This is a genomic window from Ensifer sp. ENS02 (assembly GCF_014851885.1).
Lineage (GTDB): Bacteria > Pseudomonadota > Alphaproteobacteria > Rhizobiales > Rhizobiaceae > Ensifer > Ensifer adhaerens.
Window position 1 is genome coordinate 114,587 of sequence record NZ_JACVAO010000011.1, and the last position, 165,352, is coordinate 279,938.

Annotated in this window: 144 protein-coding genes, 1 tRNA gene and 5 pseudogenes (1 of these 150 only partly in view); 89 read left to right on the top strand and 61 right to left on the bottom strand. The window is 61.3% G+C overall.

Annotation, left to right across the window (positions count from 1 at the left end):
• Positions 1-476 carry the end of an NAD(P)(+) transhydrogenase (Re/Si-specific) subunit beta gene (locus IB262_RS23555; protein ID WP_034796222.1) on the top strand. It extends 958 nt beyond the left edge of the window, so the window shows 476 of its 1,434 coding nt (coding positions 959-1,434); its start codon lies beyond the left edge, outside the window; it ends in the stop codon at positions 474-476.
• A 92-nt stretch (positions 477-568) separates the two neighbouring features.
• Here IB262_RS23555 and IB262_RS23560 read toward each other — a convergent pair whose 3' ends face one another.
• The 3 genes from IB262_RS23560 to IB262_RS23570 all read right to left on the bottom strand — a co-directional run bounded on the left by IB262_RS23560 (position 569) and on the right by IB262_RS23570 (position 2,985).
• Entirely contained in the window at positions 569-1,018 is a 450-nt protein-coding gene (locus IB262_RS23560) for a DUF2269 family protein (protein WP_110819266.1), read from the bottom strand.
• Positions 1,019-1,295: 277 nt separating this feature from the next.
• Positions 1,296-1,919 (bottom strand): TetR/AcrR family transcriptional regulator, encoded by a 624-nt coding sequence (locus tag IB262_RS23565; protein ID WP_089046196.1) that lies wholly within the window; start codon positions 1,917-1,919, stop codon positions 1,296-1,298.
• 31 nt (positions 1,920-1,950) lie between these two features.
• Positions 1,951-2,985, bottom strand: a complete 1,035-nt coding sequence (locus IB262_RS23570; protein ID WP_113506063.1) for an AraC family transcriptional regulator — start codon at positions 2,983-2,985, stop codon at positions 1,951-1,953.
• 161 nt (positions 2,986-3,146) lie between these two features.
• On the opposite strand from IB262_RS23570, the gene IB262_RS23575 reads away from it, so the two are divergent.
• The 6 genes from IB262_RS23575 to IB262_RS23600 all read left to right on the top strand — a co-directional run bounded on the left by IB262_RS23575 (position 3,147) and on the right by IB262_RS23600 (position 9,571).
• Complete coding sequence (locus IB262_RS23575; protein WP_060518038.1) at positions 3,147-4,013, top strand: sugar phosphate isomerase/epimerase; 867 nt, start codon at positions 3,147-3,149, stop codon at positions 4,011-4,013.
• Between the two features lie 7 nt (positions 4,014-4,020).
• Positions 4,021-4,869, top strand: coding sequence for a sugar phosphate isomerase/epimerase family protein (locus IB262_RS23580; RefSeq protein WP_060518036.1), 849 nt, complete (start codon positions 4,021-4,023; stop codon positions 4,867-4,869).
• A complete protein-coding gene (locus IB262_RS23585; protein WP_192357736.1) occupies positions 4,866-6,380 on the top strand; it encodes a sugar ABC transporter ATP-binding protein in 1,515 nt (504 codons plus the stop codon). Before IB262_RS23580 ends, IB262_RS23585 begins: the two co-directional genes overlap by 4 nt.
• The gene (locus IB262_RS23590) at positions 6,377-7,357 is read left to right on the top strand and encodes an ABC transporter permease (protein WP_090298716.1); all 981 of its coding nucleotides are present in this window, start codon (positions 6,377-6,379) and stop codon (positions 7,355-7,357) included. Before IB262_RS23585 ends, IB262_RS23590 begins: the two co-directional genes overlap by 4 nt.
• Positions 7,354-8,355 (top strand): ABC transporter permease, encoded by a 1,002-nt coding sequence (locus IB262_RS23595; protein ID WP_192493871.1) that lies wholly within the window; start codon positions 7,354-7,356, stop codon positions 8,353-8,355. Before IB262_RS23590 ends, IB262_RS23595 begins: the two co-directional genes overlap by 4 nt.
• A 91-nt stretch (positions 8,356-8,446) precedes the next feature.
• Positions 8,447-9,571 (top strand): substrate-binding domain-containing protein, encoded by a 1,125-nt coding sequence (locus IB262_RS23600; protein ID WP_192493872.1) that lies wholly within the window; start codon positions 8,447-8,449, stop codon positions 9,569-9,571.
• A 113-nt stretch (positions 9,572-9,684) separates the two neighbouring features.
• Here IB262_RS23600 and pcaF read toward each other — a convergent pair whose 3' ends face one another.
• The 11 genes from pcaF to IB262_RS23655 form a co-directional block, all read right to left on the bottom strand.
• A complete protein-coding gene (gene pcaF / locus IB262_RS23605; protein ID WP_192493873.1) occupies positions 9,685-10,887 on the bottom strand; it encodes a 3-oxoadipyl-CoA thiolase in 1,203 nt (400 codons plus the stop codon).
• Between the two features lie 5 nt (positions 10,888-10,892).
• Entirely contained in the window at positions 10,893-12,863 is a 1,971-nt protein-coding gene (locus IB262_RS23610; protein ID WP_192493874.1) for a 3-hydroxyacyl-CoA dehydrogenase NAD-binding domain-containing protein, read from the bottom strand.
• A gap of 11 nt (positions 12,864-12,874) precedes the next feature.
• Entirely contained in the window at positions 12,875-13,270 is a 396-nt protein-coding gene (locus IB262_RS23615; RefSeq protein WP_060603478.1) for a RidA family protein, read from the bottom strand.
• Complete coding sequence (locus IB262_RS23620; RefSeq protein ID WP_060603483.1) at positions 13,248-13,676, bottom strand: thioesterase family protein; 429 nt, start codon at positions 13,674-13,676, stop codon at positions 13,248-13,250. Before IB262_RS23620 ends, IB262_RS23615 begins: the two co-directional genes overlap by 23 nt.
• A gap of 11 nt (positions 13,677-13,687) precedes the next feature.
• The gene (locus IB262_RS23625; RefSeq protein ID WP_192493875.1) at positions 13,688-14,875 is read right to left on the bottom strand and encodes an acyl-CoA dehydrogenase; all 1,188 of its coding nucleotides are present in this window, start codon (positions 14,873-14,875) and stop codon (positions 13,688-13,690) included.
• Positions 14,876-14,890: 15 nt separating this feature from the next.
• Positions 14,891-16,087, bottom strand: coding sequence for an acyl-CoA dehydrogenase family protein (locus IB262_RS23630; RefSeq protein ID WP_192493876.1), 1,197 nt, complete (start codon positions 16,085-16,087; stop codon positions 14,891-14,893).
• A gap of 2 nt (positions 16,088-16,089) precedes the next feature.
• Positions 16,090-16,932 carry an enoyl-CoA hydratase family protein gene (locus IB262_RS23635; protein ID WP_134887115.1) on the bottom strand — a complete coding sequence of 281 codons (843 nt, stop codon included), beginning with the start codon at positions 16,930-16,932 and terminating at the stop codon, positions 16,090-16,092.
• Between the two features lie 2 nt (positions 16,933-16,934).
• Complete coding sequence (locus IB262_RS23640; protein ID WP_034796262.1) at positions 16,935-17,708, bottom strand: SDR family NAD(P)-dependent oxidoreductase; 774 nt, start codon at positions 17,706-17,708, stop codon at positions 16,935-16,937.
• Entirely contained in the window at positions 17,705-20,026 is a 2,322-nt protein-coding gene (locus IB262_RS23645) for a bifunctional salicylyl-CoA 5-hydroxylase/oxidoreductase (RefSeq protein ID WP_192442888.1), read from the bottom strand. Before IB262_RS23645 ends, IB262_RS23640 begins: the two co-directional genes overlap by 4 nt.
• Before the next feature lie 231 nt (positions 20,027-20,257).
• Positions 20,258-20,782, bottom strand: coding sequence for a MarR family transcriptional regulator (locus IB262_RS23650; protein WP_226020898.1), 525 nt, complete (start codon positions 20,780-20,782; stop codon positions 20,258-20,260).
• A gap of 100 nt (positions 20,783-20,882) precedes the next feature.
• Entirely contained in the window at positions 20,883-21,656 is a 774-nt protein-coding gene (locus IB262_RS23655; protein ID WP_060603491.1) for a GntR family transcriptional regulator, read from the bottom strand.
• Between the two features lie 161 nt (positions 21,657-21,817).
• Between IB262_RS23655 and IB262_RS23660 the strand changes: the two genes are divergently transcribed.
• From IB262_RS23660 to IB262_RS23680, 5 genes are all read left to right on the top strand, one after another.
• Positions 21,818-22,807, top strand: a complete 990-nt coding sequence (locus IB262_RS23660; protein WP_110819261.1) for an ABC transporter substrate-binding protein — start codon at positions 21,818-21,820, stop codon at positions 22,805-22,807.
• Positions 22,808-22,873: 66 nt separating this feature from the next.
• The gene (locus tag IB262_RS23665; protein ID WP_034796269.1) at positions 22,874-23,653 is read left to right on the top strand and encodes an ABC transporter ATP-binding protein; all 780 of its coding nucleotides are present in this window, start codon (positions 22,874-22,876) and stop codon (positions 23,651-23,653) included.
• 5 nt (positions 23,654-23,658) lie between these two features.
• Positions 23,659-24,582: an ABC transporter permease gene (locus tag IB262_RS23670; protein WP_034796270.1), complete on the top strand. Its 924-nt coding sequence runs from the start codon at positions 23,659-23,661 to the stop codon at positions 24,580-24,582.
• 15 nt (positions 24,583-24,597) lie between these two features.
• On the top strand, positions 24,598-25,845 hold the full coding sequence (gene kynU / locus IB262_RS23675) for a kynureninase (protein WP_060603524.1): 1,248 nt from the start codon (positions 24,598-24,600) through the stop codon (positions 25,843-25,845).
• A 141-nt stretch (positions 25,846-25,986) separates the two neighbouring features.
• A complete protein-coding gene (locus IB262_RS23680; RefSeq protein WP_060518011.1) occupies positions 25,987-26,955 on the top strand; it encodes a pyridoxal-phosphate dependent enzyme in 969 nt (322 codons plus the stop codon).
• 8 nt (positions 26,956-26,963) lie between these two features.
• On the opposite strand, the gene IB262_RS23685 is transcribed toward IB262_RS23680, so the two are convergent.
• The 7 genes from IB262_RS23685 to IB262_RS23715 form a co-directional block, all read right to left on the bottom strand.
• On the bottom strand, positions 26,964-27,650 hold the full coding sequence (locus tag IB262_RS23685; protein WP_060603494.1) for an ABC transporter ATP-binding protein: 687 nt from the start codon (positions 27,648-27,650) through the stop codon (positions 26,964-26,966).
• Positions 27,647-28,396, bottom strand: a complete 750-nt coding sequence (locus IB262_RS23690; protein ID WP_060580769.1) for an ABC transporter ATP-binding protein — start codon at positions 28,394-28,396, stop codon at positions 27,647-27,649. Before IB262_RS23690 ends, IB262_RS23685 begins: the two co-directional genes overlap by 4 nt.
• On the bottom strand, positions 28,389-29,360 hold the full coding sequence (locus IB262_RS23695) for a branched-chain amino acid ABC transporter permease (protein ID WP_034796282.1): 972 nt from the start codon (positions 29,358-29,360) through the stop codon (positions 28,389-28,391). The genes IB262_RS23690 and IB262_RS23695 overlap by 8 nt, the downstream gene beginning before the upstream one ends.
• 7 nt (positions 29,361-29,367) lie before the next feature.
• Entirely contained in the window at positions 29,368-30,288 is a 921-nt protein-coding gene (locus IB262_RS23700; RefSeq protein WP_034796285.1) for a branched-chain amino acid ABC transporter permease, read from the bottom strand.
• A gap of 95 nt (positions 30,289-30,383) precedes the next feature.
• The gene (locus IB262_RS23705) at positions 30,384-31,523 is read right to left on the bottom strand and encodes an ABC transporter substrate-binding protein (protein ID WP_060518003.1); all 1,140 of its coding nucleotides are present in this window, start codon (positions 31,521-31,523) and stop codon (positions 30,384-30,386) included.
• A 42-nt stretch (positions 31,524-31,565) separates the two neighbouring features.
• Positions 31,566-32,402, bottom strand: a complete 837-nt coding sequence (gene kynA / locus IB262_RS23710; protein WP_060580767.1) for a tryptophan 2,3-dioxygenase — start codon at positions 32,400-32,402, stop codon at positions 31,566-31,568.
• 4 nt (positions 32,403-32,406) lie between these two features.
• Positions 32,407-34,026, bottom strand: coding sequence for a benzoate-CoA ligase family protein (locus IB262_RS23715; protein WP_060603501.1), 1,620 nt, complete (start codon positions 34,024-34,026; stop codon positions 32,407-32,409).
• A 328-nt stretch (positions 34,027-34,354) separates the two neighbouring features.
• Here IB262_RS23715 and IB262_RS23720 point away from each other — a divergent pair, with 328 nt between their 5' ends.
• The 3 genes from IB262_RS23720 (at position 34,355) to IB262_RS23735 (ending at position 36,904) form a co-directional block, all read left to right on the top strand.
• Positions 34,355-35,188 carry an alpha/beta hydrolase gene (locus IB262_RS23720; protein ID WP_192493877.1) on the top strand — a complete coding sequence of 278 codons (834 nt, stop codon included), beginning with the start codon at positions 34,355-34,357 and terminating at the stop codon, positions 35,186-35,188.
• A 138-nt stretch (positions 35,189-35,326) separates the two neighbouring features.
• Positions 35,327-35,779, top strand: a complete 453-nt coding sequence (locus IB262_RS23725) for a DUF2721 domain-containing protein (RefSeq protein WP_060603530.1) — start codon at positions 35,327-35,329, stop codon at positions 35,777-35,779.
• 699 nt (positions 35,780-36,478) lie between these two features.
• Positions 36,479-36,904 carry a DUF4168 domain-containing protein gene (locus tag IB262_RS23735; RefSeq protein WP_060517995.1) on the top strand — a complete coding sequence of 142 codons (426 nt, stop codon included), beginning with the start codon at positions 36,479-36,481 and terminating at the stop codon, positions 36,902-36,904.
• Between the two features lie 361 nt (positions 36,905-37,265).
• Here the strand turns inward: IB262_RS23735 and gcvA are convergent, their stop codons facing one another.
• Positions 37,266-38,198, bottom strand: a complete 933-nt coding sequence (gene gcvA / locus IB262_RS23740) for a transcriptional regulator GcvA (protein ID WP_192493878.1) — start codon at positions 38,196-38,198, stop codon at positions 37,266-37,268.
• 171 nt (positions 38,199-38,369) lie between these two features.
• Between gcvA and IB262_RS23745 the strand changes: the two genes are divergently transcribed.
• The 4 genes from IB262_RS23745 (at position 38,370) to IB262_RS23760 (ending at position 43,459) form a co-directional block, all read left to right on the top strand.
• Positions 38,370-39,779, top strand: coding sequence for an amidase (locus tag IB262_RS23745; RefSeq protein ID WP_192493879.1), 1,410 nt, complete (start codon positions 38,370-38,372; stop codon positions 39,777-39,779).
• Between the two features lie 15 nt (positions 39,780-39,794).
• On the top strand, positions 39,795-41,042 hold the full coding sequence (locus IB262_RS23750) for an MFS transporter (protein WP_192493880.1): 1,248 nt from the start codon (positions 39,795-39,797) through the stop codon (positions 41,040-41,042).
• 516 nt (positions 41,043-41,558) lie between these two features.
• On the top strand, positions 41,559-42,350 hold the full coding sequence (locus tag IB262_RS23755; RefSeq protein ID WP_162727338.1) for a phosphotransferase: 792 nt from the start codon (positions 41,559-41,561) through the stop codon (positions 42,348-42,350).
• Positions 42,351-42,568: 218 nt separating this feature from the next.
• The gene (locus IB262_RS23760; protein ID WP_112985040.1) at positions 42,569-43,459 is read left to right on the top strand and encodes a hypothetical protein; all 891 of its coding nucleotides are present in this window, start codon (positions 42,569-42,571) and stop codon (positions 43,457-43,459) included.
• A gap of 23 nt (positions 43,460-43,482) precedes the next feature.
• Here the strand turns inward: IB262_RS23760 and IB262_RS23765 are convergent, their stop codons facing one another.
• Entirely contained in the window at positions 43,483-44,817 is a 1,335-nt protein-coding gene (locus tag IB262_RS23765) for a sorbosone dehydrogenase family protein (protein ID WP_112985041.1), read from the bottom strand.
• 169 nt (positions 44,818-44,986) lie between these two features.
• Between IB262_RS23765 and IB262_RS23770 the strand changes: the two are divergent.
• Positions 44,987-46,273 (top strand): annotated as a pseudogene (locus IB262_RS23770) (DUF763 domain-containing protein); the annotation flags it as partial.
• A gap of 82 nt (positions 46,274-46,355) precedes the next feature.
• Here the strand turns inward: IB262_RS23770 and IB262_RS23775 are convergent.
• The 7 genes from IB262_RS23775 to IB262_RS23805 all read right to left on the bottom strand — a co-directional run bounded on the left by IB262_RS23775 (position 46,356) and on the right by IB262_RS23805 (position 54,665).
• Complete coding sequence (locus IB262_RS23775) at positions 46,356-46,853, bottom strand: hypothetical protein (RefSeq protein ID WP_034796517.1); 498 nt, start codon at positions 46,851-46,853, stop codon at positions 46,356-46,358.
• A gap of 159 nt (positions 46,854-47,012) precedes the next feature.
• Positions 47,013-47,261: a hypothetical protein gene (locus IB262_RS23780; RefSeq protein WP_060603704.1), complete on the bottom strand. Its 249-nt coding sequence runs from the start codon at positions 47,259-47,261 to the stop codon at positions 47,013-47,015.
• A gap of 129 nt (positions 47,262-47,390) precedes the next feature.
• Positions 47,391-48,437, bottom strand: a complete 1,047-nt coding sequence (locus IB262_RS23785; protein WP_060603707.1) for a glutathione synthetase — start codon at positions 48,435-48,437, stop codon at positions 47,391-47,393.
• A gap of 396 nt (positions 48,438-48,833) precedes the next feature.
• Positions 48,834-50,633, bottom strand: coding sequence for an NAD(P)/FAD-dependent oxidoreductase (locus IB262_RS23790; RefSeq protein WP_029742885.1), 1,800 nt, complete (start codon positions 50,631-50,633; stop codon positions 48,834-48,836).
• Positions 50,634-50,700: 67 nt separating this feature from the next.
• On the bottom strand, positions 50,701-51,774 hold the full coding sequence (locus tag IB262_RS23795; RefSeq protein ID WP_113136017.1) for a 2,3-butanediol dehydrogenase: 1,074 nt from the start codon (positions 51,772-51,774) through the stop codon (positions 50,701-50,703).
• 163 nt (positions 51,775-51,937) lie between these two features.
• Complete coding sequence (locus tag IB262_RS23800; RefSeq protein ID WP_192493881.1) at positions 51,938-53,806, bottom strand: sigma-54-dependent Fis family transcriptional regulator; 1,869 nt, start codon at positions 53,804-53,806, stop codon at positions 51,938-51,940.
• A gap of 193 nt (positions 53,807-53,999) precedes the next feature.
• Positions 54,000-54,665, bottom strand: a complete 666-nt coding sequence (locus tag IB262_RS23805) for a TetR/AcrR family transcriptional regulator (RefSeq protein ID WP_029742882.1) — start codon at positions 54,663-54,665, stop codon at positions 54,000-54,002.
• A gap of 278 nt (positions 54,666-54,943) precedes the next feature.
• On the opposite strand from IB262_RS23805, the gene IB262_RS23810 reads away from it, so the two are divergent.
• The 5 genes from IB262_RS23810 (at position 54,944) to IB262_RS23830 (ending at position 60,749) form a co-directional block, all read left to right on the top strand.
• The gene (locus tag IB262_RS23810; protein WP_089045124.1) at positions 54,944-55,507 is read left to right on the top strand and encodes a TRAP transporter small permease; all 564 of its coding nucleotides are present in this window, start codon (positions 54,944-54,946) and stop codon (positions 55,505-55,507) included.
• Positions 55,508-55,517: 10 nt separating this feature from the next.
• Positions 55,518-56,798 (top strand): TRAP transporter large permease subunit, encoded by a 1,281-nt coding sequence (locus tag IB262_RS23815; protein WP_192493882.1) that lies wholly within the window; start codon positions 55,518-55,520, stop codon positions 56,796-56,798.
• 63 nt (positions 56,799-56,861) lie between these two features.
• On the top strand, positions 56,862-57,878 hold the full coding sequence (locus IB262_RS23820) for a TRAP transporter substrate-binding protein (RefSeq protein WP_060517977.1): 1,017 nt from the start codon (positions 56,862-56,864) through the stop codon (positions 57,876-57,878).
• A gap of 91 nt (positions 57,879-57,969) precedes the next feature.
• On the top strand, positions 57,970-58,830 hold the full coding sequence (locus IB262_RS23825; RefSeq protein WP_192372051.1) for a shikimate dehydrogenase: 861 nt from the start codon (positions 57,970-57,972) through the stop codon (positions 58,828-58,830).
• 29 nt (positions 58,831-58,859) lie between these two features.
• The gene (locus IB262_RS23830) at positions 58,860-60,749 is read left to right on the top strand and encodes a sugar phosphate isomerase/epimerase and 4-hydroxyphenylpyruvate domain-containing protein (RefSeq protein WP_192493883.1); all 1,890 of its coding nucleotides are present in this window, start codon (positions 58,860-58,862) and stop codon (positions 60,747-60,749) included.
• 332 nt (positions 60,750-61,081) lie between these two features.
• Here IB262_RS23830 and IB262_RS23835 read toward each other — a convergent pair whose 3' ends face one another.
• The 3 genes from IB262_RS23835 to IB262_RS23845 form a co-directional block, all read right to left on the bottom strand.
• Positions 61,082-62,155 (bottom strand): porin, encoded by a 1,074-nt coding sequence (locus IB262_RS23835; protein ID WP_112772006.1) that lies wholly within the window; start codon positions 62,153-62,155, stop codon positions 61,082-61,084.
• Between the two features lie 149 nt (positions 62,156-62,304).
• Positions 62,305-64,041 carry a hypothetical protein gene (locus IB262_RS23840; protein WP_089045147.1) on the bottom strand — a complete coding sequence of 579 codons (1,737 nt, stop codon included), beginning with the start codon at positions 64,039-64,041 and terminating at the stop codon, positions 62,305-62,307.
• Positions 64,042-64,276: 235 nt separating this feature from the next.
• Complete coding sequence (locus IB262_RS23845) at positions 64,277-65,062, bottom strand: GntR family transcriptional regulator (RefSeq protein ID WP_192493884.1); 786 nt, start codon at positions 65,060-65,062, stop codon at positions 64,277-64,279.
• Between the two features lie 165 nt (positions 65,063-65,227).
• Between IB262_RS23845 and IB262_RS23850 the strand changes: the two genes are divergently transcribed.
• The 5 genes from IB262_RS23850 to IB262_RS23870 all read left to right on the top strand — a co-directional run bounded on the left by IB262_RS23850 (position 65,228) and on the right by IB262_RS23870 (position 70,949).
• Positions 65,228-66,214: an ABC transporter substrate-binding protein gene (locus IB262_RS23850; protein ID WP_112772009.1), complete on the top strand. Its 987-nt coding sequence runs from the start codon at positions 65,228-65,230 to the stop codon at positions 66,212-66,214.
• 139 nt (positions 66,215-66,353) lie between these two features.
• Positions 66,354-67,133 (top strand): ABC transporter ATP-binding protein, encoded by a 780-nt coding sequence (locus tag IB262_RS23855; RefSeq protein WP_034796481.1) that lies wholly within the window; start codon positions 66,354-66,356, stop codon positions 67,131-67,133.
• Positions 67,134-67,140: 7 nt separating this feature from the next.
• Positions 67,141-68,064: an ABC transporter permease gene (locus IB262_RS23860; protein WP_060517968.1), complete on the top strand. Its 924-nt coding sequence runs from the start codon at positions 67,141-67,143 to the stop codon at positions 68,062-68,064.
• A gap of 12 nt (positions 68,065-68,076) precedes the next feature.
• Positions 68,077-69,318, top strand: a complete 1,242-nt coding sequence (gene kynU, locus IB262_RS23865; protein ID WP_192493885.1) for a kynureninase — start codon at positions 68,077-68,079, stop codon at positions 69,316-69,318.
• A 200-nt stretch (positions 69,319-69,518) separates the two neighbouring features.
• On the top strand, positions 69,519-70,949 hold the full coding sequence (locus IB262_RS23870; RefSeq protein ID WP_192493886.1) for an NAD-dependent succinate-semialdehyde dehydrogenase: 1,431 nt from the start codon (positions 69,519-69,521) through the stop codon (positions 70,947-70,949).
• A gap of 76 nt (positions 70,950-71,025) precedes the next feature.
• Here the strand turns inward: IB262_RS23870 and IB262_RS23875 are convergent, their stop codons facing one another.
• Positions 71,026-71,931 (bottom strand): LysR family transcriptional regulator, encoded by a 906-nt coding sequence (locus tag IB262_RS23875; RefSeq protein ID WP_060580828.1) that lies wholly within the window; start codon positions 71,929-71,931, stop codon positions 71,026-71,028.
• Positions 71,932-72,072: 141 nt separating this feature from the next.
• On the opposite strand from IB262_RS23875, the gene IB262_RS23880 reads away from it, so the two are divergent.
• From IB262_RS23880 to IB262_RS23905, 6 genes are all read left to right on the top strand, one after another.
• Complete coding sequence (locus IB262_RS23880; protein ID WP_192493887.1) at positions 72,073-73,029, top strand: dihydrodipicolinate synthase family protein; 957 nt, start codon at positions 72,073-72,075, stop codon at positions 73,027-73,029.
• 21 nt (positions 73,030-73,050) lie between these two features.
• Complete coding sequence (locus IB262_RS23885) at positions 73,051-73,593, top strand: 3-hydroxyanthranilate 3,4-dioxygenase (RefSeq protein WP_060530138.1); 543 nt, start codon at positions 73,051-73,053, stop codon at positions 73,591-73,593.
• A 29-nt stretch (positions 73,594-73,622) separates the two neighbouring features.
• Positions 73,623-74,429: an aspartate dehydrogenase gene (locus IB262_RS23890; protein WP_192493888.1), complete on the top strand. Its 807-nt coding sequence runs from the start codon at positions 73,623-73,625 to the stop codon at positions 74,427-74,429.
• 787 nt (positions 74,430-75,216) lie between these two features.
• Complete coding sequence (locus tag IB262_RS23895; protein WP_167550733.1) at positions 75,217-75,393, top strand: hypothetical protein; 177 nt, start codon at positions 75,217-75,219, stop codon at positions 75,391-75,393.
• 102 nt (positions 75,394-75,495) lie between these two features.
• Positions 75,496-77,403, top strand: a complete 1,908-nt coding sequence (locus tag IB262_RS23900) for a diguanylate cyclase (RefSeq protein WP_246713260.1) — start codon at positions 75,496-75,498, stop codon at positions 77,401-77,403.
• Between the two features lie 397 nt (positions 77,404-77,800).
• Positions 77,801-78,103, top strand: coding sequence for an alkylphosphonate utilization protein (locus IB262_RS23905; protein WP_034796466.1), 303 nt, complete (start codon positions 77,801-77,803; stop codon positions 78,101-78,103).
• Between the two features lie 353 nt (positions 78,104-78,456).
• On the opposite strand, the gene IB262_RS36010 is transcribed toward IB262_RS23905, so the two are convergent.
• Genes IB262_RS36010 through mtnK form a run of 5 tightly spaced genes read right to left on the bottom strand, consistent with a single transcriptional unit; the run spans position 78,457 to position 83,881 of the window.
• Entirely contained in the window at positions 78,457-79,575 is a 1,119-nt protein-coding gene (locus IB262_RS36010; RefSeq protein ID WP_192493889.1) for a RuBisCO large subunit C-terminal-like domain-containing protein, read from the bottom strand.
• Positions 79,575-80,576, bottom strand: a complete 1,002-nt coding sequence (locus IB262_RS23915; protein WP_090298606.1) for a transketolase C-terminal domain-containing protein — start codon at positions 80,574-80,576, stop codon at positions 79,575-79,577. Before IB262_RS23915 ends, IB262_RS36010 begins: the two co-directional genes overlap by 1 nt.
• 2 nt (positions 80,577-80,578) lie before the next feature.
• Positions 80,579-81,514 (bottom strand): transketolase, encoded by a 936-nt coding sequence (locus IB262_RS23920; RefSeq protein ID WP_192493890.1) that lies wholly within the window; start codon positions 81,512-81,514, stop codon positions 80,579-80,581.
• Positions 81,515-81,518: 4 nt separating this feature from the next.
• Positions 81,519-82,613: an S-methyl-5-thioribose-1-phosphate isomerase gene (gene mtnA / locus IB262_RS23925; RefSeq protein ID WP_192493891.1), complete on the bottom strand. Its 1,095-nt coding sequence runs from the start codon at positions 82,611-82,613 to the stop codon at positions 81,519-81,521.
• Positions 82,610-83,881: an S-methyl-5-thioribose kinase gene (gene mtnK, locus IB262_RS23930; protein ID WP_192493892.1), complete on the bottom strand. Its 1,272-nt coding sequence runs from the start codon at positions 83,879-83,881 to the stop codon at positions 82,610-82,612. The genes mtnA and mtnK overlap by 4 nt, the downstream gene beginning before the upstream one ends.
• Before the next feature lie 147 nt (positions 83,882-84,028).
• Between mtnK and IB262_RS23935 the strand changes: the two genes are divergently transcribed.
• Genes IB262_RS23935 through IB262_RS23945 form a run of 3 tightly spaced genes read left to right on the top strand, consistent with a single transcriptional unit; the run spans position 84,029 to position 87,687 of the window.
• Positions 84,029-85,546 carry a sugar ABC transporter ATP-binding protein gene (locus IB262_RS23935; RefSeq protein WP_060517943.1) on the top strand — a complete coding sequence of 506 codons (1,518 nt, stop codon included), beginning with the start codon at positions 84,029-84,031 and terminating at the stop codon, positions 85,544-85,546.
• Positions 85,543-86,592 (top strand): ABC transporter permease, encoded by a 1,050-nt coding sequence (locus tag IB262_RS23940; protein ID WP_051659349.1) that lies wholly within the window; start codon positions 85,543-85,545, stop codon positions 86,590-86,592. The genes IB262_RS23935 and IB262_RS23940 overlap by 4 nt, the downstream gene beginning before the upstream one ends.
• Before the next feature lie 51 nt (positions 86,593-86,643).
• The gene (locus tag IB262_RS23945; protein WP_060517939.1) at positions 86,644-87,687 is read left to right on the top strand and encodes a substrate-binding domain-containing protein; all 1,044 of its coding nucleotides are present in this window, start codon (positions 86,644-86,646) and stop codon (positions 87,685-87,687) included.
• A 57-nt stretch (positions 87,688-87,744) separates the two neighbouring features.
• Here IB262_RS23945 and IB262_RS23950 read toward each other — a convergent pair whose 3' ends face one another.
• From IB262_RS23950 to IB262_RS23960, 3 genes are all read right to left on the bottom strand, one after another.
• Positions 87,745-87,969, bottom strand: a complete 225-nt coding sequence (locus tag IB262_RS23950) for a hypothetical protein (protein WP_034796449.1) — start codon at positions 87,967-87,969, stop codon at positions 87,745-87,747.
• Between the two features lie 70 nt (positions 87,970-88,039).
• The gene (locus IB262_RS23955; protein ID WP_192493893.1) at positions 88,040-90,094 is read right to left on the bottom strand and encodes a bifunctional aldolase/short-chain dehydrogenase; all 2,055 of its coding nucleotides are present in this window, start codon (positions 90,092-90,094) and stop codon (positions 88,040-88,042) included.
• A 57-nt stretch (positions 90,095-90,151) separates the two neighbouring features.
• Entirely contained in the window at positions 90,152-91,132 is a 981-nt protein-coding gene (locus IB262_RS23960; protein WP_034796445.1) for a sugar-binding transcriptional regulator, read from the bottom strand.
• A 298-nt stretch (positions 91,133-91,430) separates the two neighbouring features.
• On the opposite strand from IB262_RS23960, the gene IB262_RS23965 reads away from it, so the two are divergent.
• The 3 genes from IB262_RS23965 to IB262_RS23975 are packed head-to-tail and all read left to right on the top strand — an operon-like array spanning position 91,431 to position 94,283.
• Positions 91,431-91,982 (top strand): MaoC family dehydratase, encoded by a 552-nt coding sequence (locus IB262_RS23965; protein ID WP_034796442.1) that lies wholly within the window; start codon positions 91,431-91,433, stop codon positions 91,980-91,982.
• A gap of 7 nt (positions 91,983-91,989) precedes the next feature.
• Entirely contained in the window at positions 91,990-93,150 is a 1,161-nt protein-coding gene (locus IB262_RS23970) for a CaiB/BaiF CoA-transferase family protein (protein ID WP_060603754.1), read from the top strand.
• Positions 93,147-94,283, top strand: a complete 1,137-nt coding sequence (locus IB262_RS23975) for an ABC transporter substrate-binding protein (RefSeq protein ID WP_192493894.1) — start codon at positions 93,147-93,149, stop codon at positions 94,281-94,283. The genes IB262_RS23970 and IB262_RS23975 overlap by 4 nt, the downstream gene beginning before the upstream one ends.
• A 54-nt stretch (positions 94,284-94,337) precedes the next feature.
• On the opposite strand, the gene IB262_RS23980 is transcribed toward IB262_RS23975, so the two are convergent.
• Both IB262_RS23980 and IB262_RS23985 read right to left on the bottom strand, forming a co-directional pair.
• Positions 94,338-95,174, bottom strand: coding sequence for an amidohydrolase (locus IB262_RS23980; RefSeq protein ID WP_060643830.1), 837 nt, complete (start codon positions 95,172-95,174; stop codon positions 94,338-94,340).
• A gap of 76 nt (positions 95,175-95,250) precedes the next feature.
• Positions 95,251-96,039, bottom strand: a complete 789-nt coding sequence (locus IB262_RS23985) for an IclR family transcriptional regulator (protein WP_034796531.1) — start codon at positions 96,037-96,039, stop codon at positions 95,251-95,253.
• 164 nt (positions 96,040-96,203) lie between these two features.
• Here IB262_RS23985 and IB262_RS23990 point away from each other — a divergent pair, with 164 nt between their 5' ends.
• The 12 genes from IB262_RS23990 to IB262_RS24045 all read left to right on the top strand — a co-directional run bounded on the left by IB262_RS23990 (position 96,204) and on the right by IB262_RS24045 (position 106,833).
• On the top strand, positions 96,204-97,523 hold the full coding sequence (locus IB262_RS23990) for an extracellular solute-binding protein (protein WP_192442934.1): 1,320 nt from the start codon (positions 96,204-96,206) through the stop codon (positions 97,521-97,523).
• An 81-nt stretch (positions 97,524-97,604) separates the two neighbouring features.
• Positions 97,605-98,501: a sugar ABC transporter permease gene (locus IB262_RS23995; RefSeq protein ID WP_034796432.1), complete on the top strand. Its 897-nt coding sequence runs from the start codon at positions 97,605-97,607 to the stop codon at positions 98,499-98,501.
• Positions 98,501-99,367, top strand: coding sequence for a carbohydrate ABC transporter permease (locus IB262_RS24000; protein WP_034796430.1), 867 nt, complete (start codon positions 98,501-98,503; stop codon positions 99,365-99,367). The genes IB262_RS23995 and IB262_RS24000 overlap by 1 nt, the downstream gene beginning before the upstream one ends.
• 6 nt (positions 99,368-99,373) lie before the next feature.
• The gene (ugpC, locus tag IB262_RS24005; protein WP_192493895.1) at positions 99,374-100,471 is read left to right on the top strand and encodes a sn-glycerol-3-phosphate ABC transporter ATP-binding protein UgpC; all 1,098 of its coding nucleotides are present in this window, start codon (positions 99,374-99,376) and stop codon (positions 100,469-100,471) included.
• A gap of 1 nt (position 100,472) precedes the next feature.
• Positions 100,473-101,585 carry a mandelate racemase/muconate lactonizing enzyme family protein gene (locus IB262_RS24010; protein ID WP_192493896.1) on the top strand — a complete coding sequence of 371 codons (1,113 nt, stop codon included), beginning with the start codon at positions 100,473-100,475 and terminating at the stop codon, positions 101,583-101,585.
• A 15-nt stretch (positions 101,586-101,600) separates the two neighbouring features.
• A complete protein-coding gene (locus tag IB262_RS24015; RefSeq protein WP_089045106.1) occupies positions 101,601-101,951 on the top strand; it encodes an L-rhamnose mutarotase in 351 nt (116 codons plus the stop codon).
• On the top strand, positions 101,944-103,023 hold the full coding sequence (locus tag IB262_RS24020; protein ID WP_192493897.1) for a Gfo/Idh/MocA family oxidoreductase: 1,080 nt from the start codon (positions 101,944-101,946) through the stop codon (positions 103,021-103,023). The genes IB262_RS24015 and IB262_RS24020 overlap by 8 nt, the downstream gene beginning before the upstream one ends.
• A 1-nt stretch (position 103,024) precedes the next feature.
• Positions 103,025-103,471 carry a MaoC/PaaZ C-terminal domain-containing protein gene (locus tag IB262_RS24025; protein ID WP_060517920.1) on the top strand — a complete coding sequence of 149 codons (447 nt, stop codon included), beginning with the start codon at positions 103,025-103,027 and terminating at the stop codon, positions 103,469-103,471.
• A gap of 10 nt (positions 103,472-103,481) precedes the next feature.
• On the top strand, positions 103,482-104,216 hold the full coding sequence (locus tag IB262_RS24030; protein WP_192493898.1) for an SDR family oxidoreductase: 735 nt from the start codon (positions 103,482-103,484) through the stop codon (positions 104,214-104,216).
• A 25-nt stretch (positions 104,217-104,241) separates the two neighbouring features.
• Entirely contained in the window at positions 104,242-105,087 is an 846-nt protein-coding gene (locus IB262_RS24035; RefSeq protein WP_034796416.1) for a fumarylacetoacetate hydrolase family protein, read from the top strand.
• Between the two features lie 19 nt (positions 105,088-105,106).
• The gene (locus IB262_RS24040; RefSeq protein WP_192493899.1) at positions 105,107-106,384 is read left to right on the top strand and encodes an L-fuconate dehydratase; all 1,278 of its coding nucleotides are present in this window, start codon (positions 105,107-105,109) and stop codon (positions 106,382-106,384) included.
• A 200-nt stretch (positions 106,385-106,584) separates the two neighbouring features.
• A complete protein-coding gene (locus IB262_RS24045) occupies positions 106,585-106,833 on the top strand; it encodes a WGR domain-containing protein (protein WP_060580826.1) in 249 nt (82 codons plus the stop codon).
• Positions 106,834-106,852: 19 nt separating this feature from the next.
• On the opposite strand, the gene IB262_RS24050 is transcribed toward IB262_RS24045, so the two are convergent.
• The 3 genes from IB262_RS24050 to IB262_RS24060 form a co-directional block, all read right to left on the bottom strand.
• Positions 106,853-107,359 carry an NUDIX hydrolase gene (locus tag IB262_RS24050; protein WP_060580712.1) on the bottom strand — a complete coding sequence of 169 codons (507 nt, stop codon included), beginning with the start codon at positions 107,357-107,359 and terminating at the stop codon, positions 106,853-106,855.
• Between the two features lie 93 nt (positions 107,360-107,452).
• Positions 107,453-109,036: a Na+/H+ antiporter gene (locus IB262_RS24055; RefSeq protein ID WP_192493900.1), complete on the bottom strand. Its 1,584-nt coding sequence runs from the start codon at positions 109,034-109,036 to the stop codon at positions 107,453-107,455.
• A 641-nt stretch (positions 109,037-109,677) separates the two neighbouring features.
• Positions 109,678-110,991, bottom strand: coding sequence for an MFS transporter (locus IB262_RS24060; protein WP_192493901.1), 1,314 nt, complete (start codon positions 110,989-110,991; stop codon positions 109,678-109,680).
• Positions 110,992-111,193: 202 nt separating this feature from the next.
• On the opposite strand from IB262_RS24060, the gene IB262_RS24065 reads away from it, so the two are divergent.
• From IB262_RS24065 to IB262_RS24085, 5 genes are read left to right on the top strand one after another with little or no spacing between them, the layout of a single operon-like run.
• Complete coding sequence (locus IB262_RS24065; RefSeq protein WP_060603777.1) at positions 111,194-112,033, top strand: inositol monophosphatase; 840 nt, start codon at positions 111,194-111,196, stop codon at positions 112,031-112,033.
• A gap of 56 nt (positions 112,034-112,089) precedes the next feature.
• Positions 112,090-112,710, top strand: coding sequence for a dual specificity protein phosphatase (locus IB262_RS24070; protein WP_192493902.1), 621 nt, complete (start codon positions 112,090-112,092; stop codon positions 112,708-112,710).
• On the top strand, positions 112,703-114,403 hold the full coding sequence (locus IB262_RS24075) for a metallophosphoesterase (RefSeq protein ID WP_192493903.1): 1,701 nt from the start codon (positions 112,703-112,705) through the stop codon (positions 114,401-114,403). The genes IB262_RS24070 and IB262_RS24075 overlap by 8 nt, the downstream gene beginning before the upstream one ends.
• Positions 114,404-114,405: 2 nt before the next feature.
• Positions 114,406-114,696 carry a MurR/RpiR family transcriptional regulator gene (locus IB262_RS24080; protein WP_049810991.1) on the top strand — a complete coding sequence of 97 codons (291 nt, stop codon included), beginning with the start codon at positions 114,406-114,408 and terminating at the stop codon, positions 114,694-114,696.
• Between the two features lie 20 nt (positions 114,697-114,716).
• Positions 114,717-116,363, top strand: a complete 1,647-nt coding sequence (locus IB262_RS24085; RefSeq protein WP_113294631.1) for a Na/Pi cotransporter family protein — start codon at positions 114,717-114,719, stop codon at positions 116,361-116,363.
• Positions 116,364-116,373: 10 nt separating this feature from the next.
• Here the strand turns inward: IB262_RS24085 and IB262_RS24090 are convergent, their stop codons facing one another.
• Entirely contained in the window at positions 116,374-117,363 is a 990-nt protein-coding gene (locus tag IB262_RS24090; protein ID WP_060517897.1) for a LacI family DNA-binding transcriptional regulator, read from the bottom strand.
• A gap of 586 nt (positions 117,364-117,949) precedes the next feature.
• Here IB262_RS24090 and IB262_RS24095 point away from each other — a divergent pair.
• From IB262_RS24095 to IB262_RS24130, 8 genes are all read left to right on the top strand, one after another.
• A complete protein-coding gene (locus tag IB262_RS24095; protein ID WP_192493904.1) occupies positions 117,950-119,800 on the top strand; it encodes an iron ABC transporter permease in 1,851 nt (616 codons plus the stop codon).
• The gene (locus tag IB262_RS24100) at positions 119,800-120,933 is read left to right on the top strand and encodes an ABC transporter ATP-binding protein (RefSeq protein WP_192493905.1); all 1,134 of its coding nucleotides are present in this window, start codon (positions 119,800-119,802) and stop codon (positions 120,931-120,933) included. The genes IB262_RS24095 and IB262_RS24100 overlap by 1 nt, the downstream gene beginning before the upstream one ends.
• A gap of 54 nt (positions 120,934-120,987) precedes the next feature.
• Positions 120,988-122,124, top strand: coding sequence for an ABC transporter substrate-binding protein (locus tag IB262_RS24105; protein ID WP_113136035.1), 1,137 nt, complete (start codon positions 120,988-120,990; stop codon positions 122,122-122,124).
• A gap of 41 nt (positions 122,125-122,165) precedes the next feature.
• Positions 122,166-123,293, top strand: a complete 1,128-nt coding sequence (locus IB262_RS24110; RefSeq protein ID WP_162733060.1) for an ABC transporter substrate-binding protein — start codon at positions 122,166-122,168, stop codon at positions 123,291-123,293.
• Positions 123,294-123,361: 68 nt separating this feature from the next.
• Positions 123,362-124,255: an inositol monophosphatase family protein gene (locus IB262_RS24115; protein ID WP_060580706.1), complete on the top strand. Its 894-nt coding sequence runs from the start codon at positions 123,362-123,364 to the stop codon at positions 124,253-124,255.
• A gap of 17 nt (positions 124,256-124,272) precedes the next feature.
• A complete protein-coding gene (locus tag IB262_RS24120; protein ID WP_060580825.1) occupies positions 124,273-124,905 on the top strand; it encodes a dual specificity protein phosphatase in 633 nt (210 codons plus the stop codon).
• Between the two features lie 856 nt (positions 124,906-125,761).
• Positions 125,762-127,039 carry a pilus assembly protein TadG-related protein gene (locus IB262_RS24125; protein ID WP_192493906.1) on the top strand — a complete coding sequence of 426 codons (1,278 nt, stop codon included), beginning with the start codon at positions 125,762-125,764 and terminating at the stop codon, positions 127,037-127,039.
• A gap of 151 nt (positions 127,040-127,190) precedes the next feature.
• Complete coding sequence (locus IB262_RS24130; RefSeq protein ID WP_034796525.1) at positions 127,191-127,811, top strand: pentapeptide repeat-containing protein; 621 nt, start codon at positions 127,191-127,193, stop codon at positions 127,809-127,811.
• A 28-nt stretch (positions 127,812-127,839) separates the two neighbouring features.
• Here IB262_RS24130 and IB262_RS24135 read toward each other — a convergent pair.
• The 3 genes and pseudogenes from IB262_RS24135 to IB262_RS24145 all read right to left on the bottom strand — a co-directional run.
• Positions 127,840-127,920 (bottom strand): annotated as a pseudogene (locus IB262_RS24135) (transcriptional regulator); the annotation flags it as partial.
• 246 nt (positions 127,921-128,166) lie between these two features.
• Positions 128,167-129,132 carry a magnesium and cobalt transport protein CorA gene (locus IB262_RS24140; protein WP_060580704.1) on the bottom strand — a complete coding sequence of 322 codons (966 nt, stop codon included), beginning with the start codon at positions 129,130-129,132 and terminating at the stop codon, positions 128,167-128,169.
• Between the two features lie 51 nt (positions 129,133-129,183).
• Entirely contained in the window at positions 129,184-131,082 is a 1,899-nt protein-coding gene (locus IB262_RS24145) for a potassium transporter Kup (RefSeq protein ID WP_034796384.1), read from the bottom strand.
• A 415-nt stretch (positions 131,083-131,497) separates the two neighbouring features.
• Here IB262_RS24145 and IB262_RS24150 point away from each other — a divergent pair, with 415 nt between their 5' ends.
• The 12 genes and pseudogenes from IB262_RS24150 to IB262_RS24205 all read left to right on the top strand — a co-directional run bounded on the left by IB262_RS24150 (position 131,498) and on the right by IB262_RS24205 (position 143,725).
• On the top strand, positions 131,498-133,276 hold the full coding sequence (locus tag IB262_RS24150) for a hypothetical protein (RefSeq protein ID WP_112975592.1): 1,779 nt from the start codon (positions 131,498-131,500) through the stop codon (positions 133,274-133,276).
• Between the two features lie 298 nt (positions 133,277-133,574).
• On the top strand, positions 133,575-134,918 hold the full coding sequence (locus IB262_RS24155) for a hypothetical protein (RefSeq protein WP_192493919.1): 1,344 nt from the start codon (positions 133,575-133,577) through the stop codon (positions 134,916-134,918).
• Between the two features lie 454 nt (positions 134,919-135,372).
• Positions 135,373-135,510, top strand: a complete 138-nt coding sequence (locus IB262_RS24160) for a hypothetical protein (protein WP_167550732.1) — start codon at positions 135,373-135,375, stop codon at positions 135,508-135,510.
• 548 nt (positions 135,511-136,058) lie between these two features.
• Complete coding sequence (locus IB262_RS24165; RefSeq protein ID WP_051659347.1) at positions 136,059-136,628, top strand: helix-turn-helix transcriptional regulator; 570 nt, start codon at positions 136,059-136,061, stop codon at positions 136,626-136,628.
• Positions 136,629-136,787: 159 nt separating this feature from the next.
• A complete protein-coding gene (locus tag IB262_RS24170) occupies positions 136,788-137,984 on the top strand; it encodes an MFS transporter (protein ID WP_192493907.1) in 1,197 nt (398 codons plus the stop codon).
• A gap of 95 nt (positions 137,985-138,079) precedes the next feature.
• Entirely contained in the window at positions 138,080-138,643 is a 564-nt protein-coding gene (locus tag IB262_RS36015; protein WP_246802700.1) for a hypothetical protein, read from the top strand.
• A gap of 111 nt (positions 138,644-138,754) precedes the next feature.
• Positions 138,755-139,327 carry an NADPH-dependent FMN reductase gene (locus IB262_RS24180; RefSeq protein ID WP_112975595.1) on the top strand — a complete coding sequence of 191 codons (573 nt, stop codon included), beginning with the start codon at positions 138,755-138,757 and terminating at the stop codon, positions 139,325-139,327.
• A 332-nt stretch (positions 139,328-139,659) separates the two neighbouring features.
• A complete protein-coding gene (locus IB262_RS24185; RefSeq protein ID WP_192357783.1) occupies positions 139,660-140,025 on the top strand; it encodes a helix-turn-helix domain-containing protein in 366 nt (121 codons plus the stop codon).
• Positions 140,025-140,369, top strand: coding sequence for an IS30 family transposase (locus IB262_RS24190; RefSeq protein ID WP_192493908.1), 345 nt, complete (start codon positions 140,025-140,027; stop codon positions 140,367-140,369). Before IB262_RS24185 ends, IB262_RS24190 begins: the two co-directional genes overlap by 1 nt.
• Before the next feature lie 26 nt (positions 140,370-140,395).
• Positions 140,396-140,996: pseudogene (locus IB262_RS24195) on the top strand (IS30 family transposase); the annotation flags it as partial.
• Between the two features lie 859 nt (positions 140,997-141,855).
• Entirely contained in the window at positions 141,856-142,077 is a 222-nt protein-coding gene (locus IB262_RS24200; RefSeq protein ID WP_112977284.1) for a hypothetical protein, read from the top strand.
• Between the two features lie 1,572 nt (positions 142,078-143,649).
• Positions 143,650-143,725 (top strand) — tRNA-Ile (locus IB262_RS24205).
• A gap of 545 nt (positions 143,726-144,270) precedes the next feature.
• Here the strand turns inward: IB262_RS24205 and IB262_RS24210 are convergent.
• A pseudogene (locus IB262_RS24210) lies at positions 144,271-144,384 on the bottom strand (IS3 family transposase); the annotation flags it as partial.
• A gap of 245 nt (positions 144,385-144,629) precedes the next feature.
• Here IB262_RS24210 and IB262_RS24215 point away from each other — a divergent pair.
• Both IB262_RS24215 and IB262_RS24220 read left to right on the top strand, forming a co-directional pair.
• Positions 144,630-145,505, top strand: a complete 876-nt coding sequence (locus IB262_RS24215) for a polysaccharide pyruvyl transferase family protein (protein ID WP_112977287.1) — start codon at positions 144,630-144,632, stop codon at positions 145,503-145,505.
• A gap of 14 nt (positions 145,506-145,519) precedes the next feature.
• A complete protein-coding gene (locus tag IB262_RS24220; protein ID WP_112977288.1) occupies positions 145,520-146,326 on the top strand; it encodes a glycosyltransferase family 25 protein in 807 nt (268 codons plus the stop codon).
• Between the two features lie 293 nt (positions 146,327-146,619).
• On the opposite strand, the gene IB262_RS24225 is transcribed toward IB262_RS24220, so the two are convergent.
• Both IB262_RS24225 and IB262_RS24230 read right to left on the bottom strand, forming a co-directional pair.
• Entirely contained in the window at positions 146,620-147,684 is a 1,065-nt protein-coding gene (locus IB262_RS24225; protein ID WP_112977289.1) for a glycosyltransferase family 2 protein, read from the bottom strand.
• A 389-nt stretch (positions 147,685-148,073) separates the two neighbouring features.
• A pseudogene (locus tag IB262_RS24230) lies at positions 148,074-148,677 on the bottom strand (hypothetical protein).
• Between IB262_RS24230 and IB262_RS24235 the strand changes: the two are divergent.
• Positions 148,640-149,422: an IS30 family transposase gene (locus tag IB262_RS24235; RefSeq protein WP_162728922.1), complete on the top strand. Its 783-nt coding sequence runs from the start codon at positions 148,640-148,642 to the stop codon at positions 149,420-149,422. The pseudogene IB262_RS24230 and the gene IB262_RS24235 overlap by 38 nt on opposite strands.
• Before the next feature lie 326 nt (positions 149,423-149,748).
• Here the strand turns inward: IB262_RS24235 and IB262_RS24240 are convergent, their stop codons facing one another.
• Positions 149,749-150,420, bottom strand: coding sequence for an FkbM family methyltransferase (locus IB262_RS24240; protein WP_112977290.1), 672 nt, complete (start codon positions 150,418-150,420; stop codon positions 149,749-149,751).
• 235 nt (positions 150,421-150,655) lie between these two features.
• On the bottom strand, positions 150,656-151,750 hold the full coding sequence (locus IB262_RS24245) for a LacI family DNA-binding transcriptional regulator (protein WP_162728923.1): 1,095 nt from the start codon (positions 151,748-151,750) through the stop codon (positions 150,656-150,658).
• Positions 151,751-152,024: 274 nt separating this feature from the next.
• On the opposite strand from IB262_RS24245, the gene IB262_RS24250 reads away from it, so the two are divergent.
• From IB262_RS24250 to IB262_RS24270, 5 genes are all read left to right on the top strand, one after another.
• Complete coding sequence (locus tag IB262_RS24250; protein WP_034803383.1) at positions 152,025-153,005, top strand: ABC transporter substrate-binding protein; 981 nt, start codon at positions 152,025-152,027, stop codon at positions 153,003-153,005.
• 148 nt (positions 153,006-153,153) lie between these two features.
• On the top strand, positions 153,154-154,656 hold the full coding sequence (locus tag IB262_RS24255; protein ID WP_192493909.1) for a sugar ABC transporter ATP-binding protein: 1,503 nt from the start codon (positions 153,154-153,156) through the stop codon (positions 154,654-154,656).
• A gap of 1 nt (position 154,657) precedes the next feature.
• On the top strand, positions 154,658-155,668 hold the full coding sequence (locus IB262_RS24260; protein ID WP_034803379.1) for an ABC transporter permease: 1,011 nt from the start codon (positions 154,658-154,660) through the stop codon (positions 155,666-155,668).
• A gap of 11 nt (positions 155,669-155,679) precedes the next feature.
• Positions 155,680-156,663 (top strand): ABC transporter permease, encoded by a 984-nt coding sequence (locus IB262_RS24265; protein WP_192493910.1) that lies wholly within the window; start codon positions 155,680-155,682, stop codon positions 156,661-156,663.
• Between the two features lie 521 nt (positions 156,664-157,184).
• Positions 157,185-157,835 carry a glutathione S-transferase family protein gene (locus IB262_RS24270; RefSeq protein ID WP_060529877.1) on the top strand — a complete coding sequence of 217 codons (651 nt, stop codon included), beginning with the start codon at positions 157,185-157,187 and terminating at the stop codon, positions 157,833-157,835.
• A 26-nt stretch (positions 157,836-157,861) separates the two neighbouring features.
• Here IB262_RS24270 and IB262_RS24275 read toward each other — a convergent pair whose 3' ends face one another.
• The 5 genes from IB262_RS24275 to IB262_RS35730 all read right to left on the bottom strand — a co-directional run bounded on the left by IB262_RS24275 (position 157,862) and on the right by IB262_RS35730 (position 163,631).
• Positions 157,862-161,014, bottom strand: a complete 3,153-nt coding sequence (locus IB262_RS24275; RefSeq protein WP_192493911.1) for an efflux RND transporter permease subunit — start codon at positions 161,012-161,014, stop codon at positions 157,862-157,864.
• Between the two features lie 28 nt (positions 161,015-161,042).
• On the bottom strand, positions 161,043-162,215 hold the full coding sequence (locus IB262_RS24280) for an efflux RND transporter periplasmic adaptor subunit (RefSeq protein ID WP_192493912.1): 1,173 nt from the start codon (positions 162,213-162,215) through the stop codon (positions 161,043-161,045).
• A gap of 186 nt (positions 162,216-162,401) precedes the next feature.
• Complete coding sequence (locus IB262_RS24285; RefSeq protein ID WP_090302489.1) at positions 162,402-162,875, bottom strand: SRPBCC family protein; 474 nt, start codon at positions 162,873-162,875, stop codon at positions 162,402-162,404.
• Positions 162,868-163,383 carry an SgcJ/EcaC family oxidoreductase gene (locus tag IB262_RS24290; protein ID WP_060580694.1) on the bottom strand — a complete coding sequence of 172 codons (516 nt, stop codon included), beginning with the start codon at positions 163,381-163,383 and terminating at the stop codon, positions 162,868-162,870. The genes IB262_RS24285 and IB262_RS24290 overlap by 8 nt, the downstream gene beginning before the upstream one ends.
• Positions 163,383-163,631, bottom strand: a complete 249-nt coding sequence (locus tag IB262_RS35730) for a hypothetical protein (protein WP_060529873.1) — start codon at positions 163,629-163,631, stop codon at positions 163,383-163,385. Before IB262_RS35730 ends, IB262_RS24290 begins: the two co-directional genes overlap by 1 nt.
• 95 nt (positions 163,632-163,726) lie before the next feature.
• On the opposite strand from IB262_RS35730, the gene IB262_RS24295 reads away from it, so the two are divergent.
• The gene (locus tag IB262_RS24295) at positions 163,727-164,665 is read left to right on the top strand and encodes a LysR family transcriptional regulator (protein WP_060521191.1); all 939 of its coding nucleotides are present in this window, start codon (positions 163,727-163,729) and stop codon (positions 164,663-164,665) included.
• 226 nt (positions 164,666-164,891) lie between these two features.
• On the top strand, positions 164,892-165,352 hold a 461-nt coding region (locus IB262_RS24300), incomplete at its 3' end, for an aldehyde dehydrogenase family protein (protein WP_192439607.1).

The following is a 165,352-nucleotide window of genomic DNA, read 5'->3' on the forward strand; positions in this document are numbered from 1 at the left end:
CCGACAGCGTCATCATCGTGCCGGGCTACGGCATGGCGGTGGCGCAGGCGCAGCAATCGGTCTCCGAGCTCACCCGCAAGCTGCGGGCGGCCGGCAAGAACGTGCGCTTTGCCATTCATCCGGTCGCCGGCCGTTTGCCGGGCCACATGAACGTGCTTTTGGCCGAAGCGAAGGTTCCCTACGACATCGTGCTCGAGATGGACGAGATCAACGAAGACTTCCACGAAACCGATGTCGTCATCGTCATCGGCTCGAACGACATCGTCAATCCGGCCGCCCAGGAGGATCCGAACTCACCGATCGCCGGCATGCCGGTGCTCGAAGTCTGGAAGGCCAAACAGGTGTTCGTCTCCAAGCGTGGCCAGGGAACCGGTTACTCCGGCATCGAGAACCCGCTGTTCTACAAGGACAACACCCGCATGTTCTACGGCGACGCCAAGAAGAGCATCGACCAGCTGCTGCCCGCGCTGGCGTGATGACGCCCTGAAAAGACAACTCATCGCTCCGCATATAGGGGCGGTGAGTTCAACTCCGTTGATGAGCGACCGATGCGTCCGATGGCGTCGCCCTAGGCGCCGAGTAGGTCGGGTTTGACGACCATCAGAGCTATTATCAGAGCAAAAAGCGAGATCGATGCCAGGCGGCCGCCCAAAGCGCGCTTGTTTCTAAGAAGCGTTCGGACTTCCATTTTGTCGATCGTGCCTTCAAGGGCTGGATGCACCTGTGCCTCCCATGGCCGCACGACCCTGCTTTCGACAATCATCAAGGCGGCGATCAGGGTGAATGACATCAGTAGCCAGGGTGTCGATAGCGGCCACCCACCCAAAACGATGAGGCCAATGCCTCCGGCAATCCCTATGCCGGTGAGCAGACCTGCAATCCTGTTTGCGGTCAGGGCCAACTTTGCAGCCCCGATTTGCCCTCGCCCGGCAGAAATGAAAAGGAGCTCCCTTGCTGCAAACAGCAGAAATGCCGTGCCCATGGCCGCGGCATGAATCATCACGACGTGTGCGTACATCTCTTGTTACCTTGGTATGGAGCTTCGAGAAGCGGTCGCTCGACCGCTCGTGCTGCATTTGATTTCGACACGAGGTTGGCTGTCGGACTGGCCGCGTGCAGCCCTAATTGTGAGCGATCACTCGCAAAAATCTACTCGCGTTCGAGAAGCTGTCTCTGCGAGCGCTCCCGGTTCATATTCCCCCGGTAGTTCGCGCAGTTGGACGCCGGCGTTCACGGAGCGACATCAAGTCGCCAAGACCCAGCTCGCATCTTGGATGTCTGCTACCTGAAGGACGTTACTTCAGGTAGCGCGTGATCAGCGTCGTCACTTCGTTGATGAAGGCGTCGACGTTCCCATCGTTTAGCTTCTCTGGACTGTCGACCACCGCGCCGTGCGTCAGCGCCTCCGTGCAGCTGACGCAAATGTAAGCGGCCAGATCCAGATCCATCGGCCGCAGTTCTGCCTTGTGCAATTCGAGATAAGCCCTGATCAACCCGTAGAACTCTCTGTCAAAACCGTCGATCGTACCGATCCGCCCTGCACGTGGCGTTTCCTCGACCAACACCCGATGAAGGTCCGGGTTCACACGATGAGCATCGATCATCGTCTTGACCAGTTCGCGCACGGCACTGTCGAGCGGCAGCGTCGCCACTTTGGCCAGCGTACCCCGCAAGACATCCACCATCTCGCTCTTGTGGCGTTCGATGACGGCAACGACGAGCGCTTCCTTGCCCGGAAAATACTGATAGAGAGAGCCGATGCTGACGCCGGCCTCTTCGGCAATCCGGTTTGTGTTGGCGCGTTCAAATCCTTCTTTGATCAATGCACGCGCAGTCGCTTCGACCAAGGCCTCGATCATCGCTCGCCAGCGTTGCTGCGAAGCGACCTTTCGTGGCGTCAGGAGAGCTTTCTTGTCCATTCGGCTTTGATCCGGTCGCGGCGGCCCACTTTCAGTTGGCGATCAATAGCGACTGACGCGGCGTTTCCATTGGCGAAAACCCGAAGCGCTTCTTGTAACAGGTGGCAAAGTATTGGCTCGATGAGAAGCCGCAATCAAAGGCGATGTTGGTGACCGATTGCGCGCCGCTTTCAAGAAGCAGCCGTGCGGCGTTGAGTCGGAGCGTCTGGAGGTAGCGGACAGGCGTCATGTTGGTCAGCACCTGGCAATGCTGCGAAAATTGCGTGCGGGAAAGATTGCACTCCGCCGCCATGTTCTCGAGCGTCCAGTCCTCGTCGAGCGCATGACGCAGCCGCTTCAGGAAGATCTCGACCGTGCGCTTCGAGCTTGCAAGAGCAAGATCGAGAACCGGTGCCTGGCTTTCCAGCATCTGGCGGAATTGCAGCAGCATCATCGAAATCAAGAGGCGCAGGTGCGCCTCTCCACCGTCGATATCGCCGCCTGCCACCACCTCGTGGATGTCGAGGAAGGTGCGGGTAACTTCGCGGGAGGCGTTGTAGGAAATCTGTTCGTTCTTCGACAGAAGTTCGCTCAGGCGCTTTCGGTCGCGCTCGGGCCAGCCGATCCAGTCGGGCCACAGCCAGGTTTCGTGTGGTCGGCGCACGCCCATATCCATGAGCACCCAGATTATGTGGCTGGCACCGACATTGGGATCGCCGAGCGCGTGCAACTGCCAGGGCCGCACGACGAACATCTGGCCTTCATTGATCGTCGTCCTGCGGCCATCCATGGTGATCGTCAATGAGCCGCGCGCCAGATAGGCGATCTTGACCCCCTCGTTGCAATGTTCGCGCAGGCCCCAGTCCTGCGGGGTCGTCGCATCCCATCCGCCGACGGAACAGACCTGCGGCAGCGCCGCGCCGAGGTCGATGCCGGGATAGCCGCGTCGCGTCCAGGCATTGAGCGACACCTGGCCCGCAAGCGAGGCCTTCATCAGGTCCTGGCAATTGCCGGCATAGAGCAGGGCGCCCGGCTCGCGGAAGACCGCGGGCCGATTGACCGCCCGTTCGTTGCTGCTCTTCGTCATCCCGCTCCCCCGCTGATGTATAAAATTTACCAGTCGTCTATTTCGAACGCAGGCAGCGATTTATTGCGCAATGCTTGGACATCATCAAGCGGCATTTTGGAGGCGCTGGTGATTTGCCATTGAAACTCAATGGCATGGGGGAAATTGGGAGGATTTTGCCGGTGCGGATAGGCTTCCACACGGACGCGTTCAACTCGGCCTACTGGTCGTTTGAAAAATGCCTGGAATGGGCAAGCGACAACGATTTGCACTTCATCGAGTGTGGTCTGATCGACGGCGTGAGCTGGATCCACGGACTGGGCTATCAACCGCATGTCGCGCTCTACGAGGACCCGGTCCTCTTGCGTCGCAAGATGGAGCGTTACGGCGTGCGCTTTTCCCAGGTCGATGCGGCCTATCCGCTGTCTGGCGAGGACGGACCGCTCAGAGGTGTGCCCTATGTGCTGAAGTCGATTGCCTGGGCCGCGCAGGCCGGCAGTCCCTGCGTCGACACGACCGACGGGCTCCACATGCCGCCCGGACTTACCGAAGAAGACTCGATGGCGCTGATGAAGCGCAGCTACGAAAAGATCGTCGAAGTCGCTGAAGCGCACGAGATCGTCGTCAACATCGAGCCTCATGGTCATTTCACGACGCGTCCGGAATTCATGGAGCGCATGCTCGCCTTCGCAGACAGCAAGTGGCTGCGCATGAACATGGACACCGGCAACACCTTCATCGCCGGCCAGGAACCGCCGCAGTTTCTGTCGCGGTTCATCGACAGGGTGTCTCATGTCCATCTTAAGGACGTGTCACCGTCGCTGGCAGCGGCTGCCCGTGGCGGACAGACCGGGATCGCGGTCAGCCATTGTGCGCTCGGCGATGGCGTCAATGCCGAGAATATCAAGACCTGTCTCGCCATGCTTCGCGACCACGGCTACGACGGCGTACTCAGCCTCGAATGCGAAGGCGCCGCCGGCCCGATGATCGAAACGTCACTGGCCTGGATCCGCGCGACGTGTCGCGATCTCGGCATTTCGCTGAAGTGAGCGCGTCATGAAGCTTGGTATCAATCTCCTTTGCCTGACCGATTTCGTCGAGGAGAGGCATCTCGACAATATCGGCCGGTTGCGCGATCTCGGCTATGATGGCGTCGAAGTGCCGGTTCTGTCGGGCAAGGTCAGTCACTACGAACGCCTGGGCCGCGAACTGGACGGGCTCGGCCTTGGCCGATCCACCACATCGATCGTGCCAACGCCTGAGGCAAACCCCGTCAGTTGCGATGCCGAAGTGCGGGCGCGCGGGCTTTCCCATCTCGACTGGGCGCTGGATTGCGCAATAGCGCTTGGTGCTGAAAGCATGGGCGGGCCGTTTCATGCCCCGATCGGCTTCTTTACCGGCAGGGGCGCCAGCGAAGACGAGTTGAAGTATGGGGCAGACGCGCACCATGCGCTGGCGGAGCGGGCGGCGGCCAACGGCATGCATTTGAGCCTCGAGCCGCTCAATCGCTTCGAGACTTATTTTCTCAACACGATGGAGCAGGCGCGTGCCTATGTGGATCGCGTGGCGCATCCTGCCTTCAAGATCATGTACGACACGTTCCATGCCAATGTGGAGGAGCGTCGGCCGGAGGCGGCGATCCGCCTGATTGGCCAGGATATCGGGGTCTTCCATGTCTCCGAGAACGATCGTGGCATTCCCGGGCGGGGGCATATCGAATTTGGCGCGATGTTCACGGTGTTGAAGGAGATCGGCTATGACGGTTGGCTGACGCTTGAGGCATTCGGCGCCGGGCTGCCGGCGATCGCGACGGCGACCCGCGTCTGGCGGCCGCTGTTTCCCGACTTCGATACGCTCTTTTCCGAGAGCGCGACATTCATCCGCAAGACATGGGCTGCTGCATGAACACGAAACACCCCGCTATCGAGATGCGCGGCATCGCCAAGAGTTTCCCCGGTGTCAAGGCGTTGAAAAACGTCAGCTTCTCCGCGCATTGCGGTGAGGTCCATGCGCTGGCGGGAGAAAACGGTGCCGGCAAGTCGACGCTGATGAAGATCCTCTCCGGCATCTATCGGCCGGACGCAGGCGCGGTTGTCGTAAACGGTGAGGAACGGCATTTCACGCATCCGCTTGCGGCGATCCGCGCGGGCATTGCCGTCATCTATCAGGAATTCTCCCTGCTGCCCGAGCGAACCGTCGCACAGAACATCTTCCTCGGCCGCGAGCCGACGCGCCGGGGTCTGATCGACCACAGGGCGATGAACGACGAAGCGCGGCGCGTGCTTGCGCTCTTCGGCTCGGCGCACCGGATCGAGCCGAGCACCGTTGTCGCTGACCTCGACGTCGCCAGCCAGCAACTGGTGGAGATCGCCAAGGCGGTGTCGCTGGAGGCAAAGGTGATCGTGATGGACGAGCCGACGGCAGCGCTGAACGAGGCCGAATGCGAGGTGCTCTACGGTCTCGTCGACACCTTGAAGAAAAGCGGTGTGGCGATCGTCTACATCACCCACCGCATGCCCGAAATCACGCGGCTGGCCGATCGTGTTACCGTGCTCAAGGATGGCGAGGTGGCGGTTCGCTTCGACCATGTGCCTGAGCCCGAGGCGATCGTACGAGCCATGGTGGGCCGCGACCTTGGCGATTTCTATGCGGAACCGGCAGCACCGCAGGAGATCGGCGGCGTCGTGCTCTCAGTCCGCAACGCCGGCAACGAACGGCTGAAAAATGTGTCCTTCGAACTGCGCGCAGGCGAGATCGTCGGTTTTTCGGGCTTGCAAGGGGCAGGGCGCGTCGCGCTCGCGCAGGCGATATTCGGCCTTTCTCCCTTCACCAAGGGTGAGATCACCCTTTCCGGCAAGCCGGCGCGGTTCACCAGTCCGCGCGAGGCGATCCGCGCCGGGGTCGGGTTGCTGCCGGGCGATCGCAAGGCCGAAGCGCTGGTGTTGATGCAATCGGTCGTCGACAACGGCATGCTTACGTCTCGCGCACTCTCCGGCCTTTCCGGCAATGCCAATGCGACGCCTTTCGTTTCGGCGGAAGCGATGGAAAAGCTGCTGCGCGAACTCGACGTGCGCGCCGGCAGCTTTGCCCAGGACATCAAGGCGCTGTCGGGCGGCAACCAGCAGAAAGCCATCGTTGCGCGCTGGCTGGCGCTGGCGCCTCGGCTGTTGATCTTCATCGAGCCGACACGCGGCATCGACGTCAATGCCAAGGCCGGGATCTACCACCTGATGCGCGATCTCGCGCGCAAGGGCACGGCCATCATGATGGTCTCGTCCGATCTCCCGGAGGTTCTCGGCGTATCCGACCGCATCCTTGTGATGCGGAACGGCGAACTCGTCGCGGCGTTTTCGCGCGGGGCCTCTGAAGCCGATGTGATGTTGGCGGCAACTGGCGAGGAGGCGGTGGCAGCATGAACAAGGCAACTCTCATCCGGCGTCCGGCCTGGCGCATGGAACACTACGCGCCGGCGCTTCTGCTCGGTCTGGCCGTCCTGATCTATGCGGCGATTGCGCTCAGCCTCGGCCTGACACGCTTCCTGACACCGGAGGCGACCGTCTCCATCCTTAACCGGTCCATCGCGCTCGGCATCACCGCCGTTGGACAGACCTTCACCATCCTCGTCGGCTCGATCGACCTGTCGGTGGCCCATCTCATCTCGGCCTCGGCCGTGGTGTCCTCTGCGATCATGAACGGCGACCCTGCGATGATGGTGCCGGCCGTTGCTGCGGTGCTTGTCATGGGGACGGTTGTCGGAACGCTCAACGGGCTCCTGATCACCCGCCTCGATGTCAACCCGCTTATCGCGACGCTCGGCATGGCGCTGATCATTCAGGGCTGTCTTGCCTCCTTTCATGGCCGGTTCGGCGGCTCGGTACCGGATGCGTTCCAGTATTTCGCCTATGGCGAGGTGCTCGGGCTGCCGGTCAGCCTGGTCGTTCTGGCGCTGCTGGTCCTTGGCGCATGGATCGTCCTGCGCTTCACGCGCTTTGGCTCCAACATCTACTCTGTTGGAGGCAACCGCGACACGGCGCGCGCGGCCGGCATCAACACGACGCGGGTCGTCATGGCGAGCCATATCATCTGCAGCCTTTGCGCGGCGCTCGCCGGCCTCTATTTGGCCAGCCGCCTGAAATCCGGTTCGCCCTGGATCGGCACGGAGGGCGCCTATGATCTGGAATCGATCGCCGTCGTCGTCATCGGCGGCACAATCCTCTCCGGCGGCAAGGGTGGGATCTGGGGCACTGTTGCCGGCGTGATCATTTTCTCGCTGATCGATTCCATCTTCAATCTCGCCGGCATTGACGCCTTCGCCAAGCAGGTAATGCGCGGCATCATCATCGTCGCCGCCGTCGCCTTTTACGCAGTCCGTTCAAAGAGGATAGTGGCATGATCCAGGAAACCGTCGGCTCCGCAAAGACGCGCGGCGTGGCAAGCATTGGGCGGCTGCCGAAGATCAATCCCGTCTTCTTCGTGCTGGCAGCCCTTCTCGTCGCCATCACGTTTTCGAACCCGAACTTCATCGAGCCCACGGGCTACATGAATTTCCTGAAGCGAGCCGCTCCTCTTGCAATCCTTGCGGCCGGCCAAATCTACGTCATCGTCTCCGGCGGCTTTGACCTTTCGGCTGGCTCGCTCATCACGCTGACGGTCGTCGGCTCGTCGATGCTGCTCGACAACAGTGCCGATGCGACCTGGTGGGTGATTGCGGTCATGTATGCGTTGGGGTTCGCCGTCGGCGTGGTGAACGGCCTGGTCGTTTCCTATCTGCGGGTGCCGTCATTGATCGCCACGCTCGGCATGATGATCACGCTCAATGGTGCTGCCTTCATGTGGTCGAGCGGATCACCGCGCGGCTACCTGCCGGAGACGTTCCGCTTCTTCGGGCGCGCCAGCCTTCAGGGCATTCCATTGATCCAGTTCCTGCCGGTGGCATTGCTGGTGCTGTTGGTCGTCGGCTTCATCTTGTTCTGGCTCATGCATCGCACCAATCTCGGGCGCATGCTGCATGCGCTCGGCGACAATCCGCGCGCGGCGCAGATGTCGGGTGTGCCGATCGAGAGGGTGCGCATCATCGCCTTTGTCGCCTCGTCGCTGAGCGCGGTGACGGCTGGCATCCTGCTCGGTGGATTTGCGGGCGTATCAACCGATGTCGGCGTCGGCTACGAGCTGCAGGCGATCACCGCCTGCGTGATCGGCGGAGCGCAGCTTCTCGGCGGCCGCGGCTCCGTGCCCGCCTCGATTGCAGGCGCGCTGACGCTGACCGCCATCTTCACGCTGCTCAACTTCATCGGACTGCCGAAGCCGACGCGCGATGTCGTCCAGGGCTTGATCCTGATCGCCGCAGTCGTGCTTGCAACCTACCGGCGCAACCGCGCCGGCGGGACCTGATTTCGAGGGTCAGAGCGGTTGCGGGCGCTTTCCGCATTCCGCTCCAGGCCATCGGGAGGAACTGAAAAATCATGATCAATGGGAGTGAGACATGAAAAAATTGCTGACCGCCGCACTTTCGGCTGCGCTCGTCGCCGGCACGGCGCATAGCCAACGGCTGAACTTCGACGATACTGCCGAGTTCGACAGACAGCGGACGCTGCTGACGGCCAAGGCCAATGGTCCGGAAGGGGAGCCTTGGGAGCAGTACTACGGCGACCAGATGGCCGACACCGCAAAGCACAAGAAGCCAGGTCCCTACACGATCTGCTTTTCGAACGCCGGCGTGAACAATGCCTGGCGGGTAACCGGCTGGACGAACATGCAGGCCGAAGTAAAGCTCCATCCGGAAATCAAGGAGCTCATTCACGTCGATGCCGAAGGGTCCGACGACAAGCAGATCGCTGACATCGACGACCTCATCAACGGCGGCAAATGTTCCGCCCTCATTGTCTCGCCGAATACGACGGCAGCCCTGACGCCTGCAGTCGAGAAGGCTTGTGCGAAGCTTCCGGTGATCGTCTTTGACCGCGGCGTCAACACCAAATGCCCGGTCACCTTCATCCATCCGGTGGGTGGTTACGGCTTCGGTATCCAGGCAGGCGAGTTCGTGGCGGCCACGGCACCCGCGGGCGCCGACGTCCTGATGCTGCGCATCGTACCGGGTGTCGATGTGCTCGAGACCCGCGCGTCCGCAGCCAAGCGCATTTTCAAGGAGACAGGGCTGAACGTCATCGGCGAGGAATTCACCGAGGGCGACAATGCCAAGACCAAGTCGATCGTCGAAGACTACCTGCAACGCGGCAAAATCGACGCGATCTGGATGGACGCTGGTGCCACAGCAGTTGCAGCCCTCGAAGCCTTCGAGGATGCGGGCCTGCCGCCCCCGATCATTACCGGCGAGGACCAGCAGGACTTCCTGGTCAAGTGGAAGTCGGAAGGCTTTAAGGCGATAGCCCCGACCTATCCGACCTACCAATGGCGCACGCCAATCATCGCGGCAGTGAAGGTGCTGCAGGGCGAGGCAGTGCCGGGTCCGGAATGGGTAATGCCGCAGCCGGCGATCACGGCAGAAACGCTCGATCAATATGTCGACGCCAAGATGCCCCCGCTGCATCACGCCATGTGCGGCTGCGAGAAGCTGCCGGACTATCCCGCCGCCTGGGGTGGAAAATAAGCTTGAAGACCGAGCCGCTTGCGGCTCGGTCTCAGTCCCATCAGCTGAGTAGCAAGCCCAGCTTTCTCATCGTCTTGAGCGGCCTTCGGCTGACGGCACGAAGCGTGCAGCCGCTACGGCCGTGTCAACAGCATCGAGATGCCCTGTCCGACGCCGATGCACATGGTGGCGATCGCACGCTTGGCACCCTGCGCTTCGAGCTCCAACGCGGCGGTCAACGCCAGGCGTGCACCGGACATGCCGAGCGGATGGCCGAGCGCGATGGCGCCGCCGTTCGGATTGACACGGGGCGCATCGTCGGCAAGCCCCAGTTGCCGCATGCAGGCGAGCGCCTGCGCTGCAAAGGCCTCGTTCAACTCGACGACATCGATGTCGCCGATGCCGAGACCAAAACGTTCCAGGAGCTTGTGCGTGGAAAAGACCGGTCCGATGCCCATGATGCGTGGGGCAACACCGGCCGTTGCCATGCCGTCGACGCGGGCCAAGGGCTGAAGTCCGTAGCGCTCGACCGCGCCGGCTGAGGCGAGAATGAGCGCGGCCGCGCCGTCGTTGACGCCCGATGCGTTGCCCGCGGTTACCGTGCCATTGGCGCGGAACGGCGTCGGCAGGCTCGCAAGCTTTTCGAGCGTCGTCTCGCGCGGATGTTCGTCGTGTTCGACGTGGGTCGTCTCGCCCTTGCGTCCCTTGATCGCGTAGGCGGCGATCTCGCGGGCGAGACGCCCGCTCTTTTGCGCAACTGCCGCGCGCGCCTGGCTGCGCAGTGCAAAGGCGTCCTGATCTTTGCGGGAGATGGAAAATTCGGCGGCGACGTTTTCGGCGGTCTCCGGCATCGAGTCGATGCCGTATCGGTCTTTCATGGCCGTGTTGATGAAGCGCCAGCCGATCGTCGTGTCGTGGATCTCGGTGCTGCGCTGGAACGGGCTTTCGGCCTTCGGCATGACGAAGGGCGCACGCGACATGCTTTCGACGCCGCCGGCGACCACGATTTCGGCCTCTCCCAGCCGGATCGCGCGAGCGGCATAACCGACCGCGTCCAGACCGGAACCGCACAGCCGGTTGATCGTCGTTCCGGCGACCGTCTCCGGTAGCCCGGCGAGCAAGGCGGCCATGCGGGCGACGTTGCGATTGTCCTCACCCGCCTGGTTGGCGCAGCCAAGTACGACCTCGTCGATCGCTTCGGCCGGAATGGATGCTACGCGCGCCAGCGCCTCGCGGATGACATGGGCCGCAAGATCGTCCGGGCGGGCGCTCGAGAGTGCTCCGCCGTAGCGGCCGATGGGGGTTCGCACGCCGCCGACGATGTAGGCTTCAGCCATGAGATTTATCCTTTGCTTTGCCCGGCTGCAAACATCGGCCCTCCCTTGTGCGCGGGAAATCCGTAGCCGTTGATCATCACGAGATCGATGTCGCCGGGACGCGCGGCGATGCCTTCGGCGAGCAGCGCCTTGCCTTCGTCGCACATGGCGTTCAGAAGCCGGTTCATGATCTCATCGGATTTAAAGGCGCGCGGCGTGATGCGCTTGGCTGCCCGCGCCGTTTCGATCATCGCCGTGACGTCGGGATCAACGGTGCGCTCACCATCGGGATAGGCGTACCAGCCGCGGCCACTCTTGCGGCCGAGACGGCCGGCCTCGCAGAGCCTGTCGGCGATTTCGACATAGCGTGCGGCAGGATCGCGTGTTGCCGCCTGTCGCTTGCGTCGTGCCCAGGCAATCTCCAGTCCGGCCATGTCGTTGACGGCGAAGATGCCCATCCGAAAGCCATAGGCCTCGAGCGCGGCGTCGATCTCCTGCGGCAGTGCCCCATCTTCCAGCATGAACTCCGCCTCGCGGCGATAGGCCGAGAAAATGCGGTTGCCGATGAAGCCTTCGGTGACCCCGGTTACGACCGGCAGCTTGCCGAGGCGTTTGACGAAGGCAAGCGCCGTCGCCAGGACGTCCGGCGCGGTCTTGGCGCAATCAACGACTTCGACGAGCCGCATCACGTTGGCGGGCGAAAAGAAATGCAGGCCCACCACCCGTGATGGATCGACCGTCGCCGCCGCGATCGCATCGGGGTCGAGATAACTGGTGTTGGTCGCGAGGATGGCGCCCGGTGCGACTATGTCGTCAAGCTTCTGAAACAACTCCGTCTTGACCTGGAGGTCGTCGAACACCGCTTCGATGACGAGGTCAGCTTTCGCGAGCTCAACGGCTTCTGCGGTGGTCTGCAGCCGCGCGAGGCATTCGTCGCGTCCGTCAGCAGTCAATCGTCCAGCCCGCACGGTCTTGCCGAGCGTCTCGGCAATGCGTGCCCGTCCGCCGGCTGCGGCTTCTTCCGTCTGCTCGAAGGCGACCACGCGGTAGCCGGAGGTCAAGGCGGAGACCGCGATGCCGGACCCCATCAGCCCGGTGCCCACGACACCGACGATCGCGATCGGCCGAGGCGAAACCTTGTCGAGCCCTTCGACCTTGCCGGCGGCGCGCTCCGCAAAAAACACATGCCTGAGGGCCGCTGACTCGACCGAATCCCGCAGACGCCGGAAAGTCGCGCGTTCCTCAGCCAGTCCTTGCTTCAGGTCGAGTTCACCGGCTGCCTTAACGAGGCGGATTGCCTCGGCGGGGGCAGCCTGGCCGCGGGCCTTTGCCAGAACCTTCGCTTCCACCGCGCCGACGGCTTTGGCGTGCGCAGGCGGGACGGCGATCATGCCGGTCCGACGGAGCGGCTTGCCAGCTTGCTCTTGAACGAAAGCCAGAGCGACAGCGACAGGATCGGCGGCAATGCTGTCGGCAAGCCCAAGCGCCACAGCTTCGGCGGCCTTCACGGCACGACCGGTTCCGATGAGATCGATCGCCATGACCGTGCCGATCAGGCGTGGCAAGCGCTGCGTACCGCCAGCACCCGGGACGAGCCCGAGCTTTACCTCGGGCAGGCCGAACGACACCTTCTCGCCGGCAATCCGGCCGTGGCAGGCAAGCGCCACCTCGCAGCCGCCGCCAAGGGCGGCGCCGTTGACGGCTGCGGCAACCGGCTTGTCGAAGGTCTCGATGCGCTCGATCACTTCGGGAAGCAGCGGGTCGACCGGCGGCTTGCCAAACTCCCTGATATCCGCGCCGCCGATGAAGGTATTGCCGGCGCCGGTGATGACGAGACCCGCAATCGTCGACCGTTCGGCAACATGGTCAAGCGCCACCATCAGGCCGGAACGGACATGCGCGGAGAGCGCGTTGACGGGCGCGTTGTCGATGGTAACGAGGAGAACGCCACCTTCAAGTCGGGCGGAAACGCTTTCGGAAAATCGGATCTCGGTCATGCTGCCAAACCTCAATCGGGGACGACGGCCGTTGCCTGGATCTCGATCTTGGCGCGGTCTTCGACGAGCGAGACGACCTGCATCGCAGCCATGGCCGGGAAATGCCGGCCGATGATGTCGCGATAGGCCTGACCGATGCCGCGCAGATTGCCGACATATTCCTGCTTGTCGGTGAAGTACCAGGTCATGGTGGTGATGTGCTGCGGTTCGGCGCCGCCGGCCGCAAGCACGGCGACCACGTTCTTCAGCGTCTGGCGCACCTGCTCGACGAAATCGTCGGTCTCGAACTCGGACCGCGCGTTCCAGCCGATTTGGCCGCCGATGAAGACGGTGCGGCCTTTGGCCGAGACGCCGTTGGCATAGCCGATGGGCTTAGCCCAGCCTTCAGGTTGCAGGATGGTGTGCATCGGTCGTCTCCAGATGTTGTGTCAGCGCGGCGCGGATATCGTCCGGCCAGGCACAAGAAGCGTGATTGTCGAGCGAGGTGGCAACGACCCGCTGTTTTGCTGTCCAGAGCACGGTGCCTCTCTCCGAGACCGTGTGCTCCATGTCGAGCGACGAGCGGCCAATGCCGCGCACCGCCAGCGCGAAATCCAGATCGTCGCCCTGGAAGCCCGGTCGAGAGAAGGTGAGATCGAGGCGCACCGTCGGCACGCCGATCCGCCGCTCGTCGTTCATGGCTTTCCAGGGAAAGCCGAGCGAGGCGAAGAAGTCCTCCGTCACCCCGACAAGAATATTGAGATAGGACGGGAAGTAGGCGATCCCCGAGGGGTCGCAGTCTCCGAACCGCAGTGGTCTCGTGGTCCTGAACATCGATGCCGACCTCAGTTCGCAAAGGCGGCAATGCCGGTGATGGCACGGCCGAGGATCAGCGCATGGATGTCGTGCGTACCCTCATAGGTGTTGACCACTTCCAGATTGACGAGGTGGCGGGCCACCGGAAATTCGTCCGAAATGCCGTTGCCGCCGAGCATGTCGCGCGCAGTTCTGGCGATTTCCAACGCTTTTCCGCAGGAGTTGCGCTTGAGGATCGAGGTCAGTTCGACCGGCGGATTGCCTTCATCCTTCATGCGCCCGAGGCGCAGGCAGCCCTGCAGGCCAAGGGCGATTTCGGTTGCCATGTCCGCGAGCTTCTTCTGGATCAGCTGGTTGGCGGCAAGCGGCCGGCCGAACTGCTTGCGGTCGATCACGTATTGCCGCGCCGTGTCATAGCAGGACTCGGCTGCACCAAGGGCGCCCCAGGCGATGCCGAAGCGCGCGGAGTTGAGGCAGGTGAAGGGGCCCTTCAGTCCTGTCACCTCGGGCAGCATGTTTTCGTCCGGCACGAAGACCTCGTCCATGACGATCTGGCCGGTGATCGATGCCCTTAAGCCCACCTTGCCGTGGATCGCCGGCGCGCTGAGACCCTTCCACCCCTTTTCGAGGATGAAGCCGCGGATGGTGCCATCTGACGTCTTTGCCCAGACGACGAACACGTCGGCTATCGGCGCATTGGAGATCCATGTCTTTGAACCGGACAGCAGATAGCCGCCATCGACCTTGGCGGCCTTGGTGATCATCGATCCGGGATCAGAACCGTGGTCTGGCTCGGTCAGGCCAAAGCAGCCGATCTTGGTGCCGGCAATCAGTCCTGGCAGGTATTTGCGCTTCTGCGCTTCACTGCCGAAGGTATGGATCGGCACGATGACGAGCGAAGACTGCACGCTCATCATCGAGCGGTAGCCGCTGTCGATGCGTTCGACCTCACGGGCGATCAGGCCGTAGGAAACGTAGTTGAGGCCGGCGCCCCCGTATTCCTCCGACACCATCGGACCGAGCAGGCCGAGTTCGCCCATCTCGGCAAAGATCGACGGATCGGTTTTCTCGTGGCGGAATGCCTCCTGGACGCGCGGAGCCAGACGGTCTTCGGCATAGCGCGCAGCGGTCTGGCGCACCATGCGTTCTTCTTCGCTCAACTGCTGATCCAGGTTGAACGGGTCCTGCCAGTCGAATGACGCCTTCGAACCATGCATGTTCGACACCCCTTGTTATCGTCCCGTGCCCTTCATCAGCTCGCGGCCGATGATGAGCTTTTGAACCTCGGTCGCGCCCTCGTAGATTCTGAGCGCGCGGATCTCGCGATAGAGCCGCTCGGTGATCTCGCCGACGCGCACGCCGCGGCCGCCAAAGAGCTGCAGCGCCTGGTCGATGACCCATTGCGCGTTCTCGGTCGCGGTCATCTTGGCCATCGCCGCTTCGCGCGTCGTTGGTCGTTTCTGCACGTCGCGTTGCCACGCCGTGCGGCCGATCAGGAGTGCTGCCGCGTCGATAGCGGTCGCCATCTCGCCAAGTGTGCTTTGCGCCGTCGGCAGATCGCCAAGGGTCGCGCCGAACATCCTGCGGCTCTTCGCGTGGGCCACCGCCTCGTCAAGCGCGCGCCGGGCAAATCCGATCGCGGCGGCTGCCACGGACGGGCGGAAAATGTCGAGGGTGCGCATGGCGATCTTGAAGCCTTCGCCAGACGCGCCCAGAAGTTGCGACGCCGGGATGCGGCAATTGTCGAAACGAAGGCGGGCGAGCGGATGCGGCGCAATCGTCTCGATGCGCTCGGGGATGGTAAAGCCCGGCGTATCGGCGAAGACCACGAAGGCGGAAATGCCGCGCGTACCCGGCGCCTCGCCTGTGCGGGCAAAGACGGTATAGACGTCGGCGATGCCGCCGTTCGAGATCCAGGTCTTTTCACCGTCGAGTACGAAATGATCGCCATCCCGGCGCGCAGCGCACGCCATCGCCGCGACATCCGAGCCGGCCTCGGGTTCGGAAAGCGCAAAGGCGGAGATCCATTCGCCGCGGGCGACCTTGGACAGGACGGCGTGTTTCAACGCCTCGGAGCCGGACAGGCTGATCGCACCCGTCCCGAGGCCCTGCATGGCGAAGGCAAAGTCGGCAAGCCCGTCTGTGTAGGCGAGCGTTTCGCGGATGAGGCAGAGCGACCGGCTGTCGATCTCGTCGCTAGCACCGCCGAACGCCTTTGGCACGCAATGGCGAAGCACGCCTGCAGTACCGAGTGCCGCGACCAGCTGCTTGCAGGCGGCATCGACATCAGCGTGATCGATCTCGCCGAGGCCGCCACGAGCCACGAAGGCGTCGAGTTCCGCAGCGAGCGCACGGTGACTGTCATCGTAGAACGGCCAGTCGAGATGATCGCGGGAAGGTGGGCGCAAGGTCGTGCCATGGGAACTCATGCTCAGTTCCCCTTGAATTCAGGCTTCGCCTTGGCGGCAAAGGCCTCGAAGGCGCGGCGGAAGTCGCCGGTCGCCATGCAGATCGCTTGCGCCTGGGCTTCCGATTCGATCAGTTGGTCGATACCCATCGCCCATTCCTGGTCGAGCATCTTCTTGGTCATCGCATGGGCAAACCAGGGGCCGTCGGCGATACTGCGTGCAAATTTCTGGGCTTCGGCAAGCAGCGACGGACGCTCATGCAGAGCATTGTAGAAGCCCCAGGCGTGGCCTTCCGACGCGGTCATGACGCGGCCGGTGAAGAGCAGGTCGGCGGCGCGGCCCTGGCCGATGATGCGGGGAAGAATGCCGCAGGCGCCCATGTCGGCGCCGGCCAGCCCGACGCGGGTAAAGAGAAAGGCCGTCTTCGCCTCGAGCGTTGCCACACGGAAGTCCGAGGCCATGGCCAGAATGGCACCGGCGCCGGCGCAGATGCCGTCGACGGCTGCTATGACCGGCTGCGGGCAGGCGCGGATCTGGCGGACCAGTTCGCCGGTCATGCGGGTAAAATCCAGCAGATCGGGCATCGGCATACGCGTCAGCGGCTCGATGATCTCGAACACGTCGCCACCGGATGAAAAGTTGTCACCGGCGCCGGCCAGCACGACCGCGCGCACGTCGCTGGCGCGGGCAAGCGAGCGGAAAAGATCGCAAAGTTCCTCGTAGCTTTCGAAGGTCAGCGGGTTCTTCTTTTCCGGACGATTGAGGGTGATCGTGGCGACGCGTCCGTCAGCATCCGTTTCGAACAGGAAGTGCTTGGCCTTGTGGTCTTTGAAGGCGCGCTTCTTGGCCTGCATCGGGTTTGTCATCTCTATCCTCCAAGAACTTCGCCGCCGGCGACAGCGATCGCCTGACCAGTGATTGCCGTCGCCTTTTCCGAGACGAGCCACGAGACCGTGTGGGCGACTTCTTCCGGCGTCACCAGGCGTCCCTGCGGGTTGGAGCGAGCAAGGCTGGCGCGCGCTTCCTCGCGCGAACGGCCGGTCTTTTCGCTGATCGTATCGAGCGCGCCGTCGATCAGCGGCGTGTCGGTGAAGCCGGGGCAGACGGCATTGACGGTGACGTCGGTGCGCGCAAGCTCAAGCGCCAGTGCCCTCGTCAAGCCGATGACGCCGTGCTTCGACGCGCAATAGGCCGAAACATAAGCATAGCCGGTCAGGCCCGCGGTGCTCGCAACGTTGACGATCCGGCCGTTGCCGGCCCGCCGCACGGAGGCAAGCGCTGCCTGCGTCACCAGATAGACGCCGGTGAGGTTGATGGAAAGCACCCGCTGCCAAAGCGCGAAGTCGGTCTTTTCGAACGGCGCCGAGGGCGCTTCGCCGGCGCAGTTGACGAGAACGGCAATCTCTCCGGCTTCAGCGATCGCAGCCGTGATACCTTGCTCGACGGCCTGCGGGTTGGTCACATCGAAGCCGTCACGGACAAAGGCCTGTCCGCCGGCAGCAAGGATGTCGCCCCGTACCGCTTCAAGCGGTGCTGCGCGCCGACCGGCGAGGCTGACGATGTGGCCGTCGGCGGCGAGCCTAAGGGCAATCGCCTTGCCGATACCGCTGCCGGCGCCTGTGACGAGGGCGTGCCTTGTCATGGCTTGCCTGCCGTCGTTGCGGCGCGCGCCAGGTTGTTCACGTACTGGGCCCGAGCCGAATGGTACTGTTTCGGCCAGGGCTCGCCGTCATAGCCAATCTTTGCCGCCTCGTGCATCACGAAGGACGGATCGGCCAGATGCGGGCGGGCAATCGCGCAGAGATCGGCTCGACCGGCTGCGATGATCGAATTGGCGTGGTCGGCCTCGGAAATCGCCCCGACCGCAATGGTCGGAACCTGGATCTCGTTGCGGATCTTATCGGAAAATGGCGTCTGGAACAGGCGACCATAGACCGGTTTTTCTTCTTTCACCACCTGGCCGGACGAGCAGTCGATCATGTCGGCGCCCGCCTCCTTGAACAGGCGGGCGAAAATTGCCGCGTCCTCGGGCGTGTTGCCGCCCTCGTGCCAGTCATGGGTCGAGAGGCGAACCGACATCGGCCGGTCCTCGGGCCAGACTTTACGCACTGCGTGGAACACTTCGAGCGGGAAGCGGGCGCGGGCGGCGTGATCGCCGCCATAGTCGTCGGTGCGCAGATTGGTAAGCGGCGACAGGAAGCTCGACAGCAGGTAGCCGTGCGCGACGTGCAGTTCGAGGATATCGAAACCGAGGTCACGGGCCCGTTCGGTGGCCCGCACGAAATCGGTGACGACCCGGTCCATATCCTCCCGCGTCATTTCGCGCGGCATGTCCGAATGCTTGAGGTAGGGCAGGGCGGACGCGGAGATGAGTGGCCAGCCGCCTTCGGCCAAGGGCTGATCGATCCCCTCCCAGGCGACCTTTGTCGCGCCCTTGCGGCCGGCATGGCCGAGCTGGATGCCGATCTTGGCGGGGGTCTGCTGGTGTACGAAATCGACGATGCGCTTGAAGGCCTGGGCCTGCTCGTCGCTCCAGAGCCCCAGACATCCGGGCGTGATGCGGGCATCGGCCGACACACAGGTCATTTCCGGGAAGACGAGCGCCGCACCGCCCATGGCGCGCGCGCCGAGATGAACGAGATGAAAATCGTTCGGCACGCCGTCGGCTGCCGAATACATCGCCATCGGCGAAACCACGATGCGGTTCTTCAGCGTCAGGCCGCGGAGCTTGAACGGCGTAAACATCGGCGGCGGAACCGCCCCGTTCGCCGCCGGCGCCACACCGGCGCGTTCGGCAAACCAGCGCTCGAAGCCTTCGAGCCAGTCCTTGTCGCGCAGGCGAAGGTTCTCGTGGCTGATGCGCTGCGAGCGGGTCAGCATCGAATACATGAACTGTTCGGGCTCCAGCGTGTCGGCATAGCGCGTGCCGACCACTTCGAACCATTCCATCGCATTGCGGGCCGCATTCTGGATGCGGGCGACATCGACGCGGCGCACCTCTTCGTAAGCCGACAGCACGGCGGGAATGTTTGCCTTGTCGTGGCCCAGAATATCGAACTGGCGGGTGAGCTCGATCGCGTCATCGATCGCAAGCTTGGTGCCCGAGCCGATGGCGAAATGGGCCGTGTGGGCACTGTCGCCCATCAACACGACATGGCTGTGGCCGTTGAAATGGCTCCACTTTTCGCAGATCAGCCGGCCGAAGTTCAGCCAGGCGGAGCCGCGCAAGTGCCGCGCATTGGTCATCAGCTTGTGGCCGTCGAGCGTGCCTTCAAAGAGCTTTTCGCAGAACGCGATCGACTGGTCCTGGTCCATCTGGTCGAGGCCATGGGCGCGGAAGACGTCGTCGGTGGTCTCAACGATGAAGGTCGAGGTGTTCTCGTCGAAGCGGTAGATATGCGCCTGGAACCAGCCATGCTCGGTGCGCTGGAAGTCGAAGGTGAAGGCGTCGAACTTCTTGTCCGTGCCGAGCCAGACATAGCGGTTCGGCCGGATCACCATGTCCGGATTGAAGATGTCGGCGTATTTGTTGCGGATCCTTGAGTTGACGCCGTCGGAGGCGATGATCAGATCGGCGTCGGCGAACTGCTCGTCGCTTTCCACGTCCTGCTCGAACAGCAGTTCGACGCCGAGTTCGAGGCAGCGTTCCTGGAGGATGTTGAGCATCTTCTTGCGGCCGATGCCAACGAAGCCGTGGCCGGTCGTGCGGATCTTGCGGCCCTTGAAGACCAGCTCGATGTCGTCCCAATGGTTGAAGGAAACCTCGATCGCCTCGGCGGTCTCCGGGTCCCATTGCCGCATCGACTGCATGGTCGCGTCCGAAAAGACGACGCCCCAGCCGAATGTGTCAAAGGGGCGGTTCCGTTCGACGACGGTGACGTGATGCTCCGGATGCTGCCGCTTCATCAGCAGCGCAAAATAAAGGCCGGCAGGCCCGCCACCGATACAGACGATCCGCATGTCGTTCTCCTCCCGAGTTCCGGCTGCGCGTCACCGTCGAGCTGGCACAAGTGGCCATGCTGGACTGTTGCAAGCAGGGTGGACTCGTTCAGGAGAAATTTCAAGCTTAAAATTGTTTTGGGCAGATGGGAAGCCGACGCCGGGCGCTCGCAGCGCCGCCGAGCGGCGTCGCATCGCTTCGGGGCCGGTGCGGCAGAAAGTAAGGCAGTTGTAGGCAGAAGCGCCGTGAACTCAGGAATTTCGCGCGAGCGAGGCGATGATCGACCGCTTGAGTGTGGCAAGCTCATCCATCAGCACGCCGCCTTCCTTGGCCGGAAGGCCGGCAAACAGATCCGAGATCCAGTCGGCATGGCTTGCTGCCATCTTCTCGAATTCGGCGCGGCCGAAGGGGGTAAGCGCGATGATCTGGACACGCCGGTCGGTCGGAAGCGTCGTGCGGCTGATGTGGCCGCTCTCGGTCAGCCGTTCCACCAGCACCGTGATGTTGCCGGGGGAGACCATCATGCGCTTGGAGACTTCGCCAAGCACCATGCCGTCAGGCGCACGCTCGAGCTGGGCCATCAGGTCGAAACGCGGCAAGGTCGAATCGAATTCTTCCCGCAACCGCCGACGGATTTCGCTTTCGACAAGTGTCGAACAGGTCAAGAGACGCAGCCATAGCCTGAGCTCTGCACGGTGATCGCCCGGAGCCTCGAGCGCCTTGGTCTCGCCATCGACCCATTCCGGCGAGGTGTCGAACTTGTCTTCACCCATCATTCCCAACGTCCGCTTCCAACCCTTGGCCGCAAATCAGCGGCTCTTTCGTTTTTCTGCTTTTAGAGAGGTAAGCAGGTCTTGGACAGGTTGTCACGGGCCGTCATTTGGACGCAAGCCCAGGTACCGACTGGGCGAGCAGCGGCGACGCGCGACCGCCATCCTCGGACTGGACATAGACGTTGACGGTAAAGCCGATGTGCTCGGCCATCAGGATGCGGGCACGCTCGATATCGCGATCGAGTGCTGCCTCCATCAGCTCGGTATGGTGCTCGATCGCCATCGCGTCCTCAAGCGCCGAAACGGCCTCCTCGTAGCCTGCGCTCATACCGGCGGCGGCCCTAATCGTCGGCGCCAGACTTAGGAAGCGGTGGTGACGGCGAAGCTGGTCGGAGATCGTCGCCTGAAAGCGCGTGAGCCAGCGCGACCTCGCAGCGCTGATCAAGGCCGTATGAAACCAGGCATGCTTCTCGTCCCATTCGTCGACTTCGCTCTCGGAGAAACGCTCGACGGAAACCTTGCAGCGCGACAGCCGGTAGTGTGCCGTGACGACGGCGGATTCCCAGGCGCTGTCGCCGTTCTCGATCGACTCGATGAGCAGCGGCATTTCGACGGCAAGGCGGGCGCGGGTGAGGTCGTCGAGTTCCTCGCGTGACACCGGAGCAACAGCAAAGCCGCGATTACTGATGGCGGTCACCAGCCCTTCCGCCTCCAGCCGCGACAGAGCCTCGCGTAGCGGTGTCCAGCCGATCCCGTAGCTTTCGCGCAGCGTGCTCAGCTTCATCGGCGCGCCCGGCTTCAGCCGCGTCGAAAGAATGTCGCGGCGCAGCAACCGGTATGCCGATTCCGTTTTGGTCGACTGTTCGTGGTCCTGCATCAGGTTCCCTTAGCGCCCACACCGGGTCGATACAAATATATATAGTTCTGCGCCTCATGTGAAAATATATATATTAATTTGACAAGAGGCCGGAGCGGTTCCATGATCCGCGCAAGCCGCCGAGGAGGGCGGTAACGCTCGTCAAATTCTGGGAGGGATGTATGAGCAGGCTTAAGAGCACGTGGCTTTCGGGATTGGTTGTCGCCGGTGCAATGGCATGGGGACTGGGACAAGCGGCCGCTGATCCGATCCGCATCGGCATCGCCAATTTTGGCGAGCATCCGCAATTGAACGCATCGATCGCCGGCTTCAAGAAGGCGCTGGCCGAAAACGGCTTCGTCGAAGGCAAGGACGTCGTCTACACGGAGAGCCACACCAATTTCGACGCCTCGCTGGTGCCGCAGATGATCGCCAAGCTGCAGGCCGAACAGCCGAAACTGGTCTACACGATCACCACGCCCGTCTCGCAGATCGCCAAGAAGGCGCTCGCCGGCTCCGGCATTCCGGTCGTCTTCTCCGCCGTTACCGATCCGGTGGCCGCCAAGCTCGTTCCGTCTTGGGAGGCCGGTGACGACGGCATGACCGGTGCGACCGACCTTCAGGACGTGGCCGCCGTCATGGCCTTCACCCACAAGCTGCTGCCGAACGCGAAGCGCTTTGGCGTGCCCTATAATCCGGGTGAGGCGAACGACCAGGCCCTGCTCGACAAGATCAAGGAAGCAGCGCCTGACGCAGGCTTCGAGGTCGTGGAGGTCGGCGTCGACAATGTCAACGACATCCAGCAGCGCATCGCCTCCTTCGCCGGCAAGGCCGACGTGATCTATACGCCCGCATCGAACCTGTTGCAGCCGGCGATCGGTGCTGTGTCGGCAGCCGCGCGCCAGGCGCAGATCCCGATCGTAAACTCCGACGACGGTGCAGTGCGTGACGGCGTCGTACCGGCAAGCTTTGCGGTCAACTATGAGCAGGTCGGCGTCAATGCCGGCAAGATCGCTGCTCAGATCCTCAAAGGTGCAGACCCGAAGACGATCGCGCCGTCGCGCCCGGCCTATGAGGATCACGCGCCGCTGATCTCGAAGAAGGCTGCCGCTGCCTTCGGCATCGAAGTGCCGGCAGCGCTCGCGACCGAATGCAACTGCGTGGTCGATTGATCTCCGTCTTGTCTCTTCAGTGACGGCGCCCCGAGCGCCGTCATCTCATAAGTTAAGGGGGAGCCAATGCTGGAAATCAGATCGGCCCGCAAAGTTTTCTACAAGGGGCAGGCGGACGAAAAAGTCGCGCTCGACGGCCTCAATCTCAGCCTTGCCACGGGCGAATTTGGCGTCGTCATCGGTTCCAACGGCGCCGGCAAGAGCAGCATGCTCAACGCCATTTCGGGTGCATTGGTGCTCGATAGCGGCCAGATCGTCATCAATGGCGACGACGTGACCGCAACGCCCGTACACAAGCGCGCGATGCGGCTTGCCCGCGTGTTCCAGGACCCGATGCGCGGCACCGCCGCCTCGATGACGGTGGCCGAAAACATGCTGCTTGCCGAATTGCGCAGCAACAAACGCACCCTGCGGCGCGGCCTGAACGCGACGCGGCTCGCCACCTACAGGGAACGCTTGTCGCTGCTCGGGCTCGGCCTTGAAAACCGCCTCGACACACGGGTGGAGCTGCTTTCCGGCGGCCAGCGGCAATCGCTGTCCTTGATCATGGCGGTCGGCGGCGAGCCGGAACTGCTGCTGCTCGACGAACACACCGCAGCGCTTGATCCGCGCACTGCCGATATCGTCATGCAGGCGACGATCCGCGCGGTCGAAGCCCTGAAGCTGACAACGCTGATGGTGACGCACAACATGCAGCACGCGGTGGATTTCGGTCACAAGGTCATCATGCTCGACGCCGGGCGCGTCCGTCTCGAAATCGACGGCAAGGAAAAGGCGCAGACGACCGTGCCGGATCTGATCGGCCACTTCTCCGTCAAAACCGACCGCATGTTCCTGGCGAGCTGACGATCATGGATATTCTTCAAAATACCTTCGCGAGCTTCGTCTCGCTCGTTCCCGTCACGCTCGCGCAGAGCCTGATCCTCGCCTTCGTCGTGCTCGGGATCATGATCCCGTTCCGCATGTTGAGCTTCCCGGATCTGACCAGCGAGGGTGCGTTTCCGCTCGGCGGCTGCGTCTGCGGCGTGCTGATGGCGGCGGGCATGTCGCCGCTCGCCGCGATCGCTATCGCACTTCTCGCCGGATTCGTTGCCGGCTGCTGCACGGCCTTCATCCATCTGCGGTTCCGGATCCACACGCTGCTCGCCGGCATCCTGATGATGACGATGCTTTATTCGATCAACCTCAGGATCATGGGTCGCTCGAACCTCTCGGTCTTCGGTGCGCCAACGGTGTTCGACTGGGCGCCGGGGCTGCAGCCGGGCTTCCCCGCAAGCAAGATCGTCGTCGCGGGCCTGATCGCACTCATTGTCTTCGTCCTGCTCTACCACTTCTTCCGCACGGAGAAAGGCACGGCCGTTCGCGCCGTCGGCGCCAATCCCGATATGGCTGAAGCTCAAGGGATCAATGTCTGGATGGCGACGATCGGTGGCGTTGGGCTTGCGGGTGCGTTTTCGGCGGCAGGCGGCGCGCTGATGGTGCAGTCACAGGGCTTTGCTGACGTCAACATGGGCCTCGGCATCCTGATCAACGGCCTTGCGGCGCTGATGATCGGCGAGGCGATCGTCGGCAAGCAGAGCGTGGCGCGCCAGCTCGCTGCGCCGTTCGTAGGTGCGATCGTCTACTACCAGCTCGTCTCCTTCTGCCTGGCCGCCGGCATGCCACCGCCGGACCTGAAACTTGCGACCGGCCTCTTCGTTCTGGCCATGCTGGCTCTTCCGAGCCTCAAGCGAAGCCGCGGCCCTGCGCCCGCCCGCGAAACCGTTCGCGAATAAATGAGGACCACCTTCATGAATGCAGTTCCTGATCTTGCCGCGATAAAGGCCATGGATGTGGCCGATGTGCTCAGCCCGATGCGCGAGCGTTTCATCCTGCCGCCGGGTCTCATCTATCTCGACGGCAACTCGCTCGGCGTTGCCTCGACCGCCGCCTTCGACGAGCTTCGCAAGGCCGCGACCGAAGAATGGGGGCAGGACCTCATCCGCAGCTGGAATACGGCCGGCTGGTTCGAGATGCCGCTGACGCTCGGCGACCGGGTCGGGCGGCTGATCGGGGCGGCCGCCGGCCAAACCGTCGTCTGCGACACCACGTCGATCAACATCTACAAAGCCCTCCATGCGGCCATGGCCTTGCGGCCCGATCGGTCGGTGATCGTCAGCGAAGGCGGCAGTTTCCCGACCGATCTCTACATGGCCGAAGGCGTGGTCTCGACGCGTCCGGGCGCCTCGCTCAGGCTCGAAGGGGTCGATGCGCCCGAGATCGAGGATCTGATCGATGGCAGCGTCGCCGTCGTTCTGGTCAACCACGTCAACTACAAGTCCGGCGAGCTGCGCGATATGGCGGCCCTGACCCGCAAGGCGCACGAACATGGCGCACTGGTCATCTGGGACCTCTGCCATACGGCCGGCGCGTTGCCAGTCGATCTTGACGGCGCCAATGTCGATTTCGCGGTCGGCTGCACCTACAAGTACCTGAACGGTGGCCCCGGAGCCCCCGCCTTCATCTATGCAGCCACCCGTCACCACGGCGATATCCGCCAGCCGCTCACCGGCTGGTGGGGACACGCCCGTCCCTTCGCCTTCGAGAAGCACTATGCTGCCGGTGAGGGCATCCGCCGTTTCCTTTGCGGAACACAGCCGATCCTGTCGCTGCGGGCGCTAAAGGGCGCGCTCGACGTCTGGGACGAGGTCGACATGAAAGCGCTGCGCGAAAAGAGCATCCAGCTCACGGATCTCTTCATCGCGCTCGTTGAGGCGAAATGCGGTGCCCACGGTCTGGCGCTCGAAAGCCCGCGCGACGGAACCAAGCGCGGAAGCCAGGTGTCGTTCAAACACCCGCACGCTTACGAAATCATGCAGGCGCTGATTGCCCGTGGCGTTATCGGTGATTTCCGCGCGCCGACGACGATGCGCTTCGGCTTCACGCCGCTCTATGTGAGCTACGCCGACGTCTGGCAGGCCGTCGAAATCCTGGAGGACATCCTCAAGACCGGTGCATGGCAGGATGCGCGCTTCGCGGTCCGTGCGGCCGTAACCTGATTGATGGCACCAAAGAGCAGCGGGCGGTATTTCGCCCGTTGCCTCTTGTTCAGACACATACCGAGGCTGCCGCCCCGCAGCGGATTCGTTCAGAGCCATTGTGCCTGGAGGCGAGAGGACGGCTAACGGGGGATTTAAGCAATGATCGCGCCACACCGCCCGACCCCGGAGGAAATCGCCGATGCCCGTAAACGCATCGCGCCGCATTTCGCGCGCACACCGCTCGTCAGGCTCGATCTTGGGTTTCCGGACCGTCAGATATTCCTGAAACTGGAGACGCTGTCGCCAATTGGCGCGTTCAAGCTCCGTCCCGCCTTGAACGCTGTGTTGTCGCGCGATCCGGCCGAACTCGAAAGCGGCGTCGCAGTCACCAGTTCCGGCAATATGGCCTATGGCATGGCCTGGGCGGCACGCCTCATCGGTGTGCCGATGGTTGCCTACATGTATCGCGGCGCACCCCAGACCAAGATCGACGGTGTGCGTGCGCTCGGCGGAGAAGTACGGTTCGTCAGTGCCGAGACCTGGTGGGACTACATCACTGGCGCCGATCATCCGGATGCGCCGGAACTGCTGATCAATCCGGTGACCGATCAGGCGGTGCTGGCCGGGAACGGCTCCATCGGTGTGGAGATCATCGAGGATCTGCCCGATGTCGACGTCGTGCTTACCCCGTATGGCGGCGGCAGCATGACCACCGGGGTGGCCAGCGCTATCAAGGCCGCTTCCGACCGCTGCCGTGTCTTTGCGGTTGAAGATGACAGCGCCGCCCCTGTTTCGGCGGCCCTGGCCGCTGGCCAAATCGTGACGATCGAAACCCGCCCCTCCTTTATCAAGAGCATCGGCGCACCGTCGCTGGTGCCACAGATCTGGCCGGTGGTCGGTGACCTGATCGATGGGGCGATTGCGGTCAGCCCGGGGCAGGTGACCGAAGCGATGCGGATTCTCTTCAAGAAGGCGAAGATCGTTGCCGAAGGCGCGGGTGCTGCCTCGCTTGCCGCCGCAATCGCGCGACCGGATCTCAAGGGAAACATCGTCTGCGTGGTCTCGGGCGGAAACATCGACGCGGCTGCCTATTCCACAGTGCTCGGCGGTGGCATTCCCTCGGCCTGAGCGACCGATCAAACGCCGAGATAGCGATCCTGGAGTTCTGGCGTCAGCGCAAGCGGCGCTCCCTCGAATACGGTCGCGCCCTTTTCCAGGACGAAGCAGCGGTCGGCAACGGGCAGGAGTTCCGAAAGCGTCTTGTCGACGACGAGGATCGACTGCCCTGCCGCCTTCAGAGTGCGGATCGCCGACCAGATATCCTGGCGAATGACCGGCGCCAGCCCTTCCGTTGCCTCGTCGAGAATGAGCAGGCTGGGATTGGTCATCAAGGCCCGGCCGATCGCAAGCATCTGCTGCTCCCCGCCCGAAAGCGTGTTGGCATACTGAGCGCGCCGCTCGCCGAGGCGAGGGAAGAGCGCGGTCACTTTCTCGAAGGTCCATTCCCTGCCGCGAGCCGTGGCGACGAGGTTCTCCATGACGGTGAGATTGGGAAAGCAGCGCCGTCCTTCAGGAACGAGACCGAGACCGAGCCTTGCAATCCTGTGCGGGCGCAGGCCGGAGATGGTCTTGCCGGCAAAGGAGATGGCGCCTGAACGCGGGCGCACGAGCCCGAGGATCGAGTTGATCGTCGTCGTCTTGCCCATGCCGTTGCGGCCCATGAGCGCGACGACCTCGCCCTCGCGCACATCGAGGTTGACGCCGAAGAGCGCTTGGGATGCGCCGTAGAAGGTTTCGAGACGTTTGAGTTCGAGCAGGCTCACGCGGCTTCTCCCAGATAGGCCCGGCGCACATCCGGATCGCTGCGGATTTCATCGACTGTGCCTGACGCGATGATGCGGCCGTAGACCAGCACGGAGATGCGATCCGCCAGCGCAAAGACCGCATCCATGTCGTGCTCCACCAAGAGCATTGGCGCTTCGTGGCGCAGCCCATCAAGGAACGAAGTCAGCCGCTTGGAGCCCTCCGGTCCCATGCCGGCCATGGGCTCGTCGAACAGAAAGACTTTCGGCGACAGCGCCAGCGCGATGGCGATTTCGAGTTGCCGGCGTTCGCCGTGCGAGAGTTCGGCCGCCGGCACGTGGGCACGCGCAGCAAGATCGACGCGCTCCAGCATCGCCATCGCCGGTTCGGTCAGTTGCTTGTCGTTGCTGACCTGGCGAAAGAAGTGGAAGCTGCTGCCGTGGCGCGCCTGCACCGCCAGCATGACGTTGCGAAGAGCCGAGAATTCCTGCGCCAGCGAGGAGATCTGGAAGCTACGGGCAAGGCCGAGCCTTGCGCGGGCGGCCATATCGAGGCCGCCGATATCCTGGCCGAGAAATCGGATCGTGCCGCTGTCGGCCCTGAGCGATCCGGCAATCTGGTGGATCAGCGTGCTCTTGCCGGCGCCGTTCGGGCCGATCAGCGCATGGATCTGCCCCGGGTGAAGCTCGAGGCTGACGCCATCAGTCGCTTTAAGGGCGCCGAAGGATTTTCTGAGGTCGCGGATTTCGAGAACGGGCTCAGACATGGCGCGGCTTTCCGGAGAGGAGACCCAGCAGACCGCCGCGGGCAAACAGCACGATGCCGAGCAGGATGAGGCCGAGGAAGAACTGCCAGCGCTCGGTGATGCCGCCGAGCACATATTCGAAGAAGACGAAGATCATCGCGCCGGCAACCGGGCCGAACAGTCGGCCTTTGCCGCCGAGGATGATCAGCACGATCAGTTCACCCGACATGTGCCAGGAGAGCATAGAGGGACCGACGAAGCGATTGAGGTCGGCATAGAGCGCGCCGGCAAACCCGGTGATCATCGCCGAGACGGCGAAGGCGACGAGGCGGATGTTGAAAGGTGCGATGCCGACTGCGGCAAGGCGGGTACCGTTCTGTCTCGCCGCCTGCAGGGCGCTGCCGAAGCGTGACCCCTCGACCACGCGAAACAGAAGCAGCGCCGCCATCAGTGCCGCGTAGCAGATCAGGAAATAGGGCAGGGGCTTGGCCGTGTTGACGCCGGGAAAGGCGTTGCGCATCGACAGCGACAGGCCGTCCTCGCCGCCATAGGCCGGCCAGGAGATCGCGAAGTAGTAGATCATCTGCGCGAAGGCGAGCGTGATCATGATGAAATAGACGCCTGAGGTGCGCAGGCTGATCGCACCGATCGGCAACGCGATGAGCCCGGCGACTGCGACGGCGACGACCCAGATCAGCGGCATGGATGTCGTCGCCGGAATGCCCGCAAAGAGCGGCTCGGCATTGAAGGCGTGCGTGGCGAGGATGCCGGCGACATAACCGCCGAGGCCGAAAAAGGCCGCATGCCCGAAAGAGAGCAGCCCACCAAGCCCGAGCGCCATGTTGAGGCCGACGGCGGCAAGCGCCAGCACGACGATGCGGGTTGCGAGCGTCACGTAGAAGGGTTCGCCCAAGCTTGCAGCCAGTATCGGCGCACCGAGAAGCAGCAGGGCGAGCAGCAGGTTGATTGTGGTTTCGCGGGTCATCTTGGCCTCACGACTGTGCCGAAAACAGGCCACTCGGCCTGAAGGCGAGGATAAGGGCCATGACGACGTAGATCAGCATCGAGGCGAGCGCCGCCCCGATCGTGGTCGCCTGCGATGCGGGCATGGTGAGTGCCAGAAGCGATGGGAGCAGGAAACGGCCCATCGTGTCGACGACACCGACGATGACAGCGCCGACCAGTGCCCCCTTGATCGAGCCGATACCGCCAATGACGATGACGACGAAGGCGAGGATGAGGACCGGTTCGCCCATGCCGACCTGCACCGATTGCAATGCGCCCACCAACGCGCCGGCAAGCCCGGCAAGCGCTGCACCGAGTGCGAAGACGACCGTATAGAGCGTGCCGATGTCGACACCGAGCGCTCCGATCATCTCTCGATCGGACTCGCCCGCCCGGATGCGCATGCCGAGCCGGGTTCTGGAGATCAACAGATAGAGGCCGATCGCAACGGCAATGCCGACGCCGATGATCGCCAGGCGGTAGAGCTGGTACTGGCCGCCGCCCGGCAGCGGTACGGCACCCTGGAGCAAGGGGGGAATGTCGAGATAGAGCGGGAAGGAGCCGAAGAGCCAGCGGGCGCCTTCCGACAGGATCAGGATCAGGGCGAAGGTCGCAAGGACCTGATCGAGATGATCGCGGTCGTAGAGCCTGCGGATGACGGCGACCTCGATGATCGCGCCGACACCAGCTGCAGCTGCAAGGCTGGCGATGAGGCCGATCCAGAAGGAGCCGGTGGCGGCTGCGACCGTGGCGCAGGCAAACGCGCCGATCATATACAGTGAGCCGTGCGCCAGGTTGATGAGGCCCATGACCCCGAAAATCAGGGTCAGGCCGGCGGCCATCAGAAACAGCATCACACCGAGCTGGAGCCCGTTGAGCAGTTGTTCGATCAGAAGTGCGGTGAACAAGAGACCGGTCCAAGCTTGATGTCAGGAGGACATGGATCTTCGACCGGATGGCGGCATCAAGGCCGCGCACCCGGGCAAACGACAGGTGCAGGGCACTACATGCTGCACTTCTCGGCGTAGGCGTCCTTGTGGTCTTCGAAGGCGGTGGCGATAATCTTGTTGGTGAGCACGCCGTCGGCTTCCTTCACCACCTCGCGGACGTAGATGTTCTGGATCGGGTGGTTGTTGTTGTTGAAGACGAATTTGCCGCGCACCGACTGGAAGTCTGCTGCCTTAAGTGCTGCGCGGAAGGCGTCCTTGTCTTTGACGCTTGCCTTGGACAGCGCGGCGAGGATCAGGTTTGCGGTATCCCAGCTCTGCGCCGCGTAGATCGAGGGCAGGCGCTTGTACTCGGCCTTGAAGGCTTCGACGAACTTCTTGTTGGCCTCGTTGTCGAGGTCCTTCGACCAGGTCGCCGAGTTCTTGACGCCAAGCGCCGCGTCGCCGATCGCCGGCAGGACGTCCTGGCTAAAGGAGAAGCCCGGGCCCATGACGGGGATGTTCACGCCCGACTGGGCATATTGCTTCATGAAGGCGATGCCCATGCCGCCGGGCAGGAAGAAGTAGACGGTGTCGGCACCCGAGGCGCGGATCTGGGCGATTTCGGCGGCGTAGTCCGTCTGCCCGACCTGCGTGTAGATCTCGCCGGCAAGCGCGCCCTTGTAATAGCGCTTGAAGCCGGTCAGCGCGTCCTTGCCGGCCGGGTAGTTGGGGGCGAGGATGAAGGCGTTCTTGTAATCCTTGTTGGCGTATTGGCCCATCGCCTCATGGAAATTGTCGTTCTGGTAGGCGACGTTGAAATAGTTCGCATTGCAGTTCGCACCGGCAAGTGCCGAGGGACCGGCGTTCGGCGACAGATAGATCACGTCCTGCGCCACCGTGTTCGGCACGACGGCCATCGCAAGGTTCGACCAGATGATGCCCGTCATCAGGTCGACCTTGTCGCCCTGGATCATCTTCTCGGCGATCTGCACCGCAAGTTCCGGCTTCTGGGCATCGTCCTCGATCACCAGCTCGACGTCCTTGTTGCCCGACTGCTTGATCGCCAGCGTGAAGGCGTCGCGCATATCGATGCCGAGGCCGGCGCCGCCGCCCGACAGCGTGGTGATGACGCCGATCTTCACCGGCTCGGCATGGGCAAGGCTTGACGTTGCAAGTGAAAGGCCAAGAAGGCCTGCTGCCAGAATGCGGTTCATGCTGTACTCCTCTTTGTTGGTTCCCTTTTGGGTTGTGTTCTATCAGAGACCCGTGCGCACGTGCCAGAGCTCGGGGAAAAGTTCCACTTCGAGCATCTTTTTCAGATAGGACGCGCCGGATGTGCCCCCGGTTCCGCGTTTCATGCCGATGATGCGCTCGACGGTCGTGACGTGGTTGAAGCGCCAGCGACGGAAGTAGTCCTCGAAATCGACCAGTTTCTCGGCGAGCTCGTAGAGCATCCAATAGCGCTCGGGATCGCGGTAGACGATCTGCCAGGCGGCGAAGACCTTTTCGCTTTCCGTGCGCGTCTCGCGGAAATCGCTCTTGTCCGCCTCCGCGCCGACATCGAAACCGTTGCGCGAAAGAAGCCGGATCGCCTCGTCGTAGAGCGACGGCGCTGCCAGGATCGCTTCCAGCTTTTCCATGATGTCGGGGCGGTGCGCATGCGGCCCGAGCATCGCGACATTGCGGTTGCCGGCGAGGAACTCGATCGCCCGGTACTGCCAGGACTGGAAGCCGGAGGATTGGCCGAGCGATTCACGGAACGTGGTGTATTCGCTGGGGGTCATCGTTCGCAGCACATCCCAGGCGCTGTTCAGCTGCTCGAAGATGCGGGCGACGCGCGTCAGCATCTTGAATGCGGGCTCCAGCCGGTCGTCGCGGATCGAGCGGACCGCCGCGTTGATCTCGTGCAGCGCGAGCTTCATCCAGAGCTCGGACGTCTGATGCTGGATTATGAACAGCATCTCGTCATGGGCTTTGGAAAGCGGCTCCTGCGCATCCAGTACCTTTTCCAGCATCAGGTAGTCGCTATAGGACATGCGTCCCTCGAACGACATCTGGGCGCCTTCTTTCGAAGGGTCGTATGATTTGCTCATGTTTTCAGTTCTCCGACCGCAATCGGAACCGCTGGATCTTGCCCGTGGCTGTTTTCGGCAGGTTGTCCAGGAACTTTACCGATCGCGGATATTTGTAAGGCGCGATCGTCGCCTTCACATGATCCTGCAGACGCTTGATCGTTGCGTCGTCTGCCGACACGCCAGATATCAGAACGACATAGGCTTCGACAATCTGGCCGCGTTCCTGATCGGGCGCACCGACGACGGCGCATTCTGCGACCTCCGGGTGGGAAATCAGGGCGGCTTCGACCTCGGGGCCGGCGATGTTGTAGCCGGCGGTGATGATCATGTCGTCCGAACGGGCGGCGAAATGGAAGAAGCCGTCCTCGTCCTGATAGAAGGCATCGCCGGTCAGGTTCCAGCCGTCGCGCACATAGTCGCGCTGTCGGCTGTCGGCCATGTAGCGGCAGCCGGTCGGGCCACGCACCGCAAGCCTGCCGATCGTGCCGCGGGGGACTTCCTGCATGTCGTCATCGACGATCCGCGCTTCGTAGCCGCCGACCGGCTTTCCGGTCGAGGCGGGCTTGCGGTCCTCGAAGCGGTTGGAAATGAAGATATGCAGCATCTCGGTCGCGCCGATCCCGTCGAGGATCGGCTTGCCGGTCTTGGCCGTCCACTCCTCGAAGACCGGACCGGGCAGGGTCTCGCCCGCCGAGATCGCGACGCGCAGTGATGAAAGATCGGCGCCGTTATCCATCGCCTTCATCATTGCCCGATAGGCGGTGGGGGCGGTAAACGAGATCGTCGCTTTGTACTTCTCGATGATCTCCACCATGTTGGCCGGCGTCGCATGCTCGAGCAGTGTCGCTGCGGCTCCAAAGCGCAAGGGGAAGATCGCAAGGCCGCCAAGGCCAAAGGTGAATGCGAGCGGCGGCGAGCCGACGAAGATATCGTCGGGCGTGACCCCGAGCACTTCGCGGGCATAGCCGTCGGCGATCGCCAGGAGATCGCGGTGAAAGTGCATGGTCGCCTTCGGAATCCCCGTCGTGCCAGAGGTGAAACCGAGCAACGCCACATCGTCGCGACCGGTATGCACCGCCTCGAAGACCACTGATTTGTCGAGCGCAATGCGGTCGAGTTCGGCGTCGTGGTTCGCGGTCCCGTCGAAACTCACGACCTGCTTCAGGAAGCGGCTGTCCTTGGCGCAGACGATCATTTCTTCCATCAGTCGCGTGTCGCAAAGTGCCAGGCTGACTTCGGCCTTGTCGACGATCTTGGCGAGTTCCCCGGCCCGGAGCATCGGCATGGTGTTGACGACGACGGCGCCGGCCTTGGTGGCTGCCAGCCAGCAGGCGACCATGGCCGGATTGTTGGCGGAGCGGATGAGCACGCGGTGCCCGGGCTTCACACCGTAATTCTCAACCAGCGCGTGGGCGAGACGGTTGGTCCAGTCGGACAGTTCCTTGTAAGTCCGGCGGCGGCCATTGCCGATCAACGCGGTATGATCGCCGAAACCCTTGGCAACCATGGCGTCCGTCAATTCGACGGCGGCGTTGAGGTGATCCGGGTAGTCAAAACCTTCGAGAAGAAACTCCGGCCATTCTTCCTGTGGCGGAAGATGGTCACGGGTGAACGTATCGACGTGCGAAGTCGGTCCAAGCATGTGGCGGCTGTTCCCTAATTTCGTTCGTGCCTGTTGCCCAGGCATTGTTCAAAGCCGGCTGAAAGTCTTGCGGTGGTTCAAAGCCCTGGTCTGCGGACAAGCGGCAAGCGTCGCGGCACTATTCAAAGTGACACGGGCCGTCGGCGACGCGACTCCAGTTATGGCGATAGGCACAGCGAGACCTCCACTTCTCGGCTGAACATGGGGCAGCATCGCACCAGTCCAAAATTATTTCAAGCCTAAAGTTTTTTCGATTGCCGGCATTGCCTTTCCCGGTGGGGCAGGCGATTGCTATCTGTGAGGAGACATCAAAGGGAGGATGAAATCGATGCTGGAACACCGCATTTCCGACTGGGACGACGCCTATGCGAACGGCTCGAACATCGCGCGCGGCGATCGCTGGCCGGAAGCCTGGGTCAAACCGGCCGAGGCGTTCCGCAACGCCCTCTTGAGCGCCGGACGCGCCAAACTCGACCTTGCTTATGGCGATCGGCCGAGGAACCGCATGGATCTCTTTCTTCCCGACGGTTCGCCCAAGGGCATGGTGGTCTTCGTCCACGGCGGGTACTGGCTACAGCTCGACAAGAGCTTCTGGTCGCACCTGGCGGCCGGAGCAGTGGAGCGCGGCTATGCCGTCGCGATGCCGTCCTACACCCTCTGCCCAAAGATTCGCATTGCCGGGATCGTCGACGAGGTCGCCGCCGCTATCAGCGAGGCATCGAAACGCGTCGAGGGTCCCTTGATGCTGACCGGCCATTCGGCCGGCGGCCACCTCGTCAGCCGAATGATCACGACGACCGCGCCGCTTTCGCCTGATGTCCAGGGCCGGATCCGCAACGTCGTCTCGATCTCCGGCGTGCATGACCTGCGCCCGATCATGTCGACGGCCATGAACGAGAAGCTCGCGATCGACGAGGCCGAGGCACTTTCACAGAGCCCGGCACTGCTGCGGCCGATGCCAGACGCCCGCATCACCTGCTGGGTCGGAGGCGGCGAGCGTGCGGAGTTCCTGCGTCAGAACGCGCTTCTTGCCAATATCTGGACCGGATTGGGTGCAACGACGGCTGCTGTTGCGGAGCCGGACCGGCACCACTTCAACGTCGTCGACGGCCTTGCCGACGCCAAGCATCCCCTGGTGCGGACGTTGCTGTTGGGCGTGTGAACGTCGGGCTGGGTCGCTCCCGTATTCCCTTGATCTGCGCCATATCTCGGTGTTTGTATCGCTACTATATCCGTCAAAACTGACTAGAGTGCTCCTCCCGGTCTCGCCGGAAGCGAGCGACGCAAAATGAAGGCAAGCATGGAGACGCCGTCGACCGTCATCGATCTCGCTTCGATCGTCCAAACCTCGCTGGCGCCCGTCTTTCTTCTCGCCGGCACTGCCGGCTTCGTCAGTGTCTATGCCTCCCGGCTTGGCAGGGTGTCCGATCGCGTCAACGAGATCGGGGAGAAATACGAGCAGAACGACGCGCGGCGGATGCAGCTTGACTATCTGCGCCGGCGGACGCTGGCGCTGGAGATCGCCGTTGCGCTGGGGACTTTCGCGGCGATCTGCACGGGCTGCGCCATTCTCAATCTGCTCGCCGGCGCGCTTGCCTTCGGGTTTCGCGAGGAGAACCTTTTCTGGTTTTTCGGCGGCGCGATCGTCTCGCTCATCGGGTCGCTGTTGGCCTTCCTGCTCGAGATGCTGATCGCCGGGCGGAACATGCTGCGCCAGATGCGCATGGATCAGGCAGCGTCGGGCGGCGACTGATGCCGGTGCCGCCGTCAGCTTTCAGGCGAATTCAACCGTCGCCTGCGCCTCGTTGACTACGTACTCGATCTTGGCGACCGGCATCGGTCCCGGTTCTTCGCACACATTTTGGCGATCGGCTTGCCCATCTCCATCGTATCGAGCACCGCCAGGATGTCACGGCTCTCGGCGATCAATTCGGAAAAACGGATGAGGACGTCTGTCCGCCGCCGAAGCGGAATGCGCGACCAGACATCCTATCGAAACCGCGTGGCCGCGATATCGCAGGCGACCTCGATGTCGGCGGCGTTGCCATGGCGCGATCGATCTTCAGGGGCGTCTAACCTGGCACTCGCCGGGGATCGCTTTCGATCGCGATTTGATCGCGGCCGTTAGAGCAAGCGCGAGAGAGCGTCAACTCTCCCATCGCGACATCGTTTCCGGTGCCGGCCATGACGCGTTCAATCTGACGCGCCGGGTCCGGCGCGAACGGGTGGGGAAGAAGTAGTCGGTCCGGGACCGGGAGAAAGTGTGGGACCGGAGCCGTCGGGTGAGCCGTAAAGCTGCCGTGGAATGGTCAGCAAATGGCCCCGATACGGCCGCATCGAGCCCATTCCAACGTTCCATCGTCGCGGCGCATTCGGTATCCGGCCGACCTTAGGGGCGATTGAAAGTCAGTGTCGCTCCTGATCACGTCATGCGCATCAGAGAGGAATGAATATGATCACCGGTTACAAACCCGTCGCGTCGCTCGCGGCGGCAGTCTTTAGCTTCATGGTCGTCAGTCCCGCATCCGCCCTTGAGATCGCTCAGGCTGAAACGACCCAGCCGACGCAGGGCCAGGCTGGCAACAAGGGCCCGGACGCTGCGATCAGCGACCAGAAAATCGAAGCCTTCGCGGTTGCCTATCTTCAGGTCGACAAGGTCAGGCAGGAATATTCCGCCAAGATAGAAGCAACGTCGGATGCAACGGCGAAGAAGGACCTGGAGTCCGAAGCCAGCAAGAAAATGGTCGAGGCGGTACAAGCCTCACCGACCATTTCGATCGAAGAGTATTCGGCAATCCTTACAGCTGCACAGAGTGATCCGGCAGTCGCCAAGAAGGTTCAGGCAAAACTCCAAGACACCGCTCCGACACAGCAATAACCGGCTTGGACGCAACCAGTTTGACAGAGACAAATGGGTAGCCCGCACCAGGTGCGGGCTACCCGCTACGAAATGGATCTTCGCCGATCTGCCTGACCAAGGTCCAGCGCTTCAAGATCGCCTGATTATCCTCCTCCGCTTCCCTGTTGTCCTTTGACTATCACTACGACCAGTTCGCGATCTATCTCGCTGAAACCGGCAATGAGCGCGCCAGTTCGGGCGCCTGGCAAGAATTCCGGCGAGTGCTGTAGTCTCGCGCTCGAGCACTTCTGGCGTAATTCCGATGCATCGTCCTTCGAGGCTCAGAGACATCGCCATCGATCAGGATGCTGAGTCTGTCACGGTCGGGATCCGCAGCGCATCAGCCAGGATGGAGGCTTTTCTGAGCCTTGCCGGACGTTTCGGCCAGCTGCGTCTTCTCCGCATTGAGTATCCAATCCCGGAAGGTCGCAATCTTTGGATTGTTCTGGGCATGCTCGGGACACACCAGGTAATAGGCAAACTCGTCTATCAAAGCTGCGTCCAGGAGCTTCACCAACTCACCGCTGGCGAGTTCCGCTGCAATCATTGCAGCGGGCAGCAACCCTGCGCCATGGCCAGACAGGATCGCCTTCAAAATAAGGCTGCTATCGTCAAACGACGGACCGCGGGGAGAACGGAACTCTTCCACGCCATTTGCCTGGAACCAAAGGCTCCATCCCTTGCGGTCGGCATCATGGACATGCGGCCAGCGGATGAGATCGTCCGCGCATCGAGGGACGCCGAGGCGATCGACGAGATCAGGAGCTGCCACGGCGACCATCTCGACGGTTACGACGCGGTCGCTGCGCAAGCCCGGATAACGGCCGGCACCATGACGCACCGCGACATCGACGCTGCCGCGGGAGAAATCGGCAAGGGTGCTGCTTGCGACGATTTGAAGATCGATTTCGGGGCTGATCTCCTGGAAGGAATGCATGCGCGGCAGGAGCCATGCCGATGCGAAGAATGGCGTGACGCTGACTGTCAGCATGCCGCTGTCGTTGGAGGCCATGACGCGTCGCGAGGCTTCGGCAATCTGGCGAAAGGCATTGCGGACCGCTGGCAGATAGTCCTGGCCCGCATCGGTCAAATAGATGCCGCGTGTCACTCGTTCGAACAGCTTCACCCCAAGATGTGTCTCGAGCGATTTCAGCATCTGGCTGACAGCGCCCGGAGTGACGCAAAGCTCGTCGGCCGCCATCTTGACCGAGAGATGGCGGGCGGCCGCCTCGAAAGCCTTCAGGGCATTGAGCGGGGGAAGGTGGCGGCTCATGATTTAGATCTTCTAAGTTATAGGGATGATTAAATCTGGTTTGTCGGCCGAGTATGACGTGCTTTATCACATTAAGCTGTGCTTGTCTCGCTCCTCACGAGGAACAGGAGGCGCGATTGAAGATAGTAGATGTTCTAATGCATGTCGCTCACCGCAGTCGGGAAAAATTGAATGACGATAGTTTCGGATGATTTCACTTTGCTCAGCCTCACGGAGATCGGAGACAGAATCAAAAGAGGGAGCATTTCCTCGCTGGCGATCACCGAGGCGCAGCTTCGGCGCATCGCGCGACTGGAACCGGACCTCCACGCCTATGCGCAGGTGATGGACAAAAGCGCGCTGGAACAGGCGAAGGTGGCGGATGAGGAAATCGCCGCTGGACGTCATCGCGGCCCGCTGCACGGCGTTCCGATCGCCGTCAAAGACCTGTGCTGGATCGAAGGCGTGCCAACCAGGGCTGGCACACTCGTCCATGGCAATTTTGTTCCGGACGAAGACGCCACTGTCGTCAGACGCCTCAGGCAAGCAGGCGCGATCATTATCGGCAAGACGCAAATGACCGAGGGAGCGTATTCGGACTACCATCCGGCAATAACCCCGTCTGTCAATCCGTGGAGCGCGGACTACTGGACCGGGATTTCCTCGAGCGGTTCAGCTGTCGCGGCGGCAGCGGGCCTTTGTTTCGGTGCGATCGCGTCCGACACCGGCGGCTCGATCCGCTGGCCGGCGGCCGCAAATGGTGTCACGGGCCTCAAACCGACATGGGGGCGCGTCAGCCGGCACGGCGTTTTCGATCTCGCTCCCTCCCTCGACCACCTCGGTACGATTGCGCGAAGCGCCATGGATGCGGGGATCATTCTTGCCGCCATCGCGGGAAGTGATCCGAAGGACCCAACGGCGGCGGCGCAACCGGTGCCGGATTTCGCTTATGCTTCGCGAAGCGGGGTCGGCGGTCTGCGGATAGGCTTTGATCCAGGGTGGAACAGCGAGGACGTGGAGCCTCAGACACAGGCCGCACTCGCCGCTGCCTCGGACGTTTTTTCCGATCTTGGCGCGCACATGGTCGAGATCAGGTTCCCGGACGTGAGCCAGGCCGTTGCCGATTGGGTGCCGAACTGCGCCGTGGAGGCGGCAGCCGTTCACGCGCGAGACTTTGCTGCGAACAAAGACTTGTACGGGCCTATCCTTGCCGGCGTCATTGAAAAGGGCAAAGCCGTCTCGGAGGCGGAGTATCAGCAGATCCTTCTGCGACGCGCGATTTTCCGCCGTGACGTCGAAGCCTTGTTTGCATCCGTCGACCTGATTTTGACCCCGGTTCAGCCGTTCGCTCCCCTGACGCTCGCTGCCATCGCGACACTTGGTGAGCAGCCGGATCTGATCGCTAGGCTGCAGCGCTATACCTGCCCCCTCGATATGAGCGGCCATCCGGCACTGACTTTCCCTGCAGGTGTCGCAAAGGACGAGATGCCGATCGGCCTTCAATTGCTGGCTGGTCAGTTCCAGGAACTGACCCTTGTGCGCGCCGGAGCGGCATTCCAGGGGCATACGGCTTGGCACCAGAGACACCCGGGAAAAGGGTGACGGAGGCGAACGATCATGAACGCTCACTGCCAGCGCCAAGGCATCTTCTACGGATGGGTCGTCGTCGCCGCGACGTTTACGCTGACATTCGTAGGTTTTGGTAGCGCCTATACCTTCAGCGCCTTCATCGAGGTATTGCAGCAGGATCTCGGGGCATCTCGTGGCTCCGTTTCGCTTGTTTTTTCTTTGGCAGGGTTTTTGTACTTCGCCCTGGGCGTGATTTCCGGTCCCCTTGCGGATCGGTTCGGAGCAAGATCGCTTTGCCTTGTCGGCATGGTGCTTGTCGGCTTCGGCCTTGCCTTGGCGGGCCAGGCGCGCACCATCGCCGAGGTCTATGCCGCCTATGGGCTCGGAATAGGTCTGGGCGTGGGATGTGCCTATGTGCCGGCCCTTGGGGCCGTTCAGCGCTGGTTCGTCGCGCGACGTGGCCTGGCATCGGGTCTTGCGGTCAGCGGTATCGGCTTGGGCACGCTTGTCATGCCGCCGCTGGCGACTTGGTTGATCGCCGCTTTGGGCTGGAGAGAGGCCTATCTGGTGCTCGGTGGAGCGGCCGCGGCCTTCGGCATAGGCGCCGCATTGCTGCTCGAAAACGATCCGGGGCGACGTGGTCTTCGGCCGGACGGAGTCTTCGTCGAACCGGGCGTCGTGAATTCGGCGGCAAAGGAGGGCGTTTCGGTCAAGGATGCGATACGGACTCGGCAATTTGTCGGCATGTATGTCGCATGCCTGTTGAGTGCAGTCGGCGTGTTCGTTCCCTTTGTTCATCTCGTCCCGTTTGCAGTCGATCACCAGATCGCTCCGACGGTCGCCGTCCTCCTCCTGAGCGCGATCGGCGTTGGGAGCACTGCGGGGCGCTTCTGCCTTGGGGGGCTTGCCGATCGTTTGGGTCGCGACACTTTCCTGGCGGCAATGTACGCGGGCATCGCCGTGTCGCTTGCGGTTTGGGCCTCTGCGACCGGGCTTTTGGCCCTTGTTGCCTTCGCTCTGTTGTTCGGATTGTTCTACGGTGGCTGGGTCGCGGTGCTGCCGGCCGTGGTTGCCGATCATTTCGGCCGCCGCAATGTGGGCGGGATCATCGGGCTTCTTTACACGAGCGTCGCAATCGGCACGCTGATCGGCCCGAGCCTCGCCGGCTTTATCTACGACGCCAGCCACAGTTACTTCCCGGCCATTGCGATCAGCGGAGGCGCCAACGCGGTGGCCGCGCTTGTGGCGATCGTGACCATCGGTCTCAAATCAAGAACGGCCGCGGAAGGGCTTTGAACTGGCGGTGCAGTTTTTTCGTCCGTTTCGCAATTGCATATCGCTGCCATGCGTTCGCATTGCTTGCGATAAATTGCTAACGATACAACCAATGAGATATGGTCGAGGGTGAGGGAACGAATGCCGTTCCATCCCTTGCGCGTTTCGCTTGCCGTCACGCATGGCCCCAATCGAAGCCGGCCGAAGAATGGGCCTCGATACTTTGTGAGGGGGCGGTTGCGCAGGTGCCAGGAGCACGAGCCCAACACCCCCCTTTAGCGGGCGCAGTATTTCAGCCAGCCCGTCGGCCATGGACTTCGTCTCGGTGTCGGTCTTATCCGGGCCGTCATCGCGAAGAATAGCGGCTACAGAATCAGACGTGCGGCCAGGGCCTGCCGGGTGGGATTGCAAAGGACGAACGCAGTGAAGGATCTATCCCTAGAGCCAATCGCGACCGCCTCCGTTGAGAGGGAAGTCGACGCCACTCGTGGGGGTACCGATGCGATGCCCCTTCAGAGGATCGTTGCGGAACTTGGCTTGCCATCCGAGCCTCCGGCTGTCCTGATCGGCTCGGGGCAGAACTCGGTGGCCTACGAGCTTGACGGCAGGATCCTTCGATTGCCGCGTCATTGCGGCGCTGAACGCGACCTGGTGCGCGAAGCCGCGGCGCTTCGCGCGGTGCGGCCGCTTCTCCCGGTGCCGGTACCTGATCTTGAGGTGCGCCGCATCGACGGCCAATTCGTCTCGCTGCACGCCAAGATCTTGGGCGAACCGCTTTCGGACCTGACCGGCCTGAGGATAGGCGCACAGAGGGTTTTGGCCGCGGATCTTGCCGCCTTTCTAAAGGCTCTGCATTCGCTCCCCATCGACAGCGTGGAGGCCGAGCCTGCCGAGGCGTCTTCATCCGAGTGGAATGGCCTTTTGGCGCAATGCGAAGCGGTGGCCTTTCCTCTGCTTTCGCCTGATGTCGTCACCGGTCTGCGGAAGCGCTTTTCCGACTTTTTGGCGACCTGCAACGCGCTTCCGCAGTGCCTTATTCACGGGGATTTTGGGACCGGAAACATTCTCGTCGATCGCGGCAGACTTTCAGGCGTCATCGATTTCTCCGGCTGCGGCCCCGGCGACCCAGCTTACGATTTTGCGAGCCTCGCGGCAGGGCTTGGTGACCCGTTCGTCGACCTGGTGCTCGCGCACTTTTCCCCAGACACGGCGGCAAGGGATCGTATGGGTTTTTATCGAATGACCTTTCCGCTTCTCGACATTCTGTACGGCGTCGAAAACCGCGACCCGGAGACAGTCCGCGCGGGCGTGCACGCCTTTGCGGCGTAGTCCGCTCATCCTCTCACCGGGATTTGCTTCGGCCCACCTCATCCGAACGCGGTTCGATGTCCGCCATTGGGCGCGATGTGGACTTCGCGCCTCGGTTTACAGCATCGAAAAAAGCCGTTCGGCTCTCGTTTTTTTGCGCAATCGGGGAACAGCGGGCCAAGCCTATTCGTTGAGTGAGACGGGAGAATGTGTCGGAACGAGGAGGGGTTCGCGAAGCAATGTCGGGTGAGCCATCAAATCGCCCCGGTGCGTATATTTCGTTTCCCTACGACCGAACCATGCTGGGAGAGTTTCGACGGGCTTTTCCCCGGGCCAGATGGAGCGACGATAGGCGCAATTGGTTTATTCCGGGCAAGACCGCCGACCGCCGGTTTACCAGATGGATGGACGGCCAATTGTCGGAACGAGATCCGTTCGGTGAATCAAAGGGCAGGGACGCTTACGACTTCGATCCCATCGGCAGCCCGTATCTGGTGGCAGGCGATGACCTTTGCCTGCGGACACCTTTCTCCCGCACCATCGTTGAGGAATTGCGACAGGTGCCGTGGGCGCATTGGGATGACAATTCCAGGACGTGGCATGTTCCGTTCCGCTCCTACGAGGAATTGCGGAAACGGTGGCCTGTGATCGAAGCGGCCGCCCGCCGCAATGAACCGGATGCACGAAAGCAACGCCGACTTGCGTCGCGGGGGTCCGCCGAGGAACTGGAAGCGAGAAGTCGCAGCGTCGAACGAAGAAGACGACGATACCCTGTTCCTACGGCTTTTCCACCGCGGCTCGGGCGCGCCGTCTCCACTGAAACCTACGGCGTCATAATATTCATCGGGATTTCACAGGAGATTGTCCCTCGAACCTTCTCCTGCTCGTATCCATTCATGAACAATAGCCTGATGGAGTTTGTCTGGGCCTCCTGGCGGCCCGCAACACTGTCGGAATTGATCTCTGTATGGCCGGCACGCACCGGTCCCGATCATCGCAGCGGCTGGTGGCTTCCAGATCTGGAGGAATTGCGGGTTTCCAGGAAACAGGCCCGAACTCAAGAGCGCCGGCGCGCGGCATCCCGTTCTCATCGGGCGATTGCCGACGCGGGACGACCAAATGCACATTGATCGCTTTTGAAACAGGCAAAAGGTCATTCTCTGCTGACACGCCACACGACATTGCCGACATCGTCGGCAACCAGCAAACTACCCGTCTTATCGATTGCCACGCCGGCCGGGCGCCCCATGGCGCTGCCGCCTTTGCCGACGAACCCGGTGAGGACATCTTTTGGCCGGCCGCTGGGCTTGCCATTCAAAAACGGGACGAAGATGACCTTGTAGCCGCTGGGTACGCTTCGGTTCCAGGAGCCATGCTGTCCAACGAATGCGCCGTTCGAATAGGTGGGGCCGAGCGACGAGCCCCTCGAGAACACCAGTCCCAATGATGCCGTGTGGGCGCCCAGCGCGTAGTCGGGCTTGATGGCCCTTGCGACGAGGTCAGGACGCTGCGGCCTGACGCGGGTGTCGACGTTCTGGCCGAAGTAGCTGTAGGGCCAGCCATAGAAGGCGCCATCGCGCACGGATGTCATGTAGTCCGGGACGAGATCGTCACCGAGTTCGTCGCGTTCGTTGACCGCGACCCACAGCTTTCCATTCTGAGGGTTCCAGGAGAGCCCGTTGGGATTGCGCAGGCCCGAGGCGAAGGGGCGCATGTGGCCGCTTGCCTTGTCGATCTCGAGCACGGCTGCACGGTGCCGTTCGACGGCCATGCCGTTTTCGGCAACATTGCTGTTGGAGCCGACCGTAACGTAGAGCTTGCGGCCGTCCGGGCTTGCGATCACATCCTTGGTCCAATGGTGATTGAGATCGCCGGCCGGTAGATCCGCGATCTTTTGCGGCGGCGCCGTGATCCGGGTCTGTCCGTTCGAATAGGGGAAGGCGACGAGACCGTCGGTGTTGGCGACATAGAGCTTGCCCCGCGACAGCGTCATGCCGAAAGGCGAGTTGAGACCTTCGGCGAACGTGGTCCGCAGGTCGGCCACCCCGTCGCCATCGGTGTCGCGAAGCAGCGTGATCCTGTTTGCGCTTGGTGTGGCGGCGCCAGCGCGCTTCATGGCCGCGCTCATGAAGACCTTCTTCAGGCTGAAGCCCTCGTCGTGTTTGGCCGGAGCATTGCTTTCGGCCACCAGAACGTCACCGTTGGGAAGGACGCGCAGCCAGCGCGGATGGTCAAAATTCGTCGCAAAGGCGTTGACCTTCAATCCTTTGGCAGCGAGTGGATGTTCTCCGCCCCGCCACCCGGTCGCATCGGCGATGTTGACCGTCGGGATCACGGTTGGGCGTGGTTTTGGCAGAACCGGATCCGAACCGTATCCAACCTTGCCGGTGTTGCTCGCTGTCTGCCTGGCTGAGACGTTGGCGCAACCCGCCAGTAAAGCTGCGGTTAGGAGGATGACGACTGCCGCACACGGGAAACGGTTTTGCATTGGAAGGCCTCCGCAGGGATTGGCCCATCTCATCGTGAGACGCAACGGCGCCTCGCAACATTCCAACCACAAAACAGCAAGGGTTGCGACTTGTTCCCGGCGGTAGGAACGTTTGAAGAACTTTCCCCTGTCACAATGCCTGTAAGCGGCCTATAAGACACGAACGGTTCAGCGAGCTGGAAGTGCAGATCTCCCTCTTCATGGCGGCAGGGTTCCCCCGTGGCTCGGCGATCGCATGACGAAGCTCGGGACGATCATCGCCGAAGCCATCGTCATCGAATACGGCCGTGACGAGTTTCTGCGCCGTCTGGCCCATCCTTTCTGGTTCCAGTCCTTCGGCTGCGTCATGGGCATGGATTGGCACTCATCCGGCATCACCACCAGCGTCATCGGCGCTCTCAAGCGCGGTCTCGCTCCTCGTTCGCGGGATCTCGGGATAAGCGTCTGCGGCGGTCGCGGACGACATTCGCGGCAGACGCCAGACGAACTGATCGCCATCGGCAACCGCGTCGGCATCGATGGTGCCGGCCTTGCGGCCACCAGCCGGCTTGTTGCAAAGGTCGATAGTGCCGCGGTCCAGGACGGCTTCGACCTTTACCTGCACGGTTTCATCGTCGCTGACGATGGCAAATGGGTGGTGGTACAGCAAGGCATGAACGGCGATAAACGCCAGGCCCGGCGCTATCATTGGTTGTCGGAGGGCGTTTCCAGCTTCGTCGACTCTCCCCATGCGGCGATCGAGGGAAAAGGTCAGGGGGAAATCGTCAATCTCGCAGACAGACGGGCTGCCGCATCACGCCACGGGCAGCTTGAGCTTTTGGCATCGCTTGGGCCTGACCGAATTGTCCGGGAAGTCGTCGCTATGGATCCGAAGGTTAAACCGAAGGAGGCCGATCAGCCGTTGCTCCCACATCTCGTGATGCCGGCACATCACGACGTACGGGAGGAAAACGTCAACATGCGACGGCTGCATGCGACACTTTCTGCGGCTGCCGATCGCGGGCCGGAAGATTTCGAGCAGCTTTTGATGGTTCCGGGCGTCGGTGCCCGCACGGTCAACGCGCTCGCGATGGTGGCTGAAGTCGTTCATGGCGCGCCTTGCCGTTTCGCCGATCCGGCCCGGTTTTCGCTTGCGCACGGCGGCAAGGACCGCCATCCGTTTCCCGTGCCCCTCAAGGTGTACGACCACACGATCGCGGTCATGCGATCGGCCGTGACGAAAGCGCGGCTCGGACTTGGCGAGGAACTGGAGGCGCTGAAGCGTCTTGACGACCAGGCACGGCAGCTCGAAAGATACGCCACCGGCCCGGACCTCAAGGAAATTGTTGCCGGAGAGTTTCGCCACTCGCCCGAATGGGGCGGTCGCAGTGTGTTTGGATGGGAGGAGACTGGCGGATCGGCCGAGCAGAGGTCGCTGGAACCGACGCCGTCGAACGCTCACCGTCAGGCACGCTAGAAAATCGAGTGGCCGGCGCTGGTTCAGCGAGATGAGCTTCAGTCGAGGGGCGGGAGCGAGATATTCCTTGGGGAAGGATGCCTTAGCCGATCTTCTCTCCCACCTCCAATAGATAAGCGTCATAGCCGAACAACAAATCCTGGCTCAGGTCCTTGCCGTCGAACCGCGCTATAAAGTCGTCAAGGTCGGCCTGACGCGAGAAGCCCATCGCCATGGCAGACATGCTTTCGATGTCGCCCTCTTCGTCCTCGTAGGTCGCGCTCATCTCCAGGACACCCAACCGATCGAAGTTCGCTTGCATGTGGAATGAAAGCCAGACCAGGTATTCCAGCGGGTAGCCGGGATTCCTCCCGTATGTCACCACAAAGGGATAAGCTGAACGGAACCGGCTGGCCAGAACTTCGCCATCGGTGGCAAAGACGAGCAGATCGCTATCCTCATCGAGGTTGTGAAGTTCGATTGTCAAATCATGCTTGCGCAACGCAACGTAGCCGCCAAGTTGGTCCCACGGCAAGGAAGTCAAGATGATCTCGCGCCATCGAGTGATGGCGACATCGAGATCGGTGCGGACCAAGAACATGAAGAAACCCTACAGCGTCACGACACAATCAAGAGCTTTCAGCCTTGCATAGTGCACGCTGTAGTCAATAGATATTAGCGGCGCCTAAATTCATGGTAACGAGGGAGTTATCGTGATTTGAGAGGCGCCGGCGAACATCAGCTTCGCCGGCTGGCGGATCTATCGCCAGTATCCCCGCCCGGTATCGACCGATGACCGTCCCACGACGTAGCCGATGGTAAAGGCGAGGGCGCCGATCAGCAATCCGAGAGTGGTCGCGGTGTGAGGATGATCTGCTGCGGCAGTCGCGACAGCGCTCGTCTCTCTCTTCACTGCTTCGGTGGCTGTCTGCGCAGCTTTGCGAACGCCAGCGAGAGGTTCTTCGGGTGTGCCGGTAAAGTCGGCTTTTAGATCGTCGTCTTTGGCCATCGCCTTCTTCTCCTATCGCGTATGCAGGAGAAACCGAGGACAGCGCCATCGGTTCCGAATCCTTGGAAAGATCTTTTTTAAAGCACCAATTTGCTAGCGACCTTGTGCCCAGAGTTCTTCGGCAAAGTCCTAGTGGGTCGACAGGATCCGGTTGTTCAACGCTCCTTGATACGTCTTCCTGGTCGCAATTTTGTTCTCCAGCGACTCGAGGATGTCCTCGCAGAAGTCGACGTCGTAGAGTTCACGAATGGTCTGGAGACCACCGGGCGTGAACACGTTTATCTCAAGCAGCTTGTCGCCGACGATGTCGAGGCCGACCAGGAACATGCCATCTTCGACAAGCTTCGGGCGTAAGGTCTCGGCGATCGCCAGCATTTCCTTTGTCACATGCGCCCGTTTTGGCGTCCCACGCGCGTGAATATTGGAGCGCACGTCTCCCTTCGCGGGAACGCGCCTGAACGCAGCGTAGACGTCGCCGCGCTGCAAGGGTCGCCCGTTCATGAGAAACAATCTGGTATCTCCTTCCGACGCCTTCGGAAGGTAACATTGCGCAATGAGATAGCCGACCTCACCCACCGCATCGATGATTTGATTGAGGTTGGATTCGGTGCTGCTTCCGACCCGAAAAACGTTCTTGCCGCCAGATCCCTGTAGCGGTTTGATGATTACGCCGTCTGAATGATCGTCGATAAACGCCCTGATCTCCTCGATGTCCTTGGAAATCAAAGTGGTCGGACGAACGATGGCCGGGAAATCCTGGAAGTAAAGCTTGTCTTGCGCCAAGGCCAGACCACATGGGTCGTTGACGACGATCGTGCCTCTTTCTGCGGCAAGCCGACCAAAATTTGCACCCGCATGCGCGGCCCAGGGGCGAGTATCGGCATCCAGCGACGGATCGTTCCGTAAGAACAGAACATCCACCTCTTCAACATTGACAAGGGCTCTTTGCTGTTCGGGCGCGATCAAAGCGCGTAGCAGAGTTTCGGACTTCTTGGGGCGTGCGTCGCCAAGATGTGCCGCCCGGATCATCAATGCGTCGTCGGCCCCAAGTATGAAGTCACCCGGCGTGATGTAGAGGACCTCATGGCCACGAGCAAGCGCAGCAAGCGCCAAGGATGTTGTCGTATAGGACGGCCTTTCGGTTTCGATCGCGTTGACAAGGAAGGCGATGCGCATGGGGGCTCCTGGCTTAAGACAAGTGTGCAACCGGCCACATCCGGTACAATGGCCCCGAAGGCGACTTTAGGGGCCCGAAGCGTGTGGGGCTCGCGTTAGACCCAACCTGAAGACGACATGAAGGATCCGTTGCATTAACGCTCCTCGCTGCTACTGGTTCCTGTCAGTCTTGATTGTCTCCGCAGATGCGCCCTAACCCGATGGCCAGGGTTCCAGCTAGGTGATGTCTCTAATGTTCGGACCGGAGGGTCTGGCAAGTCTCGGACGAGGATTAAGTGCGGGCTCAGCGTCAATCTCCTGGCTATGTCCGCATGGCACACAGCCGCACTGGGGTGCCTGCACGCGGACACACCGACAGGCAGAGGGCGCTCAAGCTCCCTCTGCCTCTTAAATGGTTCAGCGCTTGTGATGGACGCTTTGCAGACCGTAAACCGGCGTCTGAATACCCTCCAATCGTGCCTTCAGTTGCAGTGACAGGTACTGCGAATAATGGCGCGATTGGTGCAAGTTACCACCATGGAACCACAGGGCATCCTGTTGCGTGGGCTTCCACATGTTGCGCTGCTCGCCCTCCCAGGGGCCGGGGTCCTTCGGCGTATCGGAGCCAAGTCCCCAGACCTTGCCGACCCTGTCGGCTGTCTCCTGGTCGATGAGATCGGCGACCCAGCCATTCATCGAGCCGTAGCCCGTCGCATAGACGATGACGTCGGCCGGGATCTCCTTGCCGTCAGCCAGTTTTATCGAGGTTTCGGTGATCTCTTCCACCTGTCCTGCGGCAAGCTTCACCTTGCCGTCGATGATCAGCTGCGACGCGCCGATATCGATGTAGTATCCGGACCCGCGGCGCAGGTACTTCATGAAGAGACCTGAGCCATCCGCGCCCCAATCGAGTTGGAAGCCCGCCTTTTCCAGCGCCGCGTAGAAATCGGCGTCGCGCTCGCGCATCTTGTCGTAAAGCGGGATCTGGAACTCGTGCATGATCCGGTAGGGAAGCGACGCGAAGATGAGATCCGCCTTGCCCGTCGTTACGCCGTTGGCCAGCGCCTGTTCCGAATAAAGCCCACCGAGGCCGATATCCATCAGCGTGTCGGACTTGACGATATGGGTCGTCGAGCGCTGGATCATCGTGACGTCGACGCCCGCCTCGTACAGCGCGGCACAGATGTCGTGGGCCGAATTGTTGGAACCGATCACAACGACCTTCTTGCCCTTGTAGCCATCCGGCCCCGGGTGCTGCGAGGAATGATGCTGGTCACCAACAAAGCGCTCACGGCCGTTGAAATTCGGAATGTTGGCCTTGCCGGACATGCCGGTCGCAAAGACGAGCTGCTTTGGCCGCAACACCACTTCCTCACCGTCGCGGTCAACGACGATGGTCCATTCCTTCGCGGCTTCGTCCCATTTTGCCGATTTGGCGGTGGAGCGTGTCCAGTAGTTCAGCTCCATCACCTTGGTATAGAATTCCAGCCAGTCGCCAATCTTGTCCTTCGGTGCGAAGACCGGCCAGTTCTTCGGGAAATCGATGTAGGGCAGGTGGTCGTACCAGACGGGGTCATGCAGGCAGAGCGACTTGTAGCGCTTGCGCCAGCTGTCGCCTGGCCGGTCGTTCTTTTCGAGGATGATGGTGGGCACGCCAAGTTGGCGAAGCCGGGCCCCGAGCGCAATGCCGCCCTGTCCGCCGCCGATGATCACGACATAGGGTTGCGTCTCATAGCCGAGCGTGCGCTCCTCGTGCTCGCGCTCCTCCTTCCAGGTTTTCGTGCCGACATTCTGGCCGTGCTTGGCGCCAAGTGGCCGGGTAAAGCCGGATTTCTCCTCGTGGCCCTTGAGTTCGGCCAGTGCCGTCAGCAGCGTCCAGATCAGGCCGTTCTTGATGCGCACGAGGCCGTAGCCGCGTCCCGTCGCAGTCTCGAACGAGATCCAGCTTTCAAGCACGCCATCCGCCTCGGTTGCTTCTTCGCCGGCGGCGACGCGCCAGTTGGAGGGTTTTGCAGAGGCAAGCTGTGCCTGAAGCATGTCGCGCACCTCGTCCCGGCCTTCGACAGTCTTGAGGTTCCAGGTGAAGGCGACGAGGTCGCGCCAGTAGCATTCCTCTGCAAAGAGGTTGACCGCATCGTCGATACGGCCGGTTTCGAGTGCAGCGCCAAGGGCATCAAGCTGTGCCTGAACGCGGGTGGTGGGGGTCTTCTCGAGCATCCTTTATCCTCCTGCTCTGTGATGACAAACGGAACGGCTCCTCAACCGTCCCGCAATGGGGACCGGCCTAACGCTTGAGGTCGATCAGTATTTTCAGGTGCGTACCGGCGGGATCGAGCAACTGGTCGAACCCTGCCGAAACAGCTTCGCTCAGTGAGACATGTTTGGTGACGATGCGGCGAGCCGGTATTTGGCCGCTCGCGATCAGGCGCGCCACGCGCGGCCAGTAGTGGGTCGGATAGGCCCAGGAACCGCGGATATCGATGTCCTTGAAGGTCACGTCAAACCAGTTCAGCGGGTTCTCGCCTGGATGAAGGCCGGTCTGCACGACGACGCCCTGCTTGCGTACTGCGCTCGCGCAGTTCTTGAGCGCATGTTCGTTGCCGACGCATTCGATGGCGACATCGCAGCCAACGCCGCCCTCGGTTTCGGCCTGGACAACATCGCTGACCTTTTCGATCTTGGGATTGATGGTGCGGACCTCGCGGAGTGCTTCCTTCGCCAGTGAAAGCCGCGTCTCGTTGAGATCGGAGAGAAAAATCTTCGACGCGCCGGCTGCCCGCGCTGCCATGGCAACGAGAATGCCGATCGGTCCTGCGCCCGTGACCAGCACGCTGTTGCCGGCGGTGACGCTGCCGCGATCGCACGCATATACGGCGACTGCGGTCGGCTCTATCAGAGCGGCTTCTTCGTCGGATAGCGCATCGGGAATGGGCTGGACATTGTAGTCGTTGAGCAGCGCCGCTTCCGCCATTCCGCCGGAGTGCCAGGATAGGCCGGCCAGTGCCAGGTTGGCGCTCAGGTGAAACAGACCACGATCGGCATAATAGTCTCCGCGGCGCGGCATGATCAGCGGCTGGACGGAGACCCTGTCGCCCGGCTTCACATGGCTAACCCCTTCGCCGATCGCCTTCACGACGCCGCCGAATTCATGGCCGACGATCTGCGGTCCATGAGCACCCGTGAAGGGATGCGGTTCCTTCGGGATGAAGATCGGGCCATAGGCGTATTCGTGCAGATCGGTCCCGCAGATGCCGCAGAAACGATTTTCCACCAGTACCTCACCGGGGCCAGGGGCAGGCGGAGCGTCGACATCGTCAATGCGTAGGTCCTTGGCGGCGTGAAAGCGCAGAGCTTTCATTGTGTTTCCTCCTGTTTGTTCTTGCACAGGAGAGGCAGCAAGCAGCATGCCAGATCGCAACTGCGTCTATTTTGTTCGTGATATCAAAGGGTTGAAACGTGACGGGAGCGAAAGTCACTGAAAATGCAACAGTCCGGGTGCAACAGGTGTTGCAGGCGTTGCGTCAGTTGAGCCGCTTCAGACGGCGGTGGATCGTGGAACGGTTGACGCCGAGCTTTCTCGCAAGCGCCGAAACGTTGTCGCCGCAGTCCTTGAGTGCCTGGCGTAACGCATCATCCTCGCCGGGCAACGAGTGGATGGCTTCGGAGAAGAGATGTTCCGGCAGGCACTCGCTATCGATGAGACCATTTTCGGAAAGGGCCGCGGCCACGCGCAGAACATTGGAAAGCTCACGCAGATTTCCGGGCCATTTATGCGCGAGCAAGGCCGCCCGAGCCGTCTTGTCGATGCGGTAGGACTCGTGGTTCTCCTTCTCGACACGAGCGCGTAATTGATCGATCAGCCAGCTAAGATCCTGACGCTCTCGCAAGGCGGGGAGCGAGAGCGTGGCGGCGTTCAGGCGGTAATAGAGGTCTTCCCGGAAACGGCCCTGCTTAACCAGTTCCGCCAGATCGCGGTGGGAGGCGGAGACGACGCGCAGGCGGATTGGCCGGGCCTTCAGCGCCCCAATCGGCTGGATCTCATTTTCCGAGAGCACGCGCAACAGCCGGCTTTGCAGCGTGAACGGCATGTCGCCGATCTCGTCGAGGAACAGGGTGCCACCGTCCGCATCCTCGATCAGGCCGCGCTTACCTTTCTGGCTGGCGCCCGTGAAGGCACCGGGTGCGTAGCCGAACAGTTCGGATTCGATGAGATGTTCGGGAATGGCTGCGCAATTTACGGCGACGAAATTGCCATTGTCGCCGCAGCTGTCATGGATCGCGCGAGCAAGATACTCCTTGCCGCTGCCCGTCTCCCCTTGAATGAGAATTGGGATGCGGCGTGTGGCCAATTTTGCCGCGCGGGTCTGCACCCGTTCCATTGTCGCGTCGCCCTGGCTGAGATCGCGCAGGGCCCGGGGGAGGCGCGCTTCGGGCGCGGCGGGCGTGCGCAGGCTGACGACGGGCGCGATGGCGCTGGCGAATAGGACTAGGCCGCTCTTGGCTCTCAGCAAGCGTTCGCCGTTCGGACGTCCGCGCATGAAGTTTGGCAAATCGTCCACGATATCGAACACCTCCGAGAGCGGAAGGCCGAGGAAATTGCGTGTCTGGAGGCCGCGGATGTTCATCGAGCGGGCGAGTGCGCCGAAGCCACCATGGGTCATGCCGGTGATGCGGCCGCTGCCGTCGAGGGCGATGGCGGCGTCCGGGTCGACATCCAGGAATTCCGGGGAGCGGGCAAGCCGCAGGACCCAGTCGTTGCGGGTGCGGGTCATGAGGTTGGCAAGCTCGATCCGCCGCGCAGTGGCGGATACCAGATGCAGCGCCAGCTGCTGGCTTGCCTTGGCAGTGGGCGACCGGAGCTGGGAGATGTCGAGCACGGCGGTCAGGTCGCCAAGCGTGTCGAAGACCGGCGCCGCCGTACAGGTCAGACCGATATGGCTCGCGTCGAAATGATCGTCCTGATGGATGATGACCGGCTGGCCGGAGACGATGCACGCCCCGACGGCACAGGTGCCCGCCCGGCTCTCAGACCACTCCGAGCCGAGATAGAGGCCCGCCTTGCGCAGCTGATTGTCGAAGGTCGGATCCCCCATGAAATCGACGGTGACGCCGCGGGCATCGGACAGCAACAGGACATAGTTCTGTTCGGCGACTTGGTTGAACAGCCCTTCAAGCCCGGAACGCCCGATGCGGATCAGTTCTTCCGCCTGTTCGCGATGCTCGCGCAGCTTCGATCCCGGAACGATATAGGCTTCCTGCGCGATCGTCGGATCCAGCTTGTAATCATTGAGGCAGCGAAGCCAGGATTGGACGACGGGCTCGTCGCGTGGGCTCGCGGCCCCGGAGGCGACTCGTTCTATCTCACGAATATGCGACAGCGACGTCGACATCGAGCGCCCTCCTGACGGGAAAGCTGACACACTCTCATCGACAACGTCAAGCCAACGGTGGACGGTGACGTGTGTCAGCCAAGCGCTTGCCGACGAGGCCTATCGAGGTCTGGGCTGCACGTCGTTGAGATCGGCAGCGTTCTGGCATTAACACCCCATTGCCTGAGTGCTTCCCATCCCATGCGCGATAGCCCTAGGATATGGGGTTCGCTGCCCCTTCCTCCGTCTGGAGGTAGCTGATCACGGCGTCGGCGATCATTCGGCGATGGCGGCCGATCGTGGCCGATTCGGAAAGATCCCTGCGAAAGATAGTTCCGAATGTATATCGGTTCGAAACCCGGAAGAAGCAGAAGGCACTGATCAGCATATGCACATCTATCGGGTCGGCCTTTCGCTTGAACGCACCCTCAGCGATACCGCGTTCCAGAATGCCCGCGATCGTTTCGATGACCGAGACATTCAGATCACGGATCGCTTCCGACCGCAGCATATGCGCTGCGTGGTGGATGTTTTCGATGCTGACCAATCGCACAAAGTCGGGATTGGCCTCGTCGTGGTCGAATGTGCTGGAAATTAGCGTACGCAACGCCTCTTCCGGGGCAAGGCTTGAAAGCTTCAGGTCCTCCTCGAGCGTGCGGATCTTGCGATAGGCGCGCTCAAGCACGGACAGGTAAAGTCCCTCCTTGCCCCCGAAATAGTAATAGATCATGCGCTTGGAGGTTCGGGTCCGTTCTGCGATCGCGTCAACGCGTCCGCCCGCAAGGCCGTGCGTCGAGAACTCTTCCGTGGCGACGACAAGGATGTCCTCCTTGGTGCGTTCCGGATCGTTCTTCCGACTTGCCTCAACCCGCCCCGCCATTCTTTTTGATCACTCCCCCGGCACTCGCCGAAATTTTCCAATGAAACCAAATCGAAACGGGCGAGCGCAGAGGCTCGCCACACCGCCTCCCGTGAGATTCATATTGAGGTTACGGGGGTCTTTCAAGAGAGTCTGCTTGACATACGTACTAGTTCGTACATTTTGTAGTGGCGAAGACGACTTGAGGAGGATGTGTTCGCACCGGTGCCCTGACGCCGCCCCGTGACGCCAATGCGATGCGCGGGCGCCAAGACGGCACTCCGCTTTGGGAGGAGCGCATGATCCGCATTATCGATTTCTATTTCTTCGCGCTGAAGGTGGCGATTGCCTTGCTGCTTGCCGGCATGGTCGTCCTCGTCTTCGGCAACGTCGTTTTGCGCTATGCGTTCAATCAGGGCATCACGGTCTCTGAGGAGCTATCACGCATCTTCTTCGTCTGGCTCACGTTTCTTGGCGCCGTGGTTGCCTTGCGCGAACACGGGCATCTCGGCGTTGATACGCTCATCAAACGACTGCCGCCGGTCGCCGCGAAGGTCGCGGTGCTTCTTGGCCATGTGTTGATGCTCTACGCTACCTGGCTGATGATCAGCGGCAGCTGGACGCAGACGCTCATCAACCTGCATGTCGGCGCGCCTGCGACTGGGCTTTCCATGGGCTTCTTCTACGGGGCCGGTCTCGCCTTTGGGGTACCCGCATTCCTCATCCTGCTTGCCGACGCTTTCGCCATCGCGACCGGACGCATCGACGTGACGACGGCGGAACTGGTGCGCGACAGCGAAGACGAAGTGGCGCTTGACCCACCCCCCACGGCCACGCTCGGGCCGCTGCCCGTCAAACGCTGAGGACGAGCCGATGACCGTCACCATCTTCCTTGGCGCACTTCTCGGCCCCATGGCGCTCGGCGTGCCGATTGCATTTGCGTTGATCATCAGCGGCGTCGCCCTGATGCTCTTTCTCGGGCTCTTCGATGCACAGATCGTCGCCCAAAACGTCTTGAACGGCGCCGACAGCTTTCCGTTGATGGCCGTGCCCTTCTTCCTGCTTGCGGGCGAGGTCATGAACACCGGCGGGCTTTCCCGCCGCATCGTCGCCCTGGCGATGGCCATGGTCGGTCATATCCGCGGCGGCCTCGGCTTCGTGGCGATCTTTGCCGCCTGCATTCTTTCCAGCCTCTCTGGTTCAGCTGTCGCCGACGCCGCTGCCCTTGGCGCCCTGCTTCTGCCGATGATGCTGAAGAGCGGTCATGACCCGGCGCGCGCCGGAGGGCTGCTTGCCTCTGCATCGATCATCGGGCCTATCATTCCGCCGTCGATCGGCTTCATCCTCTATGGTGTGGTTGGCGGCGTCTCGATCACCAAGCTCTTTCTTGCGGGCATTTTCCCGGGTTTGATGATCGCCGCGGCCCTTTGCATCACTTGGCTTATCGTCGCTCGCAAGGAGCAGTTCGAGCTCCCGCCAAGACAAAGCGCCCGCGTGCGGCTTGGAGCGCTGCTCGACAGTGTCTGGGCGCTTCTGTTGCCGGTGATCATCATCGTTGGTCTGAAGTTTGGTGTTTTCACGCCAACTGAAGCCGGCGTTGTTGCGGCGGTCTACGCCCTGTTCGTCTCGATGGTCATCTACCGCGAGCTGACGCCGGGCCAGCTCTTCCCTGTCTTCGTAGCGGCCGCGAAAATTACATCCGTGGTGATGTTCCTGGTTGCCTGCGCTGCAGTTTCCGCCTGGCTGATTACGGTTGCAGACGTCCCCGGTGCGCTTGCCGCGCTGGTCGAACCGCTTATGGACAACCAGACCCTTTTGCTCATCGCAATCATGGTCCTGATCGTCGTCGTCGGGACAGCGATGGACATGACGCCGACGATCCTCGTCATGACGCCGGTTCTGATGCCGATCATCAAGCAAGCGGGGATCGACCCGGTCTATTTCGGCGTGCTGTTTATCATCAACAATTCGATCGGCCTGATCACCCCGCCAGTGGGCACCGTTCTCAACGTTATCTGCGGCGTCTCGAAACTGACGATGGAGGACCTGATGAAGGGCGTGTGGCCCTTCCTCATTGCCGAACTGATCGTCCTTTTCCTGCTCGTCCTGTTCCCAGAACTGGTGACCGTACCGGTCTCCTGGTTCGGGCACTGACGGCAACTTTTTATTGCGCTTCAACAGGCCGGCGGGATTACCGGCTCAATCTGGGAGGATAACATGTTGAACCGATTGACAAAAATGGCACTGGGCGTCGCCCTGCCGATCGTTTTGTTTGCAGCAGCGCCAACGCTTGCAGAGATACGCGACCAGACCATCAAGTTCGCGTCAGCCAACAACAAGGGTCACCCCCAAGTGACGGGCATGGAGAAGTTCGCCGAGCTCGTGAATGAAAAGAGTGGCGGCAAGATCGAGGTGAAGCTGTTCCCCGGCGGCACGCTTGGTGGTGACGTGCAGACCGTCTCCGCTCTCCAGGGCGGCGTTATCGAGATGACCGTGTTGAACGCCGGTATTCTTGCCAACAACGTCAAGCAATTCGGTGCCGTCGACCTTCCTTTCCTCTTCAATAGTGGCGAGGAGGCGGACAAGGTGATGGATGGCCCCTTTGGCGAGAGCCTCAGCAAGCTTTTGCCCGATACCGGCCTAGTCGGACTTGGATACTGGGAACTCGGCTTCCGCAATCTCACGAACAATCGCCATGCAGTGACCAAGCTTGAAGACATCAAAGGTCTGAAGATCCGCACCATCCAATCTCCGATCCCGATCGAACTCTTCAACACGCTCGGCGCGAATGCCGTGCCGCTGCCTTATACGGAACTCTACACCGCGCTTGAGACTGGGACGGTTGATGGGCAGGAGAACCCGGCGGCAAACATCCTGAATGCCAAATTCTACGAAGTGCAGAAATACATGACGCTGACCCGTCACCAGTACAATCCGCAGATCGTGCTCGTCAGCAGGAAATTCTGGGATGGCCTGAACGACGAGGAAAAGACCGTCCTGCAGGCGGCCGCGACCGAGGCCCGCGACTATCAGCGCAAGGTCTCGCGCGAGGCGGATACCGCAGCCCTTGAGGAAATTCGCAAGACCGGCATGGAGGTCAGCGAATTCAGTCCCGAGGAGACGCAGAAGCTGCGCGACGCCGTCAAGCCGGTGATCGAGAAGTTTAGCGCCGAGATCGGCGCTGACACGGTGCAGTTGTTGTTCAAGGAGATAGGTGCCGCGCGGGGCCAGTAACCGCGCGAATACTTCGGCCCGCCCGCAAAGTCGCGGCGGGCCGCAGGCTGGCTGCCCTTTGCAACGGGCTCAGAAGATGGAAACGGAAACAATGTCCGAAACGCTTGTAAGACCCTTGAAGGCGGGCCTGATCGGTGCAGGCATCCAGGCCTCGTTGACGCCCGCCATGCACATGGCCGAAGGTGCAGCTCAGGGACTCCGCTATGCTTATGAGCTCATTGATCTTTCCGAAATTGGTGCGACGGAAAATGATCTGCCGCGGCTGCTCGCCGACGCTGAGAGGCAGGGGTTTGCCGGCCTCAACATAACCCATCCGTGCAAGCAGGCCGTCATTGTTCATCTCGATGAACTCTCGCCAGACGCACACAGGCTCGGTGCCGTCAACACGGTCGTGCTCACGGGAGGGCGACGATATGGCCACAACACCGATTGGTGGGGCTTTGCGGAAGGCTTCAGGCGCGGATTGCCCGATGCAGATCTTTCCTCGGGCGTGCAACTGGGAGCAGGAGGTGCGGGCGTCGCAACAGCCTATGCCGCGCTTTCGTTTGGCCTGAAGCGTCTCATCGTTTTCGATCGCGAGCCGGAACGGGCGCGATTGCTTGCCGCGATGCTGACCGCCTTGTTTCCAGAAGCCGACATCACCGCCGGTACGGACCTTTCTGTTGCGATGCGATCGGCATCCGGGTTGATTCACGCCACGCCGACCGGCATGGCGAACTATCCCGGGATGCCGCTTGACGCCGAACTTCTCGATCCGCGGCACTGGGTCGCCGAGATCGTCTATTTCCCGCTCGAAACGCCGCTGCTTTCAGAAGCGAGGCGACGCGGATGCCGCACGCTCGACGGTGGAGGAATGGCGGTATTCCAGGCAGTTGGCGCTTTTCGCCTGTTCACAGGTCTTGAGCCGGACACAACGCGGATGCTTGCCCATTTCAAGGCAATGACCGGCTGATTTCCGAAAATTCCACCGAGGAGCAAGTGATGAAGACCTCGATAGCAACGGTTTCGCTCAGCGGCGACCTCAGGGACAAGCTGCGAGCCATCGCCAAGGCGGGCTTTGCCGGTGTCGAAATCTTCGAGAACGATTTCCTCGCCTTTGACGAGAGCCCGCGCCAGGTTGGCCGCATGGTGCGAGATTTCGGTTTGGAGATCAGTCTGTTTCAGCCGTTCCGGGATTTTGAGGGCATGCCGGAGCCGTTGAGAGCCCGAACGTTCGACCGTGCCGAGCGCAAGTTCGACTTGATGGAGGAGCTCGGCACCGACCTCGTCCTTGTCTGTTCCAATGTCTCGCCGGCTTCAGTTGGTGGCATTGACAGGGCGGTCGCGGACTTTACCGAACTCGGCGAAAGGGCCGCAAAACGGGGCCTGCGCGTCGGTTACGAGGCGCTCGCCTGGGGGCGCCATATCAGCGATCATCGCGACGCCTGGGAAATCGTCCGACGCGCCGATCACCCGAGTATCGGGCTGATCCTTGACAGCTTTCACACGCTGTCGCGCAAGATCGAGATAAACTCGATCCGCTCCATCCCGAAGGAGAAGATCTTCATCGTCCAATTGGCCGATGCCCCACTGATCGACATGGATTTGCTGTATTGGAGCCGGCATTTCCGCAACATGCCGGGCGAGGGCGATCTGCCTCTGACAGACTTTACCCGCGCGGTGGCGGCAACTGGATATGACGGTTATCTATCGCTCGAAATCTTCAACGACCAATTTCGTGGGGGCAACGCCAGTGCGATCGCTGTCGATGGATATCGCTCGCTGATTTATCTCGGGGATCAGGTCAAGCGCGCCGAACCGGATACACGTTTGCCGGTCCCCATAATGCCCCCTCGCATCGACGTGAGAGGTGTAGCGTTCGTGGAGTTCAGTGCCTCGGAAGAGGAAGCAGGCGAACTCGAAGCGTTGCTGGTTTCAGTCGGATTCACGAAAACAGCACAACATCGGACGAAACAAGTGGTGGTCTATCGCCAAGGCGCCATCAATTTGGTGGTCAACACCGAGCGCGAAGGCTTTGCCAGCGCTTCCTATCTCGTCCACGGCACGTCCGCCTATGCCTTCGGCCTCATGGTGGATGATGCTGCGGCGACTGTAGAAAGGGCACGGGTGCTTGGGGCAGAACCATTCGAGCAGCCGGTTGGTCCAGGCGAGCTCGTGGTTCCGGCGATCCACGGAGTGGGCGGAGGGCTCATCTATTTTCTGGACGACAAATCCGAGCTCTCCAAGATCTGGGAGGTCGAGTTTGAGCCAGTGCGCGACGGCGGCTCTGTCATCGCGGCCGGATTATGCTCCATCGATCACATCGCTCAGACCGTAAAATATGAGGAAATGCTAACCTGGCTGCTCTTCTACACATCACTACTCGATGCTCATAAGACGCCGATGATCGACATCGTCGATCCAGCAGGCATCGTTCGCAGCCAGGTCGTGGAAAATGACGCCGGCACGTTGCGCCTGACACTGAACGGCGCGGAAAATCGCAACACGCTGGCCGGCCGGTTCATCGCCGAAACCTTCGGTTCCGGCGTCCAGCATCTGGCCTTTGCCACCGATGACATTTTTTCGACTGCGCAGGCATTGCGCGCCAATGGTTTCAAGGCGCTACCGATTTCGCCGAACTACTACGATGACGTTGAAGCGCGCTTCGGTCTCGACGTTCAACTCGTCGAAAGGCTGAAGTCCGAAAACATCCTCTATGACCGCGACGAGGACGGCGAGTATTACCAGCTCTACAGCCCGACCTTTGGCGAAGGTTTCTTCTTCGAGATCGTCGAAAGACGGGGCTATCGCGGCTACGGAGCCGCCAACGCGATTTTTCGCATTGCAGCGCTACGAAAGTACCTGAGGCCAGAGGGGCTGCCAAAAGGCTGACAGCCTAGCGATGGTAATTCTTTCCGTTGCTAGGGAAAGTTCGCGCCCGGTTCCCGGCCGATGGCATGCCCTATGCTGAAATCCTTTGGCGCACGACCCTTCAACCGGTCAAGCCACGTGCGAACGGACTCTGGCCGCGAGCAGTCGCCGCCTGGAATGCTCATCTTGGAGTGGTGAGATACTCGTAAGCTTTGAAACAACTGGTGGCGGGGTTCGATTCCGTTCAGGGAGTTGCACAGCGCGAAGGTTTCTCTGGCAAGGGCAGCCCGCATCGTTGCTGCAGCCGGATAAAAACCGGCAGCAAGGTCGCCGCCGGTTCCTCAACGCGAAGCTTAAAAGTTTCTTTGGAAGCGCACGACACCACCGAAGGCGTCCTCGTGTCCGCGAAACCCGCGAAAAGCGGTGTAGTCGAGTTCCGGCGTGATCTTGAAGCCCGGCACGACCTCGTATGCAACGTTGAGCGCCGCGTTCCAGGTACCGTCCTCTTCGAAGTCGATCTGCGTGTTTATCGTCGCCTTCTCGCTGATCTTGGCGGAGAAACCGCCCCACATCGCCCATTCGCCGTACCAGCTTCCATAATAATTCGGCCGGCTCGGGTCGGATTGGTAGGCAGCCATGACGAACAGGGAGAACGCGTCGGTGACGTCGAGGTTGACGCGCGCCTTGAAGGCCCAGGCATCATAGCGCGTGTCATAGGCCGCCATGCCGAAAAGCGTCATCCGGTCCGCTTCGTATTTCACCCCGCCGAGGAGGTGGGGAATGCTGTCGGCCCGTAGGTCAAACCACTCGCGGCTTGCCACGCCGGACGCGTCGACCGCCTCCAGTTCCCAGGAGCCATTGCCTTCCTCTGCGCCCACCATGGCGGAAAAGCCGTTGCCGAAGTCGTGGGTATAGCTCGCCTGCATCGTGCGGTCGCCCGAGTAGTAAATGACGTCGTCGTAGATGACGTTGCCGGCACCCCAGGTCCAGTTGGCAAAGAGCGAATCGGCGATGCCGACCGAGAAGCCGGCAAGCTCGATAAGCGCTTCCGAAATGTAGATGCGCTCGCCAGATGCCTTGTGCTCGAAGCGCGTCTCCAGATAGGAGCGCAGCGTACCGAACTCGGTTTCATTGCGAGCGTCGAAGCGCAGTGTCGCCCGCGCCTTGCCGGGCAAGCCATCGAGCGAGCCGCCCCAGTAGACATCGTCGCCGGCCGCAACCTCGTGGCGCAGGTAGCCGCTGATCTTCAGGCAGGTTTCGGTGCCCGGAACATAGAAGAAACCGTTGCCATAGGCATCGCAGACGCGGACATATTCGACCGGTTCCGCGTCTGCAGCCGTTGCCGCTTGGGTGGCGGCCATCAGGCAGAGCGCCGCTGCGGCACCTTTCAGGAGGAGAAGTGCCGTAGCACTGGTTGGTTTGTACATATCGAGTTCGTTCCCTTGTCGGTTCTTGAAAATTGGCAAAGCTTCGCCGGCTCCGTCCGTGGCGTGCGGGACAAGCGGGTGCTGAGCGGGTCTGTATGGAATGAGAGGAAAAAGGGCCGGTATCGTTTGCGATACCGGCCAGTCGGGGGTTACCCGCGCGGCGGCCAGACTTCGCCGGCAAGGCCGGTTTTCGGTTCACCGAGAAGCGGCGTCTTCAGGGCGCGGATGCCGTCGATGCTGATCAGCCAGATGATGTTGCGGTCGTATTCGGTAAAGACCGCGAAGCTGGCGTTTTCATAGGTGTATTCGGGCATTTCCTCAGGCTTGGGGAAGCGCGGCACGTAGTAGCCGGCGATCTTCGGATCCTTCGGGTCCTTGACGTCGAAGATCTGCAGGCCGGCATTGTAGAAGGCATAGGGCAGGATGCCGTCGCGGCTGTGACCCGGCTGGTGGGTCGTGCCGGAACGCTTCGGACCGAAGCTGCCGCGCCGCTGGCAATAGTCGGTGAATTCGGCCTCTGCCGGGGGTGTCGGACGCGGGAAGGTGGCGACGACCTTCGGGTCCTTCGGATCCTTGGCGTCGATGACCAGCACGTCCTTGTAGGGCTCGTAGCAGTTGGAGTTCATCGGGTAGCCGTTGGCAAAGACATAGCCGGTGCGCTCGTACTGGCTGGTATCGGCATTGTCGAATTCGGTACCGGCAAAGCTTGGCGGAATGCTCAGATGGCCCATCATTTCCGGCGTGCCGGGATTGGTGAGATCGAAGGTGTAGAAGCCGAGGCCGCCCATCGCGCCGAAGCCGATCTTGCCACCTTTTTCCACCGGCTTCGGCAGGAACAGCGGCATGCGCGAGCCCATCCAAGACGTGCGGTTGCCGGCGCGCGGGTTCATCAGGTAGGCGTCCTCGCTTGCCTTGTCGCCGACGACCTGTCCGGGAACGGTGACCTGGCTGACGAAAAGAGGATTGGCCGGGTCCGTCATGTCCCAAGCCTGGTAGCCCGGCGAATGCAGGTAGTCCGGATACTCGGTCAATGCGTAGCTGTCGTCGGGCGCCGACGAGAGGTACATGTACTTGCCGCCAAACCAGGCGGGTGCGTCGAGCGAACCGGAGCCCTGCTGCTTGCCGATGGGCGCGTCCGGGTTGTTGATGTCGGTCGTGCGGGTGGCGATCAGCGTCCAGTCACTCGGCAGCGGCCCGTTCATCTCGTAGACCTTGAAGCCCTTGAGCGAATTGTAGTGGCGTAGCGTCTCGACGATGTCGGGCTGGGTGCGCTTGTTGTCGAGAATGCCGAAGCGGCCGATCTCGTAGGAGGCTACGACGACGTTTTTCTGGAGCTTTTCACTCCAGGCAATCGTCATACCGCCGAAATAGTCCTGGACCGTCTTGGCGTCCCAGTCTTCGCTTGAACCGTCCTGTCCCCAGACGCCGCCCTTGGAATAGACGACCTTGGCCTTGGCCGGGTCGGTGATGTCGAGCACGCGCATGTAGTCGCGGTCATGCAGGTACATGTAGCGCTTGCCGTCAAAATCCGCGACGTCGGGCCAGGCATGCCAGGGCGACGTGATGTGCGGGTAGAAGGCGATTTCCTCGACGTTGCTCTTGTAGGTTTTGTCGTCCCAATGGGTGAGCTGGCCGGGGAAGTTCGGCGATGCGCCGAGTGCTGTGGCGCGCGGCGCGTTGAACTTGCCCGTCGCCGGATCCATGCCGTAGTCCTTGCCCGGCGTCAGCGCCGGCGGCTGCTTGTCGTAGGTCAGTTCCGACCAGCGCTTGAGGTGGGGATCCTGGATGTTGATCTCCGTCGGTACTTCCTTTTCCCAACCCGCGGCAAGCGCAGTGCCCGCGGCCAGACACAAAATTGAGCACGTGATGATCAGCCTTCTCGGCATGTTGGTCTCCTCCTGGAATATCGGTGAACGGACGCGTCCAAGGCTGGCAGCGGCGCAAGCAAACGACAGCTCGGCGGCGAACACCCCCCTGTGTCGCGTTCCGAATTCTTCTTTCGTCGTGTCAGTTGATCGCGCAGGCCTCCTCATGCCCGCGCAAATCACGCCGCTTCCGTTTGCTTAGGCGCCATGAAACAGGGTCGCTTTCCCCATAACAATCGCCTTAATCAGCATTAATTCATGCGGATTTCTTATGAGTTCCCGGGCGTGTTGATGGTTTGCGGGATGCAGATGACGCAACTTCCCCTTCCTCGACGGCGTAGACTTCGAGCGGATAGCCGAAATGCTCGTCCATCAGGATCCGAGCGCGTTCGGCGTTGCGGTCGAGTACGGCCTCCATCAGCTCGGTGTGCGGACCGATGGATTGCGCCTTATGCAGCGCGGCCATGGCCTCCGCGTAGCCGGTCGTCTCTCCGTGCGCCGCGCGCAGAACAGGGGCGAAGGCGAGGAACCGGTAGTGGCGTTGGAGCTGGTCGGAGATGGTCGAGCGGAAGTGCATCAGCCAACTCGATTGCGCAGCGCTCAAGAGGGCGGCGTGAAATGCCTCGTGCCGTTCCATCCAGGTATCCACGGCAAGGTCGGAAGAATCCTCGACGATCGTCTTGCAACGAGACAGACGGTAGTGCGCCGTGACGATCGCCGATTCCCATTCCGAGCCGCCGCGCTCCATGGCTTCCAGCAATAGAGGGATTTCGACGACTGCGCGGGCTTTTGTCAGATCCTCCAGCCCCTTGCGCGACACGGGTGCGACGGTGAAGCCGCGGTTGGAGATCGCCACTACCAGCCGCTCGGCCTCCAGCCGCGACAGCGCCTCTCGAAGAGGCGTCCGCCCGACATCATAGGTTTTGCTCAGAAGGTCGGGCCGCAACGGCGCCCCCGGTTGCAGACGGGCCATGAGGATCTCGGTTCGCAAAATCCTGTAGGCGGCCTCTGTTTTTGTGCTGTTTTCCTGCTCGTCGACCAAAGGCACCTCCAAAATTCACCGCCCGAATGTTCGGTGATCATATATGCGAGAATAATATATGATAATCGCCAATTGCTATAATTGTATACTATATCGTTGACTTTGCCGTTGGGCTGCGCTTCCTCATCCCTCGTGCTGTCACTGCGACAGCTGGAGGAGGAACACATGGCCACGACAAAATCGAAACTCATCACGGGCCTGATGGCAGCCGGTCTGGTGCTTGCCGGCATCGGTTCGGCGGCTGCCGATCCGATCCGCATCGGCATCGCCAATTTCGGCGAACACCCACCGCTCAACGCCGCCATCGCCGGCTTCAAGGCGGCGCTCGCCGAAAACGGCTTCGTCGAGGGCAAGGACGTCGTCTACACGGAGAGCCACACCAATTTCGACGCCTCGCTGGTGCCGCAGATGATCGCCAAGCTGCAGGCCGAACAGCCAAAGCTCGTCTACACCGTCACCACCCCGGTTTCGCAGATCGCCAAGAAGGCGCTCGCAGGCTCCGGCATCCCGGTGATCTTCACGGCCGTGACCGATCCGGTCGCGGCCAAGCTCGTGCCTTCCCGCGAAAGCGGTGATGACGGCATCACCGGTGCGACCGACAGCCAGGACATGGCGGCGGTGCTCGACTTCACCAGGAAGCTCCTGCCGAACGCCAAGCGGCTCGGTCTGCCTTACAATCCGGGCGAGGCCAACGACGTCGCGCTGCTCGAAGCTGTGCGCAAAATTGCGCCTGAGCAGGGCTTTGAAGTCGTCGAAGTCGGCGTCGACAACCTCAACGACATCCAGCAGCGCATCACCTCGCTCTCCGGTAAGGTCGACGTCATCTATGGCCCGACCTCCAACATGATCCAGCCGGCGATCGCGGCGGTCGCGTCGGCCGCGCGCCAGGCGGGCATCCCGGTCGTCAATGCCGTCGATACTGCCGTACAGGAGGGTTTCGTGCCGGCAAGCTTTGCCGTCAACTACGAGCAGGTCGGCAAGAATGCCGGCAAGATTGCGGCTGAAGTCTTGAAGGGCAAGGACCCGAAGTCCATTGCTCCTGTTTTCCCTGCCTATGAGGACCACCAGGCACTGATCTCGAAGAAGGCGATGGCCGCCTTCGGCGTCGAGATCCCGGCTTCGCTCGCCGACTGCAACTGCATCGTCGAGTAATCCGACGCCAGCAACGGCGGCGGCCACGACGCCGCCGTCCATGAGCGCGCCGCGCGCGCCCTGTCCATTCGTATTTACATGAATTCCGGAAGCAAGGCTGCGGAGGCGGCCTCTACGGAATTGCTCAGAGGAGGAACGGATGCTCGAAATCCGATCTGCACGAAAGGTCTTCTACAAGGGGCAGCCCGACGAGAAGATCGCCCTCAACGATCTCAGCCTGACGCTTCCGACCGGCAACTTCGCCATCGTCATCGGATCGAACGGCGCCGGCAAGAGCAGCATGCTCAATGCCATTTCCGGCGCGCTCATGCTCGATTCAGGCAAGATCCTCATCAACGGCGACGATGTGACGGCACTGCCCGTGCACAAACGTGCGACACGGGTGGCCCGGGTCTTCCAGGATCCGATGAAAGGCACCGCCGCCTCGATGACGGTTGCGGAAAACATGCTGCTTGCCGAATTGCGCGGCAAGAAACTTGGCCTTGGCCGTGGCCTCAATGCCAGGCGGCTCGCAAGCTACCGCGAACGCCTCGCGGCGCTGAACCTCGGGCTCGAAAACCGACTGGACACGCGCGTCGAACTGCTTTCAGGCGGCCAGCGGCAATCGCTTTCGCTGATCATGGCGACGTGCGACCAGCCGGATCTGCTGCTCCTCGACGAGCATACCGCAGCCCTCGATCCCCGCACGGCTGACATCGTCATGCAGGCGACGGTACGCGCGGTCGAAGCCTTCAATCTCACCACGCTGATGGTGACGCACAACATGCAGCACGCCGTCGATTTCGGCCATAGCGTGGTGATGCTCGATGCCGGCCAGATCCGGCTCGAGATCACCGGCGCGGAAAAGGCCGAGGTCACGATCCCGAAACTCATCGGTCACTTCGGCATGAAGACCGACCGGATGCTGCTCGCAAGCTGAGACGGACATGGAAACGGTTTCTACGATATTTTCGAACTTCATCACGCTCGTCCCGGTCACGCTGGCGCAGAGCCTCATCCTTTCCTTCATCGTTCTCGGCATCATGCTGCCATTCCGAACACTGAATTTTCCGGACCTGACGAGCGAGGGCGCATTCCCGCTCGGCGGCTGCGTCTGCGCGCTGTCGCTCGCCGGTGGCGCACCCGGTTGGCTGGCGATCCTCGTTGCGATGGCCGCAGGCTTCCTGGCGGGTAGCTGCACGGCCTTCGTGCATCTGCGCTTCCGCATCCACACGCTGCTTGCCGGCATTCTGATGATGACGATGCTCTACTCGATCAATCTGCGGCTGATGGGCAAGTCTAACCTCTCGGTGTACGGCACGCCAACCATTTTCGATGGCGTACCCTTTGCCGAGCCGGGTTTCCCGGTCGCGAAGATCGTCGTTGCAGGACTGCTCGGCATTGCCGTCTATTGCCTTTTGAACCTCTATTTCCGGACCGAACGCGGAACGGCCATGCGCGCCGTCGGCTCCAACCCGGATATGGCGGAAGCGCAGGGGATCAGCATCTGGGCCTTCACCATCGGCGGGGTCGGTCTAGCCGGTGCCTTCTCGGCCACCAGCGGCGCGCTCATGGTGCAGTCGCAGGGGTTTGCGGACGTCAACATGGGCATCGGTACGCTGATCAACGGCCTTGCGGCGCTGATGATCGGCGAAGCCATTGTCGGCAAGCAGACGATCCGGCGCCAGCTTGCGGCACCCTTCGTCGGAGCCATCGTCTACTACCAGCTTGTCTCGCTCTGCCTTGCCGCCGGCATGCCGCCGACCGACCTGAAGCTTGCCACCGGCCTCTTCGTGCTCGCCATGCTGGCGCTCCCAACCCTCAAGCGCGCCCGCGGCCCCATGCCGGCCCGCGAAACCGTCCGTGAATAGAAGGACTGCCCCATGAACATCGATATCCATGCTGTCGAGGCGCTCGATCGCGACGACCCGCTCGCGGCCTTCAAGAAGCGCTTTGATTTGCCCGAAGGCGTCACCTATCTCGACGGCAATTCGCTCGGCGCGGCGCTCTTTGCCTCCTACGCCGAAATCGAGAAGGCCGCGAAACTCGAATGGGGCCGCGACCTCATTCGCAGCTGGAACACGGCTGGCTGGTTCGCCCTGCCGCTGACGCTCGGCGACCGCGTCGGCCGCCTCATTGGCGCAGCACCCGGCCAGACGGCCGTGACCGACCACACCTCGGCCAATGTCTACAAGGCGCTGCACGCCGCACTCGGCCTCAATGCGGAGCGCAAGGTCATTGTCGCGGAAAGCGAGAGCTTCCCGACCGATCTTTACATGGCTGAGGGCGTGATTGCGACGCGGCCCGGTACCGTCCTGCGGCTTGAGGGCGTCGATGGCCCGCGGATCGAAGGCCTGATCGACGAGAGCGTCGCCGTGGTGCTCGTCAATCACGTCAACTACAAGACCGGCGCTCTGCGCGATATGGCGGCGCTGACCAAGCGCGCGCACGATGTGGGTGCGCTCGTCGTCTGGGATCTCTGCCATTCGGCCGGTGCGCTGCCGGTGGAACTCGATCGCTGCAACGTCGATTTCGCCGTCGGTTGCACCTACAAGTATCTGAATGGTGGCCCCGGTGCGCCAGCCTTTATCTATGTTGCCAGGCGCCATCAGGAAAAGGCCAGCCAACCGCTCAGTGGCTGGTGGGGCCACGCCCGTCCATTCGCTTTCGAGCGCAATTACGACGGCGGCGCGGGCATCTTGCGCTTCCTCTCCGGCACGCAGCCAATCTTGTCGCTGCGCACGCTTTCGGCCGCGCTCGATCTTTGGGATGAAGTGGACATGACGGCCATCCGCCGGAAGAGCATCGCACTCACCGACCTCTTCATAAAGCTCGTCGAAGCGCGTTGCGGCGCGCATGACCTGAAGCTGGTCGGTCCAAGGGACGGCACGGTGCGCGGCAGCCAGGTCTCCTTCGAGCACGAGGGGGCCTATGAAATCATGCAGGCTCTGATCGAGCGGGGCGTCATCGGTGACTTCCGCGCCCCGGCCACCATCCGTTTCGGTTTCACACCGCTCTATACGAGTTTTAAGGATGTGTGGAACGCCGTGGACGTGCTGCATGACGTGATGGAGACTGGCGCTTGGCGCGACGCCCGCTTTGCTGTCCGTAGCGCAGTGACCTGATCGCGATCGCTTGTGAAAAATGGAAAAGCGCTTTCCCTGTCCGGGAAGGCGCTTTTTTTTCGTTTGGGCTGGCTCGAGACTTATCACATCTCGATATCAATTCATTCAACCTATGTGGATTGTTATATTAGACCGCTGATTGCATCCATTACCGGAACAGGAAGGCGCAGCCTCTGAAGGAATGGCGAAAAGGCAATCTCATGGCTCAGGATACGCATGCTCAGCTCTATATCGGCGGCAAATGGAGGGCGACCTCTGAGACGCTCGCCGTCATCAACCCCGCCAATGAGGATGTCATCGGCAAGGTGGCGGTCGCCCGCGAGACGGATCTCGCCGACGCAACGGACGCTGCCTGGCAGGGCTTTCAGGCCTGGAGCCGGACATCGCCGGCTGCCCGCGCGGCGATCATCCTTAAGGCGGCCCAGCTTATGCGCGAGCGCTCAGAGGAGATCGCGCGTTCGATCACGCTCGAAAACGGCAAGCCGCTTTCCGAGGCGCGGTCCGAGGTCATTCGCGGTTGCGAATTCTTCGAATGGGACGCCGGCGAATGCGTGCGTCTCTACGGCCGGGTTATCCCGAGCGCGCCGGGCATCCGCTACATCGTGCTGCAGGAACCGATCGGCCCGGTCGCGGCGTTTTCGCCCTGGAACTTCCCGATGAGCCAGCCCGCCCGCAAGATCGGCGGCGCACTTGCGGCCGGCTGCTCCATCATCATGAAGGCGTCCGAGGAGACGCCAACCGGCGTCGTGCACATAGCGCGGGCGTTCCACGATGCAGGCCTTCCTGCCGGTGTGCTCAACCTCGTCTTCGGCCACCCCGCCGAAATCTCACGCTATCTCATCCCTCAGGACCGGATCCGCATGGTCGCCTTCACCGGCTCGACCGTCGTCGGAAAGCACCTGACGACGCTCGCTTCGCAAATGATGAAACCGGCACTGATGGAACTTGGCGGCCACGCGCCCGTCATCGTCTGCGAGGATGCCGATCCGGTTGCGGCCGGCATTGCCTGCGCCACCCGCAAGTATCGCAATTCCGGCCAGGTCTGCACCTCGCCGACGCGCTTCTTCGTGCACGAAACGCTCTACAGGCGCTTCACCGACGCCTTCGTGGAGAAGGCGCGTTCGATCAAGGTCGGTGACGGCCTCGACGCAGGGACGCAGATGGGCCCGGTGGCCAACGATCGCCGCATCGCTGCCCTCCAGGAGCTTGTCGACGATGCGCGCGCAAAGGGCGCCCGCATCCTGTGCGGCGGCGGACGTCTGGACGGCAAGGGCTACTTCTTCGCGCCGACCGCGATTGCCGATCTGCCGGATGATGCCCGCGCGCTCAGCGAAGAGCCCTTCGGCCCGCTCGCGCTGATCAATCCGGTTGCCTCGATCGACGAAGCGCTTACGAAAGCGAATGCGCTTCCGTTTGGTCTTGCCGCCTATGGCTTCACCAACTCGGCCGCCAACATCGACCGCCTGATGCAGGGCATCGAGGCCGGCAATCTTTCGATCAACACGCTCGAGGCCTCCGTCGCCGAAACGCCGTTCGGTGGCGTCAAGGAAAGCGGCCTTGGCCGCGAGGGTGGCGCGGAGGGCCTGCATCACTACACCGTCGTCAAGAACGTCTCGCTGCGCACCGCCTGACGGCATCGCGCGCCGCAATGAATGGATGATCAGGCCGACACCGCTGTCTGGGTGGTTTCGGCCTTCTTGCGTTCCATCAGCCGACAACCGGGACCATGTCGCGCAGCACCTTGCGCAGCAGTGTGCGCACCGCGAGCGTCGCGGGGGAGGGCGTGCGTTCGCGCGCCGTGATGACAGAGACATCGCGGGCAATCGACGGCTCGACCAACGGGCGGGCTGAGATCTTCCGACCGTTGAGGCCGGTAAAGGCATAGGTCGGCAGGATGGCAACCCCCGCCTCCCGCTCGACGAGCGAAAGGGCCGTGTTGATCTGGTGCACTTCGAGAGAAGGGCGCAGTGGCACGCCGGCGCTTTCGAAGCCGACCTCGGTCAGAAGACGGATATTGCTTTCGCGCGTCAGCGTGATGATCGGCTGGTCGGAAAGCGCGGACCAGGCCACTTCGGCCTTCGTGCAGATGGCGTGGCCCTCGGGCGCAAAAACCATCAGCTGGTCGCGCAGCACGCGTTGGATCTCAAGGCCGTCCTCGTCGCTGGCAAAGGTGCCGACGCCGAGGTCGCAGAGGCCACTGCGCACCCGGGGCGCGATCATGTCCGTCACGACGTCCTCGATCCTGAGTTTGAGGTTCGGATGGCTTTGAGCGACTTCCTGCAGCAGGCGCGGCAGCACGGTTGCGCCAAGGAAGGGCGGGGCGGCGATGCGCACCAGGCCCGTTCTCAGTTGCCCGAGATCGTGCACGGCATCGACGGCGCGCTCGATTTCCGCAAGGCCGGGCAGCGCGGCCGCCGCAAAGACCCGACCGGCCTCGGTCAGTTCGACGCGTCGGGTCGTGCGGTCGAAGAGCCGCGCGCCGAGCAGCGCCTCGAGGTCGCGGATCGCATGCGAGATGCCGGCCTGGCTGGTGCGCAAGCGTTCGGCGGCGCGGGAGAAGTTGCCGAGTTCGACCACGGCCTGAAAACACTTGATCTGACGGAGATTGAGCATCGCGGGATCCATACTGATTTCGGCATGAATATATACAGACTATGTGTCTTAATGAATAAAAAAATCCTGCGCTAAATGCGCCGAGAGAGACCGGAGCGGTTGCTTCACGCGCCACCGGACGGACATGCGACAGGGAGCGTCATGAAATACCAGCGTAAAGATGCAAAGGCCCATTCCCGTGCCACGATGCGCGGCATCTGGGCGGCGGCGAACACGCCGTTTACGGCCGATGGCGCCATCGACGAAGAGGGCTACCGCCGCAATGTCGAGCATTGGATTGCCGATCTCGGTATCGACGGCCTCTTCATTGCCGGCAAGCAGGGTGAGTTCTTCGCGATGTCGGTCGACGAGCGCAAGCGGATGTTCGATCTATCGGTGGAAGCGGCCGGAGGACGGGCGCAGACGATCATGTCCTGCTCCGACCAGAACATGGATGTGGTGATCGATCTTGCCCGTCATGCGCAGGCCTGCGGCGCAGACTACATCGTCGTGCATGCGCCGATCCTGCATTTCTTCAAGCAGCAGGACGAAACGCTGCTGCGCTACTATGAGGCCATCGCCTCAAAGGTGGATATCGGCATGGCGCTGTGGTCGCATCCCGACAGCGGCTATCTGATGAGCCCGGAACTGTGCAACCGGCTTGCCGACATCGAGACGGTCGTGGCGATCAAGTATTCGGTGCCGCGCGCCATGTACGAGGCGCTGACGGCGCTCGCCGGCGACCGCATCCTCGTCTCGACCGCTTCGGAAGAGGAATGGCTGGATAACGTCTTGGAACTCGGTTGGCAGCTTTATCTCTGCTCGTCGCCACCCTACACGCTCCAGACCAAGGCCGACCGGCGCATGGCCGAGTACACAGCACTCGCCTTTGCCGGAAAGGCCGAGGAGGCCCGCGCCGTCAGCGCGAGCCTGCAAGGGGTGCGTGACGCCTTCCGCAAGTCCAAGCCCGCGGAAAAGCCCCATGCGCACCAGAAGTACTGGCAGGAACTGCTTGGCCAAGTGGGGGGAGCCGTCCGCCAGCCACTGCTGGAGCTGACGGATGAGGAAAAGAGACTGACCAGAGCCGCCTTCGAGGAATGCGGCCTGAAACTGCGCTGAACGGGACAGGGAGGAATATCGATGACGAAGCTCAAGGCGTTCAATCTGCAAAAGTGGATCGACGAGCACAAGCACCTGCTGAAGCCGCCGGTCGGCAACCAACAGATCTGGAAAGACGCCGACCTCATGGTGACGATAGTCGGTGGCCCCAACAAGCGCACCGACTATCACGACGATCCCGTCGAGGAGTTCTTCTACCAGCTAAAGGGCGACATGGTGCTGAAGCTCTATGACGGCAAGGAATTCTACGACGTGCCGATCCGCGAGGGCGACATCTTCCTGCTGCCGCCGCATGTGCGCCACTCGCCGCAGCGGCCGATGGAGGGATCGATCGGCCTTGTGATCGAGCCCACGCGGCCTGAAGGCCTGCTCGACGCTGTCGAATGGTACTGCTTCGAATGCACGGAACTTGTGCACCGCGCGGAGGTAGACCTCGAATCCATCGTCGACGATCTGCCGCCGATCTATCAGGCCTTCTACGCGGACGAAAAGCTGCGCACGTGCCCGAAATGCGGAACCGTGCACCCCGGCAAGACCCCGCCCGAGGGCTGGGTGACGCTCTGAACCCGGCAGCAGACCAGCAAAGGATCGTCATGTCGAAAGTCGAAGCCATCTGCCTCGTGGGCTGGGGCGCCATCGGACAGCGGGTGGCAGCACTTCTTAAGGCGCGGGGCGCGAACGCCCGGATTGTCGGGATCGCCGTGCGCGATCCCAGGGAAATCGAAGCGACCATGCCGGACGGGACGGTTCATGTTGCCGGTCCAGAAGCGCTGACGGCGACCGGCGCGACGTTGGTCGTCGAGGCGGCGAGCCGCGAAAGCGTCCAGCCCTTCGCCCGGGCGGCATTGGCGGCGGGGATGGATTTCGCGGTGTCCTCGACCTCGGCCCTGGTGGATGCCACCGTGCTCGACGAACTCGTGGAACTTGCGCGGCGGAACGGTTGCAAGCTTATCATACCGCCGGGCGCGCTCGGCGGCATCGATGCGCTCTCGGCGGCCTCACGGTTGGGTCTGGACAGCGTGGAGCACATCATCACCAAGCCCGCGAGGGCCTGGTTTGGGACGCCCGCCGAAGAGTGCTGTCGCCTAGGCGAACTTCAGGAAGCGGAAGCTTTCTTTGCAGGATCGGCCGCTGAGGCGGCGACGGCCTTTCCGCAAAATGCCAATGTGGCGGCGACCATCTCCCTTGCCGGCATCGGTATGGAACATACGCGTGTGCAGCTCGTCGCCGATCCCAAAGCAGTGGAAAACACGCACAGCATTATCGCCCGCGGCGCCTTCGGCACACTCGAAATCCGCCTTCAGAACCGCCCGCTCGCAGCCAATCCGAAATCCTCGGAGATGACGGCACTGAACCTCGTTCGCCTGATCGAGAACAGGACAAGCGCGCTTGTCCTTTAGTCGGTAGCTGCCGCTCGACTGCTCGGCCATTGCCGTTCCGGGCAGATCTTTGTGCTGCCGGCAACCGCATGCGCCGCTTTATCCGTTGGCTCTATCGAAACCACCTTTGACATTGTCGGTGAAAAGCATCACGCGTGTGCTGGTGCTTGAACGCCCAGACGTTGCGGGGCGTCTGTCGCTCCGACGGCGGGCTTTCACGCTCTTCCTAGCAAGCCGTCGGCCGATCCAGGAGAGGTAGGAGGTGGTTTTTCCTGCTGTCAACGGGGGATAAGCGGGACAGAATCGCATTGCGCGAAAGCTCCGCGATACAGTGATGCGCGCCAATGTGCCTACTGCCGAACGAAGGCTGGATCAGCTTCTTGCCCGCCAGGCTCGTCTCGAAGGAGAGCGAGATGGTCATCGCGAAGTTCGAACCCCGGCAAAACGCCTAGAGCGCAGGTTGATGCCGCAGAGGAAGTAACGATGGCCGGCGAGCGACGTAAGCCTGCGACTGGCTCGATGCCTGCCTTTGTGAAGCCCGTTTCGGGAACAAGAGCGAGGCGCAGCCGTTCTACGGTCAGACCTGCCTCATCGAGCCCGCACATGGAGCAACGGCCGAAGGGAGGAGATCTGACAGTGGCGATCCGCGCAATCGCGCCCCTACCCGAATGGACGCAGCGCGCTGCAGCACACTGCCACAGCCACAGTGAAAACACGCCCGTTTCTCGCACGACCTTCGGGCAAGGTCCGCTTGCGAGACGAATGCGTTGCGATAGAGTTGCTCTGCGATTCGTCGCCTGGAGGAAAGATGCGTCAGCAGACAAAGCCGTTTATCGTTGAGATCAAGCAATCCCGAAAGCTTAAACCCAACGGCGAAAAACTATCGATCTGGGGGAAACTGGATTTGAGCGTTGCCGAAGAGCACGTGGCATCCGAGAACCCAGTAGAGGCACCGGCCGCCATCGAAAGCGGCGACCGGCTCTAGCGCGCGATCGGCGCAAACCCTCAAAGAGCCATCTCAAACATCCGTCGTGTCCGGTTACAGTTCATGAAGAGAGGCGGTCGCGCGCTCTTCTGGAGCGGCCGCATGGATGATTGCCCGCTTGTCGTCGTCCAGCGCCTTGCGCCAGAATTGAAGACAGGAAGTGTGAGCGGGCCGCGGTTCGCGTTCAGGCGCTATAGCAAGGTCGGCGCCTTTCGCCGAGCCGATAACAGGCGCGTTTTTGCGGCGCTTAATGGTATCGAAAGCTTCTGGCTGTATCGAAGCCCTATGCTTGGGGGTGGGTTTCGAAGTCGTGCTTTGGCAGTATTTCTGCTTTTGTTGATGCTGACGCACCTGGGCGTTGGATCGACCCACGCTGGTGATTCCAGCAACATTCGCAATTCCTGCTGGGCATCCGGCCGCATCTCAGAGAACGTGATCACCATAGCTTTGGCAGCCGAGCGGTGGTCCTGTGATGACCGGAAATTCTCGATTGATTCCGAACGAGTGCTGCTTCGCTTCGATCTCAGGCCGGGCGATAGCCCTCCTCGATACTTTCTCTCCAGGCGGAGCGCACTTGAGGCGGTGCATCTCCTTGCAATCGACCAGGACGGCGCGGTGCGGCAAGCCTCCGTTTCTGCAGCAGCGTTGCCCAGCTCAATGGCCGGTGGGTATTTCAAGGCTCCCCTGCCTGTAGTGACAGATGCGACGCGGCAAGTCGTCGTCGCAATCGATTTGCCCAGCCATCGGATGACACTGGAGCGAGCATATCTGGCACCAGTGGATGTCGCAGTCGATAGCATCGACGATATGCAACTCCTGACGTTCGTCGCAGGCCTAGCTGGCATGCTCGCCATGCTTCTGATCTTCAATGCGGCGTTCTATCGGATCCTGCGCGAACCTTTTGTTCTCTGGCACTCGGCTTTGACGCTGTCGTTGCTGATGACCATTATGACCTCATCAAGTTTGTCAGTCGTATTTTTCGACCCGCCGGCCATGACTTTGAGCTGGATGACCACCTTGCTCTTCGGGATGACGGTCGCATCAGGAGCGATGTTTACGTACAGCTTCATCGAACCTGGACTGATGCATCCTGCACTACGGCGTCTGCTACCCTATTGTGCGGCATCGGCATTGTTCCTGAGTGCGTTTCACGCGGCATTCCCGTTCGTTGCGCGGCCAATACAATCGACCGCGTACACGGCTGCGTTTGCACCGATCCTCATCATTTTCATACTGTCGATGATCGACGCATTGCGCCGCGGGAGCCGCGCGGCAAAATTTCAGGCAGTCGGATACACGCCAATGATCGCGGTCGGCTTGATCCGTCTGGTGACGGGCGTCGTACCCTGGTTCGACAGCATCGACGCCACGCTCGCGTTTTATGCTGGCTGTCTATTCGAAGCCCTCTTCACCACGCTCGGCGTAGCTGATCGCTTCGTGACCATGAAGCGGGAGCGAGATCGCGCACGCATCGAAGCCGATCTGCTTGAACGGCTTTCCGAAACGGACCCATTGACGGGCTTGCTCAATCGTCGAGCTATTGAGGGACAGTTCGCGCAGCTTCGAGCTGATGGCTTTGCAACATTGGCGGTCATTGACCTTGATCATTTCAAGTCAATCAATGACGTAAACGGACATGCCGTTGGAGATGCCGTGCTCAAAGCTGTAGCCAATGCTTTCCAGACAGGGCCGGACGTGCGGGCATACCGTCTTGGCGGTGAAGAATTTGTACTTCTCTTGCGCGGCAATGATGCCGCCACCCTGGCCGAACGCCGGCGACAGGCAATTCCGGTAATTGTCGCCAGTACCGTTCCGGGTCTCGAGCGACCTGTAACCGCCAGCATGGGAGTGGCGGATACCTTCGGCGATGAAGGTTTTGAGAAACTCTATGAACGGGCCGACAAGCTCCTCTACGAAGCAAAGAGCGCGGGCCGAAATCGAACTCGGAGCACCATCAAGGCAGAGACGGATCTGGAAATCTTTGTGAAAGAACAGGCCTTCGCCAACTAGAGCACTCACAGTGCTGAATGAACGGGGGCGGATGTTGGTTGCGGGCTTGGCCATGTCTCTTTCTTTCGGGCCGAAGTGGTTCCGGCCCAGTGCCGAACCGGCGGAAGACGGCCGCTTCAATGTTCGGGCTCGGCCGGACAAGCGGAGACGATCTGCGGGCATACGAGGCAGTGCCCTGCGAAAGCAAGCGGGTCCGCTCCGCGCGGCGACGGATGCCGGCCGCCACGCGGCGCAAATGCGGCCTTATAGCGGACGACCGACGTTTTAGACCGCAGCAAAACCGAAGGACGAGCCGTGACATTTGCGTCAGCACCGCAGAGAAGGTAGGGGTGCACCCCTATTGCAGCGATCGCGGCCGCGACCACTGCAAGATCCGAAAAACCATGCAAGGCAGACCATGAGCGACCAGAACGACGACTACGTGTACGACGATGTAACGGGTGAGTGGCGGCCAGCCTCCGAACTTGCTGCCGAGAAAGCAAGAGCCGCCGAGGTTCGCGATGCGTCAGGGACCGTCCTTGCAGATGGCGACTCAGTCGTTTTGATCAAGGATCTCAAGGTAAAGGGTGCCGGGCAAACGCTGAAGCAGGGAACGGTGATCAAGTCGATCCGGCTAACTGATAATCCTGAAGAAATCGATTGCCGCCATGAGGCGATCAAAGGTCTTGTTCTACGCACTGAGTTTGTTCGCAAACGCTAGACGTTCGAAGCGTAACAGGTGATCGGCAGTCCTGAAGCGGCGCCGACGTCTTCGGAAGCGCTCAGCTTGAGGGCCGAGGAGTTGTCGCCGCTTAGCCCAGCGGTTTGGTCGGCGTTCTCGGCCGTTGTAATGCCGACCCGCACTTCCAACGCATAGCGACAACGGAGCGCGACTAAGCGGATTGCGGCCCATGAGCTCGCAGTCGCGCTGGATGGCAGCCTGGTCGCAGGCTGCGGCCATCCGCTAGCTGCTTCTCTTGCCGCGCAACGGGAGGGCCGCCCTTTCGCCTACGGGAATACGAGGGCTGCACCATCCCGGCTCGACCCTTCCGGCTCGACCCATGGCGAGTGCGTCTAGCTATGGACCGCGGCGACCAGGCGGCGGCAGGCCTCCACGAGGTTCGGTTGCTGAAGCAGGGCGCCGCCGATCAGATACATGACGTCGTTGCCGTAGGCCTCACGCATCTCGGGAACGCGCTCGAAGGTCATGCCGCCACCGGGTGCAGCGACGATCGCCTTCGGCCCCCTCATGTCGGCCGCGCAGGCCCGAGCAATCGACAGGCATTCCTCTCGCGTGAAACCGAAGCGGCCTCCGAAGTTCGGGTAGATCACCGCATCCGCGCCCATCAGGCGATGCAGCGTGCCGAAGAACGAACGGTGCGAGAAGCCGCAATCGGCAGAAACCACATTTGCGCCGGAGAAGGCCGGGTGCGAAACGATCGGCAAGGTGAAATCGGGATCGGCCGCAAGTGTGCGCACGACATCATAGCCGGTCAATGCCGGGGCCAGCATCACGGCGCCCGCACCGGCGGCCTGCGCTTCCTTCGCCCGGTCAAGCACGGCCAAAGCCGGCCCGGTGACATTCGGCACGAAGCTTGTCCTGCCGCCGGTTTTGGCATTGGCCTCGCCGACGGCCTCGATGCAGGCCTTCAGGCGTTCATTAAAAGGCGACGTCACCTGATCGACGAGACCATGGTCGTCCTTGACGAAGTGCATGCCGCCAAGCGCGAAATCATGGGCGCGGCTCGCAAGTTCGGATGTCGAAAGCCCGACGGGCTTGATCGCCGACATCAAAAGAGGGCTTTCGCCCACGCCGGCGCGGGCGCGAAGCCCGGCAATGCCGTGGCGGGGTCCTGTGCAAAGCCCAAGGATACCCGGCGAAAGACCGATATCCTCGACCTTCAGGCCGGGCTTGATGGAGCTGTTGCCGAAGATGACGTTCAAGAGCTGCAGAAAGTCGCCGCCAACATCGTCGTCGGAATAGGAGATCGAGGCCAGAAAGCCCGGCCGGCCGACCGGATCCGGCTTCAGGTCTTCCAGCTTGCCGAGGATTTCATCCTCGACGTAGCCCTTGGGAACGGCGCTGCGCGGAATTTCGACGGTCTGCTCCAGAGCGATATCCAGCGCTCGCGCCTTAGCCTCGTCGGCGTCAGCGGCACGCACGTAGTAGGTGACGGTGAAACGCGGAGCCACTAGAGCGCCTCCGCCTTCTGCGCCGAATGCACGTGGTCGATGCGGACCTCCGTCAATTCGTCCTCGCCGATCTCCAGAGGCTTGCCGACCAATTCGCTGATGGCGCCAACGAGCGCGCCGGCGTCGAGGCCATACTTCTTCATGAGGTAGGGCTTGGACGCGCCATGGGCGAAGGTGTCGTTGAGGCCCAGCCGCTTCAGGCGAATGCCGAGGCCTTCTTCGGCCAGAATTTCCGCCACGAGCGAGCCGAGGCCACCGACGATGGTGTGGTTTTCCAGCGTGACGATCCCCTTCTTGCCCCGCGCGGCCTTCAAAAGGCCTTCGCGATCGAAGGGTTTCAGGGTCGAGGCGTGCAGATGGGTGATGCCGATGCCGCGTGCCTGAAGCGGTTGGGTGGCGCGCAGTGCTTCCTCGGTGCAGACGCCTGAGGAAACGACGAGAATGTCGTCGCCCTCGGACAGAACCCGCAGCTTGTTGAACGCGAAAGGCGTGGAGAAGAGACGCGGGACCTCGCCGCGAAGCACACGTACATAGACAGGGCCATCGATGCTGTCGGCCACTTCAAGCACGGTCTCCACCTCGGTCGCATCACCGGTCTCGAGGATCGTCATGTTTGGTACGGCGCGCAGAACGGCAATGTCCTCGATCGCCTGGTGGGTGATGCCGCCGGGCGTGGTGATACCGGGCAGGAAGCCCATCAGTCGCACCTTGCGATTGGAATAGGCGATGGAGTTGATCAACTGATCATAGGGGCGGCGATAGAGGAAGACCGAGAAGGTGTGAATGAACGGCCGATAGCCTTCCATCGCCAGCCCGCCGGCAAAGGACAACATGTTCTGCTCGGCCATGCCGAGCGAGAGGAACTGCTGCGGATGCCGGTCGCGGAAGCCGTCGACCTCACAGGACGAGGTCAGGTCGGCGGAAAGGCAGAGGACTTCGGGTCGCGCGGTCGCGAAGGTTTCGAATGCCTTGGCGTAGGGACGATTGACGATCTCGACCATATTCAGGCCCCTTTCATTGCGTCGGCGTCGATGCCGAGTTCGGCCGCAAGTGCCGCCTGCATTTCAAGCCGCTCTTCCTGGCTCTTGAAGCGAACGTAATGAAGCCGCGGGAAACGTTTCTTAAGGAAGTCCATGCCCTGGTAGGGCGAGGTGTTGGCGAGGATGACCAGCGGCTTGCCGGGCTCGGTGCTTCCGGCCGCGGCCCTGAGCGCTTCCAGGTCGTGGCCGTCGACCGACCGGCAGGTGACGCCGAAGGCGCTCACCCGGGCGGCGAGATCGCCAAGGTCAAGCACCGACGACATGGCGCCGTCGCATTGCTGGCGGTTCACGTCGACGACGACGCGGATGTTGTCGATGCCGTGGTAGCTCAGCGCCGCAAGGCACTCCCAGGTTTGGCCTTCCTGGAACTCGCCGTCCGACATGTAGACCCAGACCTTGCCCGGCTCCTTCTTCTGCAGCCGCGCCCAGGCGACGCCCGAGGCCATGGACAGACCCTGCGCCAGCGAGCCCGTGGTCACTTCCATGCCGGGGCTGTGCTCGGCGCCGATCATCTCGACCGAACCGCCGTCCTTGTTGAAGTGATCGAGCGCGTGCTCGTCCATGCGCCCCATCTCGATCAGCGCCGAATAGATGACGAGCGCATAGTGGGCGGGCGAGATGAAGAAACGGTCGAACGCCGGCCCAACCGGTCCGTGATAGCCGGCGCCGGTAAAGGCGTCCGGATTGTGCGCCGAAGGAACACCGCGAAACGGCAGCGGCACCTTCGGCAACGTCGGCTCGCCGAGCGTCAGAAGCTCGTTATAGAGCAGAGCAAGGCTTTCGGCAGCCGAGCAGGCCTGGCTGAGGTAACCGCCATTGTTCCTCATGGTGTGGAAGAACACCCGCCGGCGGATGCCGAGCGCGATCTCTTCCGTTGAAACCCGGTTCGTGAGTGTCATCGTCTCAGCTCCGTTCTGGGAAAAGCGCCTTGAGGCCTTCGGGCGATGGTGTTGCGATGCCGCGCTCGGTGATCAGGCCGGTGATGAGTCGGGCGGGCGTGACGTCGAAGGCCGGATTGGCGGCAGGGCTGCCCTCCGGCGAAATGCGCACGCTGGCAATCGAGCCGTCGCTGGCGCGCCCCTGGACGAAGCTCACCTCGTCGGCGGTTCGCTCCTCGATCGGGATTTCCTTGATCCCGTCGCGGACCGTCCAGTCGATCGTCGGCGAGGGAAGGGCGACATAGAAGGGGACGCCATTGTCGCGCGCAGCTAGCGCCTTCAGATAGGTGCCGATCTTGTTGCAGACATCGCCATTGGCCGTCGTCCGGTCCGTGCCGACAATGACCATATCCACATCGCCGTGCTGCATCAGGTGCCCGCCGGCATTGTCGACGATCAGCGTGTGCGGCACACCGTGGCCGTTCATTTCCCAGGCGGTGAGATAGGCGCCCTGATTGCGCGGGCGTGTTTCGTCGACATAGACATGCACCGGAATGCCTTCCTCGACAGCCATGTAGATGGGTGCAGTCGCAGTGCCATAGTCGACGGTCGCAAGCCAGCCGGCGTTGCAATGGGTGAGGATGCGCACGGGTTCACCCGGCGCCTTCTTCGCAGCAATCTCGCGGATGACCTTCAGGCCGTTTGCGCCAATGGCGCGATTGAGTTCGACATCTTCGGCCGCGATCTCGGCGGCACGATCATAGGCCGCCTTGGCACGCCCGCCTTCCGGCGAGGGGCGCAGATGGTCGCGCATGGCGTTCAGCGCCCAGCGCAGATTGATGGCGGTCGGGCGTGTTTCGTTGAGTTCCTCCCAGACGGCGTCGAGATGGGCGTTCGACGGGTCCTTGGCCATCGCAATCGCAACACCGTAGGCGGCCGTGACGCCGATCAGCGGTGCGCCGCGCACCCACATGTCGCGGATGGCGACGGCGACATCGGCGACCGTTTTCAGCGTCACGACGCGGAACTCGTGCGGCAACCAGCGTTGGTCGATGATATCGACGGAGCGTCCGTCCTCGTTGAGCCAGATCGTATGGTAGTGGCGTTCTCCGACTTTCACGCTGATGTCTCCTTCTGAAGGCGCTCCGCGAGTGCGCGGATGTCCTTGAGGCTGTGGATATGATGCCGGTTGACGGCGAGGTGACGCCCGAGCTTCAGCGCCCTGGTTTCGCAGGCAGCACGGCGATCGGGGTCGACAATGGTTTCGAAGTCGGCGTTGTGGGCGAGCCCCAGGATGCGGCGGTGTATCTCGACACCGGCAAAGCCCAACATCTCGCGCCAGATCTCGTCGATGACGATATCGAGCGCCTGTTCGGCACCGAACGGATCGTTGCGCGCCTCAAAGAGGCTTGCCTGATAGAGAATGCCGTTACGCTCCGTGCGCCAGAGATGGGCGAATTCGGTGCGGAAGGTTTCCCAGATGACTTCGACCGTATCGAGCAGATAGGTGCGCATGCCATCTCGGGCACTGGGCGCGTTTTCGTGTCCGCTCTGCGAAAAATAGCTCATCCAGAAATTGGCAAGCAGCATGCCGACGTCGAAGCTGATCGGTCCGTAGAACGCGAACTCCGGGTCGATGACGCGGGTCTCGTCGTCGGTCACCATAACAGAACCGGTATGCAGATCGCCATGGCAGAGCGTTTCGGCTTTTGCCGAGAACAGATGTTTCAGCCGCTGTGCTTCGACCTTGAGGTCGCGGTCGGCGCGAAGCTCGGCCACGATCGGATCGAGCTGGGGCGTGGTATGACGATTGAGCTCGGCCTCGAAATAGGGATCGGAAAACACCAGGTTTTCGGTGATGTCGCAAAGCTCGATATTGTCGGCGAAAAGCGCAAGGTCCGTCTTCTTTTCTCGCGTGGCCATGGAGAGGTCGGAGCCGCGAAAGAGCGTGCGGGCGACGAAGAGGCCGAGGTCACGCCCGATTTTCGGTAGTTGCCGCCCGTCGATCAGCGCGCGCCTCAAAATGACGTGCGGCGTCAGGAATTCCATGACGATGAGCGCCTGGGATTCGTCGAAGAAATAGATCTCCGGCACCAGACCGGGGTCACGCGCTGCCTGGCGCTTCAGGGCATGATATTCGAAATAGGAGCGCTTCAGCGGCAGCGGCCAGCTTTCGCCGACAAGGCGCACATAGGGCAGCGCCTGCTTGACGATGGCAGCGCCCCTGTCGCCGGAGACGATGAAGACCAGATTGAGGTTGCCGTCGCCGACTTCCTTAACGCTCCAGCGCGAAAAGTCCGGCCCGATTTTTTCTCTCAGGACGGTGTTGCCGCCGAGTTTTTCCGGCAACGTCGCAGCGCTCAGCGCCTCGAAGACCTGCTTGTCCATATCGTTCTCCTCCAACGCATGGCGCGGGCCTCCACCGCTCGCAGCCATACCGTGTGTGGTCACAACTAAGGCGGCATGCTAGCAAATGTCAATGGCCTTGACATTTGACGGAAGCCTATCCTAACCTGCCTAAATCGGGAGGAGAGAATGAGCGAACAGGCAGTGTTTCGCATTGAGGGCGTGCGCAAATCCTTCGGGCCGGTACCGGTTCTTCGAGGGGTGGATCTCGATCTCAAGGCTGGGGCGGTTACCGTTCTGATGGGCGCCAATGGCGCCGGCAAATCCACGCTCGTGCGGATCCTGAGCGGCGTTTACACGCGCGACGCCGGCACGATCACGCTCGCCGGCATGCCCTTCGAGCCGACGGCCCCGGCCGAGGCGATCCGCGCCGGCGTTGTCACCGTGCATCAGAACATCAATGACGGGGTGGTCGCCGATCTCGACGTCGCCACCAATCTAACGCTCGACCGCTTGAACGGGCGCGGTGCGCGGCTGTTCTTCAACCCGCGTCGGGTGCGCCGAGAGGCCGCCGCGGTCGCCTCGCGCATGGGGCTTGCGATCGATCTTGCCGCCAATATCAACGACCTGACGCTTGCCGACCGGCAGATGGTGGCGATCGCCCGTGCCATGGCGCATGAGCCGAAGGTGCTGATCCTTGACGAACCGACTTCGTCGCTGTCGAGCGCGGAGGCCGACCGGCTTTTCGATCTCGTCGATCGGCTGAAGGCGCGCGGCGTCGCCATTCTCTATATCTCGCATCGCATGTCGGATATTCGCCGGCTGGCCGATAGCATCGTGGCGCTGCGTGATGGCCGCATCAGTGGCCGCTTCGAAGGGCCGGAACTGGACTATGAGGGTGCGGTCAACGCCATGCTCGGTCGCAAGGTCTTGGCTGGCGCCGTTGATCTGCGCGACGGCGGCGCTCCGGTCTTTGCGGTCAGCGGCCTGAAGTTGTCGGAACAGGCGCGCCCCTTCGATTTCACGCTCCGTGACGGGGAAATCGTCGCCGTCACCGGGCTCGTCGGCGTCGGCAAGACCGCGCTTGCCGAAACCCTGTTTGGCGCGCGCGCACCGTTTGCCGGTGAGATGACGCTCGACGGCGCGCGTTACGCGCCGGCAAGCACCGGAAGGGCTATCGCCCGCGGCGTCTTCCTCGTCGCCAAGGACCGCGCCGAAAGCGGCATCGTGCCCGACTTCAACATCTACGAAAATATCAGCCTGCCGTTCCTGAGCCGGCTCTCGCGCTTCGGCATATCGAGCCGGCGGGCGGAAAAGACCAAGGCACGCCAGCAGATCGCCGCCCTCGGTGTCGTCTGCCGCAGCGAGCGCGACGAGTTGCAGACGCTTTCGGGCGGGAACCAGCAGAAGGTGATGGTCGGGCGCTGGCTTTCCGAGCCGTCGCGCCTGCTCATCCTCGACGAACCGTTCCAGGGCGTCGACATCGCCGCACGCCGCGACATCGGCGAGAAGCTGCGCGCCTCGGCCGCGGGCCGCGCCACGATCCTCTTCGTGACCGAACTCGACGAAGCCTTCGAAGTCGCCGACCGCATCCTCGTGATGTCGGAACAGACCATCGTCGGCGAGCACCGCAATGCCGACATCGATGTCGAGCGGCTCCTGTCGGAAATCGCCGGTCAATTCTATCAACAGGTCCATGCGTCATGAGCAGTGAACAGAGCAATTCCGCAGCACCGGTTGCGGTCCCTTCGAGCGCATCGGGAATTCGCGAGGCGGCCATCAAATACGGCTTCCTCGTGCTTCTCGCCGGGATGGTCCTCTATTTCTCGCTCGTGACCGGCGGCTTCGCCTCACCGCAGAGTGCGGTCTTCATCCTGCAATCGGTGTCGATTACCGGCATCCTGGCGCTGGGCGTGACGGCCACGCTTGTCGTCGGCGGCTTCGATCTTTCGATCGGCTCGGTCGCGACGACGGCGATGATGGCCTCGTCCTATGTGATGGTGGTGATGGGCGGCGACGCACTGACGGCGACGCTCGTGTGCCTTGCCATCGGTGTCCTGGTCGGTTTCGTCAACGGCGTCATTATCGTCTACATGCGCGTGCCTGATCTGCTGGCGACACTCGGCATGATGTTCCTCTTGCTCGGCCTCCAGCGCATCCCGACGGAGGGCCGGTCGATTGCCACAGGCATGACGCTTCCCGACGGCTCGGTCGCCGGCGGCACTTTCAGCCCGGCCTTCCTGGCACTCGGCCGCCACCGCTTCGATTTCGTCCTGCCCAACCTCGTGCCGGTTTCGGTCGTGGTGTTGATCGTGCTGGCGATCGTCATCTGGTTCTTCCTCGAATACACCCGCTTCGGCCGCATGATGTATGCCGTCGGCTCCAACGAGCGGGCAGCCGGCCTCGCCGGTGCGCCGGTCAATGCCTACAAGATTTCGGCCTATATCATTTCCGGCGTCTTCGCCTCGATCGGCGGCATCCTGCTTGCCGCCCGTCTTGGTCGCGGAGACATCGCGTCGGGCAACAACCTGCTGCTCGATGCGGTTGCCGCAGCGCTGATCGGTTTTGCCGTGCTCGGCGCCGCCAAGCCGAACGCTTTCGGCACGGCGATCGGCGCGCTCTTTGTCGGCATCCTGCTGCAGGGCCTGACGATGATGAACGCGCCCTATTACACCCAGGATTTCATCAAGGGCGCCGTGCTCGTCGCTGCCCTGATCTTCACCTTTGCGCTCTCGAAAAGAGGCAAACGCTGAAGGGGTGCCCTTCAGCGGAAAACAAAAAGTTCACCAGTGGAGGAGACTGACATGAACATGACTCGCAGAAGCCTGGGCCGCTTGACGCTTGGGTTGATGGGGGCAGCCGCCTTCGGCGTGCCGTCCTTTGCAGCCGACATGCCAAAGCCGTTCGACAAGGCCGGCGATGTCAAGATCGCGCTTGTGCGCTACCTTTCGACCGGCGACTTCTTCCAGTCCTATCTCGCAGGCGTAGAGGCGCAGTCCAAGGCGCTCGGCGTGCAGCTTCAGGTCTTCGACAGCCGCCAGGATGCAGCGCTCCAGGCCGACATGGTCGACCAGGCGATCGCGCTTGGCGTGCAGGGCATCATCATCCAGCACGGCCTGACCGAATCGATGAAGGAAGCTGCCCAGCGCGCGGTTGACGCCGGCATCAAGGTCGTCGCCTTCGACGTAAACGTCGAGAACGAGAAGATCCCGCAGATCGAGCAGTCCGATCGCGACCTCGCCCGCCTCGCGCTCGAGCAGGCCGTCAAGGACAATGGCGAAAGCTTCAAGGCAGGCTACGTCTATGTCGCCGGCATCGCGCCGCTAGACCGCCGCGACGAGACCTGGAAGGAATTCAAGGCGAAGTATTCCGGCATCGAGGAAGCCGCGCAATTCGGAACGATGGATAACCCGATCGCCAACTCGGTAGCCAACCAGGCCCGCGCGGTGATTTCGGCCAAGCCCGACATCACCGTGATGTTCGCGCCCTATGACGAGTTCGCCAAGGGCGTGAAGATCGCCGTCGACGAAGCGGGCCTGTCTTCCAGCGTCAAGATCTACTCGGCCGACATTTCGACGTCCGACATCGCCGCCATGCGCGAAACGGGCTCGGCCTGGACGGCGACGGCCGCCACCAACCCCGCCGTCGTCGGCCAGGTCTCGGTCCGCTCGCTCGCCATGCTGCTTGCCGGCGAAGACCCGGGCCGCCAGGTGGTCGTACCGCCGACGCTGATCACCCAGAAGGACCTGAACGATCAGGACATCAAGAACATGGAAGAGCTCGGCGTGAAGCTGCCGCAGTTCGCCCATGCAGATGTAGCCATGCCCGCATGGATGCCGAAGCCTTAATCTCCCAAGGCGAAACGAAAGGGGCGGTCGATCAGACCGCCCCTTTTTTTGTCCTTATTACTCTAATTCGCTTTCCGCCTTTGGCGGCACCCAGGCTTCGATCGCCGTCTCGGGATAGATCTGCACGGAGCCCGGCTCGAAATGGCTTTCGATCGCGTAGCCGAGGCTGGTCAGGTCTGTGCGATACCAGCCGACGATCTTGCCGCGCCATGAGGCGCGGCCTTTCTTGGCGGCATAGTCACCCATTTGAAACGCGGCATCTGCGGGCCATCGATCGACCATTTCGTCTCCATCCGAACAACTCTGGCGGGAGACTGCAGTGTGGCACGTTTTTACGCTTAGACGGAAGCGCTCAGCGCATCGCCGCTGCGATGTTGCCGCCATCCACAGTCGTCACATCCGCGGTGGTTCGTTCTGCGAGCGCGTGGTGCACGAAGGCGCGCGCTACGTCCTCGGCCGTCACTTCGAGACCGAGCAGGTTTCCGCCCATGTAGTCCTTGACCGAAAGGCCGCGGGCGGCTGCACGATTGGCGATCATCTCGTCGTTGAGCAGGCCCGAGCGGATGCGATCGGCGTTGACGGCATTGACGCGGATATGGTCGGCACCATGCTCAAGCGCATATTGCCGCGACAGAAACAGCGTCGCCGCTTTCGGCAATCCGTAGGCGCCGAACTTCGCGCCCGGGTTGACTGCCTGCTTGGAGGCGTTGAAGAGCAGCACTCCGCCGGTCTTTTGTTCCTTCATGATGCGAACGGCATTCTGCGCAACCGTCTGATGCGCGAAGAAATTCAGCTCGAAGCTACGGCGCAGCAGGGCGTCGTCCATCGTCGCAATCGGGCTTTCCCAGGCGGCGCCCGCATTGGAGACGACGATATCGACGCCGCCGAAGGTCGCGACCACCCGGTCGAAGGCGGCGCGCACCGAAGCGGGATCGGTGATGTCGCAGGCGATGCCAATCGAGTTGTTGCCGGCCGCCTTCGCCACTGCGCTTGCTTTGTCGCCATCGAGATCGAGCACGACGGCATGGGCGCCCTCGGCGACGAAAGCCTTGACGATGGCAGCGCCGATGGCGCCGGCGCCGCCGGTGACGAGCGCGACCTGGCCGGTAAACGGCTTCGGCTTGGCGCCTGCGAGTTTCGCCTGTTCCAGCGACCAGTATTCGAGATCGAAGAGATCCGGCCGGCTGACCGGCTCGAAGCGGCCAACGGATTCTGCGTCGCGCGCAGCTTCGATCCACATCTCGCCGACATCGACGGCGATCGTCGCGTCCTTGTAGGTGCGGCCATGGCCGAACATGCCGAGCCCGGGCACCAGCGTCAGGCGCGGCATGGGATCGAGCATCATGCGCTTGACGTCGTCTCGTGCGTCGTTGCTGTGGAAATACCCGGTGTAGTCGGCGGCAAAGGCGGTGACCCGCGCGTCGATCACGGCCCGGTAGCCCGAGAGATCATCTTTAGCCGGCGCCGGAAGCACCAACGGGCCGGTCTTGATGCGGATGGAAAGATCGGGCGTCGAAACGCCCCTGGCTGCCATCTCCTCAACCTGCTGCGCATTGACGAAGTCGAGGATATCGGGCGAGGTGCGGAACACACTGACCATGCGGTCAAAACGGCCTTCGCCCTTGTCGACGGCAACGGCGCCGCGCAGCATTGGCGCGATATCGGCAGGGCTTGCAAGCACTGCGGGCAGGGCGGCGGGCGTAAACGGATTGTGCCCCTTCGCTTTCACATGCTCTTCGGCGAGCGTGACATAGCGGATCATCCGATCATAGGCTTCCTTCGCCGTGTCGGCGAAGGTGAAGATTCCGTGCTTGTCGAGGATCAGCCCCTCGACTGTCGGATCCTGATCGAACACGTCCGCCGCAGCCTTCGCCAGCGCGAAGCCCGGCATGATGTAGGGCACGAAGCCCATCTTCCTGCCGAAAAGCTCGGCGCACATCTCCCGGCTCTTGGCCTGATCGGCGATGGCAAGAATGGCGGTAGAATGGGTGTGGTCGACGAACTTGTGTGGCAGGAAGGCGTGCAGCAGCGCCTCCACGGACGGGTTCGGCGAGGCCGGGTCGATGAGGTTGGCGCGCAACAGCGTCACCATGTCCTCGTCCGAAAGCCTTTCGAGCTTGCGGCTCTTGAGCAGGGGGGCGATCTTGACGGCTGGCAGGCCAGCGGGCTCGATCGTGCCCATGTCCCAGCCACTGCCCTTGACGCAGAGCACGGCATGCGTGTCCCCGACGAGGTCTGTGATTTCGGTTTTCACCGAGGTGTTGCCGCCGCCATGCAGCACGAGCCGCGGCTCGCCGCCAAGCAGTCGCGTCGTATAGGTCCGCAGCGCCAGATCGCGGCCAGTGCCCTTGGCCTGATAGCCCGCAACGACCTTCTCCGCCTCGTCGTCGCGCCAGAGATTATCCATAAGTTCAGCCTCCCGATAAACCGGCCCGGCCGGTATCGGCGGACCCAAATTCGAGGCTCAGGGGGCGCCTGAGCCGCTTCTGCCAAGCCCTTCGCGGTTCCAGCGATCGAGGACTTTGCGTGCCATCGACTCGGTGATGACGAGATGCGAGGCGAAGCCGCCCTTCAAGGCCGCCATCAGCGGTTCGAACTTGCTGTCCTCCTGCACGACCAGCATGCGCTTCTTGATCGTGCGGATGGAGCCGAGATCGGCCGAAATGCAGCGGCGATTGTGCTCGCAATCCATCCATTGGCCGTCGCGATCGATGAGCTGTCCGGCAATGACGCCGGCCGCGCCCTTTTCGCCCATCGCATGCATGTCTGCAGCCGAGAGCGCGCCGCATTTGACGAGGTGGCTGTCATCCTCGATGCCGCCGACCGAATAGAGCGCCAGACCGCAGTCGGAGATGGTCGCGAGCTGCTCCTTGATGACGGGTTCGCCGCGCAGTTCTTCGGCGAGCCGCTCGGAGGAAAGCACGAGCGGCGCATAAAAATTAATCCCTTCGGCATTGAGGCGGCGGGCGATTTCCGTCGTGCATTGATCCGGGCGGTAGGAATAGGGCGCGCCGAGGTTGCCGCAAAGTTGCACGACCGTGACGCCGCGCAGGTCCGCAAAGGGCATGACGTCGGCGATATGATAGACGGTGCGGCCCCAGGCAACACCGATCCGGTCGCCCTTGTTGATCAGTTCGAGAAAAACGGAGGCCGCGACGACGGGCATTTCGGCGGCCGGGTCCATCGCCTGCCGATCTTCCGGCACGAGCCATGCAGTCGTAAGCCCGGTGGCGTCTTCGAGCTCGCGGGCAAGCACGTCCTGCGAAAACAGTTCTGTCGACGTGGTGATCGTGACGATGCCCATCTCGCGGGCCTTGCGCAGATACATGGCGATCGAGGCGCGGGATATCTCCAGCCGCTGCGCCACTTCGTCCTGGCGCAGGCCGTGCGTATAATAGAGCCAGGCGGCCTTGTGAATGATCTGGTCTGTGGCTCGGATGGGCATTGGCGGAACCTTCGCAAGATGGATCTGACATATTTCATCTATACTGACAAAAGTCAACGTCGTTGACGAATGTCGCCACCTCGCGCGCGCTGCAGCAGCTGAACCTCTATTTGAATGATGGTCTTTACGGCGTCGCTTCTCGCCGCGAACGCGCTTGCAGCCCACAGCCGGTTGCAAACGGAATCCATATGTGAACATACTATTCATATAAGGATCCGAATGGAGATCGAGCGGCATTGCCCTCGGGAACCGTCGAACGGACCCGCAGTTGCCGACCTATTGCATCAGGGACTGACCAATGGATGACTTCATGCCCACTGTCGGGGTGTCCTCGACCCGTCCCGGGGACATGCCGGAGGAGCACGCCGCGCTTCCCGTGTGGAACGCGGAAAACTGGTTCTATGAGGACTGGCCAGTCGGCCAGCGTATAAGGTCCTTGCGTCGCACGATCGCCGAGAGCGACAGCCACCTCTTCAATACGCTCGTCGTCGACATCCATCCTTACGTGCAGGATCAGATGTTTGCCGAGCGCGAGGGCATCTTCGGCAGGCGTCTCGTTGCCGGCGCCTTCGTCTTTTCCGCAGGCCTCGGGCTGGTCGCCACCAACTGCGTGAACGCCTTTTCCTACGGCTATGACAAGCTGCGCTTCATCAAGCCGGTCTTCATCGGCGAAACGATCTACACGATCCGTACCAACATGGACAAAACGCCCCGCTACAGGGAGCTCGGGCTTATCCGGGCCAGCTACCAGGTCTTCAAGGGCGAGGGGGAGCTGGTGCTCTACTGTGAGCACCTGCAGACCGTGAAATACAAGAACCCCGCCGACTTTGTCGGCAAGACCGAGAAGTAAGATACCGATGACCGAAACCAACGAACTGCCGCTCTCTGGCCTTGTCGTCGTCGACATGAGCCAGTTTCTCTCAGGCCCCTACTGCTCCTTGCGCCTCATGGATCTCGGGGCGCGCGTCATCAAGATCGAGCGCCCCGACGGTGGCGACCTGTCGCGCCGGCTTTATCTGAGCGACACCGAGATCGGCGGCGATTCGACGATCTTTCATGCCATCAACCGCGCCAAGGAAAGCCTCGCGATCGACCTCAAGAACGAGGCCGATCTTAAAGCCTTGAAGACGTTGCTCGCCAAGGCCGACGTGCTGATTCAGAATTTCCGTCCCGGCGTCATCCAGCGGCTCGGGCTCGACTACGAGGCGGTCAAGGCGATCAACCCGAAGATCGTTTATGCCTCGATCAGCGGCTATGGCGAGGAGGGCCCCTGGGTGAAGCGGCCGGGGCAGGATCTGCTCGCGCAATCGCGCTCCGGCGTCATGTGGCTGAACGGCGATGAGGGCCAAGGGCCGGTGCCCTTTGGTCTCGCGATCGGCGACATGCTTGCGGGCGCCGCAGCAGCGCAAGGTATCCTTGCAGCCCTCGTCCGTCGCGGCATTTCCGGCAAGGGCAGCCTGATCGAGACGAGTCTGCTCGAGGCCCTCGTCGACTTCCAGTTCGAAGTGCTGACGACGCACTTGAATGACGGCCGCCGGCTGCCGACCCGGTCGGGTTTTCGCAGCGCCCATGCCTATCTGTCGGCGCCCTATGGGGTCTATCCGGCCAAGGACGGCTATCTCGCCATCGCCATGACGCCCATCCCGAAGCTTGCCGATCTCCTGCAAATGCCACAACTCGACGCCTATCGCGACGATCCGGCTTCCTGGTTCTCCGAACGGGACGAAATCAAGGCGCTGATCGCCAAGCGGATCGCCGAAAACACCATCGACCATTGGCTTGGCGTGCTTGAGCCTGCGGACATCTGGTGCGCCCGGGTTCTAAACTGGAACGAACTGCTCGAAAGCGAAGGCTTCCGCGTGCTCGACATGCTGCAGACGGTGGTGCGCGAGGACGACGTTTCGATCCTGACGACGCGTTCGCCGCTCAGGGTCAACGGTAAGCGTGCGCAGGTGGACCGCGCAGCACCACGGATCGGCGAGCATAGCACCTCGATCCGAGAGGAGTTCGGCCTGTGAGCGTCACATTGAAGGGCATGACCTGGAGCCACCCGCGCGGCTACGATCCGATGATCGCCTGTTCGCGGTTTTGGCAGGAACGCACCGGCATAACGGTAGAATGGGACAAGCGCTCCCTGCAGGATTTTGAGACCTATCCGGTCGAGGAATTGGCGCGGGGCTATGATCTTATCGTCATCGATCATCCGCATGTCGGCCAAATCACCAAGGAGAAGTGCCTGGCGCCGCTTGATGTGGAAGGCCGCCAAGCCGAGAGGAAGGCGCTTGAGGATGCGAGCGTCGGGCGCTCCTATCCGAGCTATACCTGGCAGGGCCGGCAATGGGCCTTTCCGATCGATGCGGCGACCCAGGTCCAGGCGTGGCGCCCGGACCTGACGGACCGTATGGAAAGCTGGACCGACATGCTGGCGCTCGCGCGACAGGCAAGGGTGGCGCTGCCGATGCGCCCACCGCATTCCCTGATGAGCTTCTACACGCTCGCCGGCAATCTCGGTTCCCCCTGCCGCAGTGACGCTACCGGGCCGCTGATCGATCCGGATGCGGGCATCAACGCCTTCGAGCGCCTGCGTGAACTGACAGACCTGATCGATCCCTCCTGCTTTTCCATGGACCCGATCGCCTTGCTGGAGGCAATGAGCGATCCGGCGTCGAAAGTTGTCTGTGCACCTCTGATCTACGGCTATGTCAGCTACGCGATGCCGGGCTTCCGGCCGTCGCTCGTGACGTTTGGCGATGTTCCGGTTGCCGGAACCAATGGTCCGGCAGGCTCGGCCCTCGGCGGAACGGGGATTGCGGTCTCGGCTTTCTCACAGGCGCGGGAAGCGGCGATCGATTTCGCCTATTTCGTTGCGAGCGGCGCCGTCCAGCGCGGTCCTTATGCCTCAGGAGGCGGGCAGCCCGGCCACGCGGCCGCCTGGGATGACGACGCCGTCAATGCCGCGACATCCGATTTCTATCGTGCGACGCGCAAGACGCTGGAGAGCGCCTGGGTTCGCCCACGGCACGACGGCTACATGGCGTTCCAGCAGGCGGCATCCGATCGCATCAACGACGGCCTCACGGGCAAAGAGGCGGCGCGAAAGGTCGTCGACGATCTCAATCGGCTGTTTGCAGAGAGTTTTGCTACAGCCTGATTTCTGAGTTCCGGGATGCCCAGGCGTCCCGGAACGGACTTAGGGCAGGGCTTGCTAGGCGAGATTCCAGATCCGGCGCGCGTTGTCGGCAAGCAGCTTGCGCTTTTCCTCCGCGCTGCAGCCTTCCAGAAGCGCGTGGGTGGCGCCGACCCAGGTCGAAAGATTGCCGCCGAGTGTGCAGACCGGCCAATCGCTTCCCCAGACCACCCGATCCCAACCAAAGACGTCGATCGTGTGCTCGACATAGGGGCGCAGCGTCTCGACCTGCCAGGCCTCGTCCGCATAGGCGACGACGCCGGAGATTTTTGCCGTGACGTTCGCACGCTGGGCGATCTCGCTCATGTGCTCGCGCCAGGGATGCTCGGCGCCGGCGCGAATGTCGGGCACGCCGCAATGGTCGAGGATAAACGGAACGTCGGGCGCCAGATCGGCAAGCGCAATCGCCTTTTCGATCTGGTGCGGCAGGACGCAGAGGTCGAAGGTGAAGCGACGGCCGCCGAGCCGGCGGATATTGTCGCGAAAAGTCGCTCCTTCGGAGAGATCATCCGGCATCACATGCAGCACGCGGCGGAAGCCCTTGACGAGGCCGTTTGCTTCCTGGCGTTCCAGATAGGCCGAAAAGCCATCCTCTTCAGGTCGGCAGGCGGCAATAGCGCCCTTCAGCAGGCTATCCGCCTGGCCTGCGAGCCGCGCGACCTCGGATGTCTCCTTCTCCATCTCTAAAGGATCGACATCGACCTCCATGTGCAGGCTGGCCGTAATGCCGAGCCGCCGCGCTTCGCGCTCGTAGGTGGCGTAGAGAAAGTCCTGGTTGAGGGCAGGCACACCGGCGAGCCAGGGATAGGCGAGCCTCGACCTGTCGATGAGGTGAAGATGGGTGTCGATGATCAAGGCGCGCCTCCTCCGAACGGCTTCTCACATAAGAATGATCTATTCAGATAAGAAGTACGACCGTTCCCAAGTGCCGTCAATCTGTTGTGGAGGCCACGTCCGAACCGGCCAACGTCGACAGTTGCTCGGCGGTTTTCAGCAAAAGGGCGATGCTTTCAGTGATGTCTGGCGCCGAGGGCGCGTTGACGAGCGCGATATAGGGAACGGTCAGCGCCGCGATGCCGCGGCCATCAGGCCCCAGGATCGGCGCCGAGAGGTTATAGACGCCGGCTGTCTGCGCGCTCGCCATCATTTCATAGCCGCGCTCGCGGATCTGATCGAGGCGCGCGTAGAACTCAGGCCCGCGCGGGACCTCGTCTTTGCTCCTGGCATGTTCCGCGATCATCATTTCGCGCTCTTCGGCCGAGCGGAAGGCAAGCAGGATATGGCCGGAACCCGTGTCGAAGAGGCTGATATGCGACCCGACCCGGATCGAAATGCCCCAATAATCAGGCGCTTCCTGCTGGGCGATGACGACGGCGGAGCCGCGATCGAAGACGGCGAGGTGGTTTGCCTGCTTCGAGCGCTGGGCCAGATCCCGCATCAAGGGCGTGGCGTAGGAGGCAAGCCTGCGGACCGGCGCATGCAGTTGCGACAACCCGAAGAGCTTCAATGTCAGCGAATAGCGATCTCCGTCGATGCGCGTGACATAGCCGCGCCGCACCAGCCGATCGAGCATGCGGTAGAACTCGTTCGGACTCCGGTTCAGGCGCTTGGAAATCTCGGCCTGCGTCAGTCCGCCGTCGACGCTGGCGAGCAGCTCGAGAATGTCGAGCCCCTTATCAAGGGCCGGTGCGCGGTAGCGATCTGACTCTTCGGTGTCCATGAAGCCTCCTTGGTGAATATTCATATCCATATACGCAGACGAAGGCGCCCACAAAGGAAAGTTCTCCCTTGACGCCTCATAAAAATGTTGTTTGTATATGAATTAGTTTCTCACAAATGAGAACGTCACGTCAGGAAGAGGGCGTGAACATGGGAGGAGTGGATATGAAAAGGCTGCTTGCCGGCGTCTCCGCCGGCGTCGTTATGCTTGCCTGTGCAGGGGGAGCGGCGAATGCCGCAGAACTGCCCGGCAAGTTCGAGGGCGTCACGATCGACGCCAAGCTGATCGGCGGACAGCAATACGAAAAGCTCTACGAGCGGATCGGCGAATGGGAGAAGGCGACCGGCGCCAAGGTCAACATCCTGTCGAAGAAGAACCACTTCGAACTCGACAAGGAGATCAAGTCGGACATCGCGACTGGCGGCGTCAGCTGGTGCGTCGGCTCGAACCATTCCTCCTTCGCGCCGCAATACCCCGACATCTACACTGATCTCCTGGCGCTCCTGCCGCCGGAGGAGATCGCCAAATTCGTGCCGGCGCTGATCGACGCTTCGACGCTCGACGGCAAGCTGGTGATGTTGCCGCGCGCCCAGTTCGACGTGTCGGCGCTCTACTACCAGAAGAGCCTCTACGAGGACGAAGCCAAGAAGACCGCCTTCAAGGCGAAATACGGTTACGACCTCGCGCCGCCGGACACCTGGGCCCAGGTCAGCGATCAGGCCGAGTTCTTCGCCGCCCCGCCGAATTTCTACGGCACGCAGTTTGCCGGTAAGGAAGAGGCAATCAACGGTCGCTTCTATGAAATGCTGGTCGCCGAAGGTGGCGAATATCTCGACAAGGACGGGCGCCCCGCCTTCAACTCGGAAGCCGGTGTCCATGCGCTTGACTGGTTCGTCAAGCTCTACAAGGACAAGGCCGTACCGCCGGGCACGACCAACTATCTTTGGGACGACCTCGGCCAGGGTTTTGCCTCGGGCTCGATCGCCCTCAACCTCGACTGGCCTGGCTGGGCGAGCTTCTTCAACGACCCGAAGTCCTCCAAGGTCGCCGGCAATGTCGGCGTGAAGGTGCAGCCGGCCGGTTCTTCCGGCAAGCGCACCGGCTGGTCGGGCCATCATGGCTTCTCGGTCACCGAAGATTGCGCCAACAAGGAAGCGGCCGCTTCGCTCGTCTGGTGGCTGACCAACGAGGACAGCCAGAAGCTGGAATCGGCTGCCGGCCCGTTGCCGACCCGGACTGCCGTCTGGGAATACAACATCAAGCAAGCCGAGGGCGACGCCTACAAGACGGAAGTGCTGCAGGCTTTCCAGGAAGCCGCAAAGCATGCCTTCCCGGTTCCGAAGACGGCCGAGTGGATCGAAATCTCCAACGCCGTCTATCCGGAACTCCAGGCCGCCATCCTCGGCGACAAGACGTCGAAGGAAGCGCTTGATGCCGCCGCTCAGAAAGCGACCGGCATTCTCGAAGACGCGGGCAAGCTCTGATCGTTACCCATGAGGCGGCGCCGATGCCTTGAAGGCGCCGGCGCCGCCTCAGCCGTTTCATGCAATCCTCAGGACTGCCCGATGAAGCTCAAGAAATTGTCAGCACCGGCCCTGCTTCTGCTTCCGGCCTTTGTCGTGCTCGCGGCGGTGATCGTGTTGCCGCTCCTTTTTTCCTTCTATTCGAGCTTCACGCCGTTCCGCTTGACCAAACCGGAGACGCTGTGGGTCTTTGTCGGCCTGCGCAACTACGCGACCGTACTTGGCAACGCCGAATTCTGGGTCGCGTTTGGCCGCACCGTGCTGTTGCTGACTGTGGCTCTGAACGCCGAGATGCTCCTCGGTCTCGGCCTGGCTTTGCTTGTCAACAAGGCGACCCACGGCCAGCGCCTGCTGCGCACCATGATGATGTTTCCGATGATGTTTTCGCCCGTGCTCGTCGGCTTCCAGTTCAAGTTCCTCTTCAACGACAACATCGGCTTCGTCAACAATGCGCTGCAGTCGCTGGGACTGACGGATCAAGCAATTCCCTGGTTGATCGACGGCAATCTCGCACTGCTCTCGATCATCATCGCCGAAGTCTGGTCCTCGACCGCAGTCTTTGCGATCCTGATTCTGGCCGGCCTGCTCGCCATGCCGAAGGATCCGGTCGAGGCTGCCCATGTCGACGGCTGCACACCCTGGCAGACCTTCCGCTATGTCACCTGGCCCTATCTGATGCCGTTCGCCTTCATCGCCATGACGATCCGCTCTCTCGACGTCGCGCGCGCCTATGACATCGTCAAGATCATGACCGATGGCGGCCCGGCCAAGCGCACGGAGCTACTCTGGACGCTCGTCGGCCGCACAGCCTATGCCGATGCCCGCATGGGGCTCGCCAACGCCATGGCCTATGTCGCGATCCTCCTGTCGATCGTCTTCACCGTCTATTTCTTCCGCAAGCTCGCCGCGGCGCGCCAGCAGATCGGAGCCGAGTGGTAATGGATATCAACGCTTCGCACCGCCTGCGCCGCCGCCTGTTGAAGACGGTGCACCTGATCGGCCTGTTTCTCGCAATGGCCGTGATCTGCCTTCCCGGCCTCTGGATCGTGCTGTCGTCGCTGCGCCCGACCGTCGAAATCATGGCGAAACCACCGGTTTGGATCCCCGAGAGCATTTCGCTCGATGCCTATCGCGCCATGTTTGCGGGCGCCGGGCAGGGTGGCGTTCCCGTCTGGGACTATTTTCGCAATTCGCTGATCATCTCGGTGACCTCGACGGTGATTGCACTGGCGATCGGCATGGCCGGCGGCTACGCCTTTGCCCGCTATCGTTTCAAGGCGAAGTCGGCGATCTTCCTCGGCTTCATGCTGACGCGCGCCGTGCCTGGCATCGCGCTCTCGCTGCCGCTCTTCATGCTCTACGCCCGCACCGGTATCATCGACACGCATTTTTCGCTGATCCTGACCTATGTCGCGCTCAACGTGCCCTTCACCATCTGGCTGATCGACGGCTTCTTCCGCCAGGTGCCGAAGGATCTCGCCGAGGCCGCCCAGATAGACGGCTGCACGCCGTGGCAGGCCTTCTGGCAGGTGGAGTTTCCGCTTGCCGGTCCCGGCATCGCATCCGCCGGCATCTTTGCGTTCCTGACGTCCTGGAACGAGTATGCGCTTGCCTCGCAGATCACCCGCTCGGTCAATTCCAAGACCTTGCCGGTCGGGCTTCTCGACTACACCGCCGAATTCACCATCGACTGGCGCGGCATGTGTGCGCTCGCCGTCGTGATGATCATCCCGGCGCTGACCCTTACCTTCATCATTCAGAAGCACCTCGTTTCGGGCCTCACCTTCGGCGCGGTGAAAGGATAATCGTTCATGGCTCCTGTCACCCTCAGGAAACTGGTCAAGCGCTACGGCGCGCTCGAGGTCGTCCACGGCATCGACCTCGAAGTGAAGGACCGCGAGTTCATCGCGCTCGTCGGCCCGTCGGGCTGCGGCAAGTCGACAACGCTGCGCATGATCGCAGGCCTCGAAGACGTCAGCGATGGCGCGATCGAAATCGGCGGAAAGAAGGTCAACGACCTGCCACCTCGGGCGCGCAATATCTCCATGGTCTTCCAGTCCTATGCGCTCTATCCGCATATGACGGTCGCCGAAAACATGGGTTTTTCGCTGAAGATCGCCGGACGCTCGGCAGACGAGATCAAGACGCGGGTCGATGAAGCCGCTGCCATCCTCGATCTCGGCCATCTTCTGGAGCGTCGCCCGTCGCAGCTTTCCGGCGGCCAGCGCCAGCGCGTCGCCATGGGCCGCGCGATCGTGCGCCAGCCGGATGTCTTCCTGTTCGACGAACCTCTGTCGAACCTGGATGCGAAGCTGCGCACCCAGGTGCGAACCGAGATCAAGAAGCTGCATGCCCGCATGCAGGCGACGATGATCTACGTCACCCACGACCAGGTCGAGGCGATGACCTTGTCAGACCGCATCGTCATCATGCGTGATGGCTATATCGAACAAGTGGGCACGCCGGAAGAAGTGTTCCAGCGCCCGGCCACAAAGTTCGTGGCCGGCTTCATCGGCTCGCCGCCGATGAACATGGACGAGGCGATCGTCGACAACGGTACGCTCGTCTTTGTAAGCGGCATGCGGCTGCCGACCCCGCCGCGGTTTGTGAACGCGCTCCGTCCGGGACAGAAGGTCACCTTCGGTCTGAGGCCTGACGACATCTATCCGAGCGGCCATGGTCTGCATGCCGGCGACCCGGCCGCCGTGCACGAGGTCGAGCTACCGGTGTCGATCACCGAACCGCTGGGTAATGAAACGCTGGTCTTCATCCAGTTCAACGGTCGAGACTGGGTTTCGCGCATGCTCAATCCGCGCCCGCTTGGCCCGGGCGAGAAGGTGCGCATGAGCTTCGACCTCTCGCGCGCCCACCTCTTCGACATCGATACCGGCAAGGCTCTGGAAGGCTGACATGGCAAGAATCGAGAAAATTGAACTGCGCATGGTCGACTTGCCGCCGAAGGTGAAGCGGACCGATGCGATCCAGAGCTTCGTCAGCCAGGAAACCCCGATCGTCACCATCACCGACAGCGATGGCGCGACGGGCACCGGCTACAGCTATACGATCGGTACGGGCGGTTCGTCGGTGATGCGGCTTCTCTCCGACCACCTGATGCCGATCCTGATCGGCGAGGATGCCGATTGCATCGAGGCGATCTGGCACAGACTAGAATTTGCGACCCACGCGACGACGATCGGCCCGATAACGGCGCTGGCGCTGGCGGCAGTTGACACAGCACTTTGGGACCTGCGCGCCAAAAAGCAGAAGCTGCCGCTCTGGAAGCTTGCCGGCGGCGCCAAGGAAAGCTGCCCCCTCTACACCACCGAGGGCGGCTGGCTGCACATCGAAAAGGAAGCGCTGGTCGAGGACGCGCTTGCCGCCAAGGCCAAGGGCTTTTCAGGTTCGAAGGTGAAGATCGGCAAGCCGCACGGCTCGGAGGATTACGATCGCCTGTCGGCAATGCGCAAGGCGCTCGGCGACGGCTTCGAGATCATGACCGACTGCAACCAGGGTTTCACCGTCGACGAGGCGATCCGCCGCGCGTCCAGGCTGAAGGAGCTCGACCTTGCCTGGATCGAGGAGCCGCTGCCGGCCGACGATCTCGACGGCCATATCCGGCTGACGCGCTCGACGCCCACACCGATTGCGGTGGGTGAATCCATGTACTCGATCCGTCATTTCCGCGAATACATGCAGAAGGGCGCCTGCTCGATCGTCCAGGTCGACGTTGCCCGTATCGGCGGCATCACGCCGTGGTTGAAAGTCGCGCATGCGGCGGAAGCCTTCGACATTCCGGTCTGCCCGCACTTCCTGATGGAGCTGCATGTCAGCCTCGTCTGCGCCGTGCCGAACGGCAAATATGTTGAGTACATTCCGCAGCTCGATGATCTCACGACCAAGGGCATGGAGATCCGGAACGGTCGCGCATTGGCGCCGTCCGAGCCAGGCATCGGGATTTCCTGGGATTGGGATGCCGTGCGCGCCCGCTCGATCGACGAGTTTACCCGCGAGTTTCGGGGCTAGGATAGGGAGGTCATCATGCAGCGAATGGGAATGGTGATCGGTCTGGAGGCGTCCAAGGTCGCCGAATACAAGGCGTTGCACGCCGCCGTCTGGCCGGAGATCCTCGCGCTGATTTCGCAGTGCAACGTTACCAACTACTCGATCTTCCTCAAGGAGCCGGAAAACCTGCTCTTCGGCTACTGGGAGTATGTCGGCTCTGATTTTGAGGCGGACATGGCCAAGATGGCCGCACATCCGAAGAACCAGGAATGGTGGTCGGTCTGTATGCCCTGCCAGAAGCCGCTTGAGACGCGCCAGGAAGGCGAGTGGTGGGCGATGATGGAAGAGGTCTTCCATCACGACGGCAAGGTCTCCCACAATGGCTGAAAATTTCGATCCGGGCGCGCTCAGGCAGTGGTGGCCGAAACCGGCAAAGCCCCGGCCGATCGTGATCTTCGGCGCCGGCAGCATCGTCGGCGACGCACATCTGCCGGCTTATCGCCAGGCCGGCTTCCCAGTCGCGGGCCTTTATGATCCAGACCGGGAGAAGGCCGCGAAGCTTGCCGGCGCCTGGCGCATTCCCGCCTTCGAACGGGAAGAGGATGCGCTTGCGGTCGCTGATGCAATCTTTGATCTGGCGACCCCGCCGGCGGCCCATGCCGCCATCCTGGCGAAGCTTCCGATCGGCGCCGCTGCCCTCATCCAGAAGCCGATGGGCTCGGACCTTGAAGCCGCGACCGCCATTCTCGAGCTCTGCCGGACGCGCAAACTGAAGGCGGCGGTCAATTTCCAGCTCCGCTTCGCGCCGATCATGCTGGCGCTGAAAGACGCGATCGCGAAGGGATGCCTCGGCGAGGTCGTCGATTTCGACGCCTGGCTTGCACTCTCCACCCCCTGGGGCTTTTGGCCGTTCTTAAAAGGCTTGCCGCGCATCGAGATCGCCATGCACTCGATCCATTATCTGGATCTCGTGCGCGGCCTGCTCGGCAACCCCTTGGGCGTCCATGCGAAGACGATCGGCCATCCGAACCATGAGGTTGCCCAGACACGGACGGCTGCGATCCTCGACTATGGTGATCGAGTGCGCTGCGTGCTCTCGATCAATCACGACCATGATTTCGGCCGTAAGTTCCAGGCCTGCGAGTTCCGCATCTCGGGCACGTCGGGTGCTGCTTATGTGAAACTCGGTGTCAACCTCGACTATCCCAAGGGCGAGCCCGACGAGCTCTGGATCCGGCCAACCGGGGCTGTCGAGTGGGTGTCGGTTCCGCTTGAAGGCGCCTGGTTCCCCGACGCCTTCGCCAACCGAATGGCCAATCTGCAGCGTTTCGCCTCCGGCGAAGACCCGGAGCTGACCGGCTCGGTGGAAGACGCCTGGCAGACAATGGCTCTCGTCGAGGCCGCCTATCAATCGAGTGCGTCGCCGGCCACGGCGATCGCGCCACTTCCGGGACGCTGAGATGTCGGAACAGATCATCCATTTCGAAGACTACCAGTTGGGGCATGAGCGCCTGACGACGGGCCGGACGATCACCGAGACCGATTTCGTCGTCCATGCCGGCCACACCGGCGATTTCTTTCCGCACCACATGGATGCGGAGTTCGCCAAGACCCTGCCGGGGGGCCAGCGCATCGCCCACGGCACCATGATCTTCTCGATCGGCGTCGGCCTTACGGCATCGCTGATCAATCCGGTTGCCTTTTCCTACGGCTATGATCGTCTGCGCTTCGTGCGCCCGGTTCATATCGGCGATACGATCCGTACCCGCGTGACGATCGCCGCCAAAGAGGACGATCCGAAGCGGCCGAAGGCGGGACGCATCGTCGAACGGTTAGAAGTCATCAACCAGCGTGGCGAGGTCGTTCTCGCCGCCGACCATATCCTGGTCGTTGAACGCAAAGCATGAGGGATCGAGAATGACAGCGGATCTTAAAGGCAAGGTCGTCCTGATTACGGCTGCGGCTCAAGGCATCGGCCGCGCTTCGGCTTTGGCCTTTGTGAAGGCCGGCGCAAAGGTGCACGCGACCGATATCAATACCGATGCGCTTGCGGCACTTGTAAAGGAAGCCGACGTCGAAACGCACCGGCTCGACGTTCTCGACACGCAAGCGGTCGAAGCGCTCGTGGCAGAGATCGGCGCCGTCGACGTCCTCTTCAACTGCGCCGGTTTCGTGCATGCCGGTTCGATCCTGGAGATGAAGGATAGCGATCTGGAGTTCGCGCTCGACCTCAACGTCAAGGCGATGATCCGCACCATTCGTGCGGTCCTTCCGGGCATGCTTGTCCGCAAGGACGGCGCGATCATCAACATGGCTTCGGTCGCTTCCAGCATCAAGGGCGTACCCAACCGGTTTGCCTACGGCGTCACCAAGGCCGCCGTCATCGGTCTCACAAAGGCCGTCGCAGCCGATTACGTGTCTGAGGGCGTTCGCTGCAACGCCATTTGCCCGGGCACCGTCGAAAGCCCGTCGCTGCAGGACCGCATGCGCGCCCAGGGAGACTATGAAACTGCGCGTGCCGCCTTTATCGCCCGCCAGCCAATGGGACGTCTCGGCACCCCGGAAGAGATCGCCGACCTTGCCGTCCATCTCGCGGGCGCCACCTATACGACCGGCCAGGCCTATGCCATCGATGGCGGCTGGACCATCTGACAACAGACAAGCAGGAAGCAGAGATATGAAACTTCTTCGTTACGGCCTCCCGGGCCAGGAAAAGCCGGGCATCCTCGATGCGAACGGCACCTTGCGTGATCTTTCCGGCCACGTCGCCGATTTCTCAGGTGCGGCGCTCGACCCGGACAAACTCGCCGAACTCGAGGCACTCGATCTCGCCGGCCTTCCGGCTGTCGACGGCAACCAGCGGCTCGGCCCTTGCGTGGCCGGTACCGGCAAGTTCATCTGCATCGGCCTCAACTACTCCGACCATGCCGCCGAGACGGGCGCCACGGTTCCCTCCGAACCGATCATCTTCATGAAGGCGACGTCGGCGATCGTTGGCCCGAATGACGACCTGATCATTCCGCGCGGCTCGGAGAAGACCGACTGGGAAGTGGAACTCGGCGTCGTCATCGGCCGCAAGGCCAAGTACGTCACCGAGGCGGAAGCACTCGACTATGTCGCCGGCTACTGCACCGTGCACGACGTCTCCGAACGCGCCTTCCAGATCGAGCGCCAGGGACAGTGGACCAAGGGCAAGTCCTGCGACACCTTTGGTCCGACAGGCCCGTGGCTGGTGACCAAGGACGAAGTGGCGGACCCGCAGAACCTGCCGATGTGGCTGAAGGTCAACGGCGAAACCATGCAGAACGGCTCGTCGAAGACCATGGTCTATGGCGTTGCCTACCTCGTCTCCTACCTGTCGCAGTTCATGTCGCTGCAGCCGGGCGACATCATCTCGACCGGCACGCCGCCCGGCGTCGGCATGGGCATGAAGCCGCCGCGTTACCTTAAGGCCGGCGACGTCGTCGAACTCGGCATCGAGGGCCTCGGCAGCCAGAAGCAGTCCGTGCGCGCGGACGATTGATCATAAGACTGGAGTGACCATGACCCGCATCACTGATCTGCGCGTCTTCGACCTGCGCTTTCCGACCTCGCAGAGCCTCGACGGTTCCGACGCGATGAACCCGGACCCGGACTATTCCGCGGCCTATGTCATCCTCGACACCGATCGGGAGGGACTTGCGGGCCATGGTCTCACCTTCACCATCGGCCGCGGCAACGACATTTGCTGCATGGCGATCAAGGCCATGCGGCATCTGATCGTCGGCCAGGAGACATCAGACATTCTCGCCCATCCCGGCCGGTTCTGGCGGCACCTGACCAGCGACAGCCAGCTGCGCTGGATCGGCCCGGAGAAAGGTGCGATGCATCTGGCGACCGGCGCCGTCGTCAACGCCGTCTGGGACCTGCTTGCCAAGGAGGCGGGCAAGCCCGTCTGGCGGCTTGTCGCCGAAATGTCGCCGGAAGAGATCGCCGATATCGTCGACTATCGCTACATGACCGACGTGCTGACGCGTGACGAGGCGGTTGCCATCCTCAGCAGGGCCGAACCCGGCAAGGCTCAGCGCATCGCGACGCTCGAGAAGGAAGGCTATGCCTGCTACACGACATCGGCCGGCTGGCTCGGTTATGACGACGATAAGCTCCGGCGTCTCGCCCAGGAGGCGATCGACGAAGGTTTCAACCATATCAAGATGAAGGTCGGCCGCGACCTTGCCGACGACATCCGGCGACTGACGATCGCGCGCGAGGTGATCGGCCCGGACCGCTATTTGATGATCGACGCCAACCAGGTCTGGGAAGTCGGCGAGGCGATCGACTGGGTCAAGCAGCTCGCTTTTGCCAAGCCCTTCTTCATCGAGGAGCCGACGAGCCCCGACGACGTTGCCGGTCACCGCAAGATCCGCGAGGCGATCGGACCGGTGAAGGTCGCAACCGGCGAGATGTGCCAGAACCGCATCATGTTCAAGCAGTTCATCGCCGAGGGCGCGATTGACATCGTCCAGATCGATAGTTGCCGGATGGGGGGCCTGAACGAGGTTTTGGCGGTGCTGCTTGTTGCGGCGAAGTACAGACTGCCGGTCTGGCCGCATGCCGGTGGCGTCGGCTTGTGCGAATATGTCCAGCATCTGTCGATGATCGACTATCTGGCGGTTTCCGGCACCAAAGATGGTCGCGTCATCGAATATGTCGACCATCTGCACGAACACTTCCTCGATCCCTGCGTGATCGAAAATGCCGCCTATATGCCGCCGCAGCGGCCGGGTTTCTCGATCGAGATGAAACCGCAGTCGATCGCGGACTACACGTTCCGCGGCTAACCAAGGCTTCAACATTTCGAAGGCCGGATCGGTGCACGCCGTTCCGGCTTTTGCTTGTCTGCGGAGCTTTCGCCGGTGCGCCCGTTGACCCTTATCCATTGCGGCAAGGGTCGTGACAGATCACCAAAATGAATCGGTCGCCCGTGATCGATTCAAAACTCTCGTTGGACCTATGCGCGCCGATCGCCGAATCTTCGCGCATGACGATCGTTCAGCCCTACCAGATCTATGTCGAGCGAAGGGACGCGGCCAGAAACATGGCGCGCTACTACTCCATGCAGATCTCCATGTCCCTATTGGGCGAGGCGTGCCTGACGCGGCGCTGGGGACGGATCGGAAGTCACGGCCAGATGATGGTGCACCACTTCGCGCGGGAGGAGGAGGCGGTCAAACTCTTCCTCGACCTAACGCGTAGCAAGCGTCAGCGCGGCTATCGTCCAAGGATGTGATCCGGAAAGGTGCGCGACCTCACCGCGGCTTGAAGTCGACCAGAAGCGATTTGAGCTCGATTTCGCGGACGCGCCGCGCCGCTTCATCGGGGCTGACCCAGGCGACCAAACGCTCGCCTTTCTCCTTGTATTTCTCCGCCAGCTTGGTGACTTCGATCTGGAAGATGTCAACGATACAGGGCACCACGTCGCCGTCATCGAGCATCTTTAAGTAGGTGTAGCTGCCAATCGGCTTCTTGCGAACTTTCCCGCGAACACCGGCCTCCTGCAAGGCTTCGATCGCCGCGGCCTCGTGCGGTTCCTTCTGTTTCATCGGCCAGCCTTTTGGGATGAGCCAGCGGCCGCTGTCGCGCGACGTCACCAGAAGGATCTCGATCGCGCCGTCAGGCACGTAACGATAGCAAAGTGCTGCACATTGCTGGCGAAACGAACCCGAAAACAGTTTCTCGGGCGAGGCAGCCAGCTTCTGCAACAGCGTCTTCGGTTTTGGTGGTTTCGGCGCCTTTGACTTCCTGATCGCTCTCAAGCTCCTCGATACTTGGCGCCAATTTGCGGACATCTAGGACATCCGCCCCTCATGTCAAAGGAGAAAATGGAAAGAAACGTTCGGGCAAGAGGCTCACGCCTTGGCAGATATTGCGCTCAATTCCTCAAGGTCGAGATCGCGCTCCAGTTCGTGCAGCGTTTCATCGTCGATTTCGCCGGCGCGATGAAGCCGGATGAGTTCGCGCCGCCCGGTCGCGACCGCTTCGAGCACGACGTCGAAATGGGCGTGGAGGATCGGCGTGTAATGCTCCGTGCGCGCGGCATAGTCGACGATCGAAACCGCTCGGCGCTGATAGCGGTCCAGCAATTGCGGATGGATGAGATTGCCCGCCGGGTCATAGGCGCGGCTTTGAATGGTGATGAGCTGCGCCTGGGCCATCGCCGCCTCGGCCTGGCTTAGGGTGAGGGGTGCCTTTTCAGACGAAGGCTCGACGAGCCTCGCCCAGGCGATCACCCGCCCGAGCGTCGTTCCCTGGATCAGCACCGTTCCAAGGATCACGGCAAAGGAGGTTACCAGGATGAAGTCCCGGCCGGGGAAGCCTTCGGGCACGCTCAGCGCAAGGGCGAGCGTTACCACGCCGCGAACGCCGGCCCAGGAAAGCACGGTCGCACCGCGCGCGCCGACCGGCGTGTAGCGCTTGAGCCCCAGCCTGTTGCCAAGCCAGATTGCGAAGTCGGAACCGAACACCCAGAGGAAGCGGGCGACAGTGAGCGCGAAGAGCACCATGAGGATCGGCCACCCCAAGGTCGCTGCAACGGTCTCGAACCCGCCGCCGCGCTCGACCACACCGCGAAGCGACAGGCCGATCAGGATGAAAACCGCGGCCTCCATCAGGAAGACGATGACGGTCCAGAAGGCGGAGCCGCGCATACGGGTGGCGGCCGAGAGCACGGTGTGCTGGTGCCAACTGGCGACGAGGCCGGTGGTAACTGTCGCGATCACGCCGGAAACATGCAGGAACTCGCCGAGCAGGTAGGACGTCCAGGACAAAAGGGCCGTCGCGGCGATGATCAGGTACTCATCTCCGAGGCGGCGGGCAAGCAGCACCCACGCCGTACCGATGGCGAGGCCGACAAGGGCACCGCCGATCGCCAGCAGGAAGAAGTTGCCGACTGCCTCGCCGGCGCTAAAAGCCCCGGTGACGCCGGCGGCGATCGCGAAGCGGAACAATACCAGTCCGCTTGCGTCGTTGAGCAGGCTTTCGCCTTCGAGCAGGATCTGCAGCCGTCGCGGCAACTGCACGCGCTGCAGCACGGCCCGTGCCGAGACGGCGTCGGGCGGCGAGACGATCGCCCCGAGTGCGGCGCATGCGGCCCAAGGCAGGGACGGGAAGATGAGGTGCGTCACGACGGCAACAGCGGCCGCGGTAAAAAACACTGCGCCGATCGCAAGCGAGGCGATGCCGATCAAGTGACGGCGCAGGCGGCCGACCGCGATCGTCCAGGCGCCATCGAGGAGCAGCGGCGGCAAGAAGATGACGAGCACCAGCTCCGGGTCGACCGCGATGGCCGGCAGCCCCGGCATGAAGGCGAGCATCGCGCCACCGCTAAGAAGCGCCACCGACGGCGGCAGGCCGAGCCGATGCGCGACGTAGTGCAGCGCGATGATCGCGATAAACATGCCGATCACCAGTTCGAACAGATGTATCGGCTCCACCGGTCTCCCGCCTCCATCGCTCAATGACGCGGCCCATTACAGAACACGTTTTTTCGAAACGCAATTGCGCGTGCAGCAACAGTGGCGTGGAGCCTTGCCGAAGGTGAAGGGTCGCAGAAAAGAAAAAAGGGCCAGCGGAAGACCGCGGCCCATAAAGGTGTGAAGGTCAAAAACCTCCAGAGGGGAACAGCTGCTGCGGCGGACTGGGAGGAGACCCGCCATGTGCATCAGCTGTGTGCTTTATGCCTGATTTTTGACCAGCTGGAAAACATTTATTGTGCAATGCAGCTATGCATAAACGCAAGACGTGCGCCGCGGTCGTCGGCCGGAACTGCCAAACGGTGCCAAAATGAGCGTTCGTCGGGAGGAGGGGGACGTCGCCAAGGACAGCCGCCCCGGCATACAATCGGGACCGGCACACGTGCCGGCCCCGATGAGATAGTTGCTACACTAACGGTCGTGAGCTTGACCGCACAGCCATTTTACGAGCGCTTTTACGATCGAACAGCCGGCAACCCGACTTCCGGCCTTGTCCGCAGCCGGTCCACAGGTTGTTCACAGGGAAAGGAGGCGCTAACGCGTTGAAACGCAGTTCAGTTTTCCAAACTGTGAGCTACTGCCCCTGAAAAGAATGCACCGTATCAGGTCAGCGATACCTTGCGGGTTTCCGCATCAATCAACGCAGCGGCGATCGCCGCCACAAGCAGCAAGCCTGCAAAGGTGCCGATCGCCAGGCCGAAGCCCTTCGCCACCAGCAATCCGATGAGCGAAGGCGCAAGCAGGCCACCGAGCCGAGCCATGCCGCCGGCCGCCCCCATGCCGGTCGCGCGCGAGGCGGTCGGATAGAGTTCCGGCGTATAGGCATAGAGTGCGCCCCATGTGCCGAGCAGTGCAAAGCTCATGATCAGGAGCGCAGCGGCAACGACCGAGGCCGCATCCGCCACGACGAACAACAGGCAACTGAGGGCGGAGAGCAGGCAGAAACCGACCAGCGTCGGGCGCCGTCCCCACTTCTCGACGCCGTAGGCGGCAAGCGCATAGCCCGGGATCTGCGCCAGAGCGATGAGAACGAGGAACCCATAGCCACGCACGAAGCCGAAGCCTTCTCCCGCAAGCCGCGGCGGCATCCAGGTAAAGACGCCATAGTAGGAGACCGAGACGAGGAACCAGACCGAAAGGATCAGAAGGCTGCGGCGACGCAAGTCCTTCGAAAAGATACTGAGATCGGCCGTCGGTACAGGCAGGGCGATCGATACGGTCGGCTCGAGTTGCGGTCGAGCGTTGGCTGCGAGCATTCGATCGACGATCGCCTTGGCCGCCTCCGCCTTGCCCGCGCGCAACAGGTAAAGCGGCGATTCCGGCACGAGGAAGCGTAGTCCGACGCCAATGACTGCCGGAATGGCCGTGACGGCAAAGATGTAGCGCCATCCGTCCGTAAGGCCGGCAAGAGCGATGAGCCATGCCGCCAGTGCCACGATCAGCGTGCCCACGGCCCAGAAGCCTTCAAGCATGACCAGCCATCGCCCGCGGCTGCGCGCCGGCAGGAATTCCGACATCATCGCATAATCGACGGGAAGTGTGCCGCCGACCGCAGCGCCGGTGAGGAAGCGCAGGACAAGCAGGACCACGAAATTCGGAGCGAAGATCGACAGAATGCCGAAGACCGCGTCGCAGGCAACGGTTACGATCAGGACCCGGCGCCGGCCGATCCGATCGGCAAGCCTGCCGAAGCCGACGGCGCCGATCAGCATGCCCAGGAAAAACAGCGTGCCCGTCTGCAACGCTTGGGGAACCGTCAGCCCGAATGTTGCGGCAATGGACGCGGCGGTGAACCCGACGGCGAGCACCTGCATGGCATCGGCCGTCCAAACCAGGCCGAATATGCCCATGAGGCGCCGCTGATAGGGGCCCGTGCCCGCCCGGTCGAGCGCTTCCTGTATCGTGATCGTCGTCATTCGACCCTGCCTTGAGATTCGACATGTGGACACTACGTCGACCGCGCCTGCTTGAATATTGCAGAAATGCCGCAGATGTCCGGCTGAGTGCGGCCGCGACGATCGACCAATCTTCCAGGCACCTGGCACGGACCGGCAATTTCGACTTGCGCAACATGCACACGCGTGCAAATATGCACGCGTGTGCAATGGAGTTTCGCCGATGAACGATCACAAGCCGCGCTATTCGAGCGACCTTTCGGGGCGGGCCCTGTTGTGTCGGGATGTCATTCGCTCTGCCGGCGCTCTGGTGCTCGACGGCTTCAAGGCAAGTGCCGAGCGTGGCTTTTCCCTAAAGGGCCCGCAGGATTTTCTGACGGAAACCGATGCGGCCTCCGAGGCCCATATTCGCGACGCAATTGCCACCCATTTTCCGGCCGATGCGTTCCTGGGCGAGGAGGGCGGCGGGACCGTTGCCGATCGCGTCTGGGTCGTCGATCCCGTCGACGGCACGGCAAACTTCGCGCGCGGAATCCCGCACTTCTGCATCTCCATAACCTATGTCGAACACGGACGCGCAGAGATCGGCGCAATCTACAATCCGGCCCACGACGAACTTTATTTCTGCCGCCGGGGAGAAGGTGCAACGCTCAACGGCAAGGTCATCACGGTCTCGTCGACGGCGACCTTCGATGCCGCGTCGGTCGAAATGGGCTGGTCGCGGCGGGTGCCGGACGAGACCTATCTGGAGACGATGCGGCAGATGCTGGAGAAGGGCGCCAATGTGCGGCGCGGCGCTTCGGGAGCACTTGCGCTCGCTTATGTCGCCGATGGGCGCTCGGACGCCTATGTCGAGCTGCACATGAACTCGTGGGATTGCCTTGCCGGACTGTTGCTCGTTGCCGAGGCGGGCGGCGCCGTGTGTCCCTTCATGGAAATAGGCAGCCTGCTCGACGGCGGGCCGGTGCTCGCATCGACGCCGGCGATTGCCGGCGGCGTAAGTGTGGCTTCAGGCATCCCGGTCCAAAAAAGGGAGCAAGCCGCCAGGCTCCAGCTGGCCTGAAACCGCGGTAGCCTGAACACGCATGCCACCCGTTCGCATACACAAGGGGAAATCCAATGGACGCACCGGTCTACACCCGGCCCGCTATCAGTCTGATCGCCAGAGAACTCGGGCCCCACAGCGCCGATCTCTATATCGGCGGCAGTGACGGCGCGCGTGACCTGGACCTGCTCAAGCGTCACGGGATCTCCATTGTCGTCAATTGCGCGATCAACCTGGACATCAACCTCGTGCGCGAAGAAGAAGTCAGCATCAATGATGACCTTTGTGCAAGCGGCTATGCGGCCGTCCGCTATCACAAGCTCGGCATGATCGACGGTGATGGCAGCCCCGACACGATGATGCTCGGTGCCTACTACATTCTCGACGGTGCGCTACGCCAGACGATGCCGAAGCGCGCAACCTACCCCTTCGCCGATGGCGGCAACATCCTCGTCAATTGCCGCGGCGGACGCAGCCGCTCGGTGTCGCTGGTGGCGCTGTTCCTGCACAAGCAGCAGCCGCATCTGTTTCCCACACTCGACGCGGCCGTCGCCCACATCCGCGAGCATCGCGAACTGCGGCCGGATGAATGGTTCGAGACGCCGAAGCCCATGCTCTATGAGGCAGCGCGCCGCGCTTCGGCCTGGATCGACCTCGTCGAGGCCTCCCGTCTGGAGGTGAAGGCCGATGTCTGATTTGCCTCGGATCGCCATCATCGCCGACGCCCATTTCCATGATCTTGAAGGCGATTTCGAGTTCCCGCGGATAGAGATCGACGGCGAAAAACTGGCCATCAGAAGCTGGACCGACACGCGCGAATCCACCCGCGTCTTCAACGAAAGTGCCAAGGCGCTGGACGAGGCCTTGGCGGAGGTCGCGCGCCGCGGCATCCGTCACGTCGTCCTTTTGGGCGACTACACGGACGACGGGCAAAGACAGACAACGGCGCGCCTGCGCACCATTCTTGATGGGCACGAGAGCACCCATGGCACGCGCTTTTATGCGCTTCCGGGCAACCACGACATCTTCGGGCCCAAGGGGCGACACCACACCAAACAATTTCTTGATCGGAACGACGTGAGGGTCCTCGTCACGAGCGACGTAGGAAAGGCAGCCCCCGGCAGCCACACAACGCCGCGCATGTATTGCGAGGGATATCCGACGGGCCTTGCCCCCGTGGCTACCCATGGGTACTTCCGACGGCCGGACTATCTTCATTGGGAAACCCCGTTCGGGGCGTCTGACCGCGTCGAGGATCGGCTCTACCCGGTCTCGTCTCCGGACGGCCGGAATTGCTACCGGCTGATGGATGCCTCCTATCTGGTCGAGCCCGAGCCGGGTCTCTGGCTGCTGATGATCGACGCCAACGTCTTCGAACCACGCGACGGCCTGTTTGAGGAGGGCGATGAAGCCGCTTTCGTCGACAGCACCGGCGCGGGCTGGAACGCGCTTATCAGGCTGAAACCGTTCATCGTCGACTGGATTGCCGACGTGTCCGCGCGCGCAACGAAACTCGGAAAAACGCTGCTCGCATTCTCGCATTATCCGGTGCTCGATCCCTTCGATGGCGCAACGGGAGCCGAAAGCGTTCTCTTCGGCGAGACCAATATTGCCCGCAGGACACCACAGCAGGCGGTCGCAGATGCACTGATGACCGCCGGCATGACGCTGCATTTTAGCGGGCACCTGCATGTCGAAGGCGTTACGCGCCGCGCGCGCGGCTGCCGCTCGCTGATCAATGTCGCCGTGCCGTCGCTCGTGGCCTTTCCGCCGGCCTTCAAGATCGTCGAACCGTCTCAATCGGCGTCGTCCATCGAATTCGTCGAATTGTCCGCGATGGCCGTCGATCCACGCGTGCTGCGCGCCTATCGTCGCGAAGCGGTGCGAGCCGGCGAATATCCGGACCCAGCCTTTGCCGCAGCGGATTACGGTTCCTTCCTGAAGGCACACAAGCGTGCCCTGGTCCAGCATCGCTATTTTCCGAAGGAATGGCCCGGAGATGTCGTCAACGAAATATCCGGGCGTTCGATCGCTGCGGTCTGCAAGTTGATGCCCGACGCCGGCGCCATGACGAGCGCTTCCGGGCAAGGAGCGATCGCCATCTCTGAGGACGCCGCCAGCCTCGATATGATCGAGGTGATCGCCGATTGGTATTGCCTGCGCCAGGCCGGCGTCCTTGCGCTTGACAAGATACCTGAGCGGCGCCGCGCGCTTTATCGCCTGCTCGCCAAACACTTCGGCCGTCCGCCCGGGACCGGCTGGGACGGATCGACATCAGGCTTCCTGGCGATCTTCTTCGGGGCCTTCGACGCCTTCCTCGATCGTGCCGAAGCGGGAAGCCTGCACATCCGCCTCGAGAGCACCTCCGACACGGAAGAGGCTGCCTGACCATGGACCAGTTGCTCTCCACGGCCTCTTCCTCCGCGCCGCCGGCGACTTTCATCGAGTTGCGGGAATCTTGCCGTCTGGGCCGACGTCATCTGAAGGGTGGGCGCCTGGAAGTGGCCAAGTTCGTGCTTGCCCATCCGTACGACGTCGCCTTTGCGAGCGCACGGGAAGTGGCCGTGCGCAGCGGTGTCTCGACGACGACAGTCATGCGGCTCGTCAGCGACCTCGGCTTTGAGACCTATGCATCCTTTCAGCAACTCTTTCGAGCGGAGTTGCTGCGCGGCCGGCAATAAACAGCATTGGGGAGGGGGCCATGAGCACTGCGATCGTCAGCATCAACCTCTTCGGCGCGGTGGCGCTCCTCCTGTTCGGCCTTGGTCAGGTTCGCGACGGCATGCAACGCGCTTTTGGTGCCCGTCTGAAAGCCGGACTGGCGGCCGGTACGCGTGACGGTCTTCGTTCGTTTTTCGGTGGCCTCGTCGCAACCATCGCCCTTCAGAGCTCCACCGCCACCGCTCTCATGGTCGCGTCCTTCGTCGAGCGTGATCTCATCGTGCCGCGCATGGCGCAGATCGTGCTGCTCGGCGCCAACGTCGGCACGGCGATGACGGCCTGGATCGTGGCTTTGGGGCTCGGCTGGCTCTCACCGCTCTTGCTGCTTTGCGGTTTCGTTGTCGGGCGCGGCAGCTCGAGCACGCGCAAGGGATCAGGCGCAGCGCTCGTCGGCATCGGGCTGATGTTGCTGTCGCTGCATCTGATTGGCGGTGCGACCGAACCGCTGCGGACCTCTGCCGCCCTTTCGGCTTTCTTCGGGATGCTCGACAATGCCTGGCCGGTGGCGCTCGTCATCTCGGCAGGACTCGCAGCGCTCGCGTCATCGAGCCTGGCAGTCGTTGTGCTGATCCTGTCTCTTGCAACATCCGCCAGCCTTTCGACCGGCCCGCTCATCGCCCTCGTTCTGGGAGCCAATCTCGGCGGTGCTGTGCCCCCGGTTCTAGCCACATTCAAGGCTGCGGCGAGCGCCAGGCGGGTTGCCCTTGGCAACCTGATCGTGCGTGCCGTCGGCTGCCTGGCCGCTCTGGCGCTCGCCGGGTACATCGCCCCGCATATCGACTGGCCGCCTGTCTCACGCGGCAATCTGCCGGTTGATGTGCATCTCGCCTTCAATCTCGCACTGGCGCTTCTGGCGGCTCCCCTCGCTCGGCCTCTATCCCGCCTGACCATGCGCCTGTTGCCGGACGAGCCAACGGCGACGGACGGCCCGCTTTTCCTTGAACAGAACGATCTCGGCACGCCGGTCGCAGCGCTTGCCGGCGCAAGTCGGGAAGTGCTCGGCGTCGGCGACCTGGTCGAGCGCATGCTGGTCGAAGCAAACGATGCCCTGCAGCAGACGGACCCTTCCAGGCTTGCTGCGATCAGCACGCTTGAAGGGCGCGTGGATCGCGTGCAACACGAGATCAAGGTTTACGTCTCGCGCGTCGGCCAGTGCGAAATCGCCGAGGAACAGCGCCGCCACGCCATGGATATCGTCGACTATGCCATCAACCTCGAGCATATCGGCGACATCATCGAGAAGGGGCTCCTTGCCGAACTTGCAAAGAAGATCGCCCGCGGCCTGGCTTTCTCCTCCGATGGCCACGAGGAACTGTCGCGTCTCTTCGCCATCACGATCGACAATCTGCGCATGGCCCAGGCCGTGTTTGCCACGCGTGACAACGCGATGGCGCGGCGCCTGGTAGAAGCCAAGGAAGATGTCCGCAGGCTGGAGCGGCAGTCGGCTGAGCGGCATCTGCAGCGCCTGCGCGATGGTCGCGCCGAAAGCATCGAAACCAGCTCGCTCCATCTCGACATGCTGCGCGATCTCAAACGCATCAATGCACACATCGCAACTGTCGCGCACCCCATCCTTGATCAGAGCGGGTTGTTGATCGACAGCCGTATCCGGCCGGCGGCCACTTGAGCATTCCGGTCTAGCGTCGGGCGGTCTTGCGCTCGACCATCGTGACGGGAACGACCTGAAGTCGCGTTTCCATCTCGTCGGCTTCCAGCGCTTCGAGAACATGCTCCGTCAGAGCGGAGAAGGACTGCGCAACGGTGGTGAGTTCGTAGCTCTTCCACCCTGCCTGCGGAATATCGTCGAAGCCGACGACGGAAAGATCGGCCGGCACGCGGCGGTGCATTTCGGTGCGGGCAGCGTCGAGAAAGCCGAGAGCCAAGAGATCGGTAACGCAAAACGCGCCGTCGATCGCCTCGTCGACGAGCACCTCGCAGCCAGCCTGGTAACCGCTTTCATAACTCGTGGTACCGCCCGACCAGGCGACCACCTCGACCCCGGCGGTCGCCATTTTCTTTTTGAACGCAGTGGTGCGGCGCACCTGAGCAGGGGTTTGGCTGCCACTCGAGATCACCGCAACCTTCTTGCAGCGCGCCTCGATCAGGCGCAGTGCTGCAAGGTCCGCACCGCGGGAATCGTCGCTCAGCACCATGCTGGTATCGGTGCGATCGATTTTCTGGTTGATCAGGATCAGGCGCACGCCGTTGGCAATGCACTGGTCGACGATCGATTCCGGCGGCTCTCCGGAAAGAACGATGATCGCTTGCGCCCGGAACTCGAACAGTAGCTCGATCAGCGGCGCGATATCCTTTCGCGCATCCGCGGCATTGAGCAACAGGCATTGCAGACCGCGACGCAACAGGCCGATGCTCAAGAGATCGAGCTGTTTTGCATGGAAGGGTGCGCTGAGATTGGCACCGACGACCCCGATGAGATTGGAGCGGTCGTTGTTCAGTCCTTGCGCCAGCCGGTTGACCCGGTAACCGAGCTCCCGGGCGGCTTTGAGAACCTTGCGCCGCACAGCCTGGGATACGCTGGCTCCGGGCGTAAAGGTTCGCGAGACCGCCGAGCGTGAGACGCCCGCGCGTTTTGCAACCTCTTCGGCCGTCACAAAGCCCCTCGCCATGCCTTTCTCCTGCAGAATCAGATGCTTTTCATCAGGGCCACAAAAGCAGGCCCATTCCAACGAAAAAGTTCGAGCCTACCCGCTCGGTGAACCAGCCAATGATGCCGGTGAACGGTCACCATCGCTCCATCTATATCGGCTGTTTCTCCCCGCTGAAGTCATTCGCCCAACCTCAATGATCACGTGTTCCAAAAACAATACAACAGTGTCACAAAAGAGTCATCAAAAACAATAGCTTATATCATTGCGCACGTGTGCATTTTTTTGTTGACAACGGCGCCTCGCCATTGGATCATACGTTCCATAGACAGAGCTGGATTGGAATTTTTGTTCTGTCTATGTTCGTGGTGATGGCGGCGCGGTTGAGGAGCTTGCGCCGACATCTGGCAAGCGCTTGCGCCTGCCCTGCGAACGGGGAGGATTGAGTAACCGACAGCCGCGCCTTTTGCGTCATTGAGCGGCTTCTTGCGTAGGTCAGCGCCACGCCCTGGCGACTGATTTCTATTCCCCGTTGGCACTTTGAAAGTTCCGCCCGGCATCGATCGCCGGGGCAGGCAGCGCATGTTGAGTTCCAAGGGGGCAGAGCATGGCCTTATTGAGTGAGACAGCCAAAGCGGCAACATTGCCCGGCAGCGCAATGGCGCCGACGGCATGGCAGCGCTGGCGCTATCGGATGAAGGTCGCGTCGCGGGAGCCGACGACGCTGATCGGCGTCCTGACGGCACTTCTCTTTACCTATCTCATCGTCGTGCCGATCATCTCGATCGTGCTCGATGCCGTGCGCGTCCAATTCGGCCACGAGCGGCGGCTCGGCAAGGACTTTGGTGAGCTTACGCTCTACTACCTTGATCGAGCCTTCCTGTCGCCGGTCTCGGTCGATCTTTTCTGGCGGCCGCTCTTCAACACGCTATCGGTTGCGCTCGGAGCGATCAGCCTGTCTTTGTTGATCGGTACAGTGCTCGCCTGGTTGATCAGCCGGACAGACATGTTCGGACGGCGCTGGTTCGCAACAGCGCTGATCGTGCCCTACATGCTGCCGGCCTGGACCTTTGCGCTTGCCTGGACAACGCTCTTCAAGAACCGCACCGTCGGCGGCCAGCCGGGCTGGTTCGAGGCCATGGGGCTAACGCCGCCCGACTGGGTCGCCTATGGGCGCTTCCCGATCATCGTGATCCTGGCGCTACATTATACGCCTTTCGTCATCCTGCTGTTTGGCTCTGCCCTTCGTCGCTTTGATTCCCAGCTCGAAGATTCCGCCCGTATCCTTGGAGCCAAGCGCTACCAGGTGGCGATGCAGATCATCCTGCCGCTGATGCGTCCCGCACTTTTGTCCTCGATGGTGCTGATCTTCGCCAAGTGCCTCGGCGAGTTTGGCGTGCCCTATGTGCTCGGCCTGCCGGTCAAGTTCGAAGTGCTTTCCACCTCGCTCTTTCGCAGCATCGCGTCGCGCCAGACCGGCGTTGCCGGTGTCGTCGCGGCCTCGATCATGCTGATCGGCATCGTCACCCTGATGATCGATGCGCGTCTTGTTCGTGAAGCCCGGCGCTTCGTTACTGTTGGCTCGAAGGGTTCGATGAACCGCCAGAGCCGGCTCGGCAAGTACCGCCTGCCGGCGACCGGTTTTGCCGCACTTATCTTTCTCTTGAGCGTCGGACTGCCGCTTCTGACCCTGTTCCTCTCCACCATCATGAAGCTGCCGGCGCAGTTCACGCTCGACAATTTCACGCTCGACTACTGGATCGGGAGTGATCTCCACACGGTGGCACTGCAGACCGGGGTCCTCTTAAGCCCCGATCTATGGGCGGCTGCAAAAAACACGCTCGTCATCGTCGGTCTTGCGTCCTTGACCTCGGGCATTCTCGGACTTCTTGTCGGCTATGTGGTCATCCGCACGCCGGTGAAGGTCCTGTCGGTCTATCTGCGGCAGGTCACCTTCTTGCCCTATCTGGTGCCGGGTATCGCCTTTGCCGCCGCCTATCTGTCGCTCTTCGCCGTGCCACGCGGACCGATGCCGGCCCTCTATGGTACCGTCACCATCCTGGTCCTGGCGCTGATCGCCGACCAGATGCCTTACGCCTCGCGCGCCGGTATCTCGGCCATGACCCAGCTTGGCAAGGATCCGGAAGAGGCGGCCCAGATTTCCGGCGCCGGCTGGTTCCGGCGGATGATGTTGATCGTCATTCCGATCCAGAAGGGCTCGCTGGTAACAGGCGTGCTGCTGCCCTTCATCTCGGGCATCAAGGGCCTGAGCCTCTTCGTCATCCTCGCCGTGCCGAGCACCGATGTTCTGACCACCTATTCGCTCCGGCTCGTCGACTACCACTACACGCAAGCCGCCAATGCCGTCGTGCTGATCATCGCGGCGATCGCCTATCTCGGAACCCTGGCAGCCCAGAAGCTGACCAAGACCAATCTCGCAGAAGGACTCGGAAGCTGATGCCCACCATCAATCTCAGCGGCGCCCAGAAGAACTACGGCGTCAATTCCGCCAATGCCGTCTCGAACCTCGATCTCGAAATCCGCGACGGCGAGTTCATGTGCCTTCTTGGACCCTCTGGCTGCGGCAAGACCACGACGCTGCGCATGATCGCCGGCCTCGAAAACCTCTCGGACGGCGAGATCCGCATCGGAGAGCGGGTGGTCGACTCGGTCAGGGCAGGCGTGTTCATCCCGCCGGAAAAGCGTGAGATGGGGCTGGTATTCCAGAGTTACGCGCTCTGGCCGCACCTGACAATCGAACGCAACACCGACTTCGGTCTGAGGCTGCGCAAACTGCCGAGGGAAGAGCGTGAAATGCGCGTCGAGAAAGTGATGCAGGCGCTCGACATCGCCAAGTACCGCGACCGCTACCCGTCGCAGCTCTCGGGCGGCCAGCAGCAGCGCGTGGCGCTCGCTCGCATGCTGGCGGTCAATCCGGGCGTTCTGTTGCTCGACGAGCCGCTGTCGAACCTCGACGCCCGGCTCCGGCTCGAGATGCGCGCCGAGCTCAAACGCATCCACAAGGAGTTCAAGACGACCATCGTCTTCGTCACCCACGACCAGTGGGAGGCAATGACGCTGGCAACGACGATCGCCGTCATGAACGAGGGCACGCTGCAGCAGATGGGCACGCCCAACGATATCTATGATCGCCCGGCCAATCGCTTCGTCGCGGAATTCGTCGGTAGCCCGCCGATCAACATCCTGAACTTCGGATCGGCCGCCGCCTCTGAGCTGTCGCGCGCAGCCGAGGCCTATCTTGGCACGCGCCACCCGTCGTTGCGCGGCATTGGCTCGATCGGCATCCGACCGGAAGCGATCGGCTATTCGGTCAAAACCAACGATGTGCCGGCCGGCAGCTTCTCCGGCGAAATGACGGTGACAGGCGTCCTGCCGACCGGCGGCAGCTGGATCCTGGAGCTCAGGAACGGCAGCGACACGCTGTTCTTGACGACCAATGCCCTGCCGCGCGTCGAGACCGGAACGTGGGTTTCGTTCTTTGCGCCGCCTGAGGCACTGCACGTCTTTAACAAGGACGGCCAGCGGATCGCCGAAGCGGACGCGCTGCTGCGCAAGTCCACGCTGAACTAAGGCGCTTCAGTGCCGAACGACAAATCGAAACATAATCTGAGGGAGGAACAGACGATGCAATTTCTAAGGACTGAAAGGACGCACCGTGCAATCAGGCGCGCGCTGCTGGCAACGACCATCGTCGCCTTCGCCGGACCGGCGCTGGCACAAGAGCCGTTCGACCTGAACGCGCTGATCGAGGCCGCGCGCAAGGAACCGCCGATTACGGTTTATGACAGCACCGGCAAAATCGTCGAAATGGCCAAGGCCTTTGCCGAGAAATATGGCGTCGGCGCCGAGGGCTCCAAGGTCAAGGCGACGGCCCAGCTTGAGATGATCATTCGCGAGGCCCGTGCCAACAACATCCAGGGCGATGTCTCGATCATCAGCGACGCACCGGCCGCGATGGCGCAACTCATCCCGCAGGGCTTTGCCGAAAGCTGGCTGCCGCCGGATCTCGCAGCCAACATCCCCACTGAGTATCAGGACCCGCTGACCGTCGTTACCAGCGCCAATGTCTGGGCCTACAACACCGAGCTCTTCGACAAGTGCCCGGTCAGCAACATCTGGCAGCTGACGGGACCTGAGTGGAAAGGCAAGGTCGCCATGCAGGATCCGCTCGGCAAGCCATCCTATGTCGACTGGTTCAACCAGATGGCCAAGCACGGCGACGACAAAGTGGCGGCCGCCTATAAAGAGCTTTACGGGAAGGATCTCGAAACCGACGACGGCAGTGCGACGGCCGCCTGGGTCAAGGCGCTCGCTGCCAACGCTCCCTTGCTGACGGACGCCGATGCGGCCGCTGCTGATGCCGTCGGCGCGCCGGGTCAGTCGCAACCCTTCATGGGGCTGATGAGCTCGGCGAAGTTTCGCGACAATGCCGAAAAGGGCATGAAGCTCGGCCTTTGCAAGGACCTGAAACCCTGGCTCGGCTGGATGTATCCGGGCGTCGGGCTGATCACCAAGGGCACCAACAGCCCGAACGCCTCAAAGCTCTTCATCCACTACGTGATGACCGCCGAAGGCATCGCGCCGCAGGCAGAAGACGGAAAAATGTCGACCAACAAGGAGGTTTCGCTGCCCGCAGACGAGCCGTCGGGCATCGGCGCCGTTCTTGATCAGGTCATGCCCTACCAGATGGCAACGAGCCTCGACGACTGGGACGCGCGCGAGACCTGGCAGGACCTGTGGCGGCTCAGCTACCAGAAGTAATCGCCTGAACATGTGAAACGGTCTCCTTGGGAGGGGAAACCATGAGCAAAGGTAAGAACAGGGTTATGATCATGGGGGCGGCATTTGCCGCCCTTGCGGCCGCATTGGCCGTCGAGGCAAACGCCGAGGAGGCGTTTGATCTCAATGCGCTGGTGGAGGCGGCGAAGAAAGAAAAGCCGATCAATGTCTATGACAGCACCGGCAAGATCGTCGAGATGGCCGAGGCCTTCACCGCCAAATACGGGGTGAAGGCGACCGGCGTCAAAGTCTCGGCCAACAGCCAGCTGGAGATGATCATCCGCGAAGCCCAGGCCGGCAACGTCCAGGGCGATGTCGCCCTGATCACCGACGCGCCGGCAGCGCTCGCCCAGCTTCTGCCGCAGGGCTTCGTCGAAAGCTATCTGCCCGGCGACATGAAGGAGAAGATACCGGCGGCCTTCCAGAACCCGCTGGCGATTTCGACCAATGCCAATGTCTGGGCCTATAACACCGAGGCCTATGACAAATGCCCGGTCGGCAATATCTGGGAGCTGACCGAGGCAAAATGGAAAGGCAAGATCGCGCTGGTCGATCCCCTGACCAAGAGCACCTATACCGACTGGTTCAACCAGTTGGAAAAGCATGCCGACAACGCCGTGAAGGAGGCCTACAAGGTCCACTTCGGCAAGGATCTCGAAACCGCTGAAAAAAGTGCAGCGGCCGCCTGGATCAAGGCCCTGGCAAAAAACGGCCCGCTGGTAACGGACGGCGACGATCCGGTTGCCGAAGCCGTCGGCGCCGCCGGCCAGAAGGAGCCCTTTTTCGGGCTCCTGAGCTCCGCCAAGTTCCGTGATAACGAAGGCAAAGGCTACAAACTCGGGCTCTGCACGGAGCTGACCCCCTGGGTCGGCTGGACCTACACCAAGCTCGGCCTGATCGCCTCGAAATCCGCGAGCCCGAATGCCGCGAAGCTCTTCATCCACTACGTGCTGACGGAAGAGGGCATCGCGCCCCAGATGAAGGACGGCAAGCTGCCGACCAATGTCGACATCAAGATGCCTCAAGACGAACCGTCGGGGATCATGGAGGTAGCGGACCGCCTCTTTCCCTATGACGCGGCCACTGGGCTTGACGATTTCGACCGGCGCGAGGAGTGGCAGGATTTCTGGCGCATGAACTACAGCAAGTAAAATCCCGGCCGGCGCGGCCTCACGAGGACAGGTCGCGCCGGCCGTTCCAGGATGAACAGGAAGAGAGCATGACCGACGCCAATCCCGCCACGAGCCGTAGCCAATCCGATAGAGACGCCAAGCGCGACTACTCGCGGCGACTGATGACGATCGCCGAAGGTGCGGCCCGCTCGGCCGCCGGCCCCTTGCTCGCTGCGTTTCGCTCGGAAATGGTCGTCGACTACAAGCGCGATCTCCACGACGTCGTGACGGTCTACGACAGGCAAGCCGAGGCATCCATCCGCGACTACATCTTCGCGCACGAGCCGAATTCGGCGATGCTTGGCGAAGAGGGCGGGCAGGTCGGTGAGGGCGACATCCAATGGTATGTCGATCCGATCGACGGGACCGCGAACTTCGCACGAGGACTTGCCTTCTGGTGCATATCGATTGCGGCGGTTGAAGGCGGATCGGTTGTGGCCGGGGTCGTCTATGACCCGGTGGCCGATCTCCTGTTTTCGAGCGACGTCGAGCGTGCCTATCTCAATGGAAAGGTCATTGCCTCCAAAGCCATCGGTGACGAAAGCCGGGCAACGCTGATCACCGGCTACCCGGTCTCGCGCGACTTTCGCCTGGATGGCCGCAACGAGGCACTTGCCCGCCTCGGTGATCTGGTCGAAACCTTCTCGACCGTGCGTCGCCCTGGAAGTGCAGCTTTGAGCATCGCCCATGTGGCGGCGGGTTTTGTCGATGCGGCCGCGGGCTTTGGCGTCAACGCCTGGGATGTGGCCGCAGCGACGCTGATCCTGAAGAACGCAGGCGGCCGTTATGCGCCGTTGTCGCTTGGCAAAGTGCCGGAAGGATCCGTCGACTACCTTTGCCCGGGGTATCTCGCCTATGGCCGCGGTGGCGACTATCCAACCCTGAACCGTGTCGCCGCCGCAATCTCTGCCGGGCGCAGCGCGAAGGCGCCGTCGCCATGAAAGCCCATGAGGAAACCATGCTCGACAATCTTAGCGATGCCTCCGCCACGGAAACGACCAGCAGCGAATTGCCAAGGCTCAGTCTCGTCTATCCGAAGCATCCGACCTATGGCGTCGACATCTTCATTTCCGGGAAGGAAGGTGCGAGCGACCTCGAACTCCTGCGCAAGTGCGGGATCACGACGGTCGTCAATTGCGCGGTCAATCTGGACTTCAATTTCGTCGACCAGCCGAAGCTCGTCTCGGATCACCGCAACAGCATCCATGGACCGGGCGAAATCCGCTACTACAAGATCGGGCTTATCGACGGGGATGGGAACCCGGACACGCAAATGCTGGCCGCCCACTACATCCTGCGAGCGGCCCTGGAGCAGGTCCTGCCCGAAAAGCCGTCCTATCCCAGGCGCGAACGTGGCGGTGTGCTCGTCAACTGCCGCGGTGGCCGATCGCGCTCAGTCGTCGTCGTGTCGCTGTTCCTGCATTTGACGCTGCCTGATCAATTCGAAACATTGGAGCGCGCCATCGACTTCGTCCGCGAGAAGCGCGAGATCCCAAAGGACGAGTGGTACAAGGCGCCCAAACCGGTTCTGGCGGCCTCGGCCGAGCGAGCCGCGGGATGGGCACGTGCGATTGAGAGCGGGAAGGCCTGACCCGAGAACGCAGTTCAGAGACCGTCTGCAGTATGGGCCACGGAAACCTGCTCTCAGTACCGCCAGGGATGCCGACGTCTCGACGTCAGCCAGCCGTCGACGCATTCTCGGCCGCCCCTCCGGTCGCGACAAGCCGGTTCTTTCGCGCATGCCAACGCGTTCGAACGCCCAAGCGGAATCGAAATCGCTTTATTAGGCGGAGCGCCTTGACGCGCGCGGCCGGCGCCACCCTTGACGCCGGCAGATCGTGATTGAGTAGAATGAAAGGCCCTATTGTTTGGGCAATATGCCCTTATTTACGAGCCATGTTTCGAAGGTGCCGGGGCACCCTTCGCTGGTCCATCGTCCCCGATAGGAAAAGCCGGGTGCTGCGCGCGCCGTCCCGACGAAGCCGTCATATGCGCTTCTATCGGCCCCGCCTATTTTGAATGCCTTACCGGGATGTTTCCTCTTTGCCTTTGTGAATTTCATCGTCCGCCCCTTACGCAGTACAACCATGAAGTCGAAAGCGTCGCACAGCGCACGGAGCAGTCAAGGATTAGGCAATGAGCAAAAGGGGTTAGTCGCTGCACTGCCTCAGCAGTCCAGCAACCTCTGAGTGAAGAAGACCCAGAATCCGCCTCTCGGGCACGCCAAAATCGCTTCCAACCGGCGAGCGTGGCAGCTGGCCGGTTGTGCCGAAGTGACGCGCGTTTAGCGCAAAATATCTTCAAATAACCTCGTTTCGCGCCTGTGTCAGAGCTCTGAAGAGCGTCTGAGAGAGTGCATACCGTTAACTCGGCCCGAAATTAAAGGATTGGCAAGGCTCCCTGCACGAAGAGGCGACTACTCTCCATCTGGTTGCAAAGAAACTGCCATGAATATACTGAACCTGCCACTGATCAGGCATTGCGCCTTGGCCCTGCTGAAATGCCGGTCCGGGAACTTCGGCCTCTTGGCAGCGCTTGTCGCGATCCCCCTCATTGCCGCTCTTGGCGTTGCGATCGATTTCGCAGCCGCGGTCAACCGAAAGGCCGCTATGCAAAGCGCGGCCGATGCTGCGGCACTGGCGGGAGCTGCAGCAGGTGTCGGTTCGGAGCAGAAGATCGCCGTGGGTTTTCTCGGCGCCCATCTTGGCAGCAACGACACGCAAGATCTGAAAGAGCTCCCGAGCTGGAACCATCAGGTCACGGTCGAGCGGGATACGGTAGCGGTGGCCGTCAATGAGGACTACGAAACCGCCATCATGCATATGTTCGGCTTCCGGACGGTTCCGATCTCAGTCATCGCGAAAGCCGCCCGAGGGTCCGGCAGCTCGGCCTGCATCCTGATCCTTGATCCGGGCAGGGCCGATGCGCTGAAGATCATCAATTCGAACTCGGTCACCAGCGAATGCGGCTTCCAGGTGAACTCGTCCCATTCGCAACGTGCGTTCTACGCCGAGAACCAGGGGAAGTTCGCAGCACCGCTGATCGCCGTCACCGGCCAGTCGAAGCTTTCCGGCCGCCTGATTTCGCCGCCGCCGGTCGACGGATCTCCTGTCGTGCCCGACCCCATGGCCGGCATGCCCGAACCGGTGTCGCCGAACGACGCCTGTACCTCCCAAAGCCTGAAGACGATCAACAGCCAGGGCAAGTCGTCGCTCGAGCCCGGGATCTATTGCGGCGGGCTGACCGTGAATGCCACGGACGAGTTAACGCTGAAGCCCGGAATCTACGCGTTCCGCCGCGGCGCGTTGACCTTGAACACATCGGCCAAGGTCATAGGCAAGGACGTGCTTTTCTATTTCGAGGACGCGCAATCGCCGCTGTTTTTGAACGGTGCGGCAATCCTGCAGGTATCGGCGCCAACCAGCGGCGCGCATGCCGGCATCCTGATGTTCCAGGGCCGGCAGGCGAAGGACAGCAGCGTCCAGTTCCGCATCAACACGTCTACTGGAAGCTTCGACAATGGGGCGATCTATTTGCCTTATGCGGTGGTCGACTGGAACGTCAGCGGAAGCCTCAATTCGGAATCGAAGTTTACCGCACTGATTACCAGGGTTTTGAACCTCTACGTGTCCGGAACGGCCTTCTTCAAGAAGCCGGGGGAAGAGGGCAAAGATTTCGTGCCCAACGGCTTCGGCAGGGGAGGCGGCGTGCGGCTGGTGGAATAGCGTCGAAACCAGCCCGTCGTAATTGCGTGCCCCGGTGGCTTCGCTCGTGCGCTCGATTTTTCGGCATTGCCAATCATCGCGAAGATGGAAATGCTCAGCGGCGAAGCAACAAAAGGCATTGCGCTTGGTGCGGGGCCGCAGATGGATGGATATGGCTGAACGACGATACGGCGAAGCGCCGCCCAAGACCGACAGCACGATTGCAAGCGCCGACTGGTACGGTCGCCAGATCGAGCGCGAGCGATACGACAACACGCTGTTCGTCGATCTCGACCTGACCGAGGCGCAGACCGTCGGCGTGGTCTTTCACGAATGCACCTTCCGGCGAGCCCGGTTCAATGCATCGTCACACCAGGCGAGCGCCTTCGTCAACTGCACGTTCGTCTCCTGTAAGTTCTTCGATAGCCGCTTCAAGGAGTGCAAGTTCGTCGGAAGCATGTTCGACGCTTGCGAGTTCGACCAGATGCAGGTGACGGGCGGCGACTGGTCCTTTACCGGATTGCCAGGCGCGGCTCTCGGCCGCGCATCCTTCAAGGAAACGCGAATGCGGGAAGCGGATCTGACCGGCGCCTCCTGCAAAGGCGGCTCGCTCAGGGACGTCGATCTTTCCGGTGCCTGGCTGCATGGGGCAGATTTTACCACCTGCGACCTCAGGGGCAGCGACCTCACCGCCTTCGATCCGGAGAACCTTCGCCTCAAGGACGCGATCATCACGATCGACCAGTCGATCATCATCGCCGAGGCTCTGGGTCTCGACGTCAGGCGAAAGTGACGCTGCCGGCGACGTATAGGACCCAACGGGTGCCTGCCGCGGACATGTCTTCGACGGCGCTATGGATCGCCTCAAAGGCATCGCTCCTGAACTTGCGCTTGGTCGCCATTGCAAATCTCCTAGAGGGCACCGGTCCTGATTTCCGCGTCAAGCTCGGCCTGCGCCGATAGAGTTCGGCGAACTTCCGGAAGGCCGCGAGGTCACTTGCCGGAAGATGGGGGAGGCGGGCTGGAGGTAAGGCCGGATTGCCCGAGAGCACCAGGAGATACCATCACACAGAGCTTTTACCCGATAGCATGCTGCAATGCCGCGGTGTCGACACCAAACGAAACCCACGGAAAGATATTTCCGCTGGCTACAGCCATCCGGACCTTTTGAACCGCCAGTAGAGAATAGAGCAGAGCGTCGCAATGACACCGAGGACGGCAAAGTAGCCGTAACGGGTTGCCAGTTCAGGCATGTGTTCGAAGTTCATCCCGTAGATTCCGGCAATGGCTGTCGGTACGGCAAGAATTGCGGCCCAGGCTGCAAGCTGCCGTGTGATGGTGCCCTGTCGTTGCTGCTCCAGGAGATTGGAGGCCTCGAACACGGACGTCATTATCTCGCGAAGGCCGCCTACCAGGCCTTCCACACGTCTGACATGGTCAAGAACGTCTTTGAAGAATGGCTTGGCATTGTCGTCGATACAGGGCAGCTCGAGATGAGTTAGCTTGCCCGCCACCTCTCCCATCGGCCCGAGCACCCGCTGGAAGCGAATGACGTGACGGCGCATCCGGAAGATGCGCCTGATCTGCTCGGGCTGCAGGAAGGACACAAGTACGTGTTTCTCGAGCTCCAGAACTTTGTCCTCAAGCGTTTCGACCACCGGCAAATAGCCGTCGACAACGAAGTCGATGATGCCGTGCAGGACATAGTCCGGTCCGTGCTCAAGAAGCTGGGGCGACTGTTCCAGGTGTTGGCGCAGTTCCTTGTGGGAGCGGGCAGATCCGTGGCGAACAGAAATCAGGTGGTGCTTCCCCACGAAAATGCAGGTTTCGCCGTAGGTGATCTTGTCACCCTCAAGGTGGGCCGTCTTGACGATCACGAACAACTGGTCGCCGTAGATGTCCACCTTCGGCACCTGATTGCCGTTGAGGGCGTCTTCGACGGCAAGTGGGTGAAGAGCGAACATGGCCTGAAGGTCGGCCATTTCCTGCTTTGTCGGTTCAGTCAAACCGATCCAGGCGAAGTCGCCACCTGATGCTTCGAATGGTTTGGCGGCAAGCGGGATTTCTTCGGCGCGCTTGCCCGAACGATACATGTAGGAGGCGACGACTGGCATTTTTTGAAGTTCCGGGAGTTGATATCGCAGCGTGAAGCATCTGACCTAAGGTTAGATCGTGACTTGCTCGCCAATCTCGACCACGCGATTGGCTGGCAGCTTGAAATAGGACGATGGATCGATGCCGAGACCTGCAAGTGCAATGTAGAGCTTGTCTTGCCAGCCGGGCAGACCTGAGTTCGGGTCACCAATAAGGGTCCTGCGCCCGAGGTAGAAAGAGGTCTGCATGATTTCGAACTTGAAACCTGCCTTCTTGCACAGTGACAGCGCCTTCGAGACGTTCGGTTCGTCCATGAAGCCGAAGCAAAGCTCGAGCCTTGTAAACCTGTCTGACAGTTCGGTCATTGAGACGCGGTCTTCCTGCGCGACATACGGATGCTCGGATGTGCGAACCGTCAAAATAACATTGCGTTCGTGCAGGACATGATTGTGTTTGATGTTGTGGAGGAGAACGGCGGGTGTCTTATCGCCGACGCTGGTTAGAAAGATTGCCGTCCCTCGAACGGTCTGGGGCGCATGCGTGGACTTCTCTATCGAGCGGATGAAGGTTTCCAGCGGGATATCGTTGCGCGCGGTCTTTTCGCGCAGCATTGCGGATCCCCGCGTCCAAGTCCACATCACCACCATGATTGTCAGTGCCAATGCCACCGGCACCCAGCCGCCATCATGAATCTTGAACAGATTGGCAAGCAAGAAGACGCTCTCGATGACGAGCAATGGCGCTAGAAGCAGTGCAGCCAGAACGGTTGAGTATCCCCAGACGGAGCGGAGAAACTGGAACGCCATCACTGTTGTCACAACCATCGCGCCTGTGACCGAGATTCCATACGCGGTCGCGAGAGACTCTGAGTCCCCGAACGAGAAAATCAGCACGATGACCCCGACGAACAGCAGCGCATTTACGGCAGGGACATAGATCTGGCCGGTGTTGGTTTCGGACGTAAATTTGATCAGCAGTCGAGGAAGAAAGCCCAAATGGACCGCCTGGCGAGCGAGAGAAAACGCTCCCGTGATGACAGCTTGGCTAGCGATGATTGTCGCCATGGTCGCGAGAATGACCATCGGCAGCAGCGCCCAGTCTGGATAGAGAAGATAGAATGGGTTGTTGACCGCGTCTGGGTGGCTCAGCACGAGCGCGCCTTGGCCGAGGTAGTTCAGCGCCAATGCGGGGAATACAAGGATAAACCATGCAGTGCTGATCGGTTTCCTCCCGAAGTGGCCGAGATCTGCATAAAGGGCCTCGGCTCCCGTGACCGTCAGGAAGACGGCGCCAAGCACGATCAGACCTGCCCAGCCTGCATGCGTGATGAACCACAGGGCGTTGATCGGGTTCAGAGCCTGCAGGATGGTCCAGTCGTCGCCGATGTGGATGAGACCGCCCCACGCCATCGCGAGGAACCACACAACCGTGATTGGCCCGAAAAACCTTGCGACCGCTTCCGTACCCTTGGACTGCACGGCAAACAATGCAACCATAATGACCGCAGCAAGGGGAAGCACGTAGTCCGAAAAGGCTGGTGTGACGAGTTTCATGCCTTCGAGCGCCGACATGACCGAGAGGGCAGGGGTGATCATGGCATCCCCGATAAACAGGGCCGCCCCGATTAGGCCCGCGAAAAACAACACGGGCATGAAACTGCCGGTCTTCTTCATCAAGAGCGCGAGAAGCGACAATGTTCCACCTTCACCGTCATTGTCGGCGCGTAGGAGGAAAAGCACGTATTTGAACGTCACGATACACGTCAACGTCCAAACCATCAGGGAAATGAGACCGATGACTTCGTCAGGCTGCGCCCCGTCGTTCAAGAAGGGACGAAGGGCCTCCCGAAAAGCGTAGAGCGGACTTGTTCCGATATCGCCATAGACAACGCCGATGCATCCAAGCAGTAGAACGAGAAAGCTCTGCGTTCCCGATCGAGGTCCGACAGCTTCGCTGTGAGCATTGGGCATAAGGTCTCCTGAAACACCGTCGGCATTAGCGATGGCAGATATATGCTGCATTGCGAAAGTCCAGGCAATTCTCACAGGAACCGCTCGAGAATGTCGAGTGTGAATAATCGGCCGTGGGACAAACCTAACTCGCGAAAACATCAGGGAATGGTTTGCGTTCCCACCCGCATCGGCTGAGATCAGTGTTACGCATTGCTGAGGCAAACCAATTGCGCTTTTCTCTCGAGAATACCGAACGATGACCGACGCAGTGAATGTCGATTGTGAAGTCTTTGGGCCCGCATCGCAGACCGAGTTAAGCAAGGTTGCCCTTGAGGCAGAGTTTCGCACGCAACCTAGAATTACACACTTATTAAGAGAGTAGGTGTAGGCAATCTCGGGTGAGTTTGGGCGCTTCACACGAGTTTCATCTGCCATGAGTTTAGTTGTCGGCGAGACAAGTGTCGCGCGAGTTGATGAACGCTGGTCGGCAACGGGGTATTGGCTGATCTGCATCTTTATCGTCGGCCTACTCATCGGGTTCGATTTGTCCGGTGAGCGTATTCACAACGCTGACATCGACGACAGTTTGCGGGGTCTGCAAATCAAGGCATTCCTTGAGGATGGCGGGTGGCTTAGGCCGGCAATACCGCGGATCCTGATGCCCGAGCCGTATATTTCGCCTTGGTCGCGAATAGTTGACCTTCCCTACATGCTCATAGCTTTCTCTCTTCAGTCCGCCTTGGGAGCGGAAGACGCGCTCGCGGTGGCCTTCCAGGTTTGGCCAGCCGTAATGGCAGTCTTTTTCACCATTGGGGTTGTTGGGGTTTTGAGCCGGATAGCGCCACGAGAAGGTGAGCTTTCGCCCGGAATGCTATGCGCCGTCCTCGTCCTTATGGCCTTCGCGATCTGGGAATTTAGCCCTGGCCGCATTGACCACCATAACTTGCAGATGGTGCTGTTGCTTACGTTGATATACGGGGTTGGCAGGTTCGATCGCATAGGCGGGGCGGTCGTCGCGATTTCAGCGACGATCTCGCTCTTGGTAGGCCTGGAGACGTTGCCTGTTATCGCGCTGGTGTTGGGAGCCTTGGCACTAGCGTGGGCCGCGGGTTTGGACGGCACCCGAACGATGCTTGCCTCAACCGCCATCACATGCCTGGTTGCGGTACCCATCCTGACCTTTTTGGTAATCGGTCCTTCCGGGTTCTGGCGTGTGGAGAACGATGCTTTCTCCGCACCATTTGCATTCGCACTGCTTGGCTTTGGAGCGATCGCAACCGTGACCTTATGGCTGGTGCCGGAGGCTTCGAGCGCGGCGTTCAAGTTTGGACTTTTGGCTACCGCCGGTTCGATGCTATCGGCTGTGCTGTTGTTCGCCTATCCACAGCTTTTGGCCGGCCCATATGCAGCCATCGACGATCTGGCCCGGATATATTGGTTTGATCGCATCGACCAGGAAAAGAGTGCCCTGGAGTTTTTCCGAACAGGGGACTACGGCTCACTTGCTCTACTGGGTATTTTCAGCTGCGTCCTGGCTGTTAGCTTGCAGCGCGCGTTGAACGCCCCCCGAACGGCAAATCCGCAATTCGCTATCATCCATGCTGTCGCCGTAGCGCTCCTCCTGACCGCGTTGGTCTCCAACCGGTATTTGCGCTTCTCTGCTGCCGTCGTTCCGTTGTTGCTGCCGGCTGCGGCGTCGGTAATTCGCGAAGACAGCCAGGTGGCGGTTAGGCGGTTGGCTGCGTTTGGCGGGATGGCTGTTGTGATGGCCACCTCATTCTACTTCGTCGTGCCTTTTGAGCGTAAGACTACGGATGCTTTTGACCACCTGCTCTGGAATGATTGCAAGGGGGCGGATTTCTCGCTGCTTGCTACCCTTCCACCTGGACAAGTGATGACGCCGCCGGCACTGGGGCTTGAGATTGCCCGTAGGTCGCAGGACAGCCTTACGGTGTCGAGCGTTCCCTTTCACCGGGCCGCGCCAGCCATCGGACGGGTTCTTCGGGCCTTTATGTCGAGTAGCAACAATGAGCGGAATGCTCTTTTAGCCGGGTTCGACTATCTGGCCGTTTGTCGGGCGCCGTTAGGGCTCGTGGGAAGCGAGAAGATGCCGTTGTTCGATGCCATCATGACAGGCAGTGCTGGGCCGGGCCTTCATCCCGTATCATCAGTCAAACAGTCTGACCTCATCGTACTGCGGATTGAAAAGTAGCGTGCGCCCAGGAGTATATGTTTGGTTTCGAAGGCCACGTTCAGCCGGGCCACGACAGGATCCGGGGCCGGCAGAAATCACGTCGAAGCGGTGAGTCGAAGCGGTGAACGGTCACGCGGAAAGTTCACCATTCCGGATCGCTGCGGGGCTGGAATGGACGCCACTGCCGTTCCGTTCCGCTCACGGTTTGAATTGTAACGATACTTATTGTCACTTCCCACTTGCCGCCAATCAGTGCAGTGGTTCATCACGTAGTTTGTTTGGTTGCTCCGCGACCAGCTTTGAGAGAACCGGCAGTATGAAGAAACCGAACCCTCTGACGCACTTCCCGCGGACGAACATTTTCCGTCCAGGCGATGTTTTCGTTCTGTTTGGTGAGCTGTTCGATCGGGGTTATGCCACCCATCTGGTCGACCAGGCCAAGAAGGCCGGCATGGAAATTGTCGGGATCACGGTTGGCAGACGAGACGAAGCCAATGTTCTGCGGCCACTGAACGACGAGGAACTTGCGGCGGCTGAAGCCCGGCTCGGAGGCAAGATCCTCAACGTGCCGATCATGGCCGGTTTCGATCTTGACGCGCCTGAAGGCGAGCCCACTCCGACCGACCTTCTCGCGAAGATGACGCTCGAGACGTGGCAAGACGAGAAGCTCGACTGGTCGCACATCGAGAAATGCCGAAACGTCGGCGTCGAACGGTTCAAGAATGCCCTTTCTGAAGTCATGGGGATCCTCGATGGCATGATCGCTGATGGCAGGAATGTCTTCTTCGCGCACACCATGGCCGGTGGCATCCCGAAGGCCAAGGTGTTCATGGTCATCGCCAATCGCGTCTACAAGGGACGTGGCGCGCGCCACATGTCGTCGCAAACGCTGCTCGACAGCGATTTGGGCAAGCTCATTCTTCAGAATTTCGACGAGGTTTCGGCCAACACGTTCCGACACCTGATCGATCTGAGCACAGCCATCCGGGCGCGCATCGAAGCTTCCGGTGGCCAGGTTCGTTATTCGGCGTTTGGCTACCACGGTACGGGCATTCTCGTTGCTAACGAGTACCGCTGGCAGACCTATACCAATTACACGCAGGGCTACGCCAAGATGCGCCTGGAGCGCATCGCTGAGGAAGCCTGGAACAAGGGCATTAAGGCGACGGTCTACAATTGCCCTGAGATCCGCACCAATTCGTCCGACGTGTTCGCCGGCATCGAGCTGCCCCTCATTCCGCTTCTGCTCGCGCTGAAAAAAGAGGGCGGTGGCGAATGGGTCGCGCAGCAATGGCAGGCCTGCCAGGATTTGTTGGCAGATGGCTTCACCGTCGATGACGTCTTGCGGAAGATTTCCGATATGCAGACGAGCGAAGTGATGCGGCCGTTCTACGACTTTTCGTCCTGGCCAATGCCGAATAATCCGGGACAGTCCGACCTGACGATCGGTACGTCGAGCGAAATCACGGCGATGCACCGGGACGGCAAGGCGCTGATCTCCGATCTCTTGAGCCGGCTGGTGGTCGAAGCGGTTGGGCAGCTCATCTTTGGTGAGAGCTCGGCGCCATCGGGCCCTGTCCTGTGGCTCAACCACGACATCGTCGCGCGCACGCTGATCGAGACGAAAGGGTCAGCCCGCAACGCTCTCGAAGCGGCCTAAGCGCGACGACGCAGGCGGCTACTGCCTGTCTCCTTGAGTCGCCTCCGATTGCGCGTCTGATCAGACGCGCACGCGAGGTCGATGACCGTGACGTCAAGCAGTCTTGGCGGTACTGGTCGTTAGTTGAACCAGACGACGCGTGACGATTGCACCCGCTCGGCCGACCTCTTGGGGTGGCCCTCGGCGTCCTCGGCAAACAGCGTCTTGCGTGCCAGCCAATCCATTTGCGCGAGCGCTTCGGCGATCGTGGTGTTGGCTGCGATCGTTTCTCTCTTAAATCTTGTAGCTCAAGAAGTTTGCCGGCGTAGGGCGCGCCGAGAGAGAGGATGTGCGCCTTTGTTTCAGTATCGTGATCGTTCGGATACAGGGATGGGTTGAAAGTCGTGTCATCGCCGGGTTGTCTGGGCGTTTGCCTGTGACTATGTGTGTGACAGCCAAGAAAGGATCAAACTCAATGCGTATTGCCACATTCTTGCTCGTACTCTCCGCGCTTGCCGGATGCTCCCAGACCGGCGGCGGTGCGACCAGTGTCAGACAGGATTACTATGGTGGCGACGGCGGTTTTTATGCGGGCGCGGTTGCACCGCGCTGAAGCCGCTCCGGCGGCGCTGTAACTGCACTGCCGGCAGCTGTGCGAACTCTGACAGGGGGTGGGCCCGCTCAGGCGATTTTGACAAGCATGAGGGGCCCATCGCCTGATCTTCGGCCGTAGTGGCGCCGAACGTCGCCAAGCCGCCACGAGAATGTTGGCTATGCGACCCTCGTCGAGAAAGCTCTCCTTCCATCAAGCCAACTCTCTGCCCTTCAGGTCCAAGCTCTGTCCGATTGTTCGGATTGCAAGGGCTTGCGCTTTGACAATGGCGCGGCCCGTAACGCCGTGATCTCCCATGGAGCAACGTGCCGACCAACCGCTTTCATTCCCGACAGCCGGATGACGTCATCGCCCATTGCTCCGGAAAGCGTCCGTCTCAAGGACGCGATCATCATCGCCGATGCGTTGGGCCTCGACGTCAGGCGAAAGTGAGCGTCGAAGATGCCACCGTCCCAACATCGAGCTAGACGCTGGCGTCAGGTGTCTGTTGACAACCGACCAAGCGTCCCTGCTATTCAACGGGGGAGGGCTATTGTCGCGAGGAAGCTATGGAGCTTGATCTGAAGGTTAGCGCTTTGCCGCTCGGATGCCGGCTTCGACGCTTCCGCAGGCTCAGGCAGATCAAGCAGGAAACGTTGGCGGCGGATCTTGGCGTATCGCAGGGTCTGCTATCGCGATGGGAAGCCGGCCAGCATGAGCCTTCAGCAAAGGCCCGGGCCCGGGTCGAGACGCTGCTCGAGCGGCATGAGAGCGTCGGGATAGACCTGACATTGCGTCGGCTCATCGAAACGGCGCCGTTTCCGGTTCACCTTGTTTGCGACGACACCCATGCGCTTTTGAGCGTCTCACCGGCCAGGCAAGCCCAGTGGCGGATCTCTGCCGCGTCCTTTTTCGGCGTCTCGCTATGGCGATACGCGACGGCGGAAATCATCGAGAGAGAACTTCAACTGCAAGAACTTGGCTGGTTTGAAGAGGTCTGGTCGGGAGCGGTCCAGTTCACGACCGGCGGCAGCGACGACCCCGATATGCCGATCCCCCCGAGCATCATCCGATGGGAACGAATAGGCATTTCCGACGGGCGCGTCGGCCGCCTGGTAACCAGTATCGATCCCATCTGAGACGCGAATATTTCATTCGTTGTCCGAGCTGTTCTGCCCCTGCTAGCCTGCCATGACGGCCAGTTGCCCCGAAACCGCCGTACCAAAAAATTCGGCGGGCAGGGCGTCTGCGCTCACATCCCATCGGTCACGATAGATCCGCCAAGAGCACTCCGGACAATGACAAATTCGCATCGCGCCATCACGTTTTCACTTCTCATCATCTGTGCAACGCTATCGCTGGCAGGGACCGACCTCGTCTTGCCGGCCGTTCCGCAATTGCCTGAAATCTTCGGCACTGACCGGGCGACCGCGCAGCTGGTGCTTGCCGCCTATGTCGGCGGCGGCGGTCTCGGCCTGCTTCTTTATGGGCGCCTGGCGGACCACTTTTCGCGCAAGGCGCTGCTTTTCTCTTCGCTCGCCGGATTTGCAGCCGCCTCGCTCGCCTGTGCCTTCTCGCCAAATATCACGGCACTTATCGCGCTGAGGTTCGTTCAAGGCGTGGCGTCTGCGGCGGCTCCGGTCTTTGGCCCAGGGTTGATCCGGCAGCTGTTCAGCGACAAGGCGGCGGTGCGCGCCATCGGGTTTCTCGGCAGCGTGGAATCGCTGGTGCCGGCGCTTGCGCCGATCTTCGGCGTGCTGCTGCTTTCGCATTTCGGATGGCAATCGTCATTCGAGCTGCTGGGTGTTTTGACGATGCTCGCTGCGGTCCTCATACTTGTGCTTGGGCTGCCCCGTGAGGAAGAACCCTCCGACACGCTCGGTACTTATGGGCAACTGCTCACGGATCGCGTCTTCATGCGATACGCGCTCAGCCAGGCCCTGACGCTCGGCGGACTGCTCACCTTCGTCTTCGGCGCGCCGACAGTCATCGTCGCGTCGATGGGCGGCTCTCTGAACGACTTCATCATCATGCAGGTCATCAACATTTCCGGGTTCATCATCGTCGCCAATCTGACCGCCCGGATTGCCGAACGTTTTGGCGCTGAAAACGTCATCCTGACCGGCACCGTCATGGCTGCCTTGAGTGCCCTTGCGCTGTTCGCCTACGGTCTCATGGGCGGTACCAACACGCTGATGTTGCCTCTATTGTTTACGCCCATGGCGATTGGCTTGGGTCTTCGCGGCCCCATTGGCTTCTATCGCGGCATTCTTGCTTCGGGTGCCAATAATGCGCGCGGATCGGCGCTGATCGTCTTTTCCATCTTCATGATCACCACGCTTGGAACCGTCATCGCCGCGCCAATCATCGCAGCCGGGCTCGCGGCGCTCGCGTTCGTCGCCTGTGCTATTCACCTCCTGTCGGTGGCCCTCCTGCTCCTGCTTCCGGCAATGCCGGAGCCAACGCGCGATGCTGCCGGCGTACCCACGCTGTAGGTATCCGAACCAGATGAGGATCCCTTGAACGGCTAAATCGACGAATCTCCAAAGACGTGCCGGTATACGCCGTAGCGCATGCCACTGATATCCACGTGTCGCTCAAGCGCGCCTCCAAGTTTTCTCGCGACCGCTTGGGAAGCCAAATTGTCATCAGTGATCAGGCTTATTGCCGTCCTCCAGCCAAGTTTGCTGGCTGCGAAGTCGAGAACGGCATGCATCGCCTCGGTAGCATAGCCTCGCCCCTGGAACTGGGGGTAAATGCCCCATCCCAATTCAGGTTCAAGCTTGTCCAAAGGAAGCTGCGCTCCGCAGTAGCCCGCCATTTCACCTGTTTTACTATCCTCGACAACGAAAAAGCCAAAGTCGCGCAAGTGCCAATGACCGATGAACGACAACATCCTTCGCCAGGCATCCTCACGCTTGATCGGGCCCCCGACGAAGGCGGTGGTGACGGGGTCCCCCCAGAATCGAGCGAAGGCCTCAAAATTGTCCTCGCGCCATTGGCGCAATATCAGTCGTTCAGTTGTTATCGTTTGCACGATGTTCTTCTTTCAAAGGTAGCCATTCTTCCTTCCGCATCCGCCGGATACGATGCCGATCGCCGCGGCGACCGGCTCCGGATGAAAGCTGCAGTTCTGCCGGCATTGGCGCGTTGAGAGAGTTCTGAGATCGGGTTTGCAGCGACTTGGAAACATGACAGTCACGGCGCGACGCGCTACATTGTCGTTGCAGTCCACGCCACAGGTCACGGTATCGGGAGAATTATTATGCAAACGCATAAGGTCGGATACTTGATTGGTAGTCTCGCCAAAGACTCCATAAATCGCAAGCTCGCCCGTGCACTGGTGAGGTTGGCTCCTGCACACCTTGAAATGACAGAAATATCGTTCAGGGAACTCCCGCTCTATAGCCATGACTATGATGCCGATTTTCCGCCGGTCGCGAGAGCTTTCAAAGAAGAGTTGGCTGGGGTCGACGCCATTCTCTTTGTAACCCCGGAATACAACCGTTCAATCCCGGGTGGCCTAAAAAACGCCATTGACTGGGCGAGTCGCCCCTACGGAAAGAACTCCTTCACACGCAAGCCTTCGGCTGTCATCGGGACATCGCCGGGCTCGATCGGAACCGCGGTAGCGCAACAAGGACTGCGCAGTGTTCTTAGCTTTTGCAATTCACCGCAGATGAACGCCCCAGAAGCCTACATTCAATTCACTCCGGGGCTGATTTCCGACGAAGGAGAAGTGACGGTGCAAACGACCGAGCAGTTTCTCCGTGGCTACATGGAAGAGTTTGCAGCCTTCATTGCGCGCGTGCTCTCTGTCCTGCCTCGCGACGCTTGAACAAGCGGCTGCCACTCGCGTCTCCTCAAGCCGTATGCAAGGGCGTAGAACAACGCTCGAAGTGGCTCAGGCGTCCTCACGATGGGTTCTGCCATGGCCACATCGAGGGTGCGGTCGAAATCGAGCGACGCAAGACGTATACTCGAAATGGGGAGTTGCTAGTTCAATCAGCTAACGCGAGGAAGTGAATTTCGGTCAATGCGTTAGATGGCATATTTGATACATCACTTTCAGTTCCATAATTCAGATTATGTGATCTTTGTATGTGGCCGGGCGGATTCCATTTTCAAATGCAACGGAGGCAAATTGGCCATCGTTTCAGGAGGATGGATGTGGCCCGCTCTTTTGTGCAGTTGAGTATGGATGAACGCCGCGTCATTGCGCGGATGCATGAGAAAAAGATCAGCCAGGCGGAGATCGCGCGGACGCTTCGTCGCGACCGTTCGACCATCTGCCGCGAGCTACGACGGAATTTCTGGCACGACCGTGAAGTCCCCATTGCCGAGGGTCATTGGCACGTGACGGCTCAACAGATGGCTGAGGACCGGCGTCGGCGCTACCGGAAGCTTCTGCGCGACCCGCAGCTTTGCGCCGCGGTCATCGATCGTTTGAAGGATGGGTGGTCACCTGAACAGATTTCAGGTCGCCTGAGGCTCATCAGCGGATCCTCGGCGCGACTGAGCCATGAGCGGATCTGATGATCTTCAGGAAGGAACATGGATCGGCCAACGTGGCCACTGTCGTGGAGCGCAAGAGCCGCTACACGGTTCTGTTTCGGAACAATGACAGGCGTTCGAAGCCGATCATGGGGCAGCTGATCAGCCATCTCGGCGCCCTACCAGCGCCAGCACGGCAAAGTCTGACGTTCGATCGCGGTTTGGAATTCGTCTCGTGGCGCGAGCTGGAAAAGGGCATGGGAACATCGGTCTGGTTGTGCGACCCACAAGCGCCCTGGCAGAAAGGCACGGTCGAGAACACCAACAAGCGTGTTCGGCGTTACCTGCCGGCAGAGACCGTCGTCACCCACAATTGCGCGAACTAGTGATCGAGCAGCTGAAGGCGCTGGAGCTCTATCAGCATCTGTCGGAAGGCCGCCGCAAACGCCGCCCCCCGCGGCTCGAGGAAGCCGGGCGACGGCACTTTCCCTGCTGACTGCAGGATATCGCAACGTCCTGATTTCATTGGTGATCGTTCGCAGTTTGGGCATTGGGAACGCGACTTGTTGATCTTCCAACGTGATTTGGGCAACGCCAACCTAACCTCACTGATCGAGCGCAAGAGCCGCTACACCGTCATGATCAAGAACCAGAGCCGCCACTCGCGGCCGATCATGGACAACATCATCGAAACGTTCTCTCCCTTGCCAGCCTTTGCCCGGCAGAGTTTCACCTTTGATCGCGGCACGGAGTTTGCCGGCTTCAGGGCTTTGGAAGATGGCATCGGCGCGCGGAGCTGGTTTTGTGACCCCAGCGCGCCGTGGCAGAAAGGTGCCGTGGAAAACATCAACAAGCGCATCCGTCGATACATGCCAGGCGATACCGACCTTGCAGGCGTGTCGCAACGCAAGCTCATCCAGCTTGCTCGCCATCTCAACGACCAGCCGAGAAAGTGCCTCGACTACAGAACACCCGCCGAAGTGTTCCGGGCACATTTGCAACAGGGAGGCTGAACCCCTACCCTGAAAACCGGCAGGTTGCACTTCAGTTAGGATCTCCTTTTTGGCGGATTCCATTGTCATCGCGATGACGGCGAATTCTTGAACCGCTTCAGTTCCCGCAGCATCCGAACAACGTCGTCCGCGGTTGCACCCTGGATCTCGAACTGATCGGTTTTCAATGACGCATGCGGTACAAGGCGCAACGTAGCCGCTCCGCGCTTTACCCATCCGATGAACGCTCCAAACAATTCTTCTCTCGCCATCTGACCGTTCCCAAAATCTGCAAGGGCGACCATACCGCCGAAACGGTTGACGCCACAAAGCACAGGCCGGGATCAGTCTGCTGCGCTTTAAAGTGCGTTCAGTGCGGGTCACGATTTTGACCCGATTCGGGGAACAAGCCTGAGAAAACGGCGGGTTGAGTGCGATTACCGTTTTTTATGAGCGGGTAGGTCTCAGTCCTTGCTTGCCGATATCGGGGCGTCGCAGGCATCCGGTGACGACAACGTTAGGATGGGGAAAAGAGAATAGTTAATAATGGTGGTTCCAGATTGAATGCAACGATCGCGAGAAACCTAGCAACAATTTAGAGTAACCCCAATTGATTAGGCAAACGCCTTAAAATTTTATTGATTTCAAGCCAAGTAATTGCAACCCTAAACTTGAAATTGCACTTTCGCAAAGCACAAGTTAAGGATGAGAAAGTGCTGGTGTTATTGCCGCGCAATTCCTCAATTTTCAAGCGCATTGAGGGGCAGTGCATAGCACTTCGTCGGACCGGTGCGCTTAACATCAGATATCTCTTGATTTCACACCTTGTGAGTCTGGCCAAAGTTCGAATACGGTTAGTTGTTCAGAGGGGGCGGTGACAATGTGGAAGACGGATTGGCCAAAATCGGCGGTGACTTCAGAAACGATTGTCGTGCTTCGTCGAATTTTGCGAGATTGGTGCGATGAGCGCGGCCATCGTGCCGATAGTCAGGAAGGCGGCCGAACCGCCAAATCGCTGATCTGCTGGTATGAGTTTGGCGTGACCGACGCAGACGAGTTGGCGAGGCTGATCCGCGACGACACCGTAATTGCTGAGGCCTGAGCTGTGGCCACCAGGCGTGCCATTGTTCGGGACTTTGTGATGGGAGTACTTGGTTGGACCGCATGGCACCAACACGGCAGGGACGGGATGTTTTACTGGCGGCGCTGGCATAAAGGTCACTGGGAATTCCGCGAAATGACAGCCGGCGAGCAGGACGACGCCCTGATCGACTGGTCGATCAGGTGAACAACGAAGACGGGTCGAGCGTCGGCTAGCTGCCATTCTATCTCGAACAGGCCCCGCAGCCTCTCAGTTCACGATGCATCAAACCGCTTCAGCAATTTTTCAAGCTGCTCGTTCTGCAAAAGCAGCTTTTCTGCAAGCTGTCGTCTCAACTCCCGAACCTCTTCATCCAGGACTGCATTTTCCTCGGACAACGTCGGCGGCGGCAGGGTATCGGCTCGCGTCTCCTGGGGCTAGATGTCTTCGACCGCCGCAGCCGACTTGGCGCTTGTCTTCCTGACGCGCCGCTGCCGTTTTCCCGGCCGCGATAGAACGGGCCATTCCGCATGATCCTCATCACGCGCGGGCTCTTTTGGAGGTGTCACCGCGACCTAGTGGGTTTCCTCAACTGCGCCAATAGGGTGTTCGGTGGAGGCTTCCAGCTCGTCCGCGGTTTGGAGCACCGGGTCTGCTTCTTTACTTTGCGGATCGACGGGCGCCCCCGTCTCTTCGTTCGCAGTCAGCGATGGTTCCGATGCCTCGCCTTCTAACGGACGCTCAGGTGCCTCCTGGGGCGTCCGGCCTCGGGACGCTAATCCGACCAAATATTTCCAGGGTGACCTCATCGTGCGCCCTCCGCTCAACCGATCGCACCGGCACTCATGGCGAGGCCAATCTGCCACCAAAATGTAGGGAGGAGGTCGCTCGCGAACTCCGATCGGCCCGCACTGAGGATCAAGACCAAGACGCTTGCGCAGGCGCGCATTCTCTTGTTCGAGCTGCAGCAGGTCCGCAATGTCGTCGAGGGTCGGAGTTGTCGCTGCGGTGGTTTTCTTCGGAGCTCGGGTTTTTGTGCTCTTGGCAGCTTTCTTTGCCTTGACCTTGCCGACTGTCTCGACCGAGTCAACCTCGTCGGCCGGCTTCGCCGTATCCTTCCGGCGTCCCCTCCCCGCCTTGAAAACATCTGCCGCCGGAGCGGTCTCGGCGCAACTTCTGTCGGGGTCCTCGTCTCGACGCTTTCTATAATGTTCTCGTCTGCCATCAGTTTTTCCCTCTTCCTCTCCGACTTGTTTCCAACACGCAAACAGTAGAGCCAATGCGGCGCACCAGTCCGTCGTGTCGAACCACGCCGCATTTCGAGAGCTTGAGAAGAGACGCAGCGAACCGGGCTTTGCAGGCAATTGCCTATCGGGCTTGGCGGCGGAACAAATCGACGTTGTAGACGTTCGCTCACGCTGCGATCCATGACCCAAGGATCAGCCGGGCTCCGCCTACCCCCGCTGGAAGTGGAGCTCGCAGCAGGCAAAAGGGCGACTGCGGGCCAAAGCTTGTCCGTCATTCCGGCGGCGAAGATTTCAACCCGACATGAACTTGATCAAGTGGTTCGCTGCCCTTAGACACGTTCATGTGGGGCCCGTGGATCAATGGTTAGAGCCGTCCGCTCATAACCGATTGGTCGCAGGTTCGAGTCCTGCCGGGCCCACCATACTCACCAACCAAACGGCTATTCCGCATTAATAATGGGGCAAATTTCTGCCACGTAAAGAAGCGGCCCCGGTGGGGATACCGGGGCCGAAAACGGCATCCCGCGCTCACGAACGGCCAAACATAGGAAGGATGGATAAGACGCACATCGTGGCCGAAAAGTATCTCCCAAGCTCTGATATATTCGCCTTTTGCGACCCACAGCGCAATCCCACCGACATCCGTGTCATTGTAAGGGTAACGGCTCGACTTTGCCGGAGCGAGATCTATCTGGCCTCGTTTTGGGCCAAAATAGGGGAAGTATTCAAGGCCACCCGGACAGCGGTCCCAACCTGTCATGGCCTCATCGATGCCGGCTTGGCCGCCGTCTCGCTCGACAGGTGGGCGCCCAACCGACCGGTAACAGGCATTTCGAGAAAAATAACTGGCTCGCGCCGAGGAGATTGGAGAGATGACCAAATGCCCAGAAACAATCGTCCCTTGGGGCTTGGGCCCGAAGGCCGACCTTGACCACGGCGACAGAACGGAACGAAATCCCACAAGCCGCGAAAGAGATGTGTCGATGACCAGCGCAAGATATTCCCGAGTAAGGCCATCGAGAATAGCCAGAATACGGAACCACCGCCCATCGGTGAATGCATCGCTGCCGAAATCATGGCTTGAGACGTTAGAAGGCTCGCCGCAGGAAGTTCAGCATAGCGGCGGCCGGGAGCCGGGACCGACTACCCGCGGCAAGCCGGTCGTCATCGGTCTCGAAGACAAGCAGATGGGTGTGATTTGGATGGTCGGTCTCTGACGACGCACTTCTAAAGCCAATTCTAAATCACGGTTGGCAAAAACGCAGTTGCTGCGTCTTCATTTGGCTTGTAAAAGGCACCGTGCAGACTGTGCGAGCGAGAAAATCGATGAAAGTTGCCGTTTTGGGATATTTGAACACCGATAATATCGGTGACAACATTCAAACGCTTGCTGTCGCGCAGCATATTGGCCAACAATATTCGATCGTAAACCGAGACTTCTTGAGCCAGTACGATGGAGAGCCGTGCGTTGTCGTTATGAACGGGTGGTTCAGTCACGAACCACAAAATTGGCCCCCTTCAGACAAGATTATTCCCATATTCTTTGGATTTCATTTGACGGAAAAGGCGGCAGACGCCTACTCGCGCCACAAAGAATACTTCAAACGCTTTGAGCCAATTGGCTGTCGCGATAAAGGTACCGCCGAAATCATCCGGGGGTGGGGCGTCGAAGCGTATGTCAGTGGTTGTGCGACCATGACATTTCCCACGCGGCCGAGATCACTGAAAGCTACAGCAGATTGCCTTGTTGATGTCAGCACTTTATTTTTTGATCGCGTGGAACGCAAACAGTACCGGCAAATTACTCATATGCCTAGCATCGGATACGCTGGTCATGCGGCAAAAAACCAACTCGCCAAAGACCTCCTGACATACTATCGCTCGAATGCGCGCAGCGTAATAACATCGCGAATTCATTGCGCGATGCCGTGTTTTGCGCTCGGTATCCCCGTCGTATATTCGGGCGTTAGCGAGTATCGGACGAAAATTATTGATGAAATTGGCATTCCTACAGTATCATTCTCTAGATTTAGGAGAATTAAACACTCAACTCTAAATTTTGGTGTTCCCGATTTTGAGGACAGAAAGCTCTCTATAGCGAACGACTTGAGGGTTAAGCTGTCCGAGAAGGGGGTTTGTCTTGCGTCGTGGCAACCACAGGATACCGATGACAACTCGCCGTTTCTTCCCAGCTTGACTTGAATCGATGTAGACTTATGCGTTGTCTCGTAATCAACCTGCATCGTTCGCCTGATAGGCTTGCGCACATGTCTGCGCAATTCAAGCGCGTTGGCGCAGTATTCGAGAGAGTTGAAGCTGTCGATGGCAAGCAACTGCCAGATCACTTCTTGACTTTGCAGCCGCCATCAAACCTTTGGAAGCGTATGGGCAAATCTGAAATCGCGTGCTTCATGAGCCACCGGAAATGCTGGGGTATTATCGCCAGTGGTTCTGACGAGTTCGGCGCTGTGTTTGAGGACGATGTGTTCCTGGCAGACGATGCTGGCCAGTTCCTTACGTCAGGTGAGTGGCTGCCAAAACGGGTCGGCCTCCTGAAGATCGAGACGTTCAAGCAGCGTACCTTTGTCAGCCGACTATCCCGTGTTCGACTTGGACGGCATACAGTCCACCGGTTAACAAGTGCGCATCTGGGTACCGGCGGCTACATTATATCCAAGCATTCTGCTCAAGCATTACTTGATCTATCCGAGAAGGAGCTGTCATGCGCTGTAGATCATTTTATGTTTGAGCCGCTGTCGCCGGTGATGGTAAAATGTAATGTACATCAGATCGTCCCCGCTCTCTGTGTACAGAGTGTCAAGATCGAGGATGAATCCATAGCATTACAGAGCACCATAAGGTTAAAACTTAGCGAGCGAAAGAAACAGATTAAAAGAGAAAAGCTATCGTTCGGGAAGAAAACTTATCGTGAAATGATGCGATTTGGTCAGCAGATTGCTGGCATTCCGACTTTCCTCGCGAAATGCGTTGGCTCCAAGTGGATCATCGTTCCGTTTGGATGAATGCCGGGCAAATGCGGCCAGGAAGCAACGTCTATCGTCAGATGGGTCTTTCCATATCTTGGGCTGAAGTGTCATGGTATCCCTGCGGTCAGGGCCGCGGATAGCAGAACGCCTCCGGCGCTTAATCGTGCCGATACGTGTCGGAGGTAACGCCGACATCTCAATTGAATTCAATAGATGGGATGACGGTGCGGAACGCTATGGTTGCGCGTCTCTCTCAAATCCGTCGCGGACTGCAGCCGATGCATAATCGGATTCCCGTCGAGGAGTTGAATACTCGCCGTCGCGGGCTCTTATAGCCTATCAGGATGCGGCGTCCATTCTCTGAAAGGAGCGAGTCGCCTATCGTCTAGGTCAAATGTGATCGATGGTATAAATCCGAGTTCGACCAATTGTGTAGGCTGAGTGAATTTTAAAGAGTTCTCGTACATGAAAGCAATTGAGCCGGACCGATCTACTTCGTCCTTCATTGCGCGGTAATGTTGCGACGCATTGAAGTGTTGTTGATCAACGATTGCTTCATTTATTTTCTCTCTGTAGTTTGCGAAGAACTTGAAGTGCAACAAAGCACCCCAGATGGGGGAGAAGTTGTGCTGGTACGGTAGCGGCTGGTGGAGGCTGCTTCCAAAGAAACAGTTTCTCTCCCAATAAATGAGTGGATATTTAATGAGTTCGTTGTTTTCGGCGAAAAGGCGTCTTCTCGGACCGCCCTTGATACTTATACCCCGCTTTCCGAAGGCTACCTCGTAGCCTTGGCCGTCGAAATGGTTGATCGTCTTCCAAGGCATCTCCTCCGAATGCTGGGGCGTCTCTCCGGACGGATAGAAGTCAAGCATAGGAGCGGGAAGGCGTGAGATTCCGCGCCCCTCGAGGATGCGTATCAAGTCCCTGAGAGTTTCGCTTGGGCACTGATCATAGATCAGGAACTCGTCTGTATCTACATTTACATACCAACGATCGTATCCGTAGTACTCGAATAGTGCCTCTCGCCAAGCGCGACCTCTTCTCGCCTCCGCAAACCGTATTGGTGACGTCCAGACATCTACATCTTTTTGTTGAAGAAGATATTCGCGAGAGCCATCACTCGATTCGTCATCGATGCAAATGAACCGGGTGATGCCTAATTTCCGATAGTGCCGGAGAAACACCGGAAGGATCGCGATTTCGTTTCGCGTGATGAAAACGAGCGGCAAATCCGGTTGCGCCAAACCCGGAACATCGCGAAGTGGAGAAATGGTTGGGGGCTTCTTTTCCCTGCGCTCGCGGCGAGATATACGCCAGTTTTCAAAGTATGTCCCGATTTTCTGGTTTAGCGATCGGCGAGGGAATGAGAAATCTTCGCTAAAGGGGTATCGCATGAACCGTAAATCCAGAACCGTTTTTCTTCACACCTTTATACGCGAAAGAACTTAGGCATGAACAGCCCCCAACCGCGTCGAGCCATGGATATCATTGGTTTCCGCTGCGTTCCGGCCCCGGTGCCAAAAGCCTGCACGGCCCGCTTCGACAACAACAATACTCCATCCTCTCTACTGCGGTCGGCCGCCCTGGCGAGATTCATGCCTACGCCGAGAAGACGGTGATCCGGTATCGGCCGCTACCATCGGGACCTTCAAAACAACCTGCACCTGACCAGGGGAATTTGACGGCAAGAACTCCTCCTACACCCTACACGAAGCGAGTCGAATTGCCTCGGTCATCCGAGCCGAAACGAATCGAGATACGCTTTAACCGCGAAGCTTCAGGACTACTCGCGCCAATGCTCGGCAACCCAGGGCGTCGGGCGTATATAGTGCCGCAGGTATCGAAACGCGCCCTTCTTCTTCCTTTTTTGCGGATCGAAGACCCCAGCGATAGCGGTACTCGTCGGCAACGCCCTGCGGGTAGGCTCGAAACTTTTCCTGAAGCGGTGGGAGTTTGCCAACGGGAAATCGGAAGAGCGACGTCTGGCCAAGACGCTCAAACGGCGTCGTTTGATTTCTCGTCATCACCACATCGTCTGCCCCGCCGACCTCAAAGAAGGGATCAAGCGACGACACGATTACTAGATCGAGGTCGAGAAAAAGCACCGGTCCCTTCAGGCTGCCGAGCGCTGGTCCCCAGAGCCGAGCCTTTGGCCAGATACCCTTGGTATTGATGGGCATGTTCTCAATTTCGAGAGGCGGCAGGTCTTCGCACAATATTTCCGAGTTAAGTCCCGCACGGCTGTCGGTGAAACAAGTAAATGTGAAAGGTGGTGTGATGTTGCGGGTAACCATCGCGTAGAGCCGATTGATGAAAGGCGCACCGTATTTAGTTCCCCAATTTATACAAATGTCCTGCTTCACACCAACGCTTTGCGCCGCGGTCATCGATCGTTTGAAGGATGGGTGGTCACCTGAACAGATTTCAGGTCGCCTGAGGCTCATCAGCGGGTCCTCGGCGCGACTGAGCCATGAGACGATCTATCAGTACGTTTACTCTCCCGAAGGTCAGGATCAGCAGCTGGGACGTCACTTGCCGGAACGACGACGCAAGCGACGCCCCCGATATGCGCGAAAGCGGAGAAGGCTCGTCTTTCCAATTGAATGTGCCATCCGTCATCGGCCAGACAGCATCAACTCCCGCAGCGATTTTGGTCATTGGGAGGCGGATCTGATGATCTTCAGGAAGGAACATGGATCGGCCAACGTGGCCACTGTCGTGGAGCGCAAGAGCCGCTACACGGTTCTGTTTCGGAACAATGACAGGCGTTCGAAGCCGATCATGGGGCAGCTGATCAGCCATCTCGGCGCCCTACCAGCGCCAGCACGGCAAAGTCTGACGTTCGATCGCGGTTTGGAATTCGTCTCGTGGCGCGAGCTGGAAAAGGGCATGGGAACATCGGTCTGGTTGTGCGACCCACAAGCGCCCTGGCAGAAAGGCACGGTCGAGAACACCAACAAGCGTGTTCGGCGTTACCTGCCGGCAGAGACCGTCGTCCTGGATGTGACCAATCGGGAGATCCGAGCATTGTGCGACCGTCTCAACACCACCCCGCGCAAGTGCCTGGGGTTCCAGACGCCGAAGGAGATCTTCAGCCAGTACCTGTTGGCTATGAAGGGTCAAAGCATGTAGGTTTCTCGCGATCGTTGCATTCAATCTGGAACCACCATGGCTATTTAATAATGCGACAGTTGGGCCAGTTAGAGATGCGACAGTCTCGCCTCTCGACTCACTGGTCAAAGCCGTGCCCCTTCGACGCGCCGGCCGAGCGCGACTATGTACCTAACTGCGCGGAGCATGACGACGAGAAACGAGCCCCCGGCTTCGCCCCTCAAACCAAGACTCGACGTTCGCGCGGGACTTCGACCGGAAGCACCTGCCTCCTGGTTGCCATGGATGTTGCAAGATCGCCACCAAGTACCCAAGCGCAACCAGGTGAGAGCGACGATCCGCCTGCTCTAGTGCCAATCCAGGCAGACGTTCGTGATCTTCTCCCGTTCGATCCGCAAGCGCAGCGCACCGATCCGGGCGGCTAGCTCTTCCGAGAAGAATTCATGGGTTTCCACCAGGATCAAGTCGATCTGACGCTCGAGGCGTTCCGCGAGCAGGGCTTCGAGGACTTCAGCCTCGTAACCTTCAATGTCGAGTTTGAGGATGCGCACGCGCTCCGGCAAACCACGAATGTATTCAGCCAGGTTGGCGATCTCCACCTGAGCAACGGGTGCCGTCGTGTGAACGTCGCGACGCATCAAGGAGGAGGCAATCGTCTCCTTGATGTTGCCATCGGCAAGCGCCTCGGTCTGATAGAATGGCGCAAAGCCGGCGGCCGCCCCGACAGCCTTCTGCTCGATGACCAGTCGCGGCTCGTTCGGGAAGCGCGCTTTGAGGACCGCAAGTGCAGTCGGGTCCGGCTCAAACGCGATTACCTTCATTCCCTTGGCCAGGAAATAGCCGCTGACGTCACCCACGTTGGCGCCGCAATCAAGCACCAGTGCACCCCTTGGCAGTCTGCGCACGGCCGTCCGCATTTTCAGCAAGGCACCCTTGAAGGCATCTCCCTCCTTGCCCCTGCGCTTTCGATAGAGATGCCAGCGCAACCACGAAACCCAGTAGGCTTCCTTCTCAAACATCGACAACCAATCCCATTACCGCGAGTGCAGTCTGCTGGACGCAGACTCTCGGACCGCCGAAAATCACCGCGGCCGGATAACACACGTAACCGTTGTGTACAAACGAGCGTTTTGATGTCGGTCGTGCTGATGACACACGCTGAGCAAGGGATCCGAAGTATCTAGATTACCGGCGTCTGCGTCACGGCCTCGCGCGCGCCACGGCGGGGCAAGAGAGGGGCGCTGCTGGCGGCGCCTATCGAGCGCTCTTTGAAGCCCTGTTTGCGGACAGAAGAGCGGTGGTATCGCGAACCACCAGCGGTCCGTCGACTTTTATTGTCATGGGCCGCATGTGTTTTCCGTGGATCGCCATGTCGATCAGAAGTTCGGCCGCCTTCTGGCCCATTTCATAGTTCGGCAGCACGAGGGTCGAGAGCGGCGGATGGGTGTAGCGCGCCAGTTCCTGGTCGTCATAGCCCATCACCGAGAGATCGGTGGGAACCTGCAAGCCCTTCTCCTGCGCCGCCTCCATGACGCCGATCGCCATCAGGTCATTGCCGCAGAAAATGGCTGTCGGCGGGTTGGGCATGGAGAGCAGGTCCAACCCGGCCTCGTAGCCGCGAAGCGGCAGCCAGTCGCCATCGCGCACCAGCGTCTCGTCGAAAGCGATGTCGGCTGAGGCAAGCGCCTGCTTGTAGCCTTTCAGCCTATCCATGGCGGCGTCCATCCAGCACTCGCCGTTGATGAAGCCGATGCGCTTGTGGCCGAGCGCCGTCAGATGCGCTGTGGCGGCGAAACCGCCGGCGACCTCCCCCGGCACGATCGCCACATGCTGGCGCGGCTCGCAGTAACAATTGAGAAGCACGGTCGGCAGCGGCGCCAACGCCTCGGGAACGGCAACCTTGCGGGTGAAGATCGTCGCGTAAATGACGCCGGCGATGGAGGGGTCGCGCAGGACCGACCGCAGAACCGCTTCCTCGAGTTCCGGATTCGATCGGGTGACATGCGCCGAGACCAGCATGCCTTGCTCGAAAGCATAATCGCGAATGCCGTCGAGGCTGACGACCGGGTGCGGGCTGGTGGAGATTTCATCGACGATGAAGGCGATTGTGTCCTTTTCCACCGCCGGCGCCGCTGCAACCGGACCTCGGGTTGCTGGCAGTTTATAACCGATTTTATGAGCAGCCTCGCGCACCTTCTGCTGCGTTTCGGGCGAGATGCGCGAGCCCGACATCTCGTTCAGCACCAGGGAAACGCTTGACTGGGAAACGCCGGCTATCCTGGCGACATCCGTCATGGTTGGGCGTCCTTCCCCCTTTTTCTCCAGATTTCGCCCGTTTCCCTTGGCCATGTGTGCTCCCCTACCCTACAGCACCGCGCGTCTAGGAGACGTGCAAAGGTCGCTGTAGCACTTTGAATTTCCGCATGTTTTTCCCCTTCAATCGGAGACGATTAAAGGAAACATGCAGTTGAGCGTGCATTGCACCGCACGCGGGCTTTTGCAAGTGCTCATAAATTTTGGCCTTGACTGCTAATATTATTAGCGCAAGATTTGGAGATGTGAAGCGCAAAAACGCTCACGTCCGGTAGAGGAGCACCGGCCAATCTGGGAGGAGAACCCGATTATGACCACGATTTCCCGTCGTACCTTCATGCTGGCGGCAACGGCCGTCGGCGCGCTCGCCCTTGCGGGTGTCGCGATCGCCGAAGTGCCGAAGCTCGAGCAGAAGGACAAATACAAGGTCGGCTTCGCGCAGACCGAATCCAACAATCCCTGGCGCATCGCCCAGACGAACAGCATGAAGGCCGAAGCGGAAAAGCTCGGCTTCCAGCTCGTCTATACGGATGCCGCCGGTTCCGCCGCCAAGCAGGTCGCCGACGTCAACTCGATGATCGCTCAAGGCGTCGATGTGATCTTTCTCGCGCCGCGCGAAGAAAAGCCGCTGATCCCCGCCGTCATGGCCGCGAAAAAGGCGGGCATTCCAGTGATCCTGCTCGATCGCTCGGTCGATCCGTCGTTGGCCAAGGCCGGCGAGGACTATCTGACCTTCATCGGCTCGAACTTCGTCGAAGAAGGCAAGCGCGTTGCCGAATGGCTGGCAAAGAACGCCAACGGCAAGTCGAAGATCATCGAACTCGAAGGCACGACCGGGTCCTCGCCCGCCAACGACCGCAAGAAGGGCTTTGACGAGGCGATCAAGGCGGCCGGCGGTTTCGAGATCGTCGCCTCGCAGACCGGCGATTTCGCCCGTGACAAAGGCCGCCAGGTGGCAGAAGCCCTGCTCCAGGCCCATCCTGATGCGGACGTGATCTACGCCCACAACGACGAAATGGCGATCGGCGCGATCGCGGCACTCGAAGCGGCCGGCAAGGTGCCGGGCAAGGACGTCCTGGTGCTGTCGATCGACGGCGGCAAGGAAGCCGTGCAGGCGGTTGTCGACGGCAAGATCGCAGCCGTCGTCGAGTGCAACCCGCGCTTCGGGCCGAAGGCGTTTGAGACGATGATGCGCTACGCCAAGGGCGAAAAGATCGACCCGATGATCATCAACGACGACAAGTTCTACGACGCCTCCAACGCGGCCGCCGAACTCGCCAACGCCTATTGATCCAATCTCCCGAGCCTCCACGGCCGGGACGGCGCAACCGTCTCGGCCGTCTTTTTGACGGCAGCATGACCTTCAGCCCGTTCAAGTGTAGGCTGATGACGCCCACCCCCAAATGGGGCGGCGGATGGCGAAGATAGGGAGGAGACCCATGCTTCTGTCCATGCAGGGCATTTCCAAAGCGTTCGCCGGCGTGCCGGCACTGAAATCCGCCTCGCTCGAGGTCGAACCGGCGGAGGTCATGGCGCTTGTCGGCCAGAACGGCGCCGGCAAGTCGACGCTCATCAAGATCCTGACCGGCGTCTATCGCCGGGACGAAGGCAGCATCGCCTACGACGGTCGGGATGTCGATTTCTCGATGCCGGCTGAGGCGCAGGCCGCCGGGATCGCGACGATCTACCAGGAAATCAATCTCGCCCCGCAGCGCTCGGTGGCGGAGAACATCTACCTCTCCCGCGAGCCGAAGCGGTTCGGCATGATCGATTATTCCGCCATGCGGCGCGGGGCCGAAGCGGTGCTCAAAACCTTCAACCTGACGATCGACGTCGACCGTCCCGTCGCGCATTTCGATGCGGCGACACGGCAGATGGTGGCGATCGCCCGCGCGGTGACGCAGAGCGCCCGGCTCGTCATCATGGACGAACCGACGTCCTCGCTCGACGAGCGCGAGGTCGCCATCCTCTTCGATACGATCCGCACGCTGAAACGCTCCGGCGTCGCCGTCATCTTCATCGGCCACCGGCTCGACGAACTCTATGAGATCTGCGACCGCGTGACGATCATGCGCGATGGTCAGACGGTCGCCAAAAGCCCGATGGCGGACATTCCGAAAATGGCGCTGGTGCGCCACATGCTCGGCAAGGAGCTTGCCGCCTTTCAGGCCATGGCACCGGAGAAGGACGCGCCGGTGCGGCCCGTCCGCCTCGAACTCGACAAGGCGGGCGCCGGCGTGCGCGTGCGCGACGTCAGCCTTGCTGTGCGAGAGGGCGAGATCTCCGGCCTTGCCGGACTGCTCGGCTCCGGCCGCACCGAAACGGCGCGCTTGATCTTCGGCGCCGATAGGATGGAGCGCGGCACGATCCGCATGGAGGGACAGGGACGCAGCTATCGCGAACCGGCGGATGCGATCGCTGATGGGATCGGCCTCGTGTCCGAGGACCGGAAGATCGATGGCATCGTGCCCGACATGAGCATCCGCGAAAACATGACGCTCGCCTTGCTGCCAAAGCTGAAGAAAGCCGGTATCGTCGACCGCGCGCGCCAGGATGAGATCGTCAGCCGCTACATCCGGGCGCTTGGCGTCAAATGTGCCTCCCCCGATCAGCCGATCAAGGAGCTTTCCGGCGGCAACCAACAGAAGGTGCTGCTCGCCCGCTGGCTTGCCACAGACCCGCGGGTCCTCATCGTAGATGAGCCGACGCGCGGCATCGACATCGGCGCCAAATCGGAAATCCTCAAACTCCTGCGCAGTCTCGCCGACGAGGGTTTGAGCGTGCTGATGATTTCGTCTGAACTCGAAGAACTGCTTGCCGCCGCCGACCGCGTGACGGTCCTGAGCGACGGTACTTCCGTCGCGACGCTGTCGCGCAAGGACTTGAGCGAGACGGCGCTGCTTGCCGCCATGGCCCACCAGGAAGCCCACCAGGAAGAATGACATGACGACGATCGAGACCCCTGCCCCGCAGCCGTCGGGAACCCTTTCGTCCGGAAATAGGCTTTTGACGCTCGCCAGCCGCTACGGCACCTTCGTCGCCTTCCTGGCGCTGATCCTCTTCAACGTCGCCGTCACGCCGAACTTCCTGTCCTTGCAGACGCTGAACGTGAACCTCACCCAGGTTGCGACAATCGTCATCGTCGCGACCGGAATGACGCTCGTTATTGCCACCGGCGGCATCGACCTGTCCGTCGGTTCGTTGATGGCAATTGCCGGCGCACTGGCGCCGATGATCTTCATGGGCCAGTTCTGGCCGGTGGAAAACATGGCGCTCGCGGTGGCTCTTGCCTTCCTCTTGCCGATCGCCGCCGCTGCCCTCTTCGGCCTCTTCAACGGTTTCCTCGTCACCCGCTTTTCGATCCAGCCGATCATCGCCACGCTTGTGCTGTTCATCGCCGGCCGTGGCATCGCCCAGGTGATGACCAACGGCAACCTGCAGGTCTTCAAGAATGAAGGCTTCCAGTTCATCGCACTCGGTCGCATCGCCGGCGTTCCGGCCCAGGTCCTGCTGATGATCGTCATCGTCGCAGCGGCTTTCGCGATGATCCGCTACACCGTCATCGGCCGACAGATCATCGCCGTCGGTGGCAACGAGAAGGCCGCCCGCCTGACCGGCATACCGGTGAAACGGGTCAAGCTCTTCGTCTACATGATAAGCGGCGCGCTTGCCGGTGTGGCCGGTCTCATCGTCGTTGCCCGCAACTCTGCAAGCGATGCCAACCTTGTCGGCCTCGGCATGGAGCTCGATGCGATCGCCGCGGTTGCTGTCGGCGGGACGCTACTGACGGGCGGACGGGCCAATATCGTCGGCACGGTACTCGGCGCCCTCGTGATCCAGCTGGTGCGTTACACGCTGCTTGCCAATGGCGTTCCGGATGCGGCAGCGCTCATCGTCAAGGCCGGGCTGATTGTTACCGCCGTCTTCATCCAGCAGCGCGCCAGCAAACATTAGAGGCAACCACGATGCAACCGATCCTCCGCCTCTTCCTGGTCAAGAACTCCGGCGACCTTGCCCGGTTCGGCGTCATCCTGGCGCTTGCCGGTCTCATCCTCTTCGGGGCGCTGCGCTATGACAACTTCCTGTCGCCCTACAACATCCTGAGCTTCCTGCGCTACAACTCGATGTTCGCGCTGATCGCGCTCGGCATGGCCTTTGTCATCATCACCGGCGGCATCGACCTGTCGGTCGGCGGCACGGCGGCGATGGCAAGCGTGGTGGCAGCCCTGTTATCCCCCTATCATTGGGCGGCGGGGCTTGCGGGCGGCATGGCGGCAGGCCTTGCCGTCGGCGCGCTCAACGGCTTCATCATTACGAAGATGCGGATCCAGCCCTTCATCGCCACACTCGCGACGATGCTCGCCGCCTATGGCACTGGCCTTTTGTTAGCGGACAACCAGTCTGTCTCCGTCTCCTATGAGACCGGTTTCACGGTGATCGGGCAGGACGATTTCCTGGGGTTCCCCATTCCCGCCTGGATCGCGCTTGCGGCCTATGTGCTCGGCTGGCTAGTGCTGCAAAAGCTCCCGATCGGACGGCATATCCTGGCGATCGGTGACGGCGAGGCGACGGCTGGCCTGATGGGCCTGAAGGTGGAGCGCGCGCTTGCCGGCGTCTATCTCGCCTCGGGCACGCTCGCCGGTCTTGCCGGCGTCATCCTCGCTTCCCAGTTCGGCGCGGGGCAACCGACGGAAGGCGTGGGCTGGGAACTCTTCGCGATCGCTTCCGTCGTCGTCGGCGGTACGCTGTTGACCGGCGGTTCCGGCTCAGTTGGTGCGACGCTTGCCGGCGCGCTGCTGCTTGCCATGGTCTTCAACATCCTGAACTTCGAAAACGGCCTCGGCTGGATCTCGCTTTCCGCCTACTGGCAGTCCGTTATCCGCGGCGCCTTCCTGCTCGTCGTGGTCGTGCTTCAGGCAAAGCTGATGGCACGGCATCGCAGCACCTAGACCCTCCATCGCGAACGGGGCGCGAACATCCACAGGACGAAACCGGGAAACCTACCCCTGGATTAGCCCTCGTGGAGCAGGAACAATGCATGACCGCTAAAGGTGCAAGCCCGCGCCAATAGGATTGCGCATCGCAGCGATAAGCAGACAGCAAAAAAGGCCGGAGCGCGCTGGCTCCGGCCTTCTTTTCTTTTTCGCTCTCAAGGCTTCTGCCAGTACATCAATGGTCAAAAGGCGAAAGCGATACGCAATTGCCGGCATCAACTTCCATTGCGCTCGACAATAACGTTTATGACACTTTTATACTTCGCCACGGCTGTTGGAGCAAGCTGTCCATTCGGGCTAGTCTCGACGAGCAGTACGTCTTTTTGAAGCGAGCCGGCTGTTCTCCGACCGAGGAAGAGATCACTTTATCTGCCAGCATCATCGCGGTTTCCGCTTCCGGCGCCGAGCGGCGAAAATGAATGTCGGCATCCCGCTTGGCCAATCGTCTTCAGGACAGGCAAGCCGTGGAGGAAAAGATGACGATCACGATTACCGCCTTTGAAAAATCGCCCGATCGCGGCCGAGGTCTCGCACGCGACATGCGCGTTCGCTGGGCGCTCGAAGAAGTGGGGCAGCCCTACGAGGTTCGCCTCGTTACCTTCAAGACGATGAAGGAACCTGCGCACATCGCGCTTCAGCCCTTCGGGCAGATCCCTACCTATCAGGACGGCGACCTTGCCCTGTTCGAAACTGGTGCCATCGTGTTTCATGTCGCGGAGCGTCATGCCGGCCTGCTTCCAAGTGACGCCGATGCCCGCGCACGGGCGATCACTTGGATGTTTGCCTCGCTTAACACCGTGGAGCCGCCGATCCTCGAGCGTGAAGCGACCACCTACGTGGAGCGGGACAAGGACTGGTATCAGGAGCGCCTGCTGATGCTCGAAGATCGTATCCGCGTTCGGCTCGCCCAATTGTCCAGGCGGCTCGCGGAGGCCGACTGGCTCGATGGCGCCTTCAGTGCCGGCGACCTGCTGATGGTAACGGTGCTGCGCAGGCTGGAAAACTCAGGCTTGCTCGACGCGTATCCCAACCTCTCCGCCTACGTCGCGCGCGGCAAGGCGCGGCCGGCCTACAAGCGCGCCTTCGATGCGCAGCTTGCGGTCTTCACATCCGCCTCATCCGCCTGAGGGTAGCGTGATCCCGGAACGTCGGGCTATCCGTGTCCCGGCTGATCGTCGACCGCAGTCGGTCGTTCGCCCCTGGTGATCTGCAGCCCCTGGCGAACCAGGCGGGAAGCGACCCGCATGAAATCTTCCATGTACAGATAGATGACCGGGGTCACGAAGAGGGTCACAAGCTGCGACACCAGCAGGCCGCCGACGACGGCGACCCCAAGCGGCTGACGCAGTTCTGCGCTGGCGCCGCTGCCGATCGCGATCGGCAGCGTACTCATGATCGCAGCAACCGAGGTCATCATGATCGGGCGGAAGCGCATGACACAAGCCTTATGGATGGCCTCGGCGGCCGGCGAACCGGCGCGCTGCAGCGTCAGCGCAACGTCGATCATCATGATGGCGTTCTTCTTGACGACACCGATCAGCATTAGCACGCCGACAATAGCGATGATCGAGAGGTCGAAACCGCCGAAATGGATGGCAAGCAACGCCCCGGATATGGCTGACGGCAGACCGGAAAGCACGGTCAATGGATGGATCAAGCTTTCATAGAGAATACCGAGCACGAGGTAGATCGTGACGATCGCCGCCAGCACCAGCAGACCCTGGTTGGCGGCGGCGTCTTCGAACAACTGCGTGGTGCCGTAATTGCGGGTCGTCACCTCAGACGGCATGCCGACTTCTGCCTTGAGGCGGTCGATCTCCGCAAGGGCGTCACCGAGGGCGACCTTGGCCGGCAGGTTGAAGGAAAGCGTGACCGCTGGCAGCTGGCCGAGCTGGTTGATGGTGAGCGGTCCGGATACGGTCTCGACCCGGGCGAAGGCCCCGAGCGGAACAAGGCCGCCATTGGCACTGCCGACACGCAGTTCGTCGAACTTGTCGGCTGACCATTGCATCGAGGGATCGAGTTCCAGGATCACTTCGTAGCTGTCGCCCGCCGTGTAGATCGTCGAGATCTGCTCGGTACCGAAACTGCCATAGAGCGTGGTGCGCAGTTCGCTCGCGTTGACCCCGAGCGTTGCCGCCTTGTCGAGGTCGACCACGAGCCGTGTTTGTGGAGCGTTGATCTGAAGGTCGCTGTCGACGTCGGTAAAGAAGGTCCGATCCGCGCTCATCGCATCATGGAGCTTCTGCGCCCATTCGTTCATCAACGGCTGATCGAGGCTCTGGAGCACCAGCTGGTACTGGCTGGCCGACGCGCGCGATCCGACCGAGAGGTTCTGGACCGGCGACATGAAGGCCTGGATACCGGGGATCGCCGCCAGCTTCCGGCGCAAATCCGCAAGGACGGTTTCAAGCGGCGGACGCTCGCTCTTGGGCTTTAGCTCGACGAAAAGCCGACCGGAGTTGAGCGCGCTCGACGCGCCGCCCGAGCCGATCGTGCTTGCGACATGGGCGACGTAGGGTGAACTGGCAAACACCGCCTCCACATTGGACTGGAGCTTCGACATGGCGGCGAAGGAAATGTCCTGGCGCGCCTGGGTCGTAACCTGCAACTGGCCGATGTCCTCCTGCGGGAAGAACCCCTTCGGGATCGTGGCGATCTGGTAGCCCGTGATCACGACGGTAAACAGGAAAAGCAGAAACACCGGCGCGCGCGCCTTTATGCAGAGCGATAGCAGCCGCTCATAGGCGCGCAGAAGCCCGTCGAAACCTCGTTCGAATACAAGATCCAGCTGCCGCAGCCCGCGCGCTTTCTCTGCTCCATCCGCCCTCGCCGGAAGCCGCGCTGCAAGCATCGGCGTCAGGGTAAGGGAAACGAAGGCGGAAGCGAGGATGGCAACGGTGACGACGATCGCAAATTCGTTGAGAATGCGGCCGATCACGCCGCCCATCAGCAAGACGGGAATGAAGACCGCGACGAGCGACAGCGAAATCGCGATGATCGTAAAGCCGATCTCACGCGAACCGATGAGCGCCGCCGAGAAAGCATCGATGCCGTCCTCTTCCATGTGCCGCACGATATTTTCCAGCATGACGATGGCGTCATCCACCACCAGCCCGACGGAAAGCGTGAGCGCCATCAGCGAGATATTGTCGATCGAAAAGCCAAGTGGATACATCGCCGCGAAGGTGGCGATGATCGAGATCGGAACGGCAAGCGCCGGAATAAGCGTCGCCCAGAGGCGGCGAACGAAGGCGAAGATGACGAGGATCACGAGGCCGACGGTGAGGATCAGGGTGAACTGGACGTCGTGCACCGCCCCGCGGATCGACATGGACCGGTCGCTGAGCGTTTCGATCGAGGCTGCGGCCGGAAGCGACTGGCGAAGCGACGGCAGAAGCGCCTGCACCCGGTCGACGACTTCAACAGTATTTGCATCCGGCTGCCGCTGGATGGCCAGGATGATCGCCCGCGAACCGTCGTGCCAGCTTGCCGTCTGGTTGTTGGCAACGGAATCGATCACCGTCGCGACGTCACCGAGCCGCACGGTCCTGCCGTCGACGCTTTTGACGATGATATCCGCGAAACTGGCGGCATTCATGCGCTGCGTGTCCGCAACGATCGCCGCCTGACGATCGCTGGTCTGCGCGGTGCCGAGAGGCGAATTGTCGTTCGCCGCCGCAACCGCCGTCCTCAACTGGTCGACGGAAATGCCGCGCGCGGCAAGCGCGTCAGGATGCATCTGAATGCGCACGGCATATTGCTGGCTGCCGAAGATGGACACTTCCGCCACCCCGTCGAGCACCGAAAGCGTGGGCGAAATCACCTGCTGCGCGATGGCGTCGAGTTCGGTGAGCGGCACGGTGCTGCTCTTCAGCGCCAGGAGCAAGACCGGTGCATCCGCCGGGTTGACCTTCCGGTAACTTGGCGGCGCCGGCATGTCCTGTGGCAGCAGCCTGAGCGTCCTGGTGATGGCTGCCTGCACGTCGGCGGCGGCGGCATCGATGTTGCGCCCGAGCACGAACTCGATTGAAATCGAGGTCGAGCCGAGTGCATTCGTCGTCGAGATCGTGTCGATCCCGGCGATGGTGGCGAACTGCTTGATCAGTGGAATGGCGACCGACGTCGACATGGTCTCGGGCGAGGCGCCGGGCAACGAGGCAGAAACGTTGATGACCGGGAAATCCGTTCGCGGAAGCGCGGCTATCGGCAGGACGAGATAGCTGAAAACGCCTGCCAGGATGAGCGCGACCGATAACAATATGGTCGCGATCGGGCGGCGGATACTGAACTCGGACAGCGGCATTTCACGCACTCCCGAATGATGGCAAATCCTAATCCGCGGCCAGATCGGCCGCGCCTGCAGCGACAACGACATCACCCGACTTCAGCCGCGCCTGTCCTTCGATGATGACCCGGTCACCGGCGGCAAGGCCCGTGCCGATGGCGGCCTCCTTGCCGTCGTCGGCCAGCACGGACACGGCGCGGGTCTCGACCGTGTTGTCATCCTTCACATCAAAGACGAACGGGCCGTCCTGCCCGGGCTGGACCGCAACGCTCGGGATAACAGGCGCCTGATGCAGTTGCGCCTGATCGATATCGACATCCACGAACTGGCCCGGCCAGAGCTTCTGAGCGGTATTGGGGAAGGTCGCGCGCATGGCGATGGTGCCGGATGCGGTATCGACGGCAGAATCGATGAAATCGAGTACGCCTTCGCCGATCACTGTTTGCGTGCCGCTCGACCTGGCACGAACCGGTGGAGGCGTCCCGCGATCAATCAGATCCTTGAACGTCTGCAAGCGCTCTTCCGGCAGGCGGAACGTAACGTCGATCGGGTCGATCGCCGTGATCGTCACCAGATTGTTCGATGTCGCGCCCGATTGGCCGACAAGATCTCCGAGCGCGACCTGCACGGCGCCCAGGCGTCCACCGATCGGCGCGGTGATCTCGGTCAGGCTCAGCGCGACCTGATCGGCATCCACGGTGGCGCGATCGGCATCCAGGGTCCCCTGCGCCGCCTGTTGAAGCGAGAGAGCGGTGTCATAGCTTTGCTGGGTGCCGGTCTTGGCGTCGCGCAAGGTTTTGGCACGCTCGAGTTCCGTGTTGGCGTCGGCAAGCTGCGCGGTATCCTTGGCGACGATCGCCTGGTCACGGGCAAGCCCGGCCTTTATCGTGCGGTCGTCGAGCGTGAACAGCAGGTCGCCCGCCTTGACCATCTGCCCGTCCTTGATGTGGATGGCCGTGATCTGGCTCGCAATGCGCGCGCCCACTTCCACGGTATCGGGGGCCTGCACGTTGCCCAGGGCATGGACGACAACGGGAACATCTTTAAGCGTCACTGTCGCCGTCTGCACGGACACGGCGCCACGCTTGGTGCTGACGGTCGCGTTGGCCGGCAATTTCGCTTCGCTCGGCACGGGCTTGCGCGCCACCACGAACCCGACGGCGGCGATTGCGAGAAGAACGACGGCGATACGACACGTGACACTTGATCGGCTGAGCATCGGCGCCTCCGCAGACCTTGCTGTCGGCACGCGGCGATAGGTGGTGCCGACTATCGGAAGCTGGGCCTAAATGTGGCCGCTTCAATGGCGCAACACCCTGAAAAACAATTAAAAATTGTTCATCTTCGGGTGTCGCTCATCAGGTTTTGACGGCCATCGCTTCAGTGGTGACGGTTCCTCCGTCCGTCAGGCATCGGCCGGCGCGCGCTCGACTTCGTCGGCAAGCGCCTGAAACAATTCGCGAAACCCAACCTCACGTTCGCCCGGCTCGTTGAGACGATCGAGGAAGGCGGCCTGCTCGGTGTAGTTGAGGCGCGTTCCCTCGCCGTCAGCGGAAAATTCGAGGGTTCCGAGAGAAGCCGAAATCGGCCTTCCCGCCACGGTCATCGTGTAGGAGAAGACGATGCGCTTATTCGCAACGATCTCAAGATAGATCGTGTCGTTGCACATGACCGGGCCGTTTCCGAAGCGGAAGCGGCTGTGCTCGCGGCCGCCGACCTCGAAAGACGAGGTGAATTCGTCGACCGTCCACCCCTCCCCTTCGAAGAACCAGCGTCGTTTGGTGGCGGGATCCGCAAAGGCATGGAAAACGGTCGCCGGTGTTGCGGCGTAGCTGCGGCGAATGACGAAGGTGGCGTGGCCGGCAGATCTTTCATTCATGCGCTTGGGTCTCGCCGCTGGTTGCTTCATCCACCGCCCGCTGCTGGGCGGCGATCTTTTCGTTCTGGTGCGTGGTGTTCTGGGCGACAACGATCCTCCAGGCGCCATCGTGGCGTCGAAGAATATAGAGCGGCCGCCCCTCGTCCTCGCCCGGCCGGCGGTTGCCTTCGGCATCGACAGGAATTTGCCGCACGTTCACCGCGACGACATCCGCATGCAGGAAGGTGATGCGCTCGACGTCGTAGAGCGCCTGAAAATCGCGAAACAGGTTCGGGAGTACGGCGGCGGTGAAGGCATGGATTGCCGGCGCACCGACGATTTGGCGCCCGAATGCGGTTGTCCATACGGCCTGTGGCGCCAGCAACGAGACGAAACCGTCGACGTCCCGGAGCCATTGGGTCTCTTCGACCCGGGCGACGAGCGCGAGAACGGCACTGACATCGCGGGCATCAGGTGACGATACGCCACGAGCTTGGCCGATTGCGGGAATGGGGCGCATGCGCGGCATCACGGCGTGCTCCCAACGGTGCGGTACCCGACCGCTAGAGCCTGGGCGACAGATCCGGAAACGTGGGTGCGAAATACCGGATCCACGCCAGGCCCTAGCAGCAGGAAAGCCTCGTCCGGCGGCCGGCCGGCGATAGAAGCTTCATCGACGTTGCACGGGACGGAAGAGGCGAAGATACGGACGGTGATGCGATCACAGTCGCATGCCTCCCGCGTGTCGGAGGTGTGATTGATGATCGGCCGTTCCATTGCCTGCTCCCTTAACCCGTGGGCGGAGCATTGCCCAATTCAAATGATCAATGTAATTGCTCAAATATCGATCACTTTGATCGGGATGGCCGATCATGCTGGATGCCTTGACGCTCGACCAGTTGCGCGTATTCGTCGCCGTCGTCGACCACGGTTCGTTCCGGGCGGCAGCGCGCGCGCTCGGGCGTGCCCAATCCGGCCTCAGCAGCGCCATCCTGAACCTCGAAACGGAACTGCGCCTGCCGCTGTTCGACCGCTCCCAGCACCGCCCCGAATTGACGAAGGCCGGAGCGACCCTGCTTGCAGAAGCCAGGACCTTGCTGATAAAGGCCGACGCGCTGCGGGCCAAGGCGAACGGCTTCAATCAGGGCATGGAATCGGCGCTGCGCGTGGCGCTCGACCCGCTGCTTCCTCTGCCGGATATTGCACGGGTCATCAGCGATTTTACCCGCGCGCATCCCGGCGTGCGGGTGGAGCTTGTGACGGCGCCGATGACGATGGCGTTGAGCCTGGTGCTCGACGGCGACTGCGACCTCGGCCTGACGGCGGCACAGGAAACGGACGCACATATCGCCAGCGAGGCGGTCGCAGCCTTTCCGGGCATGGTTCCGGTATGCGCCGGCGGTCATCCCCTGGCCGCACCCCGCGACGGAACCGTTGGCCTGACGACGGTCGACCTTGCCGACCATCTGCAGATCGTCGTTGCGGATCCTGCAGCCGATGCGCAGGCGGTGAGCTACGCAGTCTTCTCGCAGCAAACGCTGAGGGTCAGCGACCTTGCGACCAAACACGCCCTCATTCTTGCCGGGGCCGGGTGGGGTCATCTGCCGCTATGGCTGGTCGCGGCAGATCTTGGTGAAGGGCGGCTCTGCGAGGTGCCACTCGCGGCCCGCAACGGTCTCCCCGGCCCGCTTCTCCCCCTCTACACGATCCGCCGGATCGATCGGGTCCGCGGACCCGCAATGGAAAGCCTGTGCAGGCTCATGATTGCCCACTTCGGCGGTCAGCCGCAGGCCACATCGGCGCTCCCCTGATCGGGCTAGCAATACGCAGACGAGTTCGAGAAGGTAGCCAGGGGGTTGACGTCTGCGAGCGGAGCGTCTTCAGTTCGCCCCGAATAGGGTTGCCGCCTTGCAACGGGGCGGCCACGTCCCCATCTCCAGATCTCAAGGTCGCCTGGCCAGGCGACCTGTTCCCCATCGACCTGATCCTACGGCGTCGCGCTCAAAGCGACGAACTTCATTCAGTAAAGGGTTTCCCATGGCTCACTACCCAGACATCCTGCTTCATATCGACGGCGCCTGGCGGCCGGCGCGTTCCGGCAAGACCATTCCCGTCATCGACCCGGCCAACGAGGAAACGATCGGCCAGGTGGCCTGGGCCGAAGTGGAAGACCTCAATGAGGCGCTTGCGGCCGCCGAGAAGGGCTTCAAGACGTGGCGGGCAACCTCCGCCTTCGACCGCGCCCAGGTGATGCGGTCGGCAGCCGCCCTGCTGCGCGAACGGGCCGGCGACATCGCCTTTCTGATGACGCGCGAGCAAGGCAAGCCGCTTGCCCAGTCGAAGGGCGAGATCCTTGGCGCCGCCGACATCATCGAGTGGTTCGCCGAGGAGGGAAAGCGGGCCTACGGCCAGATCATTCCGCCGCGCGCACCCGATGTCACCCAGATGACCGTCAAGCTGCCGGTCGGTCCGGTTGCCGCCTTCACGCCCTGGAACTT

Bases quoted from the DNA above. Each gene is read 5' to 3' on its own strand.
- kynU (WP_060603524.1), top strand. From the start codon at position 24,598: ATGAATGCAGTTCCTGATCTTGCCGCGATAAAGGCCATGGATGTGGCC.
- IB262_RS24130 (WP_034796525.1), top strand. From the start codon at position 127,191: ATGGCTGAACGACGATACGGCGAAGCGCCGCCCAAGACCGACAGCACG.
- IB262_RS23720 (WP_192493877.1), top strand. From the start codon at position 34,355: ATGCTGGAACACCGCATTTCCGACTGGGACGACGCCTATGCGAACGGC.
- IB262_RS23820 (WP_060517977.1), top strand. From the start codon at position 56,862: ATGTTGAACCGATTGACAAAAATGGCACTGGGCGTCGCCCTGCCGATC.
- IB262_RS35730 (WP_060529873.1), bottom strand. From the start codon at position 163,631: ATGGAACGGCCGATCATCAATCACACCTCCGACACGCGGGAGGCATGC.
- IB262_RS24200 (WP_112977284.1), top strand. From the start codon at position 141,856: ATGTGGAAGACGGATTGGCCAAAATCGGCGGTGACTTCAGAAACGATT.
- IB262_RS23775 (WP_034796517.1), bottom strand. From the start codon at position 46,853: ATGTTCTTGGTCCGCACCGATCTCGATGTCGCCATCACTCGATGGCGC.
- IB262_RS24285 (WP_090302489.1), bottom strand. From the start codon at position 162,875: ATGAATGAAAGATCTGCCGGCCACGCCACCTTCGTCATTCGCCGCAGC.
- IB262_RS23765 (WP_112985041.1), bottom strand. From the start codon at position 44,817: ATGCAAAACCGTTTCCCGTGTGCGGCAGTCGTCATCCTCCTAACCGCA.
- IB262_RS23760 (WP_112985040.1), top strand. From the start codon at position 42,569: ATGTCGGGTGAGCCATCAAATCGCCCCGGTGCGTATATTTCGTTTCCC.
- IB262_RS23655 (WP_060603491.1), bottom strand. From the start codon at position 21,656: ATGCAGGACCACGAACAGTCGACCAAAACGGAATCGGCATACCGGTTG.
- mtnK (WP_192493892.1), bottom strand. From the start codon at position 83,881: ATGGACAAGCAGGTCTTCGAGGCGCTGAGCGCTGCGACGTTGCCGGAA.
- IB262_RS24125 (WP_192493906.1), top strand. From the start codon at position 125,762: ATGAATATACTGAACCTGCCACTGATCAGGCATTGCGCCTTGGCCCTG.
- IB262_RS23680 (WP_060518011.1), top strand. From the start codon at position 25,987: ATGATCGCGCCACACCGCCCGACCCCGGAGGAAATCGCCGATGCCCGT.
- IB262_RS23795 (WP_113136017.1), bottom strand. From the start codon at position 51,774: ATGAAAGCTCTGCGCTTTCACGCCGCCAAGGACCTACGCATTGACGAT.
- IB262_RS23780 (WP_060603704.1), bottom strand. From the start codon at position 47,261: ATGGCCAAAGACGACGATCTAAAAGCCGACTTTACCGGCACACCCGAA.
- IB262_RS24145 (WP_034796384.1), bottom strand. From the start codon at position 131,082: ATGCCCAATGCTCACAGCGAAGCTGTCGGACCTCGATCGGGAACGCAG.
- IB262_RS23905 (WP_034796466.1), top strand. From the start codon at position 77,801: ATGAGCGACCAGAACGACGACTACGTGTACGACGATGTAACGGGTGAG.
- IB262_RS24160 (WP_167550732.1), top strand. From the start codon at position 135,373: ATGCGTATTGCCACATTCTTGCTCGTACTCTCCGCGCTTGCCGGATGC.
- IB262_RS24245 (WP_162728923.1), bottom strand. From the start codon at position 151,750: ATGGCCAAGGGAAACGGGCGAAATCTGGAGAAAAAGGGGGAAGGACGC.
- IB262_RS23955 (WP_192493893.1), bottom strand. From the start codon at position 90,094: ATGGATAATCTCTGGCGCGACGACGAGGCGGAGAAGGTCGTTGCGGGC.
- IB262_RS24070 (WP_192493902.1), top strand. From the start codon at position 112,090: ATGGACGCACCGGTCTACACCCGGCCCGCTATCAGTCTGATCGCCAGA.
- IB262_RS23625 (WP_192493875.1), bottom strand. From the start codon at position 14,875: ATGCATGGTTCGAAGGCGTCATTCGACTGGCAGGACCCGTTCAACCTG.
- IB262_RS23985 (WP_034796531.1), bottom strand. From the start codon at position 96,039: ATGGACACCGAAGAGTCAGATCGCTACCGCGCACCGGCCCTTGATAAG.
- IB262_RS23790 (WP_029742885.1), bottom strand. From the start codon at position 50,633: ATGCTCGAGAAGACCCCCACCACCCGCGTTCAGGCACAGCTTGATGCC.
- IB262_RS24065 (WP_060603777.1), top strand. From the start codon at position 111,194: ATGAACGATCACAAGCCGCGCTATTCGAGCGACCTTTCGGGGCGGGCC.
- IB262_RS23870 (WP_192493886.1), top strand. From the start codon at position 69,519: ATGGCTCAGGATACGCATGCTCAGCTCTATATCGGCGGCAAATGGAGG.
- IB262_RS23750 (WP_192493880.1), top strand. From the start codon at position 39,795: ATGAACGCTCACTGCCAGCGCCAAGGCATCTTCTACGGATGGGTCGTC.
- IB262_RS24000 (WP_034796430.1), top strand. From the start codon at position 98,501: ATGGATATCAACGCTTCGCACCGCCTGCGCCGCCGCCTGTTGAAGACG.
- IB262_RS24180 (WP_112975595.1), top strand. From the start codon at position 138,755: ATGCAAACGCATAAGGTCGGATACTTGATTGGTAGTCTCGCCAAAGAC.
- IB262_RS23960 (WP_034796445.1), bottom strand. From the start codon at position 91,132: ATGCCCATCCGAGCCACAGACCAGATCATTCACAAGGCCGCCTGGCTC.
- IB262_RS24090 (WP_060517897.1), bottom strand. From the start codon at position 117,363: ATGGCGAGGGGCTTTGTGACGGCCGAAGAGGTTGCAAAACGCGCGGGC.
- IB262_RS23915 (WP_090298606.1), bottom strand. From the start codon at position 80,576: ATGGTCGAGATCGTCAATCGTCCCTACGCCAAGGCATTCGAAACCTTC.
- IB262_RS23735 (WP_060517995.1), top strand. From the start codon at position 36,479: ATGATCACCGGTTACAAACCCGTCGCGTCGCTCGCGGCGGCAGTCTTT.
- IB262_RS24030 (WP_192493898.1), top strand. From the start codon at position 103,482: ATGACAGCGGATCTTAAAGGCAAGGTCGTCCTGATTACGGCTGCGGCT.
- IB262_RS23715 (WP_060603501.1), bottom strand. From the start codon at position 34,026: ATGCTTGGACCGACTTCGCACGTCGATACGTTCACCCGTGACCATCTT.
- IB262_RS24170 (WP_192493907.1), top strand. From the start codon at position 136,788: ATGACAAATTCGCATCGCGCCATCACGTTTTCACTTCTCATCATCTGT.
- IB262_RS23950 (WP_034796449.1), bottom strand. From the start codon at position 87,969: ATGGTCGATCGATGGCCCGCAGATGCCGCGTTTCAAATGGGTGACTAT.
- IB262_RS24215 (WP_112977287.1), top strand. From the start codon at position 144,630: ATGAAAGTTGCCGTTTTGGGATATTTGAACACCGATAATATCGGTGAC.
- IB262_RS23640 (WP_034796262.1), bottom strand. From the start codon at position 17,708: ATGACAAGGCACGCCCTCGTCACAGGCGCCGGCAGCGGTATCGGCAAG.
- IB262_RS23695 (WP_034796282.1), bottom strand. From the start codon at position 29,360: ATGACCCGCGAAACCACAATCAACCTGCTGCTCGCCCTGCTGCTTCTC.
- IB262_RS24290 (WP_060580694.1), bottom strand. From the start codon at position 163,383: ATGCCGCGCATGCGCCCCATTCCCGCAATCGGCCAAGCTCGTGGCGTA.
- IB262_RS24010 (WP_192493896.1), top strand. From the start codon at position 100,473: ATGGCAAGAATCGAGAAAATTGAACTGCGCATGGTCGACTTGCCGCCG.
- IB262_RS24260 (WP_034803379.1), top strand. From the start codon at position 154,658: ATGACGACGATCGAGACCCCTGCCCCGCAGCCGTCGGGAACCCTTTCG.
- IB262_RS24140 (WP_060580704.1), bottom strand. From the start codon at position 129,132: ATGCCAGTCGTCGCCTCCTACATGTATCGTTCGGGCAAGCGCGCCGAA.
- IB262_RS24255 (WP_192493909.1), top strand. From the start codon at position 153,154: ATGCTTCTGTCCATGCAGGGCATTTCCAAAGCGTTCGCCGGCGTGCCG.
- IB262_RS24220 (WP_112977288.1), top strand. From the start codon at position 145,520: ATGCGTTGTCTCGTAATCAACCTGCATCGTTCGCCTGATAGGCTTGCG.
- IB262_RS24025 (WP_060517920.1), top strand. From the start codon at position 103,025: ATGTCGGAACAGATCATCCATTTCGAAGACTACCAGTTGGGGCATGAG.
- IB262_RS24190 (WP_192493908.1), top strand. From the start codon at position 140,025: ATGATCTTCAGGAAGGAACATGGATCGGCCAACGTGGCCACTGTCGTG.
- IB262_RS23880 (WP_192493887.1), top strand. From the start codon at position 72,073: ATGAAATACCAGCGTAAAGATGCAAAGGCCCATTCCCGTGCCACGATG.
- IB262_RS24265 (WP_192493910.1), top strand. From the start codon at position 155,680: ATGCAACCGATCCTCCGCCTCTTCCTGGTCAAGAACTCCGGCGACCTT.
- IB262_RS24085 (WP_113294631.1), top strand. From the start codon at position 114,717: ATGAGCACTGCGATCGTCAGCATCAACCTCTTCGGCGCGGTGGCGCTC.
- kynA (WP_060580767.1), bottom strand. From the start codon at position 32,402: ATGAGCAAATCATACGACCCTTCGAAAGAAGGCGCCCAGATGTCGTTC.
- IB262_RS23810 (WP_089045124.1), top strand. From the start codon at position 54,944: ATGATCCGCATTATCGATTTCTATTTCTTCGCGCTGAAGGTGGCGATT.
- IB262_RS24115 (WP_060580706.1), top strand. From the start codon at position 123,362: ATGACCGACGCCAATCCCGCCACGAGCCGTAGCCAATCCGATAGAGAC.
- IB262_RS23920 (WP_192493890.1), bottom strand. From the start codon at position 81,514: ATGACACTCACGAACCGGGTTTCAACGGAAGAGATCGCGCTCGGCATC.
- ugpC (WP_192493895.1), top strand. From the start codon at position 99,374: ATGGCTCCTGTCACCCTCAGGAAACTGGTCAAGCGCTACGGCGCGCTC.
- IB262_RS24060 (WP_192493901.1), bottom strand. From the start codon at position 110,991: ATGACGACGATCACGATACAGGAAGCGCTCGACCGGGCGGGCACGGGC.
- IB262_RS23745 (WP_192493879.1), top strand. From the start codon at position 38,370: ATGACGATAGTTTCGGATGATTTCACTTTGCTCAGCCTCACGGAGATC.
- IB262_RS23590 (WP_090298716.1), top strand. From the start codon at position 6,377: ATGAACAAGGCAACTCTCATCCGGCGTCCGGCCTGGCGCATGGAACAC.
- IB262_RS23935 (WP_060517943.1), top strand. From the start codon at position 84,029: ATGAGCGAACAGGCAGTGTTTCGCATTGAGGGCGTGCGCAAATCCTTC.
- IB262_RS23595 (WP_192493871.1), top strand. From the start codon at position 7,354: ATGATCCAGGAAACCGTCGGCTCCGCAAAGACGCGCGGCGTGGCAAGC.
- IB262_RS23940 (WP_051659349.1), top strand. From the start codon at position 85,543: ATGAGCAGTGAACAGAGCAATTCCGCAGCACCGGTTGCGGTCCCTTCG.
- kynU (WP_192493885.1), top strand. From the start codon at position 68,077: ATGAACATCGATATCCATGCTGTCGAGGCGCTCGATCGCGACGACCCG.
- IB262_RS23615 (WP_060603478.1), bottom strand. From the start codon at position 13,270: ATGCACACCATCCTGCAACCTGAAGGCTGGGCTAAGCCCATCGGCTAT.
- IB262_RS24225 (WP_112977289.1), bottom strand. From the start codon at position 147,684: ATGCGATACCCCTTTAGCGAAGATTTCTCATTCCCTCGCCGATCGCTA.
- IB262_RS23560 (WP_110819266.1), bottom strand. From the start codon at position 1,018: ATGTACGCACACGTCGTGATGATTCATGCCGCGGCCATGGGCACGGCA.
- pcaF (WP_192493873.1), bottom strand. From the start codon at position 10,887: ATGGCTGAAGCCTACATCGTCGGCGGCGTGCGAACCCCCATCGGCCGC.
- IB262_RS24040 (WP_192493899.1), top strand. From the start codon at position 105,107: ATGACCCGCATCACTGATCTGCGCGTCTTCGACCTGCGCTTTCCGACC.
- IB262_RS23610 (WP_192493874.1), bottom strand. From the start codon at position 12,863: ATGACCGAGATCCGATTTTCCGAAAGCGTTTCCGCCCGACTTGAAGGT.
- gcvA (WP_192493878.1), bottom strand. From the start codon at position 38,198: ATGAGCCGCCACCTTCCCCCGCTCAATGCCCTGAAGGCTTTCGAGGCG.
- IB262_RS24155 (WP_192493919.1), top strand. From the start codon at position 133,575: ATGAAGAAACCGAACCCTCTGACGCACTTCCCGCGGACGAACATTTTC.
- IB262_RS23570 (WP_113506063.1), bottom strand. From the start codon at position 2,985: ATGACGAAGAGCAGCAACGAACGGGCGGTCAATCGGCCCGCGGTCTTC.
- IB262_RS23635 (WP_134887115.1), bottom strand. From the start codon at position 16,932: ATGACAAACCCGATGCAGGCCAAGAAGCGCGCCTTCAAAGACCACAAG.
- IB262_RS24045 (WP_060580826.1), top strand. From the start codon at position 106,585: ATGACGATCGTTCAGCCCTACCAGATCTATGTCGAGCGAAGGGACGCG.
- IB262_RS23900 (WP_246713260.1), top strand. From the start codon at position 75,496: ATGGATGATTGCCCGCTTGTCGTCGTCCAGCGCCTTGCGCCAGAATTG.
- IB262_RS23800 (WP_192493881.1), bottom strand. From the start codon at position 53,806: ATGTCGACGTCGCTGTCGCATATTCGTGAGATAGAACGAGTCGCCTCC.
- IB262_RS24035 (WP_034796416.1), top strand. From the start codon at position 104,242: ATGAAACTTCTTCGTTACGGCCTCCCGGGCCAGGAAAAGCCGGGCATC.
- IB262_RS23620 (WP_060603483.1), bottom strand. From the start codon at position 13,676: ATGTTCAGGACCACGAGACCACTGCGGTTCGGAGACTGCGACCCCTCG.
- IB262_RS23785 (WP_060603707.1), bottom strand. From the start codon at position 48,437: ATGCGCATCGCCTTCCTTGTCAACGCGATCGAAACCGAAAGGCCGTCC.
- IB262_RS23705 (WP_060518003.1), bottom strand. From the start codon at position 31,523: ATGAACCGCATTCTGGCAGCAGGCCTTCTTGGCCTTTCACTTGCAACG.
- IB262_RS24165 (WP_051659347.1), top strand. From the start codon at position 136,059: ATGGAGCTTGATCTGAAGGTTAGCGCTTTGCCGCTCGGATGCCGGCTT.
- IB262_RS23580 (WP_060518036.1), top strand. From the start codon at position 4,021: ATGAAGCTTGGTATCAATCTCCTTTGCCTGACCGATTTCGTCGAGGAG.
- IB262_RS23840 (WP_089045147.1), bottom strand. From the start codon at position 64,041: ATGCCGAGAAGGCTGATCATCACGTGCTCAATTTTGTGTCTGGCCGCG.
- IB262_RS24275 (WP_192493911.1), bottom strand. From the start codon at position 161,014: ATGCCGCTGTCCGAGTTCAGTATCCGCCGCCCGATCGCGACCATATTG.
- IB262_RS24075 (WP_192493903.1), top strand. From the start codon at position 112,703: ATGTCTGATTTGCCTCGGATCGCCATCATCGCCGACGCCCATTTCCAT.
- IB262_RS23850 (WP_112772009.1), top strand. From the start codon at position 65,228: ATGGCCACGACAAAATCGAAACTCATCACGGGCCTGATGGCAGCCGGT.
- IB262_RS23660 (WP_110819261.1), top strand. From the start codon at position 21,818: ATGAGCAGGCTTAAGAGCACGTGGCTTTCGGGATTGGTTGTCGCCGGT.
- IB262_RS23855 (WP_034796481.1), top strand. From the start codon at position 66,354: ATGCTCGAAATCCGATCTGCACGAAAGGTCTTCTACAAGGGGCAGCCC.
- IB262_RS23630 (WP_192493876.1), bottom strand. From the start codon at position 16,087: ATGAGTTCCCATGGCACGACCTTGCGCCCACCTTCCCGCGATCATCTC.
- IB262_RS24120 (WP_060580825.1), top strand. From the start codon at position 124,273: ATGCTCGACAATCTTAGCGATGCCTCCGCCACGGAAACGACCAGCAGC.
- IB262_RS23885 (WP_060530138.1), top strand. From the start codon at position 73,051: ATGACGAAGCTCAAGGCGTTCAATCTGCAAAAGTGGATCGACGAGCAC.
- IB262_RS24015 (WP_089045106.1), top strand. From the start codon at position 101,601: ATGCAGCGAATGGGAATGGTGATCGGTCTGGAGGCGTCCAAGGTCGCC.
- IB262_RS24150 (WP_112975592.1), top strand. From the start codon at position 131,498: ATGAGTTTAGTTGTCGGCGAGACAAGTGTCGCGCGAGTTGATGAACGC.
- IB262_RS23860 (WP_060517968.1), top strand. From the start codon at position 67,141: ATGGAAACGGTTTCTACGATATTTTCGAACTTCATCACGCTCGTCCCG.
- IB262_RS24020 (WP_192493897.1), top strand. From the start codon at position 101,944: ATGGCTGAAAATTTCGATCCGGGCGCGCTCAGGCAGTGGTGGCCGAAA.
- IB262_RS23895 (WP_167550733.1), top strand. From the start codon at position 75,217: ATGCGTCAGCAGACAAAGCCGTTTATCGTTGAGATCAAGCAATCCCGA.
- IB262_RS23945 (WP_060517939.1), top strand. From the start codon at position 86,644: ATGAACATGACTCGCAGAAGCCTGGGCCGCTTGACGCTTGGGTTGATG.
- IB262_RS23665 (WP_034796269.1), top strand. From the start codon at position 22,874: ATGCTGGAAATCAGATCGGCCCGCAAAGTTTTCTACAAGGGGCAGGCG.
- IB262_RS23990 (WP_192442934.1), top strand. From the start codon at position 96,204: ATGAAAAGGCTGCTTGCCGGCGTCTCCGCCGGCGTCGTTATGCTTGCC.
- IB262_RS24295 (WP_060521191.1), top strand. From the start codon at position 163,727: ATGCTGGATGCCTTGACGCTCGACCAGTTGCGCGTATTCGTCGCCGTC.
- IB262_RS24270 (WP_060529877.1), top strand. From the start codon at position 157,185: ATGACGATCACGATTACCGCCTTTGAAAAATCGCCCGATCGCGGCCGA.
- IB262_RS24110 (WP_162733060.1), top strand. From the start codon at position 122,166: ATGAGCAAAGGTAAGAACAGGGTTATGATCATGGGGGCGGCATTTGCC.
- IB262_RS24100 (WP_192493905.1), top strand. From the start codon at position 119,800: ATGCCCACCATCAATCTCAGCGGCGCCCAGAAGAACTACGGCGTCAAT.
- IB262_RS24080 (WP_049810991.1), top strand. From the start codon at position 114,406: ATGGACCAGTTGCTCTCCACGGCCTCTTCCTCCGCGCCGCCGGCGACT.
- IB262_RS23805 (WP_029742882.1), bottom strand. From the start codon at position 54,665: ATGGCGGGGCGGGTTGAGGCAAGTCGGAAGAACGATCCGGAACGCACC.
- IB262_RS23830 (WP_192493883.1), top strand. From the start codon at position 58,860: ATGAAGACCTCGATAGCAACGGTTTCGCTCAGCGGCGACCTCAGGGAC.
- IB262_RS23565 (WP_089046196.1), bottom strand. From the start codon at position 1,919: ATGGACAAGAAAGCTCTCCTGACGCCACGAAAGGTCGCTTCGCAGCAA.
- IB262_RS23825 (WP_192372051.1), top strand. From the start codon at position 57,970: ATGTCCGAAACGCTTGTAAGACCCTTGAAGGCGGGCCTGATCGGTGCA.
- IB262_RS24280 (WP_192493912.1), bottom strand. From the start codon at position 162,215: ATGCTCAGCCGATCAAGTGTCACGTGTCGTATCGCCGTCGTTCTTCTC.
- IB262_RS23970 (WP_060603754.1), top strand. From the start codon at position 91,990: ATGACCGAAACCAACGAACTGCCGCTCTCTGGCCTTGTCGTCGTCGAC.
- IB262_RS24105 (WP_113136035.1), top strand. From the start codon at position 120,988: ATGCAATTTCTAAGGACTGAAAGGACGCACCGTGCAATCAGGCGCGCG.
- IB262_RS23875 (WP_060580828.1), bottom strand. From the start codon at position 71,931: ATGCTCAATCTCCGTCAGATCAAGTGTTTTCAGGCCGTGGTCGAACTC.
- IB262_RS23670 (WP_034796270.1), top strand. From the start codon at position 23,659: ATGGATATTCTTCAAAATACCTTCGCGAGCTTCGTCTCGCTCGTTCCC.
- IB262_RS23690 (WP_060580769.1), bottom strand. From the start codon at position 28,396: ATGTCTGAGCCCGTTCTCGAAATCCGCGACCTCAGAAAATCCTTCGGC.
- IB262_RS24095 (WP_192493904.1), top strand. From the start codon at position 117,950: ATGGCCTTATTGAGTGAGACAGCCAAAGCGGCAACATTGCCCGGCAGC.
- IB262_RS23585 (WP_192357736.1), top strand. From the start codon at position 4,866: ATGAACACGAAACACCCCGCTATCGAGATGCGCGGCATCGCCAAGAGT.
- IB262_RS24235 (WP_162728922.1), top strand. From the start codon at position 148,640: ATGTCCTGCTTCACACCAACGCTTTGCGCCGCGGTCATCGATCGTTTG.
- IB262_RS24250 (WP_034803383.1), top strand. From the start codon at position 152,025: ATGACCACGATTTCCCGTCGTACCTTCATGCTGGCGGCAACGGCCGTC.
- IB262_RS24240 (WP_112977290.1), bottom strand. From the start codon at position 150,420: ATGTTTGAGAAGGAAGCCTACTGGGTTTCGTGGTTGCGCTGGCATCTC.
- IB262_RS23995 (WP_034796432.1), top strand. From the start codon at position 97,605: ATGAAGCTCAAGAAATTGTCAGCACCGGCCCTGCTTCTGCTTCCGGCC.
- IB262_RS23815 (WP_192493882.1), top strand. From the start codon at position 55,518: ATGACCGTCACCATCTTCCTTGGCGCACTTCTCGGCCCCATGGCGCTC.
- IB262_RS23965 (WP_034796442.1), top strand. From the start codon at position 91,431: ATGGATGACTTCATGCCCACTGTCGGGGTGTCCTCGACCCGTCCCGGG.
- IB262_RS23650 (WP_226020898.1), bottom strand. From the start codon at position 20,782: ATGATGGGTGAAGACAAGTTCGACACCTCGCCGGAATGGGTCGATGGC.
- IB262_RS23725 (WP_060603530.1), top strand. From the start codon at position 35,327: ATGGAGACGCCGTCGACCGTCATCGATCTCGCTTCGATCGTCCAAACC.
- IB262_RS23600 (WP_192493872.1), top strand. From the start codon at position 8,447: ATGAAAAAATTGCTGACCGCCGCACTTTCGGCTGCGCTCGTCGCCGGC.
- IB262_RS23835 (WP_112772006.1), bottom strand. From the start codon at position 62,155: ATGTACAAACCAACCAGTGCTACGGCACTTCTCCTCCTGAAAGGTGCC.
- IB262_RS23890 (WP_192493888.1), top strand. From the start codon at position 73,623: ATGTCGAAAGTCGAAGCCATCTGCCTCGTGGGCTGGGGCGCCATCGGA.
- IB262_RS23645 (WP_192442888.1), bottom strand. From the start codon at position 20,026: ATGCGGATCGTCTGTATCGGTGGCGGGCCTGCCGGCCTTTATTTTGCG.